Raw genomic sequence first — 180,404 nt, forward strand, 5'->3', positions numbered from 1 at the left:
TTCCTAGCAGGACGTATGCCTCGTAAACGCATGGCAAATGCCAGTTCACCTGAAACCGGATACTTCTTTAAATAAGAACTCATTCACGGTATAAAAGAGGACTCTATTGAGTCCTCTTTTTGATTTTGAAAACCTGATAATAATGAAAATATTCCATATATTTTGTACTTTGAGTCTTTGTGTCGCATCTAGTTGGCTGTCTGCCCAAGTGCCGAGCACAGCCAAATCACTCGCGCCTCAAGGTTGGAACATTTTGATGGCTACGACTGGAGACCTAAACAAAGATCAAATGCCAGATATTGCGATGATCGTGGAAAAGCAAAAAGTCGATGTAGCGACCTATGATGACGATGGCAAAGTCGTTCATAACCATCCACGAAAACTCATCGTATTTTTTAAAACCGCAAAGGGATATCAACGTATCGTTGAAAACAACAGTATCCCAGTCGCTCAGCAACCGAATTCATGCTTACTTGATCCACTTGCTGAAGCAGAAGACATCCAAATCAGTAAAGGCAATTTACTCGTTCATTTTAGTTATTTTATGGCTTGTGGTGGCTGGGAATGGCCCCGACATAGTTATACCTTCCGTTGGCAAAATCAACGCTTTGACCTGATTGGTTTTGACTACAGTAGCTTTCACCGAGCTTCTGGTGAAGAAACATCGAAAAGCTACAATTTTTCGACCTTAAAACGTAAGGAAATTGTAGGCGGCAATATGTTTGAAGATGCCAAAACTCATACCAAATGGTCAACCTTCAAAGCACCACAACAGCTGACGCTTAAAAATATTAACTTTGATGATTTCTATACGCAGTTCGAGTACTAAGTTGAACCTGGGCAATAAAAATCTAGCAATAAAAAACCGCCAATTTCGGCGGTTTTTTTTAATTCAATTTGAATACACAACTTAAGGAATTAAACCTTCATCTCGCATCGCAATTTGAACTGATTGGCGCTCTGCAACTTTGTTGCGTAATGCAATGATATTTTTATATGGCGTTAAATCATGACCGATGCCATTTGACCAATTTGTCAGTACAAAGAGATAAGCATCTGCTGGGCCAAAGTTATCATCGACCAAATAGTCGTTATCCGATTCACCAATCGCTTTATCGATGTATGTCAATAAACGATCAATTTCTGCATAAGCTTTTTCTTTAGCGTCTGCATCTAGTGGTGCACCAAAGAATACGGCATAAGCATCATGTAATTCTGAGTTCAAATAGCCAAGCCATTCTAAAACTTTGGCACGACCTAAACCTGATGGCGGAATTAAGTCTTGTTTTGGATCATGCTGTGCAAGGAACGGTAAAATGGCCACATTCTCGGTCAAGATCAAACCTGGGTTAATTTCTAATGCAGGTACATAACCTTTTGGGTTGATCTCGTAATAATCTACCCCTTTTTCTGTTTTATGGTTTTTTAGGTCAACACGGACCAAATCAAAATCGACATTAATTTCATTTAAAATAATATGTGATGCTAATGAACATGCACCTGGAGAATAATAAAGCTTCATATCTGATCCTTGTTATGTACTATTCAATGTTTTAAATCTCTTCTGTCAAACTTTCAAGTGATCAAACCTGTAAATTGCAAAAAAGCGTAAATGCTGAAACACATATACTCTTTGACTATTGTCCATAATCAAGAAGATTTCAAGTCAATCTGTTATGCATTTTTATACTCAGTTGTTTTAACATAGCCGCGTTTAAGATTTGATGAAAAGTTACCGTGTTACAACTTAAAAAAGAACAATGGTTTTCCAATATTCGTACCGATGTGCTCGCTGGCTTGGTGGTTGGACTGGCGCTGATTCCAGAATCGATCGCCTTTTCAGCTATTGCTGGGGTTGACCCTCAGGTTGGTTTGTACGCTTCGTTTTGTATTGCCGTCACCATTGCCTTTTTTGGTGGTCGTACAGCAATGATTTCAGCTGCTACGGGTGCGATGGCCTTACTTATGATCACATTGGTCAAAGATCATGGTTTGCACTACCTTTTGGCTGCCACGGTTTTAACTGGTGTGATTCAGATCATTGCTGGCTATTTTAAAGTCGCAAAACTTATGCGCTTCGTCTCGCAGTCAGTGGTGTATGGTTTTTTAAATGCACTCGCGATTTTGATTTTTGTCGCACAGCTACCTGAAATGTCAAAGATGGATAGTTTGGGCTATATCTTTATGCTTTTAGGGCTTGCGATTATTTATCTGTTTCCATATCTACCTAAAATTGGCAAAGCCATTCCATCACCGCTGATTTGCATTATTGTTCTCAGTGGCTTGGCATTATTTTTAGGTGCTGACCTGCGTACTGTGAGTGATTTGGGTAAGTTTCCAGAGACTTTACCTATTTTCTTGATTCCTGAAATTCCTTTCAATCTTGAAACACTCACGATTATTTTCCCCTATTCCATTACCCTAGCAACAGTTGGCCTATTAGAAACTATGATGACCACGACAGTGATCAATGAAGTCACTGGAACTGAAGGTGATCGTCATCAGGAATGTCGTGGTCAAGGGATTGCCAATATAGTCAATGGCTTTATGGGCGGCATGGCTGGATGTGCCATGATTGGGCAGTCGATTATTAATGTTAGTTCTGGCGCGCGAACTCGCCTTTCCACTTTGGTTGCAGGTGTATTTTTGTTGTGTTTGGTGGTGTTCTTAAAAGACTGGTTGGCTTATGTCCCAATGGCGGCCTTAGTCGCGATTATGGTCATGGTGTCATTCACTACGTTCCAATGGAATTCAGTCAAGCAATTTTCAAAGCATCCAATGTCTTTTAATGTCGTGATGATTGCTGTGGTGATCGTGGTGCTTGCAACACATAATTTAGCCCTTGGCGTATTGGTTGGCGTGCTCCTCTCTGCATTGTTTATTATCAATCAACTGGAAAGCTCAGTAAAAGTCACATCAGAACTTAAAGACGACGTCCGTAGCTACACAGTCTATGGACAAATTTTCTTTAGTAGCTCTGAGAGTTTTTATCAATTTTTTGATTTTCAGGAGATGGTTACTCATGTACGAATTGATCTGAGCCATGCCCATATTTGGGATATTACTTCCGTTAATATTTTGAAGAATGTCGTACAAAAATTTGAATCACAACAGATTCAAGTAGAGGTTTTTGGCTTAAATGAAGCAAGTAGCACTTTACTTGACCGTGTCAGTGACTAATGGATTTTTGAAATATTCACTTTGAATCAAATCAATTTTCAATAAAGCGCGACCTATTGGGACCCTAAGCAGGATATATATAGCAAAGGGTTTCAATAATCAAAGTCTCATTTGTAATGACATTACATAAAATACTAAGCCTATAAAAAAGCGAAAAATTCACCATTCATTCGATTTAACTGTATAATTCATCTCATAAAATTATAACTATCAAAAATAAAACAAAGATTTGATGTGACTTTCTATTTATTTTTTTAAATTGTGGATACACAAAATTGGGGGAATTTTGATGGTATGGTTTTGGTCACGACACTGCATTCAAGCAAATCGGCTGCTGGTCTTAGCGAGTCTATTTTGCCTGCTATGTTGTATTGCTATACCCACTTTTGCCAATGCCACCCCTCAGATCTCAAGCAGTCATTGTCCTGTTGAAATTACCCATATTGCCACAGCTAAAAGCGCTGTCGAGCAAGAGCGCCCACGTACAGGTTGGCAAAATCTGCAAAAGCTTCCAGACACTTGGAATAAACGTTGGCCGGATTATCATGGTATCGCTTGGTACAAAATCCAATTTAAGTTGAACTGTGACCTCCATCAGTTAAATCAACCCATTGCTATCGCTATACAAGGCATCACCCAAAGTGGTCGGGTTTATATCAACGATGCCCTACTTTGGCAAGATTACATTTCAGCAGAACATTTTTCACGAAGCCAACATCAACCAAGAATTTTGAACTTGCCTAGCTCGAGTTTAAAGCAAGGTGTTAATACCATTTGGGTGCAAGTGTATGGTTCAGTGACCCAAAAATCAGGACTCAGTTCAGTTCAAATTGGGCAATACCAGCAAGTCTATGACACCTTTAAAATTTGGTTACTCGAACAACGACAATTAGTCGAACTCAATACGATGATTAATTTCGTCGTGGCTGTGTTCTTTTTTTTAGCATGGCTCGCCAATCGTAATGAAAGAGCTTACTTATGGTTAACCATCACAGGCATGGCTTGGGTATTTTATAGCCTGTGTATTATTTTTAATGGACCAATTTCATTTCTAACCACCGTACAGGTCGACCGTATGCAAAATATCATTTTCTGCTTTTATACGGTTTTTGGCTGTATTGGTGCATGGTATTTTGCAAACCACCCATTTCCAAAAATTCAGAAACTATTATTAAGTCTTGCCACCATCGCCGCTCTCTGTATAGGTTTTGCGCCAGAGGCTTATTTAAAGACCGTCATCCAAATTTGTTTCAGCTTCTTTGTTTTTGTCTTTGTGGCCAAATGTATTAGCTACCCCTATTTAGCCTATAAAGCCAAAATGGCTGAAACCTATTTGCTTGCAACGCTTTATCTGATTTATTTACCGATTGCGGTACATGATGCTCACTTTATGATGACCATGGAAGGTCATGCGCTCTCGCCCTATACCGGACCAGTGACCACCCTCGTCTTGGGCGGTGTACTGGCTTTGCGTTTAGCTCGACACACGCGTCAAATTGAGCGTTTTAATAAGACCTTAACTGAAAATGTTCAACGAGCTGAACTGAAACTCGCCACTTCACTTGGTCAACAACATCAACTCGCACTTGAAAATGCACGACTTCAAGAACGAATTCATTTATCTCATGACTTACATGATGGTTTAGGCGGATCAATTGTCCGTTCAATTTTACTGTTAGAACAAAATGACAAAATTGAAAAACCACAAATCATGTCGATGCTTAAACTGTTCCGAAATGATTTAAGACAAGTCATCGATTCAGGTTCGAGTATAGGAACGAAAGTTCCCGACACCCCGATCGAATGGGCGGCACCGATTCGCCATCGCTTTGTACAGCTCTTTGAAGAATTAGACATAAGCTCGAGCTGGAAAATTGCTGCCGAATGGATTCACTCACCTTCTGCGACCCAATGTCTCAATTTGACACGTGTCGCAGAAGAAACCCTCACCAATATTTTAAAACACAGTCAAGCAAGCAAAGTTCATTTCAGTTTGTGCCAAACAGAAACTCAGTTGGTATTACGTATTGAAGATAACGGTATAGGCTTCAACCCTAACAATGTTGAACAAGGTCTACATGTTGGTCTACATAGTATGCAAACACGAATCCATCGTATCGGTGGTGAATTTATAATACAATCACAGCCGGGTTCTACCGTTCTTGAGGCCATTTTGCCATTTAAATCTGATGGTACTGATAGTGAAGATCTTGATGAAAAAACAGCCTAGATTAATGTTAATTCATGACTTTTGAGCTAAGTAATTCACTGTACATGGCAAATGCGAAGCACGGCTCCAATCGGTAAGATTGAGCAAAAAGCGGATTTATTCACGGTAAAAATTTGACTTGTGTATCTCAGGACTTAAAATACGGCATTCGAATTTTTTACATTTGCCAAAGTTATGTCGAACGATCAATTAGACCAGCACGCAGTAGATCTGGATAACCTGAACGAACACCGTGAAATCGTGACGTTTATGCGCCGCTCTGCGCCACTTAATACTTCGCAACGTACTGCGCTGGAACAATATGGTCATCTAATTTTGGAATATCCTGTTGGGGATTTGCGTCAGCATTTTGAACACCCTGAACGTCCATTAACTGTTGAGATCGGTTTTGGTATGGGGCGTTCTTTGGTACTAATGGCAAAAGCAAACCCTGAACGTAACTTTGTCGGTATTGAAGTACATGTTCCGGGTATCGCTCAATGTGTGTATGAAGCCGGTCTTGCAGGTTTAACTAACCTTCGAGTATTGGATGCTGATGCCATCCAAGTGCTACGTGAAATGCCAGACAACAGTATTAACACTGTGCAATTATACTTCCCAGATCCATGGCAGAAGAAACGTCATTTCAAACGTCGTTTTGTATCTCATGACCGTATGCCATTGGTTGAAGAAAAATTAGAAATCGGCGGCACATTCCACTCAGCGACTGACTGGGAACCGTATGCTGAATGGATGATCGAAGTTCTTGAAGAACGCCCACGTCTTGAAAACCTTGCGGGTAAAGGCAATAGCTACCCTCGTCCAGACTGGCGTCCACAAACTAAGTTTGAACGTCGCGGAATTGAAGCAGGCCATAAAATTAATGACTTCATCTTCAAAAAAGTATATTAATTTTTGAATGAAGCAAAAAACCACCGTTAGCGGTGGTTTTTTATTGCTGTTTTTGATCTAAGATTTTTCTGTGTTGTATCAAATCATATAAAACGAATAACCATTAAGCTACTTGCGCTTGGAGCTGACTTTGTCGAATCATATCCACGGCTTTTTCAGCAATCATCACTGTCGGCGCGTTGGTATTGCCATTCACCACAGAAGGCATGATAGATGCATCGACGACACGAAGGTTTTGAATCCCGTAGACTTTCAATTCAGGGTCAATCACAGACATCTCATCCACACCCATCTTACAACTACCGACAGGGTGATAAACCGTATCCACACGCTGACGTAAGATTGCACGTATATCATCATCTGTTTTGACCAGTGAGGTAAATAAATCTTGCTGATAATGACTCGATAAAGACGGTGACATCATTAATTGCTGCGTCAACTTAAAGCCTTGTACCAAATCTTCTAAATCCTGTTCATCCCCTAAAAAGTTTGGATCAATCAATAATGGATCATTGACACTGGAACCACTTAGTTTGATCGTGCCGCCACTTCTTGGATTGAGCAGACACACATGACACGATAAACCATGGCTTGTATGAAATTTCCGTGCATGGTCATCTACTAACGCCACGACAAAGTGTAATTGCAAATTTGGTATCGCTAAATCGGGTGAAGACTTTAGAAAACCACCGCATTCTGCAAAATTTGAAGCAATCATACCCCTTCGTTCCTTACGATAGCGACTGATCTGCTTGAACATATCAATTGAACTAGGTAAGGATATGCCAAATGTACCTTGGTATTCTTTGACTTTATAACCAAAAATGAAATCGGGATGGTCGTGGAAGTTCTTTCCTACACCCGGTAAATGATGTTTGACTTCAATACCATGCGCTTGGAGTTCGGCCTGATCGCCTACTCTAGACAACATTAAAATCTGCGGTGATTGCATCGCTCCGGCACTGAGCAAGACCTCTCGTCTGGCTTTTAGGTGTTTCATTTGCCCTGCATGTTGTACTTCTACACCAGTCGCAACTTGATGCTCTATGGTAATTTTATTCGTTGTTGCTTTGGTTAATACCGTTAAATTTGGCCGATCTAAATGTGGAAATAAGTACGCACGCGCTACACTACAACGCTCTCCATTGATATGCGTAACTTGATAAACCCTAAGCCTTCTTGTTCTGCGCCATTAAAATCATCAAGGACTTTATGGCCTTGCGCACGAGCCGCTTCGGTATAGCGTTGATGGAAAATATTGTCACTTTGTACATCTGTGACGGACAGAGGGCCGTCATTACCGTGGAATTCATTGTGTATTCGGTTGTTATTTTCTGAGCGAATAAAATAGGCCAAGACCTCGTCGTATGACCAGCCAGTATTGCCCTGTGCCGCCCATTGATCATAGTCATTTTTATGTCCACGAATATAAATCATGGCATTAATACTCGATGAACCACCAAGGCATTTTCCACGCCGTTGATAGCCTTTACGACCATTCAAGCCAGCTTGAGGCACAGTTTCAAAGGCCCAATTATTGATTTTAGTCGGTAAGCTCACCACGCATGCAGCTGGAATATTGACCGTCCACTGATCACCTTGCCCACCTGCTTCTAATAAGCACACAGATATATTTGGATCTTCACTGAGTCGAGCAGCCAATACGCACCCCGCACTTCCTCCACCAATCACAATATAATCAAATTCCATTTTTGACATTATTTTCATCCAATTGATTCTTTTTATAAATGCACAATAAGGGATTTAACCCTGACTGAAAAGTTTCTTTTTTAAAATAGTAAGCGTGCTACTGTGCAAGAAAAATGAGACTATTGATCAAAATTTTGATGCAAGCGTCACTCATGCAAGGTAGCAATAATATCTGTCAAAATAATCAATGAACTTGATACGCCCAATCTTGGACTCTATTATTTTTTAATTTATCGACATTTAAAAGCACAGTAAGCCGCATAGCTAAAGATTTGACTGAAACAATAGATTTGATCAAAGCCTATTTCCGTCAGTAAGCTTTGATAATGCTGCTGGCTAATCAGTTCAAAATCATCTTCTAAACGCTGCATCATTTTTGTCGCTTGCGCAGCAGATAAACCTTGCATTTGGCAAAATTCAGGCAGGACACGCTGCTCAAAATTCGAATGAGTTTGCATCAAGTCAAAACTTAAAAAAATGCCCTGCGGTTTAAGCAGTTCAAATGCTTTTGCTAAAAAATTCGTTTTCTCTGACAACGCAATGAAATGCGTCACCAAGATACTCAGCACCGCATTAAAACAACTTACTTCCTCAAAAGCAGTATGACTGCCCAAAACAAAATTGACGCGATGTACCTGTCCAGCGGCTTCAACGCGTTGCCGTGTTTGATTCAGCATATTTTCAGACAATTCTGTAACGGTAAATGACCATGTTGGATTCAAGGCCATGAGATAACCCAATTCATAGCCCGTCCCACATCCAATGATCAGTACATGGGCACCTTCAGCGACATGGCAATTCAACACCGCCTGAATTTGTTGATGGACAAGTTCATAGCCGGGAATTAATTTTCGTATATGTGCATCATAACTTTCGACCACTTGTGGGCTATTAAAATCTTTTGCCATGTAACATCCTGTTTGAAATGTATGTCTAAGCTAATAAATATTCATTATTCTATATGGATTGTTTATTTCTGATGATGCCCAAGAATCTGCTGACTCAGCATTTCATAGACCGCTTTCAGATCGACTTGATCAGCTTGCTCAAGCATATTGGCATGCATCTGCATGATATTTTGATCCCCACGCATGGCAGGACCTGTTTGCATGTTACGTGGTTCAGCCTGAGTAGCTTTATTAGCTGTCTCTAAAATCAAAGGATAAAGTAAGCTAAATTCGACTTGTTTTGCATCAACAATCTGCTTTGCCATGTCATAACAATAATTACTAAAATTACAGGCAAACACCGCAGCAAGATGCAGACTCAAGCGCTGTGCCGAATCATATTGATAAACCCTTTGGCTAATGCTGTTTGCTAAACCTGTAAGTGTCGTCAAATCTGCAGAATCGGCCGCTTCTACAAAAATCGGTGTCGACATCCAGTCCACATCTCGGTCTAAACTAAAGGTTTGTAAAGGATAAAACACCCCTGCTCGCGAATGCTGTTGGGTCAGTACCGTGATATTGGTGCTACCTGACGTATGCACAATCAAAACTTGTGGCAGATAGGCTTTGACTTGCTGAATAACGGTTGCAATCGATTGGTCGCTCACCGCTATGATCAATAGATCAATCTCAACATTCAACTCACTTGGGCTATGAATGGCTTCTGCACCTACACTTGCTGCAAGTTTTTCTGCCTTTTCAAGATTTCGTGCATAAATTTGCACAATGTGATGTTGTGGATGAAGCACATTGAGCAAATGATGTGCAACACGACCTGCACCCACAATACTGATTCGCATATAGTTCTAACTCATTTTGGATGGCTACAGCATGTCAGGAAAATATCCGACGTGCAAATCGAGTCGTATCGATAGAATGATTTATTTTCAATTCTTTACATCAGTTTCGCTCAGATAAGACAAAAAAGGGATGCGCTTCATCCCTTTTGCTAGACGTCAATCTGAGTCTGATTCGTATCTTGCCCATTTCAATCTAGACAATATCCACGATATACACTTTAGCTTTTACGATTTACCAATGATTTGATTCAGAGTCTGTAGGTATTGTTCTGCATCGCGGCGCGCATTGAATTTCTTTTCAAATACACCTGTGTTTTGCACACTATTGGGCGTGTATTCTACCGACACAACAAAGGTATCAAGCAAATCTCTATTAATCCGAATTGCAATAATATGATGTGAGTTTAAATAAAAACCTTCATCAACCTTAACTAACATGACCCGCCTCAAAATCTTGCACAATGAAATAGATAAAAAATCTAAACATTCATAAACTTGGATGCCTTACCGCATACAGTCATTCATATGTTAGACCTATTTTATTGTAGCGCCATTATGTGATTTATATTGCAATTATTATGTAATTTAAATAAATTCTCAGAGAAAATTTTTGAGTTTCAGCCATCTAAACATGATTGATTTTCAATTCTAGCTAAAGATTGGATAAAAAAGACTGGATATAAAATGTGCCTGCTGCCATACCTATGACAACAGGCTCATTTCAGTACGACTGATTTAACTCAAATCAATCGTACAGAGAGGTTGAATGATTAAACACTTAACATGCTATTTAAGGTTTCTGATACATTCTTCGATTTCACGACAGGTTTAAGCGCTTCAAGTTCGGCTTTAACTTCACTACGCTGCGGCTCTGCCAACGTGTACCAACGGGACAAAATTTGCAGTAACCGTGAACCGACAATTGGATTTTTCTCATCGAGGAATTTTGCTAATTCAACAATATGCTGCACACCAAAGCTCCAAGTGTTGACAGGATTGCTATTTAAGCCACCAGTAACCGCACGAATACGGTTCGGTACTTTCAAGTCATAGTCAGGATGAGCAGTCAGTGCCTTAATGGTTTCCGCAGTTGCTTTCGGATGTGCCGCTTGCAACATAAACCATTGGTCCATCGACAAAGCTTCATTCTTAAAGCGTGTGTAGAAGGCTTCTAAAGCTTGCTGTGCCTGTGGTGCATCATTCCAAACCAATACTTTTAAAGCACCAAGACGTTCAGACATATTGCCTGTTGAGCTGAATTGTTCATAAGCCAATTCAAATACAGAAGCATCACCTTGACGTGCCATCATACTCAACATGATGTTTTTCAATGCACGAACACCCATGGCTTGTGAAAATTCTTGCTGCGCATCTGGGTCTAAAGTTGCATAAGTCTCTTTAAAGAAAGCACCTAACTCACGTGCCACACGACTTAAAAGTGCTTCACGCTGTTCTTGCACTTGGGCAGGACTGTAGTCGGCATCAATACGGCTACCTAAATAACCCTCTGTCGGTACATCGAATAAACGTGAAGCAAGTAGTGGATCACGCTCAACCAATGCTGGTAATGTATTTTGAATAGCTTGAACATAGATGTCGGCATCATGGCCATTTAACAAAATACGTTCTAACAAGGTTTGGCTGGCTTGCCATTGGTTAAAACCATTCGGCTCGTACTGCATCAGGAAAGCAAGCTCTTCATCTGAATAGTTAAATTCAAGATTAACAGGTGCAGAGAAATTACGCAGTAAAGACACAACAGGCTGGGGTTTTACACCGCTAAATGTAATGGTTGCAGTATCGGTATCAAATAAATACACGCCATCTTTGATGCCATTTTCAACCAATGCATCTGAGCTGAGAACTAACTGTTCACCACTCGTCGCATCAAACAATGCCAAAGCCACAGGAATAGGCACAGCTTTTAAATTTGGATATTTCGGATGAGCTTTTAAGCTTTGTTTCAAGCTTAAAGTATAGGTTTGATTTGCAGCATCGTACTCACCTTTTGCTTCAAGTTTTGGTGTACCCGGTTGGTTATACCAAATCAAGAAACTCGATAAATCTACACCTGATCCCGCTGTTAGTGCTGCTACCCAATCTTCAACAGTCACGGCTTGACCATCATGGCGTTTGAAATATTCGTCAGTACCTGCGCGGAATTTTTCTTTGCCCAAGAGTGTCGCCATCATGCGGTTGATTTCCGCACCTTTTTCATACACTGTTGCGGTATAGAAGTTATTAATTTCAACAAAATGATCTGGACGCGGTGGATGTGAAAGCGGGCCTGAATCTTCTGGGAACTGATGTGCTTTTAACACAGCAACATCATCGATTCGTTGTACCGCAGCAGATTGTAAATCTTCTGAGAACGACTGATCACGGAATACCGTCAAACCTTCTTTTAAGCAGAGTTGGAACCAATCACGACAGGTAATACGGTTACCTGTCCAGTTATGGAAGTATTCATGTGCAATCACAGACTGAACGCGCATGATCGCAGCATCAGTGGTGTATTCTTCATCAGCAAGCACACAAGAGGTGTTGAAAATATTCAAACCTTTGTTTTCCATTGCACCCATGTTAAATGCACTGGTTGCCACAATCATATAATTGTCTAAATCATAAGGACGACCATAATGTTCTTCATCCCAACGCATCGAGTGCTTTAAAGCTTCCATCGCAATATGACATTTTGGAATGTCTTTTTCTTCTGCATAGATTTCTAAAGCAACATTACGACCTTCAGACGTTACATAAGTGTCTTTAAGTACTGCCAAATCACCAATCACACAAGCAAATAGATACGATGGTTTTTTGGTTGGATCTTGCCAAACGGTATAATGACGACCTTCACCGGTTTCACCCGCTTCAATCAAATTACCATTGGCAAGTAATACAGGGAATTTTTTATCCGCTTCGACACGTGTGGTAAATACCGATAGCACATCAGGACGGTCAGGATAATAGGTAATTTTACGGAAGCCTTCAGGCTCGTTTTGGGTAACGAATAAATCGCCTGCCGCTTGGTATAAACCTTCAAGTTGAGTATTGCTTTCAGGATGAATCACGACTTCGGTTTCAATGACAGCTTGGTCAGGTGCATTTGAAATTACCAGTTGTTCTGCATCTACAACATAGGCATCTGCTGGCAAAACTTGACCATTTAAGCGAATTGATTTGAGTTCCAAATCACGACCCAATAACACCAAATCCCCAGCCGTTTGACGCTGCATCACTAATTTTGCATTTACATTGGTATGCTTATCAAAGACTTGAATATCTAGATCGATACTATCTACGACAAATGATGGTTTTTGATAATCTTTTAAATAAACAGTTTGGTCTGCTTTGACCACTGGATTTGCCGCAATATTCATATCTCGTCCTATTCCTTAGTTATTGCTTCATCAGCTTTTTGAACACATTGTGAATGACTTGATCATACGACAAGATGCATAAGCTGTCTTCGCATTTACAATGATTTATATATGGGCTCAGCGCATGTTGTTTTCAATCATCTTTATAGAATAATTTAAAGGCTGGCACATATTTTCGCCATGTTTAAGCAAAATAAATGCCTGAGTTGAGTACAGCTACTTCAATATGCAAATTTTTTATCTACCTAAAATAAATAAAGCGCCTATATACTAGAAAGAGAAAGTACAGGTGCTTAATCCATCTGTACGTTCAAATTATTGCGCTCAAACTTTCCTGCTTAAGACTTAGAGGATTATTGATTTTCGAAAATTAAATCGAGCGCGCTGTCATAGTCTGCAGCAAAGTAAAATTGAAATGCCGTGACTTTTGAAGTGAGGAATTGCTGAATTTCTTCCGTCGCACCCGCCACATAAATTTTAGATACTTGATGTTGCTGCGCTAGGCCCAGTAACTCGATCGTCTTTTCTAAAGTTTGATCATGCCCAATAATCAGCGCACCAACCGTACCCTGTGGCTGCTTATATAATTGCATGCGAGTGATATTGCTGTTTTTAAGTGCGTCTGACATATGTATTCCATACAAAGAAAGGATAAAAAGATCAAAACCTTTAGAAATCCAGCCGAATCTTACTGTGTATCAAGTTCAGTAGATTCCGCTTGGTTTCAATCCTAGAAGCCTAGATCATTAGAATTATAAGCTCAATATATACAAATATACTTTTCAAATCCAATCGCTTAGACGATTCCCTCCAAAAAGCACCTAAGCTCTCAAATAATCTCAGTCCTCTAATTTGGATTTGATTGCATACTTCTGTTTAAACCATGCACCAAGATGTTTCTTTTTCAACAGTTTAAGCATTTTGAGAATGCATCTAGGATAAAAGGATTCATCATTATTATTTTGTTACCTTTAGATTAATATTCTATTTTCAATATCTTAGTAAATAATTATAAAGTTTATCTGCTTTAAAATCTCTACTCAAAACATTTGAGCATGCGTTTTGCATCTACTTAATTGCCAAAAGCAAAATATTCAGGCTAAAACAAAAAGAGGTGCATTATGTTTATTAAAGAACACATCATCCGTATTGAAAATATGAAGACCCTGCAAGCGCTTGATGCTGCAAATATCGATCATCAGGTAATTGCAATGTTTATGACCTGCGAAGGGATCCCACTCAAAGCCTTTGAGGTCAGTTCATTACTTAATTCATATAGTGCATTAGGCACTAAAAAAGTCGCGTCTAAAAAAGTGCAAGCCTTAATACAAGCCAAACAAGTTGGAGAGGAGGACGAATCGATCCCATGCCCAGCCGCCTATTAATAATCCATTCTGACTAAAAGCTGCATCATCACTATGCAGTTTTTTTATTTGTCGACATATCGCCTGAGCTGCCGCAACTGAAATTGCAAACCCGTCTTTAAACAGAGATGTGTATAATCAATTTAACCTTTCAAGAAACGCTGGCAACATGTTCAATATTCTACGCAAACAAATGGATGAAAGTACACAATGCCCGTTGTGTCGTGCATCAATGTATTGGGTAGATGCTGAAAAATTAGATGAGCAAGAATTTAATTTTTATCAGTGTAGCCACTGTCATCATCAAATATTTCCAGAACAGCAATACAACTGTCATTGTGAAAACTGTCAGGCTGCGCGAAAAAAACTACTGAAAGAAACCCGTTTACAAGAACAGCGTAAACTCAAAAATAAAGATATCGTTGAACGTGAATTAAGTGAACTGAGTTTTTTACAGAAACTCTTTTTGCTGGCTTTATTGGATAATCACGTCCAAGAACATACGGCGCATCAAGAATTTATCGACTGGGATGCTATTAAGTATCATAACATCAGCCCGAATTATTTCTTCCAACAGTCGCTCAAAAAGCATCTCGTGCATGAGCAAATTTTGATTGTGAAAGATGATGCGCTACAAGCTGAACAGTATTATATCAATGTCCGTCTGGATGGCTATTCGGAGCCCAGTCTTTTTAGCGTAGCGCAGCAACTCCGTCATTGGTTTTATGAAAATTTAGCCTTGGGTGTTCCCTTTAAAAGTGCTGACGAAGTGAAAGAGTGTTTGTATCTCCTAATTTTTCAAGAAATTGTGCAATTCATGCAGTTTTACTGTAAGACATGGGGTATTCAAATTGCAGGGAATAAAAGCTTTCAAGTGTTCTGTTATCGCCTACTCGACCATCTAGCGGTTGGGCAGATTTATTATATGATTCAGTCAGCACTCGAATACCTACATAAACAAAAAGCCCTGCAAGTGCGTAATGAAAATTTCATTAATACCAATCTGTTAAAAAAGACCTTACAGCAATACCGTGAACGTGGCTTACAGGAAAAATGGGAAACCTTTACCCTCCCTCGTCCGCCACAACTCCCCTTTAGTAAAATGAGTGAAATTTTACTCTTTAACTTTTTAGGACTCGATGAAAGTATCTTTGTGCAACCGATACGCCATGCTTGGAAAAAAATCGAACCTCGCTTAAATTTTTATTCCACAAAGCGTTGCATGTACTGTGGTTCACAAGAACTCTCTGTCGATTATGATGCCGCAGATTATGTGACCCTGTTCTGCCGTAATTGTAAACATCAAGACCATTACTTCACCCGCTGAGGGAGAAAACGATGAATCAATCTGAAAATTTTGAAACGACCATGAACAGTGAATTGACTGACTTAAATAGCCCGCTTTTGCAAAGCGTTATTAATGCGTGGATTGAACTTCAATCCAAACAACCTTTGGTACATATCATCACCAATGCAGTCGCGAGCAATTATGTGGCCAATGTCCTTTTAGCTGCGGGTGCTTCTCCTGCAATGATTGACAATCCCTTTGAAGCCGAAAGCTTTGCCTCAATTGCCAGTGCCTTGAATATCAATTTAGGTACGCCAACGTCTGAACAAATGCAGGCCATGCAAATCGCTGCACAAACAGCACAAAATTTAAATAAACCTTGGGTGCTTGACCCTGTCGGTTATGGCCCCGTTTTGCCGTGGCGATCTGAAATGGTTGACCAATTACTCCAGTACAAGCCAAGTATTATTCGTGGCAATGCATCAGAAATCAGTGGTCTTGCAGGTAATCAAGGTGAGTCACGCGGTGTCGATAGCACGCTCAATAGTGCCGAGATTTATTTAAATGCTGTGCCCTTGTTAGAACACTGTGAATGTGTGGCAATTTCAGGCGAATCGGATTTCATCTTATCGAAAGAAATGAATGCGGTGATACAGATTAATGGTGGATCTTACTTACAACCCAAAGTGACGGCTTCTGGCTGCGCTTTAGGTGCGTTAACAGCGGCGTATTGCGCCGTGAGTGAAACGCTAACTGCCGGCACGGTCGCTGCACATTTGCACTTTGCGATTGCGGGTCAAAAAGCCTATGAACTAAGTTCAAGCGTCGGCAGTTTTAATGTTGCATTTTTAGATGAAATTTATAATCTCAATGAAGATGATTTCAATCAACTTGCCAACATACAAATTTATGCACTATGAACTACGATAGCTTGAGAAAAAAAACAGCTTGAGTAAAAGGCTCAAGCTGTTCAAGGATTTATGCTGTTTTGTACCAATTAATATGCTACAAAAAATTTACTGTCCCGTACTGTCACTTGCAGCATTGGCATCAAACATTTCTGAATCTTCGATCGTTTCTGTTGGATTACTCAAAATCATGTCTAGGTCATAGTCTCCCGCATAGACAATATTTTTGATTTTTGAACAGTCGCCATCACTCATTTCATAATTTAAGACTTTGGCTTCATCACCAATTTTAAACTCAGCAAGAACGACGTTTTTATTTTCATCAAAACTCAGTTTAGGCTGAACGCCTTTTTTCGAATCTTGCTGCGGATCTTGGCTATCCGTGAAAATATCAAAATCTACATTACACGCTTGTTGCGACTGCTTACAGTTAATTTCTGCTTGCATACGTTCCGCTAACGATGGCTCAAAATAGGCAGCGAGTTGATCTTTACTCAAAGCATGTAATTTCAACTCTTGGTCATAAATTTGTTTGACCAATTTTTCAGGAGTAACACATTTCTGCGATTGCTCTTGTATTTTTTGCTCTGCAGGCTGACAAGCCGTTAAAAAGATTGCCGCACCAAAACCTAATAATCGATATATCGTCATTTGTCCCATAACACATCCATGTCCGTCATTAAACTGCTCGCCCAACTGCCAGATTCATACTTGCTTCAAAAATGGTTGAAACATTTAATTTACAAATACACATTAAACCCATGCCATCAAAATAATCTGGCACGTGCTGCATAAAAAATTGAACATGTTCATCAGATTTTTTCCGTAGCCGAACCAATTGCTCAGGCGTCACCTTCGGTAAATCACAACGATGAACAAAAATATCCTCAGCCCGATGCTGCACATCATGCTGACGGATTTTATAACTATTTAAAACATCCGCATACTCAGTGGGCATCGGGACACCGTGCCTTGGATAAAACTTAACAGAGCGCGAGGCAAATAATGTATATACCTTTGGTTGTGCCAATGTAGCCACAAACCACATCGGAATCGCTGGAAATCGAATCTGATGCTGCATCGCCACTTTAATCGCCGAGTTTAAGGTCAGATTTTTCCGACGGTAATCAACCAATACCCCAGCCCGTGAATTAAAAATAAAAATCGGCCGATTGTTATGCATAATTTTTAATATACGCACAATGTTTTGCCCAATCAGTTTATTCTGCTCAAAATACTGAATGATTGGTAAGGCAACAATATCTGGGTCATGCATGTATTGATAAACTTGCTCAATCTTAGAAGTTGGGAAAATACATTGATCAAACTCCCAGAGCCGTTGAAACAACTCATGTTTTTCTTCAATCGTGAGTTTGCAAAAATCAATGATATTCTCAGTGATCGCCATACCAACACCCATTTTCTTAATGGATTAACTTTGATATTTTTTCAAAGTCCCTAGTTATAAAGTTTTCCGAAGCGGTATTTAAATGAAATAAAATTATTCATAGATCATCAATGATGATTAAAACCCCAAGTTAAAAATGAATCGCTATTTAACCTCATGCTTTTTTAAAATCAACCATATCAATATTTCTTACTTTTGAACCGTTTTAGCCATCTAATAACCCAAAAGATATAGCGTTCCTTGACTGTTACATCATGTAAATATGATACGTTTTAACATCGTGAATTGCAGCCCCTGTTATATAGGATTTCTTATACTTTCTAGTCATACAAAAAAGACAGCTTCGAAAAGCTGTCTTAGAGTCATTTTTAATATTTGAGCATTAGGCTTGGTAATAGATATCAACCGTTTTAATGCGGTTTTCATCCATTGCCGTGACTTTAAATTGAATGCCTTTAAAATCAACCACAGTACCGACTTCTACATTGCCGTGGGTCTGATCTAAAATAAGACCTGAAACACTGATATAACCATCATCTTCTTCGATCAAATCCAGCATTTCCAATTCAAGTTCTAACTGATACAGATCGAGCATGCCTGAAGCTTTCCAATGTTCATCATCGATTTTAATCAAATCAAGTTGTTCATCTGCATCAGGGAATTCACCAGCAATCGCTTCAAACACATCGAGTGGTGAAATCAGACCTTGTACCGCCCCAAACTCATCCGTAACCAGCACCAAAGAGCCTTTTGAGGTACGCAAGGTATTAATCGCATCAATCACCTTCATCTTTTGGAAAATAAAGATTGGACGATGACGTTTAATCAATGCTTTTAGATCATCTTCACTGTCTAGAACATCAATAAGTTCTTTCGCGCGGACAATACTAATCACTTTATCCAAGCTACCACGACACACAGGGAATAAACTGTGCGGCACTGAAAGGACTTGCTCACGAATTTGCTCAGGTGTGTCATTTAAATCCACCCAAGAAATTTGATTACGGGGAGTCATGATCGACGCAACTGAACGCTCTGCAAGCGTCAACACCCCCCCAATCATGTAACGCTCTTCGTCTGCAAAGGTTTCTTGCGCCTGATTACCAACTTGATCGGATTCTAAGCGCCCACCCATCAGTTTTAAAATACTGTCTGCAGTACGATGGCGTAATGGAATTTTCGCTTCGTGTTTTTGAGCATTACGCTGACTAAACTGGTTAAAGGCTTCGATGACAATCGCAACACCAATACCTGAGTAGATATAGCCTTTCGGAATATGGAAACCAAAACCTTCTGCTATCAAACTAATACCGATCAGTAATAAGAAGCTTAAACATAGGATCACGACGGTCGGATGTCGGTTTACAAAAGCCGTTAGCGGTTTAGATGCAAGTAACATCACTGCCATTGCCACAATCATTGCAGCCATCATGACATAAATGTTGTCGACCATACCGATCGCTGTAATGACAGAGTCTAAAGAGAAAACCGCATCTAAGACAACAATTTGCGCAACTACTGCTGTAAAGCTGGCATATGCCACTTTTGTTGTCACTTGAACTTCTGGTTTACCTTCTAATTTCTCATGCAGCTCTGTGACTGCCTTATAAACTAAGAACAATCCACCGAACAATAATATGAGATCTCGACCAGAGAATGTCCAATCAAAAACGGTAATCAGGGGCTTTGTTAATGTGACCAACCAAGAGATTGCAAATAACAATCCTAATCGCATTAATAATGCGAGTGAAAGACCAAGTACACGGGCTTTGTCACGTTGTTCTGGAGGGAGTTTTTCTGCCAAAATGGCAATAAAGACTAGGTTATCAATACCTAGTACAATTTCTAAAATAATTAATGTAAGTAAACCAACCCAGATTCCGGGATCTAACAAAAATTCCATTAGCTCTCTTCCTCATTCTGGATTATAAGAATATCTTCAATCAGACCAACGCACGGCGACGGATCCATAAATTTAACCTATGTAACTAGAGACCATTCCATTATGCACAATCTTGCGCATTTGTAATGTATTCAAGCATATTTTTTCGCATCAACTATATGACAAAATGTTAAGAAACGCTGAATGCATTACAAATCGAATGGGCGATATAAAATACACATCTAGATGTTAAAACCTACTTTTTGAGATCTCCTCTTCCACTTTAAAAAAGTATGAATTCACCTGACTTTTAATTAAATGTAATTAAGGACGCTTGTAATAGATTGTATGACAAATCTAATGAATTATTTATTTCTACCTTTTGGTAAAAAATATTAATATTCAATTCAAATTAAAAACTTATTTATTTTCACTACACTATCTCTATACTTAACCTTATTTTTAATTTCTGTTAAGCATTTAGACAGAATATCAATATAATCTATTTAGATAATCTAAAAATGAGATATCTTCTACTTTCTATTTTTTTATTGTGAACTCTTGCTATTACCCTCTATTTTTCAATAGAATGTTAAAACATTAAATAAAATTAAAACAAATATTCAGGGGACTCCTTTATGACAAAAAAGTATTCAAAATTTTTACCATCCACCGATGACTTTAGTTTAGAAAATTTTCCTTTCTACTGGGTTACTCAGGTGCATTCACAATATGTTTTAAACGTCGACCATGCATTGAAAAAGTATGGCGTTGATAATTCACGTCGTCGTATCCTGCTCGCACTCAAGTCTAAACCACATGCTAGCGTTTCAGATTTATCTGAAATGGTCGTATCTAAAATGTCGACCACAACCAAGATCGTTTATCGCTTAAAAGATGAAGGCTTGGTAGATACTTATTCTTGTGAAGATGATGCGCGTATTACCCGCGTCGTGTTAACCGATAAAGGCACTGCTATGACGCAGAAGATTAACGATCTAACGAATGTCGTTCTAGAGCAATCTTTTGAAGGCTTAACACCGCTACAAATTGAAAAAACCATGGAAAGCTTAAAGCATATTTTCAAAAACTTAGCGCGCTAAGCATTCTGCATCACCGAAATATCAATCGAAAATATTCAGTTGGGGACTGATTTTTTCGATTTTTATTTTGGGTGCGTGTGCACATTCAAACTCATCAACAGGAAAACCTTGTACAAAACTTTGGATGTTGGGTGATTTCCAACTTAGCCATTCCTCTAAGCGCGCATGCGGAATCACAATGACCGAACGTTTTACATTGCCCGGTTCATGAAAGTGCTTCATCATCTCATGCTGAATAGCATCCATCGTAATCATGGTACTTGAACGTACAATCTCGTCACCTTGCCGACAAATGTCATATAAGGCAGCTATATAAAACGCTTCTCCATCTTTGCGCTTAACACTCCAACGCTGCGGCTTATTATCGATATACATTGACTCATAAAATTCAGACACGGGTATTACGCCAAACTTACATTTTGAAATCGCATTAATAAACGTAGGCTTTTGATACAAAGTTTCATTTCGGGCATTATAGGTTTTAAGTGCAATTGATTTGTCTTCGGCCCATTTAGGCACCATGCCAAAATTCACTTTTCGCCACTCTAGCCCTTGTTCAGACTTAAAGAGTAGCGGCAAATCATAATTTGGATAGACTTCCTCAGGATATTCAAAGCTGATTTCAGGCAAGTTTTGAGACTTTAATTGCGATAAGGTAATCGGTTTGAAATTAGCACACATATTTGCCATAATCCGCAAAAAATCAATCTTTATAATAAATGAAAAATCTAGACCGAAGTCGCTTTATCGTCTTAATTCTAAGTATGTGCCTGTATCCAACCGCACATGCCGCAAAAGTCTCTGTACATACCGTTTCATTTCTACCTTTTAGTCTCGACGCGCTCTATCTCAACGAATATCCATTTAAACAAGACCTAATCAATGAGACTGAGATTCCTGCAGGCAATTACCGCATTCAGTACAAGCATTTACGCAATCAGCAAATGATCAGTACACATCATTGGGTGACGGTCAAAAATCTTCCCAACACCCAAGAACAACAATTTTCATTGGTCATATTGCCTGATGGTGAAGTAATCAATGTCTCTGACTTTAAAATTACATCTCCAGAGATGTTTCCTGAAATCTGTTTTGCAAAACGTGCTCAAAATAGTTATCGCTTGATGCAAAATCAGCAAAGACAAAGAGATCAGTTTGGCGTGATTTTTCCTGACGTAGATGAAGCCCACACGACAGAATTAGAAGATCAATTTGGCTGGTTTACGGTGAACGCAGATGGAGGCCGTGTCAGGACTAATTGTACAGGCACTTTTAAAATCAATCCTCAAGATGCGCTCCCCTATTTCACTACTGCAAATTCAGCTCTTCAGTTTAATTATCAACAAGGAAACAAAATACATAACGCATATTTAGCGTTTAGTGATAACAATCCGCTTATTCCAATTGCAGATCGAACAATTCATGAGGCAACAGATTACAAAAATGGCTTGAAGTTTGATGTGTATATTCACAATATCCAAAAAATGAAAACCGAGAGTATTTCTTCTAATTAATCAATCTACAATTACAAGGTTCAGGTCAAGCTGTATATGACGGCCTTGCAGCGTAAACCTATGCTGTTGATGAATCACAAAATGTACTATCAGGATAATTGTTCAAGCCAAGATATTGGCTCTTTTCTGTATTACAAAACACGTTGGAGTCGTTTTTGGTACTATATACTTCCTGATATTTCAAGGAAATAAACTCGAAATGTCCTGCATAACAGAACCTGCAGTGAAGTCTATTGCACAAGATAAAATAGACTTCACTTTGCTACCTTAAGCAGGGAACGTTTGCCAATGGGTGCGGGTGAATTCCTCAAATATCCACTCACCATTAAAACGACCAAGCCCTGAATTACGTTCACCACCAAAGGGTGCATTAGAATGATCCGCCACACTGATGCCATTGATATGCGTCATGCCTATATCGAGTTTGGCAGCAAACTCTCCGCCGCGTGCTAGGTTTGAGGTACATACTGCACTCGACAAACCAAATCGGGTTGAATTTGCCAATTCTAGTGCATGCGCTTCATCTCGCGCTTTTAAAATCGGCAAGATTGGCCCAAAACTTTCTTCTAATGCAATATCAGCATGTGCATCCACATGGGTGAAAATATGCGGTGCAACCAATTGACCTTCAATAACACCTGCGTAGGCTAAAATTGCATCTTGCTGAATGGCATTTTGAATAATAGTTTTTAATTTATCGATTTGCGACTTATTAATGATAGGCCCTATCAGGGTTTCGGCATCATTCGGATCACCAACCACAATGCTTTTTACCCGTTTAATTAATTTTTCAACATAAGCATCGTGCAAGGATTCATCCACAATCACTCGATTGGTACTCATGCAGATTTGCCCTTGATGCAAAAACCGCCCCATCACGGTCAGTTCAACGGCTAAATTTAAATCTGCATCATCTAAAATCACCAAAGGCGCATTGCCGCCAAGTTCCAGCGCTAAACGCTTAATCCGTGAACTTCCTAGCGCTTTCACCCCCACCTGTTGACCCACTTCAGTTGAACCTGTAAATGAAATCATTTTAGGCACAGGATGCTCTACAAAATAGTCGCCAATTTCAGTGCCGCTGCCTGCAACAACATTTAATACGCCATGCGGCAAACCCGCTTCTTCAAATAATTTCCCGAGTAACGTTCCACCTGTCACTGGCGTGTCACTTGCAGGCTTCAGCACCACACTATTGCCGCAAGCAATCGCAGTCACCACAGAACGCATCGACAAATGAAATGGAAAATTCCAAGGGCTAATCACCGCAATGACACCCAAGGGTTTGCGCAAGACAAAACTCTTTCGACTCGGATCTTTACTCTCCAACTGCGTGGTTTGCATTTTTTCAGGAAAACTCAGCGATTCTTGGATAATGCCGAGCGCCGCATCAACTTCAATATTGGCTTTTAAACGTGTACTCCCAGATTCATCTATCAGCCATTGAATAATTTCTTCTCTGCGCTGCTGAATGGTTTGAGCTAATTTGTTGATAACTTGCTGACGTACTTTAACAGACTTGGTCTTTTCTGATTTAAATGCTGCTTCTGCCGCACTATAAGCACTGTCTACATCGACACTGCTGGCTGCCTGCAATTCAAAAATCTCTGCTTGGCTAAAGGGATTTATATTTTTGATGTGACGCGTTGAAGTCCCTGCTCGCCATTGCCCACCAATATATTGCAAATCTAATGCGGTATAAGCTGACATCGTTTCCATCCCATTTTTATCATTCATTCCAATGTAAAGGCTTCAGCATTGAAAAGCTATGAGAAAAACAGGATAAAACTTTATAATTAATTTCTTTTACAACCTTATACTTTAAACAGGCTGATGAATCTGCCGCATCGCTTTATAGATTCGCCAATAAATATAACAGCTAATGATGACTTCAAAACTTAGATCTTTAACTGTGGTGAGTTGCTCAAGCGCAGCCTCCTCCATGTTTAGGGTCAACATGGGTAACAGCCCTTCGACAACAACAGCGATCAAGATAAACAGGACTAAACTCTGAATCGTTACGGGCAAATACAATGCAATAAAGCGCTTTAAAAAATCTCGGCCTTGCTCGCCGCCATTGGCTTTAAATATGGCATTCACCCAGCTAATCAGCAGACCAACTTGTAAAACAAACGAAGCCCAAGCTTCTGTAGGTTTGGATTCTGGGGTTAAGGTCAGCGCTAAATAACTAAAGAAAATCAATATTGAGCTGGCAATATAATAGTTTTTATAATGGCTTTCAGAGACTTTATTCAGTCTTATATCATCCACTAACCGATTTACATTCCATAAATACATGGAGTTTCCTTTTCATTTTTTATGTCGACATTCTAACTTTCTCAAGCAATAAAAAAAGCCTCCGAAGAGGCTTTTTTTGATTTACAGATTAGTCACCTGTATAACCTTTTAATTTTAAACGGTAAGCATGAAGAAGCGGCTCTGTATAACCAGAAGGCTGCTCGCCACCTTTGAATACTAAATCATAAGCAGCTTTGTATGCATAACCATCAAAGCTTGGTGCCATTGGTGTGTAAAGTGGATCGTTGGCATTTTGCTCATCCACAACTTTCGCCATGCGCTTAAATACTTCTTCAACTTGCTCAGCAGTTACGATACCGTGACGTAACCAGTTTGCAACGTGTTGAGAAGAAATACGTAAAGTTGCACGGTCTTCCATCAAACCAACGTTGTTGATGTCTAGAACTTTTGAACAACCTACACCCAAATCAACCCAACGAACCACATAACCCAAGATACCTTGAAGGTTATTTTCGAGCTCTTTGGTTTTCTCTTCTTCAGACCAGTTTGTATCTGTCGCTAAAGGCGGTGTTAACAAGTCATCTAAAGATAGCGGTTGAGTATTCAACAACTCTTTTTGACGCTCAGAAACATTGCACTGGTGGTAATGGATCGCGTGAATAACAGCACCAGATGGAGACGGAACCCATGCACAGCTTGCGCCAGCTTCTGGATGCTCAATTTTCGTTTTATACATATCAAGCAACATATCTGGTTTTGGCCACATGCCTTTACCGATTTGTGCTTTACCACGTAAGCCGGCTTGAAGACCGATCATCACGTTACGGTTTTCATATGCAGGGAACCAGATTTGAGACTTCACTTCGCCTTTACGAACGAATGGACCTGCTTCCATGAAAGTATGGATTTCATCACCCGTGCGGTCCATGAAACCTGTATTAATAAAGATCGTACGATCTTTCGCTTGCGCGATACAGTTTTTCAAGTTCACAGAAGTACGACGTTCTTCGTCCATGATACCGATTTTCAAAGTCTTCGCAGGTAGACCAAGCGCTTGTTCAGCACGCTCAAATAATTCAACTGCAAATGCAACTTCTTCTGGACCGTGCATTTTTGGCTTCACGATATACATTGAACCTTTACGCGAGTTCTTAATCGTGTTTTCACCACGGATGTCAGCAATCGTAAGAAGCGGAGTAACCAAGGCATCCATGATACCTTCATAAATTTCTTCGCCATCGACAAGGATCGCAGGGTTTGTCATCAAATGACCCACATTACGAAGCAACATCAATGAACGACCGTGAAGCGTAGTTTCACCACCGATTAAATTTTTGTGCGTACGATCTTTATTTAATGTACGCGTGATGGTCTTACCATTTTTCTCGATTGACTCAGAAAGCGTACCTTTCATTAAGCCTAACCAGTTACGGTAGCCTTCAACTTTCTCTTCAGCATCAACTGCTGCAATTGAGTCTTCTAAGTCTTGAATTGTGGTTACCGCAGCTTCAAGAACTAAGTCTTTAACACCCGCAGCATCAGTTGAACCAATTGGGCTCGTCGCATCAATTTCAATGATTACATGCAAACCATTGTTTAAAAGTACAATTTCAGTTGGCGCAGCTTCGTCACCATTAAAACCAACAAACTGAGCTTCTTTCGCTAAAGTTGCAGTTGAGCCATCTTTTAGGCTTACAACTAACTTTTTGCCTTCTACCGCATATTTAGTTGCATCTGCATGCGAACCATTAGCTAGCGGGAAAGTTTCATTTAAGAAGTTTTTAGCAAATTCGATAACTTTTGCGCCACGAGCTGGGTTATAGCCCTTACCTTTTTCCGCGCCACCTTCTTCTGAGATCACGTCAAAACCGTAAAGAGCATCGTAGAGTGAACCCCAACGTGCGTTCGCAGCGTTTAAGCAGTAACGTGCATTACGTACAGGCACTACTAATTGCGCACCAGCCAATAATGCGATTTCTTCGTCTACATTTTCTGTGCTGATTTGGAAATCTTCTACTTCTGGTAATAAGTAGCCAATTTCAGTAAGGAAAGCTTTGTAAGCTTCGAGTTCAAATTTGTTGTTGCGGTGCCATTCATCAATTTTCGCTTGAATGTCGTCACGCTTAGCCAATAGTGCTTTGTTCTTTGGGCTAAGATCGACAACGACTTGTTCAAAATTTTTCCAGTAAGTTTCACTGTCTAAACCTGAACCCGGTAGTGCTTCATTTTCGATGAAATCGTAAAGTTCTTTAGCAATCGCTAACTTGCCTTTTTGAATACGTGCAGTCATTGTCTTTCCTGATATTGCTATTTTTTATAACAAGAGATTCTAGTATACCCATTTATACTTTGCTGAATAGTACTATCACATTCCTAAATAATGATCATTTTCTATGTAATGAAATACCCTCATCATTCAACATAATAAAGATCAGAAATACGACGTCATCATCAGCCTGAATACCTTTTTACAGTGTATAAAGTTTTTGAAATGTCGAAATTAGACTTAAGTGCAGAATTTTGTTCTAAAACTGAACAAATAGACCCAAGCGTCAAACAAACTCACTCGATTAAGCCATGAAATGCTGCCAATGTCGATGCTACAACTTCAACCAATCAGTTTAAATTTAACGCTTTTATCGATGAATTATTAAACAACCCTTCTTCTTATTAAATGATGCTTTTATCTTCCGACCTCGCTTTTAAAGCCGATTGTTCGATCTATACTTTTTCTTATCTATGCATGTAATCTAAAACTAAAAATCAAAAAAAAAGAACGCCATCAAGACGTTCTTTTTTCATTCCAACAGAAACGCTTAATTTTCTGCCGTAGATTCTGGTGCATTGATTTGACGGTGAGAGGTATGTAGATAATCATCAGATTGCATTTCCAATAAGCGCGAACGTGTACGCTCAATTTCAAATGCCAATTTTTCACCTTGATATAATTCAATAATCGTATCTTCTGAAGTAAGCAACAACTTCACACCACGGTCATAAAACTCATCAACTAGATAGATAAAACGACGAGTCCCTTCAGACAAATAATCCGTCATGTGCGGCACATTACTCACCAAGACCGTATTATAAATATTGGCAATTTCAATAAAGTCCGCTGGGCTACGTGGTTTTAGGCAAAGTTCAGAATATTCACACCACAGTACATCTTCCGTATGACCAATGGTTTCCACAATACGCTGATTAATAATAATTGGCTCTTGTGAAACTGTTTGGGTTTGCGTTAATGCTGTAAAACGCTGTGCCATCCACAACTTATGTTCATGTGTTAACGGTGACTTAAATAACTGCGCTTGTTTCAATACACGTAAACGATAGTCTACGCCTGAGTCTACATTTAAAATCACACAGTTCTTTTTTACCATTTCGATGGTTGGGATAAAACGGTCACGGTGGATCCCGTTTTTATACAAACCATCTGGTGCGATGTTAGATGTTGCAACAAGGGTGATCCCACGCGTAAATAATTTTTGGAACAGATCGCTCAAAATCATCGCATCCGTAACATTGGATACAAAGAATTCATCAAAGCAGATCACGACCGCTTCTTTATAAATTTGGTCGGCAACAAGGTCTAGTGGATTACGCTGACCTGAAAGCTTATTTAATTCACGGTGTACGTACTGCATAAAGTGATGGAAATGCATACGTGTTTTGCGTCGAAATGGCACAGAATCATAAAACTGATCCATCAGCCACGTTTTACCACGTCCTACACCGCCCCACATATACACCCCTTTCGGTGCAGTTTGACGACGGAAACGACGAAACGCTTTTTTAGAAGCCTTAAAACGTTGGATTAATTCTTGCCAAACTCGATCCAACTCATGCACCGCTTGCGCCTGTTCCTGATCTGGTAAAAACTGACCAGATGCTAAGGCTTGAGCATAACGCTCAGCCGGTGAAATCGGAGTAAATGCGGTGTTGTGTGGTGACTGAAAATCTGACATATCATTAAATACTTTTTTGGGCTAAATGAATTATAACGAAGAATAAACTCGAAGATATAACACTTTGGCAGTAAAGCGCATTGGCTATTTATTATATTGTCTCGGACTATGCCCAAACCAACGTTTAAACGCATGATTAAACGCCGCAGGTTCTGAATAGCCCAGCAATTCTGCAATCATTTCAATTGAATATTCATTATATTCAATCATACGGAGTGCTTTATCTTTAATAATATCTTCACGAATTTGCTTATAACTGGTATTTAACTGTTGCAGTTGATGACGCAAAGTTCTTTCAGGCAAGTTCAACGCTTGAGCAGTTGCTGCCATACTTGGCATCGCACCACTTTGTAATTCCAAATAATCTTGCACACGTTGAACCAATGATGGCGCATCTTCATCGGCGCTTAAACGTTCTAACTCCGCAATACATTTCGACTCATATAATCGAAAAGTAATAATATCTGCGGAAGGGATCCGAATATCTAAAACATCTTCATCGAACCAAAATGCCGCAAATGGCGCACCAAATCGAACTTGAGAGCCATAATAATCAGTAAACATTTTTAATTTTTCGGGATCTTTGGGTTCAGCAAATGGCAAATCAATTTGAACTTGTGGCGTAGATAGCCCCATCATTTTGTACAGATCACGGATGAATTTATACGTTCCTGAAATCTCTGAATGCGCCAATAATGCACCCAGTGTCGCATACACATCTTGTGGTTGGTAGCATAAAGCCACTTTATGCTGACTGATTTGCAAACTCAAACGCCCAGTTAGATGCGTCAACTGTTGAAAGCGAATTCCCTGATTTAAAGCTTGGCGTAAAGTATCACTGGTGACCAATAACATCAGCAACGGACCATAACCCGCCAACGTATAATGCTGACCAATAAATAACCCTTGCTCAGGTTCTACATCTTTACCAATGACTTTCAGTACATCCCACTCCAAACTCGGATGAATCACTGAAGTAGGATCGAGTGCATCGACACGTAGCCCAATGGTTTGCAAACGTTGATCGACATCTACGCCTGCTTTACGCATTCCTTGTACTAAATACATCAGGCTTAGAATAGATCGTTTCATAAATCGTAAAATGACATTAAATTTCTTCTTTTTTACTACAAATTTGCAATTATGAACATTGCCGTTTCGATCAATTTTTCTGTCACCTCAATCATATTGTTCTGGTTATGAACTCAAGTATGCTTAGCCTGTAATCTCGCTTGGAATTAAAAAAATGATGCAGGAAGCGCAAACAAAAACAGTGCAAACCCCAAAAGCCAATTCTGAAATACATACACAAATCGCCATCATCGGCGGTGGTTTTGGTGGTATTGCTATGGCGATACGACTTTTACAACAAAGCAATCAAGATTTTCTGATCCTCGAAAAAGCCAATGATTTTGGTGGAACCTGGCGTGAAAACCGCTACCCTGGCGCTGCGTGTGATGTGCAATCACATATGTATTCACTTTCTTTTGCACCCAAAACAGATTGGTCAAAGCGTTACGCCGAAGCGCCGGAAATATTTGACTATATCCAACACGTCACCCGTGAATATAATTTAAAACAATTCTGTCGCTTTAACAGTGAAGTGCTTTCAAGCAAATACAATGAATCAACCTGTGACTGGCATTTAGAACTCAAAGATGGCGTTAAAATTACCGCTCAATATGTGATTTTTGCATCTGGCCCGTTACATGTCCCACAAATTCCACATATTCTAGGTATTGAAAAATTTAAGGGTAAAGTGTTCCATTCTTCTCAATGGGATCATCAATATCCATTAGCAGGTAAAAAGGTCGCATCGATTGGTACAGGCGGCAGTGCCATCCAATACATTCCTGAAATCGCACCACAAACAAAGCAACTGTATGTTTTTCAGCGTACCGCGGCTTGGGTCATTCCACGAGATGAGCGTAGTTATCATGGTTTAGAAAAATTACTATTTAAAAAATATGATTGGTTTCGAAAAATTCACCGTGCTCGCCTGTATTGGACCAACGAATCACGTGTCGTGCCAATTGTTAAACCGACCACCATGAAGTATGCGCAAAAACTTGCAGAACTGTATATTAAGTACCAAGTGAAAGATGCTGAACTTGCCAAGAAACTAACGCCAAACTACATCATGGGTTGTAAACGCATTTTAATTTCTAATAAATACTTTCCAACCTTTAATCGACCTAATGTGGAATTGGTCAGTGATGCAATACAAGAAATCACTGAAAATGCCATTATTACCAAAGATGGAAAATCCCGTGAAATTGACTGCTTAATCTATGGGACTGGCTTTATTACCGATCCAAGAATTTATTTAAAATCATTTGAATGTATTGGTGAAAATGCTCAAGAACTCAAACAAGTGTGGCAGGCTGGCGCAGAAAGCTTTTATGGCATTTGCACCAAAGGCTTTCCAAATCTGTTCCAATTATTAGGCCCCAATACCGTACTTGCCCATAATTCAGTGGTATTTATGATTGAGGCACAAGTCGATTACATCTTACAAATGATGCAATTGGTTTCAAAATCTAATGTTCAAGCCATCGCTGTTAAAGATCAGGTGCAAGATCAATTTAACACTCATGTACAAGACATGCTTGATGGCACGGTATGGCAATCAGGCTGCGTGAGCTGGTATCAACAAAATGGCGGTAAAAATTTTGCACTGTGGCCAACTTATACATGGAAATATTGGCTGGCTACTCGAAAAATAAATCCAGCCGATTTTCGACTCCTCAGTAAAACAAAATCTAGTCATGCAGCTTAAGCAATAACAGGTCATAATAGGCAGGTATTCATTATCTGCCTATTTTTGTATGCAATCTTTCTGGTTGATTTTCCAGCTCTTAGCCTGTTTAGGGCTTGGTTTTATTCTTGCACGTCGCCTACCCACTTGGCTTGAAAAAATCGCCTTTAAACTCCTGCCGTACTTTACTTATATTTTGTTATTTGCGATTGCGATCGAATTTTCTGAAACATTACACACTATTCCAGCACCTCTGCAAATCCTCTCTTCATCAGTACTTATTGCACTATTGACCTCAATGGGTGCTTTGATTTGCTGCTATATTTTGTTTAAGCTTTTAGGCTATAAACCCAGTCATGGCAAAGTGTCCATGCAGTTGGTAACAAGCTCACTCATCAATATTAGCTATGCTTTTATTGCATTAGGTTTAGGTTATGCTTTTGCCGAAATGGCAGCACATTTTAATCTTAAGCCACATATGAGTACTTGGGATCTACTTTTAGTTTTCATGTTTCTGATTGGGCTTGATCTCGCCTACTCACCGCTCGATCGTTCTTGGTTAAATTGGAAAATTCTACTTGTTCCACTCGGCTGTATCGTCGGTTCACTTTTGGGCGCTTTTGCTGCTGCCTATCTATTGCCACAAATCAGCCTGAAAGATTTGATTATGCTGTCACAAGGTTATGGTTTCTATTCGATGACAGGCATCGTCGTGACTGAATTAAAAAATGCGCATCTAGGCAGTATCGCGCTGATGAATGATTTATTCAGAGAAATTTTTGCGATTGTATTTATGTATATTATTGGCTGGCGTTACCCACGCTCTGCAATTTCATCTGCGGGTGCAACAGCCATGGATGTCACCCTACCTATGGTCAAACAAGCCTGTGGGAATGATTTTATTCCACATGCCATGGTCAGCGGCTTTATCCTTTCTGTCCTTGCACCTATATTGGTAAGTATATTGGCGGCTATCTAACCCCTCACCTAAATCCTCTCCCAAAGGGAGAGGACTTTCTCTCTCCCTTTGGGAGAGAGTTAGAGAGAGGGTAAATATTAAAGTGTCGCCAAAATATCTTTTAAAGTCTGACGCATATTATCCGATTTAGTAATTGGACGGCCAATCACCAAATGTGTAGAACCATCAAGCATGGCTTGTTTAGGTGTCACAATTCGTTTTTGATCATCCGCTGCAGAACCCTTAGGACGGATACCCGGTGTTACCAATGCAAAGTCAGCACCCAAAGTTTCACGTAACATTTTCGCTTCTTGTGCCGAACAAACTACACCATCCAAACCACTTTCTTTCGTTAAAGTCGCAAGACGCTTCACATGTTCAAAAGGTTCCACGTCTAAGCCTAATTCCGCAAGATCTTCACGACCCATTGATGTCAAAACCGTAACAGCAATTAGCTGAGTATTGTAATTGCCCGCCTTCAGGCGCTCTACACAGGTTTCCATCATTTTACGGCCACCTGATGCATGGACATTGACCATCCACACCCCCATATCCGCAGCTGCACAAACTGCTTGTGCTGTGGTGTTTGGAATATCATGGAATTTAAGATCTAGAAATACTTCAAAACCTTTATCGTGCAATGCTTTAACGATACTTGAACCCTCATGGGTAAATAACTCTTTACCAACCTTAACTCGACATAATGCAGGATCTAACTGCTCTGCAATTGTAAGTGCGTCATATTGGCTTTTAGCATCTAGTGCAACGATGATACTCAAGAGACTTACCCTTCATTTTAACAAAATTAGTGCATTATAGATGGATTCAACTTGATCAGAAAGTCATAAAACTCATGTTAATTGAAATGATTAATTTGAATTTAGCTATCTCATTATTTTATTTAAGATATATGGCTTATTTTTTCAGCCCATAAAAAAAAAACACCCCGATGATCCACCAGAGTGTTTAATATAAAATTTAACTATACTCATAAAAGTAGTTAATTTACTTCATAAACCCAATTATAACGGGTTAGAAGGACGCTCATTTGCATCAATATCTAAAACTGTTTTTTCATGACGTGTATGTGCAGCCGCTTCAGCAGCAGCCAGTTGAGCAGTTTGAATTTGCTCTTTACGTAGGCGCTCAATATCTTTACGTAGACGTTTAATTTCCCAGTTATTTTGAAATACTCGGAATACTTGCACTGCCAATAAAAGACCTAAAACCAAACCTAATGACAATGTTAATAGCAATAAAAGCCCTAAACGCATTGCAGGCACTTGTGTAAACAACAAATCGACTGAAAGTTCAGTGCCGTTTTGCAGAACCAAAGCCAATGAGTATCCAAATAGGACTAGTAGAATTACGACCAATACGTAACGCATAAACACCCCTAACAATGTTTTGAATTAGTTTGCAGATTCGTTTACCGCATCACGTAAAGCTTTACCAGGTTTAAAGTGCGGTACAGCTTTTGCTGCAACTTCAACTGATTTGCCGGTTTTTGGGTTACGACCCACACGTGGTTCACGGTGATGTAATGCAAAACTACCAAAACCACGGATTTCAATTCGGTTGTCTGTAGACAAAGCTTCGATCATTTGATCGATCATTATCTTAACGGCCTCTTCCACTAAGGGTTCAGCTAAGTGTGGGTTTTTAAGAGAAATACGCTCTATTAAGTCAGACTTATTAAGTGCTTCAGTAGTCATCTGCGACCTCTTTAATTATCAAGCTACCTAGGATCAGTTTCCCGATAATAACCTGTTTAAATACAAAACGGTAGCGTAATAATCACTTACTACGCTACCGTTACAGTAATTGTGTAAAATATATTAATTAATTTACATTAACAATACAATTCAAACACTTACTTAGTGGTTCATTTGAGCTTTGATCAAATCACCAATAGTCTTAGGACCATTGTCTGAAGTTGCTGTAGCTGTCTTGTTCAAGTTAGCTACTGCTTCTTTTTCTTCAGCTTCGTCTTTCGCTTTGATAGACAAGTTGATAGAACGTGATTTGCGGTCTACGTTGATGATTTTAGCTTCAACTTCTTGACCAACTTCAAGGAACTTAGTTGCATCTTCAACGCGGTCGCGGTTGATTTCAGATGCTTTAAGAGTCGCTTCAACTTCGTCAGCTAACTTAACAGTAGCGCCTTTAGCGTCAACTGCAGTTACAGTACCTTTAACAAGCGCACCGCGTTCGTTAGCAGCTAAGAAATCGTTGAACGGATCGCTGTTCATTTGTTTGATGCCAAGGCTGATACGGTTGCCTTCAGCGTCTACTGAAAGGATAACCGCTTCAACTGTGTCACCTTTCTTGTAACGACGGATAGCTTCTTCGCCTTGTTCGTTCCAAGAAATGTCAGACAAGTGAACTAAACCATCGATACCGCCTGGTAAACCGATGAAGATACCGAAGTCAGTGATTGACTTGATAGTACCTGAAACTTTTTCACCTTTGTCGTGTTCTTTAGCAAACTCTTCCCATGGGTTAGCACGAGTTTGTTTGATACCAAGAGAAATACGACGACGCTCTTCATCAACTTCAAGAACCATAACGTCAACTTCGTCACCGATCTGAACAACTTTAGATGGGTGGATGTTTTTGTTAGTGTGGTCCATTTCTGAAACGTGTACTAAGCCTTCAACGCCTTCAGCGATTTCAGCGAAGCAACCGTAGTCAGTTAAGTTAGTTACACGAGCTTTAACGATAGAACCTTTAGGGTAACGGTTCATGATCGCTAACCATGGATCTTCGCCTAATTGTTTAAGGCCTAAAGATACGCGGTTACGTTCGCGGTCGAATTTAAGTACTTTAACAGTAACTTCTTGACCAACTTCAACAACTTCTGAAGGATGCTTGATACGTTTCCAAGCCATGTCAGTGATGTGAAGAAGACCATCAATACCGCCAAGGTCAACGAACGCGCCGTAGTCAGTAAGATTTTTGATAGTACCAGTAACTGTTTGACCTTCTTCAAGCTGAGCAAGAAGAGCTTCACGGTCAGCTGAAGATTCAGCTTCCATAACAGCACGACGAGATACAACAACGTTGTTACGTTTAGCATCTAGTTTGATTACTTTAAATTCTAACTCTTTACCTTCTAAGTGAGTAGTATCACGAATAGGACGAGTATCAACTAAAGAACCTGGAAGGAACGCACGAACTGGACCGATGTCAACAGTGAAACCGCCTTTAACCTTACCAGAGATAACACCAGTAACGATTTCGCCGTCTTCAAAGATTTTTTCAAGTTTAGTCCAAGTTTCAGCACGTTTAGCTTTTTCACGTGATAAAACTGTTTGACCCATACCGTTGTCAAGAGCTTCAACAACTACATCAACAGTGTCGCCAACTTGAACTTCAAGTTCACGTTGTTCATTTAAGAATTCAGCGCGGTCAACAATACCTTCTGATTTAAGGCCAGTGTCAACTGTTACCCAGTCAGAGTCGATGCTTACTACAACGCCTTGGATGACAGCACCCTTTTCAACGTTGAGGTTTAATTCGCTTTCTTCAAAGAGGGCTGCAAAAGATTCGGTCATGATATACCTAGTAAAGTCAGCGGTCTTGGATCAGACAAGGCCGGTTTAATTAAGCGTCTACATAGTCCGTATAAGACTGATCAAGCTATGCTTCTGCTGAAAATTCTTTAGTTTGCTAATTGCTGATCGATGTAATTCGTCATCAGCGTGAATACTTCATCAATACTTAAAGTTGAACTATCAATGAAGTAAGCATCTGGCGCAGGCTTGAGTGGAGCGACTGCGCGTTCCATATCTCGCTTATCACGCGCTTCGATATTAGCTAAAATGTCGTTTATTTTAACATCCACGCCCATAGCCTGCAACTGATTTACACGGCGCTCCGCACGGGACTGAGCAGAAGCCGTTAAATAAATCTTGGCTTGAGCATTTGGAAAAATCGTTGTCGCCATATCACGGCCGTCTGCAACCAAACCAGGTGCTTGAGCAAAGGCATGCTGACGTTCTAAAAGCGCAGTTCTAAGTGCAGGAATTGCAGCAACTTTTGAAGCAAACTCTCCGACTCTCTCAGTACGGATAACTTTTGAGACATCTTCACCATCTAAAAGCACCGAAACACCTGCTTCATTTGTCACAAATTGTATGTCTAAATTTGTTGCAATTTTTACGCATTCATCGAGCTTAGAGTCTAATGCATCAATTAAGTCTTGCTTATGCAATGACAATCCCAACAGACGATATAACGCACCTGAGTCGAGTAAGTGGAACTGATAATGTGCCGCAATTTTTGCTGCCAATGTTCCTTTACCTGAGCCACTTGGGCCATCAATTGTAATGATTTGAACTGTCATTGCTCTTCCACTTTTGTTTATACGGTTTTTGCAAGTTTTGAAAAACCAATTTTAATCGCTGACTTCAGTTGCGCAAGGATTAATTGACTAACGAATGGCGCACGCGTCTGTAATTCAATCGTATAAGTGACTAAAGTACGCCCGGCATCGATCGCTTCGAATTGAATCATGCCCAAATGATGTTTCACCAATGGATTTTTAATAATTTTATATTCAATACGTTGGTTTGGCTCAAGCAAAGTAATTTGCTCTTGTAATGGCTTCACGGGCCCAAAGCCCATACGACGTACAGAACCTACACCATCAGGACGTTCAGGATCTGCTGAATCTTTTACGCGCACCACTTGAATCGGCGCAAAAGCCACGTTATAGGTCGAATGTTTTGAAAGTAATTCAAAAACCTGCTCGACCGGTGCATTAAATTCTTTTTTTACTTGAATGGATTTCATGTTGTACCCTATTTTATTTGACAATATTAATTGTCAGTAGAGTTTACTTGGTTTTTTAAATTAAGTTCAGTCAAAGTGGCTTTTTCCTGTAACTTCATCAGTCGTTTTTGTTCACGACGCATTTTAAAAAAATCACTTAATTGTTGAGAGCATTGCTCTTGTAGGCAACCATGCTCAAACTCAAAGATATGATTATAGTAGCCTGAATTTAACAATTGGCGCGAACTGACCAAAGAACCTGCTTTAGGCTCAGTCGTCGCAAATACCACTCGTTTTATTCTTGAATGTACCAAAGCGCCCACACACATCGTGCATGGCTCTAAAGTTACATATAAAGTTGCGTCGTCAGGTAATCGGTAATTATCGATATTCAAACAAGCTTGACGCAAAGCTTGTACTTCCGCATGTGCGGTGGGATCTTTCAGAGAAATCGGCGCATTAAACCCTGCACCTATGACTTGATTTTGACTCACAATGACTGCGCCTACAGGAATTTCTTGCAATTCGGCAGCTTGAGCAGCCTGCTCGAAAGCAAGCTGCATCCAATGTTCATCACTATATAGATTTTGTTCAGACATCAATTAATTAAATTACACCATACTGTCTTAACAGTGCATTCCAACTGTCAATATTGGTTACAGGAGGCTCATCAGCCAAAATCCCTTTAAGGGAAAGATCTGTACCTTTTTTCCATTCTGGAGAGAGGTCTTTATCGACTAGACGTGCGCGCACACCTTCCACAAAGTCTGCATGACGAATTTTCCAATCCGAAATTTGGGTTTCAAGTTCAAACACTTCATTCCAAGAATGTACCTGCTTGCCCCACTGCCACAACAACCATGTTAATGCGGCGGTTGCAGGTGAACCTTTTTGTAGATTTTCACTGGCTTGACGCAACCAATCACTACGCGCATCACTTAAACCTATAATTGATTCATAGTCATGTTCAAAATTATGCCCACGGCACACACTTTGAATCACATCCAATGAATTTTGTAATGGCCCCGGCCCCACAGGACGATGCATACTATTTAAAGTGTCATCGATGGCACGAAAATCACCCGCTGGATAATGATCCCAATCAATATTGATGACAGTTTCAAGTACGTTATCACGCTGTGCATCACAAATATGCGTTGCCCAACCGATACCATAAGCACCTGCTGCGGTCATAATCGAGCCGGTTAACCCAGTAAACAACCCTATGGCACCACGGTCAGCAAGGAAACGCGTCGCACCCACATCTGGATACAAACCGATATTAATTTCAGGCATTGCTAAACGTGAATAAGGTGTTACCAAACGGAAAGGTGCGGCCATAAATAGACCTAGGCCACCACCCATGACATAACCTTCACCCCAAACCAAAATCGGCTTTGCATAATTATGCAGCAGCAAATCTAGGGCATATTCTTGTTCAAAGAATTTATTCGCCGTTTCAACTTCATCATTGACCACCAATTGTCGCAATTTGCGTACATCGCCACCTGCACAAAATGCTTTTGGCGTAGTGGAATCTAACCAAATCGCTTTTACTGCATCGTCGTGTTGAAAGTCCTGAAAGACTTCAAGCAACGCTGTACAGATTGATTCATCTAATGCATGAAGCGATTTTGGGCGATTCAAGCGAACAATGCGCCAGCCCTTTTTCGCTTCTTCAACAATCAGATCTGGGTGATAATTTTTTGAAACGGGAGAATAAGTCATGCGTCCAGCTGCCAGTCTATTGGCTCAATGCCATTTTGTTTAAGATAATTATTACTTTTTGAAAACACCTTACAACCAAAAAATCCACCGCGGTTTGCAGCCAAAGGAGATGGATGCGCGGCTTTTAGCACTAAGTGCTTATTTTGGTCAATGCGTTGTCCCTTACGCTGTGCATAAGCCCCCCATAAAATAAAGACAATATGCTCACGTTGTTCATTTAAAACATCAATCACATGGTCTGTAAAATCTTCCCAGCCACGTTTTTGATGTGAAGTTGGTTGCCCAGCCTCAACAGTCAGTACCGCATTTAAAAGCAAAACACCTTGTTCTGCCCAGCGTGTTAAGTCCCCATGTTTTGACACAGGAACCCCGAGGTCAGCATTTAACTCATGGAAAATATTACGTAAAGAAGGTGGTAATGCAACCCCCTTTTGTACCGAAAAGCTTAAACCATGTGCCTGATTTGGCCCATGATAAGGGTCTTGGCCTAAAATCACCACCTTTACATTTGCCATAGGTGTCGTGTTTAGGGCATTAAAGATCAGCGGATTCGGTGGATAAATCACTTTATCCTGTTTGATTTGTTGTAGCAGAAAGTCTTTTAACTCATCCATGCGGGGGCTAAGCAAAAACTCACTTAGGGCATATTTCCAGCTAGGCTCAAGCTGCACTTTAGCGAGTTTTGCTTGTTGCTCTTCTGTTAAAGACATCACTGTTAACCAATCCTAATAAAACCAAATATTTACTTAAATTCTAACTTGTAAATCAACTGCAGGGTTTAAAAATTTTTGACCCTGTTTTAATTTTTCATACATTTGAGTATCGTTCCATTCCGACTGAACCTGTTCGGAGAAGACGATTTGATCTAACTGCAACAACCCCATTTGTGCGTTATCGATATCTTCTAAGAAGCTTTGCGCATAGCCTGTGTCTGTCTCATGCACGATCACAGAATACACCTCAACATCACCCTCACCATTTTGAGTTTCTGTTGATTTTAGAACTTGTTGTGCTAAGTAAAAGAAGATCCGTGAAAACTGTTCTGCTGAAGGCGATACGGGTAGTTGAACCCAACGTGCGCTGAACTGCTTGCAGGCACGAATGTACTCAGCATCATCATGTTGCCAAAAACAAATCGCGTGATCAAAACTGTCAAATAAGTCTTTAATTACCCCTTTGAGCAAACCGAAATCGTAAACCATTTGCCCATGGTCAAGTTTCGACGCTTTGAGTAATAGTTCGACTTTATAACTGTGTCCATGAATGGAACGTTTGCAACGGTCTGACGTGCAATTACGCACGATATGCGCGTTTTCAAACTTAAATAACTTACGAATTAACATGTGTCGTAATGCAATCAAATAATCTATGGGTTCTTAGAGATTATAATGCAAAAGTCTAACAAGAGGCATTAATTTTGCTATTCAGCACAATTGGGAAAAGGCATCATGAAAATTTAGCGACCTTTAAGACCTAAAATGGTGCCATACTGCGAAAAGCTACATATACATCTTTATCTTTTCGCACTAACTCACTGGTAAATTGACGCTTTCTTTCATTTAAAATAATTTCAATTTGCGCTTTAAAATAGTTCGACTGCACACCCAATTGTGAATTTAAAACTTCCCTATTTTCTGTGCTCACCTGTGCAAATGGCTCCATTGCCCATAAATCATTGATATTTTCGAAATGTTCAAATTTGGCAGCTTTTTGTTGCAAAGCTTGCTCAACTGCATTGACATCTAAACGATCATCCATAGTCGCTAACAAAAATGCAGGAGCGGTATTAATGTTTACCGTTGTTTCATGCGAGGGCAAGCTACTCACATAGGGCGCAATCAGTTTATATTGAGCACCTTCAAAACCACGGACTGATTTCAGTTCTTCCACACTATGAAATTTTGCATTTGGCGGTAGTGCCGCATTATTTAAACCACGATAGTACGCCAGCTCTGCTCCCATCGGGCCAGAAGTCTCATCATCTTCATCTTGCCAGTCAATCACGGCTTGACTTAATTCTGCGGGTAAACCAACACGCTGCAATATTTTTTCAAACCATAATTTTGCTTTGTCATTTACTACACCCTCTTCTGAAACCAAACTATTAAGGTTAAATTTTCCAGATTCGTCTTGGAGCACACCTGCAACAGTTCCACCTTCCACAGGAAAGGCTGGCATAGGCTGAGCCCAATTTTCTTGGAGGTGATCCACCTGCCCTGCATTTTCGGCATCATTTACCAAAAGTTCAGCAAAAAATGCTTCAGCACTTTTCGCATATAACATCGATTGATTTTGGCGCATCACATAAGCGGTATTTTCAGAAGTATTGGCTTGTTGTTTTGCGATGCCTGCTGCAACTATGGTTGCCAAAGCTACCATCATCAGGATAGTTAACAAAGCGATGCCACGTTGCTGTTTCATAAGCAACTCCGAACTTCAAATGCCTCTACTACCTGACCGCTAACCATTCTTATTTTTATCCAATAAAAAATCAGTATTTAACAAACTGAATAACCATTCGTAGTTTGTCCCATCAACTGTGAGCTGCATCCTGATACCCCGCGGTAACAGTTGTATGGTTTTTTCATTATTCAAATCAGCGGCAGCATCTGGCCAATTCTCTAACTCATTTGGATTGAGTACCGTGATTTTATATTGTTCAACATTATCCAGTAAAACACTCGAATCTGGCTGATCATGCCCCGTTTGGTTGAGATTTTTAAATTTTAGCCGATACAATTTTTTTTCATCAGCTTTGTATTGATATTCCACTCGCTCGTCAGGTGCAATGCCCTGATTTAATGGATCAGTGACACCTGTCTTACTGAAATTAAATCGGCCATTTTGCAATACTAACGCTGGTTGGATATCTCCATTAATATTGGCAGTTAAGGGCACAGCTTGTACTGTGTCTCTGAGAATTTGCTGATGGGCATCTTGCAACTGACTAAGCCTTGCCTCATGGGTTGCGTTTCGCTCCTTCACTTTCGAGACATAATCAAAAACCTTCCAACCCAAAGCAGACAGCACTGCGAAAATAGCAATCGCAACCAAAAGCTCAACTAAGGTAAATCCTGCTTGATTCTTCATTCCTTGCTGTACAAGCACAGGCATATCTTGAGATGTACGTTTTTTTCTAGTTATTATTTTCATCCAATGGAGCCTTATAGTTAAAGAACACTAAACTACTAATCCCTGCTTCAACATCGCCTGTTTCAGCATTCATCAAACTCACTTGGATATCAATCCGTTGTACATTTGGACTAATGGTGGCTTGGGCTTTTTTGTCAATTTGCCATTGTTCGCCTTGTTCAGTGACTTGTATAGATGCAGTACCTGTCATCCATTCACGATTGATTTCCATCTTAGCGATTTCATTCAACGCGACGAATTGTGCCTTATTTCTTAAAATTGCATGTGCTGTCGACTGTGTATATTGCATCGCAACATTAGACAAAGCCATTGCCGCCGTCGCAAAAATCGCCAATGCCACCATGACTTCAAGTAGCGTAAATCCTTTAGCCCGCATTGACTTTCCCTAAATGATCGATTTCGATTTCATTACCAATGGCACGTTCTTCAAAATAAAACTGTATACGCACAGGCTTTACCTCACCATTGCCCAACCAAATCAACTTAGGTGCATTGGTATTTAACAAATCATCATTATTGGCATTTTCATACTGCTGGTCTAAAGGCTGAATCGTAAAAGAGACATTTTCAGGTAATACTCGGGTTTCAAAGTTTTTATAGTTTTGCCATTTATTGTTCTGATTTAAAATACTATTTTCTACACGTTTTTGTTCTGGTAAATATTCTTGTACCGCATAGCTTTGGGTGTTGATATCCGTTCCAGCTTTTTGCTGTAGGGCCAATATCAAAGCTTGATCATTTGCATCGCGTAAAATTCGTTTTAGATCCATCACAAACACTTCACGTGCCTGCATGGCTTTGCGTTGATCTGTCCCACCGATATTCAAAAGCACCAATGAGGCCATGATGCCCATAATCACAATCACCACCATCAATTCTACGAGGGTGAAGCCACGAACCGATGATGGTGATGCACTTTTCATAAGCAGCCTTTAAGCGAATTGAGCAACCGCATGCACTTGTTTTGGTAAGGCCAAGGCTTGATCAATATAAGCAACCCGCAAGGTGTCTCTTGAACCCAAATAACGCTGATAAAAACTAGAGTTCAAAATTGCTGCAGCGCCATGTGTAAGTGACCAAATCGAAGCAAGATAATCACGTACTGGCATGCTACTTTGAATCGACTCCAAATAATGCTCAGTCATACGAATGATCAATCGTAGGCGTTGTTTGCGCACTTGATAAAGTTCACTAAACAAGTGTTGAATACCCACACCCGTTGTCGATAAACGCTCTTCAATTTGATGAAACAACACTGTACGTTCTGGGTGATGTAAGTGATGCAACATAAAGAAAGCAAGGTGTTCAGGAAAAGCTTTATCGGTGTCTTTAATCATTTCCAATAACATGCGTTCATTACGAATAATGAGCAACATATATAGTTCATCTTTACTTTGAAAATGTTTATATAACGTCCCTTTTGCCAAGTCGAGTTCTGCCGCTAGCGCATCTAGTGTCATCCCTGCTTCGCCATTTTCCAATAGCAGCTGCTCTGCCACTTGGAAAATTAATGCCTCTCTTGCTCTAAACTGAGCTTGACGATCCATCTTCACCCTATACTCTCTTACTCTTATATCAATTCAAATTATTTACTTAAGATTGAGGAGATTTTCAAAGTTTTGCATTGTAATGAAAGCCATCTCTTCAATTGACTTATCATATACATCACTTAAGGCTTTGGCTACATAAGGAACGTATTTTGGTTCATTAGACTTTCCTCTATAAGGCATCGGTGCAAGGTATGGGCTATCTGTTTCAATCAGCACGCGATCCAGTGGCACTTGCTTGGCCACATCACGCAAATCTTGTGCATTTTTAAAAGAAACAATGCCTGAAAATGACACGTAATAACCACAATCTAAGACCGCTTTTGCTGTTTCCCAATCTTCAGTAAAACAATGCAAAATCCCGTGAGTGGATTTCTCTGCACGGATAATATCCACCGTATCATGCTTTGCAGAACGAGTATGTACAACCACCGGTTTTTTCACGGCTTGCGATGCGCGAATATGGCGGGCAAAACATTCTTTTTGCTCTGCAACAAAGTCGGTACTATGAAAATAATCTAGCCCTGTTTCACCAATCGCCCAAACCTTTTCAGGTTGTGCTAATTCAATGAGATATTCTTCTGTTGCCCGAGCCATCGTTGCAGGATCTTCACATGGGTGCACCCCAACAGAATAACCTACATCAGCATGGCGTGAAGCAATTTTTGAAAGTTCGATATGGTCATCTAGATCAACCGAGATACTCATAAATTTTGAGACCCCGGCTTGACGAGCCTGATCCAATGCAAGATCTAAATTACCCTCATAAGGGCTTAAGTCAAGCATGGTTAAATGGCAATGGGTATCTACAAACACAATATGTACCTACAAGTCTTCACTGTTGTAACTACATAGTGTAACTTCTACGCCCCTCAGATTTAAGCCCTGCAAGTAAACGTTCTGCTTCTGTTTTGAAATAAACGCCTTTTTCGCCGCTTAATTGAATTCCAAAGCCTTGTGGTTTAATGCCATTTTGCTTTTGCGAAATCCAAATCACTTTTCCTGTCAAAGGAATTTTTATACTTTGTTCAGGCAAAGTCGCCAATAAGAAAACCTCATCACCCATTTTCACAGCTTGCTTTGATGGTACAAATAAACCGCCACCAACGACATAAGGCATGTAGCTCGCAAAAAGTGTTTCCACATCTGGAATATTAGCGTGAACAATCCCGCCCATACGTGGTTGCATGATGTTTCCCCTTAATTAAACATTCATCAGTTTGATGCAAAGCTCATCTACGACCAGATTCCCCTGTACGTTCTGCTCGATGAACCGCTTAGACTGCTGTAATTCTGTATAAATCCCAAAGAGTGTTTCGAGCGAATATTGCTCTGCCAACACCCCAAAATCCAAATCTATATTTTTTATGGATTGATTTAGCTTGACACAAATTATATCGGACAACAAGTATTCAAACATTTGACTAAAATCACTAAAACTCAGTGCTTTATTCCACTTGGTCGCAATTGCCATCGGCATGTTTTTTTGTGTCACAAGTTTTTGCCAATCTTGTAGAAACTCTTGGCGCATATTTAGCCATTCACTACTTGCCAATGAAATCGCTTGTAATGGCATTTGACTGGCTAAGTTCATGAGAACTTTGCGCTGGGTTTCACCACTATCGGGCAAATGCTGCTGTAAATATTGCTGTGATTGTTCGGGTTCAATACGATCCAATGCATAGTGCTGCATACGACTGCGAATGGTTGCCGGCAATTTCAAATAATGCTCTGCCAACAACATAATCACAATCCGCTCACCCGGCTCTTCTAGCGTTTTCAGCAACGCATTCGATGACGCAATGTTTAATGCTTCAGCGGGCTCAATCAACACAACTCGCCAACCGTCTACAGTTTGCTGCACAAAGGGCAATAAATCACGAATTTTTTCGATTTTAATTTTGGCGTTTTGCTTTTTATTGTCTTCATCTGTGCTGATGTGGACAAAATTTGGATGTGTATCTGACTTTAACCACTGGCAACTCCCACACTCACCACATGGCTCAGTTCGCTCATCACGTTTTTGACACAGCACCCATGCAAGAAATTGTTTTGCAAATGCCTCTTTACCGCAGCCTTTTTTGCCATACAAAAGCACGCCATGTCCCAATTGTGGAAAACGGCTGGTTAATGTATTCCATGTATTTTTCTGCCAAGGGTACACTTGCGCCACAATGTCATTTTGCATAAATCGTTTAACCTTATTCGAAGTTTGAAACATCCATTTGATTCAAACGATCAAGGTCAGCTTGAGTATCTACGCCCGGTGGTAGGTTCGCTTCTGCCACAGCAATGGCAATACGATGACCATTTTCCAAAACACGTAATTGTTCAAGGCTTTCTAATTTTTCCAGCACCCCCATATCCCAAGTGACATATTCTTGAAGCAGTTTTACGCGGTATGCATAAAGACCTAAATGACGAAAAGCTTGATCATGCAAGGTTTTTTCAGCTTGCTTTGCACTGTCTCGGTCATAAGGAATAGTCGCACGACTGAAATACAGCGCTTGATTATGCTTTGACATCACCACTTTGACGATACTGTCACGTTGGAACTCATCCAAACTATGAATCGGCTCACAGAGTGTCGACATTGAACATGTCGGCTGATCTACAAGTAATTGTGCAACTTGTTTTACCAATTGAGCGGGAAGCAAAGGTTCATCACCCTGTACGTTGACAATAATGTCATCACTCGCCCAACCTTTGATGCGTGCAACTTCACTTAAACGGTCTGTCCCAGATGGATGCTCTGCAGAGGTCAATACCACATCAACCCCTTCCGCACGACATACTGCTGCAATACGTTCATCATCTGTAGCAACACATAGATCATCGAATCCTGCAACTTTTTTGGCTTGATCGACTACACGTAAAATCATCGGACGGCCGTGAATTTCAAGCAATGGCTTACCTGGTAAACGTGAACTTGAAAAACGTGCAGGAATAACAATATGTTTCATAAATTAAATGCCTTCGGGAAGTTTCAGACCCAGTTGTTTCAACTGTGCATGCAAAGTTTCATAACACGCAGGTGATAACACTGCATCAACAGGAACAACCCATATTTCTCTTTTAAAATCTGGATTATTTTTGAGGATCGCTAAAATTTTAACTGCATCTTTTTCAGTGGTAATGATGGGATTGGCATCTTCAAACTGCAAATCACTCAGTTCATATTCATAATGATCTGGGAATTCATGACATTGAAATTGATGAATCCCCATATTTTCTAAAGTTTTATAAAATCGTTGCGGAAAGCCAATACCCACCACAGCATAAAAATCTTTATTTGCATCAAATGTCGTCACAAGATCTTTATTGAGCAAATAAGGCTGCGCCGCTTCTAGGTGCATATTCAGTGGAGAACTTGGATCTGCTGAATGTTCAATGACCGTTCCACTGGCAAGGCGCTTTTTCGGTTCACGCAAATAACCTTCGGGTAATAATTTTTCATTGCCTAAACCACGGTTATTATCCAGCACGATCCACTCCAACTGACGTTGAAGCGCCCAATGCTGCAAACCATCATCGCAGATGATCAAATCCAATTCATGCTTGGATAGTAGCAACTCAATACTTTGCTGGCGATTTGGACCGACCGCCATTGGCACACCTGTAGACTGAACGATTAAGCTCGGTTCATCACCCACGATTTCAGCCGTCGAGTCTAAATCGACATAAGCCGGAAATGGTCCTTGACCACCATAGCCACGACTGATCACACCAACACGCAGCTTTAAGCTATTCAAATAACTGACCAAATGAATGAGCAATGGGGTTTTACCACTTCCACCCACTGTGATATTTCCTATGACCATGACTGGAACAGGCGCTTTATAGCTTTGCTTAATACCTGATTGATAGAGCTTTTTATTGAGTAAAAAGCCGCCACGATAAAGCCATGACAAAGGTCTAAACACAATGAGCCACTTTGCCTGTTCATTCCAAGCATCCTGAATCAATTGTGCAAAAGACATGACTTAATTTTCCTCAAAATTACGCTGATGAAGTTGGTAATATGCACCACGTTGTGCCATCAATTCTGTATGCGAACCTTGTTCAATAATACGCCCTTTATCCATCACTACAATACAGTCTGCATTTTCAATGGTCGATAAACGATGCGCAATCACGATCGTGGTACGATCTTGCATCGCAGCGTCAAATGCTTGCTGAATGAAAAATTCAGATTCGTTATCTAGCGCACTGGTCGCTTCATCTAAAATTAAGATCGGTGCATTTTTCAAAATGGCACGTGCAATCGCAATCCGTTGACGTTGACCACCAGATAGATTTAAACCTTGGGCACCCAATGGTGTGTCATAACCTTGCGGTAAATCCATAATAAAATCATGTGCAAATGCAGCTTTGGCAGCAGCAATGACTTGCTCATCTGTTGCATGCTCGAGCTGTCCATAAGCAATATTTTCACGCACAGTACGGTTAAACAAAACCACTTGCTGATTGACCATCGAAATCTGAGTACGCAAGCTATTGAGTTCTATATCGTGAATATCATGCTGATCAAGCAACAATTGTCCAGAAGACACCTCTTGGTAACGCACCAACAGATTGACCAATGAAGTTTTACCTGCACCTGAACGCCCAACCAATGCAACGGTTTGCCCTGCATTAACTTTTAAATTGAAGTCATGAATCGCATGGTGACCATCAGCATAGATCAAATTGACATTTTTAAATTCGACATCACCTTTCAAAGCAGGCTTCAGCGTGCCGTTATTCACTTCTTCAGGCATATCTAGCAATTCAAAAACTGAATAAGCTGCTGCCATGCCTCGTTGTAGTTTTTCATTGACATCCGTCAAGGTTTTAATTGGCTTACTCAGCATACCTGCGGCAGTAATATAGGCAACAAACTCACCTGCTGTTGTATCTTGTAAAATCTCTGGGCGTAGCGCGATATACATCACGATACTGAGCGCGATCGACATAATCAGCTGAACAATCGGGCTATTGAGTTGCTGCACCACAACCATTTTTAAGCCGCGGCGTAAGTTCTCCATCGAGCTTTCATAAAAACGTTTTTGTTCATAATCTTGCCCTGCAAAGCCCTTCACCACTAGGTTGCCTTGCACTGTCTCTTGCACCACATGGTTAACATCACCCATGGTACTTTGTACTTGCATGGATAATTTACGCATGCGCTTCGATGCTTTACGGATGATCAGACCAATAATTGGGCCAAAAATCAAAATACACAGGGTTAAACGCCAATTGGTATAGAGCAAATAACCCAATAATGCGATGGTAATCAGACCCTGTTGTACAATCGTTTTCAGTGACTCAGACGATGCCGCCGTCAACTGTTCAACGTTATACATAATTTTTGCAGTGATATGACCGCTCGAATTATCTAAATAATATTGCGAAGGCAAACGCATGAGTTTTGCGAACACTTGCTGACGAATATTAAAAATTAAGTTTCGAGAAATCACTGCGGTAAAATATCCCCCCATGAACAAACCGAGTCCACGGAAGAACATCAATAAAACCACCAAGAGTGGAAATAAGGTTGTAAAGCTTTGATCTTTGTTTTGAATGGCTTCAATAATGCGTTCCAATAATTTTGCGACAGAAACTTCTGTCGCAGCATTAATACCGAAACCAAGCAAAACCAGCAGGCCGATTCCCCAAAAAGGTTTTAAATAACTTAATAGGCGTAAATAGACCTTAAAATCGTGCTTCACTAATAACCTCGAGTTGGAACTTTGGTACTGATGTTGATATTCACAAATCCAAGTTGACCTGCAACATCCATCACCCGAATCACATCCTGATGTGTTGCTTTTGCATCTGCGGCAATCACAAACATTAAATCACGACGATCATTGGCTGTCTGTTTAATTGCAGTATTCAAATCAGAGACTTCTTTACTCGCCAATGACTGACCATTGACAGAATAATGTCCTGTTGAATCCACCACAACTTCAATCTTTTGATCATAGTTTTTAGGTGGAACACCCTGTGCATCTGGCAAAGTCAGGTTCATTCGACTCATCTGGTTAAAGGTGGTCGAGAGCAACAAGAACACCAAAATGAACATCAAACAGTCAATCATCGGTGTGAGGTTGATATGAATATCTTCAACCTGACGACGTTTAAATTTCATGCGCAGTCTCCACTCAGCTGGCTTTCTGAATGTCCTGACTTTCTACTTCAGGTGTTTTTTTATAAAACAAAGCGGCATGAAATAATGTCGACTGCTGTTCTAACTCAGCCACATATTCCTGAACCAAACGTTGGAAATAACGATGCGCAAATAATGCAGGCACAGCAATTAACATACCGGCAGCCGTGGTAATCAAGGCTTTAGAAATACCTGGCATCATCAACACTGGATCACTATTGGTGCCTATATCAATCATTAAGAATGCTTCAATAATACCGATCACCGTACCCAACAAACCCAGTAACGGTGCAACAGCACTTAAAGTTCCCAAAAAGTTGATATTTTTTTCTAAATAACCAATTTCTTGTGACGCTGTGACTTCCATTTGCGCACGTGCATATTGCTCGTTTTGATCTTTACTAGCGTAACCTGCGCCCAATACACGACCCAATGTACTTTGCTGTAAAGTTGGACTTTGCTTTAGCTGCTGCACCACATCTTTCACCGATGTGTTTACATTCATCATCAAGTCTTTTGGCAACACCATTGATTTTTTTAAACGAATAAAACGCTCAATGGTAATGGCTACCGTAAAGATCGAACAAATGACGAGCGGGATCATTAACCACCCGCCCGCTTTGACTAATTCCCACATTTGATTTTCCCCAATAAATCGAATTTAAAAATTATTCAGCTAGACAAATATTTAAAATGCCATCTAGCTCTTCAAGAGTATGGTAGCTAATCACCAGCTTGCCTTTCCCTTGTTTATTATGATCAATTTTCACGTCTGCACTGAAACGGTCAGAGAGACGTTGTGTCAGTTGTTGAATGTCTGATGAAACACTTGGTTTAGCTTTCTGTTGTTTTGGTGCATTCAAATCACGAACAAATTGTTCGGTTTGACGTACAGACATACTTTTTTCAATCACCATTTCAGCAACTTTAAGCTGATCTTTGGCTTTTAGCGTCAAGATCGCACGTGCATGCCCCATATCGAGCAAACCTTGCTGCATAAAGTCTTTGACTTGATCCGCTAAAGACAAGAGGCGTAGCAAGTTACTAATCGTGGTACGTGCTTTACCGACCGTGTCAGCAATCTCTTGATGACTTAAACCAAATTCGTCATGGAAGCGTTGCAAAGCCATGGCTTGATCGATTGGGTTCAGATCTTGACGTTGAATGTTTTCAATCAATGCCAAGGCAATTGCCACTTGGTCACTCAAGTCACGAACAATGGCTGGAACTTCGGTTAAACCTGCAAGCTGAGCCGCACGCCAACGACGCTCACCTGCAATAATTTCGTAGGGATGCTTTTCATCTTCGACAGGACGAATGACGATTGGTTGCATGACGCCATGCTTTTCAATCGATGCAGCAAGTTCTTGTAAATCTTGTTCTTTAATGAAACGACGCGGTTGATACTCACCGCGTTTCAATAAATGCACATCAATTTGTTTTAACTGTCCATGATCTAAAGCTTTTGCTTCGAGCTGTAGTTTTTCTTTTTGGATTGAGCCGAGTAAGGCATCCAGACCACGACCTTTAGCCAGTCCGCGTTTTTTTACGGTCATGCTTTAGTTCCTTTTTTTACTTTGGTTTTTTTTAACATCTCAGCTGCCAAGTTCAAATAAGCAACTGCACCCTTCGAGCTTTTTTCAAAATAAATCACTGGTAAACCGTGCGCAGGCGCTTCAGCCAAACGAATATTACGCGGAATGACCGTGTCATAAAGTTTCTGACCGAAGTATTGTTCAAGCTCAGCAGACACATCACGTGTTAAGGCATTACGCGCATCGTACATGGTACGAAGCACACCCACGATCTCTAGATCTGGGTTTAAAGCTTGCTGAATACGGTCAATGGTTTGGGTTAGGTCAGCCAAACCTTCTAGGGCATAATATTCACACTGCATTGGAATCAGCACAGCACGTACCGCTGCAAGTGCATTGACAGTGATCAAACTTAAACTTGGTGCACAATCGACAATAATATAGTCGAAGTCTTTTTCGACGCTTGCCAACGCTTCACGCAAAATAAACTCACGACCGTCTTGATCTGCAATTGCAAGCTCAACGCCAGCTAGGTCACGGTTTGCACCTAAAACCTTATAGCCCACTTCCGCTTTATAAATAGCGGTTTCAATCGGCACTTCACCAAGTAAGACATCCGTGACTGAATACAACAAATCATTTTTTTGAATGCCCGAACCCATCGTGGCATTGCCTTGTGAATCCATGTCCACAAGTAAAACTCGTTTTTTTAATATGGCTAAAGATGCAGCCAAGTTCACAGCAGTTGTGGTTTTACCTACGCCACCCTTTTGGTTTGCAATCGCAATAATTTGAGCCATGGTAACCCCAGTCCTTTGAAAATTTTAAATACGTTTAAGAAAAATTAAATGACGCTGCTCATCAAGTCGTGGAACTTTTAATGCAACGATATCAATCTTGAAATCACTTTTCAGTGTTTCAACTTCTTCTTCAGGAATTAAGCCTTTCATCGACGCGATAATACTTTGCGCATGCATATACGGTTTAGACGCATCCACAAAATCCGTTAACGATGCAAAAGCACGACTGGTAATCACATCAAACTGCCCCAGTTCATTAATGCTGTCTTCATTTTCGACACGTGTTTGTACCGCAATGACATTTTTTAGTTTTAAGTCAGCAATAAATTGTTTTAAGAATCGAATTTTTTTACCGTTGGCATCTAAAAGCACACATTCACGTTCAGGCTGACACAGTGCAATGATCATGCCCGGCATGCCACCACCCGTACCGATATCCAATAAACGACCTGCAGGCAAATCATTTAGGATACTTAAGCTATCCAATAAATGCTTAACCAACATTTCTTTAGGATCACGAATAGCAGTCAAGTTATACGCTTTGTTCCACAGCACTAGGGCATCTTGGTATTTCAGCAATAGATTTAATGCTTCTTCACTCAAATCTAAGCCAAGCTTTTGACTACCTTGCTTTAAGTCTTGAAAAAAAGGATGCATAAAGAAGACATCTCAATAAAAATTAACTGAAGTATACCGATTTCTAAGCCGTGGAACAGTAGCTAACGCTTAGCGAATATGCACTTAATCGTACATGCCTTGGCGAATCTGTAGATCTAGATCACTTAAACGCTCAGGTGTGCCAACATCAACCCACGCAGTTTGCATTTTCTCTGCAGAAATTTTTCCATCCAACATAGCTTGTTTCAATAAAGGTGCGAGCGGACGCTTGCCAGCTTCCAATCCATTAAACATGTTTGGATGTATAACTGCGATTCCGCTATAGGTGAGTGCCTCGCCTGCATGTTCTTGCTCAAAGGTATAACTACGCCCAGCATCCAAGATAAAATCACCCTTTGGATGTTGCGCTGGGTTAGTCACATAGACCAAGTGTGCCAAGTCATCTTTTAGCTCAACATTGAGCAAGGCCGAAAAATCGTAGGTCGTCCAGACGTCACCATTCACCAAAATAAACGGTTCTGTCCCAAGCAAAGGTAAAGCATTAATAATGCCACCGGCTGTTTCCAGACCTTCCACTTCACGTGTCCAGCGAATATTCACACCAAACTGCGAACCATCACCCAAAGTACCAATCAGGATATCTGCAAGCCATGCAGAATTGATGATGATTTCAGTTACGCCAATTTTTTTTAGCTTTTCTATATGCCAAACAATCAGTGGTTTTCCACCCACTTCAAGCAAAGGCTTTGGCTTATACAATGTTAAAGGGCGCATCCGATTTCCGAGACCCGCAGCTAAAATCATGGCTTTCATTATGCAACAACCTCATAAGTGCCGTATTTGGCTTCAAATTTCGGCAATACTTTAGCGCGAATAAATTGCATAAAAGGTTGTAATTCTGCATATGGTTTACTTTCTTCAAGTAAATACCACATCACACGCGGCAAATCTTTGAGATAACCTGACTTACCATCACGCTCAAATAAGCGCACAAAAATGCCTAAAATTTTGATATGACGTTGAATCGCCATCAGGTCAGCGTCTTGTTTGAATTGCTCAAAGTTACGACCTTCTTTAGCCGATGCAGGTAGCAAATCATAGAACGTCTTAAACCATGCATAAACACGATCTGCATTCCACTGCACATAGGCATCACGTGTGATTGAGATCAAATCATAAGTATCTGCACCAATCACAGCATCTTGGAAGTCAATCACACCCTGATCTTGCTCACCATCAAGTACCATCAAATTACGGCTATGAAAATCACGATGCACAATCACTTGAGGCTGAGCCAATGCAGCATTGGCTAAGATAGCAAAGGTACGTTTAATAAGTGCCGATTCTTCTTCAGTAGGCTGCACTTGTAGAGATGGCAATAACCAATCGGTTAACAGCTCCATTTCAGAAATCAGCTTTTCATAGGTATATGCAGGAAAATGAGCAGTACCATCAATTGACTGTAATTGAATCAACTGTTTAAAACTTTGAGCATAATGTGCGTCTACTGTTTGATCATTTAACAGCGTCGACAACAAAACATCACCAAAATCTTCTAACAATAAGAAGCCTTGATCGAGGTCTTTGGCCACGATATGTGGTACACGCACGCCATGTGCATCAAAAAATTCATCAATCGACACAAAAGGACCACAATCTTCTTTTTCTGGTGGTGCATCCATGAGCATAAATGTTTTATTATTCAATTTGATTCGTGCATAACGACGGAAGCTTGCATCGCCTGCTAAGAAGTTAATTTCAAATTGATCTGAACCGAGTACAGATGAAATCCATGTTTGTATCAATTGTTCACGTTGTGTATTCATTTGCGATAAATTCTAATACAGGCTGAGTTTTTAAAGTGCTAAGTGTAGCTACTTATCAACTTTTTCTCTATGATGCGACAATAATTAATTGCGATTAAGCATACCTGGTTAATGAGACAAATGAAGCATCAGTTTAAATTTAATCCTTTAGCGACTGCGATCTTAACCCTTCTATGTGGTAGCTCGTTACCAAGCTATGCAGCACCTGTTTCAAACCCGTCCACGGATGACGATACAGAACAACTCAAACAAAACATTTCAGAAGCTTACCCTGGGCAGCAGTTCTTCGAACAATATTATGTCGATAAATCTGCACCTGAAGCACAGATTCGCAACACCAATCAATTAAGTTCAGCGTTTTGTACAGGCACTTGGATTACCCCAGTTGCTCCAACAACGAAAGCAGTCGCACCTGAAGATGCAACCTCTACCATTACCGCAGACTATGGTCATTTTGACCCGAATGGCGACTCCATTCTTGAAGGTAATGTTCTGATTGACCAAGAAGGTCGTCAAATTCGTGCCGATCAAATCAAAATTGATAAAACCCAAACCTATGCCAATGCTTCTGGCCGCGTGCAAATGGCACAATCTGGGCTGATTTCGCAAAGTGATTCGATTGATTACAATTTAAAAACCCAACAGGGTGATTTAAATAACAGCTTCTTTATTGCTGAACAGCAACATGCGCATGGTCGTGCTGAAAAAATTTCACGTACTTCAACTGAAACACTCGAATTAGAAAACGCTGTTTATACCACTTGTCCACCCGATGAAAAACCAACGTGGAAAATTCAAGCAGACAGAATTAAGCTGAATCAAGAAACTGGTCGTGGTGAAACCAAAGGAACAACACTTTATGTAAAAGATGTTCCTGTGATGGCTGTGCCCTATTTCAACTTCCCGATTGATGACCGTCGTACCACAGGTATTTTGACCCCAAGCTTTGGTTTTACCAATGATGGTGGTGTTGAACTTGCCGTTCCCGTCTATCTCAACCTTGCACCAAACTATGATGCAACGGTCACACCACGTTACATTGCAGACCGCGGTCCAATGATGGAAGGCGAATTCCGCTATCTCACTGAAAACTTTGGTTCAGGGATGGTGTGGGGTGGTTATTTACCATCCGACCAAAAGTATGATGATCAGGATCGTAAAGACTTACATTTCCTACATAACTGGAAAATTAACGATCAATTCACGACAAATTTAGAATACAATTATGCATCTGATAAAGACTATTTCTCAGATCTCAATAATAATCCAAACTCAAAAACTGACCTGAACTTACGCCGTGCATGGGAACTCAATTATAAAAATGGTATCCCTGGCCTAAAAGCACAGCTTAAAGTGGAAGACTTCCAAACACTGGATAAAACTGTCAGTGATGAAGACCGTCCATATGCGCGCTTGCCACAATTCCTACTGAACTACAAGACTGGTAATCCGCTCGGCTTACAGTACGAATTTAACAATGATACGGCTTACTTCAAAAAGAACTTACGTAGTAATAATATTCCAAGCAATACTGGCGATTCGCCAATGTATGAGCCAAGCGGCGCACGTATTTATAACGACTTTAGTGTACGTTATAACTATCGTAACCCATGGTCTTTTGTAATACCAGAAGTGTCTATTCGCAACGTTAACACGATTTACGATCAAGACACCGTTAATGCACAAAACATTAGTTCATCAAATGAAAGTAAATCGGTCGTTGTACCGCAATTTACTTTAGATGCGGGTCTTGTGATGGAGCGCGAAGGTCGTTATCTACAAACCCTAACGCCACGCTTCTTCTATGCATATTCTCCATACAAAAACCAAGACACTAACCCGAACTTTGACTCAACCACAGCGTCAATTAATTATGACCAGTTATTTAGTCCGCGTCGGTTCTATGGTAATGACCGTTTAGAAGACAACAACTTCGCATCTCTAGGCTTGAGCTATAGTTTATTTGATGATGTTGGTCTTGAGCGTTTAAAAGCTAGCGTTGGTCAAAGTTTCTATTTTGAAGACCGTCGTGTCACACTGAACAACGTCTCTGATAAATTTGATACCGAACGCCATACCGGCCCTGTCGTGAGCATTTCTAGCCAACTATCTGACAGCATCAGTGTGAATGCCAATTCAGCATGGATGGCGAATGGTGATAATGCTCAGCGCGATATTCAAATGTATTACACAGGAAATAAAGGCAATTTATACAATGTCGGTTATTTCTATCGTAAAGACATTCCTAACCGCCAAGACAGCTATGACCAAGCAGTAGCATCGTTTATTCAACCTATACACAATAACTGGCGTATTATTGGTCATGCACAATATGACCTCGACAACAGTATTGCGCGTGAATATTTACTTGGTGTGAACTACGAGTCATGCTGCTGGGGTGTTTCAGTTTATGGTCGTTCGTACTATAACGATTTAGATGATGTAACATCTTCAGATGTTAAACCAAAACGTGCCATTATGGCGGAGTTCACCCTAAAAGGTTTAGGTGGCTTCAACAATAAATTAACCTCTTTGCTTGAAAACCGAGTGTTGGGTTTTAACAATATTAATCAATCTTGGACAGAACGTTAATGAAGACAAAACAGTTAAAACAAATTTTTAAAGCGTCAGCCTTGGCACTTTGCCTATCGACTTCTGTATCTGTATTTGCTGCTGCGCAACCTAAAGATGAAATTGTAGCTGTCGTTGACAATAGCGTGATTCTACGTAGTGATCTTGATCAAAGCATTGCCGAGATCACTCACCAATTTCAAGCAAAAAAACAAACCGTCCCACCGACTGAATACTTGCAGCAACAAGCTTTAGAACAGCTGATTTCGCGCCAAGCACAGCTTGAACAAGTGAAACGCTATAACGTCAAAGCGGATGAAAAATCACTCAATGAAGCCGTACTTAAAGTTGCGAAAGATGCCGGCTCTCCAAGCTTAGAAGCGTTTCAGCAAAAATTAGATGCTGTTGCACCAAATACCTATGCAGGTTTACGTGCACGTATCGCTGAAGACATCGCTTTACAACGTCTACGCCAACAGTTGGTCACTTCTCGCATTCAAATCAGTGACCAAGATGTGAAAAACTTCTTAAGCTCACCACAAGGTCAAGCTGCGTTAGGTAATCAAGTTCATGTCTTACATGTACGTGTAGCTAGCAGTGATAATGCCGTTAAAATCGCGGAAGAAATTCGTAAAGAACTTGCAGCAAGCAACGATGTAAAAGCGATTACTAGCAAATACAGCACCAAAGACATTAAAGTTGACGGTGCCGATATGGGCTTCCGCAACTTATCTGATATTCCAGATGAACTTGCTGCACGTGTAGCACCTTTGCAAGTTGGTCAAACCACTGAACTAATTTCAGTACGTGATGGCGTTCATGTTTTAAAATTGGTCGACCGTAAAAGTGGAGAACAAAAAGCCATTGTTCCTCAATACCAAACTCGCCATATCCTGATTCAACCATCTGAGGTCGTGAGTCCTGAAAATGCCAAGCAAATGATCGACAACTTGTATAATCGCCTGCAAAAGGGTGAAGATTTTGCGGTCTTGGCTTCAACGTTCTCGAATGACACTGGTTCTGCTGCCAATGGTGGTAGTTTAGGTTGGGTTAGCCCAGGTGTGATGGTTCCAGAATTTGAAGCAATGATGAAATCAACAGCGAAAGGTGAAATCAGCAAGCCTTTTCAGTCACAGTTTGGTTGGCACATCCTTCAAGTGACCGATACACGTCAACAAGATATGACACATGAAGTACAAGAACGTATGGCCCGTCAGATTTTAGGTGAGCGTCAATTTGACACTGAACTGGACAGCTGGTTACGTGAAATTCGCAACAATGCCTATGTTGAAATTAAAGATCCTACTCTAGATCGTAAAAAGAAATAAGTGAATAAACAAAAAACCAGCTTCGGCTGGTTTTTTATGTCGATTCTTATCATCATTCAGCACTTTAGTAATTATTACATACCCTTTGTGAAAACAATCTACTCTTTTATAGGCAAAAAAAACCTCCCATTTGGGAGGTTTTTTTAATTCAATTAACGATTGTTGTTTTCGTCGTCTTGAGCATCTTCAAATTTAGTTTCACCATCAAAACCAGCATTTTGACCGCCGAAGCCACTTTGACCGCCAAAGCCACCTTGACCACCGAAGCCACCTTGAGCGCTAAAGCCACCTTGACCACCGAAGCCACCTTGACCACCGAAGCCACCTTGACCACCAAAGCCACCTTGACCACCGAAGCCACCTTGTTGACCGCCGAAGCCGCCTTGTTGACCACCGAAGCCGGCAGCGCCTTGAGCACCAGCAGGAGCACCAGCAGGACGTGGGTTACGTGCTGGAACAACAGTTGAAATAGCGTGTTTGTAAACCATTTGGCTTACAGTATTTTTTAATAAAACAACGTATTGGTCGAAAGATTCAATATGACCTTGTAATTTAATACCGTTGACAAGGAAGATCGACACAGGAATACGTTCTTTACGGAGAGAATTTAAGAACGGATCTTGTAAAGTTTGACCTTTAGACATGTTATAACTCCAAAAAATAATAAAAATCAGCGCAAAAGCTACCTTTACTTTTCAATTAAAAATTATCAAAAAGGTAGTCTGTAAATTTTGCTTTATCCGTAGCACTTTCGCAAGTCTTCTTGAGCCTGCTGCGCAGTTAAATATGTAGTAAATTTATGCGTTTCTTGCAAAGATCTTAACCAAGTATATTGACGTTTTGCAAGTTGTCGTGTTGCAAAAAGTGCCTTATCCTCCATTTCACGCTGTTTTTCGCTACTTTGATCACTATTTTTCAAAAAATCTAAAGCTTGACGATATCCAACTGAACGCATAGAGGGTAAATTTTCATCTAAATCGTATTTTTCAATGAGAGCTTTCACTTCATTCAAAAATCCAATTTCCCACATTATTTTTAGACGTTGAGCTATACGCTCATGTAATTCTAATCGGTCTGGCAATAATGCGTAATTATGAAAATTGTAACGGTATGGTACGTTTTTAGGTTGCTCAGCTTGTAACTGCGTAATGGGTTTACCTGTTAATTTAAAAACTTCGAGCGCACGGATAATTCGTTGCTTATCACTCGGTTTAAATTTTTCACCTGCCAATGAGTCTACATTGCACAGTTCTGCATATACAGCATCCCAACCTTGCGACTTAGCTTTGGCTTCAATTTCAGCACGTACAGCATAGTCTGCACTTGGTAAGTTTGAAGACAACCCTTCCAATAAAGCCTTGTAATACAACATTGTACCACCGACTAAAATCGGTGTTTTACCTCGTACATGCATATCATCAATCAGTACACACGCATCTTCCACAAAGTTCGCTGCCGAATACACTTCTAGCGGACTGATAATATCAATCAAATGATGTGGATATTTCTCCAACTCAGCTTTACTCGGCTTGGCCGTACCAATATCCATATCCTGAAAAACCAAAGCAGAATCGACTGAAATTAATTCGAATCCACCTTGCTCGTATAACTCACATGCCAAGGCGGTTTTACCGCTTGCAGTTGGTCCCATTAAGTTGATGACCGGCAATTGATTTGACATGTAAAACTACTCTCCCCGAGCAAAAAGTTTATCTAGCTGTGCCAATGGAAACGCACGCCACGTCGGACGCCCATGGTTACATTGGCTGGCAAATTCAGTTTGTTCCATCTGACGCAGTAATGCATTCATTTCAGATAGACTTAAAATACGGTGTGCGCGTACAGCGCCGTGACAGGCCATGCCTGCCAATATTTGATCACGCTTTTGTAGTAACCCTGCAACCTGATCACTTGGGTCTAAATCATTTAATAAATCTGGAATCAGCGCATCAAAGTCTGCTTTATGCAAAATGGCAGGAACACCTCGGACAATGACTTGCTCATCGCCATATTGGTCTATTTCTAAACCTAGGCGTGCCAATTGTTCTTTGAGCTCATCGACGCGCATCGCTTGCATCCGACTGATACTGACGACTTTAGGAATCAGCAACTGCTGTGATGTCCAAAACTCAGGTTTATCCCAAGCTGTTTTCATCTGTTGCAAAACAATGCGTTCATGTGCCGCATGCATATCAACAATGATTAAACCTTCGGTGTTTTGGGCCAAAATATAAATACCATGCAATTGCGCAATGGCAATCCCCAAAGGATGCTCATCAACTTTCTGCTGAATATGTTCAGCTAAAGCGGTATCCGGATCATTTAACGACTCAGTTTGACGTAAAGGCGCTAAATAACTTTGCAATGCATTATTGAGCTGTCTGGAACCCGCTATATTTGACTGATATCCAGTGCTATTGTTCGACGCATTTGAATATTGCTGTGTATAAGCTTCCTGACCTGTTGGCGCATGATTTGAAGCATATTGCACCGTTGCTGGCGAACTAAAGTCAGTAAGTCCACCTGCGATCTCTGGACTGACAAAATTTGTGCCTTGCTCTGCAACTGGCTGAGGTTGATGTAATGAAAATTGTTCCTGATGACGCGGCTGCGGAATAATATTTTCGTGTGCCTGCCCATCAAGTTTCATTGCAGATGACAATTCGGCGGTCGCGGTTTGAAATTGCGCTAATGTCGATTTGGCAAAATGACGAACAAACTCATGTACTTCACGTTGATTTAGAAACCGAATTTCATGCTTGGTCGGATGCACATTCACATCGATATTTTCAGGATCAACTTCCATAAACAACAAATAAGCGGCATGTTGATGTCCATGCAAAATACCGTCATAAGCCATCCGAAGTGCATGTGAAACGGTCTTGTCTTTTACGATACGTCCATTCACATATACGTATTGCATATCGGCCTGCGCACGTGCATCTGAAGGATGACCTAACCAACCACTAAGACGCATATTGACGCTATCAGCATCCATCCAGTACGCATTTTCAGTAAATTGACGGCCTAGTAACTGCTGCACCCGCTGAAAACGCAGCGCGCCACTATCTGCAATAGGCAAGTTCAGCTTAATGCTATTGTTATGCTCAAGGACAAAACGTATATCAAAATGGGTCAGTGCCAAACGACGGACAATTTCTTCGATATGTCCAAACTCAGTCCCCGGTTTTTTGAGAAACTTACGCCGTGCAGGCACATTAAAAAATAAATCTTGCACACGAATGGTGGTGCCTTGCGTCGCTGCCACAGGCTGAATTTCTTGTGAATCAAATGCAGTGCCATTTACTTCGACCTGATAGCCTACACCGTCATCATTTTGGCTACTGGTCAATGTCAAACGAGACACCGCAGCGATCGAAGCCAAGGCTTCCCCACGAAAGCCCAGACTTACAATGGCATGTAAATCCTCAGCAGTTTGGATTTTACTTGTGGCATGGCGCATGACCGCCAAAGGTAAATCTTCAGGGTGAATACCCCGACCATTGTCTATAATTTCAATCAGTGTACTGCCGCCTTGTTCAATACGAACAATCAGCTCAGTCGCCCCTGCATCAATGGCATTTTCTAGTAATTCTTTGACCACAGAAGCGGGACGTTCAATCACTTCCCCTGCGGCAATTTGGTTGGCTAAAGCAGGATCAAGCGTTCGAATGCGGCGGGCACTGATTTCATTCAGCATGGTTAAATTTCTGCTCCAAAGCGTTTTGCAAAGTTTCTGAAGAATAGCTTAAAGTCGCTGTACGAGTGGTTTCATCCGCAGACTTTTCAATATTAATAATTAAATCAGCCGCAGGGATTTCGTCGCCCCCTTTAGATGGCCATTCAAATAAAAATAGGGCGTTCGGCGTTTCTAAATAATCACGGATACCCATAAGTTCAAGCTCATAGGGGTCATTCAGACGATATAAATCAAAATGAAAAATATCTTGTCCTTGAATATTGTAAGGTTCAACCAATGTATAGGTTGGACTTTTTACCGCACCTTGATGACCCAAGTGTTGTAAAAAATAACGTGTTAACGTGGTCTTTCCTGCACCCAAGTCACCAATTAAATACGCTACACCCGTCGTAAAATGCGTCGCCAGTACGGTAGCTAAGTTTTGGGTATCGACTTCACTATTAAGTTCCAGACTGAATGAATACTGCATATTACTCACAACATGTACATAAGAATTAAATATGATAGCATCGCACCGGCTAAAATGGATATGTTCACACTATAGATTGAGCATTTTTCATGATGTGTTCTCTGCTTTATTTGCTCAGTTTTTAGATCTTTCTTCATGCATAGTTTTGAATTTACTCCCCCGATGATCAATGGTGTCAGTGCCAGCAAAGTCTTCCTTGACGGTCAACACACACAAGCCTCTACCGTTTATACATATTTGTGTGAGCAATTTCCTCATATCCAAGCAGTGGAGTGGCAACAACGATTTAAGGATGGTCTAGTCTATGCTGCTAATGGTGACGTTTTAACGATAGACAGTCCTTTTGAAGCAAATCGTCATGTTTATTATTATCGATTCTTAGCGTATGAAATCCATGTTCCCTTTGAGCATCAGATTTTATTTGAAAATGATCATTTCATCGTGGTCGATAAACCGCATTTTCTCACCATGAGTCCGACCGGTCAGTATGTACAAGAAACCTTGTTGGTTCGACTCAAAAAACAAACGCAGCTTGAACACCTGACACCGATTCATCGTTTAGATCGTGAAACTGCCGGTGTGGTTCTCTTCTCCAAATGTGTCGAAAGCCGTGGGCTATATCAACAGATGTTTGCCAAGCGGCAAGTTAAAAAAACCTATCATGCCATTGCAGCTTTTCGAGATGACTTAAATTTCCCAATCACAACTCGCTATCGTATGGAAAAAGGTCAGCCATTTTATACAATGCAACTGGTAGATGGTGAGCCTAATAGTGAAACATACATTAAGCTCCTCCAGCAGCATGGAAACCATGCAAAGTATGAATTAAATCCCCATACCGGCAAGCAACACCAACTTCGTGTACATTTAAATGCTTTGGGCATTCCAATTCAAAATGACCCCTTTTATCCAGTAGTACAACATAAGGCAGATGACGATTTCAGCCAACCTTTACAACTACTTGCGAAACAGCTTAAGTTTATCGATCCTGTGACAGAGCAGGCTTTTCAATTCAGTTCTGCCTATGAATTGACACTGTAAATCTATTGTCATTACATTAAATTGATAAAATACTGCCAAACTTTCTTGAATTTATAACAGTTTTGATTAGAATAAATGCGAAAAGTTAAGTATTTAAAAGCTTTCTAAGAATATGAGAAAAACTGAAGTCTACCAAATCCGTCTCGATTCACAGGAAAAGAAACAGGCCTTTGCCGTTTTTAAACAATTAGGCATTACACCTGCACAGGCTGTACGTCTATTCTTTAAACAAGTTGTTTTAACCAAATCGATCCCCTTCTCTATTGAAAACCAAAATATCAATATTGAACAATTGATTAAGTTACGCAAATTAAAACAACAAGAAGCCCAAGCTATTTCAACCATTGAAATTAGCCCTGCTGAATTAGAAATTTTAAATAATGATCCATTATTAGATGATGATCATCTCGACTTGTTTGAAGAACTCAATGCAATTTTGGGTGAAGGTGACAAAACTTAACACTGTCGCATTTATAAACAATTTATAAATCAACCAATTTCGAAATTTCGATATGCTTCATGCAAGACTGATAAAAATAGCATGGAGTATAGAAAAAATGATCGTTCGACGCGCAACAGAAGCAGACCTTCATCCACTTGCTGTTTTATTTGATGAATATCGCCAATTTTATGGTACCTCTTCTAATCTTGATATCTCATATAAATTTCTAAGACAACGTTTTGAAAATAATGAAAGCGTAATTTTTATTTGTCTAAAAGATGAAGTGATTACTGGGTTTATCTTACTGTATTTAGGCTTTTCATCTGTGGCTTGTTCAACCTACTATATTTTAGATGATGTCTATGTCAGCCCTGTATATCGTCGTCAAGGTTCAGCCAAACAATTGATCGATACCGCTGTTCTCTTTGCACAACATGAAGGTGCGCTTCGAATCAGCCTCGAAACTCAAAAAAATAACTATCACTCACATCAACTCTATGAATCGATGGGCTTCATTAAAGATGATGAATTTCAAACCTATCATTACTTTATTCGCTAATGCTCTGCTAGGCATTAAATACATCATCAACGCATATTAGAAACGAATCTTTCGATCAGTAGATTGCAGACATATTAAGGGGCTTTAATACCGCACATTCATCCTTCAAATGATGACGTATCAAAGCCCAGTACCCATTACTGTGGATTTAGATTTTCACGAAATTTCGATTGTTCAATTTGCGCTGCATTCAAATAAATCCATTCACCTTCATTCAGATCTTCAAGCTTTAATTGGCCTATTTGAGCACGATGTAAAGTTTCAACTTTATTGCCGACAGCCGCCAACATCCGCTTCACTTGATGATATACCCCTTGATGGACAGTCATTTGTAATTGATGTGAAGCCAATAGCTGTACATCGGTTGCAGCGAAGATGCCTTTTTCGTTTCGAAGCTCCACGCCTTGTTCTAATTGTTGTATTTGCTCAGGTGTCACAGGATCTGCGGTATGCATCGAATACACTTTGGCAACATGCTTTTTAGGGTGTGTCAGTGCTTGTAGATATTGACCATCATCCGTGAGCAGCAACAGTCCAGTGGTGTCTTGATCCAGTCGCCCGACGCATTGCAGACCACGATTTAACAGCACATCATCAAATAATTCAAAAACACTGAAATGATGGGTTGCCTGATGCGAACATTCATAACCTTTGGGTTTATTTAACGCAATATATATATGCTCACGATAGACATAGTCCTGACCATATACACTATAAGTTAAATCATTTAAGTCCAGTTTTTGCTTTGGATTATCTACAATCTCACCGTGTATTTCGACCGCACCATTTTTAATCAACTGTTGGCAATATTTACGCGAACCAAAACCTTGTGATTGCAGCATTTTTTCCAAAAACATAGAACAACCTAATAAACACCATATATTGCTATTTTATACTGAACAACGAGCCAACTTGCAGGAAAAATAGCGGAAATGATCTTGAACGCCAGTTTTTAATGTTTCTGCGCTACACTATTGATTATTTATTGAAGTTTCTCACGAATATCCTATGTCTCAGTTGGATTTAAATCTGATCGTGTTATTGGTGTTATTGGCTTGTGGCATCTTTAGCCACAATACAGCGATCACCATAGCAGCAGGTGTCTTGATTGTTTTCCGCATCACGCCTTTAAGTGAATTTTTCCCCTATCTGCAACAATATGGCTTAAACATTGGCATTATTATTTTAACCATTGGCGTACTCACGCCGATCGCTAGCGGAAAAATACCCGGTGATTCGATTTTAAAATCCTTTTTAAGTTGGAAATCCCTCGTCGCAATCGCCATTGGCGTCTTTGTCGCATGGCTAGGCGGACGTGGTGTCAAACTGATGTCCAATCAGCCAGATGTGGTTGCCGGACTATTAATTGGGACAGTCGCAGGTGTTGCCATGCTGCGTGGTGTACCTGTCGGCCCACTCATTGCAGCAGGCATCTTGTCGCTACTGATTGGGATTAAACAATAAGGCCGTTGCTGACATAGCGGTTTAACAAAATTTTAATTTGAGCCATGCTGCATTTGAAATAAACGTCGACTAAGCATGATTCCAACGAATGACAACGCTGACATCAAGATCCCCGCCCAAAACCACGCTCCAGTTTGTGAAACCACAGTGGCAATCACAGGTGGCAGAACAAATTGTGATATGGCAGAGCATTGTAAAATCATGCCGACCGTCGTACTGATTGCCGCAGGATAAGGTGCAAAATGCAGTGATTGCGCAAACACCGTCGCAGCAACCAAGCCCCCAAATAGCGAAAAACTAAACACCGTTAAATATTGCAGTAAAAACGGTAACGAATCTTGAGAGAGATAAAACCCTAAGGAGCAAATGATCAAAACAGCAAAACCCAGTTGGACTAAAGTTTTAGCTTGAAAACCACGCTGTAATAGCAGTCCACACCCCCATGTGCCCACAGCATTCGCAACGGCAACACTGGCTGTTAAAGCACCCGCCAGTTCTGCTGAAATTTGGTTTTGGGCATAAATCATCGGTAAGAAGCCCACCAATGCAAACCACTGCCCTGCATATGTCCCAAAAATGAGCGCCAAAAGCCATGCTGCAGGATGTTTCAAAGTATCTCTAATGAGACCAATAATAGGTGTTGTATTCAGCGCCACATTAGGCTGAGGAATAAACATAGCGATACAGAGTAGTAATGCCGCAGTGATCATAGCGAAACTGAGCCAAACCACACTCCAACCATATTGAGCAATTAGAAATGGCGCAACCAATAAGGCTATGCCCATACCTCCGCCCATATAAGCACTCCACAGTCCCATCTTTGCGCTGATGTGCTGTAGCGGTACAAGCTGACGGATAAATGCAGGCCCTGTGAGTGTCACCAATAAGAAGCCAAAGCCTTCTATGACACGCAGAAGCAACAAGGCATCAAAGCTTTGTGCAAAACTCCCCCATGCACTTGCCATCGTTAATAAACTTAAGCCTAGTAATATACATAGCTTAAATCCAATTTTTTGGATATAACTGCCAATCAACAATGCAAAGCACATTCCTGCGCCCTGTACCAATGAAAGCAATAAACCAGACTGAATAAAGCTAATACCAAGTTGCTGCTGTAATACAGGTATCGCGGGCGGTAATTTCCCGATATGCATTGCAGCAATAAAACCTGCCGCAATAATGAATAAATCTTTTGACATCCCTTTCATTGAATTGTCATGCTCTTTTCGCCATGCAATAGTGCACAGCTTAACAATTCAAAATATTATTTTGAGTCAAAAAACAAATGACCTTAGATGATTTTTCAATTATTTAATCATCTTGCACCGTCACATGCTAAGCGCACTTTGATTTAAATTAAACAATGATATTCCGTGATGTCATCTGCAATTGTTTGAGACAATACGTATTCCCATCAAAAATGTTTTTTCTGATACTTTCAATAATTTGGCGGTAGTGAAGGAATTCACCTGCATAACAATTAGTGAATTATTTAAGCAGTGAGTTATTCAATATTTACTTGTTTCCGTTCACGCTTATTGGCGTACATTTTCAAATCAGCCATTTCGACCAATTGATCGATGGATTCGGCATCCTCTGGAAATAAAGCCATCCCAATACTGGCACCAATTTTCAAGCTCATTTGCTCGAATGCAAACGGTAGTCCGCAACTTTCTGCGATTCGATTCATCGCCGTTTGCGCACGCTCTAAGTTGGCAATATTGGTTAAAATCACAGCAAATTCATCACCACCCAAGCGTGCAACCAAGTCATCTTGACGTGTTTCACGCAAAATGCGCTGTGCAATTTCTTTCAGTGCAGCATCCCCAATGCGATGTCCAAACTGATCATTAATCGGCTTCAGACCATCCATATCAATCATCAAGATACCTAGCACTTTTTTCTGCGCACGTGCTTTTTCTATCCCTTGGCGCAAAAAGTCGACAAACAAAGCCCGATTAGCTAAACCTGTTAAGCTATCTTGAGTCGCCAATTTATATAGCTCTGTCGCACCGAAACGTGTCGCATGGTACATCGCCGCAGCGATCAACTCAGACATCAAACTTAATATATGCAAGTCGGCTTCCTGAAAGGCATCGACTTGGTCAGAGTAAATCTTTAAAACACCGACACCTTCATCACAATGAATCAATGGCACTACTGCCATCGAACGCAATCCAACACGTTGACATGCCACGCGATCTACCCGTGCATCTGTTTCCGAATCTTGGCAATACAGTGTTTGTTTTTGCGCAATACATAGCCCCGATAAGCTATTTTCAATATGAAGTCTTAAACCCAGTAAATGGCTCGCCCCGCCAGACACTGCACGATAGACCATATCACCATCTTCAGCCAACTCTACAACTGCACCTTTAGCATGTGTAATCTGCTGCGCCTGTTCTGCCACTACGGTCATCACTGCATTGAGATCTAAACCCAGTTTGGCAATAGCTGTCTGCGTTTGAATCACAGACATGAGTTGAGTTGGTGAGGGTTCTATAGTATTTGGCATGATTGAGCTCAAACAGGTTTCAGTGTGAGATACAGCTCAATTCTAAAAATTATTCATCCACTTGTATAGCAATCTTAAAGTGATTTCTGTGCATTCAAGCACTTTAGATACAACTCTTTCAAATACTGCTCTTCGAAAGAAAATGCACTCAAGGAAACAACAGAGCAAGTGGAATCATCGATACACATATCGAAGGTTGGGGAAAGTCATGATGTTTGGATGACCCACGTATTTTCCGACTCTCCCCCTGGATATTATTTCAATGCGTAAATTTCACTCTGCACCCATTCTCCACCTTCCAATTGCACATCTACAGCCACACGTTGATATTCAGCCCCTTCAAATTCATCTAAAGCCGCCCAATGTGCAGCTAAGTTTTCAGAGATAAAAACATAGCCTTCAATGGTTTGACCTGCCTTCGATAAACGAATGCCCGGACTGCCCATCGCCGCACCCCAGCCTTTATCTTCTAATTCACCCCACACCACACCTTTCTTCCACTCGCCACCAATGCGATCCATCACGTGAGCATTGGGCTGACCTAGACCTCATGTCCCGTATACAAAAAGACTCTGTGTCATAGATCCTCCTTAGTTGGAATAATATTGATTGCGTTTTTGTGAGAATTTCGCCAACTGTTTTAGGAAGCCTTCAAAGTAGCTTTTTTCAGCCTCTTCTGTACGATAGCCGGCGTACAAAGTTCGTCTTAAACCTTCAGGTGAAACACAATCTAAGCGTCGAGAGGTCACCCAACCTTTTTGCTCATATTCATTCACTACCCAATCAGGTAATGCCGCAATACCACGACCACTTGCAACCAACTGAATCAGCATCTGGGTCAAATCTGTAGTACGGACGTGTTTAGGCTGAATATTGGCCGGTAAAAATAATTTTGCCATGATATCTAAACGATGTTTATCAACCGGATAGGTAATCAGCGTTTCTTCTGCTAATTCTTGAACAGTCACATTTGTCGCACGAACCAATGGATGTGTATTGGACAATACCAAACGAGATTCATATTCAAAGATTGGGAAATATTCCACGCCTTTTAAATTGATCGGGTCTGCAGTAATCAGAAGATCAAACTCGCCCGTTTGTAATAGTTCATGCGGATTGGCTTCAAAGCCAGATGCAAAGTCCAAATCTACATCGGGGTATTGCTGACGGTAGACATTCAATAACGGCATCAGCCAGTCAAAGCAACTATGACATTCTGAAGAAAAAATAATTCGGCCAGTTTGACCATGCACAATACGTGTAATGTCCGATTGCGCAATTTGAACTTGCGGCAAAATGTCATCGGCAAGGCGTAGTAAACGTTGCCCAACATTCGAAAAGGTCACAGGACGTGTGCGTCGGTTCACCACCTCTACCCCATACCAATGATCGAGTTCTTTCAACTGGTGTGAAAGTGCAGAAGGCGTTAAACACAGATCATTAGATGCAGCAACCAAAGAACCGTGTTCTCTGAGTGCCAATAAGGTTTTGAGATGGCGTAATTCCAACATGATTGTTCTCAACTAAACTTGGGAGCAACTTTGCAATCGAATATTTTTCGCAAAGCATTAATGAATTATACTCACCTTATCATTATTTTATTAAATTTTATTCATTTAAAGTTTTATTTGGAACTTTAATCACCAATTCATCGTTTTTAAGCAGATGCAAAGGATGAAAATAAACACGATGCCCTTATTAAAAAAGCCAGATTGATCAATCTGGCTTTAAATGTAGGTAATCCAAAGAATGTGTTATTCCACAAATAATAAAGCCAAACGAACTTGATCATATCCCATGCGTGGACTGGTCAACTCCACAATTGGGCGCAGCTTAACAGTACCATCATCGTTATAATGTGCTGGGTCTTGTCGTTTCGCCAAACGTTTATAAATTTTACGCACCTGCTCAACCACGTCTTCTCCCGGATGTGCCACCGATATATCTAAACCTTGCTCTTTTTGCAGACGAGCCAAATGATTAATAATCGTAGCAGGTGTTAAACCACGCTCCACTGCAATATCTTGAATTTCATAACCTTCCTCAAACAATTCACGAGTTTGATCTAAAGTCGCTGTGGCAAAGCTTTGTTTCGCACCAGTTTTGGCAATTTTCTTTTCATTGCGCTCAATTTCCACTTCATTCAGCGTTCCACCACAATGACGAATAAAGGCTTTATGTTGAACGGTTAAATCAGCCTCTGCAAAATTGGTTTCCGCTTCATCAGAGAGTTCCTGAAAACGTCGATCGGCTTTAATCGCCAAACTGTCGAGTTCTAAAGCTTGTTCATTAAAACCAAGTAAACGCAAACCATCTAATGTTTTTAAACGCGACAATGCCACATAACCCTGACCTTTCTCAAAAGTATGCGTCAAGTTAATTTCAGCCGCTGCAAGGGTCATCCCTTGAGATTTGTGAATGGTGATCGCCCAGGCCAAACGTAGTGGAATTTGTTGGAAACTGGCAATGGTTTTACCATCATCATTATCGACAGACCATGTTTCAGGTTCTACCACCAAGGTCGTGCCGTCCGTAAGTTTTACTTTAGGCAAGATGCCATATTCATCATCTTCTTCAAAACCTATCACTTCACCGAGGCTGCCATTGATATAGCCCACGTCAAAGTTGTTTTTTACAAACATCACTTTGGCATTTTTCTTTAAGGTCAAAGTTTCCGGCGCACGCACGGATGATTTTAAGGTTTCGATCAGTTTATCATTACCATCACATTGGGCATCAAACTGGCGAGATTCTTGCTCAATTTCATTTAGATGTTTATAGTTAATACTATCTACATCCATATTATGGGTATACAAGCGCGTAAAGGTTTCACCTATATTTTGTGAACTTGTCTGCCTTAAAGCATGCAAATGATCGCCCGTAATTTGCTGAGCACGAATCGCATTTAGAATATCATTGAGATAGTCATTACCCTGACGATGTTGTTCGGTCAAATAACACACGCGAAACTTCGCTTCTACCCATGCCTCAGACATAAAGCAAAACTTATCACGGTTTAATTCACCTTTGCGTCCCACAGGGGGTAACTGGAAGAAGTCACCTGCAACAATGACTTGAATTCCCCCAAAAGCATCTTCACTGTCTTTAAAAAATTTTAAAACTTTATTCACCAAGTTTAATTGCTTGGCATGCAACATCGAAATTTCATCGATGATTAAAACTTGGGCATTTTCCAAATGCTCTTTTAAATATTTACGTTCTTTTAAGCGCTTTAACTCATCTTCGGAAATCGCATCTTTAATCCCAATCCCTGCCCATGTATGAATTGTCATGCCATTCATATGGGTTGCAGCAATCCCTGTAGAAGCCGTAATTGCCACCGGCACTTTGCGCGCTTTTAGATAATTGATGTACTGATTTAAAGTATAAGTTTTACCTGCACCAGCCGAACCTGTTAAAAACACATTTTCGCCTGCTTTGAGCAGCTTGAGTGCAGTTTCTTGTTTCATAAGACCTATACCGTAAAAGAACGGCTATAGCCTAACGATTTTTGACTCAAAAGTTAAGCGCACAACACAGTTTACTAAATCCGTATTTCGCCAATCTTACTTTAAGCTATTGAACCTATTTAAAAATTCTTTGGCGATATTTACTTTTTCTATTTCTGCTTGGGTATTATTTGAATACTCAAGTTGATCAAAAACCAAAATATGGTTTTGCACATGACAGCCCAAAGTCATCGATACATGCAAAATGGGATGGTACATATGAAAAGCTACATATACTCTTGCAATGATACTGGCGCTATAACTTGATGCCAAACAATGTTTAAAGTGAATAGATTCATCAATAATTCGATCGATGGTTTTTAATTCTTCAAAGACCCAATCTTGAAAATATATTTTGTCTTCTGTTGTAAATGGCTGCCAAACCGTTGTCGCAAATTGACGCTTTAATTGAGTTAACACTTCCTGCTTTTGTTGCTTGGCATGCCAATGCACCGCCTGATGAAAGACCCCATTCCAGGTAATATTTTTAGGGACTGTATCACCTGTAGAATAAGTCGCACTAACATAGTCACGCACATATGCATCAAATACAGATACTCTTAAATTAGCATGCTTTAAATAAAATAAATTTCGAAAATCCTGCAGTTGAATTTTATGTTGTCGTAAAACACTTAAAAATTGGCGATTTTCTTGGGTTTCTGGACGGATATAATCCATCAAAGCCTGCGGTAAATGCTGCGTACAACGTACTAAATGCTGCAGATAGGCCTGCATAATACGGCTCAAGGGTAGATAGACTTTTTTTATAGCCTGATCCTCTGCACCCAAAACCTGTCGCATTAAGATCAACCATTCATCTAAATACAAAATCGATGGGCTGATCACTACACGATGGTCATCATGCTGCTGATATTTTCGCTGTAAAACAAACTGTAGATTTTTTTCATGATTAAACCAATCATGTTCATGCGCAATCGTATGGCAATTTTGAATAAATAAGCGCGCTGCAACAAATTGAAAATGTTGTAAGGTTGCAAGAATCAATGCGGGATGAATATGCTGCGTATCGACAAAACTAAATGCCGTCACAGCCACTCGTACATTACTGTGTTGAAAATTACGACTCAGCCAATCCAACACTTCGGCTGACTGCTTGAACATCCATCGCACTGCACGATTGTTATCGAGTAAAGGGAGTTTTCCACATTTTTTTTGCCAAATTGCTGTGGCTTGCACAAAATTACTATGGCTTAATATGTCCTGCTCTGCCCAAACATCCCGATGCATCAAACGAATAAAACCCAACAAATTGGGACGCTCATATGCATGGTCGAGCAACAAAATAATATCTTCTATATGTTCATTTAATTCTTGTAAATTGAACCGATCTTCATAACTCAAACTCATGATCCGGTAAATCGTTGGATCTAAAAATTGTGCTGTAGCAAAACAAATCTCGTCCAAACTATCCATCAAGACCTGTATCGGCAATATTTCAGCTTCTGTAAGTGAGTTGAGTGCGAACATCTGCTCAATCTTTTGCATCAACCAATGTGGTAGACAGATTTGGCATTCGATATAGGTTTGTAATAGCGGTGTCTGATAAATCTGCTGCTCTTGCATCAACTGATCAAAAATTTGCGCTTCAACTGCTGTCATCTGTGCTAAAAACTGTTGAACACGCGCTGGCCCATTTAGATGTTGAAAAATCGACTGTAAGATCAATTGTCTAAATTGCTGTGCTTTTTCTCTGAGCAAGAGTGAATGTTGCTGCTTTAGGTCGCCAGTAAAAAAATACAATTCATGAAATAAGAAATCTTCTATTGCCTCAATACATGGTACTGTCGTATGCAATTCAGCAATTTTGATGGGTCTAAATGGACTTCTAGGAAACTGATAGCCAATCGATTCACGACTTTGTAGCTGTAAGGTCCACAGTCCATTACACAGTTGAATGCGGTGCTGCTCTTGTTCAATTTTAAAGATATTTTGTGAATTGAGTGCTGTAGCAAGATCCATTTGCTCTTGATACAACTGCTTTAAACTTGGAGATATTCGAATAAGTTGCCGAGCAATATGCTCAAGCTGCGGGGTCAAGCTTTTCTTTTCCATCTTCCGCCCTAACGATCGTTGATTATTTTTCAACCTTCACTATAGTCAAAGTTTAATGCTCCGACTACTGCCATTAATCAACCAAATAGCTGTACAAAAGGTCAATACAAAGGCATTCAATAAAAAAGTCTAAAAGCTATTGTTGTGACAAAATTCACCATGATTTTGAGCTGTGACGAATAAAAAATGGATGACGTTGAAGAGTAGTCACTATTATTGATCTGTAGAATGTTGTTCTGAACGGATTTTTTTAAGCTGTTCTATCGCAGTGTAAATATCTTGTTGTAGTGCCTCTCGATAGAGCTTTAAATCTTCCACACTCTGAATATGACTCAAACTTTGACGGGGTAAAAATTGAAAATAGAATGGAATGCGCTTGGGGATAATACGTTTGGGTAAAGACGGAATCACATCACCATGGCGTAATAATTTATCGAGTTTTTGTATTTTTAATAGTTGTTTAAACCAACGATGTTCAACAATCACACTGGCATCAAAACCCAGTTCAAAGACTTCATCTCCACCTAAAGCGGCAAAAGGCACGATATCATAATTAAATTCTTGCGCCAGTTTTAAAAAGCCATAACGTTGCTTCCAAATCAGTTGATAGGCTTCGCCTTTGCGTTTCAAAACCTCTCGACCACCACCGGGAAAAACTAAAATGGAATAACCTTGTTGCATCACTGTTCTGACATAGTCCTGAATACCTTGGACTGCACCGAACTTTTTGACCATGCCACGCCAACCAGGCAAATAAAAATGGCTATGATCAGCAATACTGACCACAGCCACTTTATGTTCATTGTAGAGATAATCAATAATCACCGGTGAATCGAGTACACCGTAAATTGTGTGATTCCCTACATACATTGCAGGTTTAGATGCATCGATGTATTCAGCGCCTAAAAATGTTGGCGTGAAATACATGCGGGATAAAGCGCTTAAACGCTTTATCCATTTTGCATCATGTTCAACCTGCAAATGTGCTGACCTTAGGCAGCATCATGTTTTTGAACAAGTACAGAACCTACTGAGTAGCCTGCACCAAATGAGCAAAGCACACCGTATTCGCCATGGTTTACTTCATTTGCTGTACGGTGCAAAGCAATAATGACACCTGCTGATGAAGTATTGGCAAATTCATCAAGAATGATTGGCACAAGGTCTGGCTGAGCATGTTCTTTACCCACAACCAGTTTCAGAATCAATTCATTCATGCTGGCATTCGCTTGGTGTAACCAGAAGCGTTTTACATCTGTTGCCGCAATTTTATTGTCATCCAATTGCTTAGTGATCATTTTCGCCACTAATGGACACACTTCTTTAAATACTTTACGACCGTCTTGACGGAAACGGTTGTTGTCGATGTCAGCATCGACTTCACTCATATTTAAGTAACCGAAGTTGTTACGAATGTTGTTTGAGAACTGAGTAAACAGGTCAATATCCAACACTTCAAAACCAGCTTTGGTTTCAGTTTCTTCAATGATCGAAGCCGTTGCAACGTCACCAAAGATGAAGTGACAGTCACGCATACGGAAATCTGTGTGACCAGATGTAATCTCAACGTTTACCAATAACACGCGACGAGCGCCTGATTTGATCGCGTCATAGGCTTGCTTGATACCAAAAGTTGCAGCTGAACATGCAACGTTCATGTCATAGGCATAACCCTGAATACCCAACGCAGTTTGAATTTCAATTGAAACGGCTGGATATGCACGTTGAATATTTGAACAAGACAAAATCACTACATCGATGTCTTCTGCAGTCACGCCTGCATTTTCCATCGCTTGTTTAGCAGCAGCTACGCCCCATTCCGCTTGAATAGACAATTCATCATTTGAACGTTCATGCAATACTGGACGTAAACGTTTTGGATCTAAAATACCGCTTTTTTCAGCAACATAACGTGCTTTTACGCCAGATGCTTTTTCGATAAATTCTGCACTTGAACCACGGCGCGCTTCTAGCTCACCGGCTTCAATTTTTTCAGCATTATCACTGTTGTACTGTTCCACATAAGCATTTAAAGCTTCAACTAACTCTTCGTTAGTAATTACGTCTTCTGGATGATAAAGACCTGTACCCGTAATGCGGATGCCCATGTAAAACTCCTTTTAGAAATTACCTATATCTTAACTGATTCCGAGCTTATCCCATACTTTTTGCAAGCGGGATGGAGAAATTGGCATCTTGGTCTTCATTGGTTGAGAGAAAATAGAGATGCGTAACTCCTCAACCATGAAATACAATTCTTTAAGGCGAGTGTCATTTTTAAACTTAAATAATTTTTCCATCCATGGGTCAACTTGATCAATGGCAGAATTGTCCCTTTGTAGGTTATTTGGCAAGCGGTCTAAACGCAAGACTAATGCCTTCAAATATCTTGGAAATTCGAGCCACACATCGGAAGTTTTGCCATAAACAAAATCTGAAAGTTGCATCAAATCGAGTTGATCTTCAATGTCATCAATGTTCTTTCCAAACACAGAATCATCTAAAACCAACAATTTCCGACGTATATCCTGCCATTGAATATAGGTTTCAGTTAAAACGGCTAATGCTTGTTGCCCATGGGTTAAGAAAGATTTCTTTACATTTAAAATCAGGTTTTGGTACTCCTGCACATTGACAGGTAGCTCATTTATTGCAAGCTGAAGTGTGGCATAAACTAACATTTGCTCTAGTTTGGCTTTGTCACCTAGCGGTGAATAAGCCAATGCCAAGGGTTTAGAAATCTGTTTTTTCAACTGACGAACTAAGTCGCCCAACTGCATATGAACCAAACGAATGATCCCTTCGCGGTGTTGTTTGACTGCTTCAAATTGGTCATTGAAAGTCTGAATCACCACACCCGATTCATCTTTGGCATCCAACTCCGCAAAGCTTTTGACTGGAACAAGCGCTTGGTATTGTTTCACCACCACACCCGTGACTTTTTGTGATGCTTCGAACACAAAATTATCAGGGAAGGTTTTAAACTCACCTTTTAACTGTTTGACTGGGCTATGAGTTTCCGTACGACAGCGTGCTTTGAGTTCATCTAGATCACGACCTTGCTCAATCACACGGCCTTTTTCATCAATGACTTTGATTAAAGGCAGCAGATATTGCTCAACACGTTCCCAAGAAAAGTCTTTGTCTGTGATTTGCTCACCACGCAGTTGGAACGCCAAGAAACTAAAAATATGCTCGCGCAAATGCACGGCATCGACACGATCCATCAATTTACGAGCCGTATCTGGTATTGGCACCAAGTGACGGCGTTTATCCTTAGGCAGTGCTTTAAGCAAGGCTTCAATCAGGTCTTGTCGCCAACCAGGTATACCCCATGACCAAATATTTTCATCCACTTGCGGCAAAGCTTGAACTGGAATTTTGACCGTTGCACCATCTTCATCATGACTTGGGTCAAAACGATAACTTGCAGCCAAACGCAGTTCACCATTTCGTAGGTAGTCTGGAAATTGCTGGGTCGTTGGACGGTCATTCATCCAAAGCGCATCATCATCGATAAATAAATGCCGTGGATTTTTCGGTTCTACAGTTGCACGCCAGTCTTCAAAACTACGGCGACTTGCCACCTCTTCAGGCACTTTTGCAGCATAAAATTGGTAGATGGTTTCTTCATCCACCACCAAATCACGACGACGCAGTTTATCTTCAACACGCTCAACTTCTTCGAGTTTTAATAAATTGTGTTTTAAGAACGGCGGCGTAATACCCAAATGTCCCGTCGTCAACGCATCACGTAGGAAAATTTCATGCGCAGCCGGATGATCCACTTTTTCATAATTAATCTGACGACGTGGCTCAATAATCAAACCAAATAAAGAAATTTGATCATAAGCATTCACCACACCAGCTTTTTTCGACCAATGCGGCTCAAAATAATGATGCTTCAATAAATCGCCAGCAGCCAATAAAATCCATTCAGGTTCAATTTTCGCCAATGTACGAAGATATACCTGAGAGGTTTCCACCATCTCAAAAGCCATGACCCAAGGTGTATTGGTTTTATGCAAGGTTGATGCAGGGAAAATACGTGCCTTTTGCTGACGCACTGCCATGAACACATTACGTTCATCGGTTTTGTTGGCAATAAATGAAAGTAAACCCGTTAATAGCGCACGGTGCAGATTTTCATAATTGGCTTTCTTTTCATTAAAGGACAGTTTTAAGCCCTGAGCCAAATCCACCAATTGCTCATGGGTTTTTTTCCACTCACGGAGGCGTAACCAACTCAGGAAATGGTTGCGTGCAAATGTACGACGCTTATTTTCACTCATGTCACGGTTGGCAACCAAAGCTTCCCATAATTTGATATAGAACAAGAAATCCGAGTCAGCTTCACGAAACAAAGCATGTTTCTGATCGGCCTGCATTTGTTTATCCGCAGGACGTTCACGTGGATCTTGTACCGCTAAAGCAGCGACAATAATCAAGACTTCATTTAATACGCCAAAATGCGCTCCACCCAAAATCATCCGTGCAAGACGCGGGTCGATTGGCATTTTCGCCATTTGCTGACCAATTTTGGTTAAAGCACCATTTTTATTATTCGCATGTTTTGTGCCTTGTTTTGCTTGGCTATCTGAAGCAACTTGCGGTGCATACGCCGATTTTTCTTTTAAAGCACCTAATTCAATTAACAGCTTACGACCATCATTCACCAAACGATGATCTGGCGGCTCAATAAAATCAAAGTCTTCTAATTCACCAAAGCCCAAACTTTGCATTTGCAAAATAACCGAGGCCAAGTTGGTTCGTTTAATCTCAGGCTCAGTAAATTCAGGACGACTCATAAAGTCTTCTTCTGAATACAGTCGAATACACACACCCGGTGCAATACGACCACAACGACCTTTACGCTGATTTGCTGCCGCCTGTGATACAGCCTCAATTGGTAAACGCTGTACACGTGAGCGATAGTTATAACGGGATATCCGTGCAAAGCCACTATCAATTACATAGCGAATATTCGGTACAGTTAAAGCCGTTTCTGCCACGTTGGTGGCAATAATAATACGTCGCCCACCGCCTGATGGATTAAAGATCTTTTGCTGTTCTGCCAAAGCCAATCGAGCATATAAGGGTAAAACTTCGGTATGTCGTGGCCCAAACTTTTGCAGTGTTTCCTGTAACTCACGTATTTCTTGTTCAGTGCTGGCAAAAATCAAAATGTCGGCATGTTCAGGATGACCTTTTTCCTGCGCATCTTGAAAACATTCTTCTACAGCTGAAACCACGGCACGAGGTAAATTTTCTTCAAAATCGTCAAATTCATCATCATCACTACCGACAATGCTCAGCTCTGAAATCGGACGATAACGGAGTTCTACTGGGAAGCTTCGACCTTCGACTTCAAAAATAGGTGCCCCATTAAAGTAATTCGAGAAGCGATTTACGTCTAATGTCGCGGAAGTAATAATGACTTTGAGATCTTTACGGCGTGGCAAGAGCTGTTTGAGATAGCCCATAATAAAGTCGATGTTCAGCGAACGTTCATGCGCTTCATCGATAATAATCGTGTCGTATTTATTTAAGAAGCGGTCATTGGCCAGTTCAGCCAATAAAATACCATCGGTCATTAACCGAACGATGGAATCTTGTGAACCTTGTTCATTGAAACGAACTTTAAAGGAGATCGACTCCCCCAGCTTTTCGCCTACTTCTTCTGCAATACGTTGCGAAACACTACGCGCTGCTAGTCGACGGGGTTGAGTATGGCCAATCAAACCCGTTAAACCACGACCTGCAAGCATGGCAATTTGCGGTAACTGTGTGGTTTTACCCGAACCCGTTTCACCTGCCACAATAATCACTTGATGCTTTTGAATAGCTTCAATCAGTTTGTCCGCATACTGTGTAACAGGTAAGTCTTGATTTAATTTAATATTGGGAATGCGGGCAATCCGTTCGCGCACTTTCGCATTCGACTTTTCAAACAAATCTTGAAATTTTTCAGGATTGGCTTCTTTGCCTTTTTTCAGCCGACTTAAGCGATGGCGATCACGAACCATGACCAATTGATCGACATTTAACTGACTTGGCACAGATGCATTATCCTAATAATTAAAAATTGAACCGAATATTTTACGCTGTATGTAAAAATAGTGAAAGATGAATCTATTTTTTGCGTGCCTGAAACCAATAGGTAAAGCCGAACAGAATAAAATGATAAAAAACTAAAATTGCGGCCAATAACCAATAATTGCCACATGCTTCAATACTGCCATGTAATGGCTGATAAAATGGCACTGTATAAGACATACTCAACGGCATAATTAAAAACATCAATAAAATGAAAGAGATGATCAAAAAATGATGAACAGATTTTGCTAAGCACAAAAAGAATTTAGAATAAAAGCAAATCAACGCAATAAAAATAAATAAAAAAGGTTCATCCGATGAAGAACCATTCATTTCAGCTTAATAAACAATTTGATTCGGGCTAGCACCTTGAATTGAAAGCACATTCTTGATTCATCCAGTACAGAAAAATAAACCCACATGCTGACTAGAATACGCAACTCAAGCTTATCCATTTGGATGCTTTATCCATTAGGTTTCAGTCCCATAGAAAATATAAATGATACTAAAAAAAATAAATATGCTCTGCCCGATCACCCATGCGAACAACCAACCATTATGACAATAAACAATACTGTCATAGATAATTTTTGAAATTGAAGCAGTTTCTATCATTAAAATGATGATGAATTGAAAAATCGCATATAGCCATAATATAACCACATACCAAGCGCGTCTAAATGATAGCAACAGTGGGAAAAAAAAGAAGATTCCAACGATTCCCATGGTACTCAATAGCGTAGGATCATCTGATGAAGTTCCAAATAGTTCATTAAAATAGGTCGCTTTTTGAGGTTGCAAGTATTCATAGATACATAAATTTGTACCTATATCTTCAACTTTAAGAATACATAGTGATGCAAGTGCAAGACTGAGAATGGCAATGATACGAAAAAATTGACTAAGCACCTGATCAAATCTGGAATCATTTTATGTTCATGCCATCTTATATGAACAAATTCTATAATTTGAAATATTTTTTATAACTTTTTTAGAGATCACCCTTGAAATCTTATGCCACAAGCATCATGTTGGTTACAGACATTAAAAAGATGATTTTGTCATTTTACTTTCAACTTTATATGGCATTGATATGGCTTATATCGAATGAAATAATGATAAATAATCGTTATTGTTGAAATAGTTCTGGAGTGTACTAATTCGGATTTTCCGATATTAGTTATGTAAAAATACTATTTCAGCAATAAGAAAAATTTCTGTACCCTATTGGAAATCAAAAACAAACCTCAATCATGGAGACAATGATGAGCTTAATTAATACTGAAGTTAAACCGTTTAAAGCACAAGCATTCCAAAATGGTCAATTCATCGAAGTAACTGAAGCTGATCTTAAAGGTAAATGGTCTGTTGTATTCTTCTACCCAGCTGACTTCACTTTCGTTTGCCCAACTGAACTTGGTGACCTTGCTGACAACTATGCAGAATTCCAAAAACTAGGTGTTGAAATCTACTCAGTTTCTACTGACACTCATTTCACTCACAAAGCTTGGCACGATTCTTCAGAAGAAATCAAAAAAATCCAATACGTAATGGTTGGTGATGCGAACTGGACTCTTGCTAAAAACTTTGACGTATTAATCGAAGCTGACGGTCTTGCTGATCGTGGTACTTTCGTTATCGATCCAGAAGGTAAAATCCAAATCGTTGAAATCAACGCTGGTGGTATCGGTCGTGATGCTCAAGAACTTCTTCGTAAAGTTAAAGCAGCTCAATACGTACACGCTCACCCAGGCGAAGTTTGCCCAGCTAAATGGAAAGAAGGCGACGCAACTCTTGCTCCTTCAATCGACCTAGTTGGTAAAATCTAATCTGTATTAGATTGAACTGATTCAAAAACCACGCTTTTAGCGTGGTTTTTTTATGCCTATTATCTGCGAGTATATACCTCTATACACCCTATGCAGTTCACACTTTATTCATACAACTTTAACGTACTAGCACTTTCTACATATCTGTAGATATTCATCAAGTTAGAGCTTACACAAATATAATAAAAATGCGCCGCAAACCCGATTGTCTAGGCTTACATCTTTGCCAGTATTTCAGTATTTTTAACATGAATTTTAGGTCAATTGCTTATTTCAGGAAGATGTAAGCCCATGAAAAAATATTTCGTCTCAATCAGTTTAATTTTATGTTCGTTTACAACTTTTGCTGCCATGAACTGCGAAGGTGAAATTAAAAACCAAAGTATTCGTGAAGATATTAAAGTCAAAAAAAATTGTCAGCTTGAAGGTTTAATTGTTCATGGCAATGTTATTTTAGAAAATGGTGCAAGTGTTGAACTGCATGACAACCACATCAAAGGCAATATTGAATCGAATAAAAATTTTACCAAGATCATTGCCAATCATAACAATATCAGTGGCAATGTCGATTTTACAACTGGGAAAAACATCCAACTCCTCAATAACCAAATTTCAGGCGACCTCAAATTAAAGAAAAATAATGGCAATATTGTTCTAAATAATAATGAAATCGCAGGTAATTTGATTTGTCTTGAAAATGCTTTTTCAATTAATGGCAGCAACAACCAAGTCAAAGGCAATAAATCAGAACAATGCCGTAGTTTTTAACTCTCCTTACACTAATATGGGAGAATGACACTTATGGCATTTATTTGAACTGGCATTTTTTTATCAAATTAGTTGATAAAGAAATGAAAAAAATGTGAGATAAAACATTATTTTTTAACAATTCTGCAATACTCCACGCCCTAAATTTGTCTTAATTTCAAATGAGATAAACCTTTAACTGCAGTATGACTATAACAACGCAATAAGGGGGTGGCTTATGACAACAACTGTTGTAACTTCTTGGAAATACAGTTCTTCTTCACGTTACTTAAAAATATTTTATGCGAATGGTTCTGGGGATCTCTTTTATCCAGTTTCACCTTTTATTTATGATAATTTACTTCGATGTAGTGATAAAACGGCATTTGTCCACAAATATCTAGAATATGATCTACATTTTTCACGAGTAAGCTTACAGGGTTAAACCGCTACAAGTTTAGCGCTATAGCAACAGTATTTTTATTAATTAAAAAAAAATTCGATCAAATCAGGGCTGAATGCCCTGATTTTTAGTTGCGCCAAGTCACCATAAAGAGCCCTGCGCCCACATTTAATGTCGTACTGATAAAACGATCATCCGCTTCAACACGTTGGATAAATTCAGCGACCTCATTGGCATGTGACAGCACATTATCCACGATTAACACGCCACTTTGAACTTGTATCAATTCAGCTAAATATGGCCAATACGCGATATACGCATCACGTTCTGCATCCAATAAAATGAAGTCATAACGCTGATTTAACTGCTGTAAAAAATGCAGCGCATCGCCATGATGAAATTCAATGTATTCGGATAAAGCTAAATTTTCCGCATGCTGTTTAGCTTGTTCGATACGCGCTGCATCAATTTCAATGGTTTCGACTCGCCCTTGTGTAGACTGGGCAGCATCTGCCAACCACAGCGTGGAATAGCCTGTAGATGTTCCAATTTCCAAGATCTGTTTGGCTTGTTTTAAGCGAATTTGCATAGCCAAAAACAGTGCAGACTCAGGCTCAATATTTCGGTAACGCGCAAGTCGGTGATTTTGCGCAGCATCGTGAGCACTAAAGTCTGCATAGAGTTGTTGCATATAGTTTTTAAAATTTGCATCCATGCTCATGATTCTGTCCTTTTGTTATTTCTTTCATATTTAAAGATTAAAGTACTAAATATCTGCTCAGTGGGTTTCTTGGATCAGTTTAAAACGTGGAATTACTTCACCATCAATTTCAACGGTTTCCATAAACATCTCTAAGGGTCTGACCCACATTGAATAGTCGTCATACAAGCACTGATAGACCACAACTTTTTCACGCGTTTCACTATGTGTTGCAACATGAAAGACTTGATACAACTGACCTTTATAATGCTGATAAATTCCCTGTTTAACCTGCATGCCATTTCCCTAAAAAGTTCTCAATACAATAGCGTTGACTCTAGCATTCTCTCGCTTAAAGCGCGATGAATTCGTTTATTTTTCCACTATTTAACTTGTATTTCTCGATAGTGGCCCAATATTGACTGCATTCACATCGGTATATTCTTATGATTTAGAAAGAAATTTAATCACTTGATTTATAAAACCGATTAATTTTATAAAAACAAACCGTTTCACCTATTTAATGGTTTGTTCTATCATTCTCTCATCAAATAAATTTACTCCTCTGGAGACGTTAGCAATGTTAGATCAAAATACTTCTGCTCAATTAAAAACCTTACTTGAACGCCTTGAAGGCCCGATTGAAATCGTCGCGACTTTAAACGGCACGGACAAATCAGACAAAATTAAAGAATTGGTGACCGAAGTTGCCGCTTTATCTGATTTAGTGACTGCACGTTTTGACGGTAACAACAGCCGTGCGCCAAGCTTTGGTATTGCAAAAGCAGGTGAAACACCACGTGTATTCTTCGCAGGTCTACCGATGGGCCACGAATTCACATCTTTGATTCTAGCTTTGCTACAAACTTCAGGTTATGCACCGAAAGTTTCTGACGAAGTACTGAACACTATCAAAGGTCTAGGTCTTAAAACTAACTTTGATGTGTTTGTATCTTTAAGCTGCCATAACTGTCCTGACGTGGTTCAAGCCTTGAACCTGATTGCGATCTATAACCCAGGTACAACTGCAACCATGATTGATGGTGCATTCTTCCAAGACGAAGTTGAAGAACGCAAAATCATGGCTGTACCAATGGTATTCCAAGACGGTGAGCACATTGGTCAAGGTCGTATGACCTTGGAAGAAATCATTGCCAAATTAGACACCAACTCTGCTGCAAAAGATGCTGAAAAGTTAAATGCCAAAGAGGTATTTGATGTGCTTGTGATTGGTGGTGGTCCTGCAGGGAATACTTCTGCAATCTATGCTGCACGTAAGGGTATTAAAACCGGTATCGTGGCTGAACGCATGGGCGGTCAGGTCATGGATACCATGGACATCGAAAACTTCACGTCGATTCAAAAGACTCAAGGTCCTAAGTTTGCTGCTGAAATGGAAGCACATGTACGTGAGTACGGTGTGGACATCATGAGCTTGCAACGTGTATCTGACATCAAAGGTGCTGACCAAACAGCCAATGGCTTGGTTGAAGTGACTTTAGAGAATGGTGCAAAACTTGAATCTAAAACAGTGATTCTTTCAACAGGTGCACGTTGGAGAGAAATGAACGTTCCGGGTGAACAAGAATACCGTACACGTGGTGTTGCATACTGCCCACACTGTGACGGTCCATTGTTTAAAGGTAAACGTGTTGCGGTGATCGGTGGTGGTAACTCAGGTGTCGAAGCGGCGATTGACCTTGCTGGTATTGTAGAACATGTAACGCTTGTTGAGTTTGATACTAAGCTTCGTGCTGACCAAGTCCTTCAAGACAAGTTAAACAGCTTACCGAATACGACCGTGATCATGAATGCATTGTCTACAGAAGTGGTGGGTGATGGTTCACAAGTGACTGCATTGAACTACAAAGACCGTGCAACAGATGAAATCAAAACGATTGAATTGGCTGGTATCTTTGTACAAATTGGTTTGTTACCAAACACTGATTTCTTAAAAGAAACAGCTGTAGAACTTTCAAACCGTGGTGAGATCGTAATTAACGAGCGTAACGAAACCAATGTAAAAGGTGTATTTGCTGCCGGTGACTGTACAACAGTACCGTACAAACAAATCATCATTGCGACAGGTGAAGGCGCGAAAGCATCATTATCTGCTTTTGATTACATCATCCGTTCTGGTCAATAATTCAGTTTAGACAGAACAGCAAAAGCCAGTTTTCGAACTGGCTTTTTTTATGACTGAAAATTCATGCCTTGTTTCATTTATAAATTAGCAATAAAACAAATATTTAACTCTCTGACGCTTTTCACTTACACAATAATGAGCAAAACAAACCGTTTAAAACTTGTACAGTAGCTTATTTGCACATTAAGATAAAACAATCATCACGGATTGATGGTTGACAATAACAACAAGAATGTTGGTCAAATTCGACTAAATGGAGAAACGCAATGCACTATCAATATCACTGTGCTTGTTGCAATAAAGTATTGGCTTCAAGCGATAAAGAATGTTCCGAATGTGGCTCGCATAATATCCGTAGCCCATATGGCTTTTGGATATTTTGCATACTCAGTTGTTTGGCTGTTGCCATTCTATTTAAGAGTGTTCAAGTGTATTTGCAACAGCACGATACTGAAGCTACGACCCAACTCAACATCTTTGAAGTACTCAAGCAAGATGGTAAAAATTAAGCTTTTTTACAACAGCCAAATACAGCCGTATGAACAGGCTGGCAATGTGTGAAATTTAGCCAAGCTAAATCTAAGCACTATTATCCAGTTGCTTTAAAGTCATTCAAAGCGAGAAATTAAAATGATGAAAGCCTGAATGATTTCAGGCTTTTTTATGCGCTAGCATCGCCCTGCTCACTTATCTTCACGAGGAAAATTCTTTAAACTATGGCAATAGCAATGAGGTTCTAGACGATGGTGCAGTTAATAAAAAAAGGCGGTTTGCGTGAACGCGCCAATCGTAGCCGATCATACAAAGGCTCTGAAAATACCGAAACCACCCTCAAACCGAACCGTTATCGTGATCATGCTGAAACTACCAATGTTGCACAAGATCCATCAAATATAGCACCGTCTAAAGACCAAGATCAAACCAATCCAGAGCAATAGAACTTGGACATAAAAAAAGCCAAGTTTTAATACTTGGCTTTCGCTTTGCTGACAGCAATATGTTTGCAGCTATTGAAGATTGAACATTCTAATTGCGTCGAACCACAGCCAAATCGCAAAAATTAAAAATAACGCCCCTGAAACCACATCAATATAACTACCCGAACGTTGGTAGAGTGCTTTAATTTTAGGCAAAGACATAATCATCATAAACAGACTAAACACAATAAAGGTTTGAATCGGAATGATGACAGCAAGCTGTGCTTTGAGGTTGCTACTGGCTGATGAACTCAACGCTAGAGAGAACACACTACTAAAATAAATCAATGTTTTCGGATTGGCTAAATTTGTAAATAAACCTAATAAGAAATAATTTTCAGTTTTCTGCTGACTTAAGGCCTGCCCATCTTCTAAATTGGCTGTTTGATTTAAACTTTTAAGCCCGCCACTAAACATTGCCCAACCCATTTTCGCTAAGAAAAATCCACCAACAGCCATTAAAACTTGTTGTATCCATGGAAATTGCTCAACCAGAACCGTAAAGCCCAATAAGGTTAAAACGACCCACACCACAATCCCGACAGAGATCCCCGCAATAATTTTTAAGGTATTTGCACGGGTTGTTGATGCTGCACTTTTAGCAATTAATAATACATCTGGACCGGGACTCAACTGCGCAACAAAATGAAGCGCACAGATGGTGAATAACAGTGACATGCAAGCTGATTCATTTGAATTAAAACGTGAAGATTATATCGCTTGTTCAATTTTTTTGTTGGCAACACAAGGTCTATTTTTAGGCCGTATCAAAATTTACGCAAAAAAAAGCCGAATACACATTCGGCCTTTCATACTGAGTTAATTATTTTTTATTGACATCTTTCAGTTCAATTTGTTTCGCATCTGGCGTCACTTCACGAGCTTCACCATCAATAACGGATGAATCACGACCTGATTGCTGATTTTGCATATCTTGCATTTGACGCATCATATCTGCAAATGGGTTCTGACCTTGAGCACCGCCCATGCCTCCCATATCGCCCATCATGCCACCCATCATTTTTTCCATCATGGCTTGCTGACGCTTCATCATGGTTTTCATCATGACTGCTTTCATGGCATTTTGTACAGGTGGAATCAAAATAAGTAATGCCATAATATCTGAGATTAGACCCGGTAACAGCAATAAGAAACCAGCCAAAATTTTTGGTAAATTTCCAGTTAAAGCTGGATCATTACTCATTTGACCTGCTTGCATTTGCTGCATTTGAGGCATCAGACCTGATGAATATTTACGGATAATATTCATCCCTATAAAGAAGGCCGCCACGAACCAGAAAAAGACATACCACATGCTGCCGACGAGGTCGCCCACACCGATCCAGACAAACACTTCCAGGATCAAGCCTGCTAAAATCAGAAGAAATAATTTCATGAAAATTAAACAAATCTAAGTAAATTAATTTAAGGTGTTGCGTTCAACTGCTCAATCACTATCAAGCTTTTTTGACACGCTTATGTAACAATATGGGCATATTTTTATTTTTAAAGGGCAAATAGGCAAACATGTCATTAATTATCGGTATTGACCCTGGGTCGCGCTTAACTGGTTACGGCATCATCGAAAAGGATGGTTCTAAACTAAGTTTTGTCGATGCTGGCACCATTCGTACCGAAACGACAGAAATGCCTGAACGCTTAAAACGTATTTTTGCTGGTATTGATCGCATCGTAAAGTTTCACGGGCCTACTGAAGCTGCGGTTGAACAAGTATTTATGGCTCAAAACCCTGACTCGGCCTTAAAATTAGGTCAAGCACGCGGTGCTGCCATTGCCGCTTTAACCAATTTAGATTTACAAGTCGCTGAATATACTGCACGTCAAATTAAACAATCAGTAGTCGGCTATGGTGCTGCTGATAAAGAACAAGTCCAAATGATGGTTATGCGCATTCTGAACCTAAGTATCAAACCTCAGCAGGATGCAGCCGATGCTTTGGCTGCCGCAATTTGTCATGCGCATGCGTCTGGTAGTATGAGTAAAATGGCTGTACTGAATGCCTTAGGCGGTATGGCTCGTGGTCGAAGTCGTGTAAGCACTCGACGTCGATAAATAATCGTCAAAACATATAGCTCAGTAATTCAGATTGTTTTCAAAAGCCCACTCAATCTAGTGATCAAATTTAGCGGATCATTTTAAAACCGCTATAGTCTAATTCATGCATTGGAATTTCTTGCTGATCGATTTTAGTCACGTCTGCTCGTAAAGGCCCCACTAGACTGTGTTTCAGTATTTTATGAATGGCGTCTTCAGTTCCAATAATCAGCGCTTCAACTTCGCCCGTCACTAGATTTTTCACATAACCATTTAAACCGAGTGCAATCGCTTGCTGCTCAAACCAACGACGATAACCTACACCCTGCACTTTACCTTGAATTCGCAATTTAACTGCATGCATTTTAGTCTTCAACTCCTGAATGATTAACCACATGATAAACCGCTTGGGCCATATCCTGTGCCTGCAAACCACGCATCCCAGACTTCGCCAATACATCACCTGCTAAAGCATGCAGGCTTACGATTTCATGCAGATGTATTTGCTGATGGAATTGTGCTTTTAAACTTGCAATCATCCCTGCAAGCACATCTCCCATACCGCCTGTACCCATTCCTGCATTACCTGCGGTGCAAATCCAAAGCTGATCTTCAAGTATTAAGCTGCCTGCGCCTTTAAGCACCCATTGACCTTGAAATTTTTCTTTTAAATACTGAATTGCTTGTACACGATCTGCTTCAACTTCAGCAGTAGTAATACCCAGTAATTTCGCAGCTTCACCCGGATGTGGCGTTGCATAGGTTCGTGCATTCAAATTTTTAGGTGCTTCAGCTAGAAACCATAAGGCATCTGCATCCAAAACAATTTCCAAGGTTGACTGCTGAATCAATGGAAACCATGACTGAAACTGCTGTTGTGCCCAATCGTCACGACCAAGCCCCATGCCAAAGCTAATCGCATCGACTTGATCGATCAGTTGCCGAATCGCTTCTGTAGTTAATGCATTGATATCGCGTAGCATAATATTCGGTGCGCGCGCCAAAATAGCGGTGTGATGTCGTGCATCACAAACAACCGTAACCTTACCTGCACCTGCATGGAATGCAGCCTCAGCAGCCATAATCACCGCCCCACCCATTTCAGCATGGCCACCAACAACCAAAACATGGCCATAACTGCCTTTATGACCAAAAGCTTGACGTGCAGGTAAAGTGATTTTCTGTGGCGACAAATACGCAAGTGGTTCAAGCTCAGCATCAGTCGGTATGCATGCTATCACCGAAACTTCACCTGCATATTCCTTCGCTTGACCTGTAAATAGCCCTGCTTTTAGACCCAATGCCGTAAAGGTATAATCGGCTTGAAATGCGATGGGTAAAGGCTGTCCTGTATTGGCATGTAATCCGCTTGGAATATCAATCGCAACTTTAAGTCCCATGCATGCATTCAATCGTTGAATAATGGCTTGCCATTCGCTAGAAAGTTCACGATTGAGCCCTATACCAAATAATGCGTCGATATAGACATCATAGTCATGCTGAAAATCAAACTGTGAATAGATCTTGAGCTTGTGATCTATCGCTTCTTGTACTGCAGAATGTAAATCTTTCGATGCTCCAATTTCAGCGGCGTAAATATCGACTTGAAAGCCTGCTTGCTGTAGGTATTGCGCTGTAAGATATCCATCACCTGCGTTGTTGCCCTGCCCACAACATACGGCAATATTTTTTAAATTTTGATGCTTTAACATTGGAATGAGTTGCTGAGCAATCGACCATGCGACCTGCTGCATCAGACCATAACTGCTATTGTGCTGAGCAAACCAACGCTGCTCCCAAGCTTGAATACTTTGGCTAAGATAAACAGGGCTATGGTAAACTTGCAGACGCATTGTTTTTCCTTGTTATGATTATGGCCGCTTCAACTCCTGCACAAAAAATTCCTGTCGATCAATATGATCCAGAAACCCTAAAAGCATGGATTAAAGCGCAAGCCTTAAATTTAGGTTTTTCTGATTGTGTCATCGCAAAGCCAGATGCTCAAGAGGAACTCCCTCGTTTTAAAGAATATTTAGAACGTGGTTATCATGGCGATATGAAATTCCTAGAGGAAAACCTTGAAAAACGTGCCAATCCTGCACTTTTAGTCCCCGGCACACGCAGTATTATCTGTGTCCGCATGGACTATTTGGTCGAAACCCCAAAACCACGTTATGTTCCTGATGAGCCAAATGCAGCCATCATTGCACGCTATGCACGAGGTCGTGACTACCATAAAGTCATGCGCGGGCGTTTAAAAACTTTGTCGAATATTATCCGTGAAAAAATCGGAGATTTTGAATCTAGACCCTTTGCCGACTCTGCCCCAGTGTTTGAAAAATCCTTAGCTGAAAATGCAGGCATGGGCTGGACAGGCAAACACACCTTACTGATCCATAAAAAATCAGGCTCATTTTTTGTATTAGGTGAGCTGTTTACATCACTCGATTTGCCTTTTGATTCTCCGGCAACCAAACATTGTGGTTCATGCACAGCCTGTATTGATATCTGTCCAACTCAGGCCATCGTTGAGCCCTATATGTTAGATGCACGTAAATGCATTGCCTACTTAACCATCGAATATAAAGGCATCATTCCTGAAGAATTACGCCGTGGCATTGGCAACCGTGTGTTTGGCTGTGATGACTGTCAACTTATCTGTCCATGGAATAGCTTTGCGCATAAAACTCAAATTGAGGACTTTTATCCACGTCATCGCCTCGACCAAGTGAGTTTATTAGATCTTTGGCAATGGGATGAAGCCACTTTTTTAAGCTGTACTGAAGGCAGTCCTATCCGACGAACAGGCTATCAAAGCTTTATGCGAAATATCGCCATTGGCTTAGGCAATGCACCATACAGTTCAAATATTGTTCAATCATTAAAAAATTCTCGCGAAAAACATGACGCGATTGTGCAAGTTCATATTGATTGGGCAATTGCAGAACAAAACTCAAAAATGCTTTAAGGGCTTTTATTCTATATTTTCCAGATCCTTACAAAGTTTTCTTTTAAGCTAAAACTTAGTGACGCAATCAAAGAAAATTGATTTTTCAGCTTAAAATAAACATTGCAGCGATTGTGCTGACATTTAACACAACTTTGTAAGTATCTTAAATATCAAAAGTTCTTTAAAAAAGCCATTTCAATGCACTTTAGCTAAATTTCAATGTTACAAAATAGTCTTGGAAGTCTGCAAATTTTACGTATGATGATCTGCATTAGGCAGAAAATATGGATTATTTATGAGCTACCGAAATGACTGGACACATCCAGAAATACAAGAGTTGTATCAACAACCATTGATGGATTTATTATTCCGAGCACAGACCATTCACCGTGAATATTTCCAAGCCAATCATATTCAAGTCAGCACCTTACTTTCGATTAAAACCGGTAAGTGCCCTGAAGACTGTAAATATTGCTCTCAGTCTGCACATTATGACTCTGGATTAGAAGCTGAAAAACGTCTGGCTGTGGAAAAAGTCATCAATGAAGCGAAAGCTGCGCTTGCCTCAGGTTCTTCGCGTTTTTGTATGGGCGCTGCATGGCGCAATCCACATGAACGGGACATGCCCTATGTGCTAGAAATGGTGCGTGAAGTCAAAGCGCTGGGACTTGAAACCTGTATGACCCTTGGCATGCTGAATCAGTCTCAAGCAGAGCGCCTACATGAGGCAGGCTTAGATTATTACAACCATAACCTCGATACCTCTCGTGAGTATTATCCCAATGTCATTAGCACGCGTAGCTATGATGACCGTTTAACGACGCTAGACTATGTTCGCCAATCTGGAATGAAAATCTGTAGCGGCGGAATTGTGGGCTTAGGTGAAAGCCGTGATGACCGTATCGCCTTTTTGATGGAGTTGGCAACGCTGCCGATTCATCCTGAATCCGTGCCGATTAATCTCCTTGTCCCTATTCAAGGTACCCCACTTGCAGAGGTTGAGAAACTTGATGTGATCGAATGGATTCGCACCATTGCAGTCGCACGGATCATTATGCCAAAAAGCTATATTCGACTCTCTGCAGGTCGTGAATCCCTGAGTGATTCAGAACAAGCTTTGGCATTTATGGCAGGTGCAAATTCACTCTTTTCTGGTGAAAAACTGCTGACCACGCCAAATGCAGGCGAAGGCAAAGATCAGCTTTTATTTAGCAAACTCGGTTTAGTGGCTGAACAGCCCAAACCAAATGCTGCACAGCTTTCAACTGATGCCATGCAAATGGCTTAAAACCCAAGCCCCGAACATCGGGGCTTAGTTTTATTGAATGATCAGTGGTAGGTTTCAATGTGCAATGCAAGAGATGGTGCGAATAAATGAATGGTTGAATCACCATGAGTATGGAAAATATATCGATTACTTCGCAAAGTTATGTGCTGTTATTAAAATTCCATAGCCTGCATTTAAATAATCCCCTTCACGAATGATGTCTTGACCATTAGCATGTTGAACCACCAATTGCTGCTGAATCGCATCATAATGAAAAGATTCAAAGCAATCTTGATGTTGTAATAACCATGCAATGGTATCTGCCATATTGGCATCGACGGTATAACGCTCGGCTTGAAAATCTTTACTCATATCTGCATGAAAACTGTGAATGTATTTCCATTTTAATGATTTCAATATTGACCGGCATTAAAAAAGTGAGCTTTCGCTCACTTTTTTTTCGGCTGAGACTCTGCATTACTTTGTCACACCGCACTTACGACATTCCTTGTGCGAACCGATTTCTTCCATTTGCTCGTATTCGTAAATATGCATGCAAAATAGTTTTCTGAATAATTGAAGCATGTTGTTAAAACTCCCGTTTATTTATTAATGTGCTTCTGAATATTTCGTCCTGAAATATTATGATCATGCCTAAACACGCCATAGCTAATTTATTAGCATATTTTTCCAATGAGTCAAATATCTTTACTTTAAAATGACACAATTTCGGATAATCGGTTATTTTTAATCCTTCCTTATATTCACCTGAGTTATAAGGATTTTTATTAATATCAACATCACAGATATAGATTAATTTTCAGCAAATTTCGCACAAAAAAACTCCCCCTTAGGAGAGTTTTTTCAAATAGATGATCACATGAGTAACGTTATTCACAAGCCCAGATTTAAACGTTCTGACTGGCAAACTTCGCACGTGCAGCATGCAATTTTTTATAGCTATCAATCAGACGTAAATGACGATCTAAACCTTCAAGTTGCATATTGGTTTCAGTTAAACCGTAGAAGCGAAGACTGCCATCCATTGAACCAATCACTGCATCCATACGTTCGTCACCAAACATACGACGGAAATTATGTTCATAGTCATTGAGATCTAAGTCATCGTCCAATTCAACTTCTAAAACTACATTCATGCATTGATAGAACAAACCACGTTCGACCGTATTGGTGTTGTATTGAAGGAAGGTTTCGACCAACTCTTTTGCTTCTTCAAATTCTTGTAAGGCAATATAGATCAGTAGTTTGAGCTCAAGAACCGTTAATTGGCCCCATACAGTATTGTCATCAAACTCAATCCCGATGAGCGTCACAATATCCGTGTAGTCATCCACTTCAAGCTCTTCTAAGCGCTCAACCAGTGACACTAACTCATCTTCATCTAGACGATGAATGTTTAAAATATCCTCACGGAAGTCCAAAGCTTTGTTGGTGTTATCCCAAACCAAGTCTTCAACCAAATACACTTCAGAATAACCCGGAACCAAAATACGACATGCCGTAGCACCTAGATGCTGGTAGACCGCCATATACGCTTCTTTGCCCATGTCTTCTAGAATCGCAAACATCGCTGCAGCTTCTTCCGCATTGGCATTTTCACCTTCTGCAGTGAAATCCCACTCTACAAAATCATAGTCTGATTGTGCGCTAAAGAATTTCCAAGACACCAAACCACTTGAGTCAATAAAGTGTTCTACAAAGTTATTTGGTTCAGTGACTGCATTTGAGCTAAACGTTGGTTTTGGTAGATCGTTTAGACCTTCAAAGCTACGGCCTTGTAGAAGCTCGGTTAAGCTACGCTCTAAAGCCACTTCGAGTTTAGGGTGCGCACCAAAAGATGCAAAAACCCCACCTGTACGTGGGTTCATTAAGGTTACGCACATCACTGGGTACTGACCACCAAGTGAAGCATCTTTTACCAATACAGGAAAACCTTGTTCTTCTAAGCCTTGAATACCTGCAACAATACTTGGATATTTGGCTAAAACCTCTTCTGGTACATCTGGTAGAGCCAATTCACCTTCTAAAATCTCACGTTTTACTGCGCGTTCAAAGATTTCAGATAAGCATTGAACCTGCGCTTCTGCCAAGGTATTCCCTGCACTCATCCCGTTTGACAAGTATAAATTTTCAATCAAGTTTGATGGGAAATACACTGTTTCACCATCTGACTGACGGACAAATGGAAGAGAGCAAATACCGCGTGCTATATTTCCTGAATTGGTGTCATATAGATGTGTACCTAATAACTCACCTTCTGGGTTATAAATTTCACGTGTGTAGTCATCCAAAATTTCGACAGGTAACTCGCCTTCTGGGCCAGGTTGGAACCATTTTTCATCTGGGTAATGCACAAAGTCAGCATTGGCAATCTCTTCACCCCAGAACTGGTCGTTATAGAAGAAGTTGCAATTGAGACGTTCAATAAATTCACCCAAAGCCGAAGCTAATGCGCTTTCTTTGGTTGAGCCTTTACCATTGGTAAAACACATTGGCGATTGTGCATCACGAATATGTAGAGACCAAACATTCGGCACGATGTTACGCCATGATGCAATTTCAATCTTCATGCCTAAACCAGCCAAAATACCTGACATATTGGCAATGGTTTCTTCCAATGGCAGATCTTTACCCGGAATAAACGTGGTACTGTCTGACGCTAAATTTGGCATAAGTAAAGCTTGTGCATCTGCATCAATGCTTTCTACTTCTTCAATGACAAATTCAGGACCAGTTTGAATGACTTTTTTAACCGTACAGCGGTCAATTGAACGCAAAATACCTTGACGGTCCTTTTCAGAAATATCCGCAGGCAGTTCAACTTGAATTTTGAAAATTTGCTTATAGCGGTTTTCAGGATCAACAATATTATTTTGTGATAAGCGAATATTATCTGTCGGAATGTCTCGCGCCGCACAATACACTTTTACAAAATACGCTGCACATAATGCTGACGACGCCAAAAAGTAGTCGAATGGTCCGGGAGCAGAACCATCACCTTTATAGCGAATAGGTTGGTCGGCAATTACCGTGAAGTCATCAAATTTGGCTTCTTGTCGAAGGTTATCGAGATAATTAACCTTAATTTCCATGTGGGCACCTAAATATTCTTATGTGTCAGTGCAACACATAAAAATGAAAACATAAGCCGAGTAACTGTAGGACATTGACTTAAAAATGTGAGGCCAGTACCAATCTAAGCGCTGTTGGGCACGGTACTGACAAGAATGGGCATTATTATAAGGTTATTTTGACTGTTTGATAACTTTTGTCGTGATTTACATAACGATAGGATTCGACACTTTGTGCATTTTGGTCGAATCCAAGCTCAACTGCTGCAACTACAGCCAATTTGTTGTGTTAGTGTGCAGCCGTGAAGAAAAAGGCTTGTCTTTTAAAAAAATCTTCGCTAGTATGCTTTGCGTCTGAACTTGTTGATAAATAACACATTCAGAATATAGGGCCTATAGCTCAGTTGGTTAGAGCAGCGGACTCATAATCCGTTGGTCCACAGTTCAAGTCTGTGTGGGCCCACCATATAAAACAACCCCTTACGTGCATTAATCGTGAGGGGTTTTTTAATGTTAAAAACTAAATAAAGTCAGTCTAAGCCTTTAAAAGATATGGCAGATAACCTATAGATACGTACAAAACTTCAAGCTAGCTTGAGTAAGCCACGATTACTTAATACGAGAAGTAGGTTATAAAAAAATACATTCAAGAAAAATTTAAAAGCTTAAGTTCTAAATACCCGTAAATTAAGTCACGATTTGTTATACTTAAAAGATATTATTTTATTCATTATAAGCAAATGTTTTTTGATTCATGACTTTTAGAAATACTACATATTTCGCATTTTAAAAGCGCAAAAATTAAGACTCAACCTGTTCAGGCTTTCTTAAGTCCAAATAAAACTCAACAATTGACCAAATAACAATCAAAGCAAACATAGCAACAGCGAATAACACAGCAGTTAAATAAATCATGCTTGAGTTCTCCGTTAGAAAACGAGTTAAGACCAACAGGTTAAAAGTTTTAACCTACGACAAAAGTCTAATAAGAATTTCTGACGGTGCCTAGCCATATTTAGCAAATTTTTAAGAGTATTTTTATCTATGATGATAGCTTTTCTATATAAAATTTAACCGATTTATTGCTAAAAAGTATAATTTTTCAATCCGCCCTTCTTATTCCGATTTGTAATATATGCACAATTCAGATCAAAGCTCACTTAAATCCTCTTGACTCATGATCCAAACAAGCAGAAATTACACCTTTTTAAAATCACCGTATCACCAACTATGTTGAAAAAGTTTATTGGCGAATCTGCATTTAAATTGGCAGGCTGGAAATACCACGTAGAACCTGATGTTTTAGAAAATAAACAAGTGATCGTCGGCTTTGAACACACCTCAATGATGGATGCTGTTCTTTCACTGGCCCTTTGCCAAATTTATGACATTAAAATTCACACGCTGATTAAAAAAGAACTCTTTAAAGGTCCATTTAAACCTGTTCTTGAAGCGATTGGCGGTATTCCTGTAGACCGTAAAGCCAATAAAGACATCGTGACTCAAATGGTTGAGCATTTTGAAGCTAGCGAAAAATTTAATTTAGTCATTGCTCCAGAAGCGACCCGTGCAGTACGTGGTGAAGCACGAAAACCAATTCGTACAGGCTTTTGGTATATTGCTAAAGCAGCAGGTGTGCCGATTGTATTAATGTATGCCAACTCAAAAACCAAACAAGGTGGTATTTTCGGTAAGATTTACCCGACTGAGCTCGATCACGATTTAGCCTTAATCAAGCAACTCTATAAAGATAAAGTAGGTTTAGATATCGTGATCCCTGAACCTAAAAATAAACACTAAGCGCAATTCACGTTTTAACGAACTACATATTTAAAGATATAAATGTATCGTGCTCCACGCATTGTACATTTATATCTTCCTGTTATAAAGGGATCAGACTCCCCCTTTTAGCCCGATTCTCATCATAAGAAAAATTACAGTACGGGCGTTTAGACATTTCGCATTATTTTCTCAAATTTGGATATTTTTTTTTCAACTACTCAATTCATGAAATCCAGTACTTTCACACAAAAAAGCCATTATGGTAGAATTTGCTCAATTTGATAGGCATAAGGCCAATCTACAAGGAGCATATTTCGCATGGCGGGTCATTCCAAGTGGGCTAATACTAAGCATCGTAAAGCAAAACAAGATGCAAGCCGCGCTAAAGTATTCACAAAATTTATCCGTGAAATCGTGACAGCTGCACGCTTAGGCGGCGGTGATGTAGCGTCTAACCCACGTTTACGTGCTGTTGTTGAAAAAGCATTAGTTGCAAACATGACACGTGACACCATTAACCGTGCGATCCAACGTGGTGTGGGCGGTGAAGAAAATACCGATCTAAAAGAAGTAACCTACGAAGGATATGGCGTTGGTGGTGTTGCAGTCATCATTGAAACAATGACGGATAACTTGAACCGTACTGTTCCTGACGTTCGTCATTGCTTCTCGAAAACTGATGGTAATTTAGGTACTGCAGGTTCAGTGGCTTATATGTTTACCAAACGTGGTGAGATTACTTTTGAAGATGTTTCTTTAGAAGATCAAATCATGGACATCGCTTTAGAAGCAGGTGCTGAAGATATTGAAGTAGATGAAGATGAAATTCTAGTTATCACTACACCAGAAACTTTCGGTGAAGTTCAGGATGCACTTGCTGCAGCAGGTCTAAAATCTGATAACGCCGAAGTGGTCATGAACCCTTCAACTAAAGCGTTGATTTCAGATATCGAACAAGCGAAAAAAATCATCAAAATGATTGATATGTTTGAAGATCTAGACGACGTTCAAAACGTGTATACCAACGTTGAATTCACCGATGAAGTAATGGCTGAGTTAGAAGCTCTATAATTCAATCGACTGAAGTATAAAACGCACCCATCGGTGCGTTTTTTATTGCCTAGCTTTCAACTGTTTGAGTTTATATATGAGAGCTGTATTTAAACCTTATTTAACAATCCATTACAGTTAAAAACGTTATATTGCTTAATTACAAAACTTGAATGTAATGCAACCACATGTTCAATTTTACCAATACGTTTGAGTAAAATTTCACTATAATTTTCCATATCACGCGCAACGACTTCAACAATAAAATCTGCCGACTGCCCTGTCACTAAAAATGCATTAATGACTTCTGGAATACTTTCTAATTCTTCTAAAAATTTAGCAAAAGTATCTGTATCATGTTTGCTTAAGGACACCTGTAGCAGCACATGCAAACTAAAGCCCAATTTTTGATAATTAATTTCACGTTTTAGACCACTGATAATATTGTGATCAATCAATTGTTTGATCCGACGATGAACTGAACTGACCGATAAATTCACTCGCTCTGACAGTTCATTTAAATTCACATCTTCATGGGTCAAAATTTCTAAAATTTGTTTATCAAAACGGTCTAGTTCCATCAGTCTACTCCAGCCATTTTTGAAAACAGTGCTGATGATCCAGATTCATCAAACACCTGTTGTCATTTTCAATGTTATTTTAAGTTTTAAAATCAGCATTTATGTGCAAGTTTTCTCATGTATAGCATGATTTATTAAAAATAATAAAGCTCATATGCATTATGAACATAATAATTTTCATATATATCGTGTTTAAATGAATGTTTTTTCATCAAAGTTTAGTTTTTATATTCTAAATAACGTCTTTAGACAACCTACCAATAAAGCTTCTCGATGCATTCCATTGATCTGAATAAATCAATTTCAGATAAAAGGGAAAGATATTTTATTTATATTTTTCAATTTTTTATTTTTACTTTATTTTTCAATGTGCGCTCTATTTCACATTTCATTTTTTTCACTTATTTACTTGGTTTGGTAATTACATTAAAAAATAGCGGCGGTTCATAAATATACAAAAAAACAAAAACGGAAGAATAAACATGGCAATTAAATCACTGAGTTCACTCAGCTCAAAATTAAGTTCTGTACTAAGTCCTTCCCTACAGCTCAGTACAATTAGCAGCACGGTCAGTAACCTACTTAGCCCGCTTAAACCTACAACCAATATCACTGATACGCTGACAGGATTATTGGGTAATTTAGGTGGCACAAAGTCTTTTGATTTTAGCGCACTGACTAAAACGCTGCCCCAAGTGATTAGCACGATTCAAAGTCTTACATCCAATAACGGTTCAAATTCGGATGCACTCAAGACATTGATGACAACTCTGCAACCACTCCTACAAAACTTAGGTAGCAACGCTGGCTCAACAGAGATGAATCAGTTGGTTCAATCCTTACCTACCATTGTCAACAGCTTGCAAAGTTTACTGAGTAGCACCAATAATCAAGCCAATCTTCCTGACAATATCAGCAGCGCTGTAAATGCCATCAAACCACTGCTTGCTATGCTTGGAAGCGCAACTGGGTCAACGGATTCAACGCAAATTATCAATACACTCAACCAAGTTTTAGAATATGCGCAACCCATTATTCAGATGATTGGGAGCTCGTCTTCTGGAAACATTGACTTTGGGCAAATTGCACAAGGTGCAACGAGTGCCCTCCTACCTTTATTAGCTTCAATCAATAAAGACAACTCATCTATTGATATGGAACAACTGAGTCATGCTTTACCGACTGTGATTGGAAGTGTGACCAATCTAGTGACCGCCATTTCATCAGCCAACCAAGGGAATGTCCCTGAGACCATTTCAGGGGTGATCAAAGGACTTAATCCGCTTTTAGATTTACTGGCAAAAAGCGATGTCATCGATACGGATCAGGCTCAAACCGTCAAAGCGATTTATGATGTATTAAATAGCGTGAGCACCATTTTGGATGTGGTCAACAATCCATCCTTACTGACGCTTTCAACTGATTTAAATCAAGTGATTAATTCGTTGAAACCAGTCATTGCTCTGATGGACAGTAATGGTGAAGCGACTCAGTTCCTCGATCAACTGACCATTCCAGATCTTGGCGATTTACTCGGCAATCTTGCTCCTGAAAAAATTGATCTGGGTTCAATCTCGGATCAGTTCAACCAATTGACTGAAAACCTCACGGGCCAATTACCGAATATTAATGACCTATTGGAAAATTTAGGTTCTGCTCAAGGTGATTTTGATATCTCCACCATCATCCCAAGTATTAAGGATGCGCTAGGCAATATCTTCTACCCTGTTATGCCGCTGAATACTCTACAAGCCGATAGTATCAGTCCAGTGCTGAATATTTTGGATATTCAACAACAAAGCTATATTTAAGGATTGAATGTCTGATGAAAAAGCGCGCTGTTAGGCGCGCTTTTTTAAAGTAGCATGACGCAAAGTTTTCATTTAAAGGGCTTATACACCACGCCAATCCACCCGTGCATTACGTTCTGTTTGGTATATGCGTTGAACATATTGACCTAAAGGCAAATCGCTCAAATAGGCTTTGTAAGCTTTAAACTCTTCTGACAAGGTTTCGCCATGCTCTTTTTCCCACGGCGTTCCAACAATCTCTAATATCGGCGCCAACATTGAACACACTGCAATATCAGCCAAACCTAATCGGTCGCCTACAAAATAACGCCCACCTTGTTCGATCAGACGTTGATTTAAATCAACCACAATTTCGTCCAATCGCTCACGTGAAGCCGCAACCTTATCCGTATCTAATTGATAACCTTTAGAAACCAGTGCCTTTATAATGGGCTTGGAATATTTTTCAAACTGACGCAAATAGCCCTTTTCACCAATTAAAATATCAAGTGATTCTTCACTTTCATTTAATACATGTGCCAACCCCCAACGGCGCACATGTTGGCCTAACTCAATGGAGAGTTCATTAATTTCTAAAGCGTCTTCACGCAGTTTGACATCTGGACGGATCAGACTATGTTCGGGGTAGGTCGCATCCAAGTAAAAGGCGATTTGAGTTGAATCTGCAACCCAATGATCTTGATCACGTAAAATCGGTAATTTGTTTTGCCCTGTTTTAAGCTGTGCAAATGCACGATGCACACCCGGCATTAAATTATGAGCCACATAATCCAACTCTTTGTGATCGAGTAACCAGCGCGCCTTTTCACAAAAATGTGAGAGTGGAAACTGGTAGAGAGTTCGCATAAATGCTCCAAGTTTTTGTTGTAACTGTGGTTTATAAAACCCAGTAATTTTATAGGGATACTTTAGTCACTGTGTTATTGAAACACAATGTCATTTTTGCACCTATTCTGCATCCGTAGTGCAACTTAAGCTTTATTCAGACGTGAATTCATCTCGATCTCAGCGCGATTCAATAAGTTATACATTCTCCCTCCCATATCACCTGACTTTATTATGGCTTTCATGTAAAATCATCCACAATTTTTTTATAATACTTTGTGAGTTATTTCATGGGTTTTAACTGTGGTATTGTCGGCCTGCCGAACGTTGGTAAATCAACGCTTTTCAACGCATTAACCAAAGCTGCGATTGCTGCTGAAAACTTCCCATTCTGTACAATTGAGCCAAATACTGGGATTGTACCTGTACCTGACCCACGTATGGATAAACTTGCTGAAATTGTAAACCCACAACGTGTTGTCCCAACCACGATGGAATTTGTGGATATTGCAGGTCTCGTTGCTGGTGCATCTAAAGGTGAAGGCCTTGGTAACCAATTCTTAGCTAACATTCGTGAAACGGATGCTATTGCACATGTTGTACGTTGTTTTGAAGACGAGAATGTCATTCACGTAAATGGCAAAATTGATCCACTTGACGATATCGCAACAATCAACACTGAACTTGCACTTGCTGACTTAGAAGCTGTTTCTAAAGCAATTACACGTCTAGCAAAATCTGCAAAAGGTGGCGATAAAGAAGCGATTGCGACCAAAGCTGTTTTAGACAAAATCTTACCTTTACTGGATGAAGGTAAACCTGCGCGTGCAGCTGACCTTGATGAAGATGAACGTAAATTGGTGCGTGGTTATGGCTTCTTAACCCTTAAACCAACCATGTATATTGCCAACGTTGCAGAAGATGGTTTCGAAAATAACCCTCACTTAGAAGCAGTACAAAAATTAGCTGCTGAAGAAAATGCAATTGTGGTTCCACTTTGCAACCAAATCGAAGCAGAAATTTCATTACTTGAAGACGAAGACCGTGCGGAATTCCTTGAAGCTTTAGGCATGGAAGAACCTGGTCTAAACGTAGTTATTCGTGCAGGTTATGGCTTACTCGGCCTTCAAACATACTTTACAGCTGGTGTACAAGAAGTTCGTGCTTGGACAGTAAAAATTGGTGCAACTGCACCTCAAGCTGCAGGTGTGATTCACACTGACTTCGAAAAAGGCTTTATTCGTGCTGAATGTATTGCCTACAACGACTTCGTTCAATACAACGGTGAAGCTGGCGCTAAAGAAGCAGGTAAATGGCGTTTAGAAGGTAAAACATACATCGTTCAAGATGGCGATGTTTTACACTTCCGTTTTAACGTATAAGACAGTACTCATAAGAAGCCAGCAATTTGCTGGCTTTTTTAATTTCAGGCAAAAGCTCAAGCCAAAAAATAAGCATATTTAAAAACTTAAAACCTACTTAAAAACAAAATTATATCGACACGAATACATGATTTGGTTGCCGAGTCACCACAGTGCAACGACTTAAATCTCTACCGTTCTGCTATAAATTTACTCATAGGCACTAATGCCTATTTTCATAGAACAATAGCAATGAAAAAAATCAGCACAATTCTAACAGCAGGTATCTTTACAATGCTTAGTGCAACTGCGTTTGCATGTCCACAAGGCACCACACTTACAGGTGGTACAGGTGCAAACCATAAAGGTGGTACTTGTGTTTCCATTGCAAAAGATGCAAAACATCAGGAACATACTGCTACACATGCAGCACAAGTTGCGCAGCATGATGCAAAAGTCGCTCGACTCGATGCAAAACAAGCCAGCCAATTGGCTCAAAGTAAAGTGAAAGATAATCAAAAATTAGTAATACATGATGCAGCTCAAGCAAAGCATCTTGCAACACAAGCAAAATCAGAAGCTAAAACTTCAGCCCATGCTGCCAAAGCTGCAAATACTGACGCAAAAGCAAAAATCGCTGCACAAAAGGTCGCAGCGGAACAACATAAAGCAGCTGTGAAATCCTAAACAGTTGAGAATTAACACATAGCACAAAAAAAAGCCGGAATTATCCGGCTTTTTTATTCAAATTATTTATGGGTGAGCAGTTTGTAATGATTTTGCATCCATCTCTGCGCGCTGTCTTCTTGCTTCTGTCAGCATGCGTTGTTCAAGCTCTTTACGAAAGCCGAGTAGAAACACAAACTCAGCTAGAACAAATAAAGGACCTATTGCCAAGCCAATAACATCATCCATAAACGCAGGCTTTTTCTTTTCATAATAATGGCCGATAAACTGGATGATCCAACCCACTACAAAGATCCCCACACTCCAAATCAGCCATGACATAAGGCTCATTTTTGCGATCATTAAGGCTAAGGGATACGTGACGGCAAATACCAAAAGCATAATCAAACCGAAAATTTTATCTAAACTCAGGTAATAAATGACACTGGCAATAATCAACAACAATGCAAGGGTCAGTTCAAAACCTGAAATCATTAGCCCTGCTCGTGCTGTTAGACACATAATCGAAAATACAATAAGCGGAATACCCACAAAATGCGTCAGCACATTTTTTCGATCTAAATGATATGCTGCATATTGGCTTAGCAGCCTTTCAAGTTTGCTCATTAACTTACTCCTTGTTCATTCACTCATTTCACTATATAAAAAATGCATCAATAAAGTTGTCATCTAATAGACAAGTTGGACCATAAAATAAGGATATGCTGTGCTGGACGCTCAATATGTGCATCAACTCAATAAAAATGTGTGGTATTCAGGCTTAAATATTTCCTTCCAAGACTTTATCTGCCGCCATGCCCTGACCTTAACTTTCGAAAAAGACGCACGTGTTTTTTTATCAGGACAGCGTTTTAATGGTATGTATGCAGTCTTAGATGGCGCAGTTCGCTTAGGCTATATTGATATTCATGGCAAAGAAGCGATTGCCGCCATTGCTGAGCCGATTATGTGGTTTGGCGAAATATCCTTGGTTGACCAATTACCACGCTCTCACGATGCCATCTGTATCAAAAAATCCACCTTATTACACTTACCGGCTCAAGCAATTCAGCAGTTATTACAACGACACCCTGAGTTTTGGTTTCATATTGCCCAGCTCACCAGTCAAAAACTTCGCTATGCCTTTATGGAACTCATTGCCTTACATACGCAAAGTTTAAGTCAACGTCTCGCACAGCGTCTGCTGTTTATTTTAAATGGATATGGAAATCATTTGGAAATTGAGCAACACACCATACACATCTCACAGGAACAACTCGCGCAACTGATGAATTGCTCAAGACAATCAGTCAATCAGGAGCTTCAGCAGTTGGAAAAAATGCAGGTGCTTCGTGTTGCGTTTAAACAAATTGAAATTTTAGATCTTGCGCAATTACATCAGATTGCTCATGCACTTCCTGTGCATGATGTCTGACATTTGTGATTTAAATAAGTGCATTTAATTGCACCAGAATGATTCTTTATAGTTATTTTGCTTTTATTTGTAGCACTTCGCTTTATCGAATTTTGATCAAGACAATAATTGGCAAACATTTACACTGTCAAAACCATTTGTACATGCTGCAACTTCTTGAGTTGATGCTTCTGATTTATTTTTAGTCGCTGCTTGTACATTGACTGCTGTAGTCAAAACAGCCAAAACCGATAACATCATTAATGTCTTTTTCATCTTAATCACCTATTCAACGTCTTTAATTTAACTTACATACCTCATCTTTTAGGCAGTTATTTTTACATACTTTATCAAATAATGATAATTTTAATTTTTTATCACATTATCCATACTTTATATTATTAATATTTTAAAGATATTAATTAAAGAGAAGGTCAGACGACTGGCGTTCTAAAATGGGGGATTTTTATCAATAAATTTTTCTCAAAAGATATTTTTACTATTCATTATCTATGCTTTATCTATCTAACTTCAGAAAAAACCATGAAATTTGGAATTTAGCTCAATACTACGGCAGCGCACTGATTTAATTTTTATATGAAATAGCGATGATTTTAGGAGGATTTTCCAATCCTCTATTATAGATTTATTCTTGTTTTTTGAAATTTTTCCCCAAAAAAGCAGTGAAACTTCACTGCTTTGATCGGGTTAAATGCCTACTTTTTTCGGATCGGTATTTCCGAGTTCAGGGTTTTCAATCGCACCTTTGCATTGATTTTTATCACGCTCATAATCTGCTTGCTTTTGTGCAACAGTCGAACTCTGATCAATACTTTCACGTGCCCAAATTTCCAAACTTGTCAAAGCCTTACGACACAGTGCATATTTACCTTCAGTCACAGAATCGGTCATTTTGACATTGATACGCCATTCGGTACTCAATTTACGTGCTGGAACACGAACTTTCTCTTCCATCTGATCGACTTGTTTTGTATAAACAATCGGATCCGCTTCATTGATAAACGCCCAAGCTTTGGCAGCATACTCCGTTGCATCATTGGTTAATTTGGGTGCTGCTTTAATTTCGACTTGAGCTTGTTCAGCTCCATCATTACCACAGGCCTGCAACAACACCGTGCTGCTCAATAATGAAACAATCAGTATCCCACGCATCTTTAACCTCTGCATATCCAGCTCATTTCAGCAAACATATTCGGCACTATGCTAGTGAATTCGCGTACAATACTCAATCATCATTTGACCTGTTGTTCAACTCTTTCAAAGGTGTGTCGTGTCTGAGCACAAACTTCCTACAGTTCAGCCTGCGGGTTTTTGGCAAGGTGCTAAAGATAGTCAAGCCATTATCTTTACCTATCTTCCTGTTTCTTTTGCATTTGGGGTTTCTGCGACTCAATTTGGTTTCACTGCGTGGGAAGCCTTATTTTTATCTTGCTCTATGTATGCCGGTGCCAGTCAGTTTCTCGTCGTTGCTTTACTGGGAAGTGGAACATCCATTTGGATGACTGCACTCACTGTGATTGCTCTCGATATACGCCATTTGCTCTACGGTCCTGCTTTACAAAACCTGATTCAAGACCGACTCAATTTAAAGAAAACGGCAGTTTGGGCTTGGGGTTTAACCGACGAAGTTTTCGCATCAGGCATGATCAAACTGTCGCAACGTCGTCAAGAATGGTCAGAATCTTGGATGTTAGGACTCAGCTTATTTAGTTGGCTGTCTTGGGCAACAGGCTCATTTTTAGGCGGTTTATTTGCCGATCAAGTCAGCAACCTTCCACAATTTTTACAAGCCGCACTCGACTTCCTACTTCCTGCATTGTTTTTAAGCTTTTTACTCGCAGCATTTGAGAAAAAACATACATTTGTGGTCACGGTTACAATTATTGTTTCTGCGATTGCCTGCTACTTTATCGACTTGTCTGCCGCGATTTTTATCGGTATTTCTTCTGGTATTTTTGCCGGTTTATTCAAACATTATGTCTTAAAAAAACCTGATCCTGAACATATGGGTGAAGCATCATGAATCTAGAAATTATCTTGGTTGGGATCTTGGTCGGGATTGCGAATTTTGCATCACGGTTTGGGCCATTTTTTGTAATTCAGAAATTTCAGCAAGGTTCACAGCAGCGTGGTTCTTTATGGCTCAAAATCGCTTTGGGCTCGATTGGCATTGCCGCAATTAGTTCAATGTTGGTGGTTGCAACCTTACCACCTTTGCTTGAGACACCAAATAAAAGCTTTGCCATGTTGGTTGGTTTTGCTGTGCTTGCAGGCTTGTATTTCAAGTTTAAAAAAATTGTCCCTGCTACACTGACTGCGGCACTGACTTACGGCTTAGTCTATACCTATATACCTTTTCACCTCTAAAGCTAAGTCAGCGACAATCCAAATCTCCCTCAAGCACAAGCTTCTTCAGCCTGTGCCTTTTAATTAGCAATATTTATGAGATAGTCAACACATAACACAAAAAATCTAGCGAAAACCAATAGATGGCAAAGTACCATTTTATTCAAGGCAAAATTTATATTCATTCTATACAACCATCTAAATTGAGTTGGCGACTGCAAAAGCCCATCGAAAGTATAAATTTTCAATACTTCATTCAAAGCCAGCTATTCAGTGGTAATTTCTGCGCTGTACATTGCCAACCTGCAGATCCGATACGCGCCATTTATATAGAGAAAAATCAGCAACAAAAGATTGTGGGCTTATATAACTGCACACAGCAGATTCTGCACTTACATCCACGTCGCCTGATGTTTCCACATATATCGATGCCTCGTCTGTTCAGCAATGTTCTGCAGCTGTCGGGTTTTTTATTGATTTTTCTATTGTGTATTTTCAGCATTGGCGCATGGCTCAATTCATCATTTCACCTTCTATCGGTAGCTGCAGACGCGCTCTATTTCACTGCCATTTTAGTTGGCTTAATATTGATTTTATGTATTTGCGCCGCACCACTGCTCGGATTACTGTACTGGCCCAACTTCCGTCAAACATCTGTGCAGCTCCGTGCGCTTCAATGTGCTAATTTGGATATTGAGCCATTCCCTGCATCTGTAAAAAATGCAGGCATATTTAAAGTGAATTTAAATAAAAACAACTAAATACCACTTTTTAAAGGTTTTCACAGATAAATAATTACACGAACGCTTACCCATAAAGATATAAAAAAAATTGTTGGACAATATCATTTATTTATGTGAACACTCGCTTATCTCTCGAACAAGTTCTGCTATGCTTAAATTCCCATAAAATCAAGCATGGATGATTTACATGAGCGTCACTATTGGTACTCCACTTCAGTCTTCAGCGTATAAAGTCTTACTGTTAGGTTCTGGTGAACTCGGTAAAGAAGTTGTGATTTCATTGCAACGTTTGGGTGTAGAAGTTCATGCTGCCGATCGTTATGACCATGCTCCTGCCATGCAAGTTGCACATTTTTCTCATACTTTAAATATGGCAGATCCTGAGGCACTTAAAGCCTTAATTTCTCAAGTTAAGCCTCATTTGATTGTCCCTGAAATTGAAGCTATTGCGACTCAAGTTTTGGTCGAGATTGAAGAACAAAATATTGCAACAGTAATTCCATCAGCAAAAGCTGTAAACCTGACGATGAACCGTGAAGGGATTCGCCGTCTAGCTGCCGAAGAGCTTGGACTACCGACTTCAGCCTACCGATTTGCCAACACACTTGAAGCGTTTCGTGCTGCATGCGATGACATTGGCTATCCAAACTTTGTTAAGCCTGTCATGTCGTCTTCGGGTAAAGGACAGTCACGTGTAAAAAGTTTTGATGAAGTCGATGCCGCATGGGAATATGCACAAACAGGTGGACGTGTAAATCAAGGTACTGTGATCGTGGAATCACAAATTGACTTTGACTTTGAAATCACCCTGCTGACTGTTCGTGCTAAAAATGCAGAAACAGGTGAAATTGAAACATCATTTTGCGACCCGATTGGCCACCGCCAAGATGCTGGCGACTATGTAGAAAGTTGGCAGCCACAACTCATGACTGCTCTTGCATTAGAAGAAGCCAAACGTATTGCCAATAAAGTAACCATTGCATTAGGTGGATGTGGCATTTTTGGGGTGGAACTGTTTGTCAAAGGCGATAAAGTATGGTTTAGTGAGGTATCACCTCGTCCACACGATACAGGCCTTGTCACTCTTGCATCGCAATTCCAAAGCGAATTCGAACTGCATGCACGTGCCATTCTTGGTCTGCCTGTGAATACTGCTCGACACAGTACTGCTGCAAGCGCAGTCATCTATGCAGGCGTGGATGATACCAATTTATCATTTACTGGCTTAAATCTTGCTTTGGCTAATCCGGACACCGATTTACGCCTCTTTGGTAAACCAGAAGGCTTTAAACGTCGCCGTATGGGCGTAGCAACAGCACGCGCTGAAACCACAGATCACGCGCGTGAACTTGCTCAACATGCTGCACAACAAGTCAGTGTTCAACAAAACTAAGTTTGTAACACCTTAACGGACCACTGTTCATGATCAATACGCTTCCTCTGCTGAATTACATTAAAAGTAACCACGACATTCAGGCGATTAACCAATGGCGCTCAGATGTTGAAAATCAGCTACAGGAATGCTTTGAAAATGGACAGTCGATTCGTGATGTAATCTTGGCTCGATCAAACCTGATCGATGAAGCTTTAAAGTTCTTATGGACACATGCTGAACTCGACCAAACCGATCTCGGTTTATTTGCTGTCGGTGGCTATGGTCGCCGTGAAATGCTGCCTTACTCCGACGTCGATATCATGATTTTGTCTGAAGATGAAATCAGCCCAGAACAAGAAAAACTCATCTCGAGCTTTATTTCAACACTTTGGGATGTTGGTAATTTCAAGCCGGGCATCAGTGTGCGTACCATTAATGATTGTGTTGCTCAAGCCACCAATGATTTAACCGTGGCAACAGCGCTGATCGAAGCACGTTTGATTGTGGGCAATGAACACCTAGCCAAATGGCCACGCCGTATCGTGTCACAGACATGGACGGATAAAACCTTCTATGATGCCAAAATGCAAGAGCAAGCCAAACGCTATGCTCAACATAACAATACCGAAAGCAACTTAGAACCCGATATTAAAAATGCGCCCGGCGGTATCCGTGATATCAACCAAATCGGATGGATTGCTAAGCGTCATTTCCGTGTCAATCGCATCTATGACCTTGTACATTTGGGTTTTATTTCAGAGTTTGAACTGGGCGTTCTTGAAGAAACAGAAAGCTTTCTTTGGGAAATTCGTCATCATTTGCATCGCTTAACCAAGCGCGACGAAAACCGATTATTGTTTGATTATCAACGTGACATTGCCGCTAAATTTGGCTATCAACGTGAAGAAGGTAAATCACCGAATTATCCAATCGAACAGTTCATGAAACGTTACTACCGTAGCGCTCAGCAAGTGACGACGTTAAATGAAATGCTCTTGGCATATTTTAATGAATCTGTCATCACGCCGCGCTTGCCTGACTATGAACGTAAAATTGAAGAAATCAATGCCAATTTCAAATTAGTCGATGGCAAATTGGCGGTGCAGCATCATAAAATTTTCTCTGAAAATCCAAGTGCTATTTTAGAAATTTTCTACCTCTTGGCGAATCGTCCAGAAATTGAAGGCATTCGTGCCCGAACTTTACGTTTATTGTCACTTGCGGCAAAACGTATTGATCAAAACTTCCGTGACAATCCTGCACATCAAGCCTTATTTATGGCAATCATTCGCTCACCCTACCGTTTATATGACACCATGGTGGCGATGAAACGGTATGGTGTGCTCGGCAACTATATTCCTGCCTTTGGGCAAATCATGGGACTCATGCAATACGACTTGTTCCATATTTACACTGTCGATGCCCATACCCTATTACTACTACGTAATTTAAACCGTTTTAAAGAGCCTGAATTTGCTAAGGACTTCCCTGTCGTTAGCTCCGTATTCCAACGACTGGCGCGCCGTGACATTGTTTATTTAGCGGCAATTTTCCATGATATCGCCAAGGGTCGCGGCGGTGACCACAGTGAACTTGGTGCAGCAGATGCAATTGAATTCTGCCGTACCCATGGGTTTACTGAACGTGAATGCAACCTTGTCGCATGGTTGATTCAAAACCATCTATTGATGTCCGTTACTTCTCAGAAAAAAGACATTTCCGATCCAGATGTGGTGAAAGAATTTGCTGAGAAAATGGGCGATATGGAACATCTCGACTATCTTTACACATTGACAGTTGCTGATATCAATGCAACCAATCCGACACTTTGGAATACATGGCGTGCATCCCTCATGCGCCAACTGTATACACAAGCGCGTGATGTGATTCGTTCTGGTTTGGGTCGTCCTGTAGACTATCCAATGCTGATTGAAGATACCAAATTTGCGGCCAGTGAACTATTAGTCAACGATTTTTCGCTCTACGATGTAGAAACTGTTTGGCAAGAACTCGGTGATGAATATTTCCTAAAAGAATCTGCCGATGAAATCGCATGGCATACGCGCGCCATTTTAAAACATGGCAATAATGCAGAACCTTTGGTGATGATGCGAGCACATCGTAAATTTGCACAAGATGCAGTACAGATCTTTATTTACACTCAAGATCAACCTAACTTGTTTGCAACCACAGTGGCTATTTTGGACAGAATGAATCTAGATGTTCAGGATGCTCGAATTATCACTGCATCCACTGCATTTAGTTTGGACACTTATGTTGTACTTGACCGTTTTGGCACTTTATTAACAGATCCTGAACGTGAGCAAACTGTTATTGAAGCACTCAAACAAGCCTTGAGCCAATCTGACAAGTATCCAGGCCTGATGCAACGTCGCATTCCACGTCAACTGCGTCATTTTGATATTGAAAATACCGTGAGTATTTCTTTTAATGAACCGCTTCAACAAAATATGGTTGAAATTGCGACACTTGACCATCCGGGCTTACTTGCTAAAGTCGGTGGTTTATTTATGATGCAAGGCCTAGATATTCACTCTGCGAAAATTGCGACGCTCGGTGAACGTGCTGAAGATATTTTCTATGTCACTAAAAAAGATGGCTCACCTATGAGTGATTCAGAAGCGGAAACGTTTGCTGCACAGTTAAAGTCAGCACTCGATGAAGCTTCGAATCAGGTTTGTAGTCATCATTAACTTAAATTGATCGGTATCCATTCCATGAACTCCAGTTTGTCATTATTGCACCCTTATCCATTTGAAAAGCTAAATAAGCTATTTCAGGATGTGAAACCCGCAGATTTGCCTTTGATTCCCCTATCGATTGGTGAGCCAAAGCATCCTGCACCGGAGTTTGTGAAACAGGCCATTATTGATAATTTTCAGCACTTATCCACTTACCCAAACAGTAAAGGTTTACCTGAGCTCCGCACAAGTATTGCAAATTGGTTAACCCGTCGCTTTAAACTCAATAACATCAGTGCAGAGACCAACGTACTGCCGGTGTCAGGTACGCGTGAAGCGATCTTCTCGTTTGTGCAAGCTTTGATTAAACGTGAAGATGCCCCTTATGTGGTGATGCCAAATCCGTTCTACCAAATCTATGAAGGCGCAACTTTACTTGCGGGTGCAGAACCTTACTTCATCAACTGTACAGAAGAAAATAACTACCTTGGCGACTTTGACGCTGTGCCAGCTGAAGTTTGGGAAAAAACCGCTTTACTGTTTGTCTGCACACCGGGTAATCCTACAGGTGCGGTACTTTCTAAAGAACAGTTTAAAAAACTGATTGCTCTGTCTGACCAATATAATTTTGTGATTGCGTCGGATGAATGCTACTCAGAGCTTTGGTTTGATGAAGCACCTATTGGTCTGCTTGAAGTCTGTGCTGAAATGGGCCGTGATGACTATAAAAACTGCGTGGTATTCCACTCACTGTCTAAACGTTCTAACCTACCGGGTATGCGCTCTGGCTTTGTGGCAGGTGATGCTGCGCTTTTAAAACCTTATTTACAATACCGTACTTATCATGGCGCTGCGATGCCTGTTCAACACCAGTTGGCTTCAATTGCAGCTTGGGATGACGAAGCACACGTCGAAGAAAACCGCGTACAGTACCGTGCAAAATTCGAATTATTCCAACGCGAATTGGGTCACTTACTGCCATTACAAAAACCTGATGCAGGGTTCTACTATTGGTTAAAAGTGGATAATGATGAAACTTTTGCCAAAATGCTGATGGAAAAAGCACACGTTAAAGTGCTTCCAGGCCGTTATTTATCACGTGATACAGCACAAGGGAATCCGGGTGAAAACCATGTCCGTTTAGCCCTCGTTGCCGATATTGCCCAATGTGAAGAAGTGATTCGTCGCTTAAAAGCAGTACTTTAATTGATTTAAAGCGTTCTGCTTAAAACAAAAAATGCCCCAGATTTGGGGCATTTTTATTTAAGTCATTTCTAAACATTCGTTCAGAGCTAATCATCTAGCAATAATTACTTATAAACAATCATTGAGAAATCATTGAAAACCATTAGAAATCAAATGTAGCACTCAATTTAAATGTTCGAGGTTCTCTCACTGTTAAACGCTGTATAAAAAATAAGTATAGTCATAACGAATTGTTGTAAAGCGTATAGATAAACAGACACTGAAAGGTTTTAGTTAGTTGCAAAATAATATCTTTCATTATCAATTAGATGCACCAGTAATAACAGATCATTTATGGAACTTAAAATTTGCCTTCTGCTATAAGCTTATTGAGGTGGATGAAGAGTAAATTCATGTTCAACGGTATAACTGAGATTTTTATCAACCATCGGAATAGGTTCAAGTCGCGCAACTAATAAGGATTTTTGTACTTTTTGATCAAAGTTTTTAGAGCCTGAACCTGCAATGAGTTTTGAGCTACCAATATAGCCTGTTGCAGCAATCACAGTGAGCTGTAGTTTGACAGGTTGCTTATATGTTTTCATCTCAGACGCAGACAGCACATATTGCGGTGCATTTACCCAAGAGACTTCATACATTTTCGGTTTTACATGTGGATCAATTACATCTGCAACACGCGTAGGTTGGTATTCTTCTATAGGTGTTTTTAACAATTGCAATAATGCGTTGACCCGAGCATCTGTAGTACGGTCTAGATTGCTTGCAACAACAGACATTTTTGTAGGTTCAGATGCACTTGGAGTGCTATCTGCCCAAGCTAACCCCACAAATACGAGTAAAAAAAACGTTAAAACACAAATTCGACGTTTAACCATCTGCTTAAACAATGTTATGACCTTCAAATAAAGACACTTCAGTATAAAACATCCAAAAAATAAAGACGCTTCCGCGCCTTTATATCAACCTCAGTTCGGCCAATGATTCACTTCATTTTGACTGAGCCAAAGCTTTTTCAATATCTTCATTCAATGTTTCAGGCTTGGTCGTGGGTGCATAGCGGTTTAAGACCTGACCATTTTTTCCAATTAAAAACTTCGTAAAATTCCACTTAATGCCATTTCCCAATACGCCTTTCGAGTTATTGGTTAAATAACGGAAAATCACATGCGCTTCAGGGCCTTTTACATTCACTTTGGCAAACATCGGAAAAGATACGCCATAGTTTTTTTGACAAAATGCGCCAATTTGATCATTTGAACCCGGATCTTGTCCGCCAAATTGGTTGCATGGAAAACCTAAAACCTCAAAACCTTGATCTTTATATTGTTCGTAAATTTTCTCCAAACCAGCAAATTGAGGAGTAAACCCACATTTACTAGCGGTATTTACAATTAATAAAACCTTGCCTTCATAATCTGCAAAGGATTTATTACTTCCGTCCAGTAATTCTGCTTCAAACTGGTGAATGGTGGTCATGGATAAGTTTCCTCATCATTTTTTTCTTTTGTTTCTAATTCTAAGGATGCCGAATTAATACAATAACGTAATCCAGTCGGCTGTGGGCCATCAGTAAAAACATGCCCTAAATGTGCGTCACAATGATGACAAACAATTTCTGTTCTGACCATACCGTGTGTCGTATCTACATTTTCTTCTACTGCAGCAGGTTCAATCGGCTTATAAAAGCTTGGCCAACCACAACCGCTATCATATTTTGTTTCAGAAGAAAAAAGCGGCTCCCCGCAACATCGACATACATACGTGCCAGCTTGTTTCGTATTCCAATATTTTCCAGTGAAAGCTTGCTCCGTGCCTTTCTGACGCGTTATGCGAAACTCTTCTGGCGACAATTCTCTTTGCCATTCTCTTTCTGTTTTATTGAGTTTTCCCATGATGACGTCCCTTTATATCGTGGTATTTAAAATAGGATAATCCTATATTTACGTCATTCAATCTTAAATTTCTAGTCTTTATTCAACAATTTACAAAATCTATATAATGACCCAAAAAGCAAAAAGTAAGCAAATATAAAATCGTGGTGAGCAAAATACAAAATTAAATGCTTTTTTGTGAGCACCTTTAGTGATAATCTTAGCGCTACTCTTGCTCAGGATTAAAAAATGTCGCAGAAAAAGAGCGTAATTTTTAAAAATCTGCTGCCCGTGATCAAACAATATCAACAGGCAGGGTTTACGCATGAAAAAATAGTTGCTTTACTCAGAGACGAACATCATCTCGATTTAGTAACGACCGAGACATTTAAAAGCTATTTATACCGTTATGCAAAAGTGACCTCCACTCTTTCCGAGAATATAAAAATGCCGAATACCTTTAACACCCCACGCGAAATTAAGAAATCGTCTAAGCTCGAGCATGTTTGCTACGACATTCGCGGACCTGTGTTACGAGCGGCCAATGAGATGGAAGAGGCTGGCCATAAAATTATTAAATTAAATATTGGTAACCCTGCTCCTTTTGGTTTTGAAGCACCTCAAGAAATTATTAACGACGTGGCACTCAACCTGCCTAATGCAATTGGTTATACCGACTCAAAAGGCATCTTCCCTGCGCGTAAAGCGATTTGTCAGTATTATCAACAAAAAGGCATCTTAAACATGCACGTGAATGACGTGTATGTCGGTAATGGCGTATCTGAACTGATTGTGATGGCAATGCAAGGCTTGCTCGACGATGGCGATGAAATGCTGGTGCCTATGCCAGATTATCCGCTTTGGACAGCGGCAGTTAACCTTTCTGGCGGTACTGCTATTCACTATAAATGTGATGAAGAAAATTTCTGGTATCCAGATATTGCCGACATGGAAAGTAAAATCACTCCGAATACTCGCGGTATCGTGGTGATTAACCCGAACAACCCAACAGGTGCAGTTTACCCACGTCATGTGCTCGAGCAAATTGTGGCTCTTGCGAAGAAATACGACTTAATTTTGTTTGCTGACGAAATTTACGACAAAATCGTTTACGACGGTATTGAACATGTCTCTGTTGCGTCATTGTCAGGCGATCAGCTGTGTATTTCTTTCAATGGCTTATCTAAAGCATATCGAATTGCCGGTTACCGTTCGGGCTGGATGGCAATTACAGGCGATAAATCACGTGCGCTAGACTACATTGAAGGTTTAGACATGCTGGCGTCGATGCGTCTCTGTGCCAACCACCAAGCGCAATATGCGATTCAAACAGCTTTAGGCGGTTATCAATCGATTAATGATCTCATCCGTCCGGGCGGTCGTTTATATGAACAACGCAACATTGCTTGGGAAATGTTGAATGATATTCCGGGTGTATCTTGTGTGAAACCAGAGGGTGCTATGTACTGCTTCCCTAAATTGGATCCTGAAATTTACCCAATCCAAGACGATGAGAAATTCATGTTAGATTTCCTCCGTGCTGAAAAAGTGCTTTTGGTTCAAGGTACAGGTTTTAACTGGCCGACACCTGATCATTTCCGTGTGGTGTTCTTGCCTGCTGAAAATGAACTACGTGAAGCACTCACTCGTTTAGGTCGTTTCTTAGCGAAAATGCGTTAATTCATAAGTGCTTTAAAAATAAAAAACCGTACGCCATGTACGGTTTTTTATTACTGTATCTTTAAATTTGATTTCTTACTGTACGCACACCACAGCTATCTTTTTGAATAGTTAAGTTTTTAAGAATTAATTTTTAGCTTAGACCTTAGTCAAAACTTTAAGATCTGTTGATTTTTCTATAGCCTATTCATGTTATTTTTTAACCAATCATAAAAATACATGAGTACAGGATGTTCTCTAACAAAATTAAACTGAGCCTATTTCTCTGTCTAAGCATGTGCCTAGGCATCGGGATATTACGTTTTTCCTATACCGCACTCCTCCCTTCAACCCGTGAAGCATTTGGTTGGAGCCCAAGTTTTGCTAGCATCTTAGGCAGTGCCAATTTGCTCGGCTACTTGATCGGTGCATTTTGGGCCATGAAATTACCCCAAAATAAAAGCATGGTGAATTATATCCAACTCGCAGCTATTGCAGGGACACTCAGTTTACTCAGTTGTGCATTTTCAGGTTTTTCAGAACTTTGGTATAGCACTTGGCGCGTTATTTCAGGGATCAGCGGCAGCTTACTAATGATCCTCTCCCCAAGTGTCGTGGCCCAATGTTCACAGCTTCAAGACCGCTTTAAAATCAACTTTATTGGTTTCAGTGGGATTGGCTTAGGGGTGTTAATGGCAACGCTATTTTTGCCTTACATCCAAGATATTTCGACAATGTGGGCTTGGTTGATTTTGTTTTCTTTTTCAAGCCTGATTTGTATGTTACTCAGCGTGCTTTTGAAGAGTTTTAAATTACAGCTCACAACACTCACCGCGATTCCTGCAGTAGAACATAAAGTCGATGGAATTTTCTATTGTCTCTTAATTGTGTATAGCACCAGTGCATTTGCTTACGTGCCCCATTCATTATTTTGGATTGACTATTTAACTCACACCCTACACCTGAGCCCGATCGGGATCAATTTCAATTGGATTTTATATGGTCTAGGAAGTGCTTTAGGAGCCTTTGCTGCTTACTGCTTGGCACAAAAACTGGGAAATATTAGTGCTCTTAAAATATTATATAGCAGCTATGTCTTGGCGATTTTTATAGCAATTATTAATATCCATCCACTTTTTACTTTTTTATCTTCTTTTGCTACAGGCCTGCTCAATCCAGCAGTGGTTTTTCTCACCTCTTATACCATTCTGCAAATCTATGGTAGCGCCTATAAAAAGCTCTGGAGTATTGCAACCCTGTGCTTTGCATCTATTCAATTAATCGGTGGTATAAGCTTTAGTTTTTTACAGCGAATTGGTATTGATTATTCACAGCAATTTATTTTAGCCGCATGCGTACTCGGCATTGGAACAATGCAACTCTTTTGGTTCACTCGCACAGCAAAATTAAGTAAGCATCTCGTCTAGGTAGATCACAAGACATTCAACTACATCACCAATCATGTATATAAAGAAAAGACCTATTTAAATAGGTCTTTTCTTTTTGATAAATCGTGAATGGACTAAGCTTTTTTCAGCTTTTTCTTTAACTTTTTCAAAGCAGAATTAGGCTTTGAAATTTTGTTCAACCTCGCTTTAATTTCCTTTTTAAGTGATTTGGTTTTCTTAGACAAATTCATCTCCTTCTCGTCTACGTATAAAACTTAAATTTCGATCAATTAACAACCATTCGGCCAAATGAACTTTGATTCACAAAGTATTCCCCTATTAACGATGTTGTTGACGCTGATTTCGTTGATGCGGCTGTTGTTTCTGTTTCTTTTGGTCTTGTTGCTGTTGCTGTTGCTGTTGCTGATCATTTTGCTGCTGTTGGTGATCAGATTGTTGGTTTTGTTGATGCTGTTTACGAGACATTTCATTTCTCCTTTTCATCACAAATATCGCAATGTACTGCTGCTAGGTGTACTTCTACTAAAGGACAACAACCAATGTACCGCTAATTTTTAAGGATCCAACCCGATAAATGTTTCGAATTACGTCATTGTAATATCTCAGGCGAATAATTATTTTGAAATCAATCTCCCTCTATTTTCTGCATTACCTAAGTTCACTCGAATAGTGTGGTTTTAAACTTTTAGTAACATGACAAGCATGCCAGACCATCTGATTGATTGCGTGAAGTCACCTTTTGATTGCTGTATTTTGAATTGTATTGAGAAGCTATGATTCTGTGTTTTTAATGTTTAGTCCTAAAAAAGGACTAAATCATTCAGTCCTTTTTTCACCTATCATTTTTTACACTTAGATTGGCAAATAAACTCAGTCCATATGCTCAATGATGGCTTGTCCAAACTCCGAACAACGTAATAGTTTTGCACCTTGCATGAGTCGTTCAAAATCATAGGTCACCGTTTTGGCTTCAATGGCACCTGCGATCCCTTTAATAATTAGATCTGCCGCTTCAGTCCAGCCCATATTTCGCAGCATCATTTCTGCAGACAGAATAATAGACCCAGGGTTTACTTTGTCTTGACCCGCATATTTAGGTGCAGTGCCATGTGTCGCTTCATAAACTTGTACCGCGCCACCAATATTGGCACCCGGTGCAATACCAATACCGCCAACTTCAGCCGCCAAAGCATCTGAAATATAGTCACCGTTTAAATTTAGGGTAGCAATGACTGAATAATCGGTCGGACGCATGAGAATCTGCTGTAAAAAAGCGTCCGCGATCGCATCTTTAATCACGATTTCTTTGCCCGTTTTTGGATTTTTTATTTTGACCCAAGGACCACCATCTAGCAATTCACCACCAAAGCGCTCAAGTGCGACTTCATAACCCCACTCTTTAAACGCCCCTTCGGTATATTTCATGATATTACCTTTGTGCACCAAAGTGACATTCGGCTTATCATTATCAATGGCGAATTTAATAGCTTTACGTACCAAACGCTGAGAACCTTCTTTAGATACAGGCTTAATACCGATACCACAATTTTCTTCAAAGCGAATCTTAGTGACGCCCATTTCCTCTTTGAGAAATTTGATCATTTTCTTGGCTTCAGGCGAATCTGCTTTCCATTCGATCCCTGCATAAATATCTTCTGAGTTCTCTCGGAAGATCACCATGTCTGTACGCTCAGGATGCTGAACAGGTGAAGGAACTCCCTTAAACCAACGAACAGGACGCACACAGACGTAGAGATCTAATTCTTGACGTAGTGCAACATTTAGCGAACGAATGCCACCACCGACAGGCGTCGTTAACGGCCCTTTAATTGAAACCACAAATTCGCGTAAAGCCTCAAAGGTTTCTTCGGGCATATAGGTGCCATAAATTTTATTGGCTTTTTCACCACAATAAACTTCCATCCATTCTATGGCACGTTTTCCACCATAAGCTTTTTGTACTGCAGCATTCACTACGGTTTTCATCACTGGCGTGATATCAACACCTATACCATCGCCTTCAATAAACGGAATAATTGGATTATTGGGAACATTGAATGATAAGTCTGAATTTACTGTAATTTTTGTCCCATCCACTGGAACGACGATCTTCTGATAACCCATTTTTATGATCCTCCCTGAGAAGCGAGTGAAAAAATAATTGCTGTTTGATAAGACTTTTAATTGCGCTTCACGCATAATACTCTAAAGCAAATCTACCTTTTTTGAGATTTAGATGGGAAATAGCTGCATTTCCCTGTTGAATAAATCTTAACCAATTTGAATTATTGTATTTAATAGAAGTTATTTCCTATGAAAATCGTCATCTTAAACAAGCCATATGACGTGCTCTCCCAATTCCGTAAAGACGAAGCGCATATGACCATATCTGACTTCGTGGACGATCCTAGTCTACGTATTGCAGGTCGTTTAGATATGGACTCTGAAGGTTTGGTATTTTTAACTGATCATGGTGGTTTAAATCAGTACATTACCAACCCTGAAAATAAAAAGTTCAAAACCTACTTAGTGCAAGTCGATGGTGACATCACAGAAGAAGCACTTGAGCAATTACGTAAAGGCGTTGAGCTGAAAGATGGTATGACTTTGCCAGCCAAAGCCATTAAAGTGCAACAGCCAGAATGGTTATGGGATCGTGATCCTCCTGTACGTTTCCGTGCAAACATTCCAACCTCTTGGGTTGAAATCCAAATTTGCGAAGGCCGTAACCGTCAAGTTCGTCGTATGACTTCAGCAGTGGGTTTCCCGACTTTACGTTTAATTCGTACACGTATTGGTGCAATCGATTTAGTTCAATTGGGTTTAGAACCAGGTGAAACCAAAGAAATTGAGCCTTTACTGTACCCTGACTTTCAAAATGTACCTGCAGAAGAACCTTACCGTTCGCGCTCTTATGTGAAAAAACCAGGCGGTACAGGTGGTAAGCCAATGGTTCGTAAGAATAAAGATGGCTCAGTGAAAAAGTCAGGTACAAAACGTATTTGGCAAATGGATGAGAGCGAAAAACCAAGACGCCGTACCAATGGCACAACTCGTCCGAATACTAAAGCCCCTCGTGGCCGCGGTCGTAACGGACGTTAAGATTTAAGAATTAAAGCTCACGAAAGTGGGCTTTATTTCTCTAGGAAAAATTCTGCACCAAATTTTAATTCATTACATTTATAAACAAACAATCTAAGTTTCTTACTTAAATTTTTTCCATTTTTACAAGTAAAATTTATATTAAATTCAACCAATAATTCTTTTTCACGATTTAATAAATCTATTTGAAAATCCGTTAATTCTAAATTTATTTCTTGAATCACTCCTTTTTCTACACGGTCAATTTTTACTGCTAATAATTGCTTGCCACTTTCTTTAATTCTAAGAGGCTTTGTTGCATAAATATGTAAGCATCTGATTTAAATAAATTTAATTTTGGATCAAAAAATAATCAAAACCTTTAAAATCATATAGTTATGAAATCTTTGTGCAACAAAGCCATTCTAAGATCAAAGATTTCTTCTCCAAAATTAATCAATTTAAAAACAACTTTGACAAATACATTTTGTTTTGAAGTTAATAGATGACTATTCGCTGAATTCCTATCAACACCTTGACCTAATACATTAAAAACTTCTGTATTAGAAATAAAAAATAGAGGCTCGAATAGCTTCTGCTGCTCAGCAAATTGATTTTTCTGAATAGTCACTAATTCTTTTTGTTGCTCAACATTTTTTTTCATCTCATCAATTTGCAACTACAATGCTTTTTCTTGCTGTTCCAAAGCTTTGGTATTTTGATCTAATTGTTTACCTTGCTGGAGATACCCGAGTATTAACCAAAGAAAAGCAACTGGAGCAAATATACCTGCAAGGAAATCCCCTAGTGAATTCAGCTCTCTATTGGTAAATACAAAATTGTTTTGAACGCAAAACAGTCCTATAACTAAGAACCAAACTACAGTTATCGAATTTCCAATTATTAAATTTTTACTATTCATTTTCTAATAAAAAACCCATACCTAAGTATGGGTTTTACATGAAAATTAAATACTTATCAAATTAAGCTTTTAACCACTTCTCCGCTTTAGCCTGATCTTCCACTTTAAGTTCAACTTCAGTTAATTCTGAACCTGCCGCTTTCACTTCAAAGCTCATCAGTTCATCGCGGCGAAATGCTAGTACGGTATAAGTACCGTCTTGCTTGGCATATTTTTCTGCCAATTTAACCGTCGCTTTTAAACCATCAATTGCAATAATCACATCATTTGCAGACAAGCCAGCTTTTGCCGCTGCACCATCACGACGAGCAGAATGAACCAACACACCTTCAGGCTTATCGACCAGCTTTAAACCAAATGGCAATGATTTGTCATTTTTAAGCGTGTAGCTTAGGCCAAACTCAGGGAATAATTGGTCTAACGGCAATTCATCCGTAGTATTAATCAAATGATTGATTTGTTCTAACCAATCATCACCCGTCAATTCATTGCATAAATTGAAAATAGTCCATTCATTCACTTGAATGCCGTTTTGTGCGTTTTCATATAGCTTACGCATTAAGGCATCAAGACTTGAACCACGTAGGCGTAAGCCAAGGTCTAAACACAGCGCCACGAGGCAGCCTTTATTATAGTAACTGGTACCTGCATTATTTGAGTTTTCATCCTGACGGTAGAATTTCACCCACGCATCAAAGCTTGACTCAGCAACAGTTTGAATTTCACGACCTGGATTTTGTAAATAGCGATCAATTTGTGCTTTCAATAGCTTGATATATGAATCCTGATTAATCACACCGCTACGCAGTAAAATCAAATCATCATAATACGATGTAAAACCTTCAAATATCCAAAGCAAAGAAGTGTAGCCTTCTTTGTTCAAATCATAATTCACAAAGTTTTCTGGACGGATAAATTTTACCAACCATGAGTGGAAATATTCATGGCTGCATAACCCTAAGAAACGTTGATAATCTGCCGATGGCTCTACAGGTTCATTGGCTTTTGGCAAATCATCACGCGGGCTAATTAAACTTGTACTATTTGGATGCTCTAAACCACCATAGCTATTGGCCGTTGCCATGGTCATAAAGGTATAGTCTTTAAATGGTGCTGAACCAAACATGGAAATTTCTGTCGAACAAATTTTTTCGATGTCTTGCTGCATACGCTGCGCGTTCATAGCATGTTTGCCCGACACCACAAATTCGTGTGGAATGCCGTTGGCTTCAAAACTAAAACGGGTTTGTTCCGCCAGTTCAAACGGTGCATCAATTAACTGAGCATAGTTATCTGCATATAAGGTATAACGACCTTTCACTAAACTTTTTGACTTTAATCCAGTCGCAAGTTGGAAATGCTTTAACTCGGGTGGCAAGAAAACTTCAACCTCAATGGCTGTATGTTCTTGGTCAACTAAACCTAAACATGCGCAAGCTGGATTGACGTATAAACGGCTTTGATCAACATAAGCACCACGAACCGACAAATCGAAGGCATATACATCATATTCAACCGTGATCAACTCATGATCTGTATTGAATAAGCGCCATTTATTTTTTTCAAATTTCTCAATTTGTAACAAACGCCCATCTTCATCATAAGCTCGAACAGCTTCGATATGCTTCGAAAATTCTCGGATTAAGTAACTTCCGGGAATCCAAGTTGGCAAAGAAAGCACCTGTGTTGGATTTGCCAAGAAACGTGCAGTGACATGGACTAGATGCTGACGATAATCGTCAAATTCGATTTGATAATGCAACATAATGGGCGATATAAAATTAGTAAAAGATAACTTATCAATTAGATTAACATTTTTTACAACTGAATGCGGAACTGTCGCAATTGTCTACAATTATGACTAGTCAGCAGAAAAAAAAAGGCATAGCATGCCTAAAATTTTTTTCGTTTTACCACCAACGGAATGGTTGGTTAAGGAACCTCATTGAAACACGTGATCTACCTCATCGCGCTGCTTAGTTTTCTATGCTCCACGATAGCAAATGCTGCCCTTTTAAATATTGTCCCTGAAACCGTGGAAGCTGAAGCTTGGACCATTTTAGACCCTCAGTCGGGTCAGGTGATTGCAGAACATAATAGCCATGTTCAGCGTGCTCCTGCTTCACTTACCAAAATGATGGTGGCTTATATTGCTTTAAAGGAAATTAAAGCAGGTCATTTAAAGAAAAATGAAATCCTAACCGCAACCCCAGTTGTACAAGTGGTTCAATGGGATGAATCACAAATGTATCTCAAAGCAGGCGAACAAATTTCAGTTGATCAGCTTTTGGCAGGTCTTGTGGTCATGTCTGCCAATGATGCCGCTGTGACTTTAGCTGAACGCATTTCTGGTGATATTCCAAAATTTATTGAACGCATGAACAAAGAAGCTAAAGCTTTGGGCATGAATGATACCAATTTTCAAAATCCAGCCGGTATTACCATGCCAGAACATTATTCATCGGCGGCTGACCTTGCACGTTTAGGGCAAGCACTGGTGACTGAAACACCTGACTATTTGTATTATTCTAAACAACAAAGTTTTAGTTATAACCAACGCTTCCACCGTGCAACTAATATTTTACTCAAACAAGATCCTACCGTTGATGGCTTAAAAACAGGTTTTACTAAAGCTGCAGGTTATAATTTAGCTTTAACAGCCAACCGTTTGATCGCGAATCCTGACGCGCCAGAACGTCGTTTGATTGTTGTGGTATTAGGGGCAAAAAGTGGATTAAAACGTGCAGAAGTAGCACACAACCTCATGAACTTGGCTTATACCTATACACGTAATGAAGTTGCAATCAAAGATAAGCAATTAATTGCAGAATTACCTGTGGTTAAATCAACCTTGAAAATGTTTAAGGTAGAAACTCAACAACCTAAACTGATTACAACTTCACTTTATGATCAAGCTTATGCCATCGATTTAAAAGCGTTTGATCCTACACAGCAACGTATTCTTTTAAATACTGGCAATGGTCAAATTCAAGCCATTGAACCACTTCATGAAACACAGACCAAACTGAGTGTTGAAGTGAATGAAAAAGAACTCACTGCGCCTTTGGCTGAAGTGATGAAATTAGCCACCGTTACGGTTTATCAAAATAATCAGCTGATCAATACCTTTGATATTGAAGATGACGTGCAAATTGAAGAAGCCAATATTTTTGAGCGTTTCATGATGTGGATTAAAGGTCTTTTTAGCATCTTTAATACCGATTCAGCAGAAGTTAAAACCTACCCTCTAGGTCAATGATGTGATTATGTAACCTGTAAGACAATTCGTTATTCGTGCAAAAAAGAAGATGGCATACTCGTGCCATCTTCTTTTTTTCAACAATAATAAAATAGGTAATTCAATGAATAACGCTGATGACTCCAAGTTACACCATATTGTCATTGTCGGTGGTGGTGCCGGTGGTTTAGAACTGGTCACCCAACTCGGTGATTTACTCGGTAAAAAAAAGAAAGCGCGCATTACCCTTGTAGATATGAAACTCACGCATGTCTGGAAACCCCTTTTACATGAAATTGCCGCAGGGACGATGTCGGTTAGTGAAGAAGAAATTAACTACTATGCACATGCTGCGAAGCATCATTATGAGTTTGTCTTGGCTAAATTTGAGAATGTTCATCCTACTGAAAAAACCATTCAGCTCAGCAAAGTCCAACAAGGTAAATATGAATCCACTCAAGAACAACTGCAACTGAGTTATGACACCCTTGTTCTTGCTTTAGGCTCAGTTTCCAACGATTTCAATACACCGGGCGTGTATGAACATTGCCACTATTTGGACAGTCTGCAACAAGCTGAAATCTTCCAACAAGATCTCTTACAGTTGTATTTGGATGCACAAAATAGTAATACAGCACGTGAGTTGAAAATTGCCATTATTGGTGCAGGTGCAACGGGGGTTGAACTTTCAGCAGAATTGGTTGAAGCCAAAAATAATTTTTATAAATATGGTTTAAATAAAATTCATCCGCAAAGCGTACAGATCAATTTAATTGAAGGTGCTGATCGGATTCTGCCTGCACTCCCTGAAAAAATGGCCGAGCACGCACAGCAGCAATTACAACGCATGAAAATTGAGGTCTTAACCTCTAAACGTGTGGAAAAAGTCGATGCTGAACATGTTTATTTTAATGATGGAAGCAAAATTAAAGCCGAACTAAAAGTTTGGGCAGCAGGCATTAAAACACCAGAAGTAATTTCGAAGCTTGAAGGCTTTGAAAAAGACCGTATGGGGCGTTTGAGTGTATATGCAACACTACAAACTAAGGCACACCCAGATATTTTCGCGTTTGGTGATTGTGCACATTGCCAACCGCGTGCAGATGAGCCTGTCCTCGGCCCACGCGCTCAAGTTGCTAGCCAACAAGCGTCATTTCTCGTGGATTGTTTAAAGGCGCGTATCCGTGGTCAGCAACTCCCAATGTTCGTATTTTCAGACAAAGGCTCCCTAGTCTCATTAAGCAAGCATAAAGCGGTTGGTGAACTTTTAGGTCAGGTCAATGTTCAAGGCTTTGTTGCCAAATCAATGTACGTTTCACTTTATCGAATGCATCAAGCCACAATTTACGGCTATGCACATGCAGGACTATTAACGGCTAAAGATTTTGTTACACGAAAAATTGCGCCTAAAATTAAATTGCATTGAAATTTACAGATTTGCCCCGATTAATGAAAAAAGCATCATAAACATTTAAAAATTGCATTTTTTTGATAAATTTAGTCTACAAAAGTGCAATTTCACTTTATGATGTAACCTTTAAAAAATTGAATGGATCAATAACATGACTGCTATTGCAAATAACTCTGTGGTTTCTTTCCACTACACATTGACTAATGCAGAGGGTGAAACTCTCGACCAATCTCAAGGTGAGCCACTAGCATATTTGCACGGCGCTGGTAACATCATTCCAGGTCTTGAAAAAGCTCTTTTAGGCAAAACAGTTGGTGAAAAATTCACTGTAACTGTACCTGCTGCTGAAGGTTATGGCGAATACAATCCTGATCTCGTTCAAGAAGTTCCTGCTCAAATGTTCCAAGGCGTGGACAACATCCAACCAGGTATGCAATTCCAAGCTCAAACTGATGACGGCGTTCAAATCGTGACAGTTAAAGCTGTTGAAGGCGACAACGTTGTTGTTGATGCGAACTTTCCACTTGCTGGTCAAGATTTAACCTTCGAAGTTGAAATCGTTGAAATCCGTGAGGCTTCTGCTGAAGAACTTGAACACGGTCACGTACACGGTGCAGGCGGTCACCACCACTAAGATCTTCCAATCTCTAGTGCAAGAAGGCAAAGTTTTTACTTTGCCTTTTTTTATTTGCTATATTTCATGTAAAGCAAATAATTTATTGAATAAGAATGAAAACTCATACCCTTCTATTAAGTCTATGTCTCATAAATATGTCTTTTCCAGCATACGGATCTAGCGATACTTGTCGCAGTTTCGAATTAAAAAGCGCAAAGCAACTCAATCGCGTCTATCAAAAAGATGAATTCTATATTTTTTATTCAGATAAACAGAAAAGTAGAGACCGCATCCAAAATCTTAACGATACAAACAATAATGCAATTCCTGACTATATCGAAGATATTGCCATCCAAGCAGTCGCATCAAGAGATATCTTTAAACTAGCAGGATTTAGACATCCTCTAAAAAGCCCAAGATATAAGAATGTAAAGGCTATTGCCATATATGTACACGAACTAAAAGGAAATGGGCTCGCCTATGAAAACTCATCTCGAGCGCCAAGTGCCACGAATCTTAAAAATAATCTTTGCTTTATCAGCATTTCTATTTCAAATCAATTAAAAGACTTTCCTGGAAATTATTGGACTACGATCACTCACGAATTATTTCATTTATACCAATATAGCTATGCACAATTTAAAAACGCATGGTACTTGGAAAGTATGGCTAATTGGGCTGAACGTGCACTTAGACGTGATATTACACCGCAAACAACTCAATTACGTGCATTACCCCAAAATGCATTACAAGTTAATGAGCAATTCTTTAATAAAAACTATAATCACATGTGGCGGCGTTTGTTTTTCAAACAACAAAAAGATGCATTCTTAGTCCCCGATGAGCTTCTAAAGAGAACTTATATTGATGGTTCACTGGTATTTAAAGATAATGTTTGGTATGGAACTAAATTTGCAAAACATTTTTTAACCGACCTAGAAAATTCATCCATTAAAATAAGTAACGAAAAAAAATGGAACCCTTATCAATGGAAAGAATCGGATCAAAAGCTAAAGCAATGGAATTGTACAATCTTTAAAACTTATCAAAACAACCTTAAAGAATTTGATAAAAAAGATAATGAAATTAAATCTCTAAATGAAATATCATCAAAATCTATCAATGATTTTTGTTCGTGATAGAAAAAAAGCAGGCCACGGCCTGCTTTTTTAAAACGGATAATTAATTCTTATGAATTAACGACGTTGGTTATAAATCTGCTGCGCTGCAGGTAGATTTTTACGCATCGCTTCAATACGTTGTGAGTTTGATGGATGCGTAGACAGGAATGATGAACCTCCCGCACCTTCAAGCTTGTTCATTTTTTCCCAAAGTGTAATCGCCGCTTGTGGGTTATAACCTGCACGTGCCATTAACATTAAACCACCTTGGTCAGCACGGCTTTCTAGAGAACGTGAATACGGTAACCCTATACCGATTTGACTACCTAACTGCGCAGCAGCAGTGCCCAATTGACCGACATTATTGCCTGCGGCACTTAAACCAATATTCAGCGCAAGATCCGTTAAAGCTTGAGCACCCAATTTACTTTTTGCATGTTCTTCAAGAGCATGGACCATTTCATGTCCCATAACCGCTGCAATTTCTGCATCAGTTAAATTTAGTTTATTGACGATACCTGTATAAAATACAACTTTACCGCCTGGAGCGACAAAGGCATTGACTTGATCAGATTTCATGACCGCCAATTGCCATTGGAACGCTTGACCCGTTTGGTTCATTTGGTCTGCATAAGGACGTAGTTTTTGGAATACAGTATTAATGCGCTTATATGTACTCGAAGAGGTATCGAGCTGATTTTTAGAACGCGCATCTGTCACCATTTTGTTATAACTTTGTGTTGCTTGCGCGTTCAATGTAGCAGTATCCGCTCCTGCCATATCTGCCACTGTCGCACAGCCCGAAATCGTCATTACACCGGCCATACACAGGCTTGTTAGAATTATTTTTTTCATTAAGGATACTCCAGACCATTAAAATATAAGTGAATTTATGGATATTATATTCTTATGGTTTGGAGCTTAAAACGAAGTTATAGCGACTTATAATAGTATTTATGTAATTTTTTAAGCTGAAAATTGAAGAACCAACCAATAGATTAAACAAACCACATTCAAGCCTAAATAAACATGCATTAATGGCTTGATTTTTTCTTCTAACTGCACATTTTTTCGCTTAAAAAATAGGACAGCATTTTGTATCAAAACTATAGGTACAAGAATACAGGCAATAATCACCGACAACCCAATCAGGGCTTGATAAATTAATTGTGGATCTTGAGTTTGGGCACGAATGATCATCATGGCAATAGTGGGTGCTCCCCCCATCGCAAATAATAAAGAATAAAAAATGGTGGTCGAAATATTCTTTTGCATCCTGCACTTCTCTTCCTAATTCAAATTGCATTTTAGCAAGTCACCACAAAGTGTATAGCGTACTAAAATGCAACTTTAGTCTTGAAAACCGCAGATATTAACGACGTACACTCGAAGGTGTCGCATTTTTATAATATTGCTGCGCTTCTGGCATCATTTTTTGCATAGCAGCAATACGATCATTGTTACTTGGGTGTGTAGACATAAATTTGCTCAGTGCATCATTGCCACGGTTGTCATTCGCATTCATTTTTTTCCACAACGAGATCGCCGCTTCTGGGTTATATCCAGCTTTTGCCATCATAACTAGGCCACCTTTATCCGCGCGGCTTTCCAAATTACGTGAATACGGTAAGCCCACACCGAACTGACTACCCAAATCAAGCAAGGTTGCACCATAGCCACCTGCTGCATTACCTACGTATTGTGAACCTATACTCACTGCAAGATTGGTCAGTGCTGAAGCGCCAATTTTATTTTTTGCATGTTCTTCTAAAGCATGAACCATTTCGTGACCCATGATTGCTGCGACTTCATCATCCGTCAGTTTGAGTGTTTCGACGATTCCTGTATAGAAAACAACTTTCCCGCCGGGTGCAACATAGGCATTGATTTCTTTAGACTTGATCACGGCAACTTTCCAATCAAAAGCCTGACCCGTTTGATTCATCTGATCTGCAAATGGTTTCATTTTCCAGAAAACACGGTTTACTTTTTGATAAGTCGCAGATTTGGTATCGAGCACTTGTTTGGTTTGTGCATCTTTTAACATTGCGTTATAAGACTGTGTTGCCTGTAAGTTCAAAGATGCAGAATCAGCACCTGCAAGATCAGCAATCGTGGTACAACCTGATAAAGAAGCTGCTACGGCAAAGTATGCCAAAGTTTTTTTATAATTCATCATGATCTCTAGTTATTTATAAAGAGTGTCAAATATATACAAAAAATTGACTGACTCAATATTTTTATGCTTAATTTTTCAAAATCTTTATTTTTCCATGATTTAAATTTAATAACTGATGTTACGCCCATAAAAATACTTTCACATTTTTTTAATACTTTTAAGCATATTCGACGGAGTCTTACATCTAGGGTTTAAATAAAGGGATTAGCCTTCGGCTGGAGGTACACACATGAAACAATGTTTCTCATTAGGCAAAATGAGAAGCGTGCTTCGCAAGTAAACCATCTTGCGGTGCAATGCACCTCACCGACAAAACTCGTTCACTAGTGTCAAAATATTTACAGTATTGCAAAAACATTTTTAATTAAAAGTAGTCCTGTCTCAAACACTTGCGGATGAATTATCGCGTATCATTCTTTTATTTGAATCAAATGGCACTTCGGATGTTACTGAGTACTATCAGTTTATAATACATGCCGTTTTTTGAAGTTATGTTCTTCGCTATATAAAAAAAGCCCCGCTTTCGCGAGGCATTTGACATCTTAATTCAACAGCACATTATGCGTCGAATGGATGACGTAATACGATTGTTTCATCACGGTCTGGACCAGTTGAAATGATGTCGATTGGACATTCAATCAATTGCTCTAAACGTTTCACGTAGTTAATTGCATTTTGTGGCAATTGATCTAGTGATTTCGCACCGAAAGTAGACTCAGACCAACCTGGCATAGTTTCATAGATTGGTTTTAAAGTTTCAAATGCAAGCGCATCAGAAGAACCTACACAACCAGAATCAGCTGCTTCGTAACCTACACAGATTTTCACTTCTTCTAAACCATCTAGAACGTCTAGTTTAGTTAAGCAAATACCAGAAAGTGAGTTTACTTCTACTGAGCGACGTAGAATTTCAGCATCGAACCAACCACAACGACGTTGACGGCCAGTAGACGCACCAAACTCAGAACCGACAGTACCCAAGTGTTTACCGATTGCATCACCAACGTCGTTAGCAGCATCATAAACAAGTTCAGTTGGGAACGGACCAGCACCTACACGAGTTGTGTACGCTTTAGTAATACCCAATACATAGTCAAGGTGCAATGGACCAAGACCTGAACCAGAGCTTACGCCACCAGCAGTTGTGTTTGAAGAAGTAACATACGGGTATGTACCGTGATCAACGTCAAGAAGTGAACCTTGCGCGCCTTCAAACATGATTTTCTTACCTGCTTTACGGTAAGCATGAAGTTCACCAGTAACGTCCATCACCATAGGTTCGATGACTTTACGCCATTCGTCACATAGAGCGATTACATCTTCAACTTTAACTGCTTCAACACCGAAGAATTGAGTCAATTGGAAGTTATGGTATTCAAGAAGCTCTTCTAGTTGAGCTTTAAGATGAGCACCACCACGAACCAAGTCAGCAACACGGATTGCACGACGAGCCACTTTGTCTTCGTATGCAGGACCGATACCACGACCTGTTGTACCAATTTTCGCATTGCCACGTTTTTTCTCACGTGCTTGGTCAAGGGCGATATGGTGTGGAAGGATCAACGGACAGTTTGGAGAAATACGTAGACGTTCACGTACAGGCACGCCTTCTTTTTCTAAAACTTCCATTTCGTGGATTAAAGCTTCAGGTGATAAAACAACACCATTACCAATTAAGCACAATACGTTGTCACGTAAAATACCAGATGGAATGAGGTGTAAAACAGTTTTCTTACCACCAACCACAAGTGTATGACCTGCGTTGTGTCCACCTTGATAGCGAACTACCGCAGCCGCTTGATCTGTGAGCAGGTCGACGATCTTACCTTTACCTTCGTCGCCCCATTGGGTACCAAGTACCACAACATTCTTGCCCATAATAGCCTCATTGCATCATGCTGTTAAAATTGGAAAAAACGTGTGTGCCCGCAGGCACATTCGCGATTAAATTTGTTTGATTGTCCACTCGCCATTTGCATTCACCAACTGGTGCGTTGCATACGGTGCTGAGCTTAAATCATCATTACCTAACAATTGAACAACACTGAATCCTTCGGTACGTGCTGCCTCAATTGCCTTTAATAAATCTGCTTCGATGCCTTTTGGTGCAACCAAAACTTGGCTTTTCTGAACTTGACCTGCAGTTAATGCATATAAGTCACAAGAGAAACCTGTCGCTGGACGCGCGCGACCGAAGTGTTCACCAATACCATCATAGCGACCGCCTTGAGCCAATGGCGCAGCGCGGTTTGGCGCATATACGGCATACATTAAACCAGTGTGATAGTGATATGAACGAAGTTCAACCACATCGATACCAATATGTAGTTCTGGCCAACGCACCTGAATTGCGGCTTGTGTCGATTTCACTGCATCAAATGCAAGTTTAAATGCTTCGTTATTTAAAACTTCAGCACTTAAATTTGCTTGTAACGCATCTAAATCACTTGCAAAACGACCTAATGTATAGAAGTCAGCACCATTTGGAATGCTTTGTGTGAATTCAGCAAGTTCAGGTAAAGCTTTACGTTGATACAAGTCAGATAACTGACGTTCAACCGCTTTGCTCAAGCCAGCTTGTTTCACCATGCTGCGGAATAAACCGACATGCCCTAAATCAAGATGGATACCATCTGCATGACCTGCTTTAGCAAGCAAGTTGATCATGACATCAATCAATTCAACGTCAGCATCAATGCTGTCTGAACCAAATAATTCTGCACCTAACTGTAAAGGTGCACGTGTGGTATTAAAACCCTGTGGCTTAGTATGTAGTACTGTACCAGCGTAGCAATAACGAGCTACACCTTCGACAGGATGTACATGCGCATCAATACGAGCCACTTGTGGTGTCATATCGGCACGCACACCAAGCAAACGACCTGAAAGTTGATCGATCACTTTAAAAGTGGCTAAGTCTAAATCTTGATTCGATTCTGAAAGAGAAGATAGAGATTCGATGTATTCAATGAATGGCGTGTACACCAACTGATAACCTCGAGATGCGAGGAAATCTAATGCTTCACGACGCAAAGATTCAATCACTTGCGCCTGTTCTGGCAGTACATCAGCTACACCATCAGGTAATAACCATGTCTCTGAAATGGGCATGTTGTAAACCTAAATTCTTGTCAGCGCGGAACAAATCCGCATAAAAAAATCGGGAGCACACCCGATTTCTCCTAGTTTAGCACGATAGTTTTACGCTTGCACACGACTTTTTCATAAAAGATGCTTCAGCATTCATTACTTCATAAATAGCTTTAATTTTTACAACTAAATCCATGTTTATGCTTAGATTTTAAAATCCTGTAAACGTTATTTTTTTAACCATTTGATAAAAAATAATAAGCATCCTACTTTCTATAGATGAAGTTTTAAACAAAGTTATAAATATGATCAGGCTCAATAACTTAATTTAAGACACGAACATCAATCCAATGGAAGCGCTGTAGTTTGTTTAACGGCCTGTAACGGTATCTCTGTTTTTACATTTTGCACACTGGCGATCTGCGTTAAATGATGAATCTGAAACTTTCGATAGGCTTCTAAATCTGCCACGACGATACGTAAGAAAAAGTCACAATCCCCTGCCATGAGTTGACATTCAACCACCTCAGGCATCGTTTGAATCGCTGCGACAAAATCATTCACGGTTTTTGCATCTTGACCTTTTAGCCAAATCCGCGCAAATACCGTTAAACTTAAATTCAATTTTGACTGATTCAGTAAAGCCACATATTTCTCAATATAGCCTTCATCTTCTAGTTGCCTAACCCGTCTCAAACACGGCGAAGGTGATAAACCAACTAGTTGGGCCAATTCATTATTTTGTAGTTTTCCATTTTGCTGTAATGCTTGCAAAATGCGTTTATCTATCTGATCCATCAATAAAGGCACTAAATTTCACAATAATCTTTATTTTAGCAATTTTATTGCACAACAAAAGCAATCTTCCATAAAATAGCTGCCAAATGCTGCTCAGATATCCATAAAATATTGCTTTCGATCTCGCTTCATGGAAAACGTCATGTTGATGTTTAGACAAAGTACACTCAATCACACCCACTCACAGCATTCTATTGAGTTTAAACGAGGTCTAAAAACATCTATTCCAATGCTGCTGGGCATTATTCCTTTTGCATTAGTTTTGGGTGCTCAGGCAACACATAAAGGCTTTTCTAGTTTAGAAGTTCCGCTTTTGACTGGCCTTAACTTTGCAGGTGGTTCTGAATTTGCCATTTTGGAAGTTTGGACCAATCCCCCTAATATTCTCATGCTGATGTTTATTACGTTTTTAGTGAATAGTCGGCACCTATTAATGGGGGCGAGCCTTGTCCCGTATTTACAACATCTACCGAATCGTAAGGTTTATACCGCTTTATTTTTTATGTGCGATGAAAGTTGGGCTGTGGGTTTGGCTGATGCGCAAAAAAAATCTAATGTTTTGGGAATTCAGCGCGCCTTTAGTTTGATGTTCTATGCAGGCTTATGCTGTGCTCTATATTTGATGTGGGTTGGCTTTACCACGCTAGGGGCAATGATCGGGCCGATACTTGGCGATATTAGTCGACTTGGTTTTGATATGGCCTTCCCTGCTGTATTTCTTGTTTTACTGCGTGGCATGTGGAAAGGCTTTAAAGCGGCGCGTCCATGGCTGGTCAGTTTGATTGCCGCATCTTTGGCTTACTTGTATCTCCCTGCGGGCTGGTATGTTCCGATTGGCGCAGTTACTGGCATTGCTTCTGCATTTTTCCTAATTGGAGATGATGCATGATCCAGACTAGCACCCTGATCGCGATTCTATTTATAGCCTTAACCACTTACCTGACCCGCATCTTGGGTTATATGTTACTGAAAAACCGTAGCCTCACCAACAAACAACGTCAAATTATGGAAGTTGTCCCCGGCTGTGTGTTGATATCAGTGATTGCGCCCTATTTTGTCAAATATAATCCTGCCGATCTGATTGCGATAGCCATTACCCTATTTGCAGCATCACGTTTTTCGTTATTGCCTACCGTTGTGATTAGCATGCTTTCAGCAGCAGTATTAAGACAAATTTTGATTTAACTAAGTAATACGCGATCATGTTTTGAATAACGAAAGAACTACGATTTAAACCCAATGATGATGAATATTAGGAATCATCTTATTGGATAAAAAATACCCATACCTTGAGATCACATGCTTCATGCAGATATCGAGGTGTGGGCAGTCTTTTGTATTTTTTTGATTAGCTTTGGTCTGTCTTGATCACTTTTGCCAAAAGGTTCACCAACTCTGCATTTTGCAATTCAACTTGCTGTAATTTGTGAGTGGTTTGATCTAATACTTCTTGCTGGATATGCATTTTCTTTGCAAGATCTTGCATAATTTCCAAGGTCTTTTTCAGGTTGGCTTCTAAATGCACCACTTTTTCTTCAAGTGGCAAGGTTTCATGCGCGGTAGATTGCGATACGTCACGATTAAACTGTAGCCAAATTAAAAATATAACCGCCAGCGCCAATAATAAAATAAATCCCCAAAGTAACATCAACATCATGCTCAATACTCTTTATATATTTCTTTGACTTTCATCTTAAACAATAAATCGGCTGTGCTTGAATATTTTTTAAAATTTTTCAATATTTTCAAGCCATATGTAGGTCATTAAGCATGATTTTTCATCTAATTTTAGAAAATAAAAAAACACCTACAAGCTAGTAGATGTTTTTACATTGGATATGTTTGAATTTTTATAGAGAATGAAAACTTTCACATAAATCGAGCAAGCGGTTCGCATAACCCCATTCATTGTCATACCATGCGAAAACTTTTGCTTGTTTTCCTACCACCATGGTTTGATTCAAATCGACAATCAATGAATAAGGTGAATGATTAAAATCACTTGATACCAAAGGTTCATCGGTTACTGACATAATTTCATGATAATCAAAACGTGCAGCTTTGCTTAACACTGCATTTAACTCATGCTTGGTGATAAGCGATTGGGACAAAAAACTTAAATCGATTGCAGCGACATTGATCGTCGGTACACGTATCGAATAGCCATCGATTCGATCTTCCATTTTCGGCATGACCCGTTTCAATGCCCCTAGAGCTGAAGACGTCGTTGGAATAATATTTTGACCCGAAGCTCGCGCACGACGTAAGTCACGATGTGCATGATCCAATACAGACTGATCCGCAGTCACAGCATGAATTTCTGTCATGAGTGCTGTGTCTATACCAAAGGCATCATCAATAATTTTGACTAAAGGCACCAAAGCCTGCGTGGTACACGACACACTCGAAATAATTTGATCCGTCGCTTTGACTTCATGATGATTAACACCATACACAATCGCAGCATCAACACTGTCAAACGGCGCCGCACCAATAATCACACGTTTGCCACCTGCACCAATATGTTGTGTGGCTGCCTCTCGCGATCTAAATAAACCTGTGCATTCGAGTACCACATCGACATTCAGTTGCTGCCAAGGCAAAAGATTCGGCTGTGCTTCATTTAAAACTTGCACTTTGAGATGCGCTTGAGCACAAGAGATATCTAGAAAAATAGCGCCATCTTGCTCAAGAATTTCGACTTGGCCTGCAAAACGACCATGCGTGGTGTCATATTTAAACAAATGCACCATGGTTTCCACATCAGCGACATCATTTATGGCAACAATTTCATAATGAAATTCTTTTGGATTTTCAAACCAAGCGCGTAATACATTGCGTCCGATTCGACCAAATCCATTAATTGCCACTCGCTGCATGACCAATCCTTCGTTTTGAAACAAAAATAAAGCATCTATATGTTAATGGATTTCAACATGAAAACGTTATCATTTATTCGTTTAATGCTTATTGGGCTTTATTTTTATAAAACTTTAGCACCTGTATAGATCCAAATATTAGCTTCACTAGAAATGTACAGCACTAAGATCAAGTCCAAACACTATTATTAAATTGGGTATAAACATGCAATTATCCAAATGAACTGAAAAATATAAAAGCAACCCACCTTCATGTAGAGCATTCATCAACATGTTGAATTTGAAATTTCAAAGCTTTTCAAGACATATAAACAACTGATGTTATGTCGTAAAAGTAATTAAGCATTTTTAAAATGCTTTTTAAGTTTATTCGACGGAGTCTTACATTTTTGAATTGATAAAGGTATTAGCCTTCGGCTGGAGGTACTCTTACGAAACATTGTTTCTCATTCGGCAAAATGAGAAGCGTGCTTCGCAAGGAAACCAACTTGCCGTGCAATGCACCTCACCGACAAAACTCTTTCACTAGCGTCAAATTATTGAAAATATCGCAAAAACATTTTTGATTAAAAGTAGCACTATCTCAAACACTTGCGGATGACGTTACCGCGTATCGTTCTTTTATTTGGATCAAATTGCGCTTCTGATGTTACTGCGTAACATCAGTAAATAAAACGCAGCAACAGTGCGCTCACAAGATTAATCAATGAATACTTTTCAGCGTTCCAAAGGTTTAAAAATCTAAAAATATAGGTGCTAAATTTAAAACATATAAAAAGTCATAGAGATAGCCGAAAATCATTGGTCACTACACCTTTTTCCGTTATAATTTAGCGTTTTTAAATTTTATGTCAGCATCTCAAGCCAGCTTTAAATTTTTGTAAGACTTGCTTGATATGCTATTACCAAATCGAAATTAGGAGAGACTTGGTTGTGAGTACTCGTTTTATGACATCAGCTGAAATTCGCGAAGCTTTTTTAAGCTACTTTGAATCGCAAGGGCATACACGTGTCGCGTCGAGTTCTCTGGTACCTGCCAACGACCCAACACTATTATTCACAAATGCTGGTATGAACCAGTTTAAAGACTGCTTCCTCGGTCTTGAAAAACGTGACTACGTTCGTGCAACTTCTTCACAAAAATGTGTCCGTGCCGGCGGTAAACACAACGACTTAGACAACGTTGGTTATACAGCACGTCACCACACGTTCTTTGAAATGTTGGGTAACTTCTCATTTGGTGACTACTTCAAACGTGATGCCATCACATTTGCTTGGGATTTCTTAACCAACGAAAAATGGTTAGGTCTGCCAAAAGATAAACTATATGCCACTGTTTACCATACAGATGACGAAGCATTTGATATCTGGAACAAAGAAATTGGTCTAGACGCTTCACGAATTATCCGTATAGGTGACAACAAAGGCGAAAAATACGCTTCAGATAACTTCTGGGCAATGGGTGATACAGGTCCATGCGGTCCATGTTCTGAAATCTTCTTTGACCATGGCGACCATATTTGGGGTGGCTTACCGGGCACTCCTGAAGAAGATGGCGATCGTTTCATCGAAATTTGGAACAACGTATTCATGCAGTTCAACCGTACTGCTGATGGCGTACTGCATGCCCTTCCTGCACCTTCTGTAGATACTGGTATGGGCTTGGAACGTATTTCTGCAGTTTTACAGCATGTAAACTCAAACTACGAAATCGATCTATTCCAAAACCTACTTAAAGCTGCTGCTGAAATCATTGGTTTAGATACCACTGAACTTGAAGCAAAAGCACAAGCAGAAAACAAACCAGTTGAATACCCTGCTTCACTTAAAGTTGTGGCTGACCATGCACGTTCTTGCTGCTTCTTAATTGCAGACGGTGTTAACCCGTCTAACGAAGGCCGTGGCTATGTACTGCGCCGTATTATCCGTCGTGCCGTACGTCATGGTAACAAATTGGGTGCAACAGGTTCATTCTTCTACAAAATGTTGCAGCCGTTAATCGAAGTGATGGGTGCTGCTTATCCTGAACTTGCTGCTAACCAGGCACGTATCGAAGCTCAGCTTTTAAAAGAAGAAGAGCAATTTGCTAAAACACTCGAGCAAGGCTTGAAATTGCTTGAAGGCGAATTGGCAAACCTTAAAGGTTCAGTGATTCCAGGCGAAACTGTATTTAAACTGTATGACACTTACGGCTTCCCGACTGACTTAACAGCGGATATTGCACGTGAACGTGATCTCACCATTGATGAAGCTGGCTTTGAAGTTGAAATGGCTGCACAGCGTCAACGTGCACGTGATGCAGGTAAATTCGCCATCGACTACAACTCAATTGTCAAAGTTGAAGGCGAGACTCAATTTGACGGCTATGACGCAACTCAAGGCCAAGGTCAAATTGTTGCAATCTACAAAGACGGCGAACAAGTTGATGAAGTTTTTGAAGGTGACGAAGCACTAATCGTTCTAAACCAAACTCCTTTCTATGCAGAAAGTGGCGGTCAAGTTGGCGATACAGGTATCTTCAAAAACGAAACTGGTATTTTTGAAGTTCAAGACACCAAAAAATCAGGCGGCGCTTTTGTACACCAAGGCATCGTGACCATGGGTAACTTAAAAGCAGCTCAAGCAGTTGAGGCGATTGTTAAAGCGGATATCCGTGAAGCAACTTCACGCAACCACTCTGCAACTCACCTATTACATGCAGCACTTCGCCAAGTTTTAGGTACGCACGTACAGCAAAAAGGTTCATTGGTTGCAAGCGAACTTTTACGTTTTGACTTTGCTAATGACCAACCTGTTTCATTTGAACAGCTTCAAGAAATTGAACGCATTGTCAATGCCGAAGTGATTGCCAATACTGCTGTTTCAACTGAACTTTTAGACATCGAGGCGGCCAAAGAAAAAGGCGCAATGATGTTGTTCGGTGAGAAATACGGTGACGAAGTACGTGTACTTTCAATGGGTACAACCAAAGATGAGAAAAACTTCTCTATCGAACTTTGTGGCGGTATTCATGTAAAACGCACAGGTGATATTGGTCTATTCAAAATCACTTCTGAAGGCGGTGTTGCTGCAGGCGTACGTCGTATTGAAGCCGTTACGGGTACTAAAGCTGTTGAAGCTGCGCAAAAAGCAGATCGTGACATTCATGCAATTAACGACTTGCTGAAAGCGCAAAAAGATCAAACTTTAGAAAAAGTTGAAGCTTTGTCTCACACAGCATCTAGCTTGCAAAAACAAATTGAACAATTGAACCAAAAATTGGCAAGCTTCCAAGCCGCTGAGTTATTGAATCAAGTTCAAGAGATTGCTGGCCGCAAAACATTAATCACTACCGTTCAAGGTGTAGATGCGAAATCACTTCGCAACTTGCACGACGGTGTGAAATCTAAGCTAGATAATGCTGTGATCGTGATCGCAGCGGTTGATGCCGACAAAGTGAGCTTAATTGCTTCGGTAGCTAAAGAATACACTGCTGCTGTAAAAGCAGGTGACATCATCAAACACCTTGGTCAAGAACTTGGCGGTAAAGGTGGTGGTAAACCTGATATGGCTCAAGGTGGTGCACCTTATAGCGACAAACTTGAAGCGGTAATGACTGACCTCGTTGCATGGTTAGCTGCAAAATAAGACCAAAAGTCCTATAGCTCAAAGTGACTCACCTCCTTTGAGCAAATCAACAGGTTTAAGCAGTGTGTTTTTTAATGCTGGATCCTGCTTAAACACTGTTGATGCGTGTAAGCGCAAACTCAATCATCATGTTGAAACCAATATTCAACCTCTGGCTAAATGATGAAAATGGAGTCTAAAAGGCTGGGTTCATGTGAATCCCCTGCAGACACAAAGTATCTATTTGAACTCCTCCTACCTTGGAGTTCATAAGCTACGTGGTATATTAAAATCGCGCCGAAGTGCGGTCTTAAAATATGTGTAAGTGCTTTAAGTCTTTAGACTTATTTAATTGGTAAGGATAGTTATGGCATTAATCGTTCAAAAATATGGCGGTACCTCAATGGGTACTCCAGAGCGCATTTTAAATGTTGCTCGTCGTGTAAAGCGTTGGCATGATCACGGTCACAAAGTTGTGGTTGTTGTATCTGCAATGAGTGGCGAAACCAATCGTCTACTTGCTTTAGCGAAAGCCATTACCGAAACCCCTGATCCACGCGAATTAGACCAAATGGTGTCTACGGGTGAACAGGTAACGATTTCTATGTTAGCAATGGCACTTAACTCTATTGGTGTTGAAGCTAAATCACTTACAGGCCGTCAAGTCGGTATTAAAACCGACAGCGCATTTACCAAGGCGCGTATTGAAGCGATTGATACGGATGTATTGACTTCAAACCTTGACGCTGGACGTGTCATTGTAGTGGCAGGTTTCCAAGGCTTTGATGCCGAAGGTAACACTACGACTCTAGGTCGTGGTGGTTCTGACACTTCGGGTGTTGCATTGGCCGCCGCACTTAAAGCTGATGAATGTCAGATTTACACAGACGTTGATGGTGTTTACACCACTGACCCTCGTGTCGCTCCAAAAGCGAAAAAAGTTGATCGTATTTCTTTTGAAGAAATGCTTGAAATGGCATCACTTGGTTCTAAAGTCCTTCAAATTCGTTCTGTAGAATTTGCCGGTAAATACCAAGTGCCTTTACGCGTATTATCAAGTTTTGATAATGACGATGATGGCGCATTCGACGAAAACTTTAAACAAAACGTCGGGACACTAATCACCACTGAAGCGGAAGACAACATGGAACAACCAATCATCTCAGGTATCGCGTTCAACCGTGATGAAGCTAAATTAACTATTCTTGGTGTACCGGATAAACCAGGTATCGCTTCAAACATCCTTTCACCAATTGGTGATGCCAATGTTGAAGTGGATATGATTATCCAAAACGTTGAAGAAGACGGTACAACTGATTTCACATTTACAGTTAACCGTAGTGAATTATCAAAAGCGAAAGCCATTCTTGAAGCGACTGCACAAGAAATTGGTGCACGTGAAGTTGCAACTCGCGCGGACATCGTAAAAGTATCGATTGTAGGTGTTGGTATGCGCTCACACGCAGGTGTTGCAAGCAAAATGTTTACTGCTCTTGCAAAAGAAGGCATTAATATTTTGATGATTTCGACTTCTGAAATCAAAATTTCAGTGATTATTGATGAGAAATACTTAGAGCTTGCTGTACGTGCTCTACACACTGCATTCGGTCTAGACCGTGAAACAGGTGAATCAAGCGCACGTGCTTAATTAACCTTGCTGTGTGTCAAAATTTGTCATTGTTAGACAGATTTTGAAAAACATCGTAAAAATTCAGAGCCACTATAGTTTTTTTTATAGTGGCTCTGTTATATTAAACCTGAGGATTTTAAAATTTACTCAGTTTGCGACTGTCACAATGATTGTTTCAGATGCACTGCTAAATTTTTTGCTTTTACAAGTTATGAATTTTACATAACAGATCATTTGCAGGTTTTGCATTTTGCAAGGAGAGAAACATGCTGATTCTGACTCGTCGTGTCGGAGAAACATTAATGATTGGAGACCAAGTTAGCGTGACTGTACTTGGTGTTAAAGGTAATCAGGTTCGTATTGGCGTGAATGCTCCAAAAGAAGTATCTGTTCATCGTGAAGAAATTTACCAACGAATTCAACATGAACGCGCAATGCACGAACATCTCCAAAACATTGATCAAGAATATCAGCCATCTTTTGAAGAAACTGATTATTCCCAAAATAACTATAATCGCTAAGATTTAAGTTGTTTAAATCATAAAGCGGCTCATTAGGCCGCTTTAAATTTATCTAGAACATGCTTTTACTATAGACGTTCAACTAAGCTTTATTACTGCCCTTCTAGAACTTTACGGACTGGGCCAAAACTGCGGCGATGTTCATCAATCACCCCATACTGCGCAATCGCTTCGAAGTGCGCTTTGGTTGGATAGCCCTTGTGTTTCGCAAAACCGTACTGTGGATATTTTGCATCTAGTTCAACCATTTCATGGTCTCGAGTCACTTTTGCCAAAATACTCGCAGCCGAAATCTCTGGATGAATCGCATCACCACCTACGACAGCATCACAGCTCATCGCTAAACCGGTTGGGACTTTATTACCATCGACCAGCACGTGTTCTGGCTGTACATTGAGTTTTTCCACTGCACGACGCATTGCAAGTAATGATGCCTGCAAAATATTGATCTCATCAATTTCTTGTGCAGAACTTTCAGCAATCGCCCAAGCCAAGGCTTTTTCTTGAATCTCAATAAATAACTTTTCACGTTTTTTTTCAGTGAGTTTCTTAGAATCGTTTAAACCTTCAATCGGGTTATTTGGATCTAAAATGACAGCTGCCGCAACAACCGAACCCACCAATGGACCGCGACCCGCTTCATCTGCACCAGCAATTTTCATATATCTCTCACTCAAAATAAAATACGACCCTTAATTTGGATTTGCTAATACTCAGCAATACCAATGTCTGGGTCGTATAAAATGTTCTAAATCTTAGTTTTTAAATGTTTCGATCACGCAAGCATTTAAAGTATTTGTCACGATTTTAGCCGCAAGATTAGCTTGTGAAGTTTTATCCATTGCTGCTACAACCAAATCCGTTGCAGTCACGCTAGTTGTCGCTTTCTCGCCTACACATGAACACACTTCAGTTTGTAGTTCAGATTTTTGAGTTTCTGTTAATAGTTTTGAACCTGTTTTCCAGTAGCTGTTGTTATTTAGCTCAGTCACGCATTTCGCTTGAACACCCACTTTAACAGCCATCATTGCCAAGCTGTTTGCTGAAGTTGTACCTGTAGATGTACTTGTACCTGTTGTACCAGTCGCAGCACATGCAGAAAGTACAAGCGCTAATGGAGCTAGAACAGCAACTAATTTTTTCACGAATATTTCCTTTGTTCTGTTAATTAACGCGCATATTGTGCCCCAAATCACACACCATCTGATATGACTATTTAAAATAAATTCGGTAGTTGTGTAGTTAATCATCAAAGCCTGTGTTGCATATTCACAACACAGTGTCCCGATTTTAAACGACGCATATTTTTGTGGTCTGTATTAGAATCTGCATAAGATTGGACGCTTAAATAATCAACATGAGCAATAACACACAATACTACACTCGAACAGCTCAGGTCTTACATTGGCTGATGGCGATCATATTCATCGTGGCATGGTTAATTGGCTTTTATAGTGGTAATTTTCTGAGTTATGACGTCGATGGCAGCTTTAAAGGGCAAGTCATTACCCTCCATAAAAATATTGCTACTACGATTATTTTTCTGGTGGTGATACGAATCTTTTGGCGCTATACCCACCCCGCTCCAGATTTACCTGACAACATGTCCTCCGGCATGAAAACCTTGGCACATTTGGGTCATTTAGCACTTTATTTTGTACTACTGGCTTTACCTATTACAGGTTGCTTATTTAGTTGGAGCGCAGGTCACCCGGCCCCTGTCCTGTATTTGTTTGAAATACCACGCTTGGTCCAAGATAATCCTGAATTACTTGCCATCGTGAAACCGCTACATATTTGGATTTCTTGGGCAGCAGGCTTGCTCTTAGTCGGTCATATTTTGGCAGCACTGAAACATCATTTTATTGATAAAGACCATGTGCTCAAAAGCATGACACGACAACCAAAACCCTAATAAAGACAAAATAAAAGCCACATCATGTGGCTTTTATTTTGAGCATCATCTTTTAATTCAGCACTTGCTGAGCACAGCCGCGCATACTATTCAAAACCGCTTTAGATATCAGTTTATTCTTTTCAGTTTCATTCACTGCAGCAGTCATCAGATCTTTTGCACCGATATCATCCATAGCATGCTCACTCACGCACTGACAAATCGCAGCTTGATTGTCTTTTTTCTGTTGAGCACTCATAAACAACGCAGCACCTTTCCAAATTTTAGAACTATTTAACTCTTGCGAGCATTGATATTCAATCACGGGCTTTAGCATACGCTGACTTAAACTTGATTTATCTGCAATAGCAGCCGATGAAATCAATACTACGGCTAAAAATGTAATCGATGAGGCAAATATAGAGCGATTTGAATGAGAGAAAAGCATGATTTAAACATAAAAAAGGCAGTGAATATTCACTGCCTGAGATTATACGCTGATTATTAATTCAACGCTTCAATCTTTTTAATCCAAGTTTGTTTTTCCGCATCTGAAATAAATGATGCTTCAAAAGAGTTAATTGCCAGTTGCTTTAACTCTGCATTGCTTAGATCAAGAGCTTCGGTGATCGCAATAAAGTTATCATTCATATAGCCACCAAAATAAGATGGATCATCTGAATTGACGGTCACATGCACACCTTGTTGCAATAGTCGGCGAATATTATGATTAGCCATATCATTCACCACACAAAGTTTTAAATTACTCAGCGGGCAAACTGTTAATGGCATTTTCTCTGCAATTAAACGCTGCATTAAGACAGGATCTTCTTCTGAACGTACACCATGGTCAACACGATTTACTTTCAGTAGATCCAAGGCTTCCCATACGTATTCTGCTGGACCTTCTTCCCCTGCATGCGCAACAATAAGAAAACCTGCTTCACGTGCTTTGGCAAAAACACGTTCGAATTTTGATGGCGGATGCCCCACTTCACTCGAATCTAAACCGACACCAATAATTTGATCTTTATATGGCAAAGCCTGTTCTAGAGTTGAAAATGCTGCGTCTTCAGATAAATGACGTAAGAAACACATAATCAGATGTGAGCTAATGCCCAGTTTCATTTTAGCATCATCACAAGCGCGTTGTAAGCCATTCAAAACAGTTTCAAAAGCAACGCCACGATCTGTATGAGTTTGTGGGTCGAAGAACATTTCAGTATGAACCACATGATCTTCTGCACATTTTTCTAAATATGCCCATGCTAAATCATAAAAATCTTGCTCATGAATCAGTACATTCGCACCTGCATAATAAATGTCTAAAAAAGACTGTAAATTATGAAAGTTATACGCTTCTTTTAATTCTTCGACTGACTGATAAGGAATTGCAATATTGTTGCGTTGGGCAATTGCAAACATGAGTTCAGGCTCAAATGTCCCTTCAATATGCACATGTAGCTCTGCTTTTGGCAAAGCGCGAATCAGCTCAAGTTGATCCATCTTTTATCCTCATAAAAATAAAAAAGGGTGCAAACGGAGTTTACACCCTTTCGCTATTTGACAGTATTAACCGCCAAATGCAGCAAATTTTAATGCCCAAAGTGCAGCAATAATCCAGACCATATATGGTACAGTTTTCGCCTTACCTGTAAGCAATTTAACCAATGCATAGCTAATGAAGCCCATTGCAATACCATCTGCAATTGAATAGGTAAACGGCATAAATACAATTGTCAAGAATGCAGGGACTGCTTCAGTAATATCATCCCACTCAATATGAACGATACCTTGAATCATCAACACACCAACAAACAACAATGCTGGCGCAGTTGCAAAACCTGGTACTGACTGAGCAAGTGGTGCTAAGAACAATGCCAAAATAAACAATACAGCAACTACAACTGCAGTTAAACCTGTACGACCACCGGCAGCAACACCTGCTGATGATTCAATATAAGGCGTAGTTGATGACGTACCCAATGCCGCACCCGCAACAATTGCAGATGAGTCAGCAAATAATGCTTTCTTCAAACGTGGTAATTTACCGTCTTTTAATAAACCTGCACGGTGTGATACACCGACCAATGTACCTGTAGAATCAAATAAATCGACCAAGAAGAATACAAAGATCACGCCAATCAAACTTGCAGTGAATAGACCTTCGAAGTTCATTTGCATGAATGTTGGAGCGATTGAAGGAATAGCACCTACAACACCTTTAAATTCGTTGAAGCCCAGCAAGGTTGAAATTGCAGTAATCACCAAAATACTGATGATGATTGCACCACGTACTTTGAAGTGATGCATAACCACAACCATCAAGAAGCCAAGTAAAGCCAACAAGACAGACGGCTGTTTTAAATCACCCAGACTGACCAGTGTTGCAGGGTTATCAACAATAATGCCGGCATTTTTCAAAGAAACCAGCGCAAGGAATAAACCAATACCGCCGCCGATCGCCAGTTTAAGCGACATTGGAATCGCATTGACAATCGCTTCACGAATTTTGAACATGCTGATAGCGATAAAAACAAGGCCAGAGACAAAAACAGCTGCTAAAGCAGTTTGCCATTCCACGCCCATACCCAAACATACAGAATAGGTAAAGTAAGCGTTTAAGCCCATACCCGGTGCTAGGGCAATTGGATAGTTAGCAACAATACCCATTACTAAACAGCCAATGGCTGCTGCTAAACAGGTTGCGACAAAAACAGCGCCATGATCCATACCCGTTTCGGACAAAATCATTGGATTGACAATAATGATGTAACACATTGTCAAAAAAGTAGTTACACCTGCAATGACTTCTGTTTTGAAACTGGTTTTGTTTTCGCTCAGTTTAAACAGACGTTCAAGCATGTTCTCGGAAGATGGATTAGGAGTCGTCATGACCTAGCCCCTATGAAGTAAACTTTATGCATATAAGCATCCCACAAAATTAATCATGTGATGTATTCATCATTAATTTTGTATATGCCTAAGCAATGAATATGCCAATTTGGCAGATTGTAGGCTCTAAAAAATCCTATTTTCAACAGCATATAACACGGTACAAATGTTGAAATTTGCAAACAAAAAAGCTGCATAAACCTATGCAGCTCCTCTATTTATTTCATTTAATTCGTATTTAATATCAATAAATACTGATCAAATTAATTTCGGCAAATTATAACACATTGATTTTTTAATGTTTCCACATTTTCATCGCTTTTCAATTTAGTAAATTTAAGACATTGTTTTCTTTATAAAGTTTCTAATTATTATATGTAAAAATAAAATAACAATTTTTAGAGTAATACCTTATGTATCATGATTGAGCTCAATGCAAAAGCTGCTAGATTGACTTTTTTTTAGCGCATATAAGGTGATGCGTTCAAATCATCATTGAACACCTGATTAATTTCTTGCTGTCGCTTTAACTCTGCATTTTTATAAACACTAAACCCTAAGAACACAATGCTGAGTATAAAAATTGGTATCAGTATTTTTTTCATAACAAAATTTTATTCATGTTTAAATATTTGGCTATAATAACAAAAAACTTAAACAAAAAAGTGACGTATTTCACAATTTTATATCTTATTAAGTCATTTAATAAGCTATTTGTTCGATCAATGTTAACTTTGTAATATATTTTAGACTGATAGACAAGATAATCGCTGAATGATTTTTCGAATCCTTTTCCGCAAAAAGCTTCAAATCATAGATCATTTCACATACGAAATTTAAAGCACCATCAATTTCACAGCCCCACCATTAAATCTCGAATGAAGAAGATAAAAAACCGCTGACTTCAAGGCAGCGGCTATACATATTCTTTTCAGTCTAAGCTTTTCAATTTCGAAATTAAGCGGCTTGTTGTTCATCTCGCTTAAAGACCAATTCACCCTTTAAGCTACTCTCTGCATCGAAATAATAACCATCGGTATTGAACGACTTGATATCTTCAATACGTTCAATTTTATTTTCCAACAAATAACGCGCCATTAGGCCACGTGCTTTTTTGGCATAGAAGCTGATGACTTTATATTTGCCGTTCTTTTGATCGAGAAAAACAGGCTTGATGATTTCGGCTTTGATTTTTGATTCTTTGACCGACTTATAATATTCATCTGAAGCGATGTTGACCAAAAGTTCAGAGCCCGCTTTTTCCAAATCGTCATTGATGAGATTGGTGATGGTATTGTCCCAAAACTCGTATAGGTTATGTCCACTTGGATTTTGCAGCTTGGTCCCCATCTCTAAACGATATGGCATCATTAAATCAAGCGGACGCAATAAACCATAGAGACCCGAGAGCATACGCAAATGGGTTTGTGCATATTCAAGGTCTGAGTTTGTAAGTTTATAAGCATCTAAACCGGTATATACATCACCTTTAAAGGCAAAGATTGCTTGGCGTGCATTGGCAAAATCAAAATCAGGCTGCCAATCTCGGAAGCGCTCAACATTTAAAGTCGCAATTTTCTCACTGACACTCATCAAGCTTGAAATTTCACTTACCGACAATTTACGTGCGACTGAGATTAATTCTTCAGAATGATCTAATAGCCGTGGTTGAGTGAATTTTTCAGTCGGTAAAGCGGTTTCGTAATCTAAAGTTTTTGCTGGAGAAATTAAAGCGAGCATAAACATCCTGATTAATTTTTAATTAAACAAACTATAACAGTAGAGTATTTTCAAATCCAATCTGTGTTTTTGATAAACATAATCTGTAAACTATGCGACTCTCCCGCTTTCACATTTTAGTCATTATGTCAGAACAACTGTTCATTCAAGGGCCTGTTGGTCAGCTTGAAATTTTTGTTGATTATCCACAGGGTGAAGTGAAAGGATTCGCGGTAGTTACACACCCTCACCCATTGCAAGGTGGCACACCACAGCACAAAGTACCTGTGCTTTTAGCGCAAATGTTCTTAGAACGTGGCTATGTTGTCTATCGCCCAAGTTTCCGCGGCTCTGGCCAAAGTGCAGGAATACATGACGAAGGCAATGGTGAAACCAAAGATACCATGCAAGTCATTGAATTTGCTCGTAGCCAACACCCAAACTTGCCATTTTATGCAGGCGGTTTTAGTTTTGGTGCAAATGTCATGACTAAATGCTATGCCCTATTGCCAGTGGAGTTACAGCCTGTACAGACTATTTTATGCGGCTTACCAACCACAACAGTTGCAGGTGTACGTCACTATGTGACACCGCATATTAAGGGTGATATTTTATTTATTCATGGTGAAGAAGATAATGTCACACTGTTATCTGACTTGATTCAGTGGGCCAAACCACAGCGCCATTTAATCACGGTTTTGCCCGGTGCAAACCACTTCTTTACGGGTTATCTAAAACAGCTTCGTATTGCGATTTCACGCTTTTTAGTATAAACAATACCAAAAATGAGTCAGCTTAACTGGCTCATTTTTCTTGCCTAGCGAACGCTCTATTCCCCCAATATTCCAGATAAACTGAACTACTCGCTTGTCGAGTTATCCATTTTTTTGCATTAGTGATCACAATTCGTTCAACATGTAATGACTTAAGCCTATACTCGTTTAATTTTGATTACGCCTCAATTTTTTATCTAAAAACCAATTATTTACTTGTTTAAATAATCAACTACAGAAATAATACCCAGAAAAATTAAGATAAAATTTAGAGGGAAAAATGAAATTTATTGTTGCTGTGATTTTAAGTCTAAGCATTGCAGCTTTGGTCTATTATTTTAATTCAACCCCATCCACAACGACAAATTTGCCAGCGTCTACGGTTGCTGCGAACGATGGTCCCAAAGCCTATTTGACTGCGTCATACAAGATGAATGTCGATGGTCGTGATTTTAGCTTAAAAATGGTCTACGACTTTCCCAACAGCCAAGTGTGTGAAGCCCAACTCAACAGCACTGACACCATGAATATGATTTCAACCTTTAAGCAACGCTGTTCAAGTGACTCGGTGTGTAAAGAAGCTGAAATTTCGTCTTGTTCATCTTTTACCGATCAAAAATATAAAGATATGCTCGATAAAAAATATCATGACACTCATTATATTTACCTTAGCGATAGCAAATTGACTGATCAACGTGGTGTGATCGTGTTTTGGGGACTCAATGAACAAGAGTCAGAAAAAATGTGTGACTATGTGAAAAAGAGCAATCGAACTATTAATCCTATCAATATTGAATGTCTATAACGTTGTTCGATACATTCCGTTAAAAAATAAAAAAGCAGCACTATGCTGCTTTTTTATAGATGATTTTTAATTCAATTTTTCAGTTCATTTCGTCATTTGTTTCCATTGAAACTCACTATACGAGTCTTCTTCTTTTAAACTGTTTTCGACCGCTTGAGCCAATTGATTCAATAAACTTTGCTCAGTAATACGATCTAACCAATCTTGGTCTTCATCTGGATAAGAGGTAATTTCACAGACTAGACGACCGGATTCATCCTGCCCCTGACATGTCACTGAAAGTGGCAATTCATGCTGATCGACACTGACTGCAATCTGATCACCACTTTGCGATAACGTTTGAAAGCCATATTTCTCAAGCTTACTTGCTAAAAACTCAGCCACTTGAGTTTGAGTATCAGTACTGCTTTCAACTCGATTTGAATCGCTATGGGCGGTGAATTGTAGTTTTCTCATGTATCTATCCAAAGACATTCTTGTTGTATAGTTTTAGCATAAGCAATTAAGACCAAACAGCCAAGCATTTGCTTGGCTGTTGTTGAATAAATATACAAATTTAGTGAATTATTTATTCACTTACCGCAATCGTTAAACCGGCTTGAGTCGCTAGCTCTGTAAATGTCGGGAAGCTGGTCGCAACAGTTTCTGTACCCACGATATTAATTTCACCCGAAGTACGTAAACCTGCCATTGAGAAGCTCATTGCAATACGGTGGTCATGATGTGATTCGATTTGACCACCTGTGAAGATTGCACCCCACTCACCCGCTTTGCCTTGACCTTCAATGATAATGCCGTCCTCGGTTGGCGTACAATCGATACCCATAATTTTTAGGCCATCTGCCATCACTTGAATACGATCCGACTCTTTCACTCGAAGTTCAGCTGCACCAGTCAAAATGGTTTGACCTTCTGCACAAGCCGCTGCGATAAACAGTGCTGGAAATTCATCAATCGCCAATGGTACTTGATCTTCTGGCATATGAATGCCTTTGAGTGTACGTGAACCACGAATACGAATATCTGCAATCGGCTCACCGCCAGCGATACGTTCATTTTCAACAGTCAGGTCAGCACCCATCTGTTTTAAAATTTCGATCACACCTGTACGTGTTGGATTAATGCCGACCGCTTCAAGTGTGACATCTGAACCTTCAGTAATCGCTGCACCCACCATAAAGAATGCTGCAGATGAAATGTCAGAGGGTACTTGAATATCCGTACCGACTAACTTGCCGCCACCTTGAAGTGAAATGCGGTTGCCTTCTGTTTTCACGTCATAACCAAATGCACGAAGCATACGTTCCGAATGGTCACGTGTCGGTTCTGGCTCAGTGACAACAGTTTCACCTTCTGCCCAAAGACCGGCCAACAAAATACCAGATTTTACTTGTGCAGATGCCATGGGTAAGTCGTAATGAATACCTTTAAGGTTTTGACTTCCAGAAATAGATACTGGAGGCGTACCACGCTCACCTGTAGTTTGAATTTGCGCACCCATTTCACGTAATGGTTTGGCAATACGTTCCATTGGACGTTTTGATAATGACGCATCACCCGTCATCACCGAATCAAACTTTTGTGCCGACAACATGCCTGAGAGCAAACGCATTGAAGTGCCTGAGTTACCCATATACAAAGCGCCAGCAGGTGCTTTTAAACCATGCATGCCTACACCATGAATGGTGACTTCGCCGTTTTTAGGGCCTTCAATACTCACCCCCATATCGCGGAATGCTTGGAGGGTTGCCAAGGCATCTTCACCTTCAAGGAAACCAGTGACATGCGTTGTGCCTTCTGCAATAGCACCAAACATGATAGAGCGATGTGACACAGATTTATCACCTGGCACAGTAAATTTACCTTGGAATTGCTTTGGACCCGGTAAAATTTTGAATTGCTGTGTCGTCACTTTATTTTTCTCCATCAGTGGTTTCTTTGCGAGCATGTGATTGAAATGTTGGCGTGCTGCTTGTGCATGCCCCAACAGCCCCATCAACGCTTGTGAGTTTTCATCTTCAATCAGTTTGCGAAGAATAGCCAATTGTTTTTCAAAGCCATCTACCGCATTTAAAATTGCCTTTTTATTGGCAAAAAAGATGTCATGCCACATATGTGGGTCACTTGCAGCAATGCGTGAGAAATCACGAAAACCGCCAGCGGCATAACGGAAAATATCTAAATTGTCTTCTCGGTTCGCAAGTTGCTCAACCAAGTTAAATGCCATCAAATGCGGAAGATGGCTGGTATGGGCCAACACTTCATCGTGTTTTTCCACATCCATGCAAATTACTTCCGCTTTGGCAGCTTGCCACAATTGAATCAGTTTCTCTACAGCCCAATCTGCACTGCTAGGTAAAGGTGTCAAAATCACTTTGTGATTAGCAAATAAATCTACCTTACCGGCATGCACACCTGTTAGTTCAGCCCCAGCAATCGGATGCCCCGGTACAAAACCAGCAGGTAATTGCTCACCATAGACTGCTTTCGCTGCATCAACGACATTGCCTTTGGTACTCCCAACATCGGTAATAATCGTCTGTTCGGATAGATAAGGCTTGATCGCTTCAAGGACTTTTTGTGTCGCACGTACAGGCAAAGCCAAGACAACGAGATCTGCACCTTTGACCGCTTCAGCAGGATCGCTATAACCCTGCTGAATAAGCCCTAAAGCTTTTGCATCTTCTAAAGTTTTTTGTGAACGCGTAGACGCTACAATTTCCTTAGCTAAACCTTCAGCAATCATGACGCGAGCTAGGCTTGAGCCAATCAGCCCAAGCCCAATAAAAGCAACTTTTTCAAATAGTGGCACAGACATGACTTAAGCTTTAGCCTCTAAGCCCAAAACTTTAGCCAATGCCGCTAAGAATTTAGCATTTTCAGCTTCAGTCCCAATTGATACACGTAAATGCTCAGGGATACCAACAGGACGAACAATCACACCTTCTTTTAATAAAGCATTGAAAGTCTGTGCAGGATCTGCTTTTACATTTACTAAAATGAAGTTGGCACGTGAAGGCACATACGCTAAACCTAAAGCATCAAAGCCTGACTCAAGTTGAGCCATACCCGCTTTGTTCACTACGCGTGATTTTTCAATAAACGCTTCATCTTTAAGTGCAGCAACTGCAGCAACCATTGCTAAATGGTTGACGTTAAATGGTTGACGAATACGATTAAGGAAATCCGTCACTTCAACTGAAGCCAAGGCAAAACCAACACGTAGCGCAGCCAAGCCATAACATTTTGACATGGTACGGCTAACGATTAAGTTTGCGTATTGATCTAAGAATTTTAAGCTGTTGAAGTTTTCTGGGAAATATTCCACATAGGCTTCATCTAAAACCACGATCACATTTGCAGGTACTTTTTGCATGAACGCTTCAAATTCAGCTTCTTCAAACCATGTACCTGTTGGATTATTTGGGTTCGCAATAAAAATCAATTTAGTATTGTCTTTGATTGCCGCAGCCATTGCATCTAAGTCATGTGAAAAACCTTTTGCAGGCACTTCAATCGCTTCAGCATTAATCGCTTGAGTCACCAGACCATACACAGCAAATGCATGTTGGCTATACACCACCGAGTCTTGCTCGGAAACAAAAGCACGAGCAAAAATTTCTAGAAGATCGTTTGAACCATTACCCAACGTAATGCGGTCATGTGCAATACCAAATTGTTTTTCAACTTGGTCTTTCAAAATAAAACCGCCACCATCCGGATATCGACCAATTTCTGCAAGTTCAGCAGCAACCGCTTCTTTCACTTTGTCAGAACAACCCAATGGGTTTTCATTTGATGCGAGTTTTACGATATCTGTAATACCCAACTCACGCTCAAGTTCACTAATTGGTTTACCTGGTTGGTAAGGCTTTAGCTTTGCAATGCCTTCATTGGCTGGGACAAACGTCATTTTACACTTCCAGTTTTTTCAAATGATGAAGGTGATCAACTCCTGATGGAATTGATCACAGTTGTGATCTTAAAGAACAGCAATCGGATATGAACCCAATACACGAATTTCTTTAACCAATGGACGAATTTCTTCAATCGCTGCTTTGACATTGTCTTGTTCTACATGGCCTTCAAGGTCAACAAAGAAGACATAGGCCCATTTTTCAGGCAAGGCAGGACGTGTTTCAATACTGGTCAAACTGATATTGTGTTTTGCAAATGGTGCAAGAATTTCAAGCAACGCCCCTGCACGGTCATGCGCAGAAATCAACAATGAAGTTTTATCATTGCCCGATTGCGGTACTTTCTCACGACCAATCACCAAGAAACGAGTAGTATTTTCAGGATTGTCTTCAATATTGCTATGCAAAATTTCAAGGTTGTAAATGTTCGCAGCGACTTCAGAAGCAATTGCTGCTGAGTGCCATTCATTGCGAATACGGCGTGCAGCTTCTGCATTTGAACTGAGTGCAACACGTTCTACACCTGGATAATGAGCATCTAACCAACCACGGCATTGCGCCAAAGTTTGTTGATGAGCATAAATTTGTTTAATGCTGTCTTTACGTGTGTTTTCAGACACTAGGAACTGGTGATGAATACGCAGCTCCACTTCACCAATAACATTCAGATGTGAAGATTTGAAGCAATCTAGGGTGTGGTTCACTACACCTTCAGATGAGTTCTCTACAGGCACAAGACCATAGTGCGCACTGCCTGCTTCTACTTCGCGGAATACTTCATCAATCGTTGGAAGAGGGCGAATAACAGCGTCTTGACCGAAATGTTTTAAAACAGCCGAATGCGTATAAGTTCCGACTGGACCTAAAAACGCAATACTTTGCGGCGCTTCCAGGGCTAAACAAGCCGACATGATCTCACGGAATAAACGTGCCATTGTCACATCAGACAATGGGCCTTCGTTACGATCCATAACTTTACGTAAAACTTGCGCTTCACGTTCAGGACGATAAAACAATGGATTCTCTTCTGCAGCAAATTTTGCTTTTGCCACAGCTTCAGCTAGTTTCGCACGACGACTGATAAGTTGTTGAATCTGCATATCAACAGAGTCGATATCTTCACGAATTTGAGCTAAGTCCAGAGAAGTCGGAGTGTTTTGATCATCGTTGATCATTGTTATGTCGCCCTTCAAAAAAATTTTGCAAACAGTATAACAATAGTTAGCTTTCAAATGTTGCGCAATACGACTTTGATGGTTTCAGCCTTAAAAACATACAGTTGATTAAAGCTTCATCAGCTTAACTTAAGAGCCAAAACAGCTAAACTGATAGGTAAAGCCATAATTAAGGCAAATCTTACCTTTTGACGGCTTTATTGATCATTCATCTTGAGCAGCACAATAAATAGACCTTCTCTTTTCCTCCAAATTTGCATCAGATCCATCCCCTTGTATAAGCCCATCAATCAATTTGTTTCATTGGTCATTTCAGTTTTAAATTTTGCTCTCAATACTTGAAGCAAAATAAAAATTTCAAAACTTGGTTTTCATGGCATAGAAATAATTTGAAACTTAAAGATGATCTATATAAACACTTGGTCATTGATCGTTTTTTCAGTGACTTAATGGCACTTTCATCTAGTGTTTACAGTCATTGACGCATTTATTACAAAAGACACAGGTAATTTTTTTCATTGCTTTGTAGTCTAAATATCAGAAAAAAAATAACAGACCCATAGGTACAAGTATGCACAAGAAAATTGCAGTGTTAGTGACCTACGATTTTGAAGATATTGAGTACCTTGAGCCTGTGGAGGCCTTTCGAGCCGCTCGACACAGCATTATCAATATCGAAGATCAGGTTGGAAAAATTGTTTACGGCATGAAACGCCGTTCCCAGATCACCATTGACCAGAGTATCGACGATGCCTCTGTGCATGATTTTGATGCCTTATTTATCCCCGGCGGTTATTCACCCGAGAAACTCGCTTTAGATGACCGTTTTATCTATTTTGTACGTAATTTTGCAGATAGCCAAAAGCCGATTTTGAGCAGTTGTCACGGTCCACAATTGTTATTAGAAGCTGGTGTCATACAAGGTCGCCATTTCGCCCAATCTGAAACGCTGAAATCTGCTTTGTTAAACGCAGGTGTGGTGGTGTCGGATCAATCGGTCGTGAATGATAATAACTTGTATATATCGTCTCGCAGTACTTTAGATACGCCTGAATTTATTGAAGTCTGTCTGCAAGTTTTGGGGCAACCGTCATTATCATAGGTTTCAAAATATTCACGCAAAATTAAACACACAATCTAATTCAAATAAGCAAATCTATAGAAATACATCGTCTCTATAGAAATACATCCTAAAAAAAATAGCGAAGTCTTCACTTCGCTATTTTAATTTCAGCCTGATAAATTGTTTATCGACCTAAAATACTTCTTGCCACGATTTCTTTCATAATTTCATTGGTGCCACCGTAGATTTGCTGAATACGTGCATCGACAAAGAAACGTGAAATTGGATATTCGGTCATATAACCATAGCCACCAAATAATTGAAGTAGATTATGGGCCACTTTCATTTGCATATCGGTAGAAAAGCTCTTGAGTGCTGCTGCAGTTTCAACATCAAGTTTGCCTTGCATATAAAGTTCAACATTTTGATTATAAAATGCCGCTGTAGCCAATTCGTCAATCTTAGCCTGTGCCAAGACAAAACGAGTATTTTGGAACTGTCCGATCGCCTGTCCGAACGCTTGTCGCTCTTTAACATACTGCGTTGCCACATCAATGGAACCGCGAATCGCACCAATTGCAGTCGAGGCAATTGCGGTACGTTCACGCGGTAACTCTTGCATCAAGTAAGCAAAGCCTTGTCCAGCTTGACCCAAAAGTTGCTCTTTTGGCACTTTGACGTTGTCATAAAACAACTCTGAAGTGTCTTGCGCATGCAGACCAATTTTGTCGAGGTTGGTACCTTTCTTAAATCCATCCAAATGTGTATCGACTAAAAGTAATGACACACCTTTGGCACGTGCTTGTGGATCAGTTTTTGCAGCCAATACCACAAGGTCTGCATGTTGACCATTTGAAATAAAAGTTTTCGAGCCATTGAGCAGATAATGATCGCCCTGCAAAATTGCACTACTGCGCATAGACTGTAAGTCCGAACCTGCACCAGGCTCTGTCATACCAATGGCACCGACCACTTCACCTGTGACCATTTTCGGTAACCAATATTGTTTTTGTTCTTCTGAACCAATGTGCAAAATATAAGGCGCTGCAATTTCAGAATGGCATGAAATACCTGTCGATAATGCACTAAAACCTGCTCGCGCAGATTCTTCGACTAGCATCAGTGAATAATGCGTTGGGACGCCATAGCCGCCATATTCTTCAGGCACATCCACACATAAAAAGCCATTTTCACCCAAAGCATTCCATACTGAACGCGGCATAATGCCTTCACGTTCCCATTGCTCATAATGTGGTGCGACATGCTCTGCCATAAAGCGGCGAAAGTTATCTCGAAATAATTCTAAGTCTGCATCATAAGCCAGCATGTGTTTCTTCCTTGGTTGAGTTTGTTGTTTTGTTGAGCTTCATCCTATTGCAGTTTAGAACAGCCGTCATGCCTAAAAACTAAAGCGTTCAAATTTGGCTTTGGGCTTACATAAAAAAAGGAAGCCGAAGCTTCCTTTTTAATTACATCTTTTACATCACAGCACAGCGTTATGCATGATGTGCATTGCCTTCTTCTTGCATCTGACGGTCAATTTCTTCAGGATTTGCTAAAGCAAAATCTAGTTTTTCTTTGTCTAATTGACCCACCCATTTCGCAACCACAATCGTTGCCAATGAGTTACCTACAAGGTTCGTTAATGCACGTGCTTCTGACATGAAACGGTCAATACCAAGAATTAATGCCAAACCTGCTACAGGAATATGACCCACAGCAGACAATGTTGCAGCCATCACAATAAAGCCTGAACCCGTCACACCCGCAGCACCCTTAGATGAAATGAGTAGAACCAATAACAATGTGATCTGATGCGAAATATCAAGCGGTGTATTGGTCGCTTGTGCAATAAAGATTGCTGCCATAGTCAGGTAAATAGACGTACCATCTAGGTTAAATGAATAACCTGTTGGAATAACAAGACCCACTACAGATTTTTCTGCACCAGCAAGTTCGAGTTTTTTCAACATACGTGGCAGTACAGATTCAGAAGAAGAAGTACCCAGTACGATCAGTAACTCTTCGCGAATCATGCGAATCATTTTCAAAATACTGAAACCGCAAATACGTGCAATTGAGCCAAGTATAATGAAAATAAACAGCAAACATGTGATATAGAAGCAGATGATCAATTGACCCAATTGTGCCAAACTACCAATACCATATTTACCAATGGTATAAGCCATCGCACCGAAAGCACCAATTGGTGCAAGCTTCATGATCATGTTTACAATGTTAAAGAATACATGTGCAATTTGATCAATAAACTTCAATACAGGCTTACCTGCATCACCAAGTTTATGCAAAGCAAAACCAAATAATAAGGCAAATAATAGGACTTGAAGAATTTCACCCTCGGCAAACGCACCAACAACGGTGTTTGGGATGATATTCATAAAAAATTCTTGGGTAGATTGTGCTGCACCAGATTCAACATATTTAGAAATACCTGAAGTATCTAAAGATGCTGGATCGACGTTCATGCCTACACCAGGTTTTGCAATATTAATCACTGCAAGACCGATAATGAGTGCGATGGTCGAAACGATTTCGAAGTATAGTAAAGCGACCCCACCTGTCTTACCCACAGATTTCATGCTTTCCATACCTGCAATACCACTTACCACGGTACAGAAAATCACAGGTGCAATAATCATTTTAATTAGCTTAATGAAACCTTGTCCTAGTGGATAGAACAACTCACCCCAGCCTTTTACGTATTGCTCGGTACCATTGATGATTTGCGTACCACTTGGTGAGAAATGACCCACCAATACACCCGCAATAATGGCAACGATCACTTGAAAATATAGTGACTTATAAATTGGTTTTTTAGCCATGACATTACTTCACGATATATTTCTGCTTCAAAGAAATATTCAGTTTTTGTCTATTTTCAAAAAATAAACAGCCCAAAACCCCTTTGTCTTCGACAAAAGAGCACCAAAGGTATTTGACTTAGCCAAATACAGAAAAACGAAATATGTATGGTGATTAAATAATCACATCAGGACCTGATATAGAATCAGCACATTGATCAGGAGATGAAACGCATACTAAAGTAGGTTAAATTTTACCTGTTTTTTAATGGCTTGTTCTGCCACAAATGTTAATTTCGGTTAAATAATAGACCGAGATCATTAGACTATAGTCTAAAGACTGCATTTTTTACGCTCATTATCAGGCTGAAAAATACCAACTATAGAAGTAAACTATCCTTAAGTCCTAATTTTAAGCCCCGTATTTGCATGAACAATAAACGAAATATTTACAAAGATTTTGAACATCCTTTTGCGCAATTTGTCCGTATCGTGGGTAAAGGTAAAAATGGCGCACGTTCGCTCACTTATGATGAAGCCTACCAAGCGTTCAGCATGATCTTAAAAGATGAGGTTTTGGACGTTCAATTGGGCGCTTTCTTGATGTTATTGCGTGTAAAAGAAGAGTCAGTCGATGAACTTACAGGCTTCGTCCAAGCTACACGTGATCAACTCAAGTTTAAAAAGCTAGATGTCGATCTAGATTGGTCATCTTATGCAGGTAAACGCAAACATTATCCATGGTTTTTATTAGCAGCATTAACGCTGGCAAAACACGGTTACAATGTCGTGATGCATGGCGCTTCAGGTCATACCATTAACCGCCTTTATACAGAACAAGTATTAGAGTATTTGGGTTTTCCTATTTGCCAAAATGATACAGATGTGGAAGAACAACTAATACAACGTCATTTTGCTTATATTCCGCTCGACGTCATTTCACCAATACTTAGTGATTTAATTTCACTGCGCAATGTGATGGGTTTACGTTCCCCAATTCACACCCTTGCGCGTCTGATAAATCCATTTAATGCCAAAGCCACCATGCAAGCTATTTTCCATCCAGCCTATCGTGGATCACACCAACGTGCGGCATTTCAATTGGGTTATCAAAATAGTGCTGTCATTAAGGGTGAAGGTGGTGAATTCGAACGTAACCCCGATGCAAAAACATTAATTTGTGGTATCAAGGATGGTGAAATGTATGAACATGAGTTGCCTAAACTGACGGACAACCGTAGTCCAGTCGAAGAAGAACTTGATTTGGCCGTTTTTAAAGCCGTTTGGGACGGTCAACAGACACATGAATATGGTGAAATCGCAGTCACCGAAACCATGGGAATCGCACTATATACCATGGGTGCAGTCGCAAGTTTTGATGATGCAATGCAAACTGCCAAAACCATGTGGGCAAATCGTCACGCTTAAATAAGCAGATATGAAGAAATAAATCTAGGCATGCATCAAGCCAATAAAAAGCCAGCATTGAGCTGGCTTTTTCAATCAGAAAGAAAACGGGTTAAACGAAACGAATCGGCTTGAACTCAGGTTCTTCCACATGCGAGTCGCAATGCTCATCTTCTTCTTTGGTCCCGCGGTCGATATAACCACTACGCTCATCTTCTGGCAAATGTTTAATTTCCCATGCATAAACCGCTTGCATACAAATTTGACGTTGTTCTTGAGTCAGCGCTACGCCATTTGGCCATTTACCAATTTCAATTGCCGTTTTTAATCGACCAACAATTTCAGGATCGAGTACGGCAAGCATCTGTTCAATATTCATAATTAATCCTGCTTTAATGAGTCAAAATCTTGGTTCCAGCCTAGCTTGGTACGACATGCCATATAGAAGTCATAACCAGGTGGATGTAATAAGTTGAGCTTAAATGGATGTTTGCGGATATGTAAACTATCGCCTACACCCAATGATACACTGTGTTGACCATCGGCACTGACCATTGGTAAAACACGGTTTTCACGAATCAAAATTTTAATTTCACTTTGTCCGCCCACGACAATCGGCCGTGACGACAAAGTATGTGGATGCATTGGCACTAAGGCAATCGCATCCATACTTGGATGGACAATCGGACCACCACCAGATAATGCATAAGCTGTAGAGCCGGTTGGTGTCGAAACAATTAAACCGTCACTGTGTTGACGGTATACATATTGCCCATCAATATTGAGTTCAAAGTCGATCATGTGTACCGATTTACCCGAGTGCAGTACAATATCATTTAAAGCTACAGCATCATAAATCGACTCACCTTTCGAGCGAATTTCCATTTCCAGCAAGAAACGTCGGTCTAGCTGAAACTCACCTTTGAGCACTTGATCTAACTTGAAAATCACTTCTGTCGGTTTGATATCGGTTAGGAAGCCCAAACGACCACGGTTCACCCCAATCACAGGGGTATTGTATTTCACCAAGGCACGTGCGGCATGAAGCAATGAACCATCACCGCCGACAACGATCACCAAATCGACAACTTCACCCAATAAATTACGGCTGACCGTCTGAGTATTATTGTAGGGAACCAGCTGCGCTGTTTGCGTATCAAAGACAGGATGTAATCCCAAACTCAAAATATGATCGTGGATCAAACATAGGGTTTCGATCACTGATGATTTGTCTGGACGACCAATCAACCCAATGTTTCGAAATGATTTATGTGAAATTTGCACCTGCGCTTTTGCTCCGCTTCGCCTCATTGGTATCATATCACTAACAGAAATGATTTAAAAAAACTTTAAAGTTTCGACTTTAGTGAAGTAGCTTCCAATATTTTGCATACATATAACAGTTTAAATATTGCAAAATACTGAAAAGCTTCGCATGATTAGCAAAATTTCTCAGGGTTTTATCACTATTTATGAAGTCTGAACGTGGCATAGGCATAATTGCACTGATTTTTTCGCTGTTGATCATCGGCGGATTTCTCGTGTTCAGCATTTATCTTATTCGTCTAGATAATATTGTACGTGACAAATTCGAAGGTCAACGTTGGGATATTCCAGCCAAGGTATTTGCTCGTCCTTTAGAAATTTATACCAATGCGCCTGTAAGCCAAGCAGACCTCAACCAAGAACTGAAACTTTTGGGCTATAACGCTCAAGACAGCTATGCGAAAACGGGGAGTTACGTTACTTCTGGCAATGTGACCTATATCCATACGCGTGGTTTTGACTTTGGTGATAGTGTCGACCCTGAACAAGTCCTTAAAGTGACCTTTGGTGAAGATCAAATCACTGAAGTAAGTGCGACCAAACCTTCAAGTAGTGGTATTGCCCGTTTAGAGCCGATGTTAATTGGTGGTATTTATCCTCAGCACAATGAAGACCGTGTTCTGATTAAACTGGATAAAGTACCTAAGCCTTTAATCCAAGCTTTAATTGCTACCGAAGACCGTAATTTCTATCAGCATCATGGTATTTCCATTCGTGGTACAGCACGTGCCATCGTAAGTAATGTCACCGGTGGTAAACGTCAAGGTGGTTCGACCCTCACTCAGCAATTGGTGAAAAATTTCTATTTATCGCCTGAAAAAACCATTAAACGTAAGGCCAACGAAGCCTTAATGGCGATGCTGATTGAACTCCACTATGACAAAGATGAAATTCTTGAAGCTTATTTAAATGAAGTGAATTTAGGTCAAAACGGTAACTATTCAATCAATGGTTATGGTTTAGCCTCGCAATTTTATTTTGGTTTACCGCTGCGTGAATTAAATATTGCTCAGCAGGCGTATTTAGTCGGTCTAGTTCAAGGCCCGACCCTATTTAATCCGTGGAAAAACCCTGAAGGTGCGATTAAACGCCGTAATATTGTATTAAATAATATGGTGGTCATGGGCTATTTAACTCAGGAACAATATGAAACTGAGTCTGCACGTCCATTAAATGTCATTACTAAACCAACATTGGGCCCTTCTCGCTTCCCAGACTATATGGATATTGTGCGTCGTCAACTGCGTACTGAATACCAAGAAAGCGATTTGACCAATCAAGGTCTTCGTATTTTCACCGCGATGGACCCGATTGCTCAAACTCGTGTACAAACTGCATTTAAAGAATCTGTGGCACGTTTAAGCAATACCAATCCAGCACGTTTGAAAGAATTACAAGGCGCGGTACTGGTGTCTCATCCTGAAAATGGTGAATTGGTTTCAGCAGTCGGTTCAACGCAGGACTTTACCGGCTTTAACCGTACAATGGATGCTAAACGTCAAGTCGGTTCATTGCTAAAACCTGTGATTTACCTCAGTGCGATAGAATCCAACCGTTATAACTGGGCGAGTCAAATCGAAGATAGTCCGATCAGCATTCAAAGTGATGGCAAAGCTTGGACCCCGAAAAACTATAGTGGTGGCGCACATGGTGTCGTACCAATGGTTGATGCCCTATCAAACTCTTATAACCTCTCTGCGGTACGCTTAGGTCAAGAGTTCGGTATGTCTACGTTTATTAACCATCTGAAAAAGTTTGGTGTGACTTCTAATATTCCAAACTACCCTTCGATTTACCTCGGTGCTATCGATATGTCACCGATGGAAGTGATGAGTGTCTATGGCAACTTTGCAACCGGTGGCTTCAAATATCCAGTGAAAGCTATTCGTTCAGTGGTCGATGCCAATGGTCGTTTATTAGATCGTTATAGCTTAACGGTACAACCGACTATTGCACCTGATGCAGCCTTTATCTTGAACTACGGTTTACAACAAGTGATGAGTTCAGGGACAGGCCGTTCTGCTTATGCATCATTACCATCTTCACTCAAACTTGCAGGTAAATCAGGGACAACCAATGATACGCGTGACTCATGGTTTGCAGGTTATTCAGGTAATTATTTAAGTGTGGTTTGGTTAGGTTTAGACAACAACAAAGTTACAGGCTTAACGGGTTCGTCAGGAGCACTTCCTGTTTGGACCAATGTGATGAAGCAGTTACGTCAAAAACCAGTTAATTTACGTCAACCAGACAGCGTACAGTGGCATTGGTTAGACCGTTATTCAGGTAATTTATCTGCGCAGCATTGTACAGGTGCGATGTATATTCCTCTTTCGCGCAACTCCATTCCAAATCAAGCTACGGCATGTGGTTCGACACAATATGAAGTAGAACCTTACACAGTTGATACTGAAGAGACGCAGCCAACTCAGGAGCAAAATGATAGTTTAGGTGACTACATTCGTGAAAGTGATGTCGATAATGATCAGGGTTCATCTGATCAACCTCGCATCATCTCAAGTGGAGAGTATTCAAATTAAACTGCACAACATTAAAGTTTTAAAAACGTTCAGTATTCTGAGCGTTTTGACGATTATTTTGGCAGGTTGCCAAACCATGATCGAACCTGAGCAAAAGCCGCCTGCTGCACCTGAAAAAAAGGCAGATATCCATGACCCTTCTGGGGTCATTATTACTCCTTATGACCATCCAGAAATTAAGCGTCAACGTATCGTTATTCCTGAGCAGAAAACCCAAATTCAAAAGTTTGATGATGGTCGCGACTTACCTGCATTCAAAAAATTGATGCAAACTACGCAAACCGCTTATGCCAAAGGAAAATGGAATGAAGCTGAAAGTGCGGCAACTCAAGCACAGCGTTTGGCACCACAATCTGCGGAAACTTTTTTATATTTGGCAATGATCGCCAATCGAAAAAATCAACCTGCGAATGCAGAATCGTTGGCACTGCGTGGATTAAGCTATGCTCAAACCAAGCCGATGAAACAACAGCTTTGGAATGTTGTTTTAAAAGCTGGTCAAATGCAAAAGAAAAGCAGCACCATTCAAAAAGCCCAACAAGCCATCAAAGCTCTTTAAGCACCCATAAAAAAGCCTGATCTTAATTGAGATCAGGCTTTTTTATTTAAAACATACTAAAAGTAAGTTTATTTCTCATAGTTATTATTAAATAATGTTACGCAGTAACATAGAAGCATAATTTGATCTAAATAAAAGTACGATACACGGTAACGTCATCTGCAAGCGTTTGAGACAAGACTACATCTATTTAAAAATGTTTGCGATACTTTGGATAAATTGACGCTAGTGAACGAGTTTTGTCAGTGAGGTGCATTGCACCGCAAGATGGTTTCCTTGTGAAGCACGCTTCTCATTTTGCCTAATGAGAAGCATCGTTTCGTAAGAGTACCTCCAGCCGAAGGCTAATCCCTTTACTCAATCTCTAGATTTAAGACTCCGTCGTATCGGTTTAAAAATCATTTTAAAAATGCGTAATTATTTTTACGGGCGTAACATCAGTAAATAGCTTACAAATAGTAAGTCTATTTCTAACCAACCTTCACTGAATTTTACATAACGACTTTCAAATACGACTTTAATTCAATATACACATTCTAGTTTCTAAAAACTGCGAATACCTGCCACCCCATAAGCATGATACTGCTGTGCAATAGGTAGCAATTCAGGACGCATGCCACCTAAAGCAAAAACAGGGATTTCTATGCTTCGTGTAATCTCAGAAAAATGCGCCCATCCCATACTTTGCGCCTCTGGATGACTTTGTGTCGCCAGAACTGGGCTCATAAAAATAGCCTCACAGCCAATTTTTTGCGCATGCAGTGCAGAAACTTGATCATGACAAGCGACGATATAGCGCTTCCCAAGCTGTAAATCACCTTTATTTTTTTTCAGCAATTGGTGTTGCTTAAGATGTAAAGCCGAAATATGTGCTTGCACCTCTGTAGAGAGTAATGACCATAGATCTTCATTAATTATCAATTGCTTTAAAATCACGGTAGGTAATTGATTTAATGCCTCTGCATTTTCTGCGCTGGCATCGACTCGCCAATAATACAACAGCGTCTCTTGAAGCGTTTCAAATGTTGGTAGATCGGCGGTGATTTTGATCTGTTGCTGCCAATATAAGCGCTGCAAAATAGCTTGATTGGCCTTTGGAAAATTTAAGCTCATGAGTTGTTGACGTGAATACCAGGCCCATGGCTTTTGGATTTCATTCAGCAACGCATGCGGGACGGTGGCATGAAATAAATGCAATTTCACAATAACATCATCGTATTCATGTTGAATAAAATCAAAAGCATGCCAGTCATGTAAACCAATTCCAACCTCTTCAAAAATTTCACGACGACAAGCCTGTTCAGGACTTTCACCCTGCTCGACTTTACCGCCCGGAAACTCATGTTTATTGCCCTGATGTTGTTTTGCTTCACGCCAACCCACCAGTACTTTGTCTTGATGCAATAAAATCGCAATGGCGACATCAATTTGCGGTTTAGACATAGTTCCCTGCTCTCTACTCTGTTCCGATTGATAACCAAGTGTAAGCAAATTTATCTTTTTTATAAAATCCTAAAATTACCGTTGACAGGCCTATTCGATAATGATTATCATTTAAACCATTCAGAAATACACCACGGAGTCGACGGAATGAACGCACCATTTAGCCTTTTTACTCGTAGCAATGAAGCACACCACTCACTTCCAATGCTACATTCAAACAACCTTTTTGCTTTAGGACGTGAAATTCGCATTATGCATGCAGGTGAAGAATATCGACTACGTTTAACACGAAATAATCGCCTTATTTTGACCAAATAATTTCTGATAAAAATAATAATTATCAGCGCAATAAAAATAATCGTGGACACAAGCAGTAAGCCATTCGCTTACTGCTTTTTAAGTTTTGTACTTAGTTAAATTAAGCTTTATAGCTACTCAAACTTAATTTAAATCGCAACACTCATCTTCCTCTCACAATACTCTTTCGCTCAAATTCAATAGGGCAAATTATGTTTTTAGCGGATTGGAAAAATGAGTTGTACCTTTAAGCCACCCAGTTCAGATGCATCCACACTTAAATGGCCTTGATGTAACTGTACAATTTTTTGGGCAATTGAAATACCTAAACCTGAACCTTGCGTCTTCGTTCCCAATACGCGGTAAAACCGCTCGCCAATACGTTGCAATTCTGCGGCTGTCAGTCCTGCACCTTGATTTTCAATCGTCCAAACCGCCTGCTGTGCTGTTACCGTTAAATCAATCTTGACCTGTCCTTGCGTAGGACTATAGCGAATAGCGTTATCGACTAAATTGCGTAGACAGCTAAACATCAACTCTGCGTTCATCTCAAACTGTACAGACTGGGTCTGTAGCTTCAATTCGATCTGCTTTTCTTCAATAAAAGGCTGTAAAGCGTCAAGGACTTGTAAACTCAGCTGTTCTAAGTCGTCTTGTTTTTTATCTAATTGCTCCGATTGCGTCGGGTCGAGCCGTGCCAAAATTAGTAGATTTTCCAACACGCGTGTTCCTCGATTAACATCGTGCTGTATGCTCAATAAATCCTGCTGAATGTCGGGATATTTTCGTTTTAATACCTGAAGTCGCATTTGAATCGCAGACAGCGGTGAGCGTAATTCATGTGAGGCATCGGAGGTAAAGCGTTGTTCCGCCTCTAAGGCTTGATCTAATCGGTTTAATAAAAAATTCAGCTGTGTTTGGATCGGTTCTAGTTCCTGTAATACAGGTTCAGGTAAAACAATGGCTTGTAAGTCATCTACATTTTTTTCAGCGATTTGTTTTGAAAAGAGCTTTAGAACTTTCAATTGACGTTTAATAAAAATATGCAGTAATAGCCATTGGATCAACCAGACAATCAACAGAATCCCTGCATAGCCTAGTACGCTTTGCAGCGTTTCCCTCAGCCGTGTTTTCATCGGTTGAATGATTTGTACGGTTAATCCATCGTCCTGAAGTGCATAGCTACGCCAAAGCGCGCCTTCTCTCCATTGATAATGCAACCCTTGTTTTAAATTGGGCTGATGTTCAAATGCTGTGTGTTGTTCCGATGTGGTTAAGACTTGCGACCCTTGCATGAGTTGATATTGCATATCAAACTCTTCACTCAGTTCATCTATTTGTTCGTCTTGCTTCAGCGTGAGATCAGTAGCAGTAAGCATATCTGCCACTTCGTCCATCAGGGCATCGTGTACATTCATGATGTGATAAAGACCAAATCCCAACATCAGACACAGGGAGATTGCTCCCGCCCAAATTGCACTGAGCAGTGAGGTTTTAATCAGTTGCGACTGTAAGGAAATGCTTTTTTTATCACTCATAGACTTAGCTTTGTTGCGGAAGATTCATGCGATAACCCAACCCCCTTAAGGTTTTAATGTAATCACTGCCAATCTTCTTACGCAATTGGTAAATAAAAACTTCGATCGCATTACTTTCCACTTCATCGCCCCAAGCATAGAGTGATTCTTCGAGTTGGCTACGCGTCATAATATGCTCAGGATTTAACATCATCTTATGCAAGATTTGATATTCACGCGAAGTCAACGTAATCAGTTCCGCGTTTTTACGCAGCGTTTTCGCTTGTACATCTAAACTTAAATCCCCGAAAGTCAGAGAATTATCACGCTGTTGATGATGCAAGCGTAATTGGGCACGTACCCTTGCTGACAACTCTTCTAAGCTAAAGGGTTTCACCAAATAATCATGGGCTCCCAGATCTAAACCTTCAACACGATCTGCAATACTGTCCCGAGCAGTAATGAATAAAACTGGTGTAAGCGGATGCAACTGTACGATACGTTTTAAAATTTCATCACCAGTTACTTTTGGTAAGCCACGATCTAAAAGTATGCAGTCATATTGATGTTGTTCTAAAGCCAAAATAGCGTGATCGCCTCGCTCAACCCAATCGACACTGTAGCCATCCATTTCAAGCCATGTTTTTATACTGTCGGCTTGGGATGTATCATCTTCTGCCAATAAAATTCGCATCTTACCTACCCTATTTCTATGGTTCCGACTTCAGTGTATCGAACTTTTGCTCATATCTACTCATATCATAAAAAAACCACAGCAAGCCGTGGTTTTTTTATGGAGCAGCACTGAAATGAATAACAGGCTAAATTAAAATTTTACTTGATCGACATCAACTTCAACGCGTTTCGTCGGTTTGTAATCAATGTCGATTTCTCCAATGAGCGTTACCGGTGTTTTAGCTGAAATCGCTTTGCCTTGCCAAAGTTCATCATCAATATCCACCGTAATGCTGCCTGTGCTATCGCGGAACTGATATTTTTCATCGCCCATCGATTTGACAACATAACCTTTCAATTGAACTTTACTATCATCTTTTAAGCCTAAGGCATGTTTCACTGATGTGGTTTTCATCGGTGCAACAGCTGTTTGATTAACTGCTGTATTCGCGACTGCAACCGATGCCACACCTGCAAATGCTAAAACACATACCGATTGAGTGAATGTTTTCATCTTCGGTCTCTCTTACTTTGTCTATTTCGATAGCGCTATTTAAACAAAGCAAGATGAGTCGAATCTTAAGCTGCAAAGACGTTTTTATTTATTTGATCAAACCATTAGTTGAGCGGTACGACACGCAGGACTTCCTCTAAAGTCGTCACCCCTGCAAGTACTTTACGCGCACCTGCAATTCGTAATGGTTCGACATGCTCTTTACGTGCCTGTGTACGTAATTGGGTTAAATCTGCATTGGCACCAATCAATTGCTTGGTTTCAATACTGAGCGGCATAAATTCATAAATCCCCACACGGCCTTTATACCCCGTTTGACGACATTCATCACAGCCCACCGCCTCGTAGACAAAATCAGGCATTTGTATCGCATATTCAAAGGTCAAATGTTTCCACTCTTGTTCATTGATAAAAGTCTCACGCTTACAATGTGGACAGAGTTGACGAACTAGACGTTGTGCCAAAACCCCTAAAATGGTCGCTGCCGTTAAAAAAGGCTGAATCCCCAGATCATGTAATCGCGTCAAACTCGATGGTGCATCATTGGTATGTAAAGTTGAAAGCACCAAATGACCTGTTAATGCAGCTTGGATTGCCATATTTGCCGTATCATGATCTCGGATCTCCCCGACCATGATAATGTCAGGGTCTTGACGCATTAAAGCCCGTACACCATCGGCAAAGCCTAGATCAATCCCTGTATTCACCTGCATTTGGTTAAAGCTTGGCTCTAACATCTCAATCGGGTCTTCAATGGTACAGACATTCACTTCTTCGGTTGCCAATTGTTTGAGCGATGAATAAAGCGTGGTGGTTTTACCCGAACCCGTCGGACCAGTCACTAAAATAATACCGTGACTATGACTGGTTAAGGCCTTCCAATCATCTAACAGACGCCCTTCAAAACCGAGCTGTTGGAAACTACGTACCAAGACTTCAGGGTCAAAAATACGCATGACTAACTTTTCACCAAAGGCTGTTGGCAGCGTCGATAAACGTAGCTCTGTTTCTTGGCCTTTGGGTGTACGGGTTTTTAAACGTCCATCTTGCGGTTTACGTTTTTCAGCCACATTCATCCGACCTAAGATCTTAATTCGCGAGACCACGGCTGTCAGGGTATTTGCGGGCATGTTGTAGATGGTATGCAATACGCCATCGATACGAAAACGCACCTTTCCTGTATCTTTACGCGGCTCGAGGTGAATATCACTTGCACCTTGTTCGAAGGCAAACTGTAAGACCCAATCCACAAGCTTCACAATATGCTGATCATTGGCATCTGGATTTTGTGTATCACCTAATTGTAATAGTGCTTCAACGCCTTTATTTTCACGGTCATAACTCGATGATTTTTGCGAATTACTGACTGCGCGACTCACTTGGTAATATTCAACCAAATAACGCTGTAGTTGATCTGGACTGAGCAATACACGCTGAATCTTCCGTGGTAAAACTGTTCTCTCTAAATTGGCAATCCATTCATTTTTATAAGGTTGATCCGTTGCAATCAGCACATGCTCATTTTGTAATTCCACCGCTAAAATGCGATTTCGTACTGCAAATTCTTGCGACATAATAGCTGTCAAAGCAGGCACGTCAGCTTTTAAAGGATCGATAATATAAAACGGTACACCAGACTTTTCTGCTAACCATTGACAGAGTCTATTCAATGTTAAGGTAGACTGTGGATGACTCTGATCGACTAAATTAAAATTGGCAATCCATTGTAAAGGATGCCATTTCAACTGCTCACGCTGACGGTGCGTGGTTTGAATCAGTATTTTGTCCCGTTCAGTAATACGTCCATCTTTTTGTAATTGGTCTAAACACCAAGAAGTGTCAATTTCAAAATTAAAAGTCATTGTTCTATGTTCCCCAAACATAAAACCACTATAGCAAAAAATTCTAAAGGCACGCTTGTGTCATTTGTGTTTTGCACATAGATTTTCTGAAAGCATACTATTTTTTTTATTAATGAAATAATTCATAAATTTAAGCTATAATAAAGTTGCCTATCAGGGCTTTATAATTACGATATAAGAAGATTTATGATGAAAATAAAAATATTAGCAATTTGTACCATGACTATTCTTAGCTTAACTGCCTGCGGCGGTGGCGGTGGAAACTCAACCTCTAATAATGACTCCAGCGAAAATCCAACGATACCAAATGCTGCTTTCCAACAGTGGTCAACTTTTGAACTCGACAGTGAAAGTGATGTGCTGTCATACGAAAGTGATACTGCAACTATCGATAATGGTAAACTATATACTTCAGAAAGTAGCGATTCATTTATGGTCACAGCGAATGGCTTGTATGATGAAGGATCTCTACACAGTTCGTATGGCTATCTGAATGGCAATATATCCATTGCAAATAATGTGTGGACGCTAAGTCCTCATTCCTCTATTAATTCATCAGGTCTAAAAATTACGACAACAATGAAGTCCTTCAATCTTGAAGGTGAAATCCTAGCATCTCAGGTTGATGCCTATAATTATTGGATCATAAAAAATAATATTACTGATTCAAGCAACTATATTTCTAACGATGCTCTCAAATACTTAACAGCTATTTCAAATGTTAAGTTTCCCGCTGGTTCTCGTTGTTTACAATTAAATAAAGTATCAAATAGTGAACAGTATTTAGATTTAACAGATTCCTCAGATAGTTACAGTCAAAATTTTTTAGCTGACTGGTGGACTGATCTTAGTACAGATATTACTGCGAAAAAATACATCATGAAAGATACTGTAGCCTATACCTTAGCTGATGATGAGAGTGAATATGGTGTAGCTCAATATAAAAATCGTTTTTATGACGCTTACCTATCTCCTAAAGGAGTGGAATACAATATGCAGGATTTAATTAAGGTTATTGATAATTGGATAAATACTTCAACTAATCCTACTCAAAAAACTCAATTTTTAGAGTTTAAACAATTAGCTGAGAACTCTTGCAGCATGTATAACGATGTTGCTCTTAACGCAATCAAACAAAGTTTTGCAGCAAATAAATAATTTACACATTTAATAAAAAAGGAGCTAAAAGCTCCTTTTTTATTGAGATATATCAATAATCAGAATTTGTAGATCACAGACCTGAAATTTTACATTCAATCCACCAAATAACATGCCATACACACGTTCATCATCATGCTGATAAGCAGGACGTGGATCTAAACTCAATACTTGTTCCAGTTCTGCTTTTAATTGTTCGGTTAAATTGCCATTATTCAAAAATACCTGTTTTTGTTGCTCAGCGTGCTCTGACCAAATCACAGATTTTCTTTCTGGCTCATCCTGCGCATAACCACTTTGCGCATCCATCACTGAATCTGAATATTGAATATATGGTTTGATATCTAAAATTGGCGTGCCATCTAACAAATCACTACCGACAACATAGACACGTACCGATTTTCCGACTTTTTTCACCCCTTTGAGCTGCACAACCGACAAGCCCATAGGTGACGGCCGGTACATACTTCGTGTCGCAAATACCCCGATTTTTTGATTACCACCTAAACGAGGTGGACGAACTTGCGGACGAAATTTTGTCGAATCTACATTTTTATTTTCATGAAACTGCCAAATCAACCAAAGATGACTAAAATCTTCAATCCCTTCGAAAGCCAATAAATCGTTATAAGGTTCCACCATTTCAATATAAGATTCGACTTGCACCAAATTCGGCTGACGTGGAATACCAAATTTTTCTCGGTAGGGAGATTTCATATACCCGATAATTGGCATTTTAAGCTCAGACATAATCACTTTTTCTGATAAGTTCAATTAAATATATTCAGTTTATCGAGAATGATTTTAGATTAGAATAGTAAGCTGTTCTAATTTGATAATTTTATTGAGACCTTTAATGGCTGCTTTTAACGTCGAAAAGATTACTCACGTCCACCATTGGAATGACACTTTATTCTCTTTTAAAACCACTCGCGATACTGCGTTACGTTTTAAAAACGGTCAATTTGTGATGATCGGCCTTGAAGTAAATGGTAAGCCTTTAATGCGCGCTTATTCTATTGCAAGCGCAAACTATGAAGAAGAATTAGAGTTTTTCTCTATTAAAGTTCCAGACGGTCCTTTAACGTCTATTTTACAAAAAGTTAAAGTTGGCGATGAAATTTTAGTGTCTAAAAAACCTACAGGCACTTTAGTTCTAGATGACTTAAACCCTGGTAAAAACTTATACCTACTTTCTTCAGGTACAGGTCTTGCACCGTTCCTTTCAGTGATTCGTGACCCTGAAACTTACGAACGTTTTGAAAAAATCATCGTTGTACATGGTACTCGTTTCATTTCGGAATTGGCTTATCAAGATTTAATCTTAGATGAAATTCCTAACCACGAATTCTTTGGTGAATTAGGCGCGAAAGAAAAATTGGTTTACTACCCTACTGTAACTCGTGAAGAATTCCATACTCAAGGCCGTGTAACAACTGCCATTGAAACTGGTCAACTTTTCGAAAAAATTGGGCTTCCACGTTTCAACCCTGAAACTGACCGCGCAATGCTTTGCGGTTCACCTGCATTCCTAGACGACGTTGCTGCACTACTTGACCAGCACGGTCTGAAAGAATCTCCTAAGATGGGCGTTCTAGGCGACTACGTGATTGAACGTGCATTCGTTGAAAAATAATTAGTTTGAATCAGATAAAACGAGGCTTTTGCCTCGTTTTTTATTACTGCTAATTCATCCCACTTGGTATTTTAAATTTGGCATATAGAATCGCTTTCTAAGGGTTTCTCTTCAGGTTCATTTTGTATCTGTTCATATATAGGTCCAAGTTTTTTATCAGTTCTACGTCCTTTCCAACTACGATTAGACTCATATACAGTTCTCTGTCTAAAATAACTAAACGGCTCTACATTTGCCACAAACCCATATTTAGAGTCATGTATATAATTTGAATAAAAATCTACAGCTTCTTGAGAGACGTCTTTTTCCCAACTTTCCAACTCCCACTCATCAATATGCACAAGCATTTCATACAGTTTAAATGCAGGATAAAAAATTCTAAAAAGGTGTTTTACACCCGTAATATTTGACTGATTAAATGTAGTATAGTTCTTTGTCCACTTAATACGTTCAACTTCAGTTGCCATATCAGCAGGTCCGGTTGGAAACTCAAAACCATCCTCCTCCCTAGAAATTTGGCTAACTGAACGCGAAGCATTTGCTTGCTCAATATCACCATTAATTAAATGTTTTTGTCTTCTTCGGTGTAACGTTCCATAAGAACCATAATATAATTTCATGTAATTTTGGATATCATGTTCTGTAACACCAGTAGAAGCACCTACTTCTTTTTTAACTGAATTAAATAATTGTTGTGTTTCTTCATTAATCTTGAATTCTTTTTCAAATAGTTCTTTATGTTCGCTTTCTAATTTTAAATAGTCAAAAATTTTTACATTCGCTGATACTGCAGCATCCATCATATGTTTTAAAGGTATTCTTGCGAAATTATTATCTACATTTTGTGAATTTGGCTGATAACCTCCTCCAACATCTGAGTGCATACCAGGATAAACTATTTCTTTCCACGTTTTTGGATTGGCTAATTTGCCATCTTTACGTATTAAATCAACAGGAAAAGAAAATCTTAATTCATTACCAGCAACCAAATGCAAGCAATTTTTAACCCTAGGATCAACTACCATATCCCGCCCTCTAAAGCTCAACTTATTCGGCATATTCGTAGCTGGTAAACCAAATGAAGCTACAGTATCAAACAATCCAAGAAATTGAATATCCAAAGGTATTTTTTCAGATTGTCCTGCTAGACTGTAGTTTAAACTTAAATCTTTACTTTCGTTATTCCAAATCATTTCATTAGAGAACACTCGTGCCAATGCAGCACCGCGGGAAAAACCAAAAATTGATAGATTGATTTTTTTAATTAATCGATGCTGGTTTAAATTAGCTTCGATTTTTGCTTCAGCTTCAATTTTACGTTCCTCAACTTGTGGCTTAAGAATCGCTTCAGCTTGTTCAATTTTAAGTTTTAAAACGTTGGTTAACGTTTCACTAATCTGGTCTTCACCATATTCTAAGCGCCTAGATCCGCCAACTCCAGTAGCGCCACCAGTAGGAAATGTATCTTGAGAATTTGCTATTTGTTTGTCAATCCAATTATTAATCTCTCCATTAAATGGAGTTCCAACACCTGAAATGTAAATTGGATGACTTAACTGTATAGGCGTTTTTAGAGAACGCATTTCAAAGTTACTATAAGAAATAGCATTACGCCATAGTTTTGCAGGATTAGCTAACTTGGCAATTTTTTCATCATTCTCTAAATTATTTCCAGTTCCATCAAAAAAAACTGAAATATTAACTACATCAGAACAATCCTGTTTAGCATTAGGACCCTGATTAGAAACATCTTGATTACTATTCTTTATTTTCTGTAATTCATTAAACATAGTCTTCTCTTATTTTTTTTCTTTTGCATTCAATTCATCAATTATTTTTGCTCTCCACTCTAAACCTTTTTTAGTAGCACGAGGCAATTCATTTGATAAGGTAATCTCTACACTATCATCTGGATATAAATGTACTGCTAAGTATTTTTTACCTTTTATTTCTTCAGTAGTTAATATAGGAACATTGATTGCTGTATGTTTGCGGGAACTATTTGTTTCACCCCATTTAACAAATTGTGACCCAGTTAAAACTGCTGACCTTTTCGTTCCACTACCAAACCCACCGCCTAATTCTTCTTGATTTAATTCAACGATATAGGGGATATAATTAGCATCATAACCATAAGATGTTGTAGTCAAAACATATGTTTTTGTGGATCCTGTACTACACCCAACTAGACCCATCATTATAGTAATCGGCAGCATTACAATTTTTTTTAAAACATTCATTAACTTACCCTTAATTTTAAATATACAATTTTTAAATTAGTAATTTATTACTATTCATAGTATTTAAATCACTATAAATGCACTAGCTCAGTTGCATCAAATCTTCAGCTTCTTCCATTGCCTGATCCATATTGATGATTTTATTTTTTACTTTTAAAAGAACACTTTGCAAAAACATATCACTTTCAAACTTATCTTTATAAATCAATGTCAAACATATAAAATTTAAAATATCTCTAGTGCCATTTAGCGAATATTCTCTAGCCTTTTTAAGCATTTCAATAACATATAAATACAAGTCCCAATTATTGAATGACTTTATCAAAAAAGGATTATTTAATTTTAAATAATAAATTAGATGATCAGGAAAAGTAGCTTCGACCATTAGTTCTTCTTGTTCAATTGTAAATTCAAAGGGCTGGCGCCAGTCATAAAATATTTGTAATTCACAATTATTATAACCAATAATTGTATGTAGTTGACCTATACGATCCCAATACCACCAACTATAAATTGGCTTTAAAAGAATCTTCTTTTGTTCTTCCAATAATACTTGTTGTTGTACATATAAAGTTTTATCAGTTTTTTGCCCTACTAATGTACCAAGTATCGCAGGATCCCAAAATGCCAAATACATTTCAAGTCCCCCCTCAAACTTAACATCTATAAATTGTCTTAAGTGCGCATATAAGTCATCGAAAGTTAGCCTTGTGACAATTAAAGTCATTCGTGATGTACCAACAATCCGATGATTAATATATTCCCACTCAGAACTATTTATATTATGACTCAATTGAATTAAATGTGGTGATAACTCCGATGCTTTATCACCGGCTGCCTCAACCAATATATTACGTGATTGCAAAATGTCCTTACGTTTTAAAAAGCTACTATCTTGTGCAGCATCAATCACCCCATATATAAAATAGTTTTCTCTAGGGAATTGCTCAAAGAAACGACTTAAATCATTTTTTATTATTTTCGACATCTATTGACCATCCCCTTTATTCACAAATGCACCTCGTTGACTCGCTCTTCTTGCCAAGCATTCCCAACATACACTTTGAGGAAAAAAAGGAAGACTTATATTGACTTTCGAGCCATTTAAAAATAAATGTTGCCCGGCCTTCACCTCAAATTTTCCAGCAGTAGTTGGCAATACCCCTGCACTGCTAATCTCAATTTGACTACCACCAGCTGTCAGTACTATTTTCTTACTGGCTTTAATTTCGACTGTATCTTCCGTGGAAATAATTTGAATACCCTTTCGTGCAATCAAATCCGCCCCATCTCCTTGGGCTTGGATTTCAACTTTGCCTTTGCCTGCATACGCACGTAATCCTTCTTGTGCTGCAAATAGACTGATCTTGCTTTGTGCATGGGCAATTAAGGATTTTTGACTGCTGAGATTGATGCTATCGCCTGCACTTTGGCTGATCTGTCCATCTGCTAAAAGATGAATATCTTCCTGACTACTCACAGCAATTGAGTTTGGTGCAGATAAAATCATCAAGGCTTGTTTAAAGGCATCAGCTTTTTCTTTACTGCCTTTTTCGATTTGTCCAAGGAAGTTTTTTAGGTTATCTAAGACTTCAAGCGGGTCAGTTTGCTGGTTTTTCGCCACTTCACTTAAGGCTT

174 protein-coding genes, 1 tRNA gene and 1 pseudogene (1 of these 176 only partly in view) are annotated in these 180,404 nt (G+C 39.8%); 62 read left to right on the plus strand and 114 right to left on the minus strand.

The features are described 5' to 3' along the window. Positions 1-75, plus strand: partial view of a thiazole synthase gene (locus FTT92_RS04415; protein ID WP_078193631.1) — the 3' end only. 711 nt of this gene lie to the left of the window's left edge; only the last 75 of its 786 coding nucleotides appear in the window; its start codon lies beyond the left edge, outside the window; the stop codon is at positions 73-75. 181 nt (positions 76-256) lie between these two features. Next, on the plus strand, positions 257-829 hold the full coding sequence (locus FTT92_RS04420; protein WP_180171531.1) for a hypothetical protein: 573 nt from the start codon (positions 257-259) through the stop codon (positions 827-829). An 81-nt stretch (positions 830-910) separates the two neighbouring features. On the opposite strand, the gene FTT92_RS04425 is transcribed toward FTT92_RS04420, so the two are convergent. Then, positions 911-1,522 (minus strand): glutathione binding-like protein, encoded by a 612-nt coding sequence (locus tag FTT92_RS04425; RefSeq protein WP_078188886.1) that lies wholly within the window; start codon positions 1,520-1,522, stop codon positions 911-913. A 215-nt stretch (positions 1,523-1,737) separates the two neighbouring features. On the opposite strand from FTT92_RS04425, the gene FTT92_RS04430 reads away from it, so the two are divergent. The 3 genes from FTT92_RS04430 (at position 1,738) to trmB (ending at position 6,301) form a co-directional block, all read left to right on the plus strand. After that, the gene (locus tag FTT92_RS04430) at positions 1,738-3,180 is read left to right on the plus strand and encodes a SulP family inorganic anion transporter (RefSeq protein ID WP_180171532.1); all 1,443 of its coding nucleotides are present in this window, start codon (positions 1,738-1,740) and stop codon (positions 3,178-3,180) included. Between the two features lie 289 nt (positions 3,181-3,469). Continuing rightward, positions 3,470-5,410 (plus strand): sensor histidine kinase, encoded by a 1,941-nt coding sequence (locus FTT92_RS04435; RefSeq protein WP_257231597.1) that lies wholly within the window; start codon positions 3,470-3,472, stop codon positions 5,408-5,410. A 174-nt stretch (positions 5,411-5,584) separates the two neighbouring features. Then, positions 5,585-6,301, plus strand: a complete 717-nt coding sequence (gene trmB / locus FTT92_RS04440; RefSeq protein ID WP_180023891.1) for a tRNA (guanosine(46)-N7)-methyltransferase TrmB — start codon at positions 5,585-5,587, stop codon at positions 6,299-6,301. Positions 6,302-6,404: 103 nt separating this feature from the next. Here the strand turns inward: trmB and FTT92_RS04445 are convergent. From FTT92_RS04445 to FTT92_RS04470, 6 genes and pseudogenes are all read right to left on the minus strand, one after another. Further along, positions 6,405-8,020 (minus strand): annotated as a pseudogene (locus tag FTT92_RS04445) (GMC family oxidoreductase). A 221-nt stretch (positions 8,021-8,241) separates the two neighbouring features. Beyond that, the gene (locus FTT92_RS04450; RefSeq protein WP_180171534.1) at positions 8,242-8,919 is read right to left on the minus strand and encodes a methyltransferase; all 678 of its coding nucleotides are present in this window, start codon (positions 8,917-8,919) and stop codon (positions 8,242-8,244) included. 62 nt (positions 8,920-8,981) lie between these two features. Beyond that, entirely contained in the window at positions 8,982-9,758 is a 777-nt protein-coding gene (locus FTT92_RS04455; protein ID WP_180171535.1) for a Rossmann-like and DUF2520 domain-containing protein, read from the minus strand. A 225-nt stretch (positions 9,759-9,983) separates the two neighbouring features. Next, positions 9,984-10,196 carry a hypothetical protein gene (locus FTT92_RS04460; protein WP_078193638.1) on the minus strand — a complete coding sequence of 71 codons (213 nt, stop codon included), beginning with the start codon at positions 10,194-10,196 and terminating at the stop codon, positions 9,984-9,986. 332 nt (positions 10,197-10,528) lie between these two features. Further along, complete coding sequence (gene pepN, locus FTT92_RS04465) at positions 10,529-13,138, minus strand: aminopeptidase N (protein ID WP_180171536.1); 2,610 nt, start codon at positions 13,136-13,138, stop codon at positions 10,529-10,531. 353 nt (positions 13,139-13,491) lie between these two features. Then, entirely contained in the window at positions 13,492-13,767 is a 276-nt protein-coding gene (locus tag FTT92_RS04470; protein WP_180003034.1) for a hypothetical protein, read from the minus strand. 492 nt (positions 13,768-14,259) lie between these two features. Here FTT92_RS04470 and FTT92_RS04475 point away from each other — a divergent pair, with 492 nt between their 5' ends. The 3 genes from FTT92_RS04475 (at position 14,260) to thiM (ending at position 16,710) form a co-directional block, all read left to right on the plus strand. After that, complete coding sequence (locus tag FTT92_RS04475; protein ID WP_111885040.1) at positions 14,260-14,523, plus strand: hypothetical protein; 264 nt, start codon at positions 14,260-14,262, stop codon at positions 14,521-14,523. A gap of 148 nt (positions 14,524-14,671) precedes the next feature. Next, positions 14,672-15,829 carry a hypothetical protein gene (locus tag FTT92_RS04480; protein WP_180171537.1) on the plus strand — a complete coding sequence of 386 codons (1,158 nt, stop codon included), beginning with the start codon at positions 14,672-14,674 and terminating at the stop codon, positions 15,827-15,829. An 11-nt stretch (positions 15,830-15,840) separates the two neighbouring features. Then, the gene (gene thiM / locus FTT92_RS04485) at positions 15,841-16,710 is read left to right on the plus strand and encodes a hydroxyethylthiazole kinase (protein WP_180171538.1); all 870 of its coding nucleotides are present in this window, start codon (positions 15,841-15,843) and stop codon (positions 16,708-16,710) included. 96 nt (positions 16,711-16,806) lie between these two features. Here thiM and FTT92_RS04490 read toward each other — a convergent pair whose 3' ends face one another. From FTT92_RS04490 to FTT92_RS04500, 3 genes are all read right to left on the minus strand, one after another. Continuing rightward, on the minus strand, positions 16,807-17,358 hold the full coding sequence (locus FTT92_RS04490; RefSeq protein ID WP_180129510.1) for a hypothetical protein: 552 nt from the start codon (positions 17,356-17,358) through the stop codon (positions 16,807-16,809). Between the two features lie 19 nt (positions 17,359-17,377). Then, complete coding sequence (locus FTT92_RS04495; protein ID WP_180171539.1) at positions 17,378-18,106, minus strand: hypothetical protein; 729 nt, start codon at positions 18,104-18,106, stop codon at positions 17,378-17,380. A 382-nt stretch (positions 18,107-18,488) separates the two neighbouring features. Next, complete coding sequence (locus tag FTT92_RS04500) at positions 18,489-20,009, minus strand: transporter associated domain-containing protein (protein WP_180102689.1); 1,521 nt, start codon at positions 20,007-20,009, stop codon at positions 18,489-18,491. Positions 20,010-20,626: 617 nt separating this feature from the next. Between FTT92_RS04500 and FTT92_RS04505 the strand changes: the two genes are divergently transcribed. Continuing rightward, positions 20,627-21,091, plus strand: coding sequence for a MarR family winged helix-turn-helix transcriptional regulator (locus FTT92_RS04505; RefSeq protein ID WP_078193646.1), 465 nt, complete (start codon positions 20,627-20,629; stop codon positions 21,089-21,091). Positions 21,092-21,112: 21 nt separating this feature from the next. Here the strand turns inward: FTT92_RS04505 and FTT92_RS04510 are convergent, their stop codons facing one another. Further along, positions 21,113-21,772, minus strand: coding sequence for an SOS response-associated peptidase family protein (locus FTT92_RS04510; protein ID WP_111885089.1), 660 nt, complete (start codon positions 21,770-21,772; stop codon positions 21,113-21,115). Between the two features lie 38 nt (positions 21,773-21,810). Here FTT92_RS04510 and FTT92_RS04515 point away from each other — a divergent pair, with 38 nt between their 5' ends. Continuing rightward, on the plus strand, positions 21,811-22,605 hold the full coding sequence (locus FTT92_RS04515; protein WP_180171540.1) for a hypothetical protein: 795 nt from the start codon (positions 21,811-21,813) through the stop codon (positions 22,603-22,605). A gap of 267 nt (positions 22,606-22,872) precedes the next feature. Here the strand turns inward: FTT92_RS04515 and FTT92_RS04520 are convergent, their stop codons facing one another. The 5 genes from FTT92_RS04520 to FTT92_RS04540 all read right to left on the minus strand — a co-directional run bounded on the left by FTT92_RS04520 (position 22,873) and on the right by FTT92_RS04540 (position 29,924). After that, complete coding sequence (locus tag FTT92_RS04520; RefSeq protein WP_180171541.1) at positions 22,873-24,315, minus strand: aldehyde dehydrogenase family protein; 1,443 nt, start codon at positions 24,313-24,315, stop codon at positions 22,873-22,875. A 111-nt stretch (positions 24,316-24,426) separates the two neighbouring features. Further along, entirely contained in the window at positions 24,427-24,903 is a 477-nt protein-coding gene (locus FTT92_RS04525; RefSeq protein WP_180088573.1) for a hypothetical protein, read from the minus strand. 88 nt (positions 24,904-24,991) lie between these two features. Then, positions 24,992-27,154 (minus strand): malate synthase G, encoded by a 2,163-nt coding sequence (locus FTT92_RS04530; RefSeq protein WP_180171542.1) that lies wholly within the window; start codon positions 27,152-27,154, stop codon positions 24,992-24,994. Between the two features lie 526 nt (positions 27,155-27,680). Next, positions 27,681-28,832: a cell division protein ZapE gene (zapE, locus tag FTT92_RS04535; RefSeq protein WP_111885050.1), complete on the minus strand. Its 1,152-nt coding sequence runs from the start codon at positions 28,830-28,832 to the stop codon at positions 27,681-27,683. An 84-nt stretch (positions 28,833-28,916) separates the two neighbouring features. After that, on the minus strand, positions 28,917-29,924 hold the full coding sequence (locus tag FTT92_RS04540) for an AraC family transcriptional regulator (protein WP_180007330.1): 1,008 nt from the start codon (positions 29,922-29,924) through the stop codon (positions 28,917-28,919). Between the two features lie 157 nt (positions 29,925-30,081). Between FTT92_RS04540 and FTT92_RS04545 the strand changes: the two genes are divergently transcribed. Further along, entirely contained in the window at positions 30,082-31,611 is a 1,530-nt protein-coding gene (locus FTT92_RS04545) for an NAD(P)/FAD-dependent oxidoreductase (RefSeq protein ID WP_180171610.1), read from the plus strand. A gap of 49 nt (positions 31,612-31,660) precedes the next feature. Next, complete coding sequence (locus FTT92_RS04550) at positions 31,661-32,569, plus strand: lysine exporter LysO family protein (protein WP_180171543.1); 909 nt, start codon at positions 31,661-31,663, stop codon at positions 32,567-32,569. Positions 32,570-32,646: 77 nt separating this feature from the next. On the opposite strand, the gene pyrF is transcribed toward FTT92_RS04550, so the two are convergent. From pyrF to FTT92_RS04690, 28 genes are all read right to left on the minus strand, one after another. Further along, entirely contained in the window at positions 32,647-33,327 is a 681-nt protein-coding gene (gene pyrF, locus FTT92_RS04555) for an orotidine-5'-phosphate decarboxylase (protein ID WP_180171544.1), read from the minus strand. 243 nt (positions 33,328-33,570) lie between these two features. Further along, positions 33,571-33,936, minus strand: coding sequence for a lipopolysaccharide assembly protein LapA domain-containing protein (locus tag FTT92_RS04560; RefSeq protein ID WP_180023907.1), 366 nt, complete (start codon positions 33,934-33,936; stop codon positions 33,571-33,573). 24 nt (positions 33,937-33,960) lie between these two features. After that, complete coding sequence (locus tag FTT92_RS04565) at positions 33,961-34,263, minus strand: integration host factor subunit beta (protein WP_067767464.1); 303 nt, start codon at positions 34,261-34,263, stop codon at positions 33,961-33,963. Positions 34,264-34,425: 162 nt separating this feature from the next. Further along, entirely contained in the window at positions 34,426-36,105 is a 1,680-nt protein-coding gene (gene rpsA / locus FTT92_RS04570) for a 30S ribosomal protein S1 (protein WP_078193655.1), read from the minus strand. A gap of 107 nt (positions 36,106-36,212) precedes the next feature. Further along, positions 36,213-36,896, minus strand: a complete 684-nt coding sequence (cmk, locus tag FTT92_RS04575; RefSeq protein ID WP_078193656.1) for a (d)CMP kinase — start codon at positions 36,894-36,896, stop codon at positions 36,213-36,215. A gap of 17 nt (positions 36,897-36,913) precedes the next feature. Beyond that, a complete protein-coding gene (locus tag FTT92_RS04580; protein WP_180171545.1) occupies positions 36,914-37,345 on the minus strand; it encodes an SRPBCC family protein in 432 nt (143 codons plus the stop codon). Positions 37,346-37,371: 26 nt separating this feature from the next. Then, positions 37,372-37,923, minus strand: coding sequence for a tRNA adenosine(34) deaminase TadA (gene tadA, locus FTT92_RS04585; protein WP_111885055.1), 552 nt, complete (start codon positions 37,921-37,923; stop codon positions 37,372-37,374). A 7-nt stretch (positions 37,924-37,930) separates the two neighbouring features. Further along, complete coding sequence (locus tag FTT92_RS04590) at positions 37,931-39,052, minus strand: enoyl-CoA hydratase/isomerase family protein (RefSeq protein WP_078188941.1); 1,122 nt, start codon at positions 39,050-39,052, stop codon at positions 37,931-37,933. After that, positions 39,049-39,762, minus strand: a complete 714-nt coding sequence (gene ung, locus FTT92_RS04595; protein WP_111885056.1) for a uracil-DNA glycosylase — start codon at positions 39,760-39,762, stop codon at positions 39,049-39,051. The genes FTT92_RS04590 and ung overlap by 4 nt, the downstream gene beginning before the upstream one ends. A gap of 36 nt (positions 39,763-39,798) precedes the next feature. Then, positions 39,799-40,395 (minus strand): 6-carboxytetrahydropterin synthase, encoded by a 597-nt coding sequence (locus FTT92_RS04600; protein ID WP_180171546.1) that lies wholly within the window; start codon positions 40,393-40,395, stop codon positions 39,799-39,801. Between the two features lie 130 nt (positions 40,396-40,525). Then, positions 40,526-41,473 carry a type II secretion system minor pseudopilin GspK gene (gene gspK / locus FTT92_RS04605; protein ID WP_078193662.1) on the minus strand — a complete coding sequence of 316 codons (948 nt, stop codon included), beginning with the start codon at positions 41,471-41,473 and terminating at the stop codon, positions 40,526-40,528. Between the two features lie 39 nt (positions 41,474-41,512). Next, positions 41,513-42,142, minus strand: coding sequence for a type II secretion system minor pseudopilin GspJ (gspJ, locus tag FTT92_RS04610; RefSeq protein WP_111885090.1), 630 nt, complete (start codon positions 42,140-42,142; stop codon positions 41,513-41,515). A gap of 46 nt (positions 42,143-42,188) precedes the next feature. Further along, entirely contained in the window at positions 42,189-42,581 is a 393-nt protein-coding gene (gene gspI, locus FTT92_RS04615; RefSeq protein ID WP_180171547.1) for a type II secretion system minor pseudopilin GspI, read from the minus strand. Beyond that, positions 42,571-43,128, minus strand: a complete 558-nt coding sequence (locus FTT92_RS04620) for a type II secretion system protein (RefSeq protein WP_180171548.1) — start codon at positions 43,126-43,128, stop codon at positions 42,571-42,573. The genes gspI and FTT92_RS04620 overlap by 11 nt, the downstream gene beginning before the upstream one ends. Positions 43,129-43,137: 9 nt before the next feature. Further along, positions 43,138-43,752 carry a TetR/AcrR family transcriptional regulator gene (locus tag FTT92_RS04625; protein WP_078193665.1) on the minus strand — a complete coding sequence of 205 codons (615 nt, stop codon included), beginning with the start codon at positions 43,750-43,752 and terminating at the stop codon, positions 43,138-43,140. Between the two features lie 42 nt (positions 43,753-43,794). Continuing rightward, positions 43,795-44,568 (minus strand): TatD family hydrolase, encoded by a 774-nt coding sequence (locus FTT92_RS04630; RefSeq protein ID WP_180022528.1) that lies wholly within the window; start codon positions 44,566-44,568, stop codon positions 43,795-43,797. Positions 44,569-44,599: 31 nt separating this feature from the next. Beyond that, complete coding sequence (locus FTT92_RS04635) at positions 44,600-44,941, minus strand: PilZ domain-containing protein (protein ID WP_111885061.1); 342 nt, start codon at positions 44,939-44,941, stop codon at positions 44,600-44,602. A 15-nt stretch (positions 44,942-44,956) separates the two neighbouring features. Further along, positions 44,957-45,940 carry a DNA polymerase III subunit delta' gene (locus FTT92_RS04640; RefSeq protein WP_111885062.1) on the minus strand — a complete coding sequence of 328 codons (984 nt, stop codon included), beginning with the start codon at positions 45,938-45,940 and terminating at the stop codon, positions 44,957-44,959. A 13-nt stretch (positions 45,941-45,953) separates the two neighbouring features. Then, positions 45,954-46,715, minus strand: a complete 762-nt coding sequence (gene kdsB, locus FTT92_RS04645) for a 3-deoxy-manno-octulosonate cytidylyltransferase (protein ID WP_180171549.1) — start codon at positions 46,713-46,715, stop codon at positions 45,954-45,956. Between the two features lie 3 nt (positions 46,716-46,718). Beyond that, a complete protein-coding gene (gene lpxK, locus FTT92_RS04650) occupies positions 46,719-47,732 on the minus strand; it encodes a tetraacyldisaccharide 4'-kinase (protein WP_180171550.1) in 1,014 nt (337 codons plus the stop codon). Positions 47,733-47,735: 3 nt separating this feature from the next. Beyond that, positions 47,736-49,463, minus strand: a complete 1,728-nt coding sequence (msbA, locus tag FTT92_RS04655) for a lipid A export permease/ATP-binding protein MsbA (protein WP_180007340.1) — start codon at positions 49,461-49,463, stop codon at positions 47,736-47,738. After that, the gene (locus FTT92_RS04660) at positions 49,463-49,885 is read right to left on the minus strand and encodes a biopolymer transporter ExbD (RefSeq protein ID WP_078193671.1); all 423 of its coding nucleotides are present in this window, start codon (positions 49,883-49,885) and stop codon (positions 49,463-49,465) included. The genes msbA and FTT92_RS04660 overlap by 1 nt, the downstream gene beginning before the upstream one ends. A gap of 13 nt (positions 49,886-49,898) precedes the next feature. Further along, positions 49,899-50,540, minus strand: a complete 642-nt coding sequence (locus FTT92_RS04665) for a MotA/TolQ/ExbB proton channel family protein (protein ID WP_078188956.1) — start codon at positions 50,538-50,540, stop codon at positions 49,899-49,901. A 31-nt stretch (positions 50,541-50,571) separates the two neighbouring features. Next, positions 50,572-51,459 carry a ParB/RepB/Spo0J family partition protein gene (locus tag FTT92_RS04670; RefSeq protein WP_168378888.1) on the minus strand — a complete coding sequence of 296 codons (888 nt, stop codon included), beginning with the start codon at positions 51,457-51,459 and terminating at the stop codon, positions 50,572-50,574. Continuing rightward, positions 51,456-52,238 carry a ParA family protein gene (locus FTT92_RS04675; RefSeq protein WP_078188958.1) on the minus strand — a complete coding sequence of 261 codons (783 nt, stop codon included), beginning with the start codon at positions 52,236-52,238 and terminating at the stop codon, positions 51,456-51,458. The genes FTT92_RS04670 and FTT92_RS04675 overlap by 4 nt, the downstream gene beginning before the upstream one ends. A 24-nt stretch (positions 52,239-52,262) precedes the next feature. Continuing rightward, complete coding sequence (gene rsmG, locus FTT92_RS04680; RefSeq protein WP_180003083.1) at positions 52,263-52,895, minus strand: 16S rRNA (guanine(527)-N(7))-methyltransferase RsmG; 633 nt, start codon at positions 52,893-52,895, stop codon at positions 52,263-52,265. Between the two features lie 84 nt (positions 52,896-52,979). Further along, positions 52,980-53,669, minus strand: coding sequence for an N-acetylmuramate alpha-1-phosphate uridylyltransferase MurU (murU, locus tag FTT92_RS04685; RefSeq protein WP_180171551.1), 690 nt, complete (start codon positions 53,667-53,669; stop codon positions 52,980-52,982). Then, on the minus strand, positions 53,669-54,682 hold the full coding sequence (locus FTT92_RS04690; RefSeq protein WP_180077623.1) for an aminoglycoside phosphotransferase family protein: 1,014 nt from the start codon (positions 54,680-54,682) through the stop codon (positions 53,669-53,671). The genes murU and FTT92_RS04690 overlap by 1 nt, the downstream gene beginning before the upstream one ends. A gap of 120 nt (positions 54,683-54,802) precedes the next feature. On the opposite strand from FTT92_RS04690, the gene FTT92_RS04695 reads away from it, so the two are divergent. Then, complete coding sequence (locus FTT92_RS04695; protein ID WP_180171552.1) at positions 54,803-57,274, plus strand: LPS-assembly protein LptD; 2,472 nt, start codon at positions 54,803-54,805, stop codon at positions 57,272-57,274. Further along, the gene (locus FTT92_RS04700) at positions 57,274-58,581 is read left to right on the plus strand and encodes a peptidylprolyl isomerase (RefSeq protein WP_180155318.1); all 1,308 of its coding nucleotides are present in this window, start codon (positions 57,274-57,276) and stop codon (positions 58,579-58,581) included. Before FTT92_RS04695 ends, FTT92_RS04700 begins: the two co-directional genes overlap by 1 nt. Before the next feature lie 152 nt (positions 58,582-58,733). Here FTT92_RS04700 and hfq read toward each other — a convergent pair whose 3' ends face one another. The 4 genes from hfq to tsaE all read right to left on the minus strand — a co-directional run bounded on the left by hfq (position 58,734) and on the right by tsaE (position 62,750). Further along, positions 58,734-59,225, minus strand: coding sequence for an RNA chaperone Hfq (gene hfq / locus FTT92_RS04705; protein ID WP_180171553.1), 492 nt, complete (start codon positions 59,223-59,225; stop codon positions 58,734-58,736). A 92-nt stretch (positions 59,226-59,317) separates the two neighbouring features. Continuing rightward, positions 59,318-60,262, minus strand: coding sequence for a tRNA (adenosine(37)-N6)-dimethylallyltransferase MiaA (gene miaA, locus FTT92_RS04710; RefSeq protein WP_180171554.1), 945 nt, complete (start codon positions 60,260-60,262; stop codon positions 59,318-59,320). A gap of 6 nt (positions 60,263-60,268) precedes the next feature. Then, on the minus strand, positions 60,269-62,281 hold the full coding sequence (gene mutL / locus FTT92_RS04715; protein WP_180171555.1) for a DNA mismatch repair endonuclease MutL: 2,013 nt from the start codon (positions 62,279-62,281) through the stop codon (positions 60,269-60,271). Further along, on the minus strand, positions 62,271-62,750 hold the full coding sequence (tsaE, locus tag FTT92_RS04720; protein ID WP_180109734.1) for a tRNA (adenosine(37)-N6)-threonylcarbamoyltransferase complex ATPase subunit type 1 TsaE: 480 nt from the start codon (positions 62,748-62,750) through the stop codon (positions 62,271-62,273). The genes mutL and tsaE overlap by 11 nt, the downstream gene beginning before the upstream one ends. 135 nt (positions 62,751-62,885) lie before the next feature. Here tsaE and FTT92_RS04725 point away from each other — a divergent pair, with 135 nt between their 5' ends. The 3 genes from FTT92_RS04725 to FTT92_RS04735 all read left to right on the plus strand — a co-directional run bounded on the left by FTT92_RS04725 (position 62,886) and on the right by FTT92_RS04735 (position 64,792). After that, positions 62,886-63,791, plus strand: a complete 906-nt coding sequence (locus tag FTT92_RS04725) for a pseudouridine synthase (protein ID WP_180171556.1) — start codon at positions 62,886-62,888, stop codon at positions 63,789-63,791. Positions 63,792-63,903: 112 nt separating this feature from the next. After that, on the plus strand, positions 63,904-64,251 hold the full coding sequence (locus FTT92_RS04730; protein WP_078193683.1) for a type II toxin-antitoxin system RelB/DinJ family antitoxin: 348 nt from the start codon (positions 63,904-63,906) through the stop codon (positions 64,249-64,251). Positions 64,252-64,348: 97 nt separating this feature from the next. Continuing rightward, the gene (locus FTT92_RS04735) at positions 64,349-64,792 is read left to right on the plus strand and encodes a GNAT family N-acetyltransferase (RefSeq protein WP_078193684.1); all 444 of its coding nucleotides are present in this window, start codon (positions 64,349-64,351) and stop codon (positions 64,790-64,792) included. 137 nt (positions 64,793-64,929) lie between these two features. Here FTT92_RS04735 and FTT92_RS04740 read toward each other — a convergent pair whose 3' ends face one another. Next, positions 64,930-65,649 carry a pseudouridine synthase gene (locus FTT92_RS04740; RefSeq protein WP_180171557.1) on the minus strand — a complete coding sequence of 240 codons (720 nt, stop codon included), beginning with the start codon at positions 65,647-65,649 and terminating at the stop codon, positions 64,930-64,932. A gap of 151 nt (positions 65,650-65,800) precedes the next feature. Between FTT92_RS04740 and FTT92_RS04745 the strand changes: the two genes are divergently transcribed. Then, on the plus strand, positions 65,801-66,256 hold the full coding sequence (locus FTT92_RS04745; protein WP_078189017.1) for a DUF441 domain-containing protein: 456 nt from the start codon (positions 65,801-65,803) through the stop codon (positions 66,254-66,256). A 32-nt stretch (positions 66,257-66,288) separates the two neighbouring features. Here the strand turns inward: FTT92_RS04745 and FTT92_RS04750 are convergent, their stop codons facing one another. The 11 genes from FTT92_RS04750 to FTT92_RS04800 form a co-directional block, all read right to left on the minus strand. Then, the gene (locus FTT92_RS04750) at positions 66,289-67,455 is read right to left on the minus strand and encodes a CynX/NimT family MFS transporter (RefSeq protein ID WP_257231589.1); all 1,167 of its coding nucleotides are present in this window, start codon (positions 67,453-67,455) and stop codon (positions 66,289-66,291) included. Between the two features lie 305 nt (positions 67,456-67,760). Beyond that, positions 67,761-68,771: a sensor domain-containing diguanylate cyclase gene (locus tag FTT92_RS04755; protein ID WP_180065242.1), complete on the minus strand. Its 1,011-nt coding sequence runs from the start codon at positions 68,769-68,771 to the stop codon at positions 67,761-67,763. 254 nt (positions 68,772-69,025) lie between these two features. Further along, complete coding sequence (locus FTT92_RS04760; RefSeq protein WP_249735131.1) at positions 69,026-69,292, minus strand: gamma-glutamylcyclotransferase family protein; 267 nt, start codon at positions 69,290-69,292, stop codon at positions 69,026-69,028. A 69-nt stretch (positions 69,293-69,361) separates the two neighbouring features. Next, the gene (locus tag FTT92_RS04765) at positions 69,362-70,282 is read right to left on the minus strand and encodes a LysR family transcriptional regulator (RefSeq protein WP_078189020.1); all 921 of its coding nucleotides are present in this window, start codon (positions 70,280-70,282) and stop codon (positions 69,362-69,364) included. A 243-nt stretch (positions 70,283-70,525) separates the two neighbouring features. Then, a complete protein-coding gene (locus FTT92_RS04770) occupies positions 70,526-72,241 on the minus strand; it encodes an AAA family ATPase (RefSeq protein WP_180003112.1) in 1,716 nt (571 codons plus the stop codon). Between the two features lie 96 nt (positions 72,242-72,337). After that, positions 72,338-74,353 carry a hypothetical protein gene (locus tag FTT92_RS04775; RefSeq protein ID WP_180171559.1) on the minus strand — a complete coding sequence of 672 codons (2,016 nt, stop codon included), beginning with the start codon at positions 74,351-74,353 and terminating at the stop codon, positions 72,338-72,340. 213 nt (positions 74,354-74,566) lie between these two features. Next, entirely contained in the window at positions 74,567-75,334 is a 768-nt protein-coding gene (locus FTT92_RS04780; RefSeq protein ID WP_180171560.1) for a 1-acyl-sn-glycerol-3-phosphate acyltransferase, read from the minus strand. A gap of 11 nt (positions 75,335-75,345) precedes the next feature. Then, a complete protein-coding gene (locus FTT92_RS04785) occupies positions 75,346-76,461 on the minus strand; it encodes a beta-ketoacyl-ACP synthase III (RefSeq protein WP_111885081.1) in 1,116 nt (371 codons plus the stop codon). A gap of 30 nt (positions 76,462-76,491) precedes the next feature. Next, the gene (gene hrpA / locus FTT92_RS04790; protein WP_218951558.1) at positions 76,492-80,379 is read right to left on the minus strand and encodes an ATP-dependent RNA helicase HrpA; all 3,888 of its coding nucleotides are present in this window, start codon (positions 80,377-80,379) and stop codon (positions 76,492-76,494) included. A 106-nt stretch (positions 80,380-80,485) separates the two neighbouring features. Further along, on the minus strand, positions 80,486-80,629 hold the full coding sequence (locus FTT92_RS04795) for a hypothetical protein (protein ID WP_171263785.1): 144 nt from the start codon (positions 80,627-80,629) through the stop codon (positions 80,486-80,488). Positions 80,630-80,920: 291 nt separating this feature from the next. After that, positions 80,921-81,358 (minus strand): hypothetical protein, encoded by a 438-nt coding sequence (locus FTT92_RS04800; RefSeq protein WP_180171562.1) that lies wholly within the window; start codon positions 81,356-81,358, stop codon positions 80,921-80,923. 356 nt (positions 81,359-81,714) lie between these two features. Between FTT92_RS04800 and ahpC the strand changes: the two genes are divergently transcribed. From ahpC to FTT92_RS04815, 3 genes are all read left to right on the plus strand, one after another. Further along, positions 81,715-82,278, plus strand: a complete 564-nt coding sequence (ahpC, locus tag FTT92_RS04805) for an alkyl hydroperoxide reductase subunit C (RefSeq protein WP_078193727.1) — start codon at positions 81,715-81,717, stop codon at positions 82,276-82,278. A 291-nt stretch (positions 82,279-82,569) separates the two neighbouring features. Then, the gene (locus FTT92_RS04810) at positions 82,570-83,046 is read left to right on the plus strand and encodes a hypothetical protein (RefSeq protein ID WP_180119739.1); all 477 of its coding nucleotides are present in this window, start codon (positions 82,570-82,572) and stop codon (positions 83,044-83,046) included. Positions 83,047-83,263: 217 nt separating this feature from the next. Next, positions 83,264-83,470: a KTSC domain-containing protein gene (locus FTT92_RS04815; RefSeq protein WP_078189026.1), complete on the plus strand. Its 207-nt coding sequence runs from the start codon at positions 83,264-83,266 to the stop codon at positions 83,468-83,470. 85 nt (positions 83,471-83,555) lie between these two features. Here the strand turns inward: FTT92_RS04815 and FTT92_RS04820 are convergent, their stop codons facing one another. Then, positions 83,556-84,149 (minus strand): O-methyltransferase, encoded by a 594-nt coding sequence (locus tag FTT92_RS04820; RefSeq protein ID WP_180171563.1) that lies wholly within the window; start codon positions 84,147-84,149, stop codon positions 83,556-83,558. Positions 84,150-84,206: 57 nt separating this feature from the next. Continuing rightward, on the minus strand, positions 84,207-84,425 hold the full coding sequence (locus FTT92_RS04825) for a DUF1653 domain-containing protein (protein ID WP_078189028.1): 219 nt from the start codon (positions 84,423-84,425) through the stop codon (positions 84,207-84,209). Positions 84,426-84,708: 283 nt separating this feature from the next. Between FTT92_RS04825 and ahpF the strand changes: the two genes are divergently transcribed. The 3 genes from ahpF to FTT92_RS04840 all read left to right on the plus strand — a co-directional run bounded on the left by ahpF (position 84,709) and on the right by FTT92_RS04840 (position 87,212). Beyond that, the gene (ahpF, locus tag FTT92_RS04830) at positions 84,709-86,274 is read left to right on the plus strand and encodes an alkyl hydroperoxide reductase subunit F (RefSeq protein ID WP_180171564.1); all 1,566 of its coding nucleotides are present in this window, start codon (positions 84,709-84,711) and stop codon (positions 86,272-86,274) included. Positions 86,275-86,540: 266 nt separating this feature from the next. Next, positions 86,541-86,783 (plus strand): hypothetical protein, encoded by a 243-nt coding sequence (locus FTT92_RS04835; RefSeq protein ID WP_078192893.1) that lies wholly within the window; start codon positions 86,541-86,543, stop codon positions 86,781-86,783. A gap of 234 nt (positions 86,784-87,017) precedes the next feature. Then, positions 87,018-87,212: a hypothetical protein gene (locus FTT92_RS04840; protein ID WP_180010280.1), complete on the plus strand. Its 195-nt coding sequence runs from the start codon at positions 87,018-87,020 to the stop codon at positions 87,210-87,212. Positions 87,213-87,281: 69 nt separating this feature from the next. Here FTT92_RS04840 and FTT92_RS04845 read toward each other — a convergent pair whose 3' ends face one another. Both FTT92_RS04845 and FTT92_RS04850 read right to left on the minus strand, forming a co-directional pair. Next, positions 87,282-87,929, minus strand: coding sequence for a LysE family transporter (locus FTT92_RS04845; protein ID WP_180007363.1), 648 nt, complete (start codon positions 87,927-87,929; stop codon positions 87,282-87,284). Positions 87,930-88,074: 145 nt separating this feature from the next. Then, positions 88,075-88,647 (minus strand): FxsA family protein, encoded by a 573-nt coding sequence (locus FTT92_RS04850; RefSeq protein ID WP_078192890.1) that lies wholly within the window; start codon positions 88,645-88,647, stop codon positions 88,075-88,077. Positions 88,648-88,778: 131 nt separating this feature from the next. Between FTT92_RS04850 and ruvC the strand changes: the two genes are divergently transcribed. Next, the gene (gene ruvC, locus FTT92_RS04855; RefSeq protein WP_180171565.1) at positions 88,779-89,324 is read left to right on the plus strand and encodes a crossover junction endodeoxyribonuclease RuvC; all 546 of its coding nucleotides are present in this window, start codon (positions 88,779-88,781) and stop codon (positions 89,322-89,324) included. Positions 89,325-89,394: 70 nt separating this feature from the next. Here the strand turns inward: ruvC and FTT92_RS04860 are convergent, their stop codons facing one another. Both FTT92_RS04860 and FTT92_RS04865 read right to left on the minus strand, forming a co-directional pair. After that, positions 89,395-89,670 (minus strand): acylphosphatase, encoded by a 276-nt coding sequence (locus FTT92_RS04860; protein ID WP_180074050.1) that lies wholly within the window; start codon positions 89,668-89,670, stop codon positions 89,395-89,397. A gap of 1 nt (position 89,671) precedes the next feature. Then, entirely contained in the window at positions 89,672-91,159 is a 1,488-nt protein-coding gene (locus FTT92_RS04865) for an NAD(P)H-hydrate dehydratase (RefSeq protein WP_180171566.1), read from the minus strand. Between the two features lie 20 nt (positions 91,160-91,179). On the opposite strand from FTT92_RS04865, the gene queG reads away from it, so the two are divergent. Together queG and bioB are read left to right on the plus strand one after the other, a co-directional pair. Then, a complete protein-coding gene (queG, locus tag FTT92_RS04870; RefSeq protein WP_180027229.1) occupies positions 91,180-92,274 on the plus strand; it encodes a tRNA epoxyqueuosine(34) reductase QueG in 1,095 nt (364 codons plus the stop codon). A 277-nt stretch (positions 92,275-92,551) separates the two neighbouring features. Continuing rightward, positions 92,552-93,544: a biotin synthase BioB gene (gene bioB, locus FTT92_RS04875; protein WP_180171567.1), complete on the plus strand. Its 993-nt coding sequence runs from the start codon at positions 92,552-92,554 to the stop codon at positions 93,542-93,544. Positions 93,545-93,670: 126 nt separating this feature from the next. Here bioB and FTT92_RS04880 read toward each other — a convergent pair whose 3' ends face one another. Then, entirely contained in the window at positions 93,671-93,895 is a 225-nt protein-coding gene (locus tag FTT92_RS04880; protein ID WP_078192886.1) for a hypothetical protein, read from the minus strand. Positions 93,896-94,431: 536 nt separating this feature from the next. Beyond that, complete coding sequence (locus FTT92_RS04885) at positions 94,432-96,636, minus strand: OsmC domain/YcaO domain-containing protein (protein WP_180085723.1); 2,205 nt, start codon at positions 96,634-96,636, stop codon at positions 94,432-94,434. A gap of 368 nt (positions 96,637-97,004) precedes the next feature. Here FTT92_RS04885 and FTT92_RS04890 point away from each other — a divergent pair. The 3 genes from FTT92_RS04890 (at position 97,005) to FTT92_RS04900 (ending at position 99,468) form a co-directional block, all read left to right on the plus strand. Beyond that, positions 97,005-97,081, plus strand: a tRNA-Ile gene (locus FTT92_RS04890). A gap of 764 nt (positions 97,082-97,845) precedes the next feature. Next, positions 97,846-98,415: a 1-acyl-sn-glycerol-3-phosphate acyltransferase gene (locus FTT92_RS04895; RefSeq protein ID WP_180171568.1), complete on the plus strand. Its 570-nt coding sequence runs from the start codon at positions 97,846-97,848 to the stop codon at positions 98,413-98,415. Positions 98,416-98,715: 300 nt separating this feature from the next. Next, positions 98,716-99,468 (plus strand): YebC/PmpR family DNA-binding transcriptional regulator, encoded by a 753-nt coding sequence (locus FTT92_RS04900; RefSeq protein ID WP_078194353.1) that lies wholly within the window; start codon positions 98,716-98,718, stop codon positions 99,466-99,468. An 89-nt stretch (positions 99,469-99,557) separates the two neighbouring features. Here the strand turns inward: FTT92_RS04900 and FTT92_RS04905 are convergent, their stop codons facing one another. Next, entirely contained in the window at positions 99,558-100,028 is a 471-nt protein-coding gene (locus FTT92_RS04905) for an Lrp/AsnC family transcriptional regulator (RefSeq protein WP_067763303.1), read from the minus strand. Positions 100,029-100,510: 482 nt separating this feature from the next. On the opposite strand from FTT92_RS04905, the gene FTT92_RS04910 reads away from it, so the two are divergent. Continuing rightward, entirely contained in the window at positions 100,511-101,839 is a 1,329-nt protein-coding gene (locus FTT92_RS04910) for a hypothetical protein (RefSeq protein ID WP_180171569.1), read from the plus strand. Positions 101,840-101,920: 81 nt separating this feature from the next. On the opposite strand, the gene FTT92_RS04915 is transcribed toward FTT92_RS04910, so the two are convergent. Continuing rightward, complete coding sequence (locus FTT92_RS04915; RefSeq protein WP_180012150.1) at positions 101,921-102,685, minus strand: glutathione S-transferase family protein; 765 nt, start codon at positions 102,683-102,685, stop codon at positions 101,921-101,923. A 269-nt stretch (positions 102,686-102,954) separates the two neighbouring features. Here FTT92_RS04915 and ychF point away from each other — a divergent pair, with 269 nt between their 5' ends. Beyond that, positions 102,955-104,046 carry a redox-regulated ATPase YchF gene (gene ychF, locus FTT92_RS04920; protein ID WP_111885996.1) on the plus strand — a complete coding sequence of 364 codons (1,092 nt, stop codon included), beginning with the start codon at positions 102,955-102,957 and terminating at the stop codon, positions 104,044-104,046. 273 nt (positions 104,047-104,319) lie between these two features. Then, positions 104,320-104,712 carry a hypothetical protein gene (locus tag FTT92_RS04925; protein ID WP_180171408.1) on the plus strand — a complete coding sequence of 131 codons (393 nt, stop codon included), beginning with the start codon at positions 104,320-104,322 and terminating at the stop codon, positions 104,710-104,712. Between the two features lie 66 nt (positions 104,713-104,778). Here FTT92_RS04925 and FTT92_RS04930 read toward each other — a convergent pair whose 3' ends face one another. Continuing rightward, positions 104,779-105,318 carry a DUF962 domain-containing protein gene (locus FTT92_RS04930; protein WP_180119714.1) on the minus strand — a complete coding sequence of 180 codons (540 nt, stop codon included), beginning with the start codon at positions 105,316-105,318 and terminating at the stop codon, positions 104,779-104,781. 100 nt (positions 105,319-105,418) lie between these two features. On the opposite strand from FTT92_RS04930, the gene FTT92_RS04935 reads away from it, so the two are divergent. Beyond that, entirely contained in the window at positions 105,419-106,126 is a 708-nt protein-coding gene (locus FTT92_RS04935; RefSeq protein WP_180074055.1) for a Crp/Fnr family transcriptional regulator, read from the plus strand. Between the two features lie 96 nt (positions 106,127-106,222). On the opposite strand, the gene FTT92_RS04940 is transcribed toward FTT92_RS04935, so the two are convergent. Beyond that, a complete protein-coding gene (locus FTT92_RS04940; RefSeq protein ID WP_257231592.1) occupies positions 106,223-106,381 on the minus strand; it encodes a hypothetical protein in 159 nt (52 codons plus the stop codon). 432 nt (positions 106,382-106,813) lie between these two features. After that, positions 106,814-107,293: a hypothetical protein gene (locus tag FTT92_RS04945; RefSeq protein ID WP_180171570.1), complete on the minus strand. Its 480-nt coding sequence runs from the start codon at positions 107,291-107,293 to the stop codon at positions 106,814-106,816. 103 nt (positions 107,294-107,396) lie between these two features. Between FTT92_RS04945 and FTT92_RS04950 the strand changes: the two genes are divergently transcribed. From FTT92_RS04950 to dapC, 6 genes are all read left to right on the plus strand, one after another. Continuing rightward, on the plus strand, positions 107,397-108,149 hold the full coding sequence (locus FTT92_RS04950; protein WP_078194362.1) for an AzlC family ABC transporter permease: 753 nt from the start codon (positions 107,397-107,399) through the stop codon (positions 108,147-108,149). Beyond that, positions 108,146-108,493 (plus strand): L-valine transporter subunit YgaH, encoded by a 348-nt coding sequence (gene ygaH, locus FTT92_RS04955; protein WP_078189050.1) that lies wholly within the window; start codon positions 108,146-108,148, stop codon positions 108,491-108,493. The genes FTT92_RS04950 and ygaH overlap by 4 nt, the downstream gene beginning before the upstream one ends. A 122-nt stretch (positions 108,494-108,615) precedes the next feature. Then, positions 108,616-109,233 (plus strand): hypothetical protein, encoded by a 618-nt coding sequence (locus FTT92_RS04960; RefSeq protein WP_180171571.1) that lies wholly within the window; start codon positions 108,616-108,618, stop codon positions 109,231-109,233. Positions 109,234-109,393: 160 nt separating this feature from the next. Then, the gene (gene purT / locus FTT92_RS04965) at positions 109,394-110,608 is read left to right on the plus strand and encodes a formate-dependent phosphoribosylglycinamide formyltransferase (protein WP_171263820.1); all 1,215 of its coding nucleotides are present in this window, start codon (positions 109,394-109,396) and stop codon (positions 110,606-110,608) included. A gap of 29 nt (positions 110,609-110,637) precedes the next feature. Then, on the plus strand, positions 110,638-113,304 hold the full coding sequence (glnD, locus tag FTT92_RS04970; RefSeq protein ID WP_180103205.1) for a [protein-PII] uridylyltransferase: 2,667 nt from the start codon (positions 110,638-110,640) through the stop codon (positions 113,302-113,304). Positions 113,305-113,328: 24 nt separating this feature from the next. Beyond that, on the plus strand, positions 113,329-114,498 hold the full coding sequence (gene dapC, locus FTT92_RS04975; protein WP_180171572.1) for a succinyldiaminopimelate transaminase: 1,170 nt from the start codon (positions 113,329-113,331) through the stop codon (positions 114,496-114,498). A 365-nt stretch (positions 114,499-114,863) separates the two neighbouring features. On the opposite strand, the gene FTT92_RS04980 is transcribed toward dapC, so the two are convergent. The 3 genes from FTT92_RS04980 to msrB form a co-directional block, all read right to left on the minus strand. Continuing rightward, complete coding sequence (locus FTT92_RS04980; protein ID WP_180171573.1) at positions 114,864-115,373, minus strand: energy transducer TonB; 510 nt, start codon at positions 115,371-115,373, stop codon at positions 114,864-114,866. Between the two features lie 112 nt (positions 115,374-115,485). Further along, positions 115,486-115,974, minus strand: a complete 489-nt coding sequence (locus FTT92_RS04985) for a glutathione peroxidase (RefSeq protein WP_078194370.1) — start codon at positions 115,972-115,974, stop codon at positions 115,486-115,488. Beyond that, a complete protein-coding gene (gene msrB, locus FTT92_RS04990) occupies positions 115,971-116,390 on the minus strand; it encodes a peptide-methionine (R)-S-oxide reductase MsrB (RefSeq protein WP_078194371.1) in 420 nt (139 codons plus the stop codon). The genes FTT92_RS04985 and msrB overlap by 4 nt, the downstream gene beginning before the upstream one ends. A gap of 228 nt (positions 116,391-116,618) precedes the next feature. Here msrB and FTT92_RS04995 point away from each other — a divergent pair, with 228 nt between their 5' ends. Then, positions 116,619-118,049, plus strand: coding sequence for a pyridoxal phosphate-dependent aminotransferase (locus tag FTT92_RS04995; RefSeq protein ID WP_180119700.1), 1,431 nt, complete (start codon positions 116,619-116,621; stop codon positions 118,047-118,049). A gap of 230 nt (positions 118,050-118,279) precedes the next feature. Next, entirely contained in the window at positions 118,280-119,455 is a 1,176-nt protein-coding gene (locus tag FTT92_RS05000; protein ID WP_180171574.1) for a YbfB/YjiJ family MFS transporter, read from the plus strand. Between the two features lie 300 nt (positions 119,456-119,755). On the opposite strand, the gene FTT92_RS05005 is transcribed toward FTT92_RS05000, so the two are convergent. Then, entirely contained in the window at positions 119,756-119,902 is a 147-nt protein-coding gene (locus tag FTT92_RS05005; RefSeq protein WP_180171575.1) for a hypothetical protein, read from the minus strand. 405 nt (positions 119,903-120,307) lie between these two features. Then, the gene (gene icd / locus FTT92_RS05010; protein WP_180171576.1) at positions 120,308-121,561 is read right to left on the minus strand and encodes an NADP-dependent isocitrate dehydrogenase; all 1,254 of its coding nucleotides are present in this window, start codon (positions 121,559-121,561) and stop codon (positions 120,308-120,310) included. A gap of 189 nt (positions 121,562-121,750) precedes the next feature. Between icd and FTT92_RS05015 the strand changes: the two genes are divergently transcribed. Beyond that, complete coding sequence (locus FTT92_RS05015; RefSeq protein WP_180171577.1) at positions 121,751-122,539, plus strand: rRNA large subunit pseudouridine synthase E; 789 nt, start codon at positions 121,751-121,753, stop codon at positions 122,537-122,539. Positions 122,540-122,571: 32 nt separating this feature from the next. Here the strand turns inward: FTT92_RS05015 and FTT92_RS05020 are convergent, their stop codons facing one another. The 4 genes from FTT92_RS05020 to FTT92_RS05035 all read right to left on the minus strand — a co-directional run bounded on the left by FTT92_RS05020 (position 122,572) and on the right by FTT92_RS05035 (position 125,205). After that, positions 122,572-122,763, minus strand: coding sequence for a hypothetical protein (locus FTT92_RS05020; RefSeq protein WP_180171578.1), 192 nt, complete (start codon positions 122,761-122,763; stop codon positions 122,572-122,574). Between the two features lie 143 nt (positions 122,764-122,906). Beyond that, complete coding sequence (locus FTT92_RS05025; protein WP_180171579.1) at positions 122,907-123,197, minus strand: hypothetical protein; 291 nt, start codon at positions 123,195-123,197, stop codon at positions 122,907-122,909. Further along, positions 123,198-123,440, minus strand: coding sequence for a hypothetical protein (locus tag FTT92_RS05030; RefSeq protein ID WP_180171580.1), 243 nt, complete (start codon positions 123,438-123,440; stop codon positions 123,198-123,200). It lies immediately after the preceding gene. 61 nt (positions 123,441-123,501) lie between these two features. Next, a complete protein-coding gene (locus FTT92_RS05035; RefSeq protein ID WP_180171581.1) occupies positions 123,502-125,205 on the minus strand; it encodes a M61 family metallopeptidase in 1,704 nt (567 codons plus the stop codon). Between the two features lie 180 nt (positions 125,206-125,385). On the opposite strand from FTT92_RS05035, the gene FTT92_RS05040 reads away from it, so the two are divergent. The 4 genes from FTT92_RS05040 (at position 125,386) to FTT92_RS05055 (ending at position 129,844) form a co-directional block, all read left to right on the plus strand. After that, on the plus strand, positions 125,386-126,699 hold the full coding sequence (locus FTT92_RS05040; protein ID WP_180171582.1) for a D-alanyl-D-alanine carboxypeptidase PBP6B: 1,314 nt from the start codon (positions 125,386-125,388) through the stop codon (positions 126,697-126,699). 103 nt (positions 126,700-126,802) lie between these two features. Further along, the gene (locus FTT92_RS05045) at positions 126,803-128,104 is read left to right on the plus strand and encodes an NAD(P)/FAD-dependent oxidoreductase (protein WP_180171583.1); all 1,302 of its coding nucleotides are present in this window, start codon (positions 126,803-126,805) and stop codon (positions 128,102-128,104) included. A gap of 136 nt (positions 128,105-128,240) precedes the next feature. Then, positions 128,241-128,723, plus strand: coding sequence for a peptidylprolyl isomerase (locus FTT92_RS05050; protein WP_078194383.1), 483 nt, complete (start codon positions 128,241-128,243; stop codon positions 128,721-128,723). A gap of 137 nt (positions 128,724-128,860) precedes the next feature. After that, a complete protein-coding gene (locus FTT92_RS05055; RefSeq protein ID WP_180088512.1) occupies positions 128,861-129,844 on the plus strand; it encodes a hypothetical protein in 984 nt (327 codons plus the stop codon). A gap of 57 nt (positions 129,845-129,901) precedes the next feature. On the opposite strand, the gene FTT92_RS05060 is transcribed toward FTT92_RS05055, so the two are convergent. The 6 genes from FTT92_RS05060 to FTT92_RS05085 form a co-directional block, all read right to left on the minus strand. Next, on the minus strand, positions 129,902-130,681 hold the full coding sequence (locus tag FTT92_RS05060; protein ID WP_078194384.1) for a M48 family metallopeptidase: 780 nt from the start codon (positions 130,679-130,681) through the stop codon (positions 129,902-129,904). A gap of 111 nt (positions 130,682-130,792) precedes the next feature. Further along, complete coding sequence (locus tag FTT92_RS05065; protein WP_078194385.1) at positions 130,793-131,101, minus strand: hypothetical protein; 309 nt, start codon at positions 131,099-131,101, stop codon at positions 130,793-130,795. Between the two features lie 97 nt (positions 131,102-131,198). After that, entirely contained in the window at positions 131,199-132,002 is an 804-nt protein-coding gene (locus FTT92_RS05070) for a M48 family metallopeptidase (RefSeq protein ID WP_180171584.1), read from the minus strand. Positions 132,003-132,563: 561 nt separating this feature from the next. Continuing rightward, positions 132,564-133,883, minus strand: coding sequence for an adenylosuccinate synthase (locus FTT92_RS05075; protein ID WP_078189071.1), 1,320 nt, complete (start codon positions 133,881-133,883; stop codon positions 132,564-132,566). 66 nt (positions 133,884-133,949) lie between these two features. Next, positions 133,950-135,116 carry an ATP phosphoribosyltransferase regulatory subunit gene (locus tag FTT92_RS05080; RefSeq protein ID WP_078194388.1) on the minus strand — a complete coding sequence of 389 codons (1,167 nt, stop codon included), beginning with the start codon at positions 135,114-135,116 and terminating at the stop codon, positions 133,950-133,952. Positions 135,117-135,437: 321 nt separating this feature from the next. After that, complete coding sequence (locus tag FTT92_RS05085; protein WP_078194390.1) at positions 135,438-135,893, minus strand: Lrp/AsnC family transcriptional regulator; 456 nt, start codon at positions 135,891-135,893, stop codon at positions 135,438-135,440. A gap of 142 nt (positions 135,894-136,035) precedes the next feature. Between FTT92_RS05085 and FTT92_RS05090 the strand changes: the two genes are divergently transcribed. Both FTT92_RS05090 and FTT92_RS05095 read left to right on the plus strand, forming a co-directional pair. Then, the gene (locus FTT92_RS05090) at positions 136,036-136,782 is read left to right on the plus strand and encodes an AzlC family ABC transporter permease (RefSeq protein ID WP_180171585.1); all 747 of its coding nucleotides are present in this window, start codon (positions 136,036-136,038) and stop codon (positions 136,780-136,782) included. Beyond that, the gene (locus FTT92_RS05095) at positions 136,779-137,078 is read left to right on the plus strand and encodes an AzlD family protein (RefSeq protein ID WP_180171586.1); all 300 of its coding nucleotides are present in this window, start codon (positions 136,779-136,781) and stop codon (positions 137,076-137,078) included. Before FTT92_RS05090 ends, FTT92_RS05095 begins: the two co-directional genes overlap by 4 nt. A gap of 163 nt (positions 137,079-137,241) precedes the next feature. On the opposite strand, the gene FTT92_RS05100 is transcribed toward FTT92_RS05095, so the two are convergent. Beyond that, positions 137,242-137,544: a hypothetical protein gene (locus tag FTT92_RS05100; RefSeq protein WP_078194432.1), complete on the minus strand. Its 303-nt coding sequence runs from the start codon at positions 137,542-137,544 to the stop codon at positions 137,242-137,244. Between the two features lie 199 nt (positions 137,545-137,743). After that, on the minus strand, positions 137,744-138,772 hold the full coding sequence (locus FTT92_RS05105) for a type I glyceraldehyde-3-phosphate dehydrogenase (RefSeq protein WP_180171587.1): 1,029 nt from the start codon (positions 138,770-138,772) through the stop codon (positions 137,744-137,746). Between the two features lie 933 nt (positions 138,773-139,705). Between FTT92_RS05105 and alaS the strand changes: the two genes are divergently transcribed. From alaS to csrA, 3 genes are all read left to right on the plus strand, one after another. Continuing rightward, a complete protein-coding gene (gene alaS, locus FTT92_RS05110) occupies positions 139,706-142,399 on the plus strand; it encodes an alanine--tRNA ligase (RefSeq protein WP_180171588.1) in 2,694 nt (897 codons plus the stop codon). A 346-nt stretch (positions 142,400-142,745) separates the two neighbouring features. Then, positions 142,746-144,026 carry an aspartate kinase gene (locus FTT92_RS05115; RefSeq protein ID WP_078194395.1) on the plus strand — a complete coding sequence of 427 codons (1,281 nt, stop codon included), beginning with the start codon at positions 142,746-142,748 and terminating at the stop codon, positions 144,024-144,026. 248 nt (positions 144,027-144,274) lie between these two features. After that, a complete protein-coding gene (gene csrA / locus FTT92_RS05120; RefSeq protein ID WP_078189080.1) occupies positions 144,275-144,529 on the plus strand; it encodes a carbon storage regulator CsrA in 255 nt (84 codons plus the stop codon). A gap of 92 nt (positions 144,530-144,621) precedes the next feature. Here the strand turns inward: csrA and rnhB are convergent, their stop codons facing one another. Together rnhB and FTT92_RS05130 are read right to left on the minus strand one after the other, a co-directional pair. Beyond that, a complete protein-coding gene (rnhB, locus tag FTT92_RS05125; RefSeq protein WP_078189081.1) occupies positions 144,622-145,191 on the minus strand; it encodes a ribonuclease HII in 570 nt (189 codons plus the stop codon). Between the two features lie 93 nt (positions 145,192-145,284). Next, a complete protein-coding gene (locus FTT92_RS05130; RefSeq protein WP_078189082.1) occupies positions 145,285-145,674 on the minus strand; it encodes a hypothetical protein in 390 nt (129 codons plus the stop codon). Between the two features lie 212 nt (positions 145,675-145,886). Here FTT92_RS05130 and FTT92_RS05135 point away from each other — a divergent pair, with 212 nt between their 5' ends. After that, the gene (locus FTT92_RS05135) at positions 145,887-146,444 is read left to right on the plus strand and encodes a cytochrome b (protein WP_078189083.1); all 558 of its coding nucleotides are present in this window, start codon (positions 145,887-145,889) and stop codon (positions 146,442-146,444) included. Positions 146,445-146,496: 52 nt separating this feature from the next. Here FTT92_RS05135 and FTT92_RS05140 read toward each other — a convergent pair whose 3' ends face one another. The 4 genes from FTT92_RS05140 to yaaA all read right to left on the minus strand — a co-directional run bounded on the left by FTT92_RS05140 (position 146,497) and on the right by yaaA (position 151,058). Continuing rightward, a complete protein-coding gene (locus FTT92_RS05140) occupies positions 146,497-146,871 on the minus strand; it encodes a hypothetical protein (protein WP_078194399.1) in 375 nt (124 codons plus the stop codon). A gap of 56 nt (positions 146,872-146,927) precedes the next feature. Beyond that, positions 146,928-147,929: an adenosine deaminase gene (locus tag FTT92_RS05145; protein ID WP_180171589.1), complete on the minus strand. Its 1,002-nt coding sequence runs from the start codon at positions 147,927-147,929 to the stop codon at positions 146,928-146,930. Positions 147,930-147,995: 66 nt separating this feature from the next. Then, entirely contained in the window at positions 147,996-149,318 is a 1,323-nt protein-coding gene (locus FTT92_RS05150) for an NCS2 family permease (protein ID WP_078194402.1), read from the minus strand. Positions 149,319-150,275: 957 nt separating this feature from the next. Next, positions 150,276-151,058, minus strand: a complete 783-nt coding sequence (yaaA, locus tag FTT92_RS05155) for a peroxide stress protein YaaA (protein ID WP_180171590.1) — start codon at positions 151,056-151,058, stop codon at positions 150,276-150,278. A 125-nt stretch (positions 151,059-151,183) separates the two neighbouring features. On the opposite strand from yaaA, the gene FTT92_RS05160 reads away from it, so the two are divergent. After that, a complete protein-coding gene (locus FTT92_RS05160) occupies positions 151,184-151,810 on the plus strand; it encodes an alpha/beta hydrolase (RefSeq protein ID WP_078194407.1) in 627 nt (208 codons plus the stop codon). A gap of 280 nt (positions 151,811-152,090) precedes the next feature. After that, on the plus strand, positions 152,091-152,615 hold the full coding sequence (locus FTT92_RS05165; RefSeq protein WP_078194408.1) for a hypothetical protein: 525 nt from the start codon (positions 152,091-152,093) through the stop codon (positions 152,613-152,615). Positions 152,616-152,699: 84 nt separating this feature from the next. On the opposite strand, the gene FTT92_RS05170 is transcribed toward FTT92_RS05165, so the two are convergent. The 4 genes from FTT92_RS05170 to pheA form a co-directional block, all read right to left on the minus strand. Beyond that, entirely contained in the window at positions 152,700-153,071 is a 372-nt protein-coding gene (locus tag FTT92_RS05170) for a hypothetical protein (protein ID WP_180074073.1), read from the minus strand. A 112-nt stretch (positions 153,072-153,183) separates the two neighbouring features. Further along, positions 153,184-155,433, minus strand: a complete 2,250-nt coding sequence (locus FTT92_RS05175; RefSeq protein WP_180095076.1) for a bifunctional prephenate dehydrogenase/3-phosphoshikimate 1-carboxyvinyltransferase — start codon at positions 155,431-155,433, stop codon at positions 153,184-153,186. 3 nt (positions 155,434-155,436) lie between these two features. Further along, positions 155,437-156,528, minus strand: a complete 1,092-nt coding sequence (gene hisC, locus FTT92_RS05180) for a histidinol-phosphate transaminase (protein WP_078189092.1) — start codon at positions 156,526-156,528, stop codon at positions 155,437-155,439. Between the two features lie 69 nt (positions 156,529-156,597). Continuing rightward, on the minus strand, positions 156,598-157,707 hold the full coding sequence (gene pheA / locus FTT92_RS05185) for a prephenate dehydratase (protein ID WP_180171591.1): 1,110 nt from the start codon (positions 157,705-157,707) through the stop codon (positions 156,598-156,600). A gap of 571 nt (positions 157,708-158,278) precedes the next feature. Here pheA and FTT92_RS05190 point away from each other — a divergent pair. After that, the gene (locus FTT92_RS05190; RefSeq protein WP_180041486.1) at positions 158,279-158,809 is read left to right on the plus strand and encodes a DJ-1/PfpI family protein; all 531 of its coding nucleotides are present in this window, start codon (positions 158,279-158,281) and stop codon (positions 158,807-158,809) included. Between the two features lie 145 nt (positions 158,810-158,954). Here the strand turns inward: FTT92_RS05190 and FTT92_RS05195 are convergent, their stop codons facing one another. Both FTT92_RS05195 and FTT92_RS05200 read right to left on the minus strand, forming a co-directional pair. After that, a complete protein-coding gene (locus tag FTT92_RS05195) occupies positions 158,955-160,097 on the minus strand; it encodes an acyl-CoA dehydrogenase family protein (protein ID WP_180020843.1) in 1,143 nt (380 codons plus the stop codon). Positions 160,098-160,266: 169 nt separating this feature from the next. After that, a complete protein-coding gene (locus FTT92_RS05200) occupies positions 160,267-161,613 on the minus strand; it encodes a dicarboxylate/amino acid:cation symporter (RefSeq protein ID WP_180115329.1) in 1,347 nt (448 codons plus the stop codon). A gap of 408 nt (positions 161,614-162,021) precedes the next feature. Between FTT92_RS05200 and FTT92_RS05205 the strand changes: the two genes are divergently transcribed. Further along, the gene (locus FTT92_RS05205) at positions 162,022-163,020 is read left to right on the plus strand and encodes a glycosyl transferase family protein (RefSeq protein WP_180107965.1); all 999 of its coding nucleotides are present in this window, start codon (positions 162,022-162,024) and stop codon (positions 163,018-163,020) included. Between the two features lie 91 nt (positions 163,021-163,111). Here the strand turns inward: FTT92_RS05205 and FTT92_RS05210 are convergent, their stop codons facing one another. Further along, positions 163,112-163,378 (minus strand): YeaC family protein, encoded by a 267-nt coding sequence (locus tag FTT92_RS05210; RefSeq protein WP_078189099.1) that lies wholly within the window; start codon positions 163,376-163,378, stop codon positions 163,112-163,114. Between the two features lie 2 nt (positions 163,379-163,380). Next, positions 163,381-164,319: an NAD(+) kinase gene (locus FTT92_RS05215; RefSeq protein WP_078189100.1), complete on the minus strand. Its 939-nt coding sequence runs from the start codon at positions 164,317-164,319 to the stop codon at positions 163,381-163,383. Between the two features lie 152 nt (positions 164,320-164,471). Here FTT92_RS05215 and mrcB point away from each other — a divergent pair, with 152 nt between their 5' ends. Next, the gene (gene mrcB, locus FTT92_RS05220; protein ID WP_180171592.1) at positions 164,472-166,865 is read left to right on the plus strand and encodes a penicillin-binding protein 1B; all 2,394 of its coding nucleotides are present in this window, start codon (positions 164,472-164,474) and stop codon (positions 166,863-166,865) included. Between the two features lie 76 nt (positions 166,866-166,941). Then, positions 166,942-167,424, plus strand: a complete 483-nt coding sequence (locus FTT92_RS05225; protein ID WP_180085777.1) for a tetratricopeptide repeat protein — start codon at positions 166,942-166,944, stop codon at positions 167,422-167,424. A 543-nt stretch (positions 167,425-167,967) separates the two neighbouring features. Here the strand turns inward: FTT92_RS05225 and FTT92_RS05230 are convergent. Further along, a complete protein-coding gene (locus tag FTT92_RS05230; RefSeq protein WP_180171593.1) occupies positions 167,968-168,867 on the minus strand; it encodes an NUDIX domain-containing protein in 900 nt (299 codons plus the stop codon). A gap of 147 nt (positions 168,868-169,014) precedes the next feature. On the opposite strand from FTT92_RS05230, the gene hemP reads away from it, so the two are divergent. After that, entirely contained in the window at positions 169,015-169,185 is a 171-nt protein-coding gene (gene hemP / locus FTT92_RS05235; RefSeq protein ID WP_078189103.1) for a hemin uptake protein HemP, read from the plus strand. Positions 169,186-169,382: 197 nt separating this feature from the next. Here the strand turns inward: hemP and FTT92_RS05240 are convergent, their stop codons facing one another. From FTT92_RS05240 to FTT92_RS05255, 4 genes are all read right to left on the minus strand, one after another. Then, a complete protein-coding gene (locus FTT92_RS05240) occupies positions 169,383-170,702 on the minus strand; it encodes a HAMP domain-containing sensor histidine kinase (RefSeq protein ID WP_180171594.1) in 1,320 nt (439 codons plus the stop codon). A gap of 4 nt (positions 170,703-170,706) precedes the next feature. Beyond that, positions 170,707-171,375: a response regulator transcription factor gene (locus FTT92_RS05245; RefSeq protein WP_180171595.1), complete on the minus strand. Its 669-nt coding sequence runs from the start codon at positions 171,373-171,375 to the stop codon at positions 170,707-170,709. A 132-nt stretch (positions 171,376-171,507) separates the two neighbouring features. Continuing rightward, complete coding sequence (locus FTT92_RS05250) at positions 171,508-171,870, minus strand: NirD/YgiW/YdeI family stress tolerance protein (RefSeq protein ID WP_180171596.1); 363 nt, start codon at positions 171,868-171,870, stop codon at positions 171,508-171,510. Between the two features lie 104 nt (positions 171,871-171,974). Beyond that, positions 171,975-173,732 carry a GspE/PulE family protein gene (locus FTT92_RS05255; RefSeq protein ID WP_180027311.1) on the minus strand — a complete coding sequence of 586 codons (1,758 nt, stop codon included), beginning with the start codon at positions 173,730-173,732 and terminating at the stop codon, positions 171,975-171,977. A gap of 186 nt (positions 173,733-173,918) precedes the next feature. Here FTT92_RS05255 and FTT92_RS05260 point away from each other — a divergent pair, with 186 nt between their 5' ends. Next, the gene (locus FTT92_RS05260; protein WP_180171597.1) at positions 173,919-174,890 is read left to right on the plus strand and encodes a hypothetical protein; all 972 of its coding nucleotides are present in this window, start codon (positions 173,919-173,921) and stop codon (positions 174,888-174,890) included. 39 nt (positions 174,891-174,929) lie between these two features. Here the strand turns inward: FTT92_RS05260 and tsaA are convergent, their stop codons facing one another. Next, entirely contained in the window at positions 174,930-175,640 is a 711-nt protein-coding gene (gene tsaA, locus FTT92_RS05265) for a tRNA (N6-threonylcarbamoyladenosine(37)-N6)-methyltransferase TrmO (RefSeq protein WP_180171598.1), read from the minus strand. Between the two features lie 106 nt (positions 175,641-175,746). Between tsaA and FTT92_RS05270 the strand changes: the two genes are divergently transcribed. Further along, positions 175,747-176,526, plus strand: coding sequence for a ferredoxin--NADP reductase (locus tag FTT92_RS05270; RefSeq protein ID WP_111885341.1), 780 nt, complete (start codon positions 175,747-175,749; stop codon positions 176,524-176,526). A gap of 71 nt (positions 176,527-176,597) precedes the next feature. Here FTT92_RS05270 and FTT92_RS05275 read toward each other — a convergent pair whose 3' ends face one another. The 4 genes from FTT92_RS05275 to FTT92_RS05290 all read right to left on the minus strand — a co-directional run. Then, positions 176,598-178,316 carry a DUF2235 domain-containing protein gene (locus FTT92_RS05275; protein WP_180171599.1) on the minus strand — a complete coding sequence of 573 codons (1,719 nt, stop codon included), beginning with the start codon at positions 178,314-178,316 and terminating at the stop codon, positions 176,598-176,600. Positions 178,317-178,325: 9 nt separating this feature from the next. Continuing rightward, positions 178,326-178,766, minus strand: coding sequence for a hypothetical protein (locus FTT92_RS05280; protein WP_180171600.1), 441 nt, complete (start codon positions 178,764-178,766; stop codon positions 178,326-178,328). A gap of 82 nt (positions 178,767-178,848) precedes the next feature. After that, a complete protein-coding gene (locus tag FTT92_RS05285) occupies positions 178,849-179,754 on the minus strand; it encodes a DUF4123 domain-containing protein (RefSeq protein WP_078194430.1) in 906 nt (301 codons plus the stop codon). Then, positions 179,755-180,404 (minus strand): DUF2345 domain-containing protein (locus FTT92_RS05290; RefSeq protein WP_180171601.1); only part of this gene is annotated, 650 nt, incomplete at its 5' end. It abuts the gene before it with no gap.

Origin of the sequence: Acinetobacter sp. YH12023 (assembly GCF_013420135.1) — a bacterium.
Classification (GTDB): domain Bacteria; phylum Pseudomonadota; class Gammaproteobacteria; order Pseudomonadales; family Moraxellaceae; genus Acinetobacter; species Acinetobacter amyesii.

Excerpts from the sequence above, each read along its gene's own strand:
- FTT92_RS04420 (WP_180171531.1), top strand. The coding sequence starts at position 257 with ATGGCTACGACTGGAGACCTAAACAAAGATCAAATGCCAGATATTGCG.
- FTT92_RS04425 (WP_078188886.1), bottom strand. The coding sequence starts at position 1,522 with ATGAAGCTTTATTATTCTCCAGGTGCATGTTCATTAGCATCACATATT.
- FTT92_RS04435 (WP_257231597.1), top strand. The coding sequence starts at position 3,470 with ATGGTATGGTTTTGGTCACGACACTGCATTCAAGCAAATCGGCTGCTG.
- trmB (WP_180023891.1), top strand. The coding sequence starts at position 5,585 with ATGTCGAACGATCAATTAGACCAGCACGCAGTAGATCTGGATAACCTG.
- FTT92_RS04450 (WP_180171534.1), bottom strand. The coding sequence starts at position 8,919 with ATGGCAAAAGATTTTAATAGCCCACAAGTGGTCGAAAGTTATGATGCA.
- FTT92_RS04455 (WP_180171535.1), bottom strand. The coding sequence starts at position 9,758 with ATGCGAATCAGTATTGTGGGTGCAGGTCGTGTTGCACATCATTTGCTC.
- FTT92_RS04460 (WP_078193638.1), bottom strand. The coding sequence starts at position 10,196 with ATGTTAGTTAAGGTTGATGAAGGTTTTTATTTAAACTCACATCATATT.
- pepN (WP_180171536.1), bottom strand. The coding sequence starts at position 13,138 with ATGAATATTGCGGCAAATCCAGTGGTCAAAGCAGACCAAACTGTTTAT.
- FTT92_RS04470 (WP_180003034.1), bottom strand. The coding sequence starts at position 13,767 with ATGTCAGACGCACTTAAAAACAGCAATATCACTCGCATGCAATTATAT.
- FTT92_RS04475 (WP_111885040.1), top strand. The coding sequence starts at position 14,260 with ATGTTTATTAAAGAACACATCATCCGTATTGAAAATATGAAGACCCTG.
- FTT92_RS04480 (WP_180171537.1), top strand. The coding sequence starts at position 14,672 with ATGTTCAATATTCTACGCAAACAAATGGATGAAAGTACACAATGCCCG.
- thiM (WP_180171538.1), top strand. The coding sequence starts at position 15,841 with ATGAATCAATCTGAAAATTTTGAAACGACCATGAACAGTGAATTGACT.
- FTT92_RS04490 (WP_180129510.1), bottom strand. The coding sequence starts at position 17,358 with ATGGGACAAATGACGATATATCGATTATTAGGTTTTGGTGCGGCAATC.
- FTT92_RS04495 (WP_180171539.1), bottom strand. The coding sequence starts at position 18,106 with ATGGCGATCACTGAGAATATCATTGATTTTTGCAAACTCACGATTGAA.
- FTT92_RS04500 (WP_180102689.1), bottom strand. The coding sequence starts at position 20,009 with ATGGAATTTTTGTTAGATCCCGGAATCTGGGTTGGTTTACTTACATTA.
- FTT92_RS04505 (WP_078193646.1), top strand. The coding sequence starts at position 20,627 with ATGACAAAAAAGTATTCAAAATTTTTACCATCCACCGATGACTTTAGT.
- FTT92_RS04510 (WP_111885089.1), bottom strand. The coding sequence starts at position 21,772 with ATGTGTGCTAATTTCAAACCGATTACCTTATCGCAATTAAAGTCTCAA.
- FTT92_RS04515 (WP_180171540.1), top strand. The coding sequence starts at position 21,811 with ATGAAAAATCTAGACCGAAGTCGCTTTATCGTCTTAATTCTAAGTATG.
- FTT92_RS04520 (WP_180171541.1), bottom strand. The coding sequence starts at position 24,315 with ATGTCAGCTTATACCGCATTAGATTTGCAATATATTGGTGGGCAATGG.
- FTT92_RS04525 (WP_180088573.1), bottom strand. The coding sequence starts at position 24,903 with ATGTATTTATGGAATGTAAATCGGTTAGTGGATGATATAAGACTGAAT.
- FTT92_RS04530 (WP_180171542.1), bottom strand. The coding sequence starts at position 27,154 with ATGACTGCACGTATTCAAAAAGGCAAGTTAGCGATTGCTAAAGAACTT.
- zapE (WP_111885050.1), bottom strand. The coding sequence starts at position 28,832 with ATGTCAGATTTTCAGTCACCACACAACACCGCATTTACTCCGATTTCA.
- FTT92_RS04540 (WP_180007330.1), bottom strand. The coding sequence starts at position 29,924 with ATGAAACGATCTATTCTAAGCCTGATGTATTTAGTACAAGGAATGCGT.
- FTT92_RS04545 (WP_180171610.1), top strand. The coding sequence starts at position 30,082 with ATGCAGGAAGCGCAAACAAAAACAGTGCAAACCCCAAAAGCCAATTCT.
- FTT92_RS04550 (WP_180171543.1), top strand. The coding sequence starts at position 31,661 with ATGCAATCTTTCTGGTTGATTTTCCAGCTCTTAGCCTGTTTAGGGCTT.
- FTT92_RS04560 (WP_180023907.1), bottom strand. The coding sequence starts at position 33,936 with ATGCGTTACGTATTGGTCGTAATTCTACTAGTCCTATTTGGATACTCA.
- FTT92_RS04565 (WP_067767464.1), bottom strand. The coding sequence starts at position 34,263 with ATGACTACTGAAGCACTTAATAAGTCTGACTTAATAGAGCGTATTTCT.
- rpsA (WP_078193655.1), bottom strand. The coding sequence starts at position 36,105 with ATGACCGAATCTTTTGCAGCCCTCTTTGAAGAAAGCGAATTAAACCTC.
- cmk (WP_078193656.1), bottom strand. The coding sequence starts at position 36,896 with ATGACAGTTCAAATCATTACAATTGATGGCCCAAGTGGCTCAGGTAAA.
- FTT92_RS04580 (WP_180171545.1), bottom strand. The coding sequence starts at position 37,345 with ATGAAATCCATTCAAGTAAAAAAAGAATTTAATGCACCGGTCGAGCAG.
- tadA (WP_111885055.1), bottom strand. The coding sequence starts at position 37,923 with ATGTCTGAACAAAATCTATATAGTGATGAACATTGGATGCAGCTTGCT.
- FTT92_RS04590 (WP_078188941.1), bottom strand. The coding sequence starts at position 39,052 with ATGACTTATTCTCCCGTTTCAAAAAATTATCACCCAGATCTGATTGTT.
- ung (WP_111885056.1), bottom strand. The coding sequence starts at position 39,762 with ATGTCTTTAACAGAAGAGCAACAAGCAAAACTCGCTAAAGTGCAGCTT.
- FTT92_RS04600 (WP_180171546.1), bottom strand. The coding sequence starts at position 40,395 with ATGTTAATTCGTAAGTTATTTAAGTTTGAAAACGCGCATATCGTGCGT.
- gspK (WP_078193662.1), bottom strand. The coding sequence starts at position 41,473 with ATGAAACAGCAACGTGGCATCGCTTTGTTAACTATCCTGATGATGGTA.
- gspJ (WP_111885090.1), bottom strand. The coding sequence starts at position 42,142 with ATGAAGAATCAAGCAGGATTTACCTTAGTTGAGCTTTTGGTTGCGATT.
- gspI (WP_180171547.1), bottom strand. The coding sequence starts at position 42,581 with ATGCGGGCTAAAGGATTTACGCTACTTGAAGTCATGGTGGCATTGGCG.
- FTT92_RS04620 (WP_180171548.1), bottom strand. The coding sequence starts at position 43,128 with ATGAAAAGTGCATCACCATCATCGGTTCGTGGCTTCACCCTCGTAGAA.
- FTT92_RS04625 (WP_078193665.1), bottom strand. The coding sequence starts at position 43,752 with ATGGATCGTCAAGCTCAGTTTAGAGCAAGAGAGGCATTAATTTTCCAA.
- FTT92_RS04635 (WP_111885061.1), bottom strand. The coding sequence starts at position 44,941 with ATGCAACCACGTATGGGCGGGATTGTTCACGCTAATATTCCAGATGTG.
- FTT92_RS04640 (WP_111885062.1), bottom strand. The coding sequence starts at position 45,940 with ATGCAAAATGACATTGTGGCGCAAGTGTACCCTTGGCAGAAAAATACA.
- kdsB (WP_180171549.1), bottom strand. The coding sequence starts at position 46,715 with ATGAAACATATTGTTATTCCTGCACGTTTTTCAAGTTCACGTTTACCA.
- lpxK (WP_180171550.1), bottom strand. The coding sequence starts at position 47,732 with ATGTCTTTTGCACAATTGATTCAGGATGCTTGGAATGAACAGGCAAAG.
- FTT92_RS04660 (WP_078193671.1), bottom strand. The coding sequence starts at position 49,885 with ATGAAATTTAAACGTCGTCAGGTTGAAGATATTCATATCAACCTCACA.
- FTT92_RS04665 (WP_078188956.1), bottom strand. The coding sequence starts at position 50,540 with ATGTGGGAATTAGTCAAAGCGGGCGGGTGGTTAATGATCCCGCTCGTC.
- FTT92_RS04670 (WP_168378888.1), bottom strand. The coding sequence starts at position 51,459 with ATGACCGTAAAAAAACGCGGACTGGCTAAAGGTCGTGGTCTGGATGCC.
- FTT92_RS04675 (WP_078188958.1), bottom strand. The coding sequence starts at position 52,238 with ATGGCTCAAATTATTGCGATTGCAAACCAAAAGGGTGGCGTAGGTAAA.
- rsmG (WP_180003083.1), bottom strand. The coding sequence starts at position 52,895 with ATGCATCCTTTTTTTCAAGACTTAAAGCAAGGTAGTCAAAAGCTTGGC.
- murU (WP_180171551.1), bottom strand. The coding sequence starts at position 53,669 with ATGAAAGCCATGATTTTAGCTGCGGGTCTCGGAAATCGGATGCGCCCT.
- FTT92_RS04690 (WP_180077623.1), bottom strand. The coding sequence starts at position 54,682 with ATGAATACACAACGTGAACAATTGATACAAACATGGATTTCATCTGTA.
- FTT92_RS04695 (WP_180171552.1), top strand. The coding sequence starts at position 54,803 with ATGAAGCATCAGTTTAAATTTAATCCTTTAGCGACTGCGATCTTAACC.
- FTT92_RS04700 (WP_180155318.1), top strand. The coding sequence starts at position 57,274 with ATGAAGACAAAACAGTTAAAACAAATTTTTAAAGCGTCAGCCTTGGCA.
- hfq (WP_180171553.1), bottom strand. The coding sequence starts at position 59,225 with ATGTCTAAAGGTCAAACTTTACAAGATCCGTTCTTAAATTCTCTCCGT.
- miaA (WP_180171554.1), bottom strand. The coding sequence starts at position 60,262 with ATGTCAAATCAATTGCCGGTCATCAACTTAATGGGACCAACTGCAAGC.
- mutL (WP_180171555.1), bottom strand. The coding sequence starts at position 62,281 with ATGCTGAATGAAATCAGTGCCCGCCGCATTCGAACGCTTGATCCTGCT.
- tsaE (WP_180109734.1), bottom strand. The coding sequence starts at position 62,750 with ATGCAGTATTCATTCAGTCTGGAACTTAATAGTGAAGTCGATACCCAA.
- FTT92_RS04725 (WP_180171556.1), top strand. The coding sequence starts at position 62,886 with ATGCATAGTTTTGAATTTACTCCCCCGATGATCAATGGTGTCAGTGCC.
- FTT92_RS04730 (WP_078193683.1), top strand. The coding sequence starts at position 63,904 with ATGAGAAAAACTGAAGTCTACCAAATCCGTCTCGATTCACAGGAAAAG.
- FTT92_RS04735 (WP_078193684.1), top strand. The coding sequence starts at position 64,349 with ATGATCGTTCGACGCGCAACAGAAGCAGACCTTCATCCACTTGCTGTT.
- FTT92_RS04740 (WP_180171557.1), bottom strand. The coding sequence starts at position 65,649 with ATGTTTTTGGAAAAAATGCTGCAATCACAAGGTTTTGGTTCGCGTAAA.
- FTT92_RS04745 (WP_078189017.1), top strand. The coding sequence starts at position 65,801 with ATGTCTCAGTTGGATTTAAATCTGATCGTGTTATTGGTGTTATTGGCT.
- FTT92_RS04750 (WP_257231589.1), bottom strand. The coding sequence starts at position 67,455 with ATGTCAAAAGATTTATTCATTATTGCGGCAGGTTTTATTGCTGCAATG.
- FTT92_RS04755 (WP_180065242.1), bottom strand. The coding sequence starts at position 68,771 with ATGCCAAATACTATAGAACCCTCACCAACTCAACTCATGTCTGTGATT.
- FTT92_RS04760 (WP_249735131.1), bottom strand. The coding sequence starts at position 69,292 with ATGGATCGCATTGGTGGCGAGTGGAAGAAAGGTGTGGTGTGGGGTGAA.
- FTT92_RS04765 (WP_078189020.1), bottom strand. The coding sequence starts at position 70,282 with ATGTTGGAATTACGCCATCTCAAAACCTTATTGGCACTCAGAGAACAC.
- FTT92_RS04770 (WP_180003112.1), bottom strand. The coding sequence starts at position 72,241 with ATGAAACAAGAAACTGCACTCAAGCTGCTCAAAGCAGGCGAAAATGTG.
- FTT92_RS04775 (WP_180171559.1), bottom strand. The coding sequence starts at position 74,353 with ATGGAAAAGAAAAGCTTGACCCCGCAGCTTGAGCATATTGCTCGGCAA.
- FTT92_RS04785 (WP_111885081.1), bottom strand. The coding sequence starts at position 76,461 with ATGGGCATCCGCATTACGGGTACAGGTCTTTATCATCCAGAAGACGTA.
- hrpA (WP_218951558.1), bottom strand. The coding sequence starts at position 80,379 with ATGGTTCGTGATCGCCATCGCTTAAGTCGGCTGAAAAAAGGCAAAGAA.
- FTT92_RS04795 (WP_171263785.1), bottom strand. The coding sequence starts at position 80,629 with ATGTCTTATACAGTGCCATTTTATCAGCCATTACATGGCAGTATTGAA.
- ahpC (WP_078193727.1), top strand. The coding sequence starts at position 81,715 with ATGAGCTTAATTAATACTGAAGTTAAACCGTTTAAAGCACAAGCATTC.
- FTT92_RS04810 (WP_180119739.1), top strand. The coding sequence starts at position 82,570 with ATGAAAAAATATTTCGTCTCAATCAGTTTAATTTTATGTTCGTTTACA.
- FTT92_RS04815 (WP_078189026.1), top strand. The coding sequence starts at position 83,264 with ATGACAACAACTGTTGTAACTTCTTGGAAATACAGTTCTTCTTCACGT.
- FTT92_RS04820 (WP_180171563.1), bottom strand. The coding sequence starts at position 84,149 with ATGAGCATGGATGCAAATTTTAAAAACTATATGCAACAACTCTATGCA.
- FTT92_RS04825 (WP_078189028.1), bottom strand. The coding sequence starts at position 84,425 with ATGCAGGTTAAACAGGGAATTTATCAGCATTATAAAGGTCAGTTGTAT.
- ahpF (WP_180171564.1), top strand. The coding sequence starts at position 84,709 with ATGTTAGATCAAAATACTTCTGCTCAATTAAAAACCTTACTTGAACGC.
- FTT92_RS04835 (WP_078192893.1), top strand. The coding sequence starts at position 86,541 with ATGCACTATCAATATCACTGTGCTTGTTGCAATAAAGTATTGGCTTCA.
- FTT92_RS04840 (WP_180010280.1), top strand. The coding sequence starts at position 87,018 with ATGGTGCAGTTAATAAAAAAAGGCGGTTTGCGTGAACGCGCCAATCGT.
- FTT92_RS04845 (WP_180007363.1), bottom strand. The coding sequence starts at position 87,929 with ATGTCACTGTTATTCACCATCTGTGCGCTTCATTTTGTTGCGCAGTTG.
- FTT92_RS04850 (WP_078192890.1), bottom strand. The coding sequence starts at position 88,647 with ATGAAATTATTTCTTCTGATTTTAGCAGGCTTGATCCTGGAAGTGTTT.
- ruvC (WP_180171565.1), top strand. The coding sequence starts at position 88,779 with ATGTCATTAATTATCGGTATTGACCCTGGGTCGCGCTTAACTGGTTAC.
- FTT92_RS04860 (WP_180074050.1), bottom strand. The coding sequence starts at position 89,670 with ATGCATGCAGTTAAATTGCGAATTCAAGGTAAAGTGCAGGGTGTAGGT.
- FTT92_RS04865 (WP_180171566.1), bottom strand. The coding sequence starts at position 91,159 with ATGCGTCTGCAAGTTTACCATAGCCCTGTTTATCTTAGCCAAAGTATT.
- queG (WP_180027229.1), top strand. The coding sequence starts at position 91,180 with ATGGCCGCTTCAACTCCTGCACAAAAAATTCCTGTCGATCAATATGAT.
- bioB (WP_180171567.1), top strand. The coding sequence starts at position 92,552 with ATGAGCTACCGAAATGACTGGACACATCCAGAAATACAAGAGTTGTAT.
- FTT92_RS04880 (WP_078192886.1), bottom strand. The coding sequence starts at position 93,895 with ATGAGTAAAGATTTTCAAGCCGAGCGTTATACCGTCGATGCCAATATG.
- FTT92_RS04885 (WP_180085723.1), bottom strand. The coding sequence starts at position 96,636 with ATGGAAATTAAGGTTAATTATCTCGATAACCTTCGACAAGAAGCCAAA.
- FTT92_RS04895 (WP_180171568.1), top strand. The coding sequence starts at position 97,846 with ATGTTGAAAAAGTTTATTGGCGAATCTGCATTTAAATTGGCAGGCTGG.
- FTT92_RS04900 (WP_078194353.1), top strand. The coding sequence starts at position 98,716 with ATGGCGGGTCATTCCAAGTGGGCTAATACTAAGCATCGTAAAGCAAAA.
- FTT92_RS04905 (WP_067763303.1), bottom strand. The coding sequence starts at position 100,028 with ATGGAACTAGACCGTTTTGATAAACAAATTTTAGAAATTTTGACCCAT.
- FTT92_RS04910 (WP_180171569.1), top strand. The coding sequence starts at position 100,511 with ATGGCAATTAAATCACTGAGTTCACTCAGCTCAAAATTAAGTTCTGTA.
- FTT92_RS04915 (WP_180012150.1), bottom strand. The coding sequence starts at position 102,685 with ATGCGAACTCTCTACCAGTTTCCACTCTCACATTTTTGTGAAAAGGCG.
- ychF (WP_111885996.1), top strand. The coding sequence starts at position 102,955 with ATGGGTTTTAACTGTGGTATTGTCGGCCTGCCGAACGTTGGTAAATCA.
- FTT92_RS04925 (WP_180171408.1), top strand. The coding sequence starts at position 104,320 with ATGCTTAGTGCAACTGCGTTTGCATGTCCACAAGGCACCACACTTACA.
- FTT92_RS04930 (WP_180119714.1), bottom strand. The coding sequence starts at position 105,318 with ATGAGCAAACTTGAAAGGCTGCTAAGCCAATATGCAGCATATCATTTA.
- FTT92_RS04940 (WP_257231592.1), bottom strand. The coding sequence starts at position 106,381 with ATGAAAAAGACATTAATGATGTTATCGGTTTTGGCTGTTTTGACTACA.
- FTT92_RS04945 (WP_180171570.1), bottom strand. The coding sequence starts at position 107,293 with ATGCAGAGGTTAAAGATGCGTGGGATACTGATTGTTTCATTATTGAGC.
- ygaH (WP_078189050.1), top strand. The coding sequence starts at position 108,146 with ATGAATCTAGAAATTATCTTGGTTGGGATCTTGGTCGGGATTGCGAAT.
- FTT92_RS04960 (WP_180171571.1), top strand. The coding sequence starts at position 108,616 with ATGGCAAAGTACCATTTTATTCAAGGCAAAATTTATATTCATTCTATA.
- purT (WP_171263820.1), top strand. The coding sequence starts at position 109,394 with ATGATTTACATGAGCGTCACTATTGGTACTCCACTTCAGTCTTCAGCG.
- glnD (WP_180103205.1), top strand. The coding sequence starts at position 110,638 with ATGATCAATACGCTTCCTCTGCTGAATTACATTAAAAGTAACCACGAC.
- dapC (WP_180171572.1), top strand. The coding sequence starts at position 113,329 with ATGAACTCCAGTTTGTCATTATTGCACCCTTATCCATTTGAAAAGCTA.
- FTT92_RS04980 (WP_180171573.1), bottom strand. The coding sequence starts at position 115,373 with ATGGTTAAACGTCGAATTTGTGTTTTAACGTTTTTTTTACTCGTATTT.
- FTT92_RS04985 (WP_078194370.1), bottom strand. The coding sequence starts at position 115,974 with ATGACCACCATTCACCAGTTTGAAGCAGAATTACTGGACGGAAGTAAT.
- msrB (WP_078194371.1), bottom strand. The coding sequence starts at position 116,390 with ATGGGAAAACTCAATAAAACAGAAAGAGAATGGCAAAGAGAATTGTCG.
- FTT92_RS04995 (WP_180119700.1), top strand. The coding sequence starts at position 116,619 with ATGTCGCAGAAAAAGAGCGTAATTTTTAAAAATCTGCTGCCCGTGATC.
- FTT92_RS05000 (WP_180171574.1), top strand. The coding sequence starts at position 118,280 with ATGTTCTCTAACAAAATTAAACTGAGCCTATTTCTCTGTCTAAGCATG.
- FTT92_RS05005 (WP_180171575.1), bottom strand. The coding sequence starts at position 119,902 with ATGTCTCGTAAACAGCATCAACAAAACCAACAATCTGATCACCAACAG.
- icd (WP_180171576.1), bottom strand. The coding sequence starts at position 121,561 with ATGGGTTATCAGAAGATCGTCGTTCCAGTGGATGGGACAAAAATTACA.
- FTT92_RS05015 (WP_180171577.1), top strand. The coding sequence starts at position 121,751 with ATGAAAATCGTCATCTTAAACAAGCCATATGACGTGCTCTCCCAATTC.
- FTT92_RS05030 (WP_180171580.1), bottom strand. The coding sequence starts at position 123,440 with ATGAATAGTAAAAATTTAATAATTGGAAATTCGATAACTGTAGTTTGG.
- FTT92_RS05035 (WP_180171581.1), bottom strand. The coding sequence starts at position 125,205 with ATGTTGCATTATCAAATCGAATTTGACGATTATCGTCAGCATCTAGTC.
- FTT92_RS05045 (WP_180171583.1), top strand. The coding sequence starts at position 126,803 with ATGAATAACGCTGATGACTCCAAGTTACACCATATTGTCATTGTCGGT.
- FTT92_RS05050 (WP_078194383.1), top strand. The coding sequence starts at position 128,241 with ATGACTGCTATTGCAAATAACTCTGTGGTTTCTTTCCACTACACATTG.
- FTT92_RS05055 (WP_180088512.1), top strand. The coding sequence starts at position 128,861 with ATGTCTTTTCCAGCATACGGATCTAGCGATACTTGTCGCAGTTTCGAA.
- FTT92_RS05060 (WP_078194384.1), bottom strand. The coding sequence starts at position 130,681 with ATGAAAAAAATAATTCTAACAAGCCTGTGTATGGCCGGTGTAATGACG.
- FTT92_RS05065 (WP_078194385.1), bottom strand. The coding sequence starts at position 131,101 with ATGCAAAAGAATATTTCGACCACCATTTTTTATTCTTTATTATTTGCG.
- FTT92_RS05070 (WP_180171584.1), bottom strand. The coding sequence starts at position 132,002 with ATGAATTATAAAAAAACTTTGGCATACTTTGCCGTAGCAGCTTCTTTA.
- FTT92_RS05075 (WP_078189071.1), bottom strand. The coding sequence starts at position 133,883 with ATGGGCAAGAATGTTGTGGTACTTGGTACCCAATGGGGCGACGAAGGT.
- FTT92_RS05080 (WP_078194388.1), bottom strand. The coding sequence starts at position 135,116 with ATGCCCATTTCAGAGACATGGTTATTACCTGATGGTGTAGCTGATGTA.
- FTT92_RS05085 (WP_078194390.1), bottom strand. The coding sequence starts at position 135,893 with ATGGATCAGATAGATAAACGCATTTTGCAAGCATTACAGCAAAATGGA.
- FTT92_RS05090 (WP_180171585.1), top strand. The coding sequence starts at position 136,036 with ATGTTGATGTTTAGACAAAGTACACTCAATCACACCCACTCACAGCAT.
- FTT92_RS05095 (WP_180171586.1), top strand. The coding sequence starts at position 136,779 with ATGATCCAGACTAGCACCCTGATCGCGATTCTATTTATAGCCTTAACC.
- FTT92_RS05105 (WP_180171587.1), bottom strand. The coding sequence starts at position 138,772 with ATGCAGCGAGTGGCAATTAATGGATTTGGTCGAATCGGACGCAATGTA.
- FTT92_RS05115 (WP_078194395.1), top strand. The coding sequence starts at position 142,746 with ATGGCATTAATCGTTCAAAAATATGGCGGTACCTCAATGGGTACTCCA.
- csrA (WP_078189080.1), top strand. The coding sequence starts at position 144,275 with ATGCTGATTCTGACTCGTCGTGTCGGAGAAACATTAATGATTGGAGAC.
- rnhB (WP_078189081.1), bottom strand. The coding sequence starts at position 145,191 with ATGAAAATTGCTGGTGCAGATGAAGCGGGTCGCGGTCCATTGGTGGGT.
- FTT92_RS05135 (WP_078189083.1), top strand. The coding sequence starts at position 145,887 with ATGAGCAATAACACACAATACTACACTCGAACAGCTCAGGTCTTACAT.
- FTT92_RS05140 (WP_078194399.1), bottom strand. The coding sequence starts at position 146,871 with ATGCTTTTCTCTCATTCAAATCGCTCTATATTTGCCTCATCGATTACA.
- FTT92_RS05145 (WP_180171589.1), bottom strand. The coding sequence starts at position 147,929 with ATGGATCAACTTGAGCTGATTCGCGCTTTGCCAAAAGCAGAGCTACAT.
- FTT92_RS05150 (WP_078194402.1), bottom strand. The coding sequence starts at position 149,318 with ATGACGACTCCTAATCCATCTTCCGAGAACATGCTTGAACGTCTGTTT.
- yaaA (WP_180171590.1), bottom strand. The coding sequence starts at position 151,058 with ATGCTCGCTTTAATTTCTCCAGCAAAAACTTTAGATTACGAAACCGCT.
- FTT92_RS05160 (WP_078194407.1), top strand. The coding sequence starts at position 151,184 with ATGTCAGAACAACTGTTCATTCAAGGGCCTGTTGGTCAGCTTGAAATT.
- FTT92_RS05165 (WP_078194408.1), top strand. The coding sequence starts at position 152,091 with ATGAAATTTATTGTTGCTGTGATTTTAAGTCTAAGCATTGCAGCTTTG.
- FTT92_RS05170 (WP_180074073.1), bottom strand. The coding sequence starts at position 153,071 with ATGAGAAAACTACAATTCACCGCCCATAGCGATTCAAATCGAGTTGAA.
- FTT92_RS05175 (WP_180095076.1), bottom strand. The coding sequence starts at position 155,433 with ATGTCTGTGCCACTATTTGAAAAAGTTGCTTTTATTGGGCTTGGGCTG.
- hisC (WP_078189092.1), bottom strand. The coding sequence starts at position 156,528 with ATGACGTTTGTCCCAGCCAATGAAGGCATTGCAAAGCTAAAGCCTTAC.
- pheA (WP_180171591.1), bottom strand. The coding sequence starts at position 157,707 with ATGATCAACGATGATCAAAACACTCCGACTTCTCTGGACTTAGCTCAA.
- FTT92_RS05190 (WP_180041486.1), top strand. The coding sequence starts at position 158,279 with ATGCACAAGAAAATTGCAGTGTTAGTGACCTACGATTTTGAAGATATT.
- FTT92_RS05195 (WP_180020843.1), bottom strand. The coding sequence starts at position 160,097 with ATGCTGGCTTATGATGCAGACTTAGAATTATTTCGAGATAACTTTCGC.
- FTT92_RS05200 (WP_180115329.1), bottom strand. The coding sequence starts at position 161,613 with ATGGCTAAAAAACCAATTTATAAGTCACTATATTTTCAAGTGATCGTT.
- FTT92_RS05205 (WP_180107965.1), top strand. The coding sequence starts at position 162,022 with ATGAACAATAAACGAAATATTTACAAAGATTTTGAACATCCTTTTGCG.
- FTT92_RS05210 (WP_078189099.1), bottom strand. The coding sequence starts at position 163,378 with ATGAATATTGAACAGATGCTTGCCGTACTCGATCCTGAAATTGTTGGT.
- FTT92_RS05215 (WP_078189100.1), bottom strand. The coding sequence starts at position 164,319 with ATGATACCAATGAGGCGAAGCGGAGCAAAAGCGCAGGTGCAAATTTCA.
- mrcB (WP_180171592.1), top strand. The coding sequence starts at position 164,472 with ATGAAGTCTGAACGTGGCATAGGCATAATTGCACTGATTTTTTCGCTG.
- FTT92_RS05225 (WP_180085777.1), top strand. The coding sequence starts at position 166,942 with ATGATCGAACCTGAGCAAAAGCCGCCTGCTGCACCTGAAAAAAAGGCA.
- FTT92_RS05230 (WP_180171593.1), bottom strand. The coding sequence starts at position 168,867 with ATGTCTAAACCGCAAATTGATGTCGCCATTGCGATTTTATTGCATCAA.
- hemP (WP_078189103.1), top strand. The coding sequence starts at position 169,015 with ATGAACGCACCATTTAGCCTTTTTACTCGTAGCAATGAAGCACACCAC.
- FTT92_RS05240 (WP_180171594.1), bottom strand. The coding sequence starts at position 170,702 with ATGAGTGATAAAAAAAGCATTTCCTTACAGTCGCAACTGATTAAAACC.
- FTT92_RS05245 (WP_180171595.1), bottom strand. The coding sequence starts at position 171,375 with ATGCGAATTTTATTGGCAGAAGATGATACATCCCAAGCCGACAGTATA.
- FTT92_RS05250 (WP_180171596.1), bottom strand. The coding sequence starts at position 171,870 with ATGAAAACATTCACTCAATCGGTATGTGTTTTAGCATTTGCAGGTGTG.
- FTT92_RS05255 (WP_180027311.1), bottom strand. The coding sequence starts at position 173,732 with ATGACTTTTAATTTTGAAATTGACACTTCTTGGTGTTTAGACCAATTA.
- FTT92_RS05260 (WP_180171597.1), top strand. The coding sequence starts at position 173,919 with ATGATGAAAATAAAAATATTAGCAATTTGTACCATGACTATTCTTAGC.
- tsaA (WP_180171598.1), bottom strand. The coding sequence starts at position 175,640 with ATGTCTGAGCTTAAAATGCCAATTATCGGGTATATGAAATCTCCCTAC.
- FTT92_RS05270 (WP_111885341.1), top strand. The coding sequence starts at position 175,747 with ATGGCTGCTTTTAACGTCGAAAAGATTACTCACGTCCACCATTGGAAT.
- FTT92_RS05275 (WP_180171599.1), bottom strand. The coding sequence starts at position 178,316 with ATGTTTAATGAATTACAGAAAATAAAGAATAGTAATCAAGATGTTTCT.
- FTT92_RS05280 (WP_180171600.1), bottom strand. The coding sequence starts at position 178,766 with ATGAATGTTTTAAAAAAAATTGTAATGCTGCCGATTACTATAATGATG.
- FTT92_RS05285 (WP_078194430.1), bottom strand. The coding sequence starts at position 179,754 with ATGTCGAAAATAATAAAAAATGATTTAAGTCGTTTCTTTGAGCAATTC.